This is a genomic window from Burkholderia sp. MSHR3999, from assembly GCF_000833595.1.
In the GTDB taxonomy this organism is placed as follows: Bacteria; Pseudomonadota; Gammaproteobacteria; order Burkholderiales; family Burkholderiaceae; genus Burkholderia; species Burkholderia ubonensis.
On record NZ_JRFO01000007.1, the window covers coordinates 682,105 to 907,603 of the forward strand.

General features: G+C 65.7%; 214 protein-coding genes, 1 tRNA gene and 8 pseudogenes (2 of these 223 running past the window's edge). 142 read left to right on the plus strand and 81 right to left on the minus strand.

Annotation, left to right across the window (positions count from 1 at the left end):
- From KY49_RS26535 to KY49_RS26550, 4 genes are all read left to right on the plus strand, one after another.
- Positions 1–742 carry the 3' portion of an ABC transporter substrate-binding protein gene (locus tag KY49_RS26535; protein ID WP_042587403.1) on the plus strand. It extends 305 nt beyond the left edge of the window, so the window shows 742 of its 1,047 coding nt (coding positions 306–1,047); its start codon lies beyond the left edge, outside the window; the stop codon is at positions 740–742.
- Between the two features lie 98 nt (positions 743–840).
- Positions 841–2,112, plus strand: a complete 1,272-nt coding sequence (locus KY49_RS26540) for an ABC transporter permease (RefSeq protein WP_082062447.1) — start codon at positions 841–843, stop codon at positions 2,110–2,112.
- Positions 2,113–2,131: 19 nt separating this feature from the next.
- Positions 2,132–2,971, plus strand: a complete 840-nt coding sequence (locus tag KY49_RS26545) for an ABC transporter permease (protein WP_042587405.1) — start codon at positions 2,132–2,134, stop codon at positions 2,969–2,971.
- A gap of 190 nt (positions 2,972–3,161) precedes the next feature.
- Positions 3,162–4,568: an MFS transporter gene (locus KY49_RS26550; protein ID WP_042587406.1), complete on the plus strand. Its 1,407-nt coding sequence runs from the start codon at positions 3,162–3,164 to the stop codon at positions 4,566–4,568.
- Positions 4,569–4,671: 103 nt separating this feature from the next.
- On the opposite strand, the gene KY49_RS26555 is transcribed toward KY49_RS26550, so the two are convergent.
- From KY49_RS26555 to KY49_RS26585, 6 genes and pseudogenes are all read right to left on the minus strand, one after another.
- Positions 4,672–6,405, minus strand: coding sequence for a S53 family peptidase (locus KY49_RS26555; RefSeq protein ID WP_042587407.1), 1,734 nt, complete (start codon positions 6,403–6,405; stop codon positions 4,672–4,674).
- 619 nt (positions 6,406–7,024) lie between these two features.
- Positions 7,025–9,742 carry an aconitate hydratase AcnA gene (acnA, locus tag KY49_RS26560; protein WP_042587408.1) on the minus strand — a complete coding sequence of 906 codons (2,718 nt, stop codon included), beginning with the start codon at positions 9,740–9,742 and terminating at the stop codon, positions 7,025–7,027.
- A gap of 52 nt (positions 9,743–9,794) precedes the next feature.
- Complete coding sequence (locus KY49_RS26565; RefSeq protein ID WP_042587409.1) at positions 9,795–11,246, minus strand: bifunctional 2-methylcitrate dehydratase/aconitate hydratase; 1,452 nt, start codon at positions 11,244–11,246, stop codon at positions 9,795–9,797.
- Between the two features lie 22 nt (positions 11,247–11,268).
- Complete coding sequence (locus KY49_RS26570; protein ID WP_042587410.1) at positions 11,269–11,781, minus strand: hypothetical protein; 513 nt, start codon at positions 11,779–11,781, stop codon at positions 11,269–11,271.
- Between the two features lie 186 nt (positions 11,782–11,967).
- Positions 11,968–12,977, minus strand: a pseudogene (locus KY49_RS26575) (HpcH/HpaI aldolase/citrate lyase family protein).
- Between the two features lie 167 nt (positions 12,978–13,144).
- Positions 13,145–14,128: a malate dehydrogenase gene (locus KY49_RS26585; protein ID WP_042587411.1), complete on the minus strand. Its 984-nt coding sequence runs from the start codon at positions 14,126–14,128 to the stop codon at positions 13,145–13,147.
- Positions 14,129–14,426: 298 nt separating this feature from the next.
- Between KY49_RS26585 and KY49_RS26590 the strand changes: the two genes are divergently transcribed.
- The 7 genes from KY49_RS26590 (at position 14,427) to gltA (ending at position 20,332) form a co-directional block, all read left to right on the plus strand.
- Positions 14,427–15,230: a GntR family transcriptional regulator gene (locus tag KY49_RS26590; protein ID WP_197083608.1), complete on the plus strand. Its 804-nt coding sequence runs from the start codon at positions 14,427–14,429 to the stop codon at positions 15,228–15,230.
- A 178-nt stretch (positions 15,231–15,408) separates the two neighbouring features.
- Complete coding sequence (gene sdhC / locus KY49_RS26595; protein ID WP_042587413.1) at positions 15,409–15,825, plus strand: succinate dehydrogenase, cytochrome b556 subunit; 417 nt, start codon at positions 15,409–15,411, stop codon at positions 15,823–15,825.
- Between the two features lie 3 nt (positions 15,826–15,828).
- The gene (gene sdhD / locus KY49_RS26600; protein ID WP_042587414.1) at positions 15,829–16,197 is read left to right on the plus strand and encodes a succinate dehydrogenase, hydrophobic membrane anchor protein; all 369 of its coding nucleotides are present in this window, start codon (positions 15,829–15,831) and stop codon (positions 16,195–16,197) included.
- 3 nt (positions 16,198–16,200) lie between these two features.
- On the plus strand, positions 16,201–17,976 hold the full coding sequence (gene sdhA, locus KY49_RS26605; protein WP_042587415.1) for a succinate dehydrogenase flavoprotein subunit: 1,776 nt from the start codon (positions 16,201–16,203) through the stop codon (positions 17,974–17,976).
- Positions 17,977–17,997: 21 nt separating this feature from the next.
- Positions 17,998–18,699, plus strand: coding sequence for a succinate dehydrogenase iron-sulfur subunit (locus KY49_RS26610; protein WP_042587416.1), 702 nt, complete (start codon positions 17,998–18,000; stop codon positions 18,697–18,699).
- 1 nt (position 18,700) lies between these two features.
- Positions 18,701–18,976: an FAD assembly factor SdhE gene (locus KY49_RS26615; protein WP_042587417.1), complete on the plus strand. Its 276-nt coding sequence runs from the start codon at positions 18,701–18,703 to the stop codon at positions 18,974–18,976.
- Positions 18,977–19,030: 54 nt separating this feature from the next.
- A complete protein-coding gene (gltA, locus tag KY49_RS26620; protein WP_010089184.1) occupies positions 19,031–20,332 on the plus strand; it encodes a citrate synthase in 1,302 nt (433 codons plus the stop codon).
- An 86-nt stretch (positions 20,333–20,418) separates the two neighbouring features.
- On the opposite strand, the gene KY49_RS26625 is transcribed toward gltA, so the two are convergent.
- Positions 20,419–21,396, minus strand: a complete 978-nt coding sequence (locus KY49_RS26625) for a helix-turn-helix domain-containing protein (RefSeq protein WP_042587418.1) — start codon at positions 21,394–21,396, stop codon at positions 20,419–20,421.
- A gap of 73 nt (positions 21,397–21,469) precedes the next feature.
- Between KY49_RS26625 and KY49_RS26630 the strand changes: the two genes are divergently transcribed.
- The 5 genes from KY49_RS26630 (at position 21,470) to KY49_RS26650 (ending at position 26,356) form a co-directional block, all read left to right on the plus strand.
- Positions 21,470–21,859: a VOC family protein gene (locus tag KY49_RS26630; RefSeq protein WP_042587419.1), complete on the plus strand. Its 390-nt coding sequence runs from the start codon at positions 21,470–21,472 to the stop codon at positions 21,857–21,859.
- Between the two features lie 112 nt (positions 21,860–21,971).
- Positions 21,972–23,216, plus strand: coding sequence for a DUF1479 domain-containing protein (locus KY49_RS26635; RefSeq protein ID WP_042587420.1), 1,245 nt, complete (start codon positions 21,972–21,974; stop codon positions 23,214–23,216).
- A 180-nt stretch (positions 23,217–23,396) separates the two neighbouring features.
- Positions 23,397–24,155, plus strand: coding sequence for a dimethylarginine dimethylaminohydrolase family protein (locus tag KY49_RS26640; RefSeq protein WP_042588754.1), 759 nt, complete (start codon positions 23,397–23,399; stop codon positions 24,153–24,155).
- Between the two features lie 99 nt (positions 24,156–24,254).
- On the plus strand, positions 24,255–24,719 hold the full coding sequence (locus KY49_RS26645; RefSeq protein WP_010096032.1) for an Lrp/AsnC family transcriptional regulator: 465 nt from the start codon (positions 24,255–24,257) through the stop codon (positions 24,717–24,719).
- A gap of 113 nt (positions 24,720–24,832) precedes the next feature.
- Positions 24,833–26,356 carry an amino acid permease gene (locus KY49_RS26650; protein WP_042587421.1) on the plus strand — a complete coding sequence of 508 codons (1,524 nt, stop codon included), beginning with the start codon at positions 24,833–24,835 and terminating at the stop codon, positions 26,354–26,356.
- Between the two features lie 39 nt (positions 26,357–26,395).
- Here the strand turns inward: KY49_RS26650 and KY49_RS26655 are convergent, their stop codons facing one another.
- The gene (locus KY49_RS26655; protein WP_042587422.1) at positions 26,396–27,310 is read right to left on the minus strand and encodes a LysR family transcriptional regulator; all 915 of its coding nucleotides are present in this window, start codon (positions 27,308–27,310) and stop codon (positions 26,396–26,398) included.
- Between the two features lie 170 nt (positions 27,311–27,480).
- Between KY49_RS26655 and KY49_RS26660 the strand changes: the two genes are divergently transcribed.
- Together KY49_RS26660 and KY49_RS26665 are read left to right on the plus strand one after the other, a co-directional pair.
- Entirely contained in the window at positions 27,481–28,866 is a 1,386-nt protein-coding gene (locus tag KY49_RS26660) for an MFS transporter (RefSeq protein WP_042587423.1), read from the plus strand.
- 10 nt (positions 28,867–28,876) lie between these two features.
- Positions 28,877–29,275: a hypothetical protein gene (locus tag KY49_RS26665; RefSeq protein WP_042587424.1), complete on the plus strand. Its 399-nt coding sequence runs from the start codon at positions 28,877–28,879 to the stop codon at positions 29,273–29,275.
- Positions 29,276–29,336: 61 nt separating this feature from the next.
- On the opposite strand, the gene KY49_RS26670 is transcribed toward KY49_RS26665, so the two are convergent.
- From KY49_RS26670 to KY49_RS26700, 7 genes are read right to left on the minus strand one after another with little or no spacing between them, the layout of a single operon-like run.
- Positions 29,337–30,464: a fatty acid desaturase family protein gene (locus KY49_RS26670; RefSeq protein ID WP_042587425.1), complete on the minus strand. Its 1,128-nt coding sequence runs from the start codon at positions 30,462–30,464 to the stop codon at positions 29,337–29,339.
- On the minus strand, positions 30,464–31,576 hold the full coding sequence (locus KY49_RS26675; protein ID WP_042587426.1) for a sterol desaturase family protein: 1,113 nt from the start codon (positions 31,574–31,576) through the stop codon (positions 30,464–30,466). The genes KY49_RS26670 and KY49_RS26675 overlap by 1 nt, the downstream gene beginning before the upstream one ends.
- Complete coding sequence (locus KY49_RS26680) at positions 31,576–32,178, minus strand: phosphatase PAP2 family protein (RefSeq protein ID WP_042587427.1); 603 nt, start codon at positions 32,176–32,178, stop codon at positions 31,576–31,578. The genes KY49_RS26675 and KY49_RS26680 overlap by 1 nt, the downstream gene beginning before the upstream one ends.
- The gene (locus tag KY49_RS26685; protein WP_042587428.1) at positions 32,175–33,476 is read right to left on the minus strand and encodes a F390 synthetase-related protein; all 1,302 of its coding nucleotides are present in this window, start codon (positions 33,474–33,476) and stop codon (positions 32,175–32,177) included. The genes KY49_RS26680 and KY49_RS26685 overlap by 4 nt, the downstream gene beginning before the upstream one ends.
- Positions 33,476–34,282 carry an MBL fold metallo-hydrolase gene (locus KY49_RS26690; protein ID WP_042587429.1) on the minus strand — a complete coding sequence of 269 codons (807 nt, stop codon included), beginning with the start codon at positions 34,280–34,282 and terminating at the stop codon, positions 33,476–33,478. Before KY49_RS26690 ends, KY49_RS26685 begins: the two co-directional genes overlap by 1 nt.
- The gene (locus KY49_RS26695) at positions 34,260–35,273 is read right to left on the minus strand and encodes an NAD-dependent epimerase/dehydratase family protein (RefSeq protein WP_042587430.1); all 1,014 of its coding nucleotides are present in this window, start codon (positions 35,271–35,273) and stop codon (positions 34,260–34,262) included. The genes KY49_RS26690 and KY49_RS26695 overlap by 23 nt, the downstream gene beginning before the upstream one ends.
- Positions 35,270–36,286, minus strand: a complete 1,017-nt coding sequence (locus KY49_RS26700; RefSeq protein WP_231636490.1) for a 3-oxoacyl-[acyl-carrier-protein] synthase III C-terminal domain-containing protein — start codon at positions 36,284–36,286, stop codon at positions 35,270–35,272. Before KY49_RS26700 ends, KY49_RS26695 begins: the two co-directional genes overlap by 4 nt.
- A gap of 501 nt (positions 36,287–36,787) precedes the next feature.
- Between KY49_RS26700 and leuC the strand changes: the two genes are divergently transcribed.
- The 5 genes from leuC (at position 36,788) to asd (ending at position 41,422) form a co-directional block, all read left to right on the plus strand.
- Complete coding sequence (leuC, locus tag KY49_RS26705) at positions 36,788–38,197, plus strand: 3-isopropylmalate dehydratase large subunit (RefSeq protein WP_010099618.1); 1,410 nt, start codon at positions 36,788–36,790, stop codon at positions 38,195–38,197.
- Positions 38,198–38,208: 11 nt separating this feature from the next.
- Positions 38,209–38,859: a 3-isopropylmalate dehydratase small subunit gene (gene leuD / locus KY49_RS26710; RefSeq protein ID WP_010099619.1), complete on the plus strand. Its 651-nt coding sequence runs from the start codon at positions 38,209–38,211 to the stop codon at positions 38,857–38,859.
- 74 nt (positions 38,860–38,933) lie between these two features.
- Complete coding sequence (gene leuB, locus KY49_RS26715; RefSeq protein ID WP_042587431.1) at positions 38,934–40,001, plus strand: 3-isopropylmalate dehydrogenase; 1,068 nt, start codon at positions 38,934–38,936, stop codon at positions 39,999–40,001.
- 97 nt (positions 40,002–40,098) lie between these two features.
- Complete coding sequence (locus tag KY49_RS26720) at positions 40,099–40,218, plus strand: hypothetical protein (protein WP_042587432.1); 120 nt, start codon at positions 40,099–40,101, stop codon at positions 40,216–40,218.
- An 82-nt stretch (positions 40,219–40,300) separates the two neighbouring features.
- Complete coding sequence (asd, locus tag KY49_RS26725) at positions 40,301–41,422, plus strand: aspartate-semialdehyde dehydrogenase (RefSeq protein ID WP_042587433.1); 1,122 nt, start codon at positions 40,301–40,303, stop codon at positions 41,420–41,422.
- A gap of 107 nt (positions 41,423–41,529) precedes the next feature.
- Here asd and flgE read toward each other — a convergent pair whose 3' ends face one another.
- Positions 41,530–42,780 (minus strand): flagellar hook protein FlgE, encoded by a 1,251-nt coding sequence (flgE, locus tag KY49_RS26730; protein WP_042587434.1) that lies wholly within the window; start codon positions 42,778–42,780, stop codon positions 41,530–41,532.
- A gap of 289 nt (positions 42,781–43,069) precedes the next feature.
- On the opposite strand from flgE, the gene KY49_RS39050 reads away from it, so the two are divergent.
- From KY49_RS39050 to KY49_RS26790, 13 genes are all read left to right on the plus strand, one after another.
- On the plus strand, positions 43,070–43,192 hold the full coding sequence (locus tag KY49_RS39050; RefSeq protein WP_269433327.1) for a hypothetical protein: 123 nt from the start codon (positions 43,070–43,072) through the stop codon (positions 43,190–43,192).
- Positions 43,193–43,699: 507 nt separating this feature from the next.
- Positions 43,700–45,754, plus strand: coding sequence for a FimV/HubP family polar landmark protein (locus KY49_RS26735; RefSeq protein WP_042587435.1), 2,055 nt, complete (start codon positions 43,700–43,702; stop codon positions 45,752–45,754).
- Positions 45,754–46,566: a tRNA pseudouridine(38-40) synthase TruA gene (truA, locus tag KY49_RS26740; protein ID WP_042587436.1), complete on the plus strand. Its 813-nt coding sequence runs from the start codon at positions 45,754–45,756 to the stop codon at positions 46,564–46,566. The genes KY49_RS26735 and truA overlap by 1 nt, the downstream gene beginning before the upstream one ends.
- Positions 46,563–47,255: a phosphoribosylanthranilate isomerase gene (locus KY49_RS26745; RefSeq protein ID WP_042587437.1), complete on the plus strand. Its 693-nt coding sequence runs from the start codon at positions 46,563–46,565 to the stop codon at positions 47,253–47,255. The genes truA and KY49_RS26745 overlap by 4 nt, the downstream gene beginning before the upstream one ends.
- Before the next feature lie 62 nt (positions 47,256–47,317).
- A complete protein-coding gene (trpB, locus tag KY49_RS26750) occupies positions 47,318–48,511 on the plus strand; it encodes a tryptophan synthase subunit beta (protein ID WP_042587438.1) in 1,194 nt (397 codons plus the stop codon).
- 9 nt (positions 48,512–48,520) lie between these two features.
- Positions 48,521–49,372, plus strand: coding sequence for a DNA-methyltransferase (locus KY49_RS26755; RefSeq protein WP_042587439.1), 852 nt, complete (start codon positions 48,521–48,523; stop codon positions 49,370–49,372).
- A 41-nt stretch (positions 49,373–49,413) separates the two neighbouring features.
- Complete coding sequence (trpA, locus tag KY49_RS26760; protein ID WP_042587440.1) at positions 49,414–50,229, plus strand: tryptophan synthase subunit alpha; 816 nt, start codon at positions 49,414–49,416, stop codon at positions 50,227–50,229.
- 76 nt (positions 50,230–50,305) lie between these two features.
- Positions 50,306–51,178 (plus strand): acetyl-CoA carboxylase, carboxyltransferase subunit beta, encoded by an 873-nt coding sequence (gene accD / locus KY49_RS26765; RefSeq protein WP_010089191.1) that lies wholly within the window; start codon positions 50,306–50,308, stop codon positions 51,176–51,178.
- Positions 51,179–51,279: 101 nt separating this feature from the next.
- Positions 51,280–52,590, plus strand: a complete 1,311-nt coding sequence (gene folC, locus KY49_RS26770; protein WP_042587441.1) for a bifunctional tetrahydrofolate synthase/dihydrofolate synthase — start codon at positions 51,280–51,282, stop codon at positions 52,588–52,590.
- Between the two features lie 29 nt (positions 52,591–52,619).
- Complete coding sequence (locus KY49_RS26775) at positions 52,620–53,459, plus strand: SPOR domain-containing protein (RefSeq protein ID WP_042587442.1); 840 nt, start codon at positions 52,620–52,622, stop codon at positions 53,457–53,459.
- 6 nt (positions 53,460–53,465) lie between these two features.
- Positions 53,466–53,960 (plus strand): CvpA family protein, encoded by a 495-nt coding sequence (locus tag KY49_RS26780; protein ID WP_010089195.1) that lies wholly within the window; start codon positions 53,466–53,468, stop codon positions 53,958–53,960.
- A 55-nt stretch (positions 53,961–54,015) separates the two neighbouring features.
- Positions 54,016–55,551 carry an amidophosphoribosyltransferase gene (purF, locus tag KY49_RS26785; RefSeq protein WP_010089196.1) on the plus strand — a complete coding sequence of 512 codons (1,536 nt, stop codon included), beginning with the start codon at positions 54,016–54,018 and terminating at the stop codon, positions 55,549–55,551.
- Between the two features lie 234 nt (positions 55,552–55,785).
- Positions 55,786–56,976 (plus strand): O-succinylhomoserine sulfhydrylase, encoded by a 1,191-nt coding sequence (locus KY49_RS26790; protein ID WP_042587443.1) that lies wholly within the window; start codon positions 55,786–55,788, stop codon positions 56,974–56,976.
- Positions 56,977–57,030: 54 nt separating this feature from the next.
- Here KY49_RS26790 and KY49_RS26795 read toward each other — a convergent pair whose 3' ends face one another.
- Genes KY49_RS26795 through KY49_RS26805 form a run of 3 tightly spaced genes read right to left on the minus strand, consistent with a single transcriptional unit; the run spans position 57,031 to position 60,125 of the window.
- Entirely contained in the window at positions 57,031–57,984 is a 954-nt protein-coding gene (locus KY49_RS26795) for an NAD-dependent epimerase/dehydratase family protein (protein WP_042587444.1), read from the minus strand.
- Positions 57,971–59,014: a GDP-mannose 4,6-dehydratase gene (gene gmd / locus KY49_RS26800; RefSeq protein ID WP_042587445.1), complete on the minus strand. Its 1,044-nt coding sequence runs from the start codon at positions 59,012–59,014 to the stop codon at positions 57,971–57,973. The genes KY49_RS26795 and gmd overlap by 14 nt, the downstream gene beginning before the upstream one ends.
- 31 nt (positions 59,015–59,045) lie before the next feature.
- Positions 59,046–60,125 (minus strand): acyltransferase family protein, encoded by a 1,080-nt coding sequence (locus tag KY49_RS26805; protein WP_042587446.1) that lies wholly within the window; start codon positions 60,123–60,125, stop codon positions 59,046–59,048.
- 426 nt (positions 60,126–60,551) lie between these two features.
- Here KY49_RS26805 and KY49_RS26810 point away from each other — a divergent pair, with 426 nt between their 5' ends.
- The 3 genes and pseudogenes from KY49_RS26810 to KY49_RS26820 all read left to right on the plus strand — a co-directional run bounded on the left by KY49_RS26810 (position 60,552) and on the right by KY49_RS26820 (position 66,677).
- Positions 60,552–62,738 carry a hypothetical protein gene (locus KY49_RS26810; RefSeq protein WP_042587447.1) on the plus strand — a complete coding sequence of 729 codons (2,187 nt, stop codon included), beginning with the start codon at positions 60,552–60,554 and terminating at the stop codon, positions 62,736–62,738.
- 11 nt (positions 62,739–62,749) lie between these two features.
- Positions 62,750–64,218: pseudogene (locus KY49_RS26815) on the plus strand (oligosaccharide flippase family protein).
- Positions 64,215–66,677 carry a glycosyltransferase family 4 protein gene (locus KY49_RS26820; protein WP_042587448.1) on the plus strand — a complete coding sequence of 821 codons (2,463 nt, stop codon included), beginning with the start codon at positions 64,215–64,217 and terminating at the stop codon, positions 66,675–66,677. Before KY49_RS26815 ends, KY49_RS26820 begins: the two are co-directional and overlap by 4 nt.
- Before the next feature lie 239 nt (positions 66,678–66,916).
- On the opposite strand, the gene KY49_RS26825 is transcribed toward KY49_RS26820, so the two are convergent.
- Positions 66,917–68,089 carry an acyltransferase family protein gene (locus tag KY49_RS26825; RefSeq protein ID WP_042588756.1) on the minus strand — a complete coding sequence of 391 codons (1,173 nt, stop codon included), beginning with the start codon at positions 68,087–68,089 and terminating at the stop codon, positions 66,917–66,919.
- A 216-nt stretch (positions 68,090–68,305) separates the two neighbouring features.
- Between KY49_RS26825 and KY49_RS38275 the strand changes: the two genes are divergently transcribed.
- Both KY49_RS38275 and galU read left to right on the plus strand, forming a co-directional pair.
- Positions 68,306–68,449, plus strand: coding sequence for a hypothetical protein (locus tag KY49_RS38275; protein ID WP_010099202.1), 144 nt, complete (start codon positions 68,306–68,308; stop codon positions 68,447–68,449).
- Between the two features lie 240 nt (positions 68,450–68,689).
- A complete protein-coding gene (gene galU, locus KY49_RS26830; protein WP_010099203.1) occupies positions 68,690–69,577 on the plus strand; it encodes a UTP--glucose-1-phosphate uridylyltransferase GalU in 888 nt (295 codons plus the stop codon).
- A gap of 100 nt (positions 69,578–69,677) precedes the next feature.
- Here the strand turns inward: galU and KY49_RS26835 are convergent, their stop codons facing one another.
- The 3 genes from KY49_RS26835 to KY49_RS38280 form a co-directional block, all read right to left on the minus strand.
- The gene (locus KY49_RS26835) at positions 69,678–70,673 is read right to left on the minus strand and encodes a dienelactone hydrolase family protein (RefSeq protein ID WP_052495833.1); all 996 of its coding nucleotides are present in this window, start codon (positions 70,671–70,673) and stop codon (positions 69,678–69,680) included.
- Between the two features lie 100 nt (positions 70,674–70,773).
- Entirely contained in the window at positions 70,774–71,892 is a 1,119-nt protein-coding gene (locus KY49_RS26840; protein WP_042587450.1) for an acyltransferase family protein, read from the minus strand.
- A 55-nt stretch (positions 71,893–71,947) separates the two neighbouring features.
- Positions 71,948–72,247 (minus strand): hypothetical protein, encoded by a 300-nt coding sequence (locus KY49_RS38280; RefSeq protein WP_162487813.1) that lies wholly within the window; start codon positions 72,245–72,247, stop codon positions 71,948–71,950.
- On the opposite strand from KY49_RS38280, the gene KY49_RS26845 reads away from it, so the two are divergent.
- A complete protein-coding gene (locus KY49_RS26845; RefSeq protein WP_042587451.1) occupies positions 72,150–72,593 on the plus strand; it encodes an HU family DNA-binding protein in 444 nt (147 codons plus the stop codon). The two genes, KY49_RS38280 and KY49_RS26845, sit on opposite strands and share 98 nt — an antisense overlap.
- 180 nt (positions 72,594–72,773) lie before the next feature.
- On the opposite strand, the gene KY49_RS26850 is transcribed toward KY49_RS26845, so the two are convergent.
- The 4 genes from KY49_RS26850 to KY49_RS38785 all read right to left on the minus strand — a co-directional run bounded on the left by KY49_RS26850 (position 72,774) and on the right by KY49_RS38785 (position 76,721).
- Positions 72,774–73,322, minus strand: coding sequence for a GNAT family N-acetyltransferase (locus tag KY49_RS26850; RefSeq protein ID WP_042587452.1), 549 nt, complete (start codon positions 73,320–73,322; stop codon positions 72,774–72,776).
- Positions 73,322–73,975 carry a helix-turn-helix domain-containing protein gene (locus tag KY49_RS26855; protein ID WP_442854666.1) on the minus strand — a complete coding sequence of 218 codons (654 nt, stop codon included), beginning with the start codon at positions 73,973–73,975 and terminating at the stop codon, positions 73,322–73,324. The genes KY49_RS26850 and KY49_RS26855 overlap by 1 nt, the downstream gene beginning before the upstream one ends.
- 283 nt (positions 73,976–74,258) lie before the next feature.
- Complete coding sequence (locus tag KY49_RS38780; protein ID WP_042587454.1) at positions 74,259–75,434, minus strand: porin; 1,176 nt, start codon at positions 75,432–75,434, stop codon at positions 74,259–74,261.
- Between the two features lie 372 nt (positions 75,435–75,806).
- Entirely contained in the window at positions 75,807–76,721 is a 915-nt protein-coding gene (locus KY49_RS38785; protein ID WP_042587455.1) for a YihY/virulence factor BrkB family protein, read from the minus strand.
- A gap of 171 nt (positions 76,722–76,892) precedes the next feature.
- On the opposite strand from KY49_RS38785, the gene fdnG reads away from it, so the two are divergent.
- The 7 genes from fdnG to KY49_RS26905 all read left to right on the plus strand — a co-directional run bounded on the left by fdnG (position 76,893) and on the right by KY49_RS26905 (position 86,040).
- Entirely contained in the window at positions 76,893–79,964 is a 3,072-nt protein-coding gene (fdnG, locus tag KY49_RS26875; RefSeq protein WP_156162614.1) for a formate dehydrogenase-N subunit alpha, read from the plus strand.
- A gap of 10 nt (positions 79,965–79,974) precedes the next feature.
- On the plus strand, positions 79,975–80,889 hold the full coding sequence (gene fdxH, locus KY49_RS26880) for a formate dehydrogenase subunit beta (protein ID WP_010099216.1): 915 nt from the start codon (positions 79,975–79,977) through the stop codon (positions 80,887–80,889).
- Positions 80,886–81,512 (plus strand): formate dehydrogenase subunit gamma, encoded by a 627-nt coding sequence (locus tag KY49_RS26885; protein WP_042587458.1) that lies wholly within the window; start codon positions 80,886–80,888, stop codon positions 81,510–81,512. Before fdxH ends, KY49_RS26885 begins: the two co-directional genes overlap by 4 nt.
- Positions 81,513–81,604: 92 nt before the next feature.
- The gene (fdhE, locus tag KY49_RS26890; protein WP_060369978.1) at positions 81,605–82,537 is read left to right on the plus strand and encodes a formate dehydrogenase accessory protein FdhE; all 933 of its coding nucleotides are present in this window, start codon (positions 81,605–81,607) and stop codon (positions 82,535–82,537) included.
- Positions 82,538–82,562: 25 nt separating this feature from the next.
- Positions 82,563–84,002 (plus strand): L-seryl-tRNA(Sec) selenium transferase, encoded by a 1,440-nt coding sequence (gene selA, locus KY49_RS26895; RefSeq protein WP_042587460.1) that lies wholly within the window; start codon positions 82,563–82,565, stop codon positions 84,000–84,002.
- Positions 83,999–85,924 (plus strand): selenocysteine-specific translation elongation factor, encoded by a 1,926-nt coding sequence (gene selB, locus KY49_RS26900; RefSeq protein WP_042588757.1) that lies wholly within the window; start codon positions 83,999–84,001, stop codon positions 85,922–85,924. The genes selA and selB overlap by 4 nt, the downstream gene beginning before the upstream one ends.
- A 20-nt stretch (positions 85,925–85,944) precedes the next feature.
- Positions 85,945–86,040: transfer RNA gene (locus KY49_RS26905), tRNA-Sec, on the plus strand.
- 89 nt (positions 86,041–86,129) lie between these two features.
- On the opposite strand, the gene KY49_RS26910 is transcribed toward KY49_RS26905, so the two are convergent.
- The 10 genes from KY49_RS26910 to KY49_RS39055 form a co-directional block, all read right to left on the minus strand.
- The gene (locus tag KY49_RS26910) at positions 86,130–87,119 is read right to left on the minus strand and encodes a tyrosine-type recombinase/integrase (protein ID WP_042587461.1); all 990 of its coding nucleotides are present in this window, start codon (positions 87,117–87,119) and stop codon (positions 86,130–86,132) included.
- Positions 87,120–87,272: 153 nt separating this feature from the next.
- Entirely contained in the window at positions 87,273–87,983 is a 711-nt protein-coding gene (locus tag KY49_RS26915) for a hypothetical protein (RefSeq protein ID WP_042587462.1), read from the minus strand.
- Complete coding sequence (locus tag KY49_RS26920) at positions 87,980–88,390, minus strand: DUF4031 domain-containing protein (protein WP_042587463.1); 411 nt, start codon at positions 88,388–88,390, stop codon at positions 87,980–87,982. The genes KY49_RS26915 and KY49_RS26920 overlap by 4 nt, the downstream gene beginning before the upstream one ends.
- Positions 88,387–88,602, minus strand: a complete 216-nt coding sequence (locus KY49_RS26925; protein WP_042587464.1) for a hypothetical protein — start codon at positions 88,600–88,602, stop codon at positions 88,387–88,389. The genes KY49_RS26920 and KY49_RS26925 overlap by 4 nt, the downstream gene beginning before the upstream one ends.
- Positions 88,599–90,143 (minus strand): hypothetical protein, encoded by a 1,545-nt coding sequence (locus KY49_RS38790; RefSeq protein ID WP_052495785.1) that lies wholly within the window; start codon positions 90,141–90,143, stop codon positions 88,599–88,601. The genes KY49_RS26925 and KY49_RS38790 overlap by 4 nt, the downstream gene beginning before the upstream one ends.
- Before the next feature lie 83 nt (positions 90,144–90,226).
- The gene (locus tag KY49_RS26935; protein ID WP_042587465.1) at positions 90,227–91,015 is read right to left on the minus strand and encodes a prohibitin family protein; all 789 of its coding nucleotides are present in this window, start codon (positions 91,013–91,015) and stop codon (positions 90,227–90,229) included.
- Positions 91,016–91,136: 121 nt separating this feature from the next.
- Positions 91,137–91,994, minus strand: coding sequence for a DUF2303 family protein (locus tag KY49_RS26940; RefSeq protein WP_231636491.1), 858 nt, complete (start codon positions 91,992–91,994; stop codon positions 91,137–91,139).
- Between the two features lie 31 nt (positions 91,995–92,025).
- Positions 92,026–92,370 (minus strand): hypothetical protein, encoded by a 345-nt coding sequence (locus KY49_RS26945; RefSeq protein ID WP_042587466.1) that lies wholly within the window; start codon positions 92,368–92,370, stop codon positions 92,026–92,028.
- A 31-nt stretch (positions 92,371–92,401) separates the two neighbouring features.
- Complete coding sequence (locus KY49_RS26950; RefSeq protein WP_156162615.1) at positions 92,402–92,623, minus strand: hypothetical protein; 222 nt, start codon at positions 92,621–92,623, stop codon at positions 92,402–92,404.
- A 182-nt stretch (positions 92,624–92,805) separates the two neighbouring features.
- Positions 92,806–92,928 carry a hypothetical protein gene (locus KY49_RS39055; protein ID WP_269433329.1) on the minus strand — a complete coding sequence of 41 codons (123 nt, stop codon included), beginning with the start codon at positions 92,926–92,928 and terminating at the stop codon, positions 92,806–92,808.
- 652 nt (positions 92,929–93,580) lie between these two features.
- Here KY49_RS39055 and KY49_RS26955 point away from each other — a divergent pair.
- Entirely contained in the window at positions 93,581–94,033 is a 453-nt protein-coding gene (locus KY49_RS26955; protein ID WP_042587468.1) for a WYL domain-containing protein, read from the plus strand.
- A gap of 78 nt (positions 94,034–94,111) precedes the next feature.
- Positions 94,112–94,309, plus strand: coding sequence for a hypothetical protein (locus tag KY49_RS26960; protein WP_042587469.1), 198 nt, complete (start codon positions 94,112–94,114; stop codon positions 94,307–94,309).
- Positions 94,310–94,359: 50 nt separating this feature from the next.
- Here KY49_RS26960 and KY49_RS26965 read toward each other — a convergent pair whose 3' ends face one another.
- From KY49_RS26965 to KY49_RS36320, 3 genes are all read right to left on the minus strand, one after another.
- Positions 94,360–94,857 (minus strand): hypothetical protein, encoded by a 498-nt coding sequence (locus KY49_RS26965; RefSeq protein ID WP_042587470.1) that lies wholly within the window; start codon positions 94,855–94,857, stop codon positions 94,360–94,362.
- A gap of 4 nt (positions 94,858–94,861) precedes the next feature.
- Positions 94,862–95,875, minus strand: a complete 1,014-nt coding sequence (locus KY49_RS26970) for a hypothetical protein (protein ID WP_156162616.1) — start codon at positions 95,873–95,875, stop codon at positions 94,862–94,864.
- 1,125 nt (positions 95,876–97,000) lie between these two features.
- Positions 97,001–97,354, minus strand: coding sequence for a helix-turn-helix transcriptional regulator (locus KY49_RS36320; RefSeq protein WP_156162617.1), 354 nt, complete (start codon positions 97,352–97,354; stop codon positions 97,001–97,003).
- A gap of 84 nt (positions 97,355–97,438) precedes the next feature.
- Between KY49_RS36320 and KY49_RS26990 the strand changes: the two genes are divergently transcribed.
- Entirely contained in the window at positions 97,439–97,690 is a 252-nt protein-coding gene (locus tag KY49_RS26990) for a transcriptional regulator (RefSeq protein WP_042587474.1), read from the plus strand.
- Positions 97,687–98,175 (plus strand): hypothetical protein, encoded by a 489-nt coding sequence (locus KY49_RS37710; protein ID WP_156162618.1) that lies wholly within the window; start codon positions 97,687–97,689, stop codon positions 98,173–98,175. The genes KY49_RS26990 and KY49_RS37710 overlap by 4 nt, the downstream gene beginning before the upstream one ends.
- Before the next feature lie 365 nt (positions 98,176–98,540).
- Here the strand turns inward: KY49_RS37710 and KY49_RS37715 are convergent, their stop codons facing one another.
- Positions 98,541–98,864 carry a hypothetical protein gene (locus KY49_RS37715; RefSeq protein ID WP_156162619.1) on the minus strand — a complete coding sequence of 108 codons (324 nt, stop codon included), beginning with the start codon at positions 98,862–98,864 and terminating at the stop codon, positions 98,541–98,543.
- 158 nt (positions 98,865–99,022) lie between these two features.
- Between KY49_RS37715 and KY49_RS26995 the strand changes: the two genes are divergently transcribed.
- The 47 genes from KY49_RS26995 to KY49_RS27205 all read left to right on the plus strand — a co-directional run bounded on the left by KY49_RS26995 (position 99,023) and on the right by KY49_RS27205 (position 134,767).
- Positions 99,023–99,298: a hypothetical protein gene (locus tag KY49_RS26995; RefSeq protein ID WP_042587475.1), complete on the plus strand. Its 276-nt coding sequence runs from the start codon at positions 99,023–99,025 to the stop codon at positions 99,296–99,298.
- 163 nt (positions 99,299–99,461) lie between these two features.
- The gene (locus tag KY49_RS36325) at positions 99,462–100,502 is read left to right on the plus strand and encodes a DNA cytosine methyltransferase (protein WP_082062500.1); all 1,041 of its coding nucleotides are present in this window, start codon (positions 99,462–99,464) and stop codon (positions 100,500–100,502) included.
- On the plus strand, positions 100,499–101,605 hold the full coding sequence (locus tag KY49_RS27005) for a DNA-methyltransferase (protein WP_042587477.1): 1,107 nt from the start codon (positions 100,499–100,501) through the stop codon (positions 101,603–101,605). Before KY49_RS36325 ends, KY49_RS27005 begins: the two co-directional genes overlap by 4 nt.
- Positions 101,602–102,579 (plus strand): phosphoadenosine phosphosulfate reductase domain-containing protein, encoded by a 978-nt coding sequence (locus KY49_RS27010; protein WP_042587478.1) that lies wholly within the window; start codon positions 101,602–101,604, stop codon positions 102,577–102,579. The genes KY49_RS27005 and KY49_RS27010 overlap by 4 nt, the downstream gene beginning before the upstream one ends.
- 20 nt (positions 102,580–102,599) lie before the next feature.
- Positions 102,600–103,424, plus strand: a complete 825-nt coding sequence (locus KY49_RS27015; RefSeq protein ID WP_042587479.1) for a ParB/RepB/Spo0J family partition protein — start codon at positions 102,600–102,602, stop codon at positions 103,422–103,424.
- 186 nt (positions 103,425–103,610) lie between these two features.
- On the plus strand, positions 103,611–104,591 hold the full coding sequence (locus tag KY49_RS36330; protein WP_082062450.1) for a helix-turn-helix domain-containing protein: 981 nt from the start codon (positions 103,611–103,613) through the stop codon (positions 104,589–104,591).
- Positions 104,588–105,148 (plus strand): DUF1064 domain-containing protein, encoded by a 561-nt coding sequence (locus KY49_RS34675; RefSeq protein ID WP_052495788.1) that lies wholly within the window; start codon positions 104,588–104,590, stop codon positions 105,146–105,148. Before KY49_RS36330 ends, KY49_RS34675 begins: the two co-directional genes overlap by 4 nt.
- The gene (locus KY49_RS27035) at positions 105,148–105,540 is read left to right on the plus strand and encodes a winged helix-turn-helix domain-containing protein (RefSeq protein WP_042587482.1); all 393 of its coding nucleotides are present in this window, start codon (positions 105,148–105,150) and stop codon (positions 105,538–105,540) included. The genes KY49_RS34675 and KY49_RS27035 overlap by 1 nt, the downstream gene beginning before the upstream one ends.
- Complete coding sequence (locus KY49_RS27040; protein ID WP_042587483.1) at positions 105,537–105,854, plus strand: hypothetical protein; 318 nt, start codon at positions 105,537–105,539, stop codon at positions 105,852–105,854. Before KY49_RS27035 ends, KY49_RS27040 begins: the two co-directional genes overlap by 4 nt.
- Before the next feature lie 34 nt (positions 105,855–105,888).
- Positions 105,889–106,344 (plus strand): nuclease domain-containing protein, encoded by a 456-nt coding sequence (locus KY49_RS36335; RefSeq protein WP_082062451.1) that lies wholly within the window; start codon positions 105,889–105,891, stop codon positions 106,342–106,344.
- A gap of 50 nt (positions 106,345–106,394) precedes the next feature.
- The gene (locus KY49_RS27045) at positions 106,395–106,667 is read left to right on the plus strand and encodes a hypothetical protein (RefSeq protein WP_442854651.1); all 273 of its coding nucleotides are present in this window, start codon (positions 106,395–106,397) and stop codon (positions 106,665–106,667) included.
- Positions 106,664–106,912: a hypothetical protein gene (locus KY49_RS27050; RefSeq protein WP_042587485.1), complete on the plus strand. Its 249-nt coding sequence runs from the start codon at positions 106,664–106,666 to the stop codon at positions 106,910–106,912. Before KY49_RS27045 ends, KY49_RS27050 begins: the two co-directional genes overlap by 4 nt.
- Before the next feature lie 49 nt (positions 106,913–106,961).
- Entirely contained in the window at positions 106,962–107,558 is a 597-nt protein-coding gene (locus tag KY49_RS36340) for a DNA-binding protein (RefSeq protein WP_082062452.1), read from the plus strand.
- Positions 107,559–107,839: 281 nt separating this feature from the next.
- The gene (locus KY49_RS27055) at positions 107,840–108,466 is read left to right on the plus strand and encodes a hypothetical protein (protein ID WP_042587486.1); all 627 of its coding nucleotides are present in this window, start codon (positions 107,840–107,842) and stop codon (positions 108,464–108,466) included.
- A 329-nt stretch (positions 108,467–108,795) separates the two neighbouring features.
- Complete coding sequence (locus KY49_RS38795) at positions 108,796–109,401, plus strand: DUF1441 family protein (protein ID WP_156162620.1); 606 nt, start codon at positions 108,796–108,798, stop codon at positions 109,399–109,401.
- Entirely contained in the window at positions 109,316–111,277 is a 1,962-nt protein-coding gene (locus tag KY49_RS27065) for a phage terminase large subunit family protein (RefSeq protein WP_231636651.1), read from the plus strand. The genes KY49_RS38795 and KY49_RS27065 overlap by 86 nt, the downstream gene beginning before the upstream one ends.
- Positions 111,274–111,603, plus strand: a complete 330-nt coding sequence (locus tag KY49_RS27070) for a hypothetical protein (protein WP_156162621.1) — start codon at positions 111,274–111,276, stop codon at positions 111,601–111,603. Before KY49_RS27065 ends, KY49_RS27070 begins: the two co-directional genes overlap by 4 nt.
- A 4-nt stretch (positions 111,604–111,607) precedes the next feature.
- A complete protein-coding gene (locus KY49_RS27075; RefSeq protein WP_042587489.1) occupies positions 111,608–113,194 on the plus strand; it encodes a phage portal protein in 1,587 nt (528 codons plus the stop codon).
- The gene (locus KY49_RS27080; RefSeq protein ID WP_042587490.1) at positions 113,191–114,471 is read left to right on the plus strand and encodes a S49 family peptidase; all 1,281 of its coding nucleotides are present in this window, start codon (positions 113,191–113,193) and stop codon (positions 114,469–114,471) included. Before KY49_RS27075 ends, KY49_RS27080 begins: the two co-directional genes overlap by 4 nt.
- 30 nt (positions 114,472–114,501) lie before the next feature.
- Positions 114,502–114,927 carry a hypothetical protein gene (locus KY49_RS27085; protein ID WP_042587491.1) on the plus strand — a complete coding sequence of 142 codons (426 nt, stop codon included), beginning with the start codon at positions 114,502–114,504 and terminating at the stop codon, positions 114,925–114,927.
- A 100-nt stretch (positions 114,928–115,027) separates the two neighbouring features.
- The gene (locus tag KY49_RS27090) at positions 115,028–116,065 is read left to right on the plus strand and encodes a major capsid protein (RefSeq protein WP_042587492.1); all 1,038 of its coding nucleotides are present in this window, start codon (positions 115,028–115,030) and stop codon (positions 116,063–116,065) included.
- A gap of 22 nt (positions 116,066–116,087) precedes the next feature.
- The gene (locus tag KY49_RS27095) at positions 116,088–116,387 is read left to right on the plus strand and encodes a hypothetical protein (RefSeq protein ID WP_197083609.1); all 300 of its coding nucleotides are present in this window, start codon (positions 116,088–116,090) and stop codon (positions 116,385–116,387) included.
- A gap of 2 nt (positions 116,388–116,389) precedes the next feature.
- Positions 116,390–116,842, plus strand: a complete 453-nt coding sequence (locus KY49_RS27100) for a hypothetical protein (RefSeq protein WP_042587494.1) — start codon at positions 116,390–116,392, stop codon at positions 116,840–116,842.
- Positions 116,842–117,483: a hypothetical protein gene (locus tag KY49_RS27105; RefSeq protein WP_042587495.1), complete on the plus strand. Its 642-nt coding sequence runs from the start codon at positions 116,842–116,844 to the stop codon at positions 117,481–117,483. Before KY49_RS27100 ends, KY49_RS27105 begins: the two co-directional genes overlap by 1 nt.
- A 5-nt stretch (positions 117,484–117,488) precedes the next feature.
- Positions 117,489–117,713 carry a hypothetical protein gene (locus tag KY49_RS27110; RefSeq protein WP_042587496.1) on the plus strand — a complete coding sequence of 75 codons (225 nt, stop codon included), beginning with the start codon at positions 117,489–117,491 and terminating at the stop codon, positions 117,711–117,713.
- A gap of 17 nt (positions 117,714–117,730) precedes the next feature.
- Entirely contained in the window at positions 117,731–119,233 is a 1,503-nt protein-coding gene (locus KY49_RS27115) for a phage tail sheath subtilisin-like domain-containing protein (protein WP_082062454.1), read from the plus strand.
- 62 nt (positions 119,234–119,295) lie between these two features.
- Positions 119,296–119,670: a phage tail tube protein gene (locus KY49_RS27120; protein WP_042587498.1), complete on the plus strand. Its 375-nt coding sequence runs from the start codon at positions 119,296–119,298 to the stop codon at positions 119,668–119,670.
- Complete coding sequence (locus KY49_RS27125; protein ID WP_042587499.1) at positions 119,667–119,987, plus strand: phage tail assembly protein; 321 nt, start codon at positions 119,667–119,669, stop codon at positions 119,985–119,987. Before KY49_RS27120 ends, KY49_RS27125 begins: the two co-directional genes overlap by 4 nt.
- Positions 119,987–120,130: a hypothetical protein gene (locus KY49_RS37725; RefSeq protein WP_156162622.1), complete on the plus strand. Its 144-nt coding sequence runs from the start codon at positions 119,987–119,989 to the stop codon at positions 120,128–120,130. The genes KY49_RS27125 and KY49_RS37725 overlap by 1 nt, the downstream gene beginning before the upstream one ends.
- 15 nt (positions 120,131–120,145) lie before the next feature.
- Positions 120,146–122,119: a hypothetical protein gene (locus KY49_RS27130; protein ID WP_042587500.1), complete on the plus strand. Its 1,974-nt coding sequence runs from the start codon at positions 120,146–120,148 to the stop codon at positions 122,117–122,119.
- Positions 122,116–123,396 carry a DNA circularization N-terminal domain-containing protein gene (locus KY49_RS27135; protein WP_042587501.1) on the plus strand — a complete coding sequence of 427 codons (1,281 nt, stop codon included), beginning with the start codon at positions 122,116–122,118 and terminating at the stop codon, positions 123,394–123,396. Before KY49_RS27130 ends, KY49_RS27135 begins: the two co-directional genes overlap by 4 nt.
- A complete protein-coding gene (locus KY49_RS27140; RefSeq protein WP_156162623.1) occupies positions 123,362–124,672 on the plus strand; it encodes a phage baseplate assembly protein in 1,311 nt (436 codons plus the stop codon). The genes KY49_RS27135 and KY49_RS27140 overlap by 35 nt, the downstream gene beginning before the upstream one ends.
- A gap of 1 nt (position 124,673) precedes the next feature.
- Positions 124,674–125,258 (plus strand): phage baseplate assembly protein domain-containing protein, encoded by a 585-nt coding sequence (locus tag KY49_RS34680; protein ID WP_052495791.1) that lies wholly within the window; start codon positions 124,674–124,676, stop codon positions 125,256–125,258.
- Positions 125,255–125,743: a phage GP46 family protein gene (locus KY49_RS27150; RefSeq protein ID WP_082062455.1), complete on the plus strand. Its 489-nt coding sequence runs from the start codon at positions 125,255–125,257 to the stop codon at positions 125,741–125,743. Before KY49_RS34680 ends, KY49_RS27150 begins: the two co-directional genes overlap by 4 nt.
- A 3-nt stretch (positions 125,744–125,746) precedes the next feature.
- On the plus strand, positions 125,747–126,805 hold the full coding sequence (locus tag KY49_RS27155; protein ID WP_082062456.1) for a baseplate J/gp47 family protein: 1,059 nt from the start codon (positions 125,747–125,749) through the stop codon (positions 126,803–126,805).
- Positions 126,805–127,548, plus strand: coding sequence for a hypothetical protein (locus KY49_RS27160; protein WP_042587503.1), 744 nt, complete (start codon positions 126,805–126,807; stop codon positions 127,546–127,548). The genes KY49_RS27155 and KY49_RS27160 overlap by 1 nt, the downstream gene beginning before the upstream one ends.
- Positions 127,549–127,551: 3 nt before the next feature.
- Positions 127,552–128,226: a hypothetical protein gene (locus tag KY49_RS37730; RefSeq protein WP_156162624.1), complete on the plus strand. Its 675-nt coding sequence runs from the start codon at positions 127,552–127,554 to the stop codon at positions 128,224–128,226.
- Entirely contained in the window at positions 128,226–128,771 is a 546-nt protein-coding gene (locus KY49_RS34685; protein WP_156162625.1) for a hypothetical protein, read from the plus strand. Before KY49_RS37730 ends, KY49_RS34685 begins: the two co-directional genes overlap by 1 nt.
- 1 nt (position 128,772) lies before the next feature.
- Positions 128,773–130,080 carry a hypothetical protein gene (locus tag KY49_RS37735; RefSeq protein WP_156162626.1) on the plus strand — a complete coding sequence of 436 codons (1,308 nt, stop codon included), beginning with the start codon at positions 128,773–128,775 and terminating at the stop codon, positions 130,078–130,080.
- A 105-nt stretch (positions 130,081–130,185) separates the two neighbouring features.
- Complete coding sequence (locus KY49_RS27170) at positions 130,186–130,428, plus strand: hypothetical protein (protein ID WP_042587504.1); 243 nt, start codon at positions 130,186–130,188, stop codon at positions 130,426–130,428.
- Complete coding sequence (locus KY49_RS27175; RefSeq protein ID WP_042587505.1) at positions 130,425–130,874, plus strand: glycoside hydrolase family 73 protein; 450 nt, start codon at positions 130,425–130,427, stop codon at positions 130,872–130,874. Before KY49_RS27170 ends, KY49_RS27175 begins: the two co-directional genes overlap by 4 nt.
- Before the next feature lie 74 nt (positions 130,875–130,948).
- Complete coding sequence (locus tag KY49_RS27180) at positions 130,949–131,323, plus strand: hypothetical protein (RefSeq protein WP_042587506.1); 375 nt, start codon at positions 130,949–130,951, stop codon at positions 131,321–131,323.
- A gap of 44 nt (positions 131,324–131,367) precedes the next feature.
- The gene (locus KY49_RS27185) at positions 131,368–131,853 is read left to right on the plus strand and encodes a hypothetical protein (RefSeq protein ID WP_042588767.1); all 486 of its coding nucleotides are present in this window, start codon (positions 131,368–131,370) and stop codon (positions 131,851–131,853) included.
- Positions 131,850–132,425, plus strand: a complete 576-nt coding sequence (locus KY49_RS27190) for a lipase family protein (protein ID WP_042587507.1) — start codon at positions 131,850–131,852, stop codon at positions 132,423–132,425. Before KY49_RS27185 ends, KY49_RS27190 begins: the two co-directional genes overlap by 4 nt.
- Positions 132,426–132,591: 166 nt before the next feature.
- Complete coding sequence (locus KY49_RS27195) at positions 132,592–133,386, plus strand: DNA adenine methylase (RefSeq protein WP_042587508.1); 795 nt, start codon at positions 132,592–132,594, stop codon at positions 133,384–133,386.
- 114 nt (positions 133,387–133,500) lie between these two features.
- Positions 133,501–134,520: a hypothetical protein gene (locus KY49_RS34690; protein ID WP_052495795.1), complete on the plus strand. Its 1,020-nt coding sequence runs from the start codon at positions 133,501–133,503 to the stop codon at positions 134,518–134,520.
- 10 nt (positions 134,521–134,530) lie between these two features.
- On the plus strand, positions 134,531–134,767 hold the full coding sequence (locus KY49_RS27205; RefSeq protein ID WP_042587509.1) for a hypothetical protein: 237 nt from the start codon (positions 134,531–134,533) through the stop codon (positions 134,765–134,767).
- Positions 134,768–134,976: 209 nt separating this feature from the next.
- Here KY49_RS27205 and KY49_RS27210 read toward each other — a convergent pair whose 3' ends face one another.
- From KY49_RS27210 to KY49_RS27250, 11 genes and pseudogenes are all read right to left on the minus strand, one after another.
- Positions 134,977–135,357, minus strand: coding sequence for a hypothetical protein (locus KY49_RS27210; RefSeq protein ID WP_042587510.1), 381 nt, complete (start codon positions 135,355–135,357; stop codon positions 134,977–134,979).
- 7 nt (positions 135,358–135,364) lie between these two features.
- On the minus strand, positions 135,365–135,577 hold the full coding sequence (locus KY49_RS27215; protein WP_042587511.1) for a hypothetical protein: 213 nt from the start codon (positions 135,575–135,577) through the stop codon (positions 135,365–135,367).
- A 657-nt stretch (positions 135,578–136,234) separates the two neighbouring features.
- A pseudogene (locus KY49_RS37740) lies at positions 136,235–136,349 on the minus strand (pirin family protein); the annotation flags it as partial.
- A gap of 269 nt (positions 136,350–136,618) precedes the next feature.
- Positions 136,619–137,569 (minus strand): annotated as a pseudogene (locus tag KY49_RS27220) (maleylacetate reductase); the annotation flags it as partial.
- Between the two features lie 877 nt (positions 137,570–138,446).
- A complete protein-coding gene (locus KY49_RS36350) occupies positions 138,447–138,956 on the minus strand; it encodes a DUF2059 domain-containing protein (protein ID WP_082062458.1) in 510 nt (169 codons plus the stop codon).
- 177 nt (positions 138,957–139,133) lie between these two features.
- The gene (locus KY49_RS38290; protein WP_176727247.1) at positions 139,134–139,295 is read right to left on the minus strand and encodes a DUF6726 family protein; all 162 of its coding nucleotides are present in this window, start codon (positions 139,293–139,295) and stop codon (positions 139,134–139,136) included.
- Between the two features lie 90 nt (positions 139,296–139,385).
- Entirely contained in the window at positions 139,386–139,997 is a 612-nt protein-coding gene (locus KY49_RS27230) for a PqiC family protein (protein WP_042587514.1), read from the minus strand.
- Positions 139,994–141,619, minus strand: coding sequence for a PqiB family protein (locus KY49_RS27235; RefSeq protein ID WP_042587515.1), 1,626 nt, complete (start codon positions 141,617–141,619; stop codon positions 139,994–139,996). Before KY49_RS27235 ends, KY49_RS27230 begins: the two co-directional genes overlap by 4 nt.
- Positions 141,612–142,268, minus strand: coding sequence for a paraquat-inducible protein A (locus tag KY49_RS27240; RefSeq protein ID WP_442854667.1), 657 nt, complete (start codon positions 142,266–142,268; stop codon positions 141,612–141,614). Before KY49_RS27240 ends, KY49_RS27235 begins: the two co-directional genes overlap by 8 nt.
- Before the next feature lie 59 nt (positions 142,269–142,327).
- Positions 142,328–142,984: a paraquat-inducible protein A gene (locus tag KY49_RS27245; protein WP_042587517.1), complete on the minus strand. Its 657-nt coding sequence runs from the start codon at positions 142,982–142,984 to the stop codon at positions 142,328–142,330.
- Between the two features lie 640 nt (positions 142,985–143,624).
- Positions 143,625–144,287: a DUF3313 domain-containing protein gene (locus KY49_RS27250; RefSeq protein WP_042587518.1), complete on the minus strand. Its 663-nt coding sequence runs from the start codon at positions 144,285–144,287 to the stop codon at positions 143,625–143,627.
- A 272-nt stretch (positions 144,288–144,559) separates the two neighbouring features.
- Here KY49_RS27250 and KY49_RS27255 point away from each other — a divergent pair, with 272 nt between their 5' ends.
- The 7 genes from KY49_RS27255 (at position 144,560) to KY49_RS27285 (ending at position 153,469) form a co-directional block, all read left to right on the plus strand.
- Positions 144,560–145,156 (plus strand): TetR/AcrR family transcriptional regulator, encoded by a 597-nt coding sequence (locus KY49_RS27255; protein ID WP_042587519.1) that lies wholly within the window; start codon positions 144,560–144,562, stop codon positions 145,154–145,156.
- Between the two features lie 132 nt (positions 145,157–145,288).
- Positions 145,289–145,435 (plus strand): hypothetical protein, encoded by a 147-nt coding sequence (locus tag KY49_RS37750; protein ID WP_156162627.1) that lies wholly within the window; start codon positions 145,289–145,291, stop codon positions 145,433–145,435.
- A 2,066-nt stretch (positions 145,436–147,501) separates the two neighbouring features.
- Positions 147,502–148,407, plus strand: coding sequence for a LysR family transcriptional regulator (locus KY49_RS27265; RefSeq protein ID WP_042587521.1), 906 nt, complete (start codon positions 147,502–147,504; stop codon positions 148,405–148,407).
- A 94-nt stretch (positions 148,408–148,501) separates the two neighbouring features.
- Complete coding sequence (locus KY49_RS27270) at positions 148,502–148,936, plus strand: MarR family winged helix-turn-helix transcriptional regulator (protein WP_042587522.1); 435 nt, start codon at positions 148,502–148,504, stop codon at positions 148,934–148,936.
- A gap of 146 nt (positions 148,937–149,082) precedes the next feature.
- Positions 149,083–150,603 (plus strand): efflux transporter outer membrane subunit, encoded by a 1,521-nt coding sequence (locus KY49_RS27275; RefSeq protein WP_042587523.1) that lies wholly within the window; start codon positions 149,083–149,085, stop codon positions 150,601–150,603.
- A gap of 72 nt (positions 150,604–150,675) precedes the next feature.
- Positions 150,676–151,836, plus strand: coding sequence for an HlyD family efflux transporter periplasmic adaptor subunit (locus KY49_RS27280; RefSeq protein ID WP_042587524.1), 1,161 nt, complete (start codon positions 150,676–150,678; stop codon positions 151,834–151,836).
- 76 nt (positions 151,837–151,912) lie between these two features.
- Positions 151,913–153,469, plus strand: a complete 1,557-nt coding sequence (locus tag KY49_RS27285; protein ID WP_042588769.1) for a DHA2 family efflux MFS transporter permease subunit — start codon at positions 151,913–151,915, stop codon at positions 153,467–153,469.
- A gap of 844 nt (positions 153,470–154,313) precedes the next feature.
- Here KY49_RS27285 and KY49_RS27290 read toward each other — a convergent pair.
- The 6 genes from KY49_RS27290 to KY49_RS27315 all read right to left on the minus strand — a co-directional run bounded on the left by KY49_RS27290 (position 154,314) and on the right by KY49_RS27315 (position 159,710).
- Entirely contained in the window at positions 154,314–155,036 is a 723-nt protein-coding gene (locus KY49_RS27290) for a hypothetical protein (protein ID WP_042587525.1), read from the minus strand.
- 42 nt (positions 155,037–155,078) lie between these two features.
- Complete coding sequence (locus KY49_RS27295; protein ID WP_231636492.1) at positions 155,079–155,615, minus strand: nuclear transport factor 2 family protein; 537 nt, start codon at positions 155,613–155,615, stop codon at positions 155,079–155,081.
- Positions 155,612–156,373, minus strand: coding sequence for an SDR family oxidoreductase (locus tag KY49_RS27300; protein WP_042587527.1), 762 nt, complete (start codon positions 156,371–156,373; stop codon positions 155,612–155,614). Before KY49_RS27300 ends, KY49_RS27295 begins: the two co-directional genes overlap by 4 nt.
- A 60-nt stretch (positions 156,374–156,433) precedes the next feature.
- Positions 156,434–157,231: an alpha/beta hydrolase gene (locus KY49_RS27305; RefSeq protein WP_042587528.1), complete on the minus strand. Its 798-nt coding sequence runs from the start codon at positions 157,229–157,231 to the stop codon at positions 156,434–156,436.
- Between the two features lie 141 nt (positions 157,232–157,372).
- Positions 157,373–158,377, minus strand: a complete 1,005-nt coding sequence (locus KY49_RS27310; RefSeq protein ID WP_042587529.1) for a LysR family transcriptional regulator — start codon at positions 158,375–158,377, stop codon at positions 157,373–157,375.
- Between the two features lie 223 nt (positions 158,378–158,600).
- Positions 158,601–159,710, minus strand: a complete 1,110-nt coding sequence (locus tag KY49_RS27315) for an alkene reductase (RefSeq protein WP_042587530.1) — start codon at positions 159,708–159,710, stop codon at positions 158,601–158,603.
- Positions 159,711–160,052: 342 nt separating this feature from the next.
- Here KY49_RS27315 and KY49_RS27320 point away from each other — a divergent pair, with 342 nt between their 5' ends.
- Complete coding sequence (locus KY49_RS27320; RefSeq protein WP_331456571.1) at positions 160,053–161,063, plus strand: LysR family transcriptional regulator; 1,011 nt, start codon at positions 160,053–160,055, stop codon at positions 161,061–161,063.
- A gap of 336 nt (positions 161,064–161,399) precedes the next feature.
- Entirely contained in the window at positions 161,400–162,005 is a 606-nt protein-coding gene (locus KY49_RS27325; RefSeq protein WP_157376916.1) for a GNAT family N-acetyltransferase, read from the plus strand.
- A gap of 13 nt (positions 162,006–162,018) precedes the next feature.
- Here KY49_RS27325 and KY49_RS27330 read toward each other — a convergent pair whose 3' ends face one another.
- Both KY49_RS27330 and KY49_RS27335 read right to left on the minus strand, forming a co-directional pair.
- A complete protein-coding gene (locus KY49_RS27330; protein ID WP_052495796.1) occupies positions 162,019–162,771 on the minus strand; it encodes an NAD(P)-binding domain-containing protein in 753 nt (250 codons plus the stop codon).
- A 164-nt stretch (positions 162,772–162,935) separates the two neighbouring features.
- Complete coding sequence (locus KY49_RS27335) at positions 162,936–164,189, minus strand: LysR family transcriptional regulator (protein ID WP_042587532.1); 1,254 nt, start codon at positions 164,187–164,189, stop codon at positions 162,936–162,938.
- A gap of 472 nt (positions 164,190–164,661) precedes the next feature.
- Between KY49_RS27335 and KY49_RS27340 the strand changes: the two genes are divergently transcribed.
- The 9 genes and pseudogenes from KY49_RS27340 to KY49_RS27380 all read left to right on the plus strand — a co-directional run.
- Positions 164,662–165,201, plus strand: a complete 540-nt coding sequence (locus KY49_RS27340) for a hypothetical protein (protein WP_088501269.1) — start codon at positions 164,662–164,664, stop codon at positions 165,199–165,201.
- 78 nt (positions 165,202–165,279) lie between these two features.
- On the plus strand, positions 165,280–166,584 hold the full coding sequence (locus tag KY49_RS27345) for a gallate dioxygenase (protein ID WP_042587533.1): 1,305 nt from the start codon (positions 165,280–165,282) through the stop codon (positions 166,582–166,584).
- A gap of 134 nt (positions 166,585–166,718) precedes the next feature.
- Positions 166,719–168,068, plus strand: a complete 1,350-nt coding sequence (locus tag KY49_RS27350) for an MFS transporter (RefSeq protein WP_042588773.1) — start codon at positions 166,719–166,721, stop codon at positions 168,066–168,068.
- Positions 168,069–168,141: 73 nt separating this feature from the next.
- Complete coding sequence (locus tag KY49_RS27355; RefSeq protein WP_042587534.1) at positions 168,142–169,167, plus strand: amidohydrolase family protein; 1,026 nt, start codon at positions 168,142–168,144, stop codon at positions 169,165–169,167.
- Between the two features lie 2 nt (positions 169,168–169,169).
- Positions 169,170–169,853 carry a 4-carboxy-4-hydroxy-2-oxoadipate aldolase/oxaloacetate decarboxylase gene (gene ligK, locus KY49_RS27360; protein ID WP_042587535.1) on the plus strand — a complete coding sequence of 228 codons (684 nt, stop codon included), beginning with the start codon at positions 169,170–169,172 and terminating at the stop codon, positions 169,851–169,853.
- A gap of 14 nt (positions 169,854–169,867) precedes the next feature.
- Entirely contained in the window at positions 169,868–170,575 is a 708-nt protein-coding gene (locus KY49_RS27365; protein ID WP_042587536.1) for a substrate-binding domain-containing protein, read from the plus strand.
- A 199-nt stretch (positions 170,576–170,774) separates the two neighbouring features.
- Positions 170,775–172,583: a tannase/feruloyl esterase family alpha/beta hydrolase gene (locus KY49_RS27370; RefSeq protein ID WP_042587537.1), complete on the plus strand. Its 1,809-nt coding sequence runs from the start codon at positions 170,775–170,777 to the stop codon at positions 172,581–172,583.
- Positions 172,584–172,650: 67 nt separating this feature from the next.
- Entirely contained in the window at positions 172,651–173,865 is a 1,215-nt protein-coding gene (locus KY49_RS27375; protein WP_042587538.1) for a porin, read from the plus strand.
- 98 nt (positions 173,866–173,963) lie between these two features.
- Positions 173,964–175,451 (plus strand): annotated as a pseudogene (locus tag KY49_RS27380) (cytochrome c); the annotation flags it as partial.
- 143 nt (positions 175,452–175,594) lie between these two features.
- Here the strand turns inward: KY49_RS27380 and KY49_RS27385 are convergent.
- The 6 genes from KY49_RS27385 to KY49_RS27410 all read right to left on the minus strand — a co-directional run bounded on the left by KY49_RS27385 (position 175,595) and on the right by KY49_RS27410 (position 182,392).
- Positions 175,595–176,737 (minus strand): trypsin-like serine peptidase, encoded by a 1,143-nt coding sequence (locus KY49_RS27385; RefSeq protein ID WP_231636493.1) that lies wholly within the window; start codon positions 176,735–176,737, stop codon positions 175,595–175,597.
- A gap of 579 nt (positions 176,738–177,316) precedes the next feature.
- Positions 177,317–178,771: an alginate export family protein gene (locus KY49_RS27390; RefSeq protein ID WP_231636494.1), complete on the minus strand. Its 1,455-nt coding sequence runs from the start codon at positions 178,769–178,771 to the stop codon at positions 177,317–177,319.
- Between the two features lie 17 nt (positions 178,772–178,788).
- A complete protein-coding gene (locus tag KY49_RS27395; protein WP_042587541.1) occupies positions 178,789–179,700 on the minus strand; it encodes a VOC family protein in 912 nt (303 codons plus the stop codon).
- A gap of 54 nt (positions 179,701–179,754) precedes the next feature.
- Entirely contained in the window at positions 179,755–180,219 is a 465-nt protein-coding gene (locus KY49_RS27400) for a DoxX family protein (protein WP_197083610.1), read from the minus strand.
- Positions 180,219–182,108 (minus strand): amidohydrolase, encoded by a 1,890-nt coding sequence (locus KY49_RS27405; RefSeq protein WP_042587542.1) that lies wholly within the window; start codon positions 182,106–182,108, stop codon positions 180,219–180,221. The genes KY49_RS27400 and KY49_RS27405 overlap by 1 nt, the downstream gene beginning before the upstream one ends.
- Positions 182,105–182,392: a XapX domain-containing protein gene (locus KY49_RS27410; protein ID WP_042588776.1), complete on the minus strand. Its 288-nt coding sequence runs from the start codon at positions 182,390–182,392 to the stop codon at positions 182,105–182,107. Before KY49_RS27410 ends, KY49_RS27405 begins: the two co-directional genes overlap by 4 nt.
- A 280-nt stretch (positions 182,393–182,672) precedes the next feature.
- Between KY49_RS27410 and KY49_RS27415 the strand changes: the two genes are divergently transcribed.
- The gene (locus KY49_RS27415) at positions 182,673–183,365 is read left to right on the plus strand and encodes a hydrolase (protein WP_042587543.1); all 693 of its coding nucleotides are present in this window, start codon (positions 182,673–182,675) and stop codon (positions 183,363–183,365) included.
- A 138-nt stretch (positions 183,366–183,503) separates the two neighbouring features.
- On the opposite strand, the gene KY49_RS27420 is transcribed toward KY49_RS27415, so the two are convergent.
- Together KY49_RS27420 and KY49_RS27425 are read right to left on the minus strand one after the other, a co-directional pair.
- Complete coding sequence (locus tag KY49_RS27420) at positions 183,504–184,190, minus strand: YoaK family protein (RefSeq protein WP_042588777.1); 687 nt, start codon at positions 184,188–184,190, stop codon at positions 183,504–183,506.
- Positions 184,191–184,354: 164 nt separating this feature from the next.
- Positions 184,355–185,263: a helix-turn-helix domain-containing protein gene (locus KY49_RS27425; RefSeq protein ID WP_042587544.1), complete on the minus strand. Its 909-nt coding sequence runs from the start codon at positions 185,261–185,263 to the stop codon at positions 184,355–184,357.
- 355 nt (positions 185,264–185,618) lie between these two features.
- Between KY49_RS27425 and KY49_RS27430 the strand changes: the two are divergent.
- A pseudogene (locus tag KY49_RS27430) lies at positions 185,619–187,211 on the plus strand (ATP-binding protein); the annotation flags it as partial.
- Positions 187,212–187,343: 132 nt separating this feature from the next.
- Here the strand turns inward: KY49_RS27430 and KY49_RS27435 are convergent.
- Positions 187,344–188,327, minus strand: a complete 984-nt coding sequence (locus KY49_RS27435) for an alpha/beta fold hydrolase (protein WP_042587545.1) — start codon at positions 188,325–188,327, stop codon at positions 187,344–187,346.
- A gap of 397 nt (positions 188,328–188,724) precedes the next feature.
- Between KY49_RS27435 and KY49_RS27440 the strand changes: the two genes are divergently transcribed.
- Positions 188,725–189,150, plus strand: a complete 426-nt coding sequence (locus KY49_RS27440; protein ID WP_042587546.1) for a DUF3331 domain-containing protein — start codon at positions 188,725–188,727, stop codon at positions 189,148–189,150.
- A gap of 22 nt (positions 189,151–189,172) precedes the next feature.
- Here KY49_RS27440 and KY49_RS27445 read toward each other — a convergent pair whose 3' ends face one another.
- Complete coding sequence (locus KY49_RS27445) at positions 189,173–189,808, minus strand: HD domain-containing protein (RefSeq protein ID WP_042587547.1); 636 nt, start codon at positions 189,806–189,808, stop codon at positions 189,173–189,175.
- 407 nt (positions 189,809–190,215) lie between these two features.
- Between KY49_RS27445 and KY49_RS27450 the strand changes: the two genes are divergently transcribed.
- Positions 190,216–192,816, plus strand: coding sequence for an ATP-binding protein (locus tag KY49_RS27450; RefSeq protein ID WP_042587548.1), 2,601 nt, complete (start codon positions 190,216–190,218; stop codon positions 192,814–192,816).
- A 12-nt stretch (positions 192,817–192,828) separates the two neighbouring features.
- Here the strand turns inward: KY49_RS27450 and KY49_RS27455 are convergent, their stop codons facing one another.
- The 3 genes from KY49_RS27455 to KY49_RS27465 all read right to left on the minus strand — a co-directional run bounded on the left by KY49_RS27455 (position 192,829) and on the right by KY49_RS27465 (position 194,755).
- Entirely contained in the window at positions 192,829–193,737 is a 909-nt protein-coding gene (locus KY49_RS27455; protein WP_042587549.1) for a LysR family transcriptional regulator, read from the minus strand.
- 114 nt (positions 193,738–193,851) lie between these two features.
- Complete coding sequence (locus KY49_RS27460; RefSeq protein ID WP_042587550.1) at positions 193,852–194,094, minus strand: hypothetical protein; 243 nt, start codon at positions 194,092–194,094, stop codon at positions 193,852–193,854.
- Between the two features lie 166 nt (positions 194,095–194,260).
- Complete coding sequence (locus tag KY49_RS27465) at positions 194,261–194,755, minus strand: cupin domain-containing protein (protein WP_042587551.1); 495 nt, start codon at positions 194,753–194,755, stop codon at positions 194,261–194,263.
- Between the two features lie 198 nt (positions 194,756–194,953).
- On the opposite strand from KY49_RS27465, the gene KY49_RS37760 reads away from it, so the two are divergent.
- The 3 genes from KY49_RS37760 (at position 194,954) to KY49_RS27480 (ending at position 196,326) form a co-directional block, all read left to right on the plus strand.
- A complete protein-coding gene (locus KY49_RS37760; protein WP_141715870.1) occupies positions 194,954–195,190 on the plus strand; it encodes a hypothetical protein in 237 nt (78 codons plus the stop codon).
- A gap of 29 nt (positions 195,191–195,219) precedes the next feature.
- Positions 195,220–195,906: a hypothetical protein gene (locus KY49_RS27475; protein WP_143134641.1), complete on the plus strand. Its 687-nt coding sequence runs from the start codon at positions 195,220–195,222 to the stop codon at positions 195,904–195,906.
- A 72-nt stretch (positions 195,907–195,978) separates the two neighbouring features.
- Positions 195,979–196,326 (plus strand): hypothetical protein, encoded by a 348-nt coding sequence (locus KY49_RS27480; RefSeq protein WP_059628504.1) that lies wholly within the window; start codon positions 195,979–195,981, stop codon positions 196,324–196,326.
- 99 nt (positions 196,327–196,425) lie between these two features.
- Here the strand turns inward: KY49_RS27480 and KY49_RS27485 are convergent, their stop codons facing one another.
- Positions 196,426–196,713, minus strand: a complete 288-nt coding sequence (locus tag KY49_RS27485; RefSeq protein ID WP_042587555.1) for a hypothetical protein — start codon at positions 196,711–196,713, stop codon at positions 196,426–196,428.
- 206 nt (positions 196,714–196,919) lie between these two features.
- Between KY49_RS27485 and KY49_RS27490 the strand changes: the two genes are divergently transcribed.
- Positions 196,920–198,077: an iron-containing alcohol dehydrogenase gene (locus tag KY49_RS27490; RefSeq protein ID WP_042587556.1), complete on the plus strand. Its 1,158-nt coding sequence runs from the start codon at positions 196,920–196,922 to the stop codon at positions 198,075–198,077.
- Positions 198,078–198,114: 37 nt separating this feature from the next.
- On the opposite strand, the gene KY49_RS27495 is transcribed toward KY49_RS27490, so the two are convergent.
- Positions 198,115–199,104 (minus strand): sulfonate ABC transporter substrate-binding protein, encoded by a 990-nt coding sequence (locus KY49_RS27495; RefSeq protein ID WP_042587557.1) that lies wholly within the window; start codon positions 199,102–199,104, stop codon positions 198,115–198,117.
- Between the two features lie 274 nt (positions 199,105–199,378).
- Between KY49_RS27495 and KY49_RS27500 the strand changes: the two genes are divergently transcribed.
- The 13 genes and pseudogenes from KY49_RS27500 to KY49_RS27560 all read left to right on the plus strand — a co-directional run bounded on the left by KY49_RS27500 (position 199,379) and on the right by KY49_RS27560 (position 211,989).
- Positions 199,379–201,013: an ABC transporter substrate-binding protein gene (locus KY49_RS27500; RefSeq protein WP_042587558.1), complete on the plus strand. Its 1,635-nt coding sequence runs from the start codon at positions 199,379–199,381 to the stop codon at positions 201,011–201,013.
- A gap of 473 nt (positions 201,014–201,486) precedes the next feature.
- Positions 201,487–201,669 (plus strand): Flp family type IVb pilin, encoded by a 183-nt coding sequence (locus KY49_RS27505; RefSeq protein WP_042587559.1) that lies wholly within the window; start codon positions 201,487–201,489, stop codon positions 201,667–201,669.
- Between the two features lie 89 nt (positions 201,670–201,758).
- Complete coding sequence (locus KY49_RS27510; protein WP_042587560.1) at positions 201,759–202,238, plus strand: A24 family peptidase; 480 nt, start codon at positions 201,759–201,761, stop codon at positions 202,236–202,238.
- A 19-nt stretch (positions 202,239–202,257) separates the two neighbouring features.
- Positions 202,258–203,277 (plus strand): Flp pilus assembly protein CpaB, encoded by a 1,020-nt coding sequence (gene cpaB / locus KY49_RS27515; RefSeq protein ID WP_042587561.1) that lies wholly within the window; start codon positions 202,258–202,260, stop codon positions 203,275–203,277.
- Between the two features lie 54 nt (positions 203,278–203,331).
- Positions 203,332–204,723, plus strand: coding sequence for a type II and III secretion system protein family protein (locus KY49_RS27520; RefSeq protein ID WP_042587562.1), 1,392 nt, complete (start codon positions 203,332–203,334; stop codon positions 204,721–204,723).
- A 13-nt stretch (positions 204,724–204,736) separates the two neighbouring features.
- Positions 204,737–205,132: pseudogene (locus KY49_RS27525) on the plus strand (CpaD family pilus assembly lipoprotein); the annotation flags it as partial.
- Positions 205,133–205,159: 27 nt separating this feature from the next.
- Complete coding sequence (locus KY49_RS27530; RefSeq protein WP_042587564.1) at positions 205,160–206,374, plus strand: AAA family ATPase; 1,215 nt, start codon at positions 205,160–205,162, stop codon at positions 206,372–206,374.
- On the plus strand, positions 206,374–207,774 hold the full coding sequence (locus tag KY49_RS27535) for a CpaF family protein (RefSeq protein ID WP_042588779.1): 1,401 nt from the start codon (positions 206,374–206,376) through the stop codon (positions 207,772–207,774). The genes KY49_RS27530 and KY49_RS27535 overlap by 1 nt, the downstream gene beginning before the upstream one ends.
- Positions 207,771–208,748, plus strand: a complete 978-nt coding sequence (locus KY49_RS27540) for a type II secretion system F family protein (RefSeq protein ID WP_042587565.1) — start codon at positions 207,771–207,773, stop codon at positions 208,746–208,748. The genes KY49_RS27535 and KY49_RS27540 overlap by 4 nt, the downstream gene beginning before the upstream one ends.
- Complete coding sequence (locus KY49_RS27545) at positions 208,745–209,701, plus strand: type II secretion system F family protein (protein ID WP_042587566.1); 957 nt, start codon at positions 208,745–208,747, stop codon at positions 209,699–209,701. The genes KY49_RS27540 and KY49_RS27545 overlap by 4 nt, the downstream gene beginning before the upstream one ends.
- Entirely contained in the window at positions 209,698–210,534 is an 837-nt protein-coding gene (locus KY49_RS27550) for a tetratricopeptide repeat protein (protein WP_042587567.1), read from the plus strand. Before KY49_RS27545 ends, KY49_RS27550 begins: the two co-directional genes overlap by 4 nt.
- On the plus strand, positions 210,531–210,959 hold the full coding sequence (locus KY49_RS27555; RefSeq protein ID WP_010097466.1) for a TadE/TadG family type IV pilus assembly protein: 429 nt from the start codon (positions 210,531–210,533) through the stop codon (positions 210,957–210,959). Before KY49_RS27550 ends, KY49_RS27555 begins: the two co-directional genes overlap by 4 nt.
- Positions 210,952–211,989, plus strand: coding sequence for a TadG family pilus assembly protein (locus KY49_RS27560; RefSeq protein WP_042587568.1), 1,038 nt, complete (start codon positions 210,952–210,954; stop codon positions 211,987–211,989). The genes KY49_RS27555 and KY49_RS27560 overlap by 8 nt, the downstream gene beginning before the upstream one ends.
- A 283-nt stretch (positions 211,990–212,272) precedes the next feature.
- Here KY49_RS27560 and KY49_RS27565 read toward each other — a convergent pair.
- The 4 genes and pseudogenes from KY49_RS27565 to KY49_RS27580 all read right to left on the minus strand — a co-directional run.
- Positions 212,273–213,505, minus strand: a pseudogene (locus KY49_RS27565) (glycosyltransferase family 87 protein); the annotation flags it as partial.
- Between the two features lie 26 nt (positions 213,506–213,531).
- The gene (locus KY49_RS27570) at positions 213,532–214,647 is read right to left on the minus strand and encodes a glycosyltransferase family 2 protein (protein ID WP_042588781.1); all 1,116 of its coding nucleotides are present in this window, start codon (positions 214,645–214,647) and stop codon (positions 213,532–213,534) included.
- A 205-nt stretch (positions 214,648–214,852) separates the two neighbouring features.
- The gene (locus tag KY49_RS27575) at positions 214,853–216,181 is read right to left on the minus strand and encodes a cytochrome P450 (protein WP_042587569.1); all 1,329 of its coding nucleotides are present in this window, start codon (positions 216,179–216,181) and stop codon (positions 214,853–214,855) included.
- Between the two features lie 148 nt (positions 216,182–216,329).
- Complete coding sequence (locus KY49_RS27580) at positions 216,330–217,208, minus strand: LysR family transcriptional regulator (RefSeq protein WP_042587570.1); 879 nt, start codon at positions 217,206–217,208, stop codon at positions 216,330–216,332.
- A gap of 100 nt (positions 217,209–217,308) precedes the next feature.
- Between KY49_RS27580 and KY49_RS27585 the strand changes: the two genes are divergently transcribed.
- Positions 217,309–218,850 (plus strand): MFS transporter, encoded by a 1,542-nt coding sequence (locus KY49_RS27585; RefSeq protein WP_042587571.1) that lies wholly within the window; start codon positions 217,309–217,311, stop codon positions 218,848–218,850.
- Between the two features lie 42 nt (positions 218,851–218,892).
- On the opposite strand, the gene KY49_RS27590 is transcribed toward KY49_RS27585, so the two are convergent.
- Complete coding sequence (locus KY49_RS27590) at positions 218,893–220,032, minus strand: LysR family transcriptional regulator (protein WP_042588782.1); 1,140 nt, start codon at positions 220,030–220,032, stop codon at positions 218,893–218,895.
- Between the two features lie 884 nt (positions 220,033–220,916).
- Entirely contained in the window at positions 220,917–221,888 is a 972-nt protein-coding gene (locus KY49_RS27600) for a sigma-54 interaction domain-containing protein (protein ID WP_042587573.1), read from the minus strand.
- A 355-nt stretch (positions 221,889–222,243) separates the two neighbouring features.
- Here KY49_RS27600 and KY49_RS27605 point away from each other — a divergent pair, with 355 nt between their 5' ends.
- Both KY49_RS27605 and KY49_RS27610 read left to right on the plus strand, forming a co-directional pair.
- On the plus strand, positions 222,244–223,623 hold the full coding sequence (locus KY49_RS27605; protein ID WP_042587574.1) for a sigma-54-dependent transcriptional regulator: 1,380 nt from the start codon (positions 222,244–222,246) through the stop codon (positions 223,621–223,623).
- 67 nt (positions 223,624–223,690) lie between these two features.
- Positions 223,691–225,499, plus strand: partial view of a hybrid sensor histidine kinase/response regulator gene (locus KY49_RS27610; RefSeq protein ID WP_042588783.1) — the 5' portion only. Its footprint extends 495 nt past the window's final position; 1,809 of the gene's 2,304 nt are visible here — the first part of the coding sequence; the start codon lies at positions 223,691–223,693; its stop codon lies beyond the right edge, outside the window.

Sequence of the window (225,499 nt, forward strand, 5' to 3'; positions counted from 1 at the left end):
GCTCGACTGGTCGAAGATCGCGAAGAAATCCGACCTGATTCCGGAATCGCCGCAGACCTGCGGCGTCGGCTTCTTCGTGTGGTCGACCACGCTCGCGTACAACGCGGACAAGCTGAAGACCGCGCCGGCCGGCTGGGCCGATTTCTGGGACGTGAAGAAATTCCCGGGCAAGCGCGGGATGCGCAAGGGCGCGCGCTACAACCTCGAGTTCGCGCTGATGGCCGACGGCGTCGCGCCGAAGGACGTCTACAAGGTGCTCGGCACGAAGGCCGGTCAGGACCGCGCGTTCAAGAAGCTCGACGAGCTGAAGCCGTACATCCAGTGGTGGGAAGCGGGTGCGCAGCCGCCGCAGTTCCTGGTTGCCGGCGACGTCGTGATGTCGACCGCGTACAACGGCCGCATCAGCGCCGCGCAGAAGGAAGGCAAGAACCTGAAGGTGGTCTGGAACGGCAGCATCTACGATCTGGACTACTGGGCGATTCCGAAGGGCACGCCGAACAAGGCGCTGGCGGAGAAGTACATCGCGTACACGCTGTCGACAAAGCCGCAGCAGGATTACGCGCAGCACATCTCGTACGGCCCGGCGAGCGTCGCCGCGATCAAGTCGCTCGACGCGAAGACGCTCGCGAACCTGCCGAACTCGCCGACCAACGGCAAGAACGCGGTGCTGCAGGACATCGGCTTCTGGACCGACCACAGCGACGAGCTCGAGCAGCGCTTCGCCGCGTGGGCATCGAAGTAAGCGCGTCGCAGTCGTGACGCAACCGGCCGCGCGGCGCGCACGCGTCGCGGCGCTTCGCGCGGCATGCCGCCGGACTCCGGTCCGGCCGGAGAGGCACATTGAATACGATGACGATCGCCACTTCTTCGTCGACGCAGTCGACTGCCACGCTGAAACGCGAGCTGAAGGCCGCCGAGGCCAGGAAGCGCGCGATGGCGCTGCTGCTGGTCGCGCCGCTCGCGATCTTCCTGCTGCTGATCTTCGTCGTGCCGATCGGCGCGCTGCTGACGCGCGCGGTGCAGAACCCGGAGATCGCGACCGCGCTGCCGAAGACGGTCGCCGCGCTGTCCGGCTGGGACCGCAAGACGCCGCCCGCCGACGCCGCGTACGCGGCGCTCGCCGCCGACATGACGCGGGTTGCCGACAGCGAGGCGATGGGCGCGCTCGCGCGGCGCCTGAACACCGAGATTCCCGGCTACCGGTCGCTCGTCGCGAAGACGGCGCGCGCGATGCCGCTCAAGGGCGACAACGGCGAAGCGCTCACGCCCACGCAGCAGCGCGGCAAGCTCGTCGAGCTCGATGCGCGCTGGGCCGACCCCGCGTACTGGCAGGCGATCGCGAAGAACGGCAGCGCGTACTCGCCGTTCTACCTGCTCGCGTCGCTCGATCACAAGCAGGACGGCTTCGGCCACGTCGTGCCCGCCGATCCGGACCAGTCGATCTACCTGGCGATCTTCGGCCGCACGCTCGTGATCGGCGTCGCGGTCACGCTGTTCGCGCTGCTGCTCGGCTATCCGCTCGCGTACTGGATCTCGACGTTGTCGGAGCGGCGCGCGAACCTCGTGATGATCCTCGTGCTGATTCCGTTCTGGACCTCGGTGCTGGTGCGCGTCGCCGCGTGGATCGTGCTGCTGCAGAGCGAGGGGCTCGTCAACAAGGCGCTGATCGGCAGCGGGCTGATCTCGCATCCGCTCGCGCTGCTGTTCAACCGGGTCGGCGTGTACATCTCGATGACGCACATCCTGCTGCCGTTCATGATCCTGCCGCTCTTCAGCGTGATGAAGTCGATCCCGTCGACCTACCAGCGCGCGGCCGTGTCGCTCGGCAGCCATCCGTTCGCGGCGTTCTGGCGCGTGTACGTGCCGCAGACCTACCCGGGCGTCGGCGCGGGCGCGCTGCTGGTGTTCATCCTCGCGATCGGCTACTACATCACGCCGGCGCTGCTCGGCGGGCCGAACGACCAGATGGTCAGCTACTACGTCGCGTACTTCACGAACGTGACGATCAACTGGGGCATGGCGTGTGCGCTCGGCGGGCTGCTGCTCGCGGCGACGCTCGTGCTGTACGCGGTCTACAACCGCTTCACCCGCTCGAACGTGAGCCTCGGCTGAAAGGGAAGGGGATTCGACCATGAAACTGCTCGCCAGGCCGCTGTTCGCGCCGCACATGTCGTTCGTCGAGCGCGCGTGGTACGTCGCATTGCGCGTGCTCGTCGTGCTGACGCTGCTGTACCTGATCCTGCCGGTGCTCGCGATCGTGCCGCTGTCGTTTTCGTCGAGCACGTTCCTCGTCTATCCGATCCCGGGCTTCTCGACGCGCTGGTACGAGAACCTGATCGCGTCCGACGAGTGGCGCATGGCGGCGAAGAACAGCTTCATCGTCGCGCCGTCGGCCACCGTCGTCGCGACCGTGCTCGGCACGCTCGCCGCGATCGGGCTCACGAAGGCCGACTTCCGCGGCAAGGGGCTGCTGATGGCGGTGCTGCTGTCGCCGATGATCGTGCCGGTGGTCGTGGTCGGCGTCGGCATGTACCTGTTCTTCGCGCCGCTCGGCCTCGCCAACACCTACACGGGGCTGATCTGCGCGCACGCGGCGCTCGGCGTGCCGTTCGTCGTCACGACGGTGGCCGCGACGCTGCAGGGCTTCAACCACAACCTCGTGCGCGCGAGCCTGTCGCTCGGCGCGAATCCGGTCACGACGTTCTTTCGCGTCACGCTGCCGGTGATCGCGCCGGGCGTGATGTCGGGCGCGCTGTTCGCGTTCGCGACGTCGTTCGACGAAGTGGTCGTCACGCTGTTTCTCGCCGGCGCCGACCAGACCACGCTGCCGCGCCAGATGTTCACCGGCATCCGCGAGAACATCAGCCCGACGATCGCCGCGCTCGCGACGATCCTGATCATCTTCTCGACGAGCCTGCTGCTCGCGCTCGAATGGCTGCGCGGGCGCAATGCGCGGCGGGCGGTTACGTGACGCGGTAACGTACCGAGGGCGGCGCCGGCTTTCGTTTGGCTGACTGATGAAGCGGCCGCCTGCAGGCTCGATGCGGCTCTGCAACAATACGGAACTCGGCGGCGCGCGCACCGGTTGTACCGGACGACACGCGCGATGCCGAGCCGGTCCATCCGCGACGCATCGCGTCGCCCGCCAGCAGAGTCACATCTTGTCCGAAACCGCTTCCGCCGCCCGCACCCCGGAGCCGGCCGTCAACTGGCGCGCGATGGCCGCCGTGCTGCTGGCCGTCGCGCTCGCGACGCTCGACACCGCGATCGCGAACACCGCGCTGCCCGCGATCGCCGCCGACCTGCGCGCGGCGCCGGCCGCATCCGTGTGGATCATCAACGCGTACCAGCTCGCGATGGTCGCGACGTTGCTGCCGCTTGCCGCGCTCGGCGACATCGTCGGCCACAAGCGCGTGTACATTGCCGGTCTCGCGGTCTTCACGCTGGCATCGCTCGGCTGCTCGCTCGCGTCGACGCTGCCGCTGCTGACGGCCGCGCGGATCGTGCAGGGCCTGGGCGCGAGCGCGATCATGAGCGTCAACGTCGCGCTGATCCGCAGCCTGTATCCCGCGCACCGGCTCGGGCGCGGCGTCGGCCTCAACGCGCTCGTCGTCGGCGTGTCGTTCGCGGTCGGCCCGACGATCGCGTCGCTGATCCTGTCGGTCGCCGCGTGGCCGTGGCTGTTCGCGGTGAACGTGCCGCTCGGCCTGTGCGCGTTCGCGGTGGCGATTCCGTCGCTGCCGCAGACGGCGCGCGGCCGTCATGCGTTCGATCCGGTGGCCGCGCTGCTCAACGTCGTCACGTTCGCCGCGCTGATCTTCGCGCTCGGCGAGGCCGCGCAGCGCGGGCCGCTCTCCATCGTGCTCGCCGCCGCCACGCTCGCGCTCGGCTTCGGCTTGCTGCTGATCCGCCGCGAGGCCGGGCATCCGGCGCCGATGCTGCCGGTCGACCTGTTTCGCCGGCCCGTGTTTGCGCTGTCCGCGCTGACCGCCGTCTGCGCGTTCGCCGCGCAGGGGCTCGCATTCGTGTCGCTGCCGTTCTATTTCGAAACCGTGCTGCATCGGAGCGCGGTCGAGACGGGTTTCCTGATGACGCCATGGTCGATCGTCGTCGCGCTCGCGGCGCCGCTCGCGGGTCGGCTGTCGGACCGCTACCCGCCCGGGCTGCTCGGCGCGGTCGGCCTCGCGCTGCTGTGCGCGGGCATGGCGTCGCTCGCCACGCTGCCGGCGGCGCCGCACGTGCTCGACATCGGCTGGCGGATGATGCTGTGCGGCGCGGGCTTCGGCTTTTTCCAGTCGCCGAACCTGAAGGCGCTGATGTCGAGCGCGCCGCCCGAGCGCAGCGGCGGCGCGAGCGGAATCATCGCGACCGCGCGGCTGATCGGGCAGGCGACCGGCGCGGCGCTCGTCGCGCTGTCGTTCGGGATCGCGGGCCGTCACGGGCCGACGCTCGCGCTGGTGCTCGGCGCGTGCTTCGCGGGCGCCGCGAGCGTCGTGAGCGGGCTGCGGCTGTTCGCGCCGTCGCATCGGGCCGGCGTGGCGGTTGCATCGGAGCGGGCGACGAAGTGACGGCGGGGCGTGCAGACGCCCGGTCGGTCCGCTGCATCGACGTGAAGAAGCAAAAAACCGGCGCGCGGAGAAACACCCCGCGCGCCGGCTCTACACACCTCGCTCAGAAGCCGCCCGACTTGATCAGCTGGTTGAGGTTCGCGATGTTCAGGCTGCCGAAGCCGGTCGTGTAGTCCCAGCCCGTGCCCGCGTTGTACCCGTAGCCCTGATAGCCGTTGTTGCCCGATGTGACGTCATAGCGGACGAGCGACGGGTGCGATGGAATCGCGTTGTAGAAATTCCCCGCGGGGAACCCGAGGCCCGTGCCGTTCGCGGCCAGGATGCGCGCCCAGAAGCCGGAGAACAGCGGCGCGGACAGGCTGGTACCGCCGATCTGCTGCAGTTGGCCGTAGTTGTAGATGTACGCGCCGGTGCTTTGCGCGGCATCGAACGACACGTCCGGCAGCTGGCGGTTGCTGCCCGACTGCCACGACGGGGCGGGCAGGATCGTGCTGACGCCGCCGCCCGTCGCCCACAGCTTGCCGTTGCCGTCGAGCCCTTCGTTCCAGACCGTCTCGTTCGAGAACGCGCCCGACGAGGTCGTGTACAGCGTCGTGCCGCCGATCGCGAGCACGTGCGGCGACGAGGCCGGCCACGACACCGTGTAGTTCGAGCCGTCCGGATAGCCGCGGTTGTTGCACTCGTACACGCCTTCGTCGCCGGACGACACCGAGAACGTCTGGCCTTGCGCGGCGGCCGTCGTGAAGATCTGCTCCTCGGCGTCGAGCGTGCCGTCGGCGCTCGCATCGGTCTCGCACCAGCCGAGCGACACGTTGATCACCTTCGCGACGTTGTCCGACACCGCGCGGTTGAACGCCTGCGTGAGCCCGGTGTTGCCCGACGCGTTCAGGTCCGCCATGTAGAACACGAGCTTGCCGACCTGGCCGCCTGCCGCGCCCACGATCGACTGGCTGTCGAGATCCCATTCGCCCTGGCCGTCCTGGTCGTCGGTGTAGTTGCCGCCGGTGCCGTTGGTCTTGACGCTCTGCGTCGTCACCGCGCCGTAGCCGTTGCTCGACGTGAAGGTCTTCAGGTCCCGCAGCGTCTGCGCGACGCCGCCGATCGTCATGATCCCGACCGTGACGCCGGCCGCGGTCGGCACGCCGGTCGCGCCGTAGAGGGCCGGGAATTCCTTCGGATAATGGCCGGTCGCGGTGCCCGCGGCGAGCGCCGTCGGCTTCGCGACGTTGCCGATGCGCAGCAGCGGATGCGCGCGCGCGACGTTCTGCAATCCCAGCACCGAGCCGACGACGTCGCCGAGCGCGCGCGGCACCTGCGCGGTGGACGCGTTCGCGAAGCCCGAGCGGCCCGCGAACTGGAAGTGCACGAGCGACGTGTTGAACGCGGCCTTGACCGTGCCGGCGGTGCCGCGCGCGGAAACGAGCAGCCGGTTCGGCGCGACCTCGATGTCGACGAAGCCGCTCTTGCGCAGATGGTCGACGACCGACTGAACCTGCGCGTCGGTCGGCGCGTAGTTCGCGAGGAACTGGTCATGCGTGAGGAACTTGCCGTACTGCGCACTGCCGGGCCGGTTGACGTCGCGCGCGAGCTGCTTGAGCTGCGCGGCATTGCGCAGCTTCAGGCTGACCACGACGTTGGTCGTTTCGCCCGCTGCCAGTTCGAGCGACGGCGCCGCACTGCGCGCCATCAGCTGCGGGCCGGTCAGGAAGGCCTTCGTATGTGTGTCGACCCAGTCCGTCGCGCCGTGTGCCGCGCCGGCGGCAAGTACGAGCGGCCATGCGCAGGCGAGACGGCGGGGCGACGGCAGAGGCAGGGAAAACCAGGTGTTCCTTTTCATCGGGTGTCCTTTTGAGGAGAGACGACGTTGCTGGAACCCCCGGCCCTTGTGGGGCCGCGAGCGCAGTGGAGCGTAGGACGCCATAACACTTCGGGTAGCTGAGAGAAACATCAGCTGTCAGTTCTGACAAGTCGCGTCCTGCGCGACGGTCGCGCGGGGCAGTGGAGGGCGGCGCGTCGGGGCGGACGGCGGAACCGGTTCGCGCGTGCATCGCGTGGCGGCGGGCGGCGCGTGCGTCAATCGAGCAGGCGCGGCAGCCGCGCGGACGGCGAATCGTGCGTTGCGGCGGCGTGCGAGTTCGCACGGCGGTTCGGGCCGTGCGTCGCGTGCGCCGCGCCGCGTCGCACTATGTGGTCGGGGCTTGCGGCAAGCTTTCCGCCATGGCGTGTCGGCGTCGCCGGAACATGCAGAAATCCGCCTGAACGGGGCGAGGCGTGCCGAATGGTGGAACAGCGCGCGGCGCAGTCTTGCAGGCGGCTTTCGGGTTACGCGTCCGGACCCCACTTTAGAGTGAAGGCTCTATCGGGCGCGCGCACGAAAAAAAGCCCGGCGCGAGGCCGGGCTTCCAAATCGGCCGCACCCGCCGAAGCGGGATACGGCACCTGCAAAAGCGAAGCGCTTACGCTGCGAGCAGCGAGCGCAGCACGAACGGCAGGATACCACCGTGCTTGTAGTAGTCGACTTCGATCGGCGTATCGATGCGCAGCAGCACCTGCACGCGCTTCGTTTCGCCGTCCTTGCGGTTGATCACGAGCGTGACGTCCTGCTGCGGCTTGAAGTCGTCGCCGAGGCCTTCGATGTCGAACGTCTCGTCGCCGGTGATGCCGAGCGACTGGATGCTGTCCGCGCCCTTGAACTGCAGCGGCAGCACGCCCATGCCGACCAGGTTCGAACGGTGGATCCGCTCGAAGCTGCGTGCGATCACGGCCTTCACGCCGAGCAGCTGCGTGCCCTTCGCCGCCCAGTCGCGCGACGAGCCGGTGCCGTACTCTTCGCCCGCGAACACGACGGTCGGCGTGCCGGCGTCGACGTACTTCATCGCCGCGTCGTAGATCGACAGCTGTTCGCCGCTCGGCTGGTGGATCGTCAGGCCGCCTTCGACGCGCGTGCCGTCCGCCTTCGCCGGGATCATCAGGTTCTTGATCCGGACGTTCGCGAACGTGCCGCGCATCATCACGTCATGGTTGCCGCGGCGCGAGCCGTAGCTGTTGAAGTCGGCCTTCTGCACGCCGTTCTCCTTCAGCCACTTGCCTGCCGGCGAGTCTTCCTTGATCGAGCCTGCCGGGCTGATGTGGTCGGTCGTGACCGAATCGCCGAAGATGCCGAGCGCGCGCGCGCCCTTGACCGTGACGATCGCGTCGGCCGGTTCCATCGAGAATTCCTTGCCGAAGAACGGCGGCTCCGCGATGTACGTCGACTTCGGCCAGTCGTAGACCTGGCCCGACTCGCCCTCGATCTTGCTCCAGAGGTCGCCCTTCTTGGTCAGCTTCGCGTAGTTGTCCTCGAACTTCTTCGGATCGAGCGCGTACTTGAGCAGCGCGTGGATTTCGTCGCTCGTCGGCCAGATGTCGCCGAGGTAGATGTCCTTGCCGCCCTTGCCCTGGCCGACCGGCTCGGTCATCAGGTCGCGCGTGATGTTGCCGGCGATCGCGTACGCGACGACGAGCGGCGGCGAGGCCAGGAAGTTCGCGCGGATGTTCGGGTGGATGCGCGCTTCGAAATTGCGGTTGCCCGACAGCACGGCCGCCGCGACGATGTCGTTCTTCGTGATCGCTTCGTTCAGTTCCGGCGTCAGGTCGCCCGCGTTGCCGATACAGGTCGTGCAGCCGTAGGCGGCGACTTCGAAGCCGAGCTTCGACAGGTAGGGCAGCAGGCCCGTCTTCGTCAGGTACTCGGTGACGATGCGCGATCCCGGGGCGAGCGACGTCTTGATGTGCGGCGCGACGCTCAGGCCGGCTTCGACGGCCTTCTTCGCCAGGAGGCCCGCGGCCAGCAGCACGCTCGGATTCGACGTGTTCGTGCACGACGTGATCGCGGCGATCAGCACGTCGCCGTTCTTCACGTTGACGCCGTTGCTCGTCGTGTACTCGGCTGCCAGGTCTTCCGCCTTCTTCGCGAAGCCGTTTTCCGCGACCGGCTTCGAGAACAGCTCGGTAAACGTCGACTTGACGTTGCCGATCTCGATGCGGTCCTGCGGGCGCTTCGGGCCGGCCAGCGACGGCGCGACCGTGAGCAGATCCAGCGTCAGCGTCTTCGTGTAGTCGATGTCGCCGGCCTTCGGAATGCCGAACAGGTCCTGCGCCTTGAAGTAGTTTTCGAACGCGGCGATTTCCGCCTTCGTGCGGCCCGTGCCCTTGAAGTAGTCGATCGTCTTCTCGTCGACCGGGAAGAAGCCCATCGTCGCGCCGTATTCCGGCGCCATGTTCGCGATCGTCGCGCGGTCCGGCAGCGAGAGCGTCTTCGTGCCTTCGCCGAAGAACTCGACGAACTTGCCGACGACCTTTTCCTTGCGCAGCATTTCGGTGATGGTCAGCACCAGGTCGGTGGCCGTCACGCCTTCGCGCAGCTGGCCCTTCAGCTCGACGCCGACCACGTCCGGCGTCAGGAAGTACACCGGCTGGCCGAGCATGCCGGCTTCCGCCTCGATGCCGCCCACGCCCCAGCCGACCACGCCGATGCCGTTGATCATCGTCGTGTGGCTGTCCGTGCCGACGAGGGTGTCCGGGTAGAACACCGTGCCGTCTTCGTCCTTCTTCTTGTGGACGCCGCGCGCGAGGTATTCGAGGTTCACCTGGTGGACGATGCCGACGCCCGGCGGCACGACCTTGAACGTGTCGAACGCCTGCATGCCCCACTTCATGAACTGGTAGCGCTCGTTGTTGCGCTGGAATTCCAGCTTCATGTTCAGGTCGAGCGCGTCCTTCTGGCGGAAGTAGTCGATCTGGACCGAGTGGTCGACGACGAGATCGACCGGGACCAGCGGTTCGATCTTCTTCGGGTTCTTGCCCGCGCGCTTCGCGACGCCGCGCATGGCCGCGATGTCGGCGAGCAGCGGCACGCCCGTGAAGTCCTGTAGCACGACGCGCGACACGACGAACGGAATCTCGTCGACGCGCTTGGCGGTCGGCTTCCAGTTCGCGAGCTGCTCGATGTGTTCCTCGGTGATCTTCTTGCCGTCGTAGTTGCGCAGCACGGACTCGAGCACGATCCGGATCGACACCGGCAGGCGCTCGATCTTCGTCTTCAGTTCCTTGCCGAGTTGCGGCAGCGAATAGAACTTGCCTTTGCCGGAACCGTTGTCGAATTCCTTGAGGGTCTTGTGGAGATTGTGGGCCATGGTGATTTTCCTGGGTTTGAGTCTAGGAAACAAAGAGTCCTGTAGATGACGGCTATATCACATACAAGTCGACGTACTCATTGACCGGCATCGCTTCGAGCTTTGCCTGGTCCAGCGACACGTCGAGAATCGCTTGTTGCTGCTTTGCCGGGAAGCGGCGGGCGAGGTTGGTCCTGAACTTCTCGACCAGGAGCGGGATGCCGTCGGCGCGGCGTCGCTGGTGGCCGATCGGATACTCGACCGCCACTTCGGCAAGCTTCGATCCGTCTGCGAACTCGATCGTCAGCGCATTCGCGATCGATCGCTTGTCCGGGTCGTGATAATCCTTCGTGAACCGCGGGTCCTCGACGCACGTCGTCTTCGCGCGCAGCGCGTCGATGCGCGGGTCCGCGGCGACCGCGTCCTCGTAGTCGGCCGCGGTCAGCCGGCCGTAGAGCAGCGGCACCGCGACCATGTACTGGATGCAGTGGTCGCGGTCCGCCGGGTTGGCGAGCGGCCCCTGCTTGTCGATGATGCGGATCGCCGCCGCGTGCGTGCGGATCGTGATCCGGCTGATGTCGTCGGTCGATTTCCCGGCCGCGGCGAGCTGCGCGTGCAGCTGCATGGCCGCTTCGGCGGCCGTCTGCGCGTGGAATTCCGCCGGGAACGCGATCTTGAACAGCACGTTCTCCATCACGTACGTGCCGTACGGGCGCTGGAAGCGGAACGGCTGTCCGTTGAACAGCACGTCGTAGAAGCCCCAGGTCCGCGCGGTCAGCGCCGACGGGTAGCCCATTTCGCCCGTCTTCGCGATCAGCGCGAGGCGCACCGCGCGCGACGTCGCGTCGCCGGCCGCCCACGACTTGCGCGAGCCCGTGTTCGGCGCGTGCCGGTAGGTGCGCAGCGCGTGGCCGTCGACGAACGCGTTCGATACCGCGTTGATCAGCTCGTCGCGCGTGAGCCCGAGCAACTGGCCGACGACGGCGGTCGATGCGACCTTGACGAGCAGCACGTGGTCGAGCCCGACCTGGTTGAATGAATTCTCGAGTGCGATGCAGCCCTGGATCTCGTGGGCCTTGATCATCGCGATCAGCACGTCGCGCATCGCGAGCGGCGTCTTGCCGGCGGCGACGGCGGTGCGCGACAGCCAGTCGGCCGTCGCCAGGATCCCGCCGAGATTGTCGGACGGATGGCCCCATTCGGCGGCGAGCCAGGTGTCGTTGAAGTCCAGCCAGCGGATCGTCGCGCCGATGTCGAACGCGGCCTTGACCGGATCGAGCTGGAACGAGGTGCCCGGGACCTTCGCGCCGTTCGGCACGATCGTGCCGGGTACGACGGGGCCGAGCAGCTTGGTGCAGGCAGGGTAGGACAGCGCCTCGAGTCCGCAGCCGAGCGTGTCGATCAGGCAATGACGCGCGGTTTCCAGCGCGAGCGCGCTGTCGATCCCCGCATTCAGCACGTAGTCGACGATGTCGACGAGTACCGAATCCGGGGCAGGGCGGACGCTGGAGGTCGGGGCGGACATCGAGGGGCCTGGGTGAACGGGCTTAGTTCGTTGCCGGCTTCAGCTCGTTCGATTGCGTCGGCGCCGGCGTGCCTTGCGCCATTTCCGGCGTCATGCACTCGTCCGCGAGGCGCTCGCCGCCGTTCGCGTCGCTGAACAGCATCGCCTTGGTCGGGATCACGACCAGCTTGAAGCCGGCTGCCGGATCGTAGAACGTGTCGGCGCCCGTCGTCGTTGCCTGGCGCGGCAGCTTGTAGTTCTTCTTCGCCCAGTGAACCGTGACGACCTGGTCGCGCTTCATGTCGCCGGCGAGGTCGAATGACAGGCCGTCCTTGCACGCCCACTTGACTGCGCCTTCCGGCACCGTATCGACCTTGGCCGCGGCACGCGCCTGTGCCTTCTTGCTGCGCGGGATGATGCGCTTGGCCGGCGCCGGGCGCTTGGCCGTTGCCTTCTTCGCGGTCGTGCCCGCTTCCTGGGCGAACGCGCTCGGAGCCGAGACCAGCATCGTGGCGGACAAGGCGCCGATGGCGGTAGCGATCAGGAGTTTCTTCATGGAGTCAGAACCTTTCGATAATCAGTTGACATGGGCCGGCGGCGTCGGGCCGCCGGCCGGGTAGAACTGCACGCGCCCCGGAAGCGCGCAGCGGCCGCTATTTTCACCTATTTGGCCGCGCATATTTCAGGTTTTCAGGCTCCGTTACGTTTTTTGTCGTTTAGCAAACCGGCGAGCGGCGCGCGCTCACGGCGCGTCTGCCGCGGCGGCCGGGCCGAACAGTGGCGCCGCCTCGGCGGGCACCGGCTGGCCGGTGGCCCGCGCGCGGCGCAGCACCGACCAGTAATAGCGGTAGCTCGCGCGGTCGTGCAGCGTGTCGCCGTGCCGTGTCGGACCCCAGTCGGCGGCCTGCGCGGCCAGCAGGATCTCGGCCGCGAGCGCGACTTCGTCGGTGCGGGGCGCGAACGCGTCGACGATCGGCCGGATCTGCGACGGATGGATGCTCCACATCCGCGTGTACGCGAATTCGTCGCGCGCGCGCGGCGCGCGTCGTCCGCGACGACGCTCATGTCGCGCACTTCGGTCGTCACGTTGTGCGACGGCGTCTTGCCGTGCGCATGGCAGGCCGCGGCGATCTCGAGCTTCGCGCGGCGCACGAGCGGATGCTCGAACTGGCCGGGCGAGCGCATCGCGCCATCGGGAATCGCGCCGTGATGCGCGGAGACGAAGTCCATCAGCCCGAAGCTCAGCGTGCCGACGAGCGGCAGCGCGGCGAGGGCGGCCGCGTGAGCGAGTGCGCCGTGGGTCTCGACCAGCACGTCGACCGGAATCGGCCGCGCGATGCCGAGCTCGCGGCGCGTGCCTTCGATGAACGCGCACATCTCGGCGGCGTCGGCGGCGTTCGCGATCTTCGGCAGCGTGATGTAGGCCGGCGCCCGCGCCGCGCGCAGGATGATCCGCACGTCGTCGCGCCAGTGGGGGTGGGAGAAATCGTGGATCCGCGCGCCGACCCGCCCGAAGCGATTGTCGGCGCTGCCGAGCAGGCCGGCGACCAGCTCCGCGTGCGCGGCTTCCTGGCCGACGGCCGCGCCGTCCTCGCAGTCGAGCGTGATGTCGAACACGGGGCCCATCTCGGCCTGCAGCGCAAGCGACTTGCGCATCAGCTTCTCGCTGCCGGCGTAGTGATCGCAGCATGGCAGGATCGCGGGCGGGGACGCACCGTCGTACAACACTTGTGCAGGTGTGAGCGCGGACATCTTCTGTACGTCCAGGAGGCAGGCCAGCGTGGAAAAATCGGATGCGGGCGCGTTCTGGGCCGGTGGCGGCAAAACGCGTCCGGATCGGATTGGGGGCGCAGCGGGCCGGCGGCATGCCGCCGGCCCGCGCCGCAGCCTTGCCGCCCGCGGGCGGCAAGGCCGGCGCCTTACTTCAGCAGGTGGGCGACGCCGTCGCGCTCTTCGAGCAGCTCGGCCAGCGTGCCGTCCATCTTCTCGCGCGAGAACGCGTCGATTTCCAGGCCTTCGACACGCTTGTACTCGCCGTTTTCGCACACGACCGGCACGCCGTAGATGATGTCTTCGGGAATGCCGTACGAACCGTCCGACGGAATGCCCATCGTGACCCACTTGCCGTTCGTGCCGAGCACCCAGTCACGCACGTGGTCGATCGCCGCGTTGGCCGCCGACGCCGCCGACGACAGGCCGCGCGCTTCGATGATCGCCGCGCCGCGCTTGCCGACGGTCGGGATGAACGTGTTGCGGTTCCATTCGTCGTCGTTGATCAGCTTCAGCAGCGATTCGCCTTCGGCGGTCGCGAAGCGGAAGTCCGGGTACATCGTCGGCGAGTGGTTGCCCCACACCGCGAGCTTCTCGATCGACGCGACCGGCTTGCCCGACTTGGCCGCGAGCTGCGACAGCGCGCGGTTGTGGTCGAGGCGCAGCATCGCCGTGAAGTTCTTCTTCGGCAGGTCCGGCGCCGACTTCATCGCGATGTACGCGTTCGTGTTGGCCGGGTTGCCGACGACCAGCACCTTCACGTCGCGGCTCGCGACTTCGTTCAGCGCGGCGCCCTGGACCGTGAAGATCTCGGCGTTCGCCGACAGCAGGTCCTTGCGCTCCATGCCCTTCGAGCGCGGACGGGCGCCGACCAGCAGCGCGACGTCGGCGTCCTTGAACGCGACCTTCGGGTCGTCGGTGATCACGACGCCCGCGAGCAGCGGGAACGCGCAATCGTCCAGTTCCATCACGACGCCTTTGACGGCGGCTTGGGCTTGCGGGAGGTCGAGCAGTTGCAGGATGACCGGCTGGTCCTTGCCGAGCAGGTCGCCGTTCGCGATGCGGAACAGCAGCGAGTAAGCGATTTGACCTGCGGCGCCGGTGACGGCAACGCGCTTTGCGGGCTTAGCCATTGAAAATCTCCAGGACGGGTGAAGCGTGGGACGCTAGGGAAAACGCCATTCTATGCGCGTTACGCGAAGCGTTGCTTTGAAGCAGGGCGGAGGACTCGCGGTTGCATGCGTGGTGAACCTGGAGACGGGCCGAGGCACGTGGCCGGGGGCGCGCTTTGCCACCCGCGAACCCTTGCTCGACCCGGAGTTTAGGAGCCGAAGAACGCAAAGTCAAACGGTATCATATGTCTTATATAAGACAGATGTTTTGCGGAATTTGAGTGGACGGAAAAGCGCGGTTTGTGATGAAATGCGCGCCATGACATCGAACCAGGCGAACAACGCGAATCCGACCGGCGCAGGCGGCCCAGGGCAGCCGGGTGCGGCCGAGCTCGCGCCGGCGCCGTCCCCGACGTTCAGCCCTTTATACCAGCAGATCAAGGCATTGATCACGCAGAGTCTCGAGTCGGGCGAATGGAAGCCGGGCGAGATCATTCCGAGTGAAGTGGAGCTCGCGGGCCGCTACAAGGTCAGCCAGGGCACCGTGCGCAAGGCGATCGACGAGCTGGCTGCCGAGAACCTCGTGGTTCGCCGGCAGGGCAAGGGTACGTTTGTTGCAACGCACAATGAAGATCGCGCGCAATTCCGGTTCCTGCGCCTGCTGGCCGACGACGGCGCGGAGCACGCGCACGTGAGCCGCCTGCTGGAGTGCCGGCGCACGCGCGCGCCGGCCGAGATCGCCCGCCAGCTCGACCTGAAGCCGGCCGACCCGGTGGTGCAGGTGCGGCGCCTGCTCGAATTCGAGGGCGAGACGACGGTGCTGGACGAGATCTGGCTGCCGGGCGTGATGTTCCGCGGCCTCACGTTCGAGCGGCTCAGCGAGTACAAGGGGCCGCTCTACGCGATGTTCGAGACGGAGTTCGGCACCCGCATGATCCGCGCGTCGGAGAAGATCCGCGCGGTGGCGGCGGAGCCGGCGGTGGCCGACCTGCTGCACGTGCCGACAGGTTTTCCGTTGCTGTCGGTCGAGCGCGTGTCCTATACATATGGTGACCGGCCGGTGGAAGTGCGGCGCGGCTGGTATGTCACAACCGGGTATTACTATCAGAACGACTTGAGCTGACGATGCGGGTATCGGCTCGTGTCTCGTGCATTCGCGCTCCCCACACTGTCCGCGAAGCACGTTTCGGGTCGCCTTTGTTCGCGTTTGCGTAACGCTCCTGAGCAGGTTTTCGCTGCAGCGCGATATAAAAAGGCGCTAAAATCGCGGATTAGTGTCACAACATAAGTAGGGGTCTAGCATGACTGACGCAGTAAGAAAGCCGAGGCCGGAATACCGGAACATCGGATTCGGCGACATCACGATGAAATATCGCCTGCCGCTAGCGGCGAAGGTTTCGATTCTCCATCGAGTCAGCGGTGCGCTGCTGTTCCTGTTCCTTCCGTTCCTGCTGTTCCTCTTCGACCAGAGCCTCACCTCCGAGCTCAGCTTCGAAGGCTTCAAGTTCTTTCTCTCCAACGTCATCGTCAAGCTCATCGTCCTCGTGTTGTCGTGGGCGTTCTTCCTCCATTTCTGCGCCGGCATCCGCCACCTGCTGATGGACATCAACCACGATGCCGTCACCAAGGAGCGCGGCAAGTCGACCTCGGTCGTCGTGATCGCCGTCTCGTCGCTGCTGACCATCGCGATGGCCCTCAAACTGTTCGGAGCATTCTAAGAAATGGCAGCCAACAACCGAATCGGCTCGAAGCGCCTCGTCGTCGGCGCGCACTACGGCCTGCGCGACTGGCTCGCGCAACGCGTCACGGCCACGATCATGGCCGTCTACACGATCATCCTGCTGGTGCTGTTCTTCGGCGCGCACGATTTCTCGTACGAAGGCTGGGCGTCGATCTTCGCCGCGCAATGGATGAAGCTCGCGACCTTCGTGACGCTGCTCTCCCTCTTCTACCACGCATGGGTCGGCGTGCGCGACATCTGGATGGACTACGTGAAGCCCGTCGGTGTGCGCCTGCTGCTGCAATCGCTGACCATCGTCTGGCTGCTCGCATGTGCGGGCTACGCCGCGCAGATTCTCTGGAGAGTGTAAAGAATGGCTGCAATCAAAACTTCCCTCCCGCGTCGCAAGTTCGACGTCGTGATCGTCGGCGCGGGCGGCTCCGGCTTGCGTGCGGCGCTGCAACTGTCGCGCGCGGGCCTGTCGGTCTGCGTGCTGTCGAAGGTGTTCCCGACGCGTTCGCACACGGTCGCCGCACAGGGCGGGATCGGCGCATCGCTCGGCAACATGAGCGAAGACAACTGGCACTATCACTTCTACGACACGATCAAGGGCTCCGACTGGCTCGGCGACCAGGACGCGATCGAGTTCATGTGCCGTGAAGCGCCGAACGTCGTGTACGAGCTCGAGCACTTCGGCATGCCGTTCGACCGCAACGCGGACGGCACGATCTACCAGCGCCCGTTCGGCGGCCACACCGCGAACTACGGCGAGAAGCCGGTCCAGCGCGCCTGCGCGGCCGCGGACCGTACCGGTCACGCGCTGCTGCACACGCTGTACCAGCAGAACGTCGCGGCGAAGACGCAGTTCTTCGTCGAATGGATGGCGCTCGACCTGATCCGCGACGCGGACGGCGATGTGCTCGGCGTGACGGCACTCGAAATGGAAACGGGTGACGTCTACATCCTCGAAGGCAAGACCACGCTGTTCGCGACGGGCGGCGCAGGCCGGATCTTCGCGGCGTCGACCAACGCGTTCATCAACACCGGCGACGGCCTCGGCATGGCGGCCCGCTCGGGCATCGCGCTGCAGGATATGGAGTTCTGGCAGTTCCACCCGACCGGCGTGGCCGGCGCGGGCGTGCTGATCACGGAAGGCGTGCGCGGCGAAGGCGGCATCCTGCGCAACGCGAACGGCGAGCGCTTCATGGAGCGCTATGCGCCGACGCTGAAGGACCTGGCGCCGCGCGACTTCGTGTCCCGCTCGATGGACCAGGAAATCAAGGAAGGCCGCGGCGTGGGCCCGAACAAGGACCACGTGCTGCTCGACCTGTCGCACATCGGCGCCGAGACGATCATGAAGCGTCTGCCGTCGATCCGCGAAATCGCGCTGAAGTTCGCGAACGTCGACTGCATCAAGGAACCGATCCCGGTCGTCCCGACCATCCACTATCAGATGGGCGGCATCCCGACCAACATTCACGGCCAGGTCGTCGGCACGTCGCGCGACCACAAGGAGCCGATCAACGGCTTCTACGCGGTGGGCGAATGCTCGTGCGTGTCCGTGCACGGCGCGAACCGCCTCGGCACGAACTCGCTGCTCGACCTCGTGGTGTTCGGCCGCGCGGCCGGCAACCACATCGTCGAGCACGTGAAGAACCAGCGCGATCACAAGCCGCTGCCGGCCGATGCGGGCGAATTCTCGCTGGCGCGCCTGAACAAGCTCGAGAAGTCGTCGTCGGGCGAATACACGCAGGACGTCGCGAACGACATCCGCGCGACGATGCAGAAGCACGCAGGCGTGTTCCGCACGTCGGCGCTGCTGAAGGAAGGCGTCGAACAGATGGCCGGCCTGAAGGCGCGCGTGGAAAACATCCACCTGAAGGACAAGTCGAAGGTGTTCAACACCGCGCGCGTCGAAGCGCTCGAGCTGGAGAACCTGATCGAAGTCGCCCGCGCGACGATGGTCTCGGCGGAAGCGCGCAAGGAAAGCCGCGGCGCGCATGCGCACAGCGACTACGAGCATCGCGACGACGAGAACTGGCTGCGCCACACGCTGTGGTACAGCGAAGGCGATCGCCTCGACTACAAGCCGGTTCAAATGAAGCCGCTGACGGTCGACTCCGTGCCGCCGAAGCCGCGCACGTTCTAAGCCGAGTCAAAGGAATCCGAAATGGCAAAACGCATTTTTGAAGTCTACCGCTACGATCCGGACAAGGACGCAGCGCCGCGCATGCAGACGTACGAACTGGACCTCCAGCACGAGCGCATGCTGCTGGATGCACTGGTCAAGCTGAAGGCCGTCGACGAGACGCTGTCGTTCCGCCGTTCGTGCCGCGAAGGCGTGTGCGGTTCGGACGCGATGAACATCAACGGCAAGAACGGTCTCGCGTGCCTGACGAACCTGAACGAGCTGCCGCAGAAGATCGTGCTGCGCCCGCTGCCGGGCCTGCCCGTCGTGCGCGACCTGATCGTCGACATGACGCACTTCTTCAACCAGTACCACTCGATCAAGCCGTACCTGATCAACGACGCGCCGCCGCCCGAGAAGGAGCGCCTGCAGTCGCCGCAGGAACGCGACGAGCTCGACGGCGTGTACGAGTGCATTCTGTGCGCGAGCTGCTCGACGTCGTGCCCGAGCTTCTGGTGGAACCCGGACAAGTTCGTCGGCCCGGCCGGCCTGCTGCAGGCTTACCGCTTCATCGCGGACAGCCGGGACACGGCGACCGGCGAGCGTCTCGACAACCTTGAAGATCCGTATCGTCTGTTCCGTTGCCATACGATCATGAACTGCGTCGACGTGTGCCCGAAGGGCCTCAATCCGACGAAGGCGATCGGCAAGATCAAGGAACTGATGGTCCGCCGCGCGGTTTGAGATGAGCGACACCACCGCACATCAATCCGACCCGCACCGCCGCGCGCGCCTCCGCTGGCGCGCGCGGCGGGGTCTGCTGGAGAACGATCTGATCTTCGATCGTTTCTTCAGCCGATACGAGCATGACCTCACCGATGCAGACGTGGGCGCGCTGACGCGCCTGCTCGATCTGAGCGACAACGACCTGATGGACTTGCTCCTCGCGCGCAAGGAACCAGAGGGCGACCTTGACAGCCCGGAAGTCCGCCGGCTGTTGGAGATGCTGCGCAACGTCTAACCGCGTTACGCCCGTTATCGAATCCCGTTTCTATATTTCGATTGAGGATGTGCCATGACTCCGTCTGATGTAAAAGCCACGCTATCGTTCAGCGACAACTCGCCTAGCGTCGAACTGCCGATCTACAAGGGCACGATGGGCCCGGACGTGATCGACATCCGCAAGCTGTACGGCCAGACCGGCAAGTTCACGTACGACCCGGGCTTCATGTCGACGGCGTCGTGCAACTCGGCGATCACGTATATCGACGGCGACAAGGGCGAGCTGCTGTATCGCGGCTACCCGATCGACAACCTCGCGCAGAACGCCGACTTCCTCGAGACCTGCTACCTGCTGCTGAAGGGCGAGCTGCCGAACGAAGCGCAGAAGAAGGAATTCGTCGCGACCGTCACGAAGCACACGATGGTGCACGAGCAGATGCAGTTCTTCTTCCGCGGTTTCCGCCGCGACGCGCACCCGATGGCGATCCTGGTCGCCGCAGTCGGCGCGCTGTCGGCGTTCTACCACGACTCGCTCGACATCAACGACCCGCGTCACCGTGAAGTGTCGGCGATCCGCATGATCGCGAAGCTGCCGACGCTCGTCGCGATGGCGTACAAGTACAGCATCGGCCAGCCGTTCGTGTATCCGCAGAACAATCTGTCGTACAGCGCGAACTTCATGCGCATGATGTTCGCGAACCCGTGCGAGGAATACCAGGTCAACGACGTGCTCGTCCGCGCGCTCGACCGCATCCTGATCCTGCACGCCGACCACGAGCAGAACGCATCGACGTCGACGGTCCGTCTGGCCGGTTCGTCGGGCGCGAACCCGTTCGCGTGTATCGCGGCCGGTATCGCATGTCTGTGGGGCCCGGCGCACGGCGGCGCGAACGAAGCCGCGCTGAACATGCTCGAGCAGATCGGCACGCCGGACAACATCCCCGAGTTCATCAAGCAGGTGAAGGACAAGAACTCGGGCGTGAAGCTGATGGGCTTCGGCCACCGCGTGTACAAGAACTACGATCCGCGCGCGAAGCTGATGCGCGAAACGTGCTACGAAGTGCTGAACGAACTGGGCCTGCACGACGACCCGCTGTTCAAGCTCGCGATGCAGCTCGAGAAGATCGCGCTGGAAGACGAGTACTTCGTGTCGCGCAAGCTGTACCCGAACGTCGACTTCTACTCGGGCATCGTCCAGCGCGCGCTGGGTATTCCGACGTCGATGTTCACGTGCATCTTCGCGATGGCGCGTACGATCGGCTGGATCGCGCAGTGGAACGAAATGATTGCGGATCCGGAGCAGAAGATCGGCCGTCCGCGTCAGCTGTTCATCGGCGACACGCCGCGCGAAGCGAAGCCGATCGGCGCACGCTGAGCCGTATGCGGCGCGAATGGCCGGCAGGCCGTTCGCGTTGGATGATCGCCCAAGACACCCCGGCGGGTTTGCCCGCCGGGGTGTTTTCATTTGCGCGGCGTGGCTGCAGTCGTAGCCGCGCGCTCCAGCGACGGCGGGCGCGTGTCGAGATCCGCCCGCGCGTCGGCCGCGGGCGGATGGCCGTGACGCAGGAAGAACTGCCGGTACGCGCCGGGCGTCATCCCTCGGGTCGCGAGGAACTGCCGGTTGAAGTTCGCGGCGTTCGGAATCCCGCAACGCGCGGCGACGGTCGCGATCGGCCAGTCGGTGCCGACGAGGTGCCGGCACGCATGCGCGATTCGCAGGCGCTGCACGTAGCGGCCGACGCTTTCGCCGAGGTGCCGGACGAACAGCCGCTGCAGCGTGCGCTCGGACATGTGCGCGACGGCGGCGAGCGCGTCGACGCGCAACGGTTCGTGGAAGCGCCGGTCGATCGCGTCGAGCACGCGGTCGAGGCGCTCGGCTTCGGGCGTGGCCAAGTCGGTCGATGTTGCGGCTGCGTCGGGCCGGCCATAGGCCTGCGCGGTGGCGAGCGGTTCGCCGCCGGCCTCAGCAAGATCGGCGAGCGTGTCGAGTGCGGCCGCGAGGCGGACGCGCGGCGATGAGTCGAGCAACTGCGGCAAGCGCGCGCGCATCGCGCGGGCCGTCTCGGCGTCGAACGCGAGGCCGGGCGCCGCGCGACGCAGCAACGAGCGCAGCGGCGCGTACTCGGGGCAGCAGTCGGCCATGCGCCGTGCCCAGTCGCCGTCGAACCAGACGACGAGCGCGACTTCCGGCGCATCGCGATCGATGCGCGCATTCGACGACCACGTGTGCGGCAGATTGGGCGGGACGAGCACCAGATCGTCGTCCGCGTAGTGGGCGACGTGATCGCCGACGAAGCGCCGGCCTCGGCTGTTCAGCGTCAACGTCAGTTCGTACTCGGGATGTCGATGCCATTCGAACGGAATGTGCGCGAGCTGACGGTGGTACACGCGAATCGAACAGCCTGGGGCGAACGTCACATGCTCGTACTGCGGCTTCATCGCGACCTCCGGTCGAGCGCGGGGCAACGCGCCGTGGCATGATCGTGATCGATCGTCACGACGGAGCGATGCCATGTTTTCACATGTTTGCGTAGGTGTCAGCGATACCGCGCGCGCGTACGACTTCTACGCGCCGCTGCTCGCGGAGCTCGGGCTGCGTCTGAAGTTCAGCGAGCCGGACGGCTGGTCGGGCTGGATGCCGGCCGATACCGATCGGCCGTTGTTCTTCTTCGGCCGGCCCCTCGACGGCCGCGCGCCCGAACCGGGCAACGGCCATACGATCGCGTTCAACGCGCCGACGCGCGCGCAGGTCGACCGCTGTCATGCGCTCGCGCTGCAGCAGGGCGGCACCTGCGACGGGCCGCCCGGCCTGCGGCCGCACTATCACCCCGACTACTACGGCGCGTATTTCCGCGACCCGGACGGCAACAAGCTGTGCGTGGTCTGCCATCGTCGCGAGTAGCGAGCGGTTGCCGGGATTGTATCGATAGTTGACCGGATAGTGTCGATGGCGGCGATGCATCGGCCGTACGCTGAATGCTCACCACGACGCACGATTCAGCGAGGAGACGACGATGCACCTGACGATTGACGATCTGCCGGCCGCGATTAGCACGGCGAAAAGGGCGCTGCGCGCCGGCCTGCCCGGTTACGTGGCGACGTTCCGCGAGCTGGAGGGGGACATCGCGCGGCAGGTCGACGCGATCCGCCGCGCGCACGCACATGGCCGCGACGTGATTCCGGTGCTGCGCTTCGCGGATATCGCGAACGGCAGCGTCGATCCGCAGGCGATCGCCGCGATTCGCGCGCACGGCGCGGCGGTGATTCGCGGCGTGTTCGATGCGCAGCAGGCGCGCGACTGGAACGACGAGATCGGCGCCTATCTCGACACGAATCGCCTGACGGACCGGCTGCACGCCCGCGCCGAGGACCGCTACTTCGGCAACCTCGCGTCCGGCAAGCCGCAGATCTACGGCGTCTACTGGTCGACGCCGCAGGTGGCCGCGCGCCAGTCGCCGGCGCTCACGCAGGCGCGCGTGTTCCTGAACCGGCTGTGGCGTCATGCGGACGGCGCGCGTGCGCACTTCGATCCGGAGCAGGTGCCGGCCTATGCGGACCGGATTCGCCGCCGGCCGCCTGGCTCGACGTCGCTCGGACTGTCGCCGCACGTCGACGGCGGGTCCGTCGAGCGCTGGCTCGGCGCGAACTTTCGCCAGGTCTACCGGCACGTGCTGGCCGGCAACTGGCGCGCGTACGACCCGTTCGACGCGGCGTTTCGTCCCGACGTCGAGGAGATTCCGTCGCCGGCCGTGTGCTCGATGTTCCGCACGTTCCAGGGCTGGACCGCACTGACGCCGCAGGGGCCCGGCGACGGCACGCTGCAGCTCGTTCCGGTCGCGAACGCGATGGCGTACGTCGTGCTGCGCGCATTGCAGGACGACGTCGCCGACGACGACCTGTGCGGCGCGCGTCCCGGCCGCGCGCTGTCGATCCTGCCCGAGTGGCATGCGCCGCTGCTTGACGCGCTGGTGCCGATTCCGCACATGGAGCCGGGCGATGCGGTGTTCTGGCATGGCGACGTCGTGCACGCGGTCGAGGATGCGCATCGCGGCAGCGGCGACAGCAACGTGATGTATATCGCCGCCGCGCCGGGCTGCGCGAAGAACGACGCGTATCTGCGGCGCCAGCTGCCCGCGTTCCTGCGCGGCGAAAGCCCGCCGGATTTTCCGGCCGATCACTTCGAGGTCGGGTTCGACGGGCGGGGCGGGGAAGCGGACATGACGCCGCTCGGCCGCGCGCAGATGGGGTTCGGGCTGTAATACCCGGCGCACGACGCGCCGCCGAATCGGCTGCGAGCCTTCGTCAATTCGACGCAATCGGCTGTCCGCGCAGCGGAAATCGACGCAACCGGCCTATTTTGACTCCCGATAATGGTCTGGAACACAGGGCAGCGGCACGGCGCTTCGCGCCGGCAGCCGCTCATGACCAAGGAGGAGTCGATGCAGTTCACGCAAGCCATCGTTCGTCGCCCGGCCGCATCGTGCGCCGCCGGCCTCACGACCGCGCAGCTCGGCGCACCCGATTACGACAGGACGCTGACGCAGTTCCACGCGTACTGCGACACGCTGCGCAAGCTCGGCGTCGCGCTCGTCGAGCTGCCGCCGCTCGACGCGTTTCCGGATGCGCACTTCGTCGAGGACGTCGCCGTGGTCACGCCGGAATTCGCGGTCGTCACGCGTCCGGGCGCACCCGCGCGGCGCGGCGAAACCGCGCACATCGAAGCGCCGCTCGCCGCGCATCGCGACCTGCTGCCGATGCGCGACGGCCGTCTCGACGGCGGCGACGTGATGCTGGTCGGCAAGCGCTTCTACATCGGGCTGACCGGCCGCACCGACGCCGACGGCATCGCGGCGTTCGAGTCGCTGGTCGCGCGGTATGGCTATACGGTCGTTGCGGTGCCGGTCGGCGAGGGGCTGCATCTGAAGTCGGTCGTCAACTGCGTCGGCGACGACACGCTGCTCGTCAACGAGGCGCTGGCCGGGCACGCCGCGTTCGCGGGGTTCCGGCGGATCGTGGTCGCGCCGGCCGACGAATACGCGGGCAACACGCTGCGCGTGAACGACGCGCTGATCACGCCGGCCGGCTATCCGCGCGTCCATGCCAGCCTCGAACCGCTGGGCCTGCCGCTGCACGTGATCGACACGAGCGAATTCCGCAAGATGGACGGCGGCCTGACCTGCCTGTCGCTGCGGTTCTGACCGGATGGCATGCGCGGCGGTTCGGCCGGATAATGGGGCGCGCGTGCGAAGCCGGAGCGGCGACGCGCGCCAGCCATCACCCGACCGGAGCGAACGCGGATGCCCGACAAGAAGATGCAGCTCGACAAGATCGATCTCCGGATCCTCGACATCCTGCGCAATGACGGACGAATCTCGTACCGGCAGTTGTCGGAGCGCGTGAACCTGACGCCGCGGCCATGCCAGGCTCGCGTGGAGCGGCTCGAGGCGCTGGGGATCATCGCGGGCTACCGCGCGGTGATCCACGCACCGCGCGACAAGAAGTCGATCGTCGTGCTCGCGCAGATCGTGCTCGCCGATCACGGGCGCTCGCAGACGCCGTTCGAAGAGGAGATGCGCGCGAATCCGGCGGTGCTCGACTGCTGGCTCGTCAGCGGAACGTTCGATTTTCTCGTGCGGCTTGCTTGCGAGGATCTCGACGAGTATCGCCGGATCGCGAACGCATGGCTCGAGAGCCCGCGCTTCAGGATCGAGAAGATCGTCACGACGGCGGAGCTGCAGGTGATCAAGCGCAGCGGCGTGTAACGTCGCGCGCTGCTTCGAATCTGAATCCGCAGGCAATCGACGCAAAAGATCATGCCGGTTAATTTGTATTCCCAATCAAAAGGATCGAATTGGATCTTCCCAGGGTGAACGACATGGATGCATTGCAAGCGACAGAAGGGGCGGTCGCGCCGTCGACGACGACGCTGAAGCGCCGCCTGCAGGGCCGCCACATCGCGATGATCGCGATCGGCGGCTCGATCGGCACCGGGCTGTTCGTCGCGTCCGGCGCATCGGTCGCGCAGGCGGGGCCGGGCGGCGCGATCGCCGCGTATGTCGTGATCGGGCTGATGGTCTATTTCGTCGTCACGGGGCTCGGCGAAATGGCCGCGCTGATGCCGGTATCGGGATCGTTCGCGGTCTACGGCGAGCAATACGTCGACGCGGGCTTCGGCGTCGCGCTCGGCTGGACCTACTGGTACAGCTGGGCCGTGACGATCGCGATCGAGCTCGTGGCCGCACAGATCGTGATGCGCTACTGGTTTCCCGGCGTGCCGGGCGTCTGGTGGGGCGCGGGCTTCCTGGTGCTGATCTTCCTGCTGAACACGTTGTCCGTGCGCGGCTTCGGGGAATCCGAATACTGGTTCTCGCTGATCAAGGTCGTCACCGTCGTCGCGTTCATCGCGGCCGGGCTGCTGATCGCGGCCGGCCTGCTCGGGAACGGGCACGCGGTCGGCTGGCGCAATTTCACGACGGGCGATGCGCCGTTCGTCGGCGGCGTGCACGCGATGATGAGCGTCGCGCTGATCGCCGGGTTCTCGTTCCTCGGCACCGAGCTGGTGGGGATCACGGCCGGCGAATCCGAGCATCCGCGCAAGACGATCCCGCGCGCGGTGAAGCAGATCTTCTGGCGCATCATGCTGTTCTACGTGCTCGCAATCTTCGTGATCGGCCTGCTGATTCCGTACACGGACCCGAAGCTGCTGAAAAGCGACGTCACCGACATCGGCGTGAGCCCGTTCACGCTGGTCTTCAGCCATGCCGGTTTCCCGCTTGCCGCAGGCGCGATGAATCTCGTGATCCTGACCGCGGTGCTGTCCGCCGGCAATTCCGGCACGTATGCGGCGACGCGAATGCTGTACACGCTCGCGAGCGAGGGCCGCGCGCCGGCGATGTTCGCGACGCTGTCGCCGGGCGGCGTGCCGCGCAATGCGCTGTACGCGACGATGGCGGTCGGCGGGCTGTGCTTCCTGACGTCGCTGGCCGACAACCAGCGGATCTATCTGTGGCTGCTGAACACGGTCGGCATCACCGGCTTCATCGCATGGCTCGGCATCGCCGTCTGCCACTACCGGTTCCGCAAGGGCTTCGTGAAGCAGGGCTACCGGCTCGAACAACTGCCGTATCGCGCGAAATGGTTTCCGTTCGGGCCGTTGTTCGCGATCGCGGTCTGTCTCGCGATTTCGCTCGGCCAGGACCATCAGGCGTTCTTCGCCGAGAAAATCGACTGGATGGAGGTGCTGTCGATCTACGTGTGGATTCCGCTGTTCGTCGCGATCTGGTGGGGCTATCGGCGCGTCTGCAAGAGCCGGCTGGTGCGCTACGAGGACATGGAGATCGGACCATGGCTGAACCGGTCCGTCGCAGCGGTCGACGCGGCGGCCGGCACGAAGCGTTGACCGGACGCCGGGTGCCGGGGCATCGCCAGCACCGCCGCGTCAGCGCGCTTTCTTCAGGTACGCCTTCATGAAATCGACCCACGCGCGCACTTTCTGCGGCACGTGTCGCGTCGACACGTACAGCGCGTACACGCTTTGCCTCGGAAACCGGTAGCCCGGCAGCGCATCGACCAGCACGCCGCGCGCGAGATCGTCGCGCACGAGCCATTCCGGCAGCAGCGCGACGCCGCTGCCTTGCCGGGCCAGCTCGCGCAGCACCGACGCGTTGTCGACGACGAGCCGCGGTTTCGCGCTCGGCCGGAACACGTGCTCGCTGCCGTCGCGGCTCACGAGGGGCCACGCGGCGACGCGCTCGAGTTGGCTGTGCCCGAGCTGGGGCAGGCGGGCGAGCGCATCGGGCGTGTCGATGCGCGCCGCGCCCACCGTCGCGAGCAGCGCCGGGGACGCGACCGGCCGGACGTCGTAGCTGCTGAGACACACGCCGCGATACGGCAGGTCCGCGAACTGCTCCGCGCGTCCGAGCCGGATCGCGACGTCGAAGCGGTCGCGCACGAGATCGACCTGCGACGTATGCGTCTCGAGCCGCACCCGCAGCGCGGGATGCTGTTGCGTGAACGCGTGCAGCGCCGGCGCGACGACCATCGACGCATATTCGACCGTCGACGCCACCCGCAGGCTGCCGTGCATGCCGCCGTGCTCGCCGCGCGCGTCGTCGATCGCGCTGTCGGCTTCGTCGAGCACGCGCAGGCAGCGCGTGTAGAAGCGCTCGCCCGCGTCGGTCAGTTCGACCCGGCGGGTCGTGCGCGTGAGGAGCGTCACGCCTAGTTCTGCTTCGAGCTGCTTGATGTTGAAGCTGACGGCCGCGCGCGCCTGGTTCAGCGCGGCCGCGGCGGCCGTGAACGAGCCCGCTTCGGCCACGGCGCGGAAGACGGCGAAACGATCCAGGCTCACCATGGTTGTGTCGATCTCCGTGCGAAAAACGATATCCGGATCGAAGGGTACCGGGAATGCGCGGCGGCGCGCGCGGATTGTCAAAATTTTTCGACCGGACCGTTCGCATCGCCGGCCTTATCCGCGCGGCCTTCGGACCTTACACTGCGGCGTTTCGTTCCAGTTCCGCCGACATGTCCGATCGCTCCAGGATCGCCGCCGTCTATCTGCTCGGCTTCGCGATCGATCTCGCCAACATGTTCATGCTCAACGCCGCGTATCCGGCGCTGCAGCGCGAGCTGCGCGCGTCGGTCGCGCAGCTCGCGTGGGTCGGCAATGCGTACGTGCTCGGCCTGACCGTCGTGATCCCGCTCGGCGCATGGCTCGCGCGCCGGTTCGGCGAACGGCGGGTGCTGTCGGCGTCGCTGCTGCTGTTCGGATGCGCGAGCCTGGGCGTCGCGCTGTCCGCGTCGATCGGCGCGCTGCTCGCGTGGCGCCTGGTCCAGGGGCTCGGCGGCGGCCTGCTGATCCCGGTCGGGCAGGCGATGGCGTATCGCGCGTACCCGCCGGACGCGCGCGCGCATCTGACGTCGGTCGTGATGATGGTCGCGCTGCTCGTGCCCGCGCTGTCGCCGGCGCTCGGCGGCATTGTCGTCGACCGGGTGTCGTGGCGGGCGATCTTCGCCGGCATGCTGCCGCTCGCCGTCGCGACCTGCGGCCTCGCGTTCGCGTGGCTGCCGCCCGACGGCCCGCGTGCGCGGCCCGAGCCGCTCGACTGGCCGGGATTCGGCCTGAGCGCCGTGGCGCTCGTCGCGCTGCTGTTCGGCCTGACGTTCGCCGGCCAGCCCGGCGCGGGCCGGCTCGCGATGCCGACGCTCGCGGCCGCGTTTGCCGCCGGCATCGGCTACGTGTGGCACGCGCGCCGCGCGGCCGCGCCGCTGCTCGATCTCGGCCTGCTCGCGCAGCCGCTGCTGCGCATCGGCGTCGTCATCTATCTGTGCGTGCCGGGGGTATTCGCGGGCGTCAATCTCGTCGCCGCGTTGTACCTGCAGAACGGCCTCGGGCTGAGCGCCACGCACGCGGGCGCGCTGATGGCGCCGTGGGCGATCGCGTCGTTCGCCGCCATCGCGACGACGCGCCGGGGCTTGCCGCGTTGGGGCGCGAAGCCGCTGTTCGCCGGCGGCATCGTGGTGGACTGCGCGGGCATCGTGCTGCTCGCGACGCCGCTGGCCGCGCTCGAGGCGGGGCGCGTGGCCGCGTTCGCCGCGATGGGGTTCGGCGCCAGCTTGTGCACGAGCACCGCGCAAAGCGCGGCGTTCGTCGACGTGCCGGCGGAGCGCATGGGCGACGCGAGCGCGCTGTGGAACCTGAACCGGCAACTGAGCTTCTGCGTCGGCGTCGCGGTGCTCGGCAGCGCGTTCAACGGCCTGCTGGCGCTCGACGCGGGCGGCCCGGCGTTGCTGCCTTACCGGCAGAGCTTCGTGCTCGCGGCCACGCTGACGCTGATCCCGCTGTGGCTCGTCGCGCGGCTTGCAACACGTCCCGCTGCGCTCGCGCAACCGGTTTCCCAACGATCCTGAGAGTCGCATCATGAATCTGGCGAACCCGTATTTCCAGGAAGTCGTCGACGCGCACGTCGACATCGAAGCATGGCTGTCCGGCCGCGCGGAGCCAGGGCGGCTCGCGATATTGATGACGCGCTTCTCGCCGCAGTTCTCGATGATTGCGCTGCAAGGCGCGCCGATCGATTACGCGGGTGTCGACGCGCTGTTTTCGCAGGGATGGAATGCGCGTCCCGGGCTGCGGATCGAGATCGACGAATGTCGGGAGATCGCCGCATGCGATGGCGGCGCGGTGATCGGCTATCGCGAGACACAGACCGACGGGACGGGGCGACGCACCGTCAGGCGCTCGACCGTCGTATTCGAGCGCGATGCGCACGGGCGCGTCGTGTGGCGGCATCTGCACGAGACGCCGGTTGCCGGCTGATGCCGCGTCGGGTGGCCTCCAGCTTGCGCATCGGCAAGAGGAGGACCGGACCTCGACGACGTCATTCCGATTCCGTCCCGGCCGCCCCGCCCATTTGCTTCAGGAACCGCCGCTGCGCGGCGATCAGCTCGCGGTAGGTGAGCACCCGGTATGGCACGCCGTGGCGCGCGGCGATCGGCGCGGCGAGCGCCGCGAGCGCGTCGCAGTGGCGATGGTGCCAGGTCGGGAACAGATGATGGGTCGCGTGGCGGTGCAGCCCGCCGAGCCAGAACGCGAGCCAGCGCGGCTCGGGCAGCCAGTCGACGGCCGTATGCAGCCCGTGCTCGCGCCAGCCGTGCGGCAGCGGCTCGCAGTCGGGCGCGCGGTAGAACGCGACGTCGGCCCAATGCGTGCCGAGCAGCAGCCCGACGACGAAGCACGATGCGCACATCTGCGCGAACGCGTATGCGGCGATGACGCCGCCCCATCCGACGCCGGTGCCGTGCAGTGCCCAGACGGGCAGCGCGAGCATCAGCGCGAAGTGCGCGAGCTTCGCGCCGACGAACGTGAGCCAGCCGCGCACGCCGGGCAGCGCGCGGTGCCGCGCGACGGGCGTCTTGCCGAGCCGATCCGACCAGTCGTAGATCCAGCCGATGTACGGCATCGACAGCGCCGCGATCAGCGGCCAGTACAGGTGCTGGTAGCGGTGGTGCGGGCGGCGCGTCTGGAACGGCGTCTGGCACAGGAAGAAGTTTTCCTCGAGATCGAGATCGCGGCCCTCGATGTTCGCGTACGGGTGATGAAACGCGATGTGGCGCACGCGCCAGTACGCCGGCTCGATTCCGAGCGGCACGGTGACCGCGCGCGCGATCCACGCGTTCAGCCGGCGGCCCGCGGCGGGCGAGACGCGAGGCGGCCCGATCAGCGTGCCGTGCACGGCGTCATGCATGAAGTTGATCGCGAGCACCGCGAACAGCATCACGAACGCGACGTACCCGAGCGCGAAGCGTGCCGGGCCGCCGGCCGTCAGCGCGACACCGCCTGCGCCGAGCGCGGCGCTCAGCAGGAGGGCGCCCTTGAGCCATTGCCGCGCGTCCGCGTAGCGGTGGTCGCCCGTCCCGCGCAGGTAGGCGGCGGATGCGACGCGCAGCTCGGTGTCGAATGGCGGTGTGCCTTCGGGCCACACGTGGGTGGCGGGCCGCGGGTCCATCAGCGCGCTCCGAGCATCGCGCGGTGCCGCTCGCGCGCGAACAGGCAGGCGACCCCGTGCAGCCCGACCAGCGCGACGAGCGCACAGCCGAGCGGATCGCGCCAGCCGAACCCGATGATGAAACAGGCCGGCATCGCGAGCGCCGCCGCGCTCCAGGCGGCGCGCGCCCACGCGCGTCCGTCCGACAGCGCGCCGAGCGCGATCGTCTGCACGGCGATCCAGCCGAACAGCAGCGGCTCCTGCGGCGCGGGGAAGGTGCCTTGCCGGTGCACGTAGTAAATGACGACCGCGAACAGCGCGAGCCCGCCCGTCGCGATCCAGCCGTCGCCGATCCGCAGCGGATCGCGCGCGGGCAGCCGGGGCGCCGTGAGCCCGAGGCAGCGCAGCACCGGAATGTTGTTCGCCCAGAACGGGTTGTCGGAGCGCACCGCGTCGTGCACGCCGTAGCGGATCGGCGCATGCGGCAGTTCGCGCTGGTAGGTGCCGAACAGCTTGTCCCAGATCAGCAGCGTGCCGCCGAAGTTCCTGTCGATGTATTCCGGGTTCAGGCCGTGATGAACCCGGTGGTTCGCGGGCGTCACGAAGAAGCGGTCGAGCCAGCCGGACCGGTAGATCGTGCCGCAGTGGTTGTAGAACTGCACCGAATAGTGGAACCCGCCCACCAGCACGAACGCCTCGACGGGCACGCCAAGCACGGCGAGGCCCGCGAAGAACGGGATCGACGTAAGCGACGAGTACCACGAATTGCGCACGCCGAGCGACAGGTTGAAATGCTCGCCTTCGTGGTGGACGACGTGGACCGCCCACATCAGCGGAATCTTGTGATGCAGGCGGTGCAGCCAGTAGAAGCAGAAATCCCACGCGAAGAACGTGAAGATCCAGACGCCGGGCACGCCGAGCCGGTCGACCCAGTGCAGATTCGCGTGCGCGGACAGCCACGCAAACACCGCGACCTCGGCGCCGCGGAACAGCCACAGCACGATGTGCCCGGAATTCAGGTTGAAGATCACGTCGCGCCACGGCGCGCGCTGCCCGCGCAGCCAGCGCAGGCCGGCCACGTCGGCGACCACGAGCGCCAGCATCACGGCGAGCGGCAAAGCGAACACATTCATCAGGTGGTCCTCCGGGAGAACGCGGGCAGCCTTGCGGCGAGCATCCCGCAGACGAGCGCGACGAGCACGCCCGCCGAAATGTCGAGCGCCAGGTGGCGGCGCGTCTGTACGATCGAGTAGGTGATCGCCGCGCTCCACAGGACGACGAGCGCGCTGCGCCACGGACGGCGCGCGTCGACGAGCGCGCGCGCCGCGAGGCAGGTCAGCGCCGCGTGCAGCGACGGCAGGCAGTTCTGCGCGGAATCGCCCGCCGCGAGGAGCCGCAACGCGGCGGCGCTCGGCGACGCGCCGGCGACGGGCGGGTAGTGCAGCGTGGTCGGGAACAGCACGAAGACGATGCCGGACACGAGCGCGCCGAACTGCATCGCGCGCATCAGCCACGGCACGCGTGCGGCGTCCGCGCGAAGGTACGCGTACGGGATCAGCGCAAAGAACGACAGGTAGAGCCACACGCCGCGCGGATCGAACGGGACGAGCCGGTCGAGCGCGCTTTCGGCGAGCACCGTCCCGGGGCCCTGCAGCAGGCCGGACAGGGTATAGGCGACGCCGACCGCGCCCCAGCCGAGCGCCAGCGCGCGCAGTCGCGACGGCAGCGCGATCATCGCGCCTCCTTCGCGCGGACGATGCGGCGCCGCTTCTGCGTGAAGTCGCGCGCGGGCACGGCCGGGCTCAGTGTCCACGTGAGCGCGTCCGTGGCGACGCCGAGCCGCGCGAACACGTCGACGAGATGCTGCCGGCACGCGGCGAGCGCGCCGGAGCCCGCACCGTCCACGCCCGCGTCGACCGCGAGCGAGAGCGCGGCGGGCGCCGTCTGCGTCAGCCGGTAGTCGGCGTGCAGCGGCAGTGCTTGCGCGAGCGCCCGCGCGCAGACGTCGGCGAACACGGTGCGCGGCGTGCCGTCGCGGGCGGGCAGCACCAGCATGTCGTCGCAGCGCCCCTCGATCCGCTCGATCGCGAGCGCCGGGCTGCCGCAAGGGCAGGGCGCGCGGCGCACCGCGAGCACGTCGTCGAGCCGGTAGCGGACGATCGGCTGCGTGGCGCGCGTGAAGTCGGTGATGACCGGCACGAAGCGCGCGTCGTCGAGCCACTGCGGCTCGACGTGGAGGAATTCCTCGTTCAGGTGCAGCGTGCCGTGCGCGCAAGTCGCGCCGAGGAAGCCCTCGGTCGCCTGGTAGACCTCGTCGACGCGGCCGAACGTTTCGGCCAGCAGCACGCGGTCGAGCGGCTCCAGCACTTCGGCGACCGCGATGACGCGAGCCGGGCGCACGGCCAGCCGGCCTTCGCGCACGGCGACGGCGAGCGAGCACAGCACCTGGGCCGGCGCGACGACGATCGTCGGCCGGTACGCGTCGAGTTGCGCGACCAGCGACTCGAACGGTTCGAACAGGTCGAAGAACGCGAACGACAGCCACGGCGTGCGGACCGTCGTGTACAGCCGGTTGTTCGCGCGCAGGAACAGCGCGACCCGTTCGCGATGCAGCAGCCCATGCGGCAGCAGCTTCGCGAGCAGCACGCCGGCCCATGTCGCGCGCTCGGCCGGGCTCGCGACGAACACGCCGCGGCTGCCGGACGTGCCCGACGACAGGCCGACGCTGTAGCGTCCGAGCATCGGGCTGAAGTCGCGCGACTGCTCGGCGCGATGCGCGCACGCGAGCACATCGTCGAGCTTGAGCCCCGCGGTGTTCATCGCGTCGAAGTGCGCGAGCATCGCCGCCTTGTCCATCAGCGGCCATGCGTCGCGCGGCTGGCTCGCGTGCGGCGCGAACCACGGGCTGCGCGCGAGCACGGTGCGCGCGAATCGTTCGAGCCCGCGCGCCTGGTGGCGCTCGAGCGCCGCGCGGTCCGCGAAGCGGTGCGTGCGGGTGCGGGCGTAGGCCCACAGCAGGCGGTGCGGTTGCATCACAGTGCGCCCTCGTGTGTAAGCAGGATCGTCGCGCGGCCGCCGGCGTCGAGCTGATGCAGGCGGTCGAGCGTCGCGTAATAGGCGCGCGGATCGTCCATGATCAGGTGCGCGATCCGCGACGGTCCGCGCGGCTCGCGGTAGCCCTGCGGCGACCATGCCGAATCCGACGCGAGCAGCACCCAGCCGCTGTCGGTCGCGACGAACGCGCCGAGATGGCCGGCCGCGTGGCCGGGCAATTCGACCAGCAGGATGTCGCCGCCGGCGTTCGGCATCGCGTAAGCGTGCTCGAACGGCGCGAGCTCGGCGGGCAGCGCGACGCGCTCGAAGCTTTCGACGAAGCACGCGCGCGCGTCGAAGTCGTCCGGCATCAGGCCCGGCACGAAGCCGCGCCTGAGCGCCGCGATGCCGCGCAGCGGGCGCGTCGCGCGCCAGCCGTCTCCGGAGCAGATCATCGGCACGCCCGGGAAGTCGCGCAGGCCCGCGATGTGGTCGCCGTGGAAGTGCGACACCACGACGCCGGCGAGATCGGCGGGGCGCAGGCCTTCGCGCGCGAGCTGCGCGGCGATCGCGTCGGCGGCGTCGAAGTACACGGGCGTCACCTTGCGGTACAGCGCGAACACGCCGCGCCGCGTGTGGTCGAGGAAGTGCGACGCGTAGCCGGTGTCCCACAGCCAGCGCCGGCCGTTCGCCTGCAGCAGGTAGCAGCGCGACGGGAACGCGCACGCGGAGAAGCCGGCGCCTCGCAGCGCGACGCAGCCGGGATGGGTGCAGTAGCCTGCCTCAAATGCCGTAATGGTTGCCATGCGTACGAATCCAGTCCGCGGTGAGACGTATGCCGTCGTCGATCGAGATCGGCGGCCGGTAGCCGAGCAGCGCGGCGGCGCGCGTGTTGTCGAGCGTCATGTCGAAATGGAGCGCGCCGATCCCGTAGCGCGTGAGCAGCGGCTCGCGGCCGCGCAGGTGGCCGCTCAGCTCGGACGCGCGCGCGAGCGCGTCCAGCAGCGGATACGGCAGCGCGCGGATCCGGTAGCGCAGCTTCAGCGCATCGCCGAGCAGGCGCGCGAGCAGCGACGCGAGCGTGCACGGCTCGAAGTTCGTGATGTTGAACGCGGCGCCCGATGCGACCTGCGCGTGCGTCGCGACGCGCAGCGCATGCACGACGTTGCCGACGTAGGTCAGGTCGACGAGCGCGGCGCCGCCGCGCGGCAGCGGCAGCACGCCGCGTCGCGCGTGCAGCAGTTGCAGGATGCGCGGCACGATCACGCGGTCGTGCGGGCCGAACAGCCCGCGCGGTCGCAGCAGCACGAAGGTCGTGCCGGGATGCGCGCCGGCGAGCGCGCACAGTTCGTCTTCGGCCTGCGCCTTGGTCGCCGCGTAGTGATTCACGAAGCGCGCGGCGCGATACGACTCGTCGATGTCGCGATGATGCCGGTAGTCGAAGTAGATCGACGGCGTCGATACGTGCACGAAGCGCGGCACGCCGCGCGCGACGGCCGCTTGCGCGAGCCGGCGGGTCGCGGTCACGTTCGACGCGACGAAATCGTCGCGCCGGCCCCACGGCGACGACAGCGCCGCGCAGTGCCAGACCGCGTCGACGTCGCGCAGCAGCGCGTCGGCCTGCGCGTCGTCGAGCGTCGCGAGTTCCCCCGGCACGAACTCGGCGCCGGCCGCGCGCAACGCGGCGCCCGCTTCGAGATTGCGGCCGGTTGCGCGCACGGCGCGGCCGTCCGCCAGCAGCGCGTCGACGGCGTTGCGGCCGAGCCCGCTCGTCGCGCCGGTCACGAGGATCTTCATGCGACGAGCACCATCCCGCCGACCGTCAGTCCGGCCGCGGTGCCGATCAGCAGCGCGCGGGTGCCGCGCGTGAAGCGTCCCTGCTTGATCGCTTCGTGCAGCGCGGTCGGGATCGACGCCGCGACCTGGTTGCCGTGCTGCGCGTAGATGTCGACGAGCGAGTCCGGGCGCATGCCGAGGCGCTTGCGGATGTGTTCCATTGCGAGGTGGCTCGCCTGATGCGGGATCACGACGTCGACGTCGCGCGCCGCGTGCGCGGTGCCGCCGAACAACTGCTCGAGGAAGCCGCCGATCACCGTGGACGCGAGCCGGAACACGCGCTTGCCGTCCATCCGGAACAGGTAGTCGGCCGGCTCGGCGCCGATGCGCGGATTGCGGCGCGTGCCGCCCGCGCGGATTTCGCAGAACGCGTTGCCTGCGGGGTAGGTTTCCATCCGGAACGCCTCGATGCCGGTTGCCGCGTCGCCGCGCTCGACGATCGCGGCGGCCGCGCCGTCGCCGAAGATCAGCGACGCTTCCGGGTCGTTCCAGTCGATGCCGCGTGACGCCAGGTCCGACGCGACGATCGCGATGCGCCGGTACGCGCCGCTCGCGAGCAGGCTTGCCGCGACGTGCAGCGCGGCGACGAAGCTCAGGCAGCTCGCGTTCACGTCGAACGCGGCGGTGCCGGCCGGCAACCCGGCCGGCCCGAGAATCCGGCTCGCGGTGCTGGGCAGCGCCTGCTCGCCGACGCCCGACGCGGACAGCAGCAGGTCGATCGACGCAGGCGCGACCTGGCCGCGCCGCAGCGCGTCGCGCAGCGCGGCCGCGGCGAGCCCGGATTGCGTTTCGGCGTCGTCGGCGTAGTAGCGGACGTCGATGCCCGACTTCTTGCGCGAGAAACCCGGCGTGTGCTTGAGCAGCGCGTCAAGCTCGCCGGACGTGACGCGCCGCGACGGCAGCGCCTTGCCGGTGCAAATGATTCGAATGGGCAGCATGGCGGGGAACAGTGGAAGCGGGATGCCTTCGGTCATGCGCGAATGCGGCGCGCGATGCTTGACTTCGAGGGCCGATGACCGATTCCTGCGGAATGGATGTCAGGCGGGAAGCATTCGATGAAACAGGACACCTTTCTTTCTCTCAGTTTGATTATCTTGATCGTTATCGCGCTGCTGACGGATCCCTCTGACGCCGTTGGCGGACGCATGTCGTTCGCGACCGGGAAGCCATGTTGCAGGCCGGCCGAATGCTACCAAAATCGGTCGCCGACAGGGCGGCGTAGTTGTGCAGGGCCACCTCACGTTACTCTGCGGCGCGCATTGTGGTGCTGGCTGGCGTCCCGGGGCAGAAATCGTTCGCGCTGCGCATGAACACGCGCGCGATTGCCGGGTAATGCCGATACAGGTATTGGCACTACCAGCCAAACCACTGTTTTTAATGGGTTTTTTCGCTTCCGGCCTGCGCCGTGGCGCGTTCTGCGTGGCATAATCGACCGCATCCGCAAGGCTTGTAAGTCACAACGACCCCGCATACCCATGGCACAGACTCTCTACGACAAACTGTGGAATACCCACGTGGTCCACACCGAGGACGACGGCACGGCATTGCTCTACATCGACCGTCAGCTGCTGCATGAAGTCACGAGCCCGCAGGCGTTCGAAGGGCTGAAGATCGCGCACCGCCCGGTGTGGCGCATCAGCGCGAACCTGGCCGTGTCGGACCACAACGTGCCGACGACGGACCGCAGCCACGGCATCGCCGATCCGGTCTCGAAGCTGCAGGTCGACACGCTCGACGCGAACTGCGACAGCTTCGGCATCACCCAGTTCAAGATGAACGACGTGCGCCAGGGCATCGTCCACATCATCGGGCCGGAGCAGGGCGCGACGCTCCCCGGCATGACGATCGTGTGCGGCGATTCGCACACGTCGACGCACGGCGCGTTCGGCGCGCTCGCGCACGGCATCGGCACGTCGGAAGTCGAGCACGTGCTCGCGACGCAGACGCTGCTGCAGAAAAAGAGCAAGAACATGCTCGTGAAGGTCGACGGCGCACTGCCGCGCGGCTGCACCGCGAAGGACATCGTGCTCGCGATCATCGGCAAGATCGGCACTGCGGGCGGCACCGGCTACGCGATCGAATTCGGCGGCTCGACGATCCGCGCGCTGACGATGGAAGGCCGGATGACGGTCTGCAACATGGCGATCGAAGCGGGCGCGCGCGCCGGCATGGTTGCCGTCGACGACACGACGATCGACTACCTGAAAGGCCGTCCGTTCGTGCCGACCGGCGCGGAATGGGACCAGGCCGTCGAGTACTGGCGCCAGTTCACGTCGGACGACGGCGCGCAGTTCGACCGCGTCGTCGAGCTGAACGCGGCCGAGATCGTCCCGCAGGTCACGTGGGGCACGTCGCCGGAAATGGTCACGTCGATCGACGGCCGCGTGCCCGATCCGGAACGCGAGAAGGATCCGGTCAAGCGCGACGCGATGGAGCGCGCGCTCGCGTACATGGCGCTCGAGCCGAACACGCCGATCGAATCGATCAACGTCGACAAGATCTTCATCGGCTCGTGCACGAACGCGCGCATCGAGGACATCCGCGCGGCCGCGTACGTCGTGAAGAAGCTCGGCCGCCGCATCGCGCCGAACGTGCGGCTCGCGATGGTCGTGCCGGGCTCGGGCCTCGTGAAGGCGCAGGCCGAGCACGAAGGGCTCGACAAGGTGTTCACGAACGCCGGCTTCGAATGGCGCGAGCCGGGCTGCTCGATGTGCCTCGCGATGAATGCCGACCGCCTCGAGCCGGGCGAGCGCTGCGCGTCGACGTCGAACCGCAACTTCGAAGGCCGGCAGGGCGCGGGCGGCCGCACGCATCTCGTCAGCCCCGCGATGGCGGCGGCGGCGGCGATCGAAGGCCACTTCGTCGACATTCGCAAGCTGGGGTAACGGGACGGATCATGGAAAAATTCACAGTGCATACCGGCGTCGTGGCGCCGCTCGATCGCGAGAACGTCGACACGGACGCGATCATCCCGAAGCAGTTCCTGAAGTCGATCAAGCGCACCGGCTTCGGCCCGAACGCGTTCGACGAATGGCGTTACCTCGACCACGGCGAGCCGGGCCAGGACAACTCGAAGCGTCCGCTGAACCCGGACTTCGTGCTGAACCAGCCGCGCTACCAGGGCGCGTCGGTCCTGCTCACACGCAAGAACTTCGGCTGCGGCAGCTCGCGCGAACATGCGCCGTGGGCGCTGCAGCAGTACGGCTTCCGCGCGATCATCGCGCCGAGCTTCGCGGACATCTTCTACAACAACTGCTTCAAGAACGGCCTGCTGCCGATCGTGCTGACCGAGCAGCAGGTCGATCACCTGTTCAACGAGACGGTCGCGTTCAACGGCTATCAGCTGACGATCGATCTCGACGCGCAGGTCGTGCGCGCGCCGGACGGCCGCGAATACGCGTTCGACGTCGCCGCGTTCCGCAAGTACTGCCTGCTGAACGGCTTCGACGACATCGGCCTGACGCTGCGTCACGCGGACAAGATCCGCCAGTTCGAAGCCGAGCGGCTCGCGAAGCAGCCGTGGCTGAACCACAAGCTGGTCGGCTGACGTCGTCCTTCGAGCGGGCGCACGCCGTGCGTGCGCCGCTTCGCATACACAACCTACCCAGTCAGGAATAACGCATGAAGATTGCAGTGCTGCCCGGCGACGGCATCGGTCCGGAAATCGTCAAGGAAGCGGTGAAGGTGCTGAACGCACTCGGCGAGACGTTCGAGCTCGAGGAAGCGCCGGTCGGCGGCGCGGGCTACGAGGCGAGCGGCCATCCGCTGCCGGACGCGACGCTGAAGCTCGCGAAGGAAGCGGACGCGATCCTGTTCGGCTCGGTCGGCGACTGGAAGTACGACTCGCTCGAGCGCGCGCTGCGCCCCGAGCAGGCGATCCTCGGCCTGCGCAAGCATCTCGAGCTGTTCGCGAACTTCCGCCCGGCGATCTGCTATCCGCAGCTCGTCGATGCGTCGCCGCTGAAGCCGGAGCTGGTCGCGGGCCTCGACATCCTGATCGTGCGCGAGCTGAACGGCGACATCTACTTCGGCCAGCCGCGCGGCGTGCGCGCTGCGCCCGACGGCCCGTTCGCCGGCGCGCGCGAGGGCTTCGACACGATGCGCTATTCGGAGCCGGAAGTGCGCCGCATCGCGCACGTCGCGTTCCAGGCTGCGCGCAAGCGCGCGAAGAAGCTGCTGTCGGTCGACAAGTCGAACGTGCTCGAGACGTCGCAGTTCTGGCGCGACGTCATGATCGACGTGTCGAAGGAGTACGCAGACGTCGAGCTGTCGCACATGTACGTCGACAACGCGGCGATGCAGCTCGCGAAGGCGCCGAAGCAGTTCGACGTGATCGTGACCGGCAACATGTTCGGCGACATCCTGTCCGACGAGGCGTCGATGCTGACCGGCTCGATCGGCATGCTGCCGTCGGCGTCGCTCGACAAGAACAACAAGGGCCTGTACGAGCCGTCGCACGGCTCGGCGCCCGACATCGCGGGCAAGGGCATCGCGAACCCGCTCGCGACGATCCTGTCGGCCGCGATGCTGCTGCGCTACTCGCTGAACCGCGCGGAGCAGGCCGATCGCATCGAGCGCGCGGTGAAAAAGGTGCTCGAGCAGGGCTACCGCACCGGCGACATCGCGACGCCGGGCTGCCGGCAGGTCGGCACGGTCGCGATGGGTGACGCGGTGGTCGCGGCGCTGTAAGAAGGCGGTAAAGGGTGCGAACGCGGCCGTGAAAAAACGGCCCGTTCGCGCCGGGTTGGCCGTTGTGCGGCCAGACAGGTTTGTGTAGACTCGTGCGATGGCGCTGATTTCCCTGATCTCCCCGGTCTTGAAACTCCACGGCAACACTGCCCGTGCGGTTACGCGCGCCATCGTCATCACGAAAACCATTACCACGAAAGCGATCATTAAACGCTGATCGTCCGTCGTGCCCGCCTGTTTCCCCGCGCGGTCACGCCGGGGGCGGAAATGGCGGGGAAGCTCCATTCAAAGGGTTAGTCATGAACGTAGGTCTCGTAGGTTGGCGCGGCATGGTCGGCAGCGTCCTGATGCAGCGCATGCAGGAAGAGGGCGATTTCGACCTGATCGAACCGGTGTTTTTCAGCACCAGCAACACGGGCGGCAAGGCGCCGTCGTTCGCGAAAAACGAGACCACGCTCAAGGACGCGACCAACGTCGACGAGCTGAAGAAGTGCGACGTGATCATCACGTGCCAGGGCGGCGACTACACGAACGACGTGTTCCCGAAGCTGCGCGCGGCCGGCTGGAACGGCTACTGGATCGACGCGGCGTCGTCGCTGCGGATGAACGACGACGCGGTCATCATCCTCGATCCGGTCAACCTCGACGTGATCAAGGACGCGCTCGTCAAGGGCACGAAGAACTTCATCGGCGGCAACTGCACGGTCAGCCTGATGCTGATGGCGCTCGGCGGCCTGTTCCGCGAGAACCTCGTCGACTGGATGACGGCGATGACCTACCAGGCCGCATCGGGCGCGGGCGCGCAGAACATGCGCGAGCTGCTGTCGCAGATGGGCGCGCTGAACGGCGCGGTGCAGGAACAGCTGGCCGATCCGGCGTCCGCGATCCTCGACATCGACCGCCGCGTGCTGGCCGCGATGAACAGCGACGCGATGCCGACCAGCCACTTCGGCGTGCCGCTCGCGGGCTCGCTGATTCCGTGGATCGACAAGGATCTCGGCAACGGGATGTCGAAGGAAGAGTGGAAGGGCGGCGCGGAAACCAACAAGATCCTCGGCAAGCCGGCGATGGGCGAGCCGGGCTCGATCCCGGTCGACGGCCTGTGCGTGCGGATCGGCGCGATGCGCTGCCACTCGCAGGCGCTGACGATCAAGCTGAACAAGGACGTGCCGCTCGACGAAATCAACGGCATCCTCGCGTCGGCGAACGACTGGGTGAAGGTCGTGCCGAACGAGCGCGAAGCGTCGATGCGCGACCTGTCGCCGGCGAAGATCACGGGCACGCTGTCGGTGCCGGTCGGCCGCCTGCGCAAGCTCGCGATGGGCGGCGAATACCTGTCGGCGTTCACCGTCGGCGACCAGTTGCTGTGGGGCGCGGCCGAGCCGCTGCGCCGCATGCTGCGCATCCTGCTCGACAAGTAAGCCCGAAAGGGGCATTCGGCCCGCGGGCCGAATGGTCCACGCAACAAGCGCGCCGTGCCGGCCGTGACGATGTCACGGTCCGGCGCGGCGCGTTTTTCATGTGCGCGTCAGCGCATGTTCAGCACCGCCTGGTCGACGGCCTGCTGCGTCTTGATCGTCTGCGCGTTCGCCTGGTAATTGCGCTGCGCGGTGATCAGGTTGACGAGCTGGACCGTCAGGTCGACGTTCGAGTTTTCCAGCGCGCTGCCCTGCAGCACGCCGTGGTTCGTGCTGCCCGGCGCGGAAATCTGCGGCACGCCCGACGCAGAGGACTCCGCGTACTGGTTGCCGCCGAGGTTCACGAGGCCGTTCGGGTTGTTGAAGTTCGCGAGCGCGATCTGGCCGAGCACCGCGCTTTGGCCGTTCGAGTAGTTGCCGCTCAGCTTGCCGTCGGCGCCGATCGAGAAGGTCGTCAGCGTGCCGCTCGCGAAGCCGTCCTGCGCGAGGTTGTTCACGCCGTCCTTGCCGCCGTACTGGGTCGTGCCGGTCAGGTCGAGCGTCAGCTTCTGCGGCGTCAGGGAGCCGCCGGTGGCCGGGATCGTGAACTGGAACTGGCCGGTCGAGCCGGTGACGGGCGCGACCGGCGTCGTGCTCGCGATCTGGCCCGACGTGTTGAACGAGATGGTGCCGAGACTGGTCGGCGTCTGGCCCTTGACGCCCGCATACGCCTGCCACGTGCCGGCCGGCGCCGGCGCCCCGCTCTTCACGAAATACATGTCGACCTGCTGCGCGCCGCCGAGCGAGTCGTACACCTGGATCGACGTCATGTAGTTGTACGTCGTGCTGTCGGTCGCGGAGAACGGCGTCGTGACCGGCACCTTGTCCTGCGAATTCAGGTTGAACTGGCCGGTGATCCTGGTCGTCGCGGTCGGCGCGAGGTTGGTGGTCGGCGCTTGCATCGGCACGGTGGCCGCGGTGTTGATCACGCTGCCCGCGGTCGCGTTGTAGCCCATCAGGTTGCGGCCGTGCGAGTCGACGATGAAGCCGTTCTTGTCGCGATGGAACGTGCCGTCGCGCGAATACGTGACCACGCCGTTGTTCGACATCTGGAAGAAGCCGTTGCCGTTGATCGCGACGTCGAGCGCGTTGCCCGTCGTGTTGATCGTGCCCTGGCCGAACTGCTGATCGATCGACGCGAGCCCCGTGCCGATACCGATCTGGGTGTTGACCGACGTCGCGACCGAGTTCGCATACATGTCGGAGAAGTGCGCGCGGCTTTGCTTGAAGCCGACCGTGTTCGCGTTCGCGATGTTGTTGCCGATCACGTCGAGATTGTTCGACGCGCCGGCCAACCCGCTCAAGCCTTGCTGATAGCCCATGTTCGGTCCCCGTAACGAGCTGGTAAAGGAATGCAGTCGCGCGACTGCACGGTAAAACTCCCTGAAATCTCGTCGCGTCAGTCCGGCCGATCGTGATGGTCGAATTGCGCTGATTCTTATTTGCGGTTGATCGTAGCGGTGATCGTTCTCGAATTTGTGTAAATTTGTGTAATGCGGATGAATAGCAAACGAAAGGTCGATTTTTGAGGGGGTTGGGGGAGCTCTGATGGGCTTGGGAGCCTTGCTGGGCGGGAGATTTGATGGGGTGAATGGTCAATTCGTCGATTAGATGGAAGAATTGACTTCTTATCGATCGATTGAAATGGTTTTGAATGTGATTCGGGTGCTGGGGCTGGATTTATTTGAATTTTATGCCTTGATTTCATTAACGGCAGGCGCGGCGAATTATTGATAGTGGAGATGACGCTTTGTTCTCGGGCTGCGGGTTTTCGCCGGCGGTTTGGGGGCGGCGCGGGTCGCGCGCGAAATGCCCGGCGCAAAAACGTGAAAGCCCCGAACCGCTTGCGCGGCCGGAGCTTTCTTGCATCGATTCCTTTGGCACGAGGAGAGGATGCGTCGCGGAGTATAAGCCGGTGGATTCGTTCCCGGCAGGAGGTTAATGTAGGGAGCTGCCGCAATTGCCGACGTTTTGTTTGCGAACCGGGCGGGGCGGCCCCGATTGTGCCGCCGGACCGTGCTGGCGCCGCCTGAAACGCCGCGTGCGTGCGGGCCGGTGCGCGGCAACCGGGGACGAATTCGGCCCGAATCCGGGCGCGTGAAGTAAACTACGCGGTTACGACGCGCAGACCAGCGGAAAGCGTCGCGTTCTGCGCGGCGCTTTTGCATTTCTGCGGCGACTTTTTTTGACGCTTCCAAACGCGAATCCGAGCCGCGCGCCAGCGTGGCGATAGAGCCAACGATGTCCCGAATTTCCTTGTTTCCGCGTCAGTCCCGTCTGTCGCGCGCCGTGAGCGGCGTGCTGGCGATCCTCGCGCTCGGCGCCGTCGCGCCGGCCTGGGCGGCCGGCGCCAGCGACACCGCGGCGACCGCTGCCGGCGCTGCCGCGCCGCTCACGATCACGGTCCAGCCGGGCCAGTCCCTGAACGACATCGCGATTGCGGCCACGCAGTCGCACGATCCCGGCGTGATCGCCCGGGCCGGGCGCGCGTTGTTCGACGCGAATCCGCAGGCGTTCATGAAGCGCGATCCGAGCCGCCTGAAGCTCGGCGCGGCGCTGACGGTGCCGGCGCTCGATGCGACGGGCGCGGCGATCGCGTCCGGCGCGTCCGGCGCGTCGGCGGCTTCCGTGACGACGGCGGCGTCCGCCGGCGCGGCGTCCGCGCCGCATCCCGCTTCGGCGGCGCATGCGGCGTCGGCGGTGCAGGGCGCGCCCGCGGCATCCGCCGTTCATCCGGCGCAGACGAGCGACGCGCATGCGGCGGCGGCAACCGCAGGCGCGTCGGCTGCCGTCGGCGCGTCCGCCGCGCACGGCGCGTCCGGGCCCGGCGCCGAGCCTGCGGCGCAGCAGGCCGGCGCTAGCGGGCCGCACGTGTGGAGCGGCTCGATTCAGGCTGCGCCGTCGTCTGCCAGCGAAGCGGTTGCGCCGTCGACGCCGGGCGTTCCGGCGGCCGGCTCGCATGCCGCCCCGGGCGCGGCGCCGGTGGCGGCCGCGTCGCAGGCGCGTCCGTCCAGTCTGCAACAGTTGCTCGCACTGAAGAATCGCGTGCTGATGGAACTGCAGAAACACGGGATCGGCAAGCCGGCCGCAACCGGCGCGGCGGCCGACGCGGGGCGTCCGCAGGCACCGTCCGCGCCGCGTCCGGCGGCCGGCGACGCAGACGCGTCCGCCGCTGCGCCGGGCGCCAGCGAGGCCGCGGCGACCGGCGGCGCGGCAAGTGCGGCGCAACCGCAGACGCCGCCGGTGCGTCCGGTGACGACGACCGGCGCGGCCGGGCGGGTCGACTGGCGCCCCGTTGCCGCGGCCGGCGCGGCAGCGGCGCTGCTGGTGGCCGGCTTCATGTGGCGCAAGCGCCGCAACGCGCGGCGCGGCGCTGCCGAGGCGGCTTCCGGCGCCGACGACGTGAAGCCGTCGGTCGTGGAGGCGTTGCCGATCCAGCCCGAGACGCCGGTGTCGCGCGATGCGGCAGCCGACGTGCATCTGGCGGCCGCGACCGCGGAGGCGGTGGAGACTGTGGAGGCGCACGAAGCCCACGACGCTCAGGTGGCGTCGTTGTCCGCCGAGCCTGGCCATGCCGATTCCACGCCGCACGCGCAGGAGGCGGGCGAGGTGGCGCAAGCGGCGGACGCCGTCCACGACGAGCAGCCGACCGATGCCACGGCCAACGCGCCAGCCGACAAGCCGCTCGAAGCGCCTGCCCACGCACCGTCTGACGCGCCGGCCGCCCCGGCGGCGGACACGCACCAAGCGCTGATGCAGAGCGCGATCGCCGCGCTCGACAGTCTCGACATGCCGCTGCCGCCGCGCGTGTCGGACGAAGCGTCGCTGTCGACGACCGAACCGGCCCCGAAGGCAGGGCTTTTTGTCGACGACAAGAGCGCAACTAACGGTCAATCCGCCACGCGCCCGCCGGTTGGTGCTGGCGACCAGACCCCGGAACAACCTGCCGAGCAGGAAGAAGAGCCGGAATGGGACGGCGGCGCGACCCTGCCCGGCCGTTCGGGCGCGACGTCCTCGGCGCCCGCGTTCGCACCGCTCGGCGGCGCGCAGTTCGGCGCGCTGAAGCTCGATTTCGATCTCGACCTGCCGGCCGCGCCCGGCGTGGCGCCGCCTGCGCTCACGCCGGACGAGCTGGCGCGCATTGCGCGCAACAAGCTCGAACTCGCCGGCGAATACGTCGAGCTGGGCGATCTGGCCGGCGCACGCACGCTGCTGCAGGAAGTGATCGACGCGAACGACGCCGCGACGCGCGACGACGCGCGCGCGCTGCTGGCGAAACTGGCGGACGAGGCGTGATGCGGATCGCGCTGGGCATCCAATACGACGGCGCGGCGTTTTGCGGCTGGCAGTCGCAGCCGCACGGCAAGACCGTGCAGGACGCGCTCGAGCGCGCGCTGGCCGAGTTCGCGCAGACGCCGCTGCATACGACGGTGGCGGGGCGCACCGACACCGGCGTGCACGGCCTCGGGCAGGTCGTGCACTTCGACACCGAGCTGGATCGCGCCGACTTCTCGTGGGTCCGCGGCACCAACGCGTTCCTGCCGTCGACGGTCGCGGTGCAATGGGCGAAGCCGATGCCGGACGCATTCCACGCGCGCTTCTCGGCGTTCGAGCGCACCTACTACTACGCGCTGTACGTGCATCCGGTGCGCTCGCCGATGCTCGACGCGCGCGCCGGCTGGATCCACACGCCGCTCGACGACGACGCGATGCGCGCGGCCGCGGCGCACCTGATCGGCGAGCACGACTTCTCGGCGTTCCGGTCGTCGGAATGCCAGTCGAAGACGCCGGTCAAGCACCTGTACCAGATCGACATCCGGCGCGCGGGCCACTTCCTGCATTTCCGGTTCCGCGCCAACGCGTTCCTGCACCACATGGTGCGCAACCTGATGGGCTGCCTCGTCGCGGTCGGCCGCGGCCGCTATCCGGCCGAATGGATCGCGGACGTGCTGGCCGGGCGCGACCGCAACCGCGCGGCGCCCACGTTCATGGCCGACGGGCTGTATCTCGCCCACGTCGGCTACCCGGCGGAATTCGCCGTCCCGTCCGCGCAGCTCGGCAGCGTGCCGTGGAGCGGCGTCTGGGCTGATCTGGATCCACAACCATGACCGACACCGCGCGCTCTTTCGATCCCGCCGCTGCGCCGCCGCGCACGCGCATCAAGCTGTGCGGCCTGTCGCGCCCCGACGACGTGCTGCACGCGGCGGCGCTCGGCGCCGACGCGATCGGCCTCGTGTTCTACCCGAAGAGCCCGCGCGCGGTGACGATCGCGCAGGCGGCGGAGCTGGCGCGCCTCGCGCCGCCGTTCGTGTCGGTCGTCGGCCTGTTCGTGAACGCGACGGCCGACGAGATCGAGGCGGTGGTGCGCGACGTGCCGCTGACGCTGCTGCAGTTCCACGGAGACGAAACGCCGGAGCAATGCGACGCGCTCGGCCGTGCGGCGCGGCTGCCGTGGCTGCGCGCGGTGCGTGTCGGCCCCTCGACGCAGTCGGCCGATTTGGTAGAATCGGCACTTCATTATTCGAAAGCGCGCGGCCTCCTGTTCGACACCCTCGTGCCGGACTACGGCGGCAGCGGCAAGGTCTTCGATTGGTCACTTATTCCCGCAGAGCTCGCGCGTCGGGCCGTTTTGAGTGGTGGCTTGAACGCGCAAAACGTCGGTGACGCGATCCGCCAGCTGCGTCCTTTCGCTGTCGATGTCTCGAGCGGCATCGAAGTGGAGGGCGCAAAGGGCGTGAAGGATCACGCCCGGATGGCGGCGTTCGTGCGCGCGGTGCGCGAAGCGGACGCCGGGTGATGCATGCCGGTGCGGCGGCCCCCAGGAAGCGGGGCGCCCACCGGCCGATCGAGAGTGACACCATGTACAACCTTCCTGATGATCGCGGCCATTTCGGCCCGTATGGCGGCGTGTTCGTCGCCGAGACGCTGATTCACGCGCTGGACGAGCTGCGCGCGGCGTACAAGAAATTCCAGCACGATCCCGGCTTCGTCGCCGAATTCGAGCGCGAGCTGAAGCACTTCGTCGGCCGTCCGTCGCCGATCTACCACGCGCAGCGCTGGAGCGACACGCTCGGCGGCGCGCAGATCTACCTGAAGCGCGAAGACCTGAACCACACCGGCGCGCACAAGATCAACAACGTGATCGGCCAGGCGCTGCTCGCGAAGCGGATGGGCAAGAAGCGCGTGATCGCCGAGACGGGCGCCGGCCAGCACGGCGTCGCGACCGCGACGATCTGCGCGCGCTTCGGGATGGAGTGCGTCGTCTACATGGGCGCCGAGGACGTGCGCCGCCAGGCCGCGAACGTCTACCGGATGAAGCTGCTCGGCGCTACGGTCGTGCCGGTCGAATCGGGCTCGCGCACGCTGAAGGACGCGCTCAACGAAGCGATGCGCGACTGGGTCACGAACATCGAGAACACGTTCTACATCATCGGCACGGTGGCGGGCCCGCACCCGTACCCGATGATGGTGCGCGACTTCCAGCGCGTGATCGGCGACGAGTGCAAGGTGCAGATGCCCGAGCTCGCGGGCCGGCAGCCGGACGCGGTGATCGCCTGCGTCGGCGGTGGCTCGAACGCGATGGGCATCTTCTATCCGTACATCGACGACGCGTCGGTGCAGCTGATCGGCGTCGAGGCGGCGGGCGACGGGCTCGACACGGGCCATCACGCGGCGTCGCTGATCGCCGGCAGCCCCGGCGTGCTGCACGGCAACCGCACGTACCTGCTGCAGGACGACAACGGCCAGATCATCGAGACGCATTCGGTGTCGGCGGGCCTCGACTATCCGGGCGTCGGCCCCGAGCACGCATGGCTGAAGGACAGCGGCCGCGCGCAGTACGTGCCGATCACCGACGAGGAAGCACTGAAGGCGTTCCACGACTGCTGCCGGATCGAGGGGATCATCCCAGCGCTCGAATCGAGCCACGCGATCGCGTATGGCGTGAAGCTCGCGCCGACGCTGCCGAAGGACAAGATCCTGCTCGTCAACCTGTCGGGCCGCGGCGACAAGGACATGCACACGGTCGCCGAGCGATCGGACATTTCGCTCTGACCCCGACCGATGCGTGACCTGATCGAAGAGCCGGCGGGCGGCGCCGCGAGCGAAGCGCAGGCGGTGCAAGCCGCCGTTGCCGAGCCGCGCGCGCTGCGCGCCGGCATCGAATTGCACAACCGCGATTTCATGACCGAAGCCGCCCGTTTGCCGGACGCGTCGATCGACCTGATCGTCGCCGATCCGCCGTACGGGCTCGGCAAGGACTACGGCAACGACTCGGACAAGCGTTCGGGCGACGACCACCTCGCGTGGACGCGCGCATGGCTGGAGCTGGCGATTCCGAAGCTCAAGCCGAGCGGGTCGATGTACGTGTTCTGCACGTGGCAGTATGCGCCGGAGATCTTCAGCTTCCTGAAGACGAAGCTCACGATGGTCAACGAGATCATCTGGGACCGGCGCGTGCCGAGCATGGGCGGCACGACGCGCCGCTTCACGTCGGTGCACGACAACATCGGCTTTTTCGCGGTGTCGAAAGCGTATTACTTCGATCTCGATCCGGTCCGCATCCCGTACGACGCCGATACGAAGAAGGCCCGCTCGCGCAAGCTGTTCGAAGGCAGCAAGTGGCTGGAGATGGGCTACAACCCGAAGGACGTCTGGTCGGTCTCGCGCCTGCACCGGCAGCACGCGGAGCGCGTCGATCATCCGACCCAGAAGCCGCTGGAAATCATCGAGCGGATGGTGCTCGCGAGCTGCCCGCCGGGCGGCCGCGTGCTCGACCCGTTCATGGGCAGCGGCACGACCGCGGTGGCCTGCGCAAGGCAGGGGCGCGACTTCGTCGGCTACGAGATCAACGAAAGTTATTGCGCGATCGCGCACGAGCGCATTGCCGCGCTCGACGCGCAGGCGTGCGCGTGAGTCGCGCCGCCGTTTCGCCGAACGAATCGAGGAAAATTGCCATGTCCCGTATCCAGCAGACCTTCGCAGCGCTCGCCGAACAAGGCCGCAAGGGCCTGATCCCGTTCATCACCGCGGGCGACCCCGATCCCGCGAAGACCGTCGACTTCATGCACGCGCTCGCCGAAGGCGGCGCGGACGTGATCGAGCTCGGCGTGCCGTTCTCGGACCCGATGGCCGACGGCCCCGTGATCCAGCGCTCGTCGGAGCGCGCGCTCGAACGCGGCGTCACGCTGAAGCGCGTGCTCGCCGACGTGAAGCGCTTTCGCGAGACCAACCAGACGACCCCCGTCGTGCTGATGGGCTATGCGAACCCGATCGAGCGGATGGGCGTCGACGCGTTCGCCGAGCAGGCGCATGCGGCCGGCGTCGACGGCGTGCTCGTCGTCGACTATCCCCCGGAAGAGGCGGGCGTGTTCGCGGAGAAAATGCGCGCCGCGCAGATCGATCCGATCTTCCTGCTCGCGCCGACGTCGACCGACGAGCGCATCGCGGACGTCGGCAAGATCGCGAGCGGCTACGTGTATTACGTGTCGCTCAAGGGCGTGACCGGCGCCGGAAATCTGGATGTTTCGAGCATTGCGGGTAAAATCCCGGCCATCAAGTCGCGTGTGCCGGTTCCGGTGGGCGTCGGCTTCGGCATCCGCGACGCCGAAACGGCGCGCGCGGTGGCCGAAGTGTCGGACGCCGTCGTGATCGGCAGCCGTCTGGTGCAGCTCCTCGAGAGCGCCGCGCCGGAAGGCGCAGTCGCCGCGCTGAAGGCGTTCGTCGCCGAGGTGCGCGCCGCGCTGGACGGCGCGGGCAAGACGGCCGCGTAAATAAACAACCTAGCAACCTAGGAAGGCGGGTCCGGGCGCATGTTGCCCGGCCTGCCACGGAACAGGAAATCAAACGATGAGCTGGCTCGACAAACTGTTGCCGCCGAAGATCAAGCAGACCGACCCGAAAAGCCGCAAGGGCATTCCGGAAGGCCTGTGGGTCAAGTGCCCGTCCTGCGAGGCCGTGCTGTACCGCAACGACGTGGACGCGAACCTGCACGTGTGCCCGAAGTGCGATCACCACATGCGGATCGGCGCGCGCGAGCGCCTTGACGCGCTGCTCGATCCGGAAGGCCGCTACGAGATCGGCCAGGAGATTGTGCCGGTCGACTCGCTGAAGTTCAAGGACAGCCGCAAGTATCCGGATCGTCTGAAGGAAGCGATGGAAGACACCGGCGAGACCGACGCGATGGTCGTGATGGGCGGCGCGATCCACACGCTGCCGGTCGTCGCCGCGTGCTTCGAGTTCTCGTTCATGGGCGGCTCGATGGGCTCGGTGGTCGGCGAGCGCTTCGCGCGCGGCGCGCAGAACGCGCTCGAGCAGCAGGTGCCGTTCATCTGCTTCACCGCTTCGGGCGGCGCGCGGATGCAGGAAAGCCTGCTGTCGCTGATGCAGATGGCGAAGACCACCGCGATGCTGACCAAGCTGGCGGAAGCGAAGCTGCCGTTCATTTCGGTGCTGACCGATCCGACGATGGGCGGCGTGTCGGCGAGCTTCGCGTTCCTCGGCGACGTCGTGATCGCCGAGCCGAAGGCGCTGATCGGCTTCGCCGGCCCGCGCGTGATCGAGCAGACGGTGCGCGAGAAGCTGCCGGAAGGCTTCCAGCGCGCGGAATTCCTGCTGAAGACGGGCGCGATCGACATGATCGTCGACCGTCGCAAGCTGCGCGACGAGATCGCGCAACTGCTCGCGCTGCTGCAGCGCCAGCCGGCCGACGCGCTGGCCTGACCGGCGCCGAGGGTGTGAACCGCGCGCGTCGCCTGGCTCGATCGCCAGGCGGCGCGCTTCGTTTTTTTGCGTAGTGGCGGTACCGATTCAGATTTGATCCGATGAGCACTTTTCCCACTCTCGACGCGTGGCTTTCGCATCTCGAGCGCGCGCACCCGGTCGGCATCGACATGGGCCTCACCCGCATCGGCCAGGTCAAGGCGGCGCTCGGGCTCGAATTCGCGTGCCCGGTGATCACGGTCGGCGGCACCAACGGCAAGGGCTCGACCTGCGCGTTCCTCGAGACGATCCTCGTGCGCGCCGGCTACAAGGTCGGCTGCCACACGTCGCCGCACCTGCTCGCGTTCAACGAGCGGGCGAGGGTGAACGGCGAGACGGTCGCCGACGACGCGCTGCTGCCGCACTTCGAGGCCGTCGAGGCCGCGCGCACGTCGCTGCCGGAGCCGGTGTCGCTCACGTACTTCGAATTCACGACGCTCGCGATCCTGCACCTGTTCGCGTCGCGCGGGCTCGACGCGGTGATCCTCGAAGTCGGCCTCGGCGGCCGGCTCGACGCGGTCAACATCATCGACACCGACTGCGCGATCGTCACCAGCATCGACATCGATCACACCGAATACCTCGGCGATACGCGCGAACAGATCGCGTTCGAGAAAGCGGGAATCTTCCGGCCGGGCAAGCCCGCGATCTGCGGCGATCCGGCCGTGCCGCAAACGCTGATCGACCACGCGGAAGCGATCGGCGCGGACCTGTGGCTCGTCGGCCGCGATTTCCGCTACGAGGCGCAGCCCGGCGCGGAGCGCCAGCAGTGGAGCTACCTCGGCCGCGACAAGCGCTATCCGGCGCTCGCTTACCCGGCGCTGCGCGGCGCGAATCAACTGATCAATGCGTCGGCGGCGCTCGCCGCGCTCGAATCGCTGCGCGCGGTGCTGCCGGTGTCCGCGCAGGACATCCGGCTCGGGCTCGCGAACGTCGAGCTGCCGGGCCGCTTCCAGGTGCTGCCGGGCAAGCCGGCGATCGTGCTCGACGTCGCGCACAATCCGCACGCGGCGGCCGTGCTCGCGCAGAATCTCGGCAACATGGGCTTCTTCCCGTACACGTACGCGGTGTTCGGCGCGATGCACGACAAGGACATCGACGGCGTGCTGCGGCATCTGAAGGGCGAGATCGACCACTGGTGCGTGACGGACCTGCCGCTGCCGCGCGCGGCGAGCGCCGGGCAGCTCGAAGCCGCATTGCGCCATGCGGGCGTCGAGGACGGCCCCGATTCGAGCGTCACGTGCCACGCGTCGCCGGCCGATGCGTTTCGCGATGCACTAAAAAGAGCATCGGAGAATGATAGAATCGTGGTTTTCGGCAGTTTCCATACGGTAGCTGGCGTGATGGCCTATCGTAAATCGCAGCAACACTGACTGACGGGCAGTTTCGGACTCAGCCATTCATGGGAATTTTCTCGTTCGGCAAGAAAGACGACGACGCGCCCACCCGGCGCGGCGGTCGTACCGGGACCTCCCGGAACGTGCGTAGCGAGCGCACAGAACGCGTCGAGCGGCGCTCGCGCCGCACCGAGCGTCCGGAATCGGACGCACTGCTCCTCGATCCGACCCTTCCAGAAAAGCAACGCGCGCGCCGCCGACTCGTCGGCGCGATCGCGCTCGTGGTGGCCGCCGTCATCGTGCTGCCGATGGTGCTTGATTCGCACCCGAAGCCGGTGACCGACGACATCGCGATCGACATTCCCAACCGCCCCGCGCACCATGCGGCCCCGTCGCGCGACGAGGATGCGTCCGACGTGCAGGCAGGCGTCGCGCACGACGAGCCGCCCGCGTCCGAGACGGCCGCCACGGCCATTGCCGGCGCGGCGACGGACGCCGCGAGGGATGCCGCCAAGCCGGCGGCGAAACCCGACACCGCCACGACCACCGCAAGCGTCGCGCCGAAGCCCGCTCCGGCGCCGGCCGCGCCCGCTCAACCGGCCAGGCCGGCAGCGCCGAAGCCCGCGCCCGCGGCCGTTGCGAACGCCGATGACGGCGGCGACGCGGCGACGCCGTCGTCGCCCGCCGGCGCGCGCTTCGCGGTGCAGCTCGGCGCGTTCAAGGACGACGCGACGGCCCGCTCCTGGGCGACCAAGTTGAAATCGGCGGGCGTGCCCGCATATGTCGAGCACCGCAAGCAAGCGGACGGCAGCACGGCTACACTGTTGCGTGCCGGCCCGTTCGCGGATCGCGCGGCGGCGTCCGCGGCGATCGCGAAGGTGCGCGAAGCCGGGCTGACCCAGTAACGCGCGATGCTGACGGCTTTCGACTACGCTGTATTGGCGGTGATCGCGTTGTCCGCGCTGCGCGGTGCGTGGCGCGGCTTCGTTTCGGAGATTTTCGGGCTGATCGGCTGGATCGCGGCGATCGTGATCGCCAGCCGCTACGTCGGGCTCGTGGTGCCGTATATCCCGGCAACCTGGCCGGGCGGCGCGCTGACGCAGTGGGTGCTCGCGTTCGCGCTGCTCGTGATCGGCGTCGTGTTCGTCGCCGGCGTCGCGAACGCGCTGCTGTCGCGGATCGCGCAGGTGACGGGGCTCGGCGGCGTCGACCGGTCGCTCGGCATGATGTTCGGGCTCGTGCGCGGCGGCGTGCTGGTGGTGCTGCTGGTCGCCGCGGCCGGGCTGACCGAGCTGCCCAAACAGGAATTCTGGCGCAATGCGCTTTTGCGTCCGCTGGCCGAAGAGGGCGTGCACGGGCTGAAATCGCTCCTGCCCGACGGCATGGCCCAGTACGTGCGCGTGTGATCACCGCGCGGCTGGGCAGGACGGAACCGTTTTTGTATTCTCAGAAGGACATGCCATGTGCGGCATCGTAGGTGTTATCTCCCAATCCCCGGTCAACCAGCTGATCTATGACAGCCTGCTGCTGCTGCAGCACCGCGGTCAGGATGCGGCAGGCATCGCGACGGCGGACGGCAGCAATTTCCACATGTACAAGGCGAACGGCATGGTGCGCGACGTGTTCCGCACGCGCAACATGCGCAGCCTGCCCGGCACGTACGGCATCGGCCAGGTCCGCTATCCGACCGCCGGTTCCGCGTCGAGCGAGGCGGAGGCGCAGCCGTTCTACGTGAACGCGCCGTTCGGGATCATCCTCGCGCACAACGGCAACCTGACGAACTGGCAGCAGCTCAAGGACGAGATGTTCCGGATCGACCGCCGGCACCTCAACACGAACTCCGACAGCGAGGTGCTGCTCAACGTGTTCGCGCACGAGCTGCAGCTGTCGACGACGGGCCTCGAGCTCGATCCGGCCGCGCTGTTCAAGGCGGTCGCGGGCGTCCATCGCCGCGTGGAGGGCTCGTACGCGATCGTGTCGCTGATCGCCGGCTACGGCCTGCTCGCGTTCCGCGATCCGTTCGGCATCCGTCCGCTCTGCATCGGCAAGCTGGAAACCGAGCACGGCACCGAATGGATGCTCGCGTCGGAATCGGTCGCGGTCGAAGGCATCGGCTTCGAGTTCGTGCGCGACGTGCAGCCGGGCGAGGCGATCTTCATCGACCAGGCCGGCAACTTCCACAGCCAGCAGTGCGCGGATGCGCCGACGCTCAACCCGTGCATGTTCGAATACGTGTATCTCGCGCGTCCGGATTCGTGCCTCGACGGCGTGCCGGTCTACAACGTGCGCCTGCGCATGGGCGACTATCTGGCCGAGAAGATCAAGCGCGAGCTGCCGAACGTGCCGATCGACGTCGTGATGCCGATTCCCGATTCGTCGCGGCCGGCCGCGATGCAGGTCGCCGCGAAGCTCGGCGTCGAGTATCGCGAAGGCTTCTTCAAGAACCGCTACGTCGGCCGCACGTTCATCATGCCGGGCCAGGCGGTGCGCAAGAAGTCGGTGCGCCAGAAGCTCAACGCGATGAGCATCGAGTTCAAGGACAAGCACGTGCTGATCGTCGACGACTCGATCGTGCGCGGCACGACGTCCCACGAAATCGTGCAGATGGCGCGCGACGCGGGCGCGAAGTCGGTGATCTTCGCGTCGGCGGCGCCGCCGGTGAAATTCCCGAACGTCTACGGCATCGACATGCCGACGCGCGGCGAGCTCGTCGCGCACGGCCGCAGCGACGACGAAGTCGCGAAGATCATCGGCGCAGACCACCTGATCTACCAGGACGTCGACGACCTGCGCCGCGCGGTGCACGACATCAACCCGAAGCTCGAGCGCTTCGAGGCGTCGTGCTTCGACGGCAACTACATCACCGGCAACGTGACGCCCGAGTATCTCGATTCGATCGAGCGCGCGCGTCTCGCGCCGGCGTCGCAGGCGGACCGCGACACGAGCGGCGACGGCGCCGCGCGCTCGCAGATGAACCTGCAGCTGTCGGTCGAGTGACGCCGCTGCACGCCGTCGTACAGGCGTGATAGGATGTGGCCTTGCGTCGATTTGATTTCAGCTTGCGGACGCGGGGCTTCATCCCAAAACAGCTAAAGCGAAGGCCGGCGGCAGCCGGCCCGAGTCGACCGCTGTCGTACCGCACGAAGCCCGCTGATGCTGACGCATGGCGGGCTTTTTTGTTTGGTCTGGTCCGTGCGGCGCAGCACGGACATCGAAAACGGAAAACGGAACATGGACGACTCCCTCAACTTCGACACGCTTGCCGTGCGCGCGGGCACGCTGCGCAGCGACTTCAACGAGCACTCGGAAGCGCTGTTCCTCACGTCGAGCTTCTGCTTCAGGAGCGCGGCCGAGGCGGCCGAGCGCTTCGCGAACTCGGAAGACTATTTCACGTATTCGCGCTTCACCAATCCGACCGTGACGATGTTCCAGGACCGCCTCGCGGCGCTCGAGGGCGGCGAGGCGTGCATCGCGACCGCGTCGGGGATGGCCGCGATCATGTCGGTCGTGATGGCCGCGCTGCAGGCGGGCGACCACCTCGTCAGCTCGCGCAGCCTGTTCGGCTCGACGCTCGGGATGTTCTCGCAGATCTTCAGCAAGTTCGGCATCACGACGACCTTCGTCGATCCGACCGACCTGAACGCGTGGCAGGAAGCGGTGCGTCCGGAAACGAAGATGTTCTTCCTCGAGACGCCGTCGAATCCGCTGACCGAGCTCGCCGACATCGAAGCGATCGGCAGGATCGCGAAGGCGGCGAACGCGCTGTTCGTCGTCGACAACTGTTTCTGCAGCCCGGTGCTGCAGCAGCCGCTGAAGCTCGGCGCGGACGTCGTGATGCACTCGGCGACGAAGTTCCTCGACGGCCAGGGCCGCGTGCTCGGCGGCGCGCTGGTCGGCTCGAAGGAATTCATCATGGGCAAGGTGTTCCCGTTCGTGCGCAGCGCGGGGCCGACGCTGTCCGCGTTCAATGCGTGGGTGCTGCTGAAGGGGATGGAGACGCTGTCGCTGCGCGTCGAGCGGCAGTCGGCGAACGCACTGGAGATCGCGCGCTGGCTCGATGCGCATCCGGCCGTCGCGCGCGTGTTCTATCCGGGGCTCGAATCGCATCCGCAGCACGCACTTGCGAAGCGCCAGCAGAAGGCGGGCGGCGCGATCGTATCGTTCGAGCTGAAGGGCGACACGCCCGAGCAGCAGCGTGCGAACGCGTGGCGCGTGATCGACGGCACGAAGCTGATTTCGATCACCGGCAACCTCGGCGACACGCGCACGACGATCACCCATCCGGCCACCACCACGCACGCCCGCATCACGCCGGAAGCGCGTGCGGCGGCGGGGATCACCGAAGGGCTGATCCGGCTCGCGGTCGGTCTCGAAGACGCGACGGACTTGCGCCGCGATCTCGCGCGCGGGCTCGAAGGCTGAGCGTGGCACGCGGCGTGGCGGGCGGTTGACGACGCTTGCCACCCGCGGGACGTGTCAGGCGTGCGCGGCCTGCATGCCGCGCATCGCGTCCACCATCCAGCGCAACGTCTCGTCGAGCGGCGTGACGGGCAGCTCGCCCACCGCGCGCCGCAGCCTGGCGCGCGAGCCGCTCAGGCTCTTCACTTCGTTGTCCCGCACGAAGCGCGGATCGACCGTCACGTCGATCACGTAGCCCGCGATGCGCGACAGCATCGCCAGCACTTCCTTCAGCGAATACGCGCGTTCCGAGCAGACGTTGAACGTCTCGCCGGCCGGCGCCGCCTCGATCAGCCGCAGGTAGGCGGCCGTCACGTCGCGCACGTCCGAGAAATCGCGGCTCACGCCGAGATTGCCGAGCGAGATGCGCGGTTCGTTGCGCGCATAGTGCGCGACGAGCTTCGGCAGCAGGTACGCTTCGCTCTGGCCGACGCCCGTGTAGTTGAACGGGCGCGCGATCACGATCGGCAACCGGTCGCGCCACAGTTTCGCCGCATATTCCATCGCGAGCTTGCTGACCGCGTAGTCGTTCGCGGGCGCGGGCGCGACGGTTTCGTCGAGCACGCCGGGCGTCGCGTTGCCGTAGACGTTCGCACTGCTCGCGAGCAGCACCGCGGACGGGCGGCGGTCGAGGCCCGCGACGGCGGCCAGCAGGTTGCGCGTGCCGACGATGTTGACCTGGTACGTCTGCGCCGGATCGTCCTGCGCGACGTGCGCGCGCGCGGCGAGGTGCACGACCGCGTCGGGCCGCGCATCGGCAACCGCGGCGCGCAGCGCGTCCGCATCGAGCAGGTCGACGCTCAGCAGCGTGCAGTTCGCGAGCGCCGGATCGTCGGGCAGCGGCGCGCCGGGCGCCGTCGTGCCCCACACCTCGTAGCCGGCCGCTTCGAGGCGTTGCGCCATGTAGCGGCCGGTGAAGCCGGTCAGGCCCGTGACGAACGCACGGCGCGACGAGGGTTCAATACGTGTCATGGTGGCGATTGCGCGTCAAATCCGCTTCGACCATCATCTGGCAAAGTTGTTCGAGCGTCGTCTTCGGCGCCCAGCCGAGCTTGGCTTTGGCCTTGTCCGCGCAACCGATCAGCAGGTCGACTTCGGCCGGCCGGTAGAACTTCGGATTCACCTCGACGAGCACGTTGCCCGTCGCCGCGTCGAGGCCGCGCTCCTGCTCGCCCTTGCCGGACCATTCGATCTGGTAGCCGGCGGCCGCGAACGCCATCCGCACGAAGTCGCGCACGGTCTCGGTGCGGTTGGTCGCGAGCACGTAGGTGTCGGGCTCGTCGACCTGCAGCATCCGCCACATCCCTTCGACGTATTCGAGCGCGAAGCCCCAGTCGCGCTTCGCGTCGAGGTTGCCGAGCTCGAGGCGCGTCGCCTTGCCGAGCTTGATCTTCGCGACGGTGTCGGTGATCTTGCGCGTGACGAATTCGCGGCCGCGCAGCGGCGACTCGTGGTTGAACAGGATCCCGCTGCTGCCGAACAGGCCGTACGACTCGCGGTAGTTCACGGTCGTCCAGTGCGCGAACAGCTTCGCGACGCCATACGGGCTGCGCGGGTAGAACGCGGTGGTTTCCGTCTGCGGAATCGCCTGCACCTTGCCGAACATTTCGGACGTCGAAGCCTGGTAGAAGCGCGTCTTCGGCGTGACGACGCGGATCGCCTCGAGCAGGTTCAGCGTGCCGAGGCCGGTCACCTCGGCGGTCGTCGACGGCTGGTCGAACGACACGCCGACGAAGCTCTGCGCGGCCAGGTTGTAGAGCTCGTCCGGCTGCGTGCGTTCGAGCAGGCGCAGGCTCGAGCCGGCGTCGGTCAGGTCGTGCTCGACGAGGGTGAGGTTCGGATGCGTGTCGACGCCGAGCTCGGCGATGCGCCAGAAATTGACCGAGCTGGTGCGGCGATAGGTGCCCGTGACCTGGTAGCCCTTGTCGAGCAGCAGCTTGGTCAGGTAGGCGCCGTCTTGCCCCGTCACCCCGGTAATGATGGCCTTGCGAGTTTGGCTCATGGCGATGTCCTAGTCGAAACGATGGAGAAAATCAGGCGGTGGTGCGCGCCGCCGCCGGCAATGCGCTGCGCACGGGGCCGCGCGTCAGGCGCCGCTCGAAGCCGTACCAGCTCGCGCTCGCATACGCGAGCGTGATCGCGAGCGCGAGCACGGCGGTGAGGTAGCGGTTCAGGTGCAGCGGCCAGAGCGCGTACAGCACGCTCAGGTGGATCAGGTACACGGTGTAGCTGACGGCGCCCACGTAGACGAGCGCGGGGTTCGTCAGCACGCGCTGCACGAGGCCGCGGCCGCGCAGCGCGATCACGACGATCGACGTGCACAGCAGCAGCGAGACGCTGTAGAGCGCCGCGTTCGACAGCGGCGTGTTCGCCGCGCGAAAGCGCGGGAACGACAGGTGCAGCCAGCCGAGGATCGCGAGCGACACGAGCGCGCCGGCGATCGCAAGCGGGTAGAACGGCTCCAGCGCGCGCCGGTCGCGGCGCAGCACGATCGCGAGCAGCGCGCCCGCGGCGAGCAGGTCCATGCGGAACGGCGTCAGGTAGTAGATCGGCCAGAACGAATCGAACCACGGCGTCGCGATCGCGCGCAGCACCGGCGCCGCGACGATCAGCGCGGCCGCGATCCACAGCAGCGCGCGCTCCGAGCACCACAGCACGACGAACGGCCAGAAGATGTAGAACTGCTCCTCGACCGCGAGCGACCACAGCACGTTGAGGCTGTCGTGGCCGATGCTGCCGAGCGACAGCCCGATGTTGGTCGAGAAGAACGCGAACCACGGCCAGTGCGGCAGCCAGCTCGCGCCGAACAGCAGCGTCGACACGACGAGCAGCAGCCCGTACGGCGGCAGGATGCGGCGCACGCGCCGCGCGTAGAAATGGCTGAAGTAGGACTGCCCGCGCGCCTTGCGCTCGAGCAGGATGCCGGTGATCAGCAGCCCGCTCAGCACGAAGAACAGGTCGACGCCCATCCACAGCGGCGCCTTCAGCGCATGCTGCAGGAACACCGCGCCCACGGCGATCGCGCGCAGCCCGTCGAGCTGGACGATGCGGCCGTGGTGCGGCACGGGCGTGTCGGCGGCGCGCCGCGCAATCGATGCGTGAACGTCATTCATGCGATTAGGTGATATATCGAATCGAAATCGATTCTAGGGAAAAGAAATCGGCAAAAAAACGCGCGTCATTGGGTTGATGGAAATCATCCGATTTCCTTTCACGCGCATTGCTTGAACATAACTTCCCGGCCGGGATGCCTGGGCCGGACGCTCCGGCGCGGCATTTTCTACAGCTTCGAGCGCATCGGGCGGTCGTTCTTGCCGCCTCGCCGGGTATTTCGGAATGGGTTCCGGTTCGATATCTCACGCAGAAACATCCCCAAATATTTCCAAATTTCTTGTGATTATTTTTGCTTGTAACCTGCATCGCGACGTTTGAAACCCATTTAGCGATGCGGCATTCGCGCGGCTGCGGCCGCTGTGCCGGATCGCTGAAGCATCGAGTGGAGAAGCGCATTGCAACGTCTGATACTGGCCGCCATCGCGATGGGCGCGGCATGGCTGACGTGGGCCGCGCCGGCCGAAACGGTGCTGCCCGCGACGACGTCCTGGATCGGCAATACGTTCGGCTACGGCGACGGCTCCTGGACGCAGATCGACATCCGCGCGATCGCGGTGACGCCTGACGGCAAGGTGTATACGAACGCGCCGTGGGACGAGAGCGGCGCGGAAGCGAGCGTCTACCAGGACGGCAAGATGCTCGGCTTCGCCGGCGGCACGCACGGCTGGGGCAACCTCGGCGGCAATGCGATCGCGGTGAACGGCAAGTATGCGTACGTCGCGATCGGCGTCGGCAACGAGCGCGGCCACCTCGTGTCGCCCGGCATCTGGCCGGACAAGGGCAAGCAATGGTTCGGCATCTCGCGGCGCGCGCTCGGCGACATGAAGCAGCCCGCGCCGTTTCGCGCCGCACCGCAGGTCGCGGCCGGCGGCCGTGCGGACGCCGGGCGCGCGCGGATGGCCGCGAGCTTCATGATGCTCAACGAGGTGCCGGCCAGCGCGAAGCCGGAAGTGGGCGAGCTGAAGGCGGAAGTCGGCGGTCTCGCGGCCGACGACAAGACGCTGTTCGCGACCAATCCGGCGCATGACGAAGTCGTCGTGTACGACGCCGAGACGATGCAGAAGAAGGGCGCGTGGAACGCGCACGAGCCGGGCCGGATCGCGCTCGCGGCCGACGGCACGGTATGGCTGCTGACCGATACGCTGAACGGGTCCGCGCATCTCGTGCACCTGCGTGCGGACGGCCGCAGGATCGACGACGCGCCCGCGCTGCCGGACAACGCCGACGCGGTCGACGTCGCAGTCGACGCGAAAGGCCGCGTGCTCGTCGCCGACAACGGCCCGCGCCAGCAGGTCCTGATCTTCGCGAAAAGCGACAAGGGCTATGCGCTGTCGGGCACGCTCGGCGAGCGCGGCGGCATCTTCTCGGGCGCGGTGCCCGGCCGGCCGGGGCCGCAGCGCTTCAACGGGCTGACCGGCGTCGGCGTCGATCGCGCCGGCAACATCTACGTCGCGACCAACGGCATCGGGCCGCGCCACGACACGATCGGCGCGGGCCTCGGCGCGACGCTCGAGAGCTACGCGCCGGACGGCAAGCTGCGCTGGCAGGTGCAGGGCCTGCTGTTCGTCGACGGCGCGTGGATGGACCCGGCGCGGCCGAACAGCGTGTACACGGGCAACAAGCGCTTCGAGCTCGACCTGTCGAAGCCGCCCGGCCAGGAGTGGAAGTACGCGGGCTTCCTGTCGAACCGCTTCAAGTATCCGGACGATCCGGTGTTCCACACCGACCAGTGGCCGGGCACGCCGATGGCGCGCCGGCTCGACGGCCGCACGTTCCTGTACCTGACCGACATGTACGCGGACCACCTGAAGATCTACCGCTTCGATCCGAAGCGCGACGGCGAGGTCGCGATTCCGTCGGGCCTGATCGCGGGCCGCGCGCGGCCGGTCGACAAGGTGCCGAACAAGCCGCCGGGCGGCGACTGGATGTGGCGCGACGCGAACGGCAACGGCCGCCTCGACGCCGACGAGTTCGACATCAACACGACCGGCAAGGCGAAGGCGGGCGGCTGGGGCTGGTGGGTCGACACGAAGGGCGACATCTGGCGCACGAGCGACGCGCGCGGCATCCACCGGTTCCGCTACGGCGGTGTCGACAAGGCCGGTAACCCGGTCTACGCGTACGACAAGGTCACGACCTATCCGATGCCGCAGCCGTTCACGCAGCTGCGCCGCGCGATCTACGAGCCGCAGACCGACACGCTGTACGTGACCGGCTACACGCCCGACGCGCCGCCACAGCCCGGCATCAACAAGGAAGTCGGCCGCGTGCTGATCCGCTTCGACAAGTGGTCGACCGGCGCACCGGTCGCGCGCTACACGGTCGCGCTGCCGTGGCAGCCGGACGCGAAGCCGATCCTGACGCTGGCCAGCATCACGGTCGAGGGCCGCTACATCTTCGCGGTGGAGCCGGTCGGCAAGATCCACGTGTACGACAAGGAATCCGGCAAGGAAATCGGCGTGATGAATCCGGGGCCGGAGGTAGGCAAGGCGTCCGGCTGGGTGGATGTGCCGTTCGGTATCAGCGCGTCGAAGCGCGAGAACGGCGAGTATCTCGTGTTCGTCGAGGAAGACGCACGCGGCAAGGTGCTGATGTATCGCTGGAAACCGTGACGGACGGGAGCATGGACAAAGGCATTCTCAAGAACGTTTCGATCAATTTCATCGGGCTGATCCTGCCGACCTTCGTGTCGCTGGTCACGGTGCCCGCGTACATCCACGCGCTCGGCGTCGAGCGCTACGGCGTCGTCAGCCTCGTGTGGACGCTGATCGGCTATTTCGGGATCCTCGATCTCGGGATGAGCATGGCCGCGCAGAACCACATCTCGAAGGCGCTCGCGAGCGGCGACGCCGCCGAAAGCGCGCGCGTGTTCTGGAGCGCGTTCTGGCTGAACCTCGGCACCGGCATCGCGGGCGGGCTGCTGATCTACTTCGGCGCGTTCGTCTACACCGCGTATTTCACGAAGGTGTCGGCCGCGATGCAGCACGAGGTGTATCTCGCGCTGCCGTGGCTCGCGCTCGCGATTCCGCTCGCGAACGTGTCGTGGGTGTTCGCCGGCGCGATCAACGGCGCCGAGCGCTTCGGCGTGTTCAACACGAACCAGACGATCGGCACGTTCCTGTTCCAGCTGCTGCCGCTCGGCGCCGCGTGGTGGATCGCGCCGAACCTGCAGACGGTGCTCGCCGCGGCGGTCGTGGCGCGCCTGATCGCGGCGGTGATGCTCGGCCACGCGAGCATCAAGGTGCTCGGCATCCGCCGCATCGACCCGCCGCAATGGGGCACCGCGAAAGGGCTGTTCAACTTCGGCGGCTGGATGCTGATCGCGAGCACGACCAGCATGATCGCCGACACGCTCGACCGCGTGATGCTCGGCGCGGGCATGGGCGCGAAGTTCGTCACCTACTACACGGTGCCGCAGAACCTCGTCACGCGCCTGAACATGCTGCCGAACGCGCTCGTGCGCACGCTGTTCCCGCGCCTGTCGGCGCTCGGCCGCGACCACGCGGATGCGCTCGCGCGCCAGTCGCTCGAATTCCTGAACGGCGTGTTCACGCCGGTCGCCGTCGTCGCGATCTTCGCGCTCGGGCCGTTCCTGGCGCTGTGGGTCGGCGCCGATCTCGCCGCGCATTCGGCGCCGGTCGGGCGCGTGCTGGTGATCAGCGTGTGGCTCGTCGGGCAGGCGAGCGTCACGCGCATCCTGATCCAGTCGCAGGTCAATCCGTCCCGCGCGGCGTTTGCCGGCCTCGTCCAGATGCCGTTCTTCGTCGGCGGGCTGTGGCTCGGCATCCACTATTTCGGGCTGATCGGCGCGGCGGTCGTCGTCGCCGCGCGCGCGCGCTCGTCGATTACGGCGTGCTGCTCTACCTGTCGGCGATCCGGATGCGGGCGATCGTGCTCGACATGGCCGCGCATCTCGCGTTCCTGCTCGCGAGCCTCTATCTCGCGCACGCATGGCCGGGGCTCGTCGAATCGATCGTCATCTGCGCGGTCGTGCTGGCGCTGAACGTCGCGTGGTCGCTCACGATGACGCCGGGGCTGCGCACGCTGGCCCGCGGCCTGATCGTCCGTCTCAATGCGAGGAAAACAGTATGAATCGCGATCTGGCGGAACACGCCATCCTGAACGCGGCCACGGCCGAAGCGTCGGTGACGGCCGACGCCGTCGCGCCGCGCCAGGCCGCGCCCCGCGAAGCCGCGCGCGCGCGCCATCCGGCCCGGGCGCTGCGCGTCGCGATCGTCCACGATTGGCTCGTCACGTACGCGGGCGCCGAACGCGTGCTCGAACAGCTGATCGCGTGCTTTCCCGACGCGGACCTGTTCAGCCTCGTCGATTTTCTCGACGACCGCACGTTCGTGCGCGGCAAGCCGGTCACGACGTCGTTCATCCAGAAGCTGCCGTTCGCGCGCACCAAGTACCGCAGCTACCTGCCGCTGATGCCGCTCGCGATCGAGCAGCTCGACGTGTCGGGCTACGACCTCGTGATCTCAAGCAGCCATGCGGTCGCGAAGGGCGTGCTGACCGGGCCCGACCAGGTGCACATCAGCTACGTGCATTCGCCGATCCGCTATGCGTGGGACCTGCAGCACCAGTACCTCGAGCAGTCGAACCTCACGCACGGGCCGAAATCGCTGCTCGCGCGGATGATCCTGCATTACATCCGCAACTGGGACACGCGCACCGCGAACGCGGTCGACGGCTTCGTCGCCAACTCCGCGTTCATCGCGCGGCGCATCAGGAAGGTGTACCAGCGCGACGCGGCGGTGATCTTCCCGCCGGTCGACGTCGACGCGTTCTCGTTGAACGCGGCCAAGGAGGATTTCTACCTGACCGCGTCGCGGATGGTGCCGTACAAGAAGATCGACCTGATCGTCGAGGCGTTCGCGAAGATGCCGGACCGCAAGCTGGTCGTGATCGGCGACGGGCCGGAGATGCAGAAGGTCCGCGCGAAGGCCGGGCCGAACGTCGAGATAATGGGCTACCAGCCGTTCGCGGTGCTGCACGACCGGATGCGGCGCGCGAAGGCGTTCGTGTTCGCGGCCGAGGAGGATTTCGGCATCTCGGTGGTCGAGGCGCAGGCGTGCGGCACGCCCGTGATCGCGTACGGCAAGGGCGGCGCGCTCGAAACCGTGCTCGACCCGCAGTCGGGCGCGCGGCCGACCGGCCTCTTCTTCGACGAGCAGACCGCGCGCGCGATCGTGTCGGCGGTCGACGATTTCGAACGCGCGCCGCAGCGCTTCACGCCGCAGGCGTGCCGCGCGAACGCGGAGCGGTTTTCCGCCGACACGTTCCGGCGGCGCTTTCTCGACTACGTCGAGGCCGCGCTGCCCGGCGCGACCGCGCAGCAGGGCGCCGGGGTCGCGCAGATGTCTGCGCCGCCGCCCGCCGCGCGCGGCCCGGCGACGCTGGTGCTCGACCAGAGCGGCGTGCTGGGCGGCGCCGAGCTGTCGCTGCTCGAGATCATGAAGCACATGCGCGCGAACGCCGACGTGCTGCTGTTCGCCGACGGGCCGTTTCGCGCGGCGCTCGACGAGATCGGCGCGCGCGTCGACGTCGTCGAGCAGGGCGCGCTCGCGGGCGTACGCAAGCAGGGCGGCGTGTCGGCCGGCGCGGTGAAGCAGCTGCTGCGGCTCGTGCGCGACGTCGCGCGCCGCGCGCGCCGCGCCGAGGTGATCTACGCGAACACGCAGCGCGCGATGGTGGTCGCCGCGCTGGCCGGGCGGCTCGCGCGCAAGCCGGTGGTCTGGCATCTGCGCGACATCGTCAGCGACGATCATTTCGGCCGCAAGCAGCTGCTCGCGATCAAGGTTTGCGCGCGGCTCGGCGTGACGCGGGTGATCGCGAACTCCGACGCGTCCGCGCAGGCATTCCGCGCGCTGACCGGCTTCACGCCGCAGCACGTCGACGTCGTGTTCAACGGCATCTCCGCCGAGCCGTTCGACGCGCTGGCCGGCGTCAGCCAGGCCGCGCTGCGCGCGCGCTTCGGGCTGCCCGAGCACGCGTGGCTGGTCGGCTCGTTCAGCCGGCTCGCGCGCTGGAAAGGCCAGCACCTGCTGCTGGAAGCCGCCGCCGGCCATCCGGACATGCACGTCGTGCTGGTCGGCGCGCCGCTGTTCGGCGAGGACGACTACGCGGTGCAACTGCACGAAACCGTCGCGCGGCACGGGATGGACGACCGCGTGCACTTCCTCGGCTTCCAGCGCGACGTGGCCGCGTGCATGAAGGCGGTCGACGTCGTCGCGCACACGTCGATCACGCCCGAGCCGTTCGGGCGCGTGATCGTCGAAGGGATGCTCGCGAAGCGGCCGGTCGTCGCGGCGCGTGCGGGCGGCGTCGTCGAGATCATCGAGCACGACGACAACGGCCTGCTGTGCGAGCCGGGCGACGCCCGCGCGCTGGGCGACGCGCTGGCCGCGCTGCAGTCGGATCGCGCGCTGCGCGAGCGCCTCGTCGCGAGCGGTTACGTGACGGCGCTGCGCCGCTTCGGTACGAAGACCTACGTGGAACGCGTCGAGAAGATCCTCGCGGATACCGCGCGGGCGGCGAAGAAGTAGCGGTAGCGCGTCGCACGCGGGGGCCGGCGTTCGGCCCCGGCGGCAAGCAGCGGGATGAATCGGCGGGATGAATCGGCCCCCGCGCGGCGATGCGCTGCGCGGGGGCTTTGCTCGTGTGAGGGTGTGCCGAAGGGCGCCGCCGCGGCGATTCGGCCCGGGCGCGCCAGCGGCCATGCAAAAGCCCCCGCGCAGCGACGTGCCGCGCGGGGGCCTGCTTGCGACCGGCAATGGTCAGGCGATCAGGCGGCCCGTTCGGGCGCCGGCGCGACGACCCGCGCGCCGCGCGACGGCTTGAGGCTTGCCGACCACGTCATCGCGGGCCGTTCGAACAGCCGGTAGAACAGGTAGGCGACCGGAATCGCGAGCGCCATGAACGCGAACGACGGCCAGATCGACAACTGCAGTTCGGAACGATAGAGCACCGAGCCGAGGCAAACGAACAGCGGCAGGTGGATCAGGTACAGCGAATAGCTGAAATCGCCGAACCAGCCGAGCATGCGCAGCGGCGGCGTGGTGCGCGGCGGCCGGGCGAGCGCGCGGTACAGGAAGCACGCGAAGCCGGCCGCCCATAGCTGGAACGCGCCGTACTGGCCGTAGCGGAACGCGGCGCAGCCGGCCGCGAGCAGCACCGCGGCAGCCGCGTACCACGCGCGCGACGGCGCGGCGGCCCCGTTCTTCTGCTGCGCACGCACGTCCGCGATCCACGCGCCGATCGTCCACGACAGCCAGTACGACGTGAAGAACTGCAGGTCGTGCCGTTCGAGCAGCCAGGCCGACGCGACGTTGACGAGCGCGATGCCGGCCACGACGGCCGGCATGCCGATGCGCCGCCGGATCGCGAACAGCAGCGGATAGATCGCGTAGAACTGCACTTCGAGCGACAGCGTCCACAGCGCGCCGTTCGAGCCGTACGTGTAGCCGGCGACGCCCTGCAGCGAGAACAGGTTCACGAGGAACGCGCTCAGGCCGACGTCGCGGATCTTGTGGCTGACGGGCTCGATCTGCAGGCTGATCGCGTCGAGCGCGAGCGTGAACAGCAGCGCGGCGAGCAGCACCGGATAGATGCGCGCGAAGCGGCGCGCCCAGAAATTCGGCGCGTTCAGCCGGTAGGCGGGATCGGCGGCGAGCTTGAGCGCCGCGTTGCGGTGGATGCAGTAGCCGCTGATCACGAAGAAGATCGGCACGCCGGCCGAGCCCCACGCGAACGGAAACGTCAGGTAGCCGACGATCACGCCCGGGTCGAGCGCATGGCCGTAAGCGCGATGGAAGCTTTGCATCCCGACCCAGACGACCTGCCGGCAGTGGAAATAGGCGACGAGCAGCGCCGCGAAGCCGCGCATCGCGTCGATCACGTGCTCCTTGTGATCGGCGGCGGGCGGCGCATTCAAAGTCGATCCGCTGAATGCTTGCATGCGATTCGGTTCCTTGCGACGGATGAAGGGGAAGTTTCGCACCATCGTAATCCGCAAGAATTCGCGCAATGAATAAAAAAATCTCGTCGTGGAATAATCGCATTCCGGATTGCGGTTTTATATGGGGACGATATCGGTTTCAGTGCGCGGCCAATTATTTGTCGATTTTTTTCTGATAGCTTGAAGCTCCAGTTGATAGACGCAAGGAGCGGCAAGATGGACATGCATTGGATCGCGAGCGCGGCGGTGTTGGTGGTCATGGCCGTGGTGTCGGCATACCGCGAAGCGCTGAAGAACGAGCCGATTCGACCGCGCTTCGAGTGGGGCGGCGCGCCCTATGTCGAGGAATTCGAATCGTAAAAATTTGTATCCGGAAAATCGGTAAATTGTCGCTGGTCGATACGGCTGACCGGCAATATCGACCGGTTTGGCGACGATTATCCATTAATCGAAGCGGCGGCGCGATTAAGCGTTGTCGTAAATAGCGGCGGCGGGCTGAATTCAATGTGCCGTTGAATCGTGCCGCGCCATCCGGACATTCATTGTGCCGTGTCGCGAAACGATGCGACGCGGCGCGCTCAACGCAATCAGGATGCAATCATGTTGAAAGTTACCAAGGCCGTGTTCCCCGTTGCCGGTCTCGGCACACGGTTCCTGCCGGCGACCAAGGCGAGTCCGAAGGAGATGCTGCCGGTCGTCGACAAGCCGTTGATCCAGTATGCGGTCGAGGAAGCGATCAATGCCGGCATCACGGAAATGATCTTCGTCACCGGCCGCAGCAAGCGCGCGATCGAGGATCACTTCGACAAGTCATACGAAATCGAGGCGGAGCTCGAGGCGCGCGGCAAGGAGAAGCTGCTCGACCTGGTGCGCAGCATCAAGCCGAGCCACGTCGACTGCTTCTACGTGCGCCAGCCGGAGGCGCTCGGCCTCGGCCACGCGGTGCTGTGCGCGGAGAAGCTGGTGCACGGCGAGCCGTTCGCGGTGATCCTCGCCGACGACCTGCTGCACGGCGAGCAGCCGGTGCTCAAGCAGCTCGTCGACGTGTTCAACCACTATCACAGCTCGGTGATCGGCGTCGAAACCATCGCGCGCGAGGACAGCCGCTCGTACGGCGTCATCGAGGGCCGCGAGTGGGAAGAGGACATCATCAAGCTGTCGGGCATCATCGAGAAGCCGTCGCCCGAGGATGCGCCATCGAATCTCGGCGTGGTCGGCCGCTACGTGTTCATGCCGACGCTGTTCGATCACCTGCGCAAGATCAAGCCCGGTGCGGGCGGCGAGCTGCAGCTGACCGATGCGGTGCAGTCGCTGCTCGCGCACGAGCAGGTGCTCGCGTATCGCTACTACGGCACGCGTTTCGATTGCGGCAGCAAGATCGGCTACCTCAAGGCGACCGTCGAGCTGGCGCTCCAGCATCCGGAAGTGAGCCGCGAGTTCGAGGCGTACCTGCGGACCTGTTTGCCCGCGCTGGCTGCCGTCGCTTAGCAGCCCTGCGCGTCACGTTTCAGGTGGTGGTTGTTCCGTTGGCCCCGGTTCGCCTTGTGCGCCGGGGCGTTTTTCATGGGCGCGGGCCGGCCGCAATCCGCTAGCGCGCCGGCTTGAGCGTTTCCGCGACGAACGCCGCGACGGCCTTCCTCGCGTCGGCCGCGGCCTTTTCGTCGTAGCCGATGGTCGTGCCGCGCTCGACGCACGCGTCGGCATACGAGAACGGTTGCCTGGTGTCGGTATTGATCACCTGGCCGAGGTCGTTTTCCGCGAGCCGGCAGTGGCGCAGCGTCTGCGCCTTCGGCAAGGTCAGCGGCGGATTGAACGCGCGCCCGTCGAAGACGTGCCGGGCGCCGGGGTATTCGGTCAGGCTGACGTCGCGGCCTGCGGCCTTCAGCCGCTCGACGTACGCGCGGCACGGCGCGATCGGCGTGTAGTCGTCTCCGGTGCCGGCGAACACGCGCACGGGCCGAGGGGCGATGTCCTCGTCGTCGCGATAGGCGACCGGGCAGCCGGGATAGAAGGCGACGTACGCGGCGAAGCGGGCCGCGGACGCGGCGTGCATCCGCTGGAACCGCGTGAGGCTCGCATACAGCGTGCTGTGGCCGCCGCGGGAGAAACCCATCAGCATCACCCGGGCGGGATCGATTCTCGGATGCTTCGCCAGCACCGCGAGCGCGCGATACGCATCCTCGATCTGCACGAGCCGGCCGAGCTGTGCCTGATCGTCGTTCACGCTGACGAGGCCGCGGCTCGTGAAACTGTCGATCACGAAGGTGGCGACGCCCATCGCGAGGAGTTCGCGTTCCCAGTCGGTTACGTAGCTGCTGATCCCGCCGGACCCGTGCAGCAGGATCACGAGCGGGAAGCGTTCGCTGCCGGCGCGCGGCAGGCGCAGTTCGCCGGCGATCGTGACGGGCTTGCCGTCCTCGCGGCCCGCGAGAAACGCGTCGTCGGTCATCGTCAGCGACTCGAACGGGATCACTTCCATCCGCGCCTGCGCCCGCGCGATGGGCGGCGCGAGTGCGAGCACGAGGCAGAGCAAGGCCGGCGCGACACGGCGGAAACACGCACAATGGCTTTCACGCGTAAGCATGGCGACGTCCTCGTTCACCGCGTATCGGCGGCCGACCTGCTGCTGAAAGCGTAGTGCATCGCCGGCTCGTTGCAAGCCGGCCGGCGGGTGGGCGCTGCCGTCAGCGCGCGGACGAGCGCTGCGGCGCCGCGAAATGGCGCATCAGCCGTTCGGCAATCGGCTTCTTGCGATCCAGCAGCCGCTTTTCGAGATAGCGCCAGGAAAGATGCGCGAGCAGCACGGCGAGCCCGAATTGCAGCATTTGGGGCAGCACGTCCAGCGCGAACGGCGGCAGCCGCGTGTGCTGGTAGAGCGCCGGCCTCGCCCCGAAGCGCGCGGGGATCAGGTTGTGGAACAGGTAGAAGCCATAGCTGATCGTGCCGAGGTAGACGAGCGGCGGCCACTCCAGCAGCGCGACGGCGGGATGGTCGGGCTCGCGGACGATCCACAGCAGCAGCGCGCCGAGCGATGCGGAGAGCCCGAAATCCACGAGCGCCGAAGCGGCGCCCGGCAGCGCGACGCATGCGGGCAGCACGAGGAACGTCACGACGCTCGCCGCCGCGAGCCAGCCGGGCGGCGCGCGGCGCGCCACAGCGGGGCCGTGCTCGGCGAGCGCCATCGCGCCGATGCCGCCGAGCGCGATCAGCGCGAAATTCCACGGGGAAAACGCGTAGATCAGCACCGGCGACGCATCGACGAGATAGAGGCCGAGGTGCACGGCCGCACAGAGCACGACCGCCGCGATGCCGAGCGCGATGTGCCGCGACGTCCGCGTCGCGAGCAGCGCGAGCGGCGCGATCAGGTAGAACTGCTGCTCGATGGCGAGGCTCCAGAAATGCGATGTGGTGCCGGGCCAGCCGTTCTTGACGACGCCGATCCACAGGTTCGACAGAAAGAGCGCATGCCACGCGAGGCCGAGGTCGACGCCGCGCTGGTAGAACAGCGCATGCGCGATCGCGAGCGACGCGAGCAGCAGGTAATACACGGGGAAGATCCGCAGCGCGCGCTTGGCGAGGAACAGGCTGAACGCGTGGCGGCGCGACAACGTGCCGCGCTCGACCGCGTGGCGGCTGCGGTGCAGCTCGCCCACGATCAGGAAGCCGCTGATGTAGAAAAACGTCCACACGCCAAGCTTCCCCACGTCGATCGTGAGGACGTGGCCCTTGTGGGACAGGAAGACGAGAATGACCGCGATGGCTCGCAGGCCGTCGAGTCCTTTGACGTATCTGACTTCGCGCATGAAGGCGTCCTGGCATGGGTCGCGCCACTATAGGCGCACAAATATCGAACGTAATTCACGTTTCGATGCATACGTGCAGGCGTTTTCTTGCGTGCCGGGCGGCGTCGCAGTCAGCAGCAAGCAACAAAACCTGCAGAAAACCCGCGGAAAACGCACAAAAGTACTCCACGAAGCGTCGACGCGCTTGTAGAATCCGGCCTTGAAGCGCGCACATCGTGCGTTTCGTGTATCCAACGACCACACCTGGTAGGAGAAACATGGCGACTTCCGCAAAAAAGGTGGCCAAGAAGGCTGCCGCACCGGCCAAGAAAGTGGCTGCCAAAAAAGCAGCGCCCGCGAAGAAAGTAGTGGCCAAGAAGGCCGTCGCGAAGGCGCCCGCCGCTCCGACGCCGCTGAAGGACAAGTTCACGAAGGCATCGCTCGCAGTGCACATCGCTGAGCGCGCAGCTGTCGAAGTGAAGGCTGTCAAGGCAGTGCTGGCCGCACTCGAGAACGTCGTGCTGGGCTCGGTCCACAAGAAGGGCGCAGGCGAGTTCACGCTGCCGGGTCTGCTGAAGATCACGGCGCAAGCCGTGCCGGCGAAGAAGAAGCGCTTCGGCAAGGATCCGTTCACGGGCGAAGAGCGCTGGTTCCCGGCCAAGCCGGCCAGCGTGCGCGTGAAGGCGCGTGCGCTGAAGAAGCTGAAGGACGCGGCTGCTTAACTGCGGCGCAACGGTTGCCTGCTGCGTGCAGGTGGCCGTCGAGTGTCCCACGATCCCCGTGCGCGAAAGCGCATGGGGATTTTTTATTGCGGCGCGCAACGGGAAGCGGGTTGGGCGACGTGACGAACGACGGCGGGCACGATGCGTCGCCGCACGCGCTGCTGCCGCGCCGCCATTCGATCAGCCGTCCTGCGGTTGATCGGGCGTGTCCAGCGTGAGCTGGTAAAACGCCGCATCCAGCCAGCGGCCGAACTTGAAGCCGACCTGCGCGAGCGTGCCCGCATGCGTGAACCCGAGCCGCGTGTGCAGGCGGATGCTGCCGGCGTTGCTCGCATCGATGCAGCCCACCAGAACATGGACCTGCGCGTCGCGCGCGCGGCGGACCAGCTCGCGCAACAGGCGCTCGCCGAGCCCGCGGCCACGCTGTTCGTGATGCACGTACACGCTGTGCTCCACCGTGTACTTGTACGCGGGGAATGCACGGAACGTGCCCCAGCTCGCGAAGCCCAGCAGGCGGCCCGACGCATCGACTGCGCCGACGACCGGAAAGCCGCCTGCGCGCTTCGTCGCGAACCAAGTCGCCATCGCCTGCGGGGGGCGCGGCGCGTAGTCGTACAGGGCCGTGGAATTGACGATGGCCTCGTTCAGGATGTCGAGGATGGCCGCCGCATGCTCGGCTTCGCTGCAATCGACGAAGCGCACGTCGTCGTGATGTTCGGTGGGGGACATTAGCGTTCCTGTTGACTGGAGGAAGTGTTGTTCGAGCGGATGAACGTGGCGGCGTGTCCTTCGCAAAGGACCACGACGTAGTGCGCGGGACGGGACGTCGGATTGCTGAAGACCAGCGGCTGATCGAGCCGCATCGCCAGGCAGTCGCCGTCGCGAAGCGCGTGGACCTGATCGCCGAGCGTGACGTCGACGCGCCCGCGGATGACCCAGACCTGCTGATGCACGGCGCTCTCGCGTCCCGCCGCTTCGTACGCGACGCGCGCGCCGGCCGGGAACGTCACCTCGACGAGCTGGATCGGCGAAGGCCAGCCGGGCGGGGAGAGATTGCGCCGCACGTAGCCGGAGGCCGGGTCGCGCCACTGCGCTTGCTGCGCGCGGCGCACGAGCGGCTGCGCGGGCGCGTCGTCGGGGGCGCCGTCGAACAGGCTGGCGAGCGATACGCCGAGCCCGGCGGCGAGCTTGTCGAGCACGACCGCCGTCGGGCTGGCCGCACCGCGCTCGATCAGCGAGATCATCGACCGGCTGACGCCGCTGCGGGTGGCCAGCGCATCGAGCGTGTGGCCGCGCGTCGCCCGCAATGCGCGCACGCGGCGGGCGATGCGCTCGTTGACGTCGCTGTCGGCAGGGGCGTCAGTGGACACGGGCGACTCCATCATGATGAATTTGTGATCCAGTATAGTGGAATATCGCGGCGGCAAATATCCCGGTTGGTTCGAGGCCGTTCGCGTTGGTTAGCGGTCCGGCCTGCCGGCTGCAGTTTGGTGGGGGGATTGCGGTCGGGCGTGAGCCCGTGAAATGCGGCGTGTATCGGCCGTTCTGCGACGGCACGCGGCGGGAAGCAGGCAAGAAAAAAGCCAGCCATGGCCGAAACCGATGACTGGCTTTGCAGGCCGGCGGCACGGCGTCCGGAGACGCCGCGTGCCGGGAATGTTGTTTTTAGAACTTGTGGCGGATGCCCAGTGCGACGATTTCCTGCGAACTCGTGCCGGCGATGCCCGACGAAGAGATCGAAGCCTGAGCGGATTGCGTGCCAAGGGTCACGGAACCATCGGGGTTGACCGTCACGGTGCGTTGCGACCCGCTTGCGTGCTGGTAAGCGCCGATCAGGTAGACGTCCGTGCGCTTCGACAGCGCATAGCTTGCGCTGGCCGAGACTTGGTGGTACTTCGCGTCCGTATCACCGCTCGCCTTCGTGTAAGCGTAGCCGAGGCCGAGCGTGGCAGCAGGCGTAGCCTGGTACGTTACCCAACCGCGACCCGTGTTGTACTTCTCGTTCGACAGGAACGCCGACGCGCCGTCACGATAGTACTGCGCGTTGCTGTAGCCGAGGCCGAATGCAAACGGGCCAAACGTGTACTGGCCTGCGACCTGTGCGATGCCGATCGAACTTGCCGTTGCATAGCCGGAATTGATCGGGCCGTTGAAGGTTGCGCCTGCGTCGGCCGTCGGGCTCGTCCACCCTGCGGTGCGCGACGCACCGTTCGTCATGTGCAGGTAGCCTGCGGCAACACCCAGCGGGCCGTTGTTATACGCGAGCGCGGCCGACCACGTCTGGCCCGAGCCCGGCTTGCCGGCGACGCCGCTCAGCGAGTACATGCCTTCGAACTGGAACCCGCCGAAGACCGGCGACGTGTACTTGACCGCGTTGTTGAAACGAGCGCTGTTGTCGTTGTTGTCGACGTCACCAGGCGTTGCGTATTGGAATGCGATGTTGTCGCCGGTCAGGCCTTGAACCAGGTCGGTGACCGGGTCGTATTGACGGCCCAGCGTCACCGTGCCGTATCGCTCGCTTTGCAGGCCAACGTAAGCTTGACGACCGAAGATGCCCTTGTTTTGGCCCAGGGCGCCAGTACCAGGATTGAAGCCGCTTTCCAATTGGAAAATCGCCTTCAGGCCGCCGCCCAGATCTTCGGTGCCCTTGAGGCCCCAGCGGCTGCCGCTCTCGTTGCCCGACATCATTTGCCACGAGTTGTTGGCCTTGCCGTCATTGCCGTGAACCCATGCGATCGACGTATCGATCACGCCGTACAGCGTCACGTTGGACTGAGCGTGCGCAGCACCAGCGGTACCCAGCAGTGCGAGCGAGAGGGTAGACAGAGCGAGTTTCTTCATCGTTGAGTTTCTCCACGCGAGTGAGTCGTTATTTGTTGCGGGATGCAGAATAGCTCAGTGCCATCCGCGCGAGAAAGCTCAAAAAATAAAGTGTCTCCAAAACATCACAGCGAGGAAAAAACCATATAGATCAAGGACATTGCCGGTCATTCCGATTTTTGAAATAGTTGACATTTGCTGCGATGCGATTGTTGCGTGTTCCATCGTGGTGCATGGGGAACGAGCGGATTTCGCGCAATGATGCGAGGAAAGTGGGGTTGGCAAACGTTTGCGGCCGCGCTTGCGCGCGCGATGGATGCAGTCCGCTCCTCACGCGACTGCGTGACGACACGAAGAGACTTGGATGGCCGAGTTGTGCTATATGCGCCGGCGTCAGCGCGACCGGTCGCCCGGCGGCGCTCCGGCCTGCGTTTCGGCCCGCCGCTCGCGCACCGCGCCGCGGGCCGCCGCGAACTCCGCGCCGAGCAGCAGCACGGCGGCGGAGAAGTACAGCCACATCAGCAGCACCGCGAACGACCCGGCCGCGCCGAACGCGCTCGCGGTGCCGGCATGCGCGAGATACAGCGCGAACAGCTTCTTGCCGCCGGAAAAGAGGATCGCGGACACGGTGCCGCCGATCGCGGCGTCGCGCCACGCGACGCGCGCATCCGGCAGGAACTTCATCAGCGTGGCGAACGCGCCCGCGAGGACCGCGATGCCGACGAGGAACTGCAGCAGGTCGGTGATCGCGATATAAGGCGAATCGCCCCACAGCCAGGTGCCGACGAACGTGATCGCGGTGTCGAGCACGAGCGACACGATCAGCAGGAACGCGACGCCGAGTACGAGCCCGAACGAGATCAGCCGTACCCGCACGAGGCCGAGGACGCTCGACCAGCGGCTCTCGGTCGCCGGCCAGATCACGCTCAGCGCGGAACTGAGCGACGAGAACGTGGCCGACGCGCCGAGCACCAGCGCGCCGAACGAGATCAGCGCCGCGAGACCGCCGCGGTTGCCGCTGCGGTGCGCGTTCTGGACGATGGTCTGCACGCTCGCCGCCGCATCGTTGCCGATCAGCTGGTGCGCCTGCTGGAACACCAGGCCGCGCGCGGCGTCGTCGCCGTAGAACCAGCCGGCCACCGCGATCACCATCACGAGCATCGGCGCGAGCGAGAACGCGGAGTAGAACGCGATGCCCGCGGCCATCGTCGTGCAGCGGTCGGACGAGAAGCGCTTGAAGGCGTTCAGCGCCCAGTTGGCCTGTTGCCGGGCGAGGCGGGTTGCGTCGGAGGTGATCTGTCGTTTCATGCGTAGTCGGTCGCAACGCAGTGTGCTGGTGAGGGTTGGAAGCGGGACAAGTTCGAGGCGCTCGCGTTTTTTAATAGGACAATTTCGTATTGATCCGAGGAAACGGCCATAGTTGCGCGAACTGTCTATAATTCCTTTCAGTTTGTCCCCAACGATATTGCCGAGACCATCATGCTACAAATGTCCCGGCGCCAGTTCCTGAAAGTGACCGCCACGTCGCTCGCCGGATCGAGTCTTGCCCTCATGGGTTTCTCGCCGACCGAAGCGCTCGCGGAGGTCCGTCAGTACAAGCTGGCGCGAACCGTCGAAACGCGCAACACCTGTCCATACTGCTCCGTCGGCTGCGGCATCCTGATGTACAGCCTGGGCGACGGCGCGAAGAATGCGCAGTCCAGCATCATCCACATCGAAGGCGATCCCGACCACCCGGTCAACCGCGGCACGCTGTGCCCGAAGGGCGCGAGCCTGATCGACTTCATCCACAGCCCGAGCCGCCTGATGCATCCGGAATACCGCGCACCGGGCTCGGACAAGTGGGAGCGCATCTCGTGGAACGACGCGCTCGACCGGATCGCGAAGCTGATGAAGGCCGACCGCGACGCGAACTTCGTCGAGACGGCCGACGACGGCGCGAAGGTCAACCGCTGGCTCACGACCGGCATGCTGGCCGCGTCGGCGGGCAGCAACGAGGTCGGCTACCTGACGCACAAGGTCATCCGCAGCACGGGGATGCTCGCGTTCGACAATCAGGCGCGTGTCTGACATGGCCCGACGGTGGCAGGTCTTGCCCCGACGTTTGGCCGTGGAGCGATGACGAACCATTGGGTCGACATCAAGAACGCGGACGTGATTCTCGTGATGGGCGGCAATGCAGCCGAGGCCCATCCGTGCGGATTCAAGTGGGTGACGGAGGCGAAGGCGCACCGCAAGGCGCGGCTGATCGTCGTCGACCCGCGCTTTACGCGCACCGCCTCGGTGGCGGACTATTACGCGCCGATTCGCACCGGCACCGACATCGCCTTCCTGGGCGGCATCATCAATTACCTGCTGACGAACGACAAGATCCAGCACGAGTACGTGAAGAACTACACGGACTTCTCGTTCATCGTGCGCGAGGATTTCGCGTTCAACGACGGCATCTATTCCGGCTACGACGAGCAGAAGCACGCGTACCCGGACAAGTCGAGCTGGGACTACGAGCGCGGCGACGACGGCTTCGTGAAGGTCGACCCGACGCTCGCGCACCCGCGCTGCGTCTACAACCTGCTGAAGCAGCACTACGCGCGCTATACGCCCGAGATGGTCCAGCAGGTGTGCGGCACGCCGAAGGACAAGTTCCTGAAGGTCTGCGAGATGCTCGCGACGACGGCCGTGCCCGGCCGCGCCGGCACGATCCTGTACGCGCTCGGCTGGACGCACCACTCGATCGGCGCGCAGATGATCCGCACCGGCGCGATGGTGCAGCTGCTGCTCGGCAACATCGGCATCGCCGGCGGCGGGATGAACGCGCTGCGCGGCCACTCGAACATCCAGGGGCTGACCGACCTCGGCCTGATGTCGAACCTGCTGCCGGGCTACATGACGCTGCCGATGCAGTCCGAGCAGGACTTCGAGGGCTACATCAAGAAGCGCACGCAGCTGCCGCTGCGGCCGAACCAGCTCAGCTACTGGAAGAACTACAAGGCCTTCCACGTCAGCTTCATGAAGTCGTGGTGGGGCGATGCGGCGACCGCGGAGAACAACTGGGGCTACGACTACCTGCCGAAGCTCGACAAGCAGTACGACCTGCTGCAGACGATCGAGCTGATGAATGCCGGCAAGATGAACGGCTACATCTGCCAGGGCTTCAACCCGCTCGCGGCGGCGCCCTCGAAGGTGAAGACGGCAGCAGGCCTCGCGAAGCTGAAATGGCTCGTGATCATGGATCCGCTCGCGACCGAGACGTCGGAGTTCTGGAAGAACCACGGCGATTACAACGACGTCGATTCGTCGAAGATCCAGACCGAGGTGTTCCGTTTGCCCACCACGTGCTTCGCGGAGGAAGACGGCTCGCTCGTCAGTTCGAGCCGCGTGCTGCAATGGCACTGGAAGGGCGCGGAGCCGCCGGGCGAGGCGCGCAGCGATCTCGAGATCATGTCGGGGCTGTTCCAGCGCATGCGCGATGCGTACGAGAAGGACGGCGGCAAGTTCCCCGACCCGATCGTCAACCTGACCTGGCCGTACGCGAACCCGGAAAGCCCGACGCCCGAAGAGCTCGCGAAGGAGTTCAACGGGAAGGCGCTGGCCGACCTGCCCGATCCGAAGGATCCGACCAGGACGCTCGTGAAGAAGGGCGAGCAGCTCGCCGCGTTCGCGCAGCTGAAGGACGACGGCACGACGGCGAGCGGCTGCTGGATCTTCTGCGGGTCGTGGACGCAGGCCGGCAACCAGATGGGACGGCGCGACAACTCTGATCCGACCGGCATCGGCCAGACGCTCGGCTGGGCGTGGGCATGGCCCGCGAACCGGCGGATCCTGTACAACCGCGCGTCGTGCGACGTCAACGGCAAGCCGTTCGACCCGACCCGGAAACTGATCGGCTGGAACGGCAGCGCGTGGTCGGGCCCGGACATTCCCGACTACAAGGCCGACGAGTCGCCCGAGACCGGCATGGGCCCGTTCATCATGAACCCGGAAGGCGTCGCACGCTTCTTCGCGCGCGCCGGGATGAACGAAGGCCCGTTCCCCGAGCACTACGAGCCGTTCGAGACGCCGCTCGCCGCGAACCCGTTCCATCCGAACAACCCGCAGGCGCTGAACAACCCGGCCGCCCGCGTGTTCCCGGATGACCGCGCGTCGTTCGGCAAGGTCGCGGAATTCCCGCACGTCGCGACGACCTATCGCCTGACCGAGCATTTCCACTACTGGACCAAGCATGCGCGGCTGAACTCGATCATCCAGCCCGAGCAATTCGTCGAGATCGGCGAAGACCTCGCGAAGGAAGTCGGCGTTGTGCATGGCGATCGCGTGAAGGTGTCGTCCAAGCGCGGCCACATCGTCGCGGTGGCGCTCGTCACGAAGCGGATCAAGCCGCTGACGGTCGACGGCAAGAAGGTCCAGACGGTCGGCATCCCGTTGCACTGGGGCTTCAAGGGCTTGACGAAGCCCGGCTATCTCGCCAATACCCTGACTCCGTCCGTGGGCGACGGCAACTCGTACACACCGGAATTCAAGTCGTTCCTGGTGAAGGTCGAAAAGGCTTAAGGGGAAAGAGATGGCATTGCAATCGCTGGATATCAAGCGCGTCTCGGCCACCACCACGCCGCCGCCCACGGCGCGCGAGCCGGTGACCGGGAGCGTCGCGAAACTGATCGACGTGTCGAAGTGCATCGGCTGCAAGGCGTGCCAGACGGCCTGCATGGAGTGGAACGACCTGCGCGACGAAGTCGGCACCAACGTCGGCGTGTACGACAACCCGGCCGACCTGTCGGAGCACTCGTGGACGGTGATGCGGTTCGCCGAATACGAGAACCCGGACGGCAACCTCGAATGGCTGATCCGCAAGGACGGCTGCATGCACTGCGAGGACCCGGGCTGCCTGAAGGCGTGCCCGTCGCCGGGCGCGATCGTGCAGTACAACAACGGGATCGTCGATTTCCACGAGGAGAACTGCATCGGCTGCGGCTATTGCGTGACCGGCTGCCCGTTCAACATCCCGCGGATCTCGAAGAAGGACCATCGCGCGTACAAGTGCACGCTCTGCTCCGACCGCGTCGCGGTCGGCCAGGAGCCGGCCTGCGTGAAGACCTGCCCGACGGGCGCGATCGTGTTCGGCACCAAGGAGGACATGAAGCAGCACGCGGCCGAGCGGATCGAGGACCTGAAGGAGCGCGGCTTCGAGCACGCGGGGCTGTACGATCCGCAGGGCGTCGGCGGCACGCACGTGATGTACGTGCTGCACCACGCCGACAAGCCGTCGCTGTATCACGGCCTGCCGGACAACCCGTCGATCAGCCCGATGGTGAAACTGTGGAAGGGCTTCGCGAAGCCGCTGGCGGTCGCGGGCATCGCGCTGACGGCGCTCGCGGGCTTCTTCCACTACATCCGGGTCGGCCCGAACGAGGTGACCGACGAAGAGGAAGCCGCCGCCCGCGACGAGGCGCGACGCATCAAGGAGGACGTGAAATGAAGCATGACGACCCCAACCTGATCGTGCGCTACACGGCGAACGAGCGGACCAACCACTGGATCACCGCGCTCACGTTCGTGCTGCTCGCGCTGTCCGGGCTGGCGCTGTTCCATCCGTCGATGTTCTGGCTGACCGCGCTGTTCGGCGGCGGCCAGTGGACGCGGATCCTGCACCCGTTCGTCGGCCTCGTGATGTTCGTGTCGTTCGCGGTGATGGTGGTGCGCTACTGGCATCACAACGTCCTCGACCGGGACGACGTGCAGTGGCTGCGCCAGATCGACGACGTGCTCGCGAACCGCGAGGACAAGCTGCCGGAGATCGGCCGCTATAACGCCGGACAGAAGCTGCTATTCTTCGTGTTGGTGGCGTGTCTGGCGCTGTTGCTGCTGTCCGGCATCGTCATCTGGCGGCGGTATTTCTCGTTCTACTTCCCGATCGGGGTGATCCGGCTCGCGGCGGTAGTTCATGCCGTCGCGGCGTTCGTGCTGATCGTCGGCATCGTCACGCATATCTATGCGGCGCTATGGGTCAAGGGCTCGATCGGGGCGATAGTGCGCGGCACGGTCACCCTCGGCTGGGCGCGCAAGCACCACCCGAAGTGGTTCCGTGAAAGCGTGAAGTAGCGCGCCGGGACGGGGTGGCGCGCCGCCCCGTCCGTCGTCGGAACCGCCGAAGCGCCGATACGTCGGCGCTTGTTTTTTTGGACAACACTCTCGTGACACAACGCATTCTCGAACCGAATGAAATCTCGGCGCTCGATCATTCGGCGATTCCGCGCTTCCGCCTGCCGGAACGCGCAACGGTTTTCTCCGCGCGCGCCGCGCGCCTGCGCCAGCTCGCCGACCTGAACCCGATCAGCGGCTACCTGCGGCTGATGGCGGTGGTCGCGGACGCGCAGCATGCGGTGCTGCAGGACTTCGCCGCGCAGATGCCGTCGCAGGACGCGATCGCGCGCGCGCAGCAGCATTCGATGCCGCTCGTGCCGGCGCTCGGCGGCGAGCGCGATCCGCAATGGCGGGCCGTGCTGTATGAACTGCTCGACCGCGTCGAAGGCGCCGGGCTCGTCAATCCGCCGCTCGCGAAGCTGCTCGACCGGCTCCGCCTGATGGCGCCGGCCGAGCTCGACGCGCAGGCCGACGCGATCCTCGCGCTGCGCTTCGCCGAAGTCGACCCGGCCACCGCGCCCTTCCTGATGGCCGCGCTGCAGGTGGTCTGGACCGACCTCGCGAGCCGCACGCAGCCGGCCGACGTGCCGTTCCTCGACCAGCCGGGGCTGTGCCCGGTGTGCGGCACGCACCCGGTTGCGAGCGTGGTGCGCGTCGGCGGCCAGTACGAAGGCTACCGGTTCCTGCAATGCGGGCTGTGCACGACCGAATGGCACATGGTGCGCACCAAGTGCACGCACTGCGATTCGACCAAAGGCATCGCGTATCACGGCATCGAGGGCGGCAGCGAAGCCGTCAAGGCCGAATCGTGCGACGAATGCAAGACGTACCGCAAGATCGGCTACCAGAACAAGGACTACGACTTCGAGCCACTCGCGGACGATCTCGCGAGCCTCACGCTCGACCTGCTGATGAACGAGGCCGGCTACCAGCGCAGTTCGCCGAACCCGCTGCTGTGGCCTGAAGCGCCGCGCGAAGGTTGAAGGTTTTGCATGGAGCTCTCCCCACGTGACTGAACCAGGCCTCAACGAGCTGAACGCGCTGCTGGCGCGCGTGCCGTCCGTCGAGCGCGTGCTGTCGTCGGCGCCGCTCCAGCCGGTGCTGGACGAATACGGCCGCACGCGCGTGCTGCAGGCGGTGCGCGCGGAGCTCGAGCGCTGGCGTACCGCCGCGCAGCATGATCCGGCGGCGGCCGAGCCGCTCGACGAAACGCGCATCGCCGCGGCCGTCGCGCGGACGCTGGCCGCGCAAAGCGCCGGCGCGGTGCGCCCGGTGTTCAACCTGACGGGCACGGTGCTGCACACCAATCTCGGCCGCGCGCTGCTGCCCGACGAAGCAGTGCGCGCGGTGGTCGCCGCGCTCACGCAGCCGCTGAATCTCGAATTCGATCTCGCGACGGGCCGCCGCGGCGACCGCGACGACCTGATCGACGATCTGCTGTGCGAACTGACCGGCGCCGAGGCGGCGACCGTCGTCAACAACAACGCGGCCGCGGTGCTGCTGACGCTGTCGGCGCTCGCGCCGAAGCGCGAGGTGATCGTGTCGCGCGGCGAGCTGGTCGAGATCGGCGGCGCGTTCCGCATTCCCGACATCATGAACCGCGCGGGCGCGCGGCTGCGCGAAGTCGGCACGACCAATCGCACGCATCTGCACGACTACGCGGAGGCGATCGGCCCGCGCACCGCGCTGCTGATGAAGGTGCATTGCAGCAACTACGCGATCACCGGTTTCACGAAGGAAGTGACGCTGCCCGAACTCGCGCCGCTCGCGCGCGAGCACGGGCTGCCGGTCGCCGTCGATCTCGGCAGCGGCACGCTCGTCGATCTCACGCAATGGGGGCTGCCGCGCGAGACCACGGTGCGCGAAACCGTGGCCGGCGGCGCAAACGTTGTCACGTTCAGCGGCGACAAGCTGCTCGGCGGGCCGCAGGCCGGCCTGATCGTCGGCGACCGCGCGCTGATCGGCAAGATCAAGAAGCATCCGCTCAAGCGCGCGCTGCGCGTCGGCAAGCTGACGCTCGCCGCGCTCGAGCCCGTGCTGCGCCTGTACCAGGCGCCGGAATTCCTGCGCGAACGGCTGACCACGCTGCGCCTGCTGACGCGCCCGCAAGCGGAGATCGCCGCAGCGGCCGAGCGCGTGCAGCCGGCGCTGCAGGCGGCGCTCGGCAGCGGCTACGCGGTCGGCGTCGAGGCGATGTTCAGCCAGATCGGCAGCGGCGCGCTGCCGGTCGACCAGTTGCCGAGCGCGGGGCTCGTCGTGCGCACGCCGGACGGCAAGCGCGGCGGCCGCGCGCTCGCGCAGCTCGAGAAGCGGCTGCGCGGATGGCCGCGCCCGGTGCTCGGGCGCATCGCCGACGGCACGCTGCGGCTCGACCTGCGCTGCCTCGAAGCCGCCGACGAGGCGGCGTTCGTCGCGCAATGCGCGCGCATCGCGGAGCCGTCGGCATGATCGTCGGCACCGCGGGGCACATCGATCACGGCAAGACGACGCTGGTGCGCGCGCTGACCGGCGTCGACACCGATCGCCTGAAGGAGGAGAAGGCGCGCGGCATCTCGATCGAGCTCGGGTATGCGTATGCGCCGCTCGACAACGGCGACGTGCTCGGCCTGATCGACGTGCCCGGACACGAAAAACTGATCCATACGATGGCGGCCGGCGCGTGCGGGATCGACTTCGCGCTGCTCGTGATCGCCGCCGACGACGGCGTGATGCCGCAGACGCGCGAGCATTTCGCGATCCTGCAGCTGCTCGGCATCACCCACGGCGCGATCGCGCTGACGAAGGGCGATCGCGTCGACGACGCGCGGCGTGCGCAGGTGCGCGACGAGATCGCGGCATGGCTGCACGATTCGACGCTGGCCGAGGCGCCGGTCTTCGAAACCTGCGCGACCGACGCGGCCGATGCCGGCGTCGCGGCGCTCAAGCGTCATCTGGCCGATGCGGCGATCGCGTGGCGCGCGCGGCGCGACGACGGGCTGTTCCGGCTCGCGGTCGACCGCGTGTTCACGCTGGCGGGGCAGGGCACGGTCGTGACCGGCACCGCGTTCGCCGGCCACGCGAACACCGGCGAGACGCTCGCGATCGTGCGCACCGGCCGCGCGGCGCGCGTGCGCAGCATTCATGCGCAGAACCGGCCGGTCGACGTCGGACATGCGGGCGAGCGATGCGCGCTGAATCTCGCCGGCGTCGACAAGGCCGACGTCGAGCGTGGTGACACGGTCGCCGATGCGCGGCTCGTCGCGACGTCGCCGCGCATCGACGTCGAGCTGACGCTGCTCGCGGATGCGGGGTTGACGCTCACGCACTGGGCGCCGCTGCACGTCCATCTCGGTACGCTGCATCGCGTCGCGCACGTCGCGCTGCTCGACGGCGATTCGCTCGCGGCGGGCCAGCGGATGCGCGTGCAACTGGTGTTCGACGAGCCGGTGTTCGCGCTGCCGGGCGACCGCTTCATCGTGCGCAATCCGCAGGCGACGCGCACCGTCGGCGGCGGCCGCGTGCTCGATCCGTTCGGCCCCGCGCGCAAGCGCCGCACGCCCGCGCGCCGCGCGTGGCTCGACGCGCTCGCGGCGTGGCTCGACGAGGGGCGGCTCGACGCGCTGCTCGCACAGGCGCCGCTCGGCCTTTCGCGCGCGACGCTCACGCACCTGACAGGTTTCGCGCCGGACGCGCTGACGTTGCCCGACGACGCGCTGGCGATCGGCCAGCACGGCCCCGCGGCGAACGACGGCTGCGTGATCGCGCGCGAGCACTGGCGCGCGCTGCAGGCGAAAACGCTCGACACGCTGCGTGCGTATCACGAGCGCGTGCCGGACGAGCAGGGGCTCGATGCGGCGCGTTTGCGCCGGATGGCGGCGCCGCTCGTCGACGACGTGCTGTGGCGTGCGCTCGTCGACGCGCTGGTCGACGGCGGCGAAGCGGCGCGAAGCGGCCCGTGGCTGCATCTGCCGTCGCACGCGGTGAGTCTGGATGCACGCGAGGAGGCGCTCGCGCAGACGCTGTTGCCGCTCGTGCGCGCGGGACGTTTCGATCCGCCGTGGGTGCGCGATCTCGCCGGCACGACCGGCGCGGCCGAGGAGGCGGTGCGCGCGCTGCTGCGCAAGCTCGCGCGGCGCGGCGACGTGCATCAGGTCGTGCGCGACCTGTTCTATCACGCGGACGTGGCGCGCGAACTGGCCGTGCTCGTCGCGCAGCTCGCGCAGGCGCGCGCGGGCGGCGTGGATGCCGCGACGTTCCGCGATGCAACGGGGCTCGGCCGCAAGCGCGCGATCCAGATCCTCGAATTCTTCGATCGGGTTGGGTATACTCGCTTCCACCGCGATCTTCACTTCCTGCGCCCTGATAGCGGCTGGCTCGATACGACGGCGTAGGTATCTGGTTTTTTCCCCAAGGAAGGCATTCGTATCCGGTGGTACGGCCGGACTTCAAATCCGGTTAGGGGTGTCAGACACTCCTGGGATGGTTCGACTCCATCTGCCTTCCGCCACAAGGGTTTGAGAGGAATCAAGGGTGCTCGGAAGTGGGCACCCTTGCCTCAAGGGTGTGGGTTTTTCTGCCCATTTTCTGCACGCGGGGCTATGAGCGGCCGATCTTCTTGACCGCTTCCGCGAGCTTGTCCGTCACCAGGTGCGCGTATCGTTTGGTCGACGTCGTCGTTTTATGCCCGAGCACGCCTCCCACCGTATAGAGGTCAATCCCGGCATTGATCATCTCCGAAGCGGCACTGTGTCGCAAATCATGAAAGCGGACGTCAGGGTGGCCGGCTTTGGTGCGCGCCTTGTTCCATTCATCCTTCAATTTCCACGGTGGGATGGTGAACGTCATACGGCGCGCGATCACGGCGATTCGGGGATGGATCGGAACGAGCCGTGGACGTCCGTTCTTCGTGCGCCCGAGCGAGAATCCATCCTTGGTTGGGATGGCGCGCAAGATCTCGCTCATGCGCATGCCGGAATAAAAGGCCGTGCGGATCGCGGCTCGGGCCTGTCGGTTTGTGCACTGCCTCGCGATTTGAAGCATCTCCCGGCGTCCCTTGTAGACGTGGCGCTCTTCGCTCGGTTTCGGAATGACCATCTTCGCCGTTTGGTCGTATTCCAGCTTCCCGATCTTGTGCGCGTACTTGATCGCGGCACGGATATAGCCGAGTGTGTTGTGAATTGTGCCGTCTGACATTGGCTTCTTGGGATGCCCCTGGCGATCAACGTTCGCGCGCATGAATCCCGCGAATTTGATCGACCAGTCGTACAGGTCAAGGGCGTCCTGATCCTCGTACTCGAGCGCGTACTTGGTCAGGATCTGGATCCGCGTCTTCTTGTCCTTCCAGCCCGCGCTTCTGTCGCTCACGTGAATCCGGACGCACTCCCCAATCGTGACGACTGGACGGCGCGCGCCGGTCGCGATTGCGTACATTTCTGCGTCCCACTTCCGACCTAGCTCGTCAGCTTCGCGCGCAGAAAGTCCTGCAGGGATGAGCTTGGTTTTTCGGATGCGTGCACCCTCGATAACGCGCTCGAACGTCCAGCGAAAGCGCCGACGCCCATTTTTTGTGATGGTTTCGATTGGCATGATGCGAGGTATCTGTAAAGCGAGTCGACGTCGTAGACGTAGGTTTTGTGGCCGAGTCGAAAGCGCTGTATGACCGTGCAGGCGCGATCGATACGACTGATGTTTTGATATGGCACGCCGAGAATCGCGGCCGCTTCCTTTGCACTAACGCGCTTACCGCTTTTCAGGTCCATGGATCCCCCTGAACTGAACGGCCCACACCCACGGGTTCGTATCCCAGCCGTGGCCCCGTGAGGCGTTGAGGCTGTTCCAAAGCTTCGAGAAGCGAACGCGCGGCGATGGCCCGCGCGGCGGTTTCTCGCCGGGCAGCGTTGCGTCTCGCGTAGCGAAATAGTCCGGGAACTGTTGGCGCGCCCATCCTTCGTCGAGCGTCAGGACACCCTCGTCGATCGCGTCGACCTCGCTGATGTCCTGCAGGCGCTCGACGCGTACGTCAGTGATCTCGAGCGTGATGCGCGATGCCGCGCGCGGCATATGGATCGACGGGCGCCAGTCGCGATACTTACCTTCCGGCGACTTCTCGCCGTCGGGCCCGTGCGGATCGTCGAGATAGTCAGCCCGATAGAACACCAGGCAGTCGGCGTCATACGGCCCGAGCGGGTGATTGCAGTGCTGCCACGTTTCGCGCACCCACAGCCGATCACCAGGCTGGCCATGCGGGCACTCTGCGAGCACGAAATCACGCGCATTTGGATAGAGCCAACGTCCGCTCGCGTGCCGCTTCTTAAACATCCAGCTCGCGAACGTTCCCGCTATGTCGCCATAAACCGGCTGCGGGTTCACGACGCGGCGGGTCTGCGTCTTCCGGCCGTCGAGGATGGCGCGCACCATCGGGCCGCTGAAAAGGATAGGGCGTTCTTTCATCGTGCCTCCGGGAATTCGTCGGGCGTGCGGCCGTCACGATGGCGGTCGGCGGCGCGCGAGCCGCGTCGTGACGCAATGAATTGTTCCAGCCATTCGATAGCATCGCCCGGCTCTCCGAGCGAACCAGTGACTTTTCGCCGCTTGTTCATTGCGCCGCACTGACGGTAGGTAATGGGGATCGCGCCCGCGGCGATCGCTGCAGCGCGCTTGCTGATCGCGATGTCGAAGTGCTCGTCGCGCGTGCCAGGACGCTGGATCCACTTTGGATTGATGCCGATCTCGCGCACCATCGCAAGCAGCTCTTCGGTGGTGTCCGCGATGAGGTACGACATCTTGTAGACGCGCCCGCTCTTCGTTTTGAATTCGCCGATCGGGTGGCGATACATGTCGTCGACGTAGACGGTCATACCGTCACCTTTGGCGCGTGAATGGTGATGTCGCGGTGTTGGCCGCCATCAACCTTGATTTCCCTATTCACGTCGATACCTTGACGACGTACCAACTCGATCGTCAGGCCGACGAACGCGCCGGTCAGAATCGCTAGAACATCCGACACGGGCGCATCGTCCAGTGCGCGTTCAATCGCCGCGCCGAGCGTTTCGATTGCTGGGCGGTTCATGCCTGACCTCGCGAGCGGGCGGCGTCAATGGCGGCCTGAAGCGCGGGAAGCATCCCGGGGATACCGCGAGTTTCGAAGAAGTCAGCAGCTCCGCAAGCATCCGTGTGGGTCACCGGGCGTCGACCGAACTCCATCGCGGAAAGTTGTGCCGGCGTCATCGAGAGGCACTCCGCCATCTCGTACAGGTTCGTGCTCGCGACGATGCGCAGCGAGCGCACGAGCATGCCGAACGGCGTCAGCGGATTCGTCAGGCTCGGAGCGGGTTCGTTCGCCACCCTCGCAGCGGGCGGGGCGCCATGAAGTGCCAAGAGGCGGCCCAGAAGGTCATTTCGCCATACCTGCTCGCGCCACTTGCGCGGCAGGTTGTTCCAGCACTCCTGCAATTCCTCCATGACTTCCGCGAGAAGCGCGCGGGGCATCTTCACCGCCTCTCCCGCATCGGCGGGGGCGCTGTTGCGCATCGCTTCGAGTTGCGTCTCGACATCTTCCAGCGCCTTGAGCGTGCTGTTGTCGAGCTTCTTCAGTTCAGTGCGCAGGCAGACAGTCAGGAATCCAGTCAGGCGAACCAGCTCGCGCGCCTCTGCCGGTGCGTCGGCCTGCGCGGGTTGCGGGGCGGCGAAGTACGCACTCTTGAGCTGGTCGAGCATGGCGCGGCCCTGCACGGTCAGGACGTAGATCGGCCCGCTGGTCGGATCGAATCCAACTTCCTCAAGAAACTCATACCAGATGCTGCCCTTCGGGAAATCGCTCAGCGCTTCGATAGCGGCATCCTGGTCCCACTCGACCGGAACCGCCACCGCCTCCGCAGTGGGCGATGCTTCCGCTCGGGCTTTCAGTTTCTCGATCGCATTGAGGATCGGTGCTGCGCCACCGGCTTCGTCAGGATCAATGCCAAGAGCTTTTTCGATTGCGCCAAGATCTGCACCCGCTTCGTCGAGCATGCGTTTGTAGGTGTCGCGGTCCTCAGTGACTTCAGCTTGCGTACGGCCGATCTTCCAGAACTGAGCGAGCCAGTGATCGTCGGACGGCGGCGGATTCGTGTTCAGGTAGCCGAACGCCATCGCGCCGTCGATCATTTCGCAGGTCAACCAGCGTTCGAGGCGGATTTGTGCGGGCGTGCCGCGTTTAGGCTCGCCGTCCGCACCCGTATCAGTGGCAGATGCAGCGCGCATCTTCTCGCAAAGCCCACACGGGCAGCTTGCCTTCGGCAGCCCTGAGCCGATGTGCACGCTGGCGGCGTTGTACTGCGCGGCCGGGTCGAACGGCGCTGCTGCGGGCTGCTCGACAGGGGATGCGGCGAGGGCCGGCACGATTGCGCGGTCGATCATGTCATCGATGTTCCGTGAATCGCAATAGTCGAAGGTGCGAAGAATACGGCCGTTTTGGGCTCGAATGCCTGCGTCGGAATCCAACGTGGCGAAGTATTCTGTCAACGCTTCGCCGAGCGCTTGCCGCCGTTCTTCCGTCAGCGCATCAGCGTGGCTGTTTCCCGCGCCGACATCCGATGCGAGCACAAACGAGCCCTCGGAGTCTCGCTTCATGCCTGTCGTAGCCCACGAATACCGTTGCGTGACGGGCGCATCAGCGCGGCTATTAGATTGGGTCATGATGGAGCTCTCGGAGATTACTTCTGCGTCGCGAGATTCACGAACGGAATTGCTGCGCCGGACCATTGCTGGGGAAGGTGGCCGTCCCATTTCTTCACTGCTTCAAGAGCGACGTATTCGGTTCCGCCTTGCTGTTGAATGGCTTGTGCTTGAATCGCGATAGCCTTCGCTTGACCCTCAGCCTCAACGATCCTTTGCTGTGCTGTCACTCTGGCCGTTTCGAGCTGCTGTTCAGCAGTCAAGCGATTTTGACCCGCGACAACCTTCTGACGAACAGCGGCGGCGAATTGAGAATCAAAGTGGAAATTCTGGACGTTGATGTCTGACACGATGATTCGATACTTCGACAGCTTGGCTTGCAACTTCTGCACAATGTCCTGTGACACCTTCGCGCGCTGTGTGACGAGCTGCTCGGCCGTGTATTGCGATGTCACAGCCTTGAACGATTCATATAGCGCGGGAATGATAAATTTCGATTCGATGTCCGAGTCGTCGCCGAAGTTGTTGTAGACATACGGTGCGTGCTGCGGGTCGTATTCGTAGTTGACGGTTATGTCCTCGAATACTTCCTGTAGGTCGGCGGTGCCGCCCTCAGCCTTGCTTGCCGTTGCGCTTTGGAAGCGAACATTGAAGTCAATGACGCGTGCAAGTGGATTCAGGAAATGGATGCCTTCTGGAAGCGGGGAATCCTGCACGTCGCCGAAAACCTTCACGACGCCGCGGTGGCCGGCGGGGACGACATGGACGCTCATGAGTGCGAGTAGCGCGACGAAGGCGGCGGCGATGCCGGCAGCGACGAGTTTCATTGGGTTCATTCCCTCGAAAAAAGCCGGGCGCTGTGTGAGCCGCCCGAAAAATCCGAAACACCTGAAGTCCGGCTTTCGAGACGTGATACGTCTCTGCGGATAACCGGAAACCGCGGGCCGGTTACGAGGCGAACGGGTCGCCGAAGAAGAACGGGTTACCCGTCTTTTCCTTGATGGTCGCGATGACGGTGTTCGAGGCCGCTTCGAGCACCTTGTCGTGGCGGATCAGCTCGTAGTGGAACGTCAGCTTGCCGTCGCGGACGCGATAGCGCAGGCGCGCGTCGACCTGGTACGCGTCGCCGTTCCAGAAGACCGGGATGCCGATTGCGAAGCGCTCGAACATCTGCATCTTCTGGAGCGTTTGGTCGTCGTCGTCCTGTACGAACGACATGTTGACGCCGCCGTTTTGCAGGCGAATCGCGCTCTTGAAGCGCATGTCCTGCGTGGCTTCGAACTGGAGCGCCATCGCGAGCATGTCGGCGCCCGCCGGGAACCCGCTGCCGTCCGGATTCGCGACGTCCTTCAGGTTCTCTTCGATGAATGCGGCGAATTCGGCCTGAGTGAACGACTGCTTGTTCTTGCCGATCCAGCGGCGCCATTCCTCGCTGAATTCCGGCGAGAAGTGTGCGCGGTGATCGCGCCATGCGGCCTTGTCCGGGTCTTCGCCGTGATCGTTGATGATGCTGACGAAGGCGACTTGCCCTTTCGTATAGTCCGCCTGACACCAGACCGTGCTGTCGGTGAGCGATCCGTGACGCTTCACGTATTCGATGAAGCTGTCGGCATCGCGAACCCGGACGGTCGCCAGCTTGCGCAGCGGCGCGGGGAGCTTGTTCGACTCGTCTTTCTCGGCGAGGGTCCAGCCCGGCGGCAGGGCAATGCGCCGCACGGCAGCGGCAGTATTCGATCCGATGTCGATCGGCTGCTTCATCTCGCGCGCGAGGGTTTCGGCGAGGTTGCTTTCGAGATTGGTTTCCACGTGTTGATCCTTGTTGTGAAGTGGGAGAGGATTAGGCCGTCTTGAGAACAGCCGGCGGAGCGTCGGAAGCGCTTTCGACGCGCTTCAGATCGAGCTTCTGTTGGCGGGGATCGTCAGTAATGAGGTTGCCTTCCGGCGTCGCGAACAGCATCGCCTCGAGCGGTTCGTCAGCCGGCTTCTTCAGCGTCGACTTCCCGGTGACGAGCATTGCGCCGCCGCGGGTTGCTTTCTTGACGGTCAGCTCGATCGTCAATTTGCCGCTACCGCCGTTCGAGTCGACCACGCGCACGAGATCCGCGAGTTGGTCGCTCGCGGTGTCGAGAAGGTGGCCGCCGGCAATCTGCCGAAGGGTGTCGGTTATGGGACGGACAGACATAGGAACTCCGTTCAGTGGGTGAGTGGGGGGATCAGTCGTTGTCGTTGGCGGCGCGGGTCTTCGCGTCGCGAGTGGGACGGATAGGTGCGGCGACCGCTTCCCGCGCTTCGCGCACAGCGCGAGCTTCGGCGCCGAGCGCGAGGCAGCGGCGCATCAGCGGATTCGTGATCGCGTCGACGGCCGAGCCGCGGCAGCGCTGCAGGCGAAACTCGCGCGCGATCATGGCGTCGGTGACGGGGATAGCGGGGCGCATGGCTCAACGTTTCCGAGTGGATGCGGCACGAACATGCGCCTTGAGCAGGGCGTGCGCCTGGCGGCGCGTGATGCTGCCGTTCGCAAGGTCTTCGACGATCTGCCACAGGGTGGGAATCATGTCCTGTCCTTATGTAGTCCTAACTCAAAAGAGTGATGCGAGATCCGCGAGAACTTGCGGGATTACACGCAGCGATTCACTGCGCAGCGGTCCAGCTTCTCCGCGTGCTCCTCCTCGATCGCCGTGAGGGTAAGGAAGAGCACGATCGCGACGACGGCACCGAGCCAGATTTTCACGAGAACCATGAGATCACCGTTTAGCGTCAAGGTAGCCAAGCGAGTAGGAGAGGGCATTCGACTGCGGCGGCCGGCCGCACATTGCATCCATCCAGCCACGTCCGTACTGCGCGATGCGTTGCTCTTCGATTGAATCCATCACATTCCCCTTCGTAATTGCACTACGCAGCCCTCAGTGGGGACGCCTCGTACCGCACAACAACGAGGTGAGCATGCATACGGGCTATTTAGAGCCGCCGCGACGGCTTGAGGCGTCCCCACTCAGGGCTGCTGCTTGACCGCCAGGGCGGTGGCGCAGGTCAGTGCTGCATTGGAATGAAGTATAACCATAGTTATCGACATGTCAATAACAAAAGTTATTATCGAGTCAGGGAATTTGTAACAGCGCCCATGCGCGCGATCTGGAAGGGGTGGGAGGAAGCGAGGCGAGCTACCTAGGGCGAATCTGCATCGCAGCAGATTTAACGAATCTTCAAAGACTCCGTGCGGCTGTAGGGTCAGAATCAAAGAAGCTAGTCAAATGAATATACGGGGCAACATGAACTTAGTCTTTTGCGTGGTTTGGATTTGGTCATGGCACCGGCTTGTTGTGGCCCGTGCTGCTCGATTCAAGCCGGCACCGCAAGGTCATTTAATTGGATGTTTGGCGGTACCGATAGTGATGGCCGTGATTGTCGCCATCGGGAACAACGCTGCACCGCCGAGCGGTGGTGCGATCGGAATGCTGCTTTGGGCCGGATTCATATATAGGATCACTGTCATCAAGCGACCGCCGACCGTGAGCGTGAAGCCTGACCAGCCTGCGTCGGTGCCCGTTTCGTCACCAGACGTTGCTCTGTTACCAGAAGAGGATGACTTTCTTGCGGGCGACGAGTCGATCCCTGTGAAGGCGACATGGCGAATTAACTATACGGATAGCCTCGGTACGCAGTCGATTCGCGAGATCGACATTCGCCACTACTTCCCCAGGGGCGGGTACATCCGGGCGTACTGCCACACTGCCAAGGCCTCGCGGACATTCCGTCTTGATAGGATCAACCAGGCAATTGACCTGGAAACTGGCGAAGTGCTCAATGGACTCAGGTCGACATTACGCCGCACCCGCACCGACTAGCTCGAATAGACGGCGCGCAGGCTGGAACGATTCGGTGCGCTCGTCGCGCATACATTGGAAACTCACCAGGAGTGAGCCATGACGCCATATGACGTGATCACGATCTTCGAGCGGCTGAACGTGGAGGGAAGGGCGAGCGTCGACATCGACGACACTTGCGCCGGGTTCGCCGGCTGGCTGGCGGAGGCGTGGGACAGGCTAGGGGATGACGAGATAGCGCTGCTGACGTCGGTGGGCGCGACGCTCTGGCGGGAGGGATTCGAAAGGCGGAAATGAAAGTCCCGCGCGAGGCGGGGCCAAGAAGTTGACGGATAATGTGGGCTCGACTACTTCGCTGCGTCGGCAAGGCGTTTGAGGGCAGTTTCCTGGTCGCGCTTTCTCTGCTCAATGAGGCGCAACTGGTCCGCAAACTCCCAAAGGTCGTTGATCCAGCGCAGAACCACTAGCAAGTAGTTGAGGCCAACGCCGACTAAGAACCCAACCGCGAGCCCTTGGATATAGTCGATCGAACTGACCCGTTTGGTGCTGAGAATCCACATTATGAAACTCGAAGCGACGCAAACGGCGAGCACAAACCAGAAGCGACTCCGAATGCCTGAGCGCACTGCTACGTATCTCTCCATCTCGCGGCCTGTCAGGATGCCCACCCCAGTGACGTTATTCATCTGAGTAAAAAATACAGTTAACACTGACGTGACGCCAACGAAAATGGCGGAGAGGTACCGTACAGCGTCCTTGCTCAGGATGCCCGGGAATTGCCACGCAACCAATGAGAACGCCGCCGTTACCAAGACAATGAGTAGCAGTCTGGAAATGGGCTTCATGGCATCATGATGATACCATTCCGTTGCGTATCAGGCTTCCGATCCAATCCACAAGATCCTGGTAGAACGTGTCCTCTTGGGGGACGCCGCCAACGGATTTGAGCGTTACCGGTTGAGAGATTTTTAGGTCCGACCCCTTGACTTTCGTGCCATCGGCGAGCTTGAGGGCAACAGATTCCTCGTCTTGGTCGCGCAATGCGATTGCAATATCATCGATCAATTTGATTGTGTCTTGCGGTTGCGACCGCATCCGCGATGGGTAGCGGATTTCCACCCAGACTTCGAGATTGCCGTCGAACACTGCCGCGTCGAGATTCAGTTTGGCGAAGCGGTCGGCTGGCAGGATGCTCTTGATGAGATTCACTACGGCCGAATCAGGTTTGAAGCGGGATACGTCCGATTTTTTGACCTGCAATGTACCGGTCTGGGCCGCACCGGAATCGGCAGAGTCGGCGCTGGTCATGAACGGTCGGCCGAGCGCAATTGATTTCACATGAGATTTGCGAATGCGATCTTTGGTCGCCTTCTTGGGCTCATCCGCCAGCACTAATCCTTGGTCGGCCGAAAGCAGCCCAGTTTGGCTTCGCAGCAGCCACGCGAGATGTTGCTCGAGAGCAGAAGTCTTGAGATGAGATGTATGCACGACCGCGAGGTGATTGTCGAACACTGCGAAAAACAGGACCCCTGGGACATACTGCTGCTGCACATTGCCCTTCTTGGGGGGCTCGAGAGCGCCGATTGAAAGGCTTGTTGCTTCGGGGTCGTCGAGGATAACCAATTGTTGCGCACCTCGCTCGAACGTCAGCACCGTTCCACACAACATCCCGGAAACGGATTTGTAGCCGCCAATGACGCGAAACGCTGAGGCGGCAGCGTCGACCGGCTCAAGTCGGTCTTTGACCTTCTTCTTTTGTAGCAACGCATGGCTCATGAGTTGCTGAAGAGTTTGCTGGGGCGCCGGAGAAATAATAGCGCGCCGATAGTATGCCGTCTTTTGTGTCTTAGATTGCTTTGCCATGGCGGGTTACTTCAAAGCGTGAACGTGTGGAAGTGTGATTGCGTATCGGGAGTCTTTTAGACAAGGCGTTACTGCCTGCGCTGATAGTGGTCCCGGCTCCTAGCGTTCTTGTACTTCCCACCCTTATGAGACGACCCACGGCCGCCAGCATAGTGGCCGCCGCGTGCAAGGGCGATGGTAGGCGCAGCGAGGGCGGCGCAGAGCAGGATTGCGATGATCTTTTTCATGTTGTGGTCTCTCTCAGTCAGCTCCACGACGTTGTCGGCTCGCGGCCGGCCGTCTACCGACGACGACATGAGCATAGGCACGTCGGTTGGTGAGCGCAACGGGGAGACGCGTATCTCAAAATAAATATTGTCAAATTAATAGTTGGAAAATCGGAAAGCCAATATTATCTCAATCTACCTGTTAGAACTGACAGTAGGAAAATTCTTGGTATTGTAGGGAAAGCCCCAAATTAATTTAGTCGACTTTTCGTTGTAACGTCGCAACGAAATCCCATTCTCATGCGCTCGTTTTGTGACTTTTTGAAGTCACCTGCTGCAGCCCCGCCGAATGGGGCCGGAGCAATAACCACACACACTCAAGGGTTTACGCGCAAACGTTTTCCGTGAAGGCCGACGCGCGCCTGCCATCGAATCATCAGACAAAATTGCGTAATCGGTAAAAATACCAAAAACTATTTCGATTGCCGATATTATTGACTCGTGGTTGGGGTAATTTCAGCTATGGGCTTCCAACTAACGTCGGCGGAGCGTGCTCGAGCTTACGCGGCTACGTCCCTGACGAATCCGGTTGAAGGCTCCCCATTGATGGGGCTAAACTACTGTACATGCATACAGTAGTTGGGGCGGCAAAAAAGCGAGGGAAGGGTGAAGGGAGCAGCGAAAACAACGAAGTTGCGGTGCAAGCCGGGGGACCTGGCGAGAGTGGTCGCATCAACCAACCCGGCTTTGGTGGGGGCGATTGTGTTGATTGAGCGGTTGCGCTCAGACGGTCGCTGGGACGTTGCCCTGGACAGGCCGGCGTTCGGATTTACGTCGCGCGAAAAGCGTCCAGTCGTTACCTGCGCCTTTACCTTTCGAGATGCCTCGCTTGAACCGATTCCTCAAAAAGAGCTGGGCATCAATCTCCTGCGGGGCGATCTTCATCCAAGCGCGATACTGGGCGATGGGTTGGCGCGGATTGCGCAAGCAATCCACTAATGTATGCCTCTGCTCTTGCTCGCCCAACCTCGTCGAGCCGGCACCATTCCGATGGCAGCGTCGGAGCGGCTCCTTCGCCGAACTCAAGCCATTCCAGCGTGGTCTTCAGCGCACGAGCCAACGCGAACCCTCGGGTAGTGGTCGTGCTGCCTCCTGCCTCGATCTTGGCTATTGCGGGCTGAGATACGCCGACCTGTTCTGCGACCTGTTTCTGAGATAGGCCCAGAGCATCACGCAGCTCCTTGGCGCGGCGTCCAAATTCAGGATTTTCCATGGCGATGATCCTATAACCTTGGTTGTGGGCCGGCAAATAACCAAAGTTCTTGCCAATAAATAACTTTGGTTATAGTATGGTCGTATGGAACCGATAAATTGCTCCGCGCCGGCGTTGCTGGCTGCGATTCAGAAAGCAGGGTCGCAATCAGCGTTGGCTCGCCTGATCGGCAAGAAGCAGCCGCACATTCACAAGTGGCTGAACTCCCCCAACGCTATGAGGCCTGAGAACTGCGTTCTCGTCGGAACCGCCGTCGGAATACCTTATCGAGATTTCCGTCCCGACGACTGGCACCTGATCTGGCCCGAGCTCACCCAGCAGCAGGAGGAGGCGTGATTCATTTGATCCACTGTGCGATCAGTGGGATTGCGGCGATTGTCGCCATTGCTGCTGCGATTACTGCCATCACGTTCGCGAAGATAGCGATGCGGCGCTGCGATCTTTCCGATGCTCGGCTTCTTGAGCAGGCGGGTAGACATGGCCCGCGCAGGAAATTCGCGGGATTCGCATTGCTCTGCGATCAGCCGGCAGACGCATTTCGTGCGGTATGGCGCAATTCGGACGGGCCTGTTCTTCATTTGCTTGCGGGAGAGCGGCATCTGTTGTTGAGCGTGCGGGAAGAGGTCGCGAGAGAACTTGCCAGCGCGATCCTCTGCCCTCAATACGGTCGCGAGAACTGCGAACTAACGACGCGTTGCTACCCACCCGCCGATGAGGGAGGGGATACCAAGTCCGGCGACGTCGAACCGGGCTCGCGCTGCGGTTCCGGACGCCAGTGCAGTTGCTGCTTCATCGGGTGTGCCAAAGGGTCCAGCCCATGAATAACCGTCGAGGGCGGCATGCCACGTCCCATCCTTCATTTTGAAAACATGAAAGGTGCCACGGGACGTAGTGAACGTGTATTCGTCGATATCGATCATGAGGGTTCCTCCAGATATGGAAGTGAAAGGTTGTGGTGACCATGAGCTTACTGGCGAGAGCCGGAACCCTCACCCAACAGCAGGAGGTCGCATGACTCGCATCCGAAATTTCGGCACGTACGTCGAGCTCGAGCTTCCCGGCGGTGCATGGGTGAGGGTGCCAAAGCTCCGTCGTGACGAAGTGATTTCGCCCATCGCAGCCACGCGTGTACATCTTCTATTTCCGACCATCGGCCAGGCCCGCGAGTATTCGAGCTTGAGAATTTTCAGGATGCTCGGCCAGGCGCCGACAGAAACGCAGCGGGCACGATTTGTCCAGCTACACCGTTCCGGCGAGCGGTTTCTAAGAGCCGTTCGAGTTCTGCGTCGCCGCGGGCATTTTGCGGGTCGGCCAGTAGCAGTACTTGGATGGCGGTTATTTCCCACTGGTGAGCTTGGACCCAAACGGAAAAGACCTGCTCCGCAACGGCTGCGTCCGGTGCAAACACGAGGCCGTGTGCGGATCCACCTTCGCAAAGACGGTACTCGGCATTGGTGTTGTTCGCCGCGGGGCGGACGTCTGTTTGGATGACGTAAAGATTTGCGTTCATGCGAATCCCGTTGTGTGTGGGTTGAAGAGGTCAGAGGCTTTGATTCTCTCATAGCGGTGGTTCGCATCAGGTTGTCGATTCTCGGTTTCCGTTGACCGCATCGTATGTGTGTCGATCAGCAACGGCACTCAAATTATTGTGATTAGGATTGCTTATAAATGGCGAAGCCGAATATTGAACAAGCGCTGCGCGATGTCCTGACAGGACCGGATCGGAAGCGTGCTGCGGAACAGCTTGGCTGGGATGCTTCTGAAGTGAGCCGCTTTCTGAGCGGTCAACGGGGTTTGATGATCACGGACTTCGAGAAGGCGATTGACGTCGCGGGCTACGCGCTCGTCAGCCGGCCGTACCTCGACGCAATCGCGACGCTCTGCAAGGTCGGTGCCGCATGCGAATGCGCGCGTGCCGGGGCGGGCGAATGCGGGCGGGCCTGACTATGCAATTCCTGTTCGAACGCGCGGCCTTCCGCGCCGGCTGGCGCGCAGCACGCGGCGGCATTCCCTACCATGAAAATCCGCTGACTCGCGGAGCACTGGCTCGCTTCGCGCGGCAGTGGGGTTGCGGCTGGTCAGCGGCGAATGACGCCGGGGAGTGCGCGTGAATGGCGCGTACTACAACGAACGCGACCCGCACGCTGCCGGAACGCTGCGAAACCTTATCGCTGCCGGCCTCATTGCGCCTGGTGACGTCGACGAGCGCGACATCCTCGACGTCCATCCCGACGATCTGCGCGACTACACCCAGCATCATTTCTTCGCCGGAATCGGCGTGTGGTCGTATGCGCTCCGCCGCGCTGGCTGGGCCGACGATCGACCTGTTTGGACTGGTTCCTGTCCGTGCCAACCTTTCAGCGCGGCAGGCAAGGGACTTGGGTTTGATGACGAGCGGCATCTCTGGCCTGCGTGGTACTGGCTCATCGGCGAGTGTCGACCTGCAGTCATCTTTGGAGAGCAGGTTGCGAGTTCGGCTGTCGACCCTTGGATCGACCTTGTACACGCTGACGTGGAGGCGCTGGACTACGCCTTCGGGTGTGTCCCGTTCCCGTCTGCGGGCGTCGGTGCCCCGCACATCCGCGACCGGGCGTACTGGATGGCCTACGCCGACGGCCGCACTCGCGGAAAAGGGCGTGCGCACGTTCGACGGCGGGCTGATCGAGGCTATGCGCAATCACGGGCCGGATCTGGCGGCAGCAGCCTGCTTGGCGGGCTGGCCGACCGCAACGAGCACGGACGCGCTGCGGATGCCGTCTCCGGAATTCACAACGTCCAACGTGACGCTGAACCATGCGGCAGCGCTCGCTGGGTGGCCGACGCCGACGACCACGGATTTCAAGGGAGCGCCGCTGAAGCCATACGCCGAAAGGGGCGGCGGCAAGAAGGGCATGCGACTGGACGCAGCGGCTCATCATTGGCTGTCGGTTTCGACCGAGTCGAGCCAGCCGGCCCGACTAACGGCGTCTGGCGCGATGCTGACTGGCTCCTCTGCCGGGATGGAAAGTGGCGGCCAGTTGAACCCGGCACATTCCCGCTGGTTGATGGGACTCCCGCGCGAGTGGGACGACTGCGCGCCTACGGCAATGCGATCAACGCGGAAGCGGCTGTCGCGTGGATCGAAGCGTGTCGGGGGGTGATCGAATGAACTGGCTCGATCGTTCCCACCGCGGCGACTGCCGCGACCTGATGCGCGCCATGGTCGCCGACGGCGTGCGTGTGCAGACGATCGTGACGTCGCCCCCGTATTGGGGGCTGCGCTCGTACCTGCCCGACGGCCACCCCGACAAGCATCGCGAGATCGGACAGGAGCCGACGCTGCGCGAGTTCATTGACACGCTGGTCGGCGTGTTCGATCTGGCGCGCGGACTGCTCGCGGACGACGGCACGCTCTGGCTGAACATGGGCGACAGCTACGCGGGTTCGCGCAGCGGCCCGGAAACGGCGTCGACGCTGAACGGCACGCGCCGCAACCAGACCGAGACGAATCGCGCCATGACGGCGAGCCGCCGACGGGACGACGCGCCGATCCCGCGCTCCGATGTTCGCGTCGAAGGGCTGAAGCCGAAGGATCTCGTCGGCCAGCCGTGGCGCCTAGCGTTTGCGCTTCAGGACGCCGGTTGGTACCTGCGCCAGGACATCATCTGGGCGAAGCCGAACCCGATGCCGGAGAGCGTGCGCGACCGCTGCACGAAGGCGCACGAGTACCTGTTCCTGCTCAGCAAGAGCGAGAAGTACTTCTACGACTTCGACGCCATGCAGGAGCCTGTCAGCGGTACCGCACATGCGCGCGGATCTGGCGTGAACCCGAAGGCGCGCGAGCCGGCCGGGTGGGATACCGGTCCAGGCGGCCATCGCGAGAAGGTCGGCCGGTATTCCGGCACCGGCGTCGGCTTTGGTCGCGGCTACGACGCTGTCGCGAAGCCGCGTGTAAAGCAGAACACATCGTTTTCCGGCTCGGTGAACGAGCTGGTTTCCATGCGCAACCGTCGCAGCGTCTGGACCATCCCGACGCAGTCGTACGACGGCGCACATTCCGCGACCTTCCCCGAGGCGCTGGTTGAGCCCTGCGTGCTCGCTGGCAGTCGTCCTGGCGACGTCGTGTTCGACCCGTTCTTCGGCAGCGGCACGACGGGCCAGGTCGCGCAGCGGCTCGGCCGTCGCTTCCTCGGATGCGAGCTGAACCCCAACTACGAGCCGTTGCAGCGCGAGCGCCTGCGGCAGCCGGGCCTCATGTTGGAGGCATCGTGAGCAAGCGGCCGACCCTCTACGTTGTATCCCTGTCTGGCGGCAAAGACAGCACGGCGACGCTGCTCGTCGCGCTCGAGCTGCACGGTCGCGAGAACGTGCGCGCCGTGTTTGCCGACACTGGCAACGAGCACGAGGCGACTTACGAGTACGCGCTCGACTACCTGCCGAGCGTGCTCGGCATTGTGGTCGACGTCGTGCGTGCATCGTTCGATGACGAGTTCGCGACGAAGCGGGCGAACCTCGCACGGATCGCCGCCGGCGAGCCAGAGTCGGCTGTCTACGGTAAGCGCGAGTTCATGTACGCGTGGACGCCCGAAGCGGCGAGCCGCGCGCTCGAGCTGTTGCACCCGACGGGCAATCCGTTCCTCGACGTCTGCATGCTGAAGGGCGGGTTTCCGTCGCGGAAGCGGCAGTACTGCACTGAGTACCTGAAGCGTAACCCGATCACCGAGTACCAACTGGAGCTGATCGACGAAGGTTACGCCGTCGAATCGTGGCAAGGGGTGCGTGCCGACGAGAGTGAGGCTAGGCGATGGCTTCCGTCGTACGAGCATCGGGGCGGCCACTACGCGGTCTACCGACCAATCCTGCGCTGGAACGTGGATGACGTCTTCGCTGCGCACGCGTTCGCTGGCATTCGGCCAAATCCGCTCTATCGGCAGGGCATGTCCCGTGTCGGGTGCATGCCGTGCATCAATGCGTCGAAGGCCGAACTGCGCGAGATCGCACGCCGTTTCCCCGAGCACATTGAGCGAATCGCCGAGTGGGAGCGACTGGTGACGTCCGTCTGCCGCCCGGGATCGCCGGTCACTTTCATGCACCTATCGAGTCACGGTGGTCATTCCGGCGCGGAATCACACATCTGGCAGGTCATCGATTGGGCTAAGACGACCCGCGGTGGCCGGCAATACGACCTTCTTGCGGACGCCGAGCCAACAACGGCGTGTGCGTCCGCATATGGGCTTTGTGAATAGCCTTGAGCACAGGAGTAGAAATGGCAAAAAACAGTATTGACGCCTACGGCGCGAAAGGGAAGAGCAACACCCTCTTTTTCGATCCGGACGACCTGACGCTGGTTCAGGATCCGGCGCACCCGCTTTACGACGAGCGCGTTCATTGGCCGGTCGACGAGAACATGGTGCGCAACATCATGTTTCAGGGCGTTCTGCAGGCGATCGAGGTCAACAAGAACCCGGAGACGGGCGAAATTGAAGTCGTCATGGGACGTCAGCGTGTGAAGGCGGCGCGCGAGGCAAACAAGCGCTTGCGGGAGCAAGGGCGCGAACCCGTGCACGTTCCGGCGAACGTGCGCAAGGTTACGCGCGCACAGCGTGCGCTCGACCTGTCGGCTGCTGTCGCAAGCGAGAACGCCATCCGTCAGCAGGAAACGCCGTTGACGACGGCGGCGAAGATGGCACGACAGCTCAAGATGCGCAGCGAGGATGACGTAGCAATTCTCTTTGGCTGCAACGTCCAAACCGTCCGCGCGACGGTGGCGCTGCTCGATTGCTGCGAAGCGGTCCAGAAGGCCGTCGACGCGGGCCAGATCAACGTCACCCACGCGCGGAAGCTCGCGAAGCTGGAGCCCAGCGAGCAGCGTGAAAAGGTGCGCGAGCTCGTTGCGGCCGGCGAAGGTAAGACAGGTCACGCGCGCTCGCGTGCGCAGCGGGCGGTCGTTGAGAGCGGCACGTCGCGAATGCGGACCCGCAAAGAGATCGCGGCGGAACTGGCGGGGGCGTCTGGCGACCGTGCGGCGGCGCTGCGGTGGGTGCTCGGCGTCGACGAAAACAGTGCGTCGACGGAGGGCGTCGTTGCATGAGGCTCATTGAGGAACTGACGAATGCCTGGAGCCAGGCCGGGTCGGTATCTGTCACCGACGCGGCGACATCCGAGACCGATTCGGCCGGCGACGTCCACGTGCAGCGCGCCGGGCGCCGTTGCTTGTCGTGCGGCGCGAGCACAGACGAGCGCGGCGATCTGCCGTGCGGGCATTGAGGCTACCGTCATGAGCACGATGATTATGTCTCAATGCTGGCCGCTGGGCGGGATGTCGATTGCGCAGAAGGCCGTGCTGATCTCGCTCGCTGACAACGCGAATGACCAGGGCGTCTGCTGGCCGTCAATCCCTACCATCGCGAAGCGGACATGTGCATCCGAGCGTGCGGTGCAGAACGCAATCAAGTGGCTGGAAGAGGCAAAGATCGTGAAAGCGAATCGCTCCAACGGGCGCCATACCAGCTACACGATAACCCCCGCAGCATATTCACCCCCGAAGGATATTCACCCCCGCAACAAATGCACCCCCGCAGGAGATTCACCGCCGCAGGATATGCACCACACCCCCGCAGGAGATGCGGGGGACCCCGGCAGGGCGTGCACCACCCCCCCGCAGGAGGTGCCGTCTAACCGTCAAGAACCTCCAATGGAACCGTCATTGAACCGTCAACCTGCGCGGCGTGCGCCGCGAGTTGCGTTGCATGGGGAACTGCGATCGATCGAGTTGCCCGACTGGCTGCCGGTGGACGCATGGCTCGATTGGTGCGAACACCGCGAGGCGAAGGCGGCAGACAAATCGGCGCCATGGGCGCACGCGACGGCGAAAGTCTCGATCAAGCGGCTGACGAAGCTCCGTGACGCCGGACACGATCCCGTCGCCTGTATCGATGAGGCCGTGCTGCGCGGCTGGACCGGGCTGTTCCCGGCAAAGGCCGATCCGGCTGCCGCGTCGTCAACATCGGGCGGCTCTGTCCCGCCGGACTGGTGGAAAACCGCGCCGGGAATCCGCGAGCGTGGCAAGCAGCTCGGTATCGAGGAAAAGCCGAATCAGGTGTTCGAGCAGTACAAGGCGCGTGTGTTCAAGGCGGCCGGCCCGGGTGAATGGATGGAGGACATGCTCCGGACGGTCGGTCGCGAGAGCGAGGAACGATACGACGCCCTGTACGCGTTCTTCAACGACATTCCGCGTGAACAGGGTGGCAATTCATGACCAAGCGGAGCACGTCGCTTCACTACCCCGAAGGTACGACACGCGTTGGAACGGCGCGTGTGCGCGACGACAGTCGGCCTGCAATGACGGCTGCTCAGAGCCTGATCTACGAGGCAACGGGCAACCGTCCGCAGGTTGACAGTGGTTTCGACGAGATCGCCGACGGGTTTAATCCGGGCGCACCGGTGCCGCTGTCGATGCAGAAACCCGAGCGGGCGCCGAAGTATCGCAACCGGAAGTGCGAACACGACGGCATCCGGTTCGACAGCGAGAAGGAACGCTCGCGCTATTTCGAACTCGTCCGAATGCAGACGGTTGGTCTGATTCGCGATTTGCAGCTTCAGGTTTCGTTCGTGCTGACGGAGCGCATGCAGCGCGACGACGGGACATGGGAACGAGCGTCGAAGTATGTGGCCGATTTCGTCTATGTCGACGTCATTACGGGCAGGCAGATCGTCGAGGACGTGAAATCGCCGATCACGCGGAAGAACCCGACGTACGTGCAGAAACGCAAGGACATGTTGGCGGTGCACAAAATTTCAATTAGGGAGGTTTGATGGGCGAAGGAAAGATGGGGCCGATTTCGCGAAAGATCCTCGAGTGCGTGAAAGCTAACCCGGGCATACATGCGAGCGATGTCGCCCGCCAGTTAGACCTCGGCGATGGTGGCGGCACGCGGGAAACCATTCGAACGCTGATTGCGCGCGGCTATCTCGTGCGCGGCACGAAGAAACACGTACCCGGCGCCAAGGGGCACACCGTTTATCCGCTGACATACACCGGGAAACCGTTCGAACGCTCGGACGACTGGGCAGTTTCCACACGATGGAAGACCCGCCAAGACCGGATGGTGGCAGAAGCTGAACGTGAAGCGCAGGCATTGACCGCGATCGATTGGACGGGCCAGGCCATTCGCGCCATGGTCGCTTCAGCGAGGGCCGCAGCATGAAGAAAAGGTTCTCTCTCGGAACGCTCATCGCCGCAATGAAGCCTGGCATTCGCTATACCGCGCCGGAGCTCGCGGCGATGACGGAGATGCCGCTGTCGACCATCCGCAGCTTGCTCGGTAGTGATCCGGCTATCACGCGGCTCGACGTCAAAACCATGAAGAGCGCGCGTCGCTACTCGATTGCAGGAACGTGCGGCGGACCCGCGAGGCTCGATACGCGGATCGGCCCGGACTTGACCAGCACACTCGCCGGCTATCAGCAGTCGTTGGAGGTGCGTGCATCACTTGCGATGTTGGTGCGGCGGTGCGGCTAATGCGACAAATGGCTGTCGTTTATGGGGCGTCGGCATGAAACGCTCCGGTTTCGGCCCGCGCAAAAAGCCGCTCGCGCGCGGTTCGTGGTCCCGGAAAAGCTCACCGTTACCCGAGCAGGCACCGCGAAAGGTAGTGATGAAGCGACGTGCACACCGTCCGACCGTCGCCGAGGGCGCGAAGTATCTCGCTGCTTGCCGCGGCGAGCCGTGCTATCTGCGCGTGCCGGGCCTGTGCCGGCTGAATCCGATGGATGAAACCGTCGTTCCGTGCCACTCGAACCAAGCGCGGCACGGAAAGGCGGGCGGTCTCAAGGCGAAACACGAATTCACGGTTCCGGGCTGCGATGCGTGCCACGCATGGATCGACCAGAACCGTGTCGGCACGCCGAAGCAGGTCAAGTTCGACGTGTGGGATCGGGCTTTTGAGGAATGGGCACCAGTGCGTGCCCGAAAGATGGGAGAGGCAAATTGCCAGAAAGAATGTGGGTAGAGATACCGGACGGACGATATCCCGTTCCTCGGTTGCGTGGTGCGGGACGAATGATCGTCAGCGAGCGGACACGCACGATCGACGCGACGGTGTTCCGCATCGCGCTGATTCCGACTGTCAAGCGCCAGTTGGTAGCGGTTGTTGAGGTGGATGCGTTCATTCCGGAAATGTGGCGCGCGAACATCCCGCAGGTAGACGCTCGATGGGTTGAGTCGGGCGTATTCCGGACGAAGGCATACGTGCTCGAAAACAGACATTCGCGCGCCCTCGCGCAGTTCCTTGCGAGCGGCGCGCACGTACTGGATTTGAGGGACGGGGCATGAATGCGGCTGCATGCATCTTATATAGCGACGTGCCTGAGCGATTGATGATATCGGCGATCCGCCACCGCGACGGAGTCACAGACGCAGAACTCATCGCGTTCGATGAGTGCCCGTTCAGCGGCGAGATCACGGAGACGGAGCACGGCATGCAGATCTCGTTTCCATGGCCTCGTAACCGGACGCTGCGCCACGCCATAGGCGACTGGCTTACGCACCACGGCATCAATTTCACGGTAATCATGTAATCGGCCGACGCACGCGCGAGTCGATCAAATTTGCACGGTGGCACAGAGAATGGAAGAAATCGGATTCAAGTCGGCTTATGACGCGGTGCGCTTCGCCTTGGCCTATTCGTCGCAGCAATACGGCGAGACATTGATGGCGAAACGGCTACGTGGGGAATCGAAGGGCGGTGGGATGGGCTTAATTGGAATGGATGGCGCCGGCCAGGCGGGGCAGATTCGGCGCGAAATGGTTGAATCGCTGTCGGTCGTCCAGCTTGCTGCAATCGTCGCGCGGACCGCCCCACGGGATCATCCCTGTGCGTGCGGGCGGCCGTGCTGTAGCGGGCGTATTCCGAACGCAGAATGGCAGGAGGCAATCAGCTTTCTTACGGAAGCGTCCGCCGCGTACGCGTCGGGCTTCTCGCACTACCGAGCTCGCCGCGCGATCATCGAAAAAATCTACGGAGTGAAGATCGACCTTGGGGAAATCGCGGAGCAGTGTGATGCACATCGAAACACTGTAGGCCGTCATCACTCGGCGGTACGTCGCTGGTTGGAGGGCGATAGAAAGAGAGGGGAGCCGGGACTTGAGCGAAACGCGTGGACGATCCTTGACGTTCGCGCATCTGAAATCGGAATTTGTGGCACTACTGACGAAAAATGTTGACACAGTGAATTCAATGCACAATAATCGGCAACATTAGATACACGTCATCATTGCGCCCAAAGCCCGCGAGCCCACACGCTAGCGGGCTTTTCGCTTTCAGGCCATGCGATTTCCCGATCCCCAACGCTCCTATTGCTACGGCGATCCGCTCTATGCACTTGAGCTTGAGCAAGAAATCGCGGAGCAGAAGCAAAACGCCGAGATTTCGCGCGCTTGTCGAGCGATTAAGCGGCCGAGCGCAGCGCGCAGGGCAGCGGAGGCGCTGTTTGAGAGTGGTCAACATGATCAAGCTTGACGTCAAGAACAGTTTCGACAAGCTCTCGCTGCGGCTCCGGCAATTCTCGCAAGACTTGCCGTATGCGACCGCGCAGGCGCTAAACACGGTCGCGTTCGATTCGCAGAAGTCGATCCGCACGGACACGTTGCCTGGCACGTTTACGCTCCGGAACAAGCGCACGCGATCGGGTATTCAGGTCGACAAGGCCACGAAGCAGAATCTAACGGCCGCGGTCGGCACAACCGACTGGTGGACGGCGCAGCAGACTGAAGACGTGACCCGCCGCGCGGGCGACGAGGGGCGAGAAAGCGTCAAGGTTCATGGCAAGCCGTATCTCGCGATTCCGGTCGGTGGCGCGCCATCCAAGGTGATAGCGAAAGGGCAACGCGCCAGCGCCTTGATTGCGAAAAACCAGGCATATGTCGTGCAGCTCAAAAAGGGGCTCTACGCTGTTGTTACGGGCGAAGCTGGTGTGGCTCACGGCATCGTCCCGCTGTTCATCCTGAAACCGCAGGTAAGCATCAAGGAGCGATTGCATATGAAGCCGGCTGTCGATGCGGTAATTCGGAAGCGTTTCGACGAGCGTCTCGCGGCTGAGCTTGAGCGGATCGCGAGCAAGGCAGCTGGCTAGGCTGGCGGCCGGCGACGGAGGCTCGTCGCGGGCGCGTGGCAAGGCCTGATCGCAGGCGTCTTACATCATGAAAGGTGGGGCGGATCGAGGGCGGGTCCTTTCCGCGCGGAAGCCAAAACGCGGGGAATGCTGCGACGCGCGATATTTAAGTAATTTTCGGTCCCGAAACGAGCCCAGTCACAATCACAAATAGTGCTATTGCGGATTTCGCAACAATCCGGAACGCCTTTCTGCATCTGGCTTGCAGCGATTTCGGATATGCGGAATCTGTGATCGTGAGGGGGCCTTGGCCCCTCAAGTTTGTGACTGAGAAATCGGCGGGTTTGGGTATGAGCGAGCAACCGAAAGCGGCAGAGCCCGACTTCGAAGTATCTGTCCATTGGCTTACAAAATTCGGACCGTATTCGTCGCGCGAACAGGTGATTCGCCTCGCAGCTGACGGCGTGACGGTGAAGTCCGGGCGGGGCCGATACTACGCCGGGCTCAGCCTGCGCAATCTCTGGCGGCGCGAGTTGGATAAGCAGGCCGCTGCCTCGCTCGACGATGAAGATCCGTACAAGCAGGCGCAGATCGACAATCTTCGGAGTAAGACCAGACTCAACGACCTCGAACTGGCAAAGCTCGAAGGCGAATTGATGCTGGTGTCGCAGCACGTCGAGCAGATGGCCGAGCTGTCGAAGTTCTTCGCAACCTTTCTGGATACGCTACCCGACGTCTTAGAGCAATCGGCCGGACTGTCTCCGGAGCAAGTGAGCGAACTCGCGCGCAAGATCGCGCACGTGCGCGGGGATCTGTACAAGAATGCCCTATCAATCGTTGTACCCGACAAACAGCCTGTCGTCGGGGCGGATGGAGGCGGCGGAGACGCTGGAAATCCTGCTCCCGCCAAAGCGCGACAAGGTAAGCGAAAGCGCGATAGCAAGCCTGCGAATTAGTACCCCGGGCGGATATGAAGGGCCGTGGGACCCGGACCGGACGCCGTATGTCGTGGAGCCTATGGATTGCCTGACGCGGCGCGATCTCGAGGCGGTCATTTTTGTCGGCATCGCTCAGAGTGGGAAGACGCAGGGACTTGTCGAGGGCTGGCTCGTCTATTCGGTCGTCGACGATCCGGCCGACATGATGATCGTGCATGTCACGCAGGACGACGCGCGGACGTTCAGCCGGAATCGCGTCGACCGCATGGTGTACGCAAGCCCGGAAATGCGCGGTCGCCTGTCGCCGTTCGGTCACGACGACAACGTATTCGACAAGCGCTTTCGAGCAGGGAACACGCTGAGCATCGGCTGGCCGACGCCGGGGAAGTTCCGTGGCAAGAACATCCCGCGGATGGCGCTGACTGATTACGACGGTTACCCGAAGGACGTCGGCGGCGAAGGTGGCGCGTTCGCGCTGGCGCGCAAGCGCACGACCTCGTTCATGTCGGGCGGTATGACGCTCGTCGAGACCTCGCCCGGTTACGAAATTCTTGATCCGGAATGGAAGGCAAAGACGGAGCATGAGGCTCCGCCGACGGACGGCGCGCTCGCGCTGTACAACGGGGGGGATCGTCGCCGCTGGTACTGGACGTGTCCGCACTGCGATGAGCGTTTCGAGGCTTTCAGTTGGCCCGAGCACCCGCGCAGCGTGCTGCATTGGGATACGTCGATCGAAGACCCGGAGGCGGCCGGCGCAACCGCACACGTCATATGTCCGGAGTGCGGCTCGGTCATCGAGGAGCGCCAGAAGTACGCCATGAACAAGGACGGCGTCTGGCTTGGTGAAGGCTGGCGGACGGGCAAGACGCGCAAGTCGCGCGTCGCGTCATTTTGGATGTTTGGTGTGGCTGCGGCTTTCCAGTCGTGGTCGAGCCTGGTCGCGAACTACCTCAAGGCGAAGCAGAGCGAAGAGGCGACGGGCAACGCGGAGTCGCTGAAGGCGACGCTCAATATCGATTGGGGTGTTCCGTATCTTCCGAAGGTTGCTGCCGTTGCTGCAGATCCGGATGTCTACCAGGCACGCGCCGAGAAGGCCGAGAAGCGTCGGATTTGGGGCGAGGTTCGCTTCCTGACGATGGCGATCGACCAGCAGAAGAATCGCTTTGTGGTTCAGGTGATTGGATGGGGACTGCACGGAGAACGCTGGGTGGTAGACCGCTTCAACGTTTCCGAGTCTGATCGGATGGGCGAAGACAGCAAGCTCATGCGCGTCGAGCCGTTCACGCATGCCGAGGACTGGCATGTGCTCGACAAAGTGATCGAGCGGAAATACCAGACCGAAGGCGGAGTCGAACTCGAGGTGAAGCAAGTCGTCATCGATACCGGCGGTATGGACGATGCGACCGAGAACGCCTATGCGTACTGGCGCCGCCTGAACAAGCTCGGCAAGGCCGCTCGCGTAATGCTGATCAAAGGTGGCTCGAAAATGACCGCGCCGCGATGCGTTCGCTCGACCACCGAGTTCAAGCGCACCGGGGTGCCCCTGTATGTCCTGAACGTCAACCAACTGAAGGACGAAATCGACCGGTCGCTCAATCGCGAAGAGCCGGGGCCTGGCTACATCCACTTTCCGGAATGGCTCGGCGGGTGGTTCTACAAGGAACTCACGGCCGAAGTCCGGACTGCGGATGGCTGGAAGCGCCGGTCGAAGCAACAGGGGAACGAGGCATTTGACCTGATGGTGTACAACCTTGCCGCGTTCATCATGGTCAAGGGCGAAACGATCGACTGGACGAATCCGCCGCATTGGGCGCGACCACTCGCGGAGCAGGTCGAGAAGAAGGAAGACGACTTTTCGATTTTCGAGAAGCTTGGCAGGAGCATGAATTCATGAGCGATCCGCATTCCACATCACCGTGCGGCCCGGTTTCGCCGACACTTCCAACGTGTGATCAGATGATGGCGTCCGCCATCGCAGCGTATACACAGTTGCTGAGCGGCGCACGGGAGGTGGTGAAGGTCAAATCGATCGACAACGAAACCGAGTTCAGTCGCCGCAATCCCGACGCGCTGCTGAAATTCATTCTGAACCTGCATCAGCAATGCCCGTGCGCGCAAAGCTATGCGGTGCTCGGCATTCCATGTCACCGCGCTCCCGGTCGCGTGAATTTTGTAGACCACGGATGGGAGGGTGCCTATCCGTTGCGTCGACGATGGTAACCCTATGGACATTCAGATTCTCGATCAGCACGGTGTGCCTATCAGCGGTGCCGACGATCGCATGACGGTTCAGGGGGCCGCCTTCAAGTCGGGCGAGCGGGTGAGTCGCGAACTGGCTCATTGGCGCCCGTCGCTCAAGAGTGCCGATCGGGACATGCTCCCGGAGAAGGCGATCGTCGAGGGCCGCGCGCACGATCTGTCGCGGAACAACGGCTTCGCGCGGGGCGCGCTTCAGTCGCAGAAGGACCGGATTGTCGGTGCGAACTATCGCTTGCAGCTTCGGCCGGCATACAAGACGCTCGGCCTTGACTTCAAGACGGCGAACGATTGGGCGGCACAGGTTGAGCAGGAATTCAGCTTGTACGCAGACGATCCGGAATGCCTGATCGACGCGACGCGTCGTCGGACGATGACGCAGATGCTTCGGGAGTGCGTCGGTACCGAGATGTTGCAGGGCGAGGCGATTCTGTCACGCGAGTGGCGTTCGAGCCCGGCCGGTTACTCGACGTGCTTCATGTCGATCGAGCCCGAGCGGATGTGCAACCGCAATCTGACGATGGACGTCGACAAGATGCGGGCCGGCGTCGAACTGGATGCGTGGGGCGCGCCGCTTGCGTACTGGATCCGCACCCGACACCAACAGGATGTCGACTACGGGATGAGCTCCTATACGTGGGACCGATACCCGAAATACAACCGGTTCGGCGATTTGAACATCATCCACGTATTTGAGCCGGAACGGCCGAATCAGACACGCGGTTTCAGCCAGTTCGCGAGCGTCATTCAGAAGATGAAGATGGTCGACCGGTTCGAAGATGTCGAACTTGAAGCCGCAATCATCGCAACGACGTACGCGATGGTGATCAAGTCGGAGTTTGGTGCACGGTCGGCAATGGAGGCTCTTAACGGAAGTCCATTTCACGAACAGTTGGGCGCATTTATCAAAGCGCAGATGGCGTTTCACAATGGAACTAACCTGACGTTTGACGGAATCAAGATTCCGCACCTGTTCCCGAATGAGTCGCTCGAGTTCACGACGCCCAACCATCCGAACGCGAACGCCGAGTCGTTCCGGACTTGGATGATGCGTCACTGTGCGCGGGGCATGAACACGTCCTACGAGGAGTACACGGGGGACTTTTCGAAGACGACGTACAGCAGTGCGCGCGCGTCGATCGACGTTGCATGGAAGTACGTCACCGGGAAGCGTGCGGGGTTCGTGGATCGTCTGGCGTCGTTGATGGTCCGCGCATGGATGGACGAGGCGATTACGCGTGGCAGGATCAAGCCGCCTCCTGGCATCGATTACTGGAAAGCACGGTCCGCTTTGACGCGCTCAGCCTGGATCGGCGCCGGCAAGATGGTGATCGACGAACTGAAGACGGCGAAGGCGAACCAGACAAAGCTGACGACGGGCGAAACGAACCTCATGAACGTGACCGCCGACAACGGCGATCGCTGGGACGAAGAACTCGAGCAGCGCGCGCGTGAAATCGCGTACATGGAAGAGCTTGGATTGCCGAAAACCGATCCATATGCGGGACAGGCAGATCCTGAAACCCTCGCGATGCTGTCTGTGGAGACTGAATGAAGAGCTATCCACACATTGCGGCCCGGGCGCTTAACCGCCCGTTGCTGCTGGAACCGGGCTATGCCCGGCTTTTTTTCGCCGCCCTTTCGCCGCGGCTGAATATCAGTGAACTCGTGTTGGCGTCGGGCGAATCGCTGGAGGGGCAGGCAATTGCCGGCGCACTGAACGCATACGACCCGGCGCGCGGCTACCGCGCATATGACGTGCAGAACGGCGTCGCGGTGATTCCGGTCGACGGCACGCTCGTGCACAAGAATGCGGCGCTCAACCCTGTATCGGGGATGCAGGGCTACGACGGTATTGAGGCGAAGTTGGCCGGTGCGCTCGCCGATCCCGAGGTGCGCGGCATCATGCTTGACATGAATTCGCCGGGTGGCGAGGTATCGGGCGTCAAGGATCTCGCTGCAAAGATTGCGGCTTCGTCGAAGCCAGTATGGGCCCATGCGAACGAACTGGCCGCGAGTGCCTGCTACTGGCTTGGAAGCGCCGCCGACCGGCTGATCGTCACGGAGACAGCCGAAGTCGGCAGCGTGGGGGTGTTGGTGGCGCACGGTGACTACAGTAAGCAGCTCGAGGATGACGGCATCAAGGTGACGCTCATCCATTCCGGCGCGAGCAAGGTCGACGGCAACCCGTACGAGCCGCTACCCGAAGGCGTGCGCGACCGTTGGCAGGGTGAGCTCGACGATTTGCGAATGCTCTTCGCTTCGAGCGTCGCGGTGGGGCGAAAGATGGACGTGCAAGCGGTGCTCGATACCGAGGCGCGGCTATATCGCGGCCGAGCAGCAGTAGATGCGGGCCTCGCCGACGCAGTGATGCCGTTTTCCGACGCGCTCAATGAATTTTCAACAACGCTGTCCGGTCAGGGCGGCACTTCGAAAGGGAGTGTACTCATGAGTACGCAAGGTGCCCGCGCCGACGCGCCGGGACAAGACGTGATGTCGGCAGCGGAGGCCGTGCGCCTCGCCGAGGAAGCGCGCGCCGAGGGCGTGAAAGCAGGCGTGGATGCCGAGCGCGCGCGAATCGGCGCGATTCTCCAGCATGCCGAGGCCGTTGACCGCGGCGAATCGGCCGTGACTCTCGCGCTGACGCCCGGCATGACGCCGGAAACGGCCGGCGCGCTGCTCGCGACCTTCCCGAAGGCTGCGACTGGTGGTCGAACGGTTGCAGAACTGGCCGATGCGGCCAACGTGAAGGCGGATCTCGCCGGACAGACCGTCGACAAGAAGCAAGCGTTCGCTGAAAAGTCGGCGGCGCTCTGGAAGAAGCACGGTTAAGCCGATTCTCACGATTTAGGAGAGCAAGTCATGGATTTCTATCCGCAAAACGATCCGAATCTGGCAGATCCGTACCAGGCATTCAGCACCGAAGCAGGCTATACCCCGGATCAACTCGTCGTAAGCGGCGACGTTCACTTCGTCGAAGTCTATTTGACGAGCGGCGTCGTGTACGTGCGTGGCGATCTGCTGTCGTTCGACGCAGCAACGAACACTGTGAACACCGTCGCGGCTGGTTCTGGCGCCGATGCGCGGTTCATCTGCCCGAGCAATCTTACGGCGGCGCAGTCGACCACCCATGCCGCTGGCAAATACCTGCTTCAGGTGTACTCGGAAGGCGATTTCAACGAACTCGCGATCACGACGCAGGGTGCGCCGGTCTCGGCCGCCGATCTGCTCGCTGCGAAGGGTGCGCTGAACGCCGCCGGAAATGTCCGGCTGCGCAAGATGACTTGATTGCTTCGCCACATCCAACCCTTCACGGGCCGCCTCGAGCGGCCCGTTTTCATTTCTGCGGCTGGGAATCGAGTTCCCGGCCCATGTATGGGAGTTACGCATGTCCGCGTACAGCATTTTCGACACAGCCGAGCTGGTGCAGTTGATCCAGACGGTCTTCGAGCCGGAAAATTTCCTGCTGAACTCGTTCTTTCCGTCGGTGATGGAGTTCGAGACCAAGGAAATCCTGTTCGAGCGCTTCACCGAGAACGAGAGCATTGCCCCGTTCGTCAGCCCGAACGTCGCAGGCCGTCCGATGCGTCGCGAAGGGCGTGTCGTACAGTCGTTCGCGCCGGCTTATCTGAAACCTCTGCATGCCGTCCAGCCGGAAGAAGCGTTTCGTCGGTCGGCTGGCGAAGCGATCGGCGCTGGAACGCTCAGTCCGCAAGAACGTTTCTTGCTCGCTACGCAGCGTGCGCTCCAGAAGCAATTGCGCGCCATCGAGCGGCGCATGGAATGGATGGCCGCACAGGCCCTGGTGAACGGCTCGGTTGTGGTCGTTGGCGACGACTATCCGTCCGTGACAGTTGACTTCGCGCGCGATCCGGGCAATACGATTGCACTCGCCGGCGCGGCTCTCTGGTCGCAACCGACCGCCACGCCGCTCGACGATCTTGAAACGTGGTCGATGATCATCCTCGAACTGACCGGTGCGGCCGGTTCCGACGTGATCATGACGCCGGACGTCTGGAATGCGATCAAGAACAACCCGGCTTTCCTCGATCTGTTCAAGCGCTACCAAAACCTGGGTGGCCCGCTGCCGAACGTGCTGCCGGCGGCGCAGAAACGAAACCTCTACAAGGGGCAACTCGGCAACTTCAATCTGTGGGTGTACCAGGATTGGTATCGCGACGAGCAGGGCAACAAGATCTCGTATCTGCCGCCGGGGACGGTTGTGATGGTCGCGAGCGGTGACAACGGAATTGCGGGAGTTCAGGCGTATGGCGCGATTCAGGACCTCGCGTCGCTGGTCGCACAGCGCTTCTTCGCGAAGATGTGGGAGCAGCCGAACCCGAGTGCCGCGATGCTGATGACGCAGTCGGCGCCGCTCGTGGTGCCGTCCCGTCCGAACGCGACCGTCTCGGCCAAGGTCCTCTAACGCCTGCCTCGGCCACCTGGACTTGGTGGTCGGAGCACCCATTCAAGGAAATGAAATGGATTTGATTGCGAAGTGCCGACTGAAGGTCGACAGCCCGGTCGTCGAGATTCCGGGCAAGAACGGTGGCGAACCCACCTACAAGCGTACCGGCGTCGAAAAATGGATCGTTCCCGGTGAGCGTTTCACCGTTTCGGACGAAATCGGCGAATCGCTGATCAAGCGCAAGGTCGCTGTTGACGCGGATGCGCCGACCGAGGCTAAGCCGATCGTGCCGACGCCGACGGGCCCGACGGTCACGCTCAACGAGCCGCCGGCCGCCTGAACATGTCGACCGACTGGCTTCCGGCCGGCTACGTTGGCGGGTTTGCCGGGCACTACGTCGAGGCGGTGAGGGCTCAGCTTGCCGAGTTCGGCGAGTGGGTGAGGCACCGCCCGTCAGGCGGAAAGGACGATTGGGTGTTCATGCATTTTGTTGAACCGCCCGACGACCTTCACCTCGGAGGTGCGGTCCTCGAAGTGGCCGAGGTCAGTCCGCGGTTGCGCGGGCTCATCTCCGATTTCGCGGCCGTCCCCGTCAAGTACAAGCAGTATGCCGAGGGCCACACCCGAAACGGCACTGGCTCCCTGATGGTGGTTCGAGGCGTCGTTTACGAGGTGAAAGACGTCAAGTTGAATCCGTGGGGCGAGGTGCGATTGCCCTTGCTCGAGATCAGCGGCGCGCGCGACCCGAATTTCTATGCAGATCTGGCGGCGTTTCTTTGCCCCGGGGAGGCGTGATGCTCATTCGCTCTGCGATTCGACTGGCAGCCGTCGCGATCCTTTCCGATCCGAATACGGCGTTGCAGTCGGGATCGTGCGCTACCGGTTTTACCGCGGCGCAGGATCGGGTGTTCGACAGCCACTCCGAACCGCTTCAGCTTCTCCAGCGGTCTGACGTCGAGTTGCCGGCGATCTCGGTCTACACGGACGCAGAGGACGGAGACTTCGGGGCGGGTATGTCGATGAATTTCAGCTCGCACGTCGATCTCGTCGTGCATGTTGAGATGTACGCGAGCATGTCGACCGACTTCGACACCGAGATGCTTCTCGACACCATGGAGGAGCAGGTTCGCCGCAAGCTGCTGTGGGACGACCGACTTTACCGCCAGCCGCACATCGACGAGCAGGGCAACGTTTCCGGATTCGACCGGCTCGTGCAACGCATCTCGAAGTACCAGTCGACGCGCGCGATGGATAGCGAAAGGCAGGCGCGTATCGGCATGCGTCGATTCAGTTTGACCGTGCACTACGTCGAGAACTGTCTGCCGCCCGAGATCGTTGTGGGTGAGCGCATGGCGCCCGCGACCATGACCTGCATGAAGGCCGGCGTTCAGATCGGACGGGACCTCACGCAATTCAACCCGAAATTCCCGGAGTAATCCAAATGCAGACCAAATTTGTCAAGCCGGCGCGCGGCGTCGTGCTGATGCCCGAGCGCGCATATCGCGAGATGCCGGCCGACGGCACGAACGTTCCCGTCAATCCGTACTACCTCAGCTTGCTGCGGTTCGGCGATGTCGACGAGGCGGTACCAACTACGACCATGCCGAAGGCGGCGGTATCGCCTGCGACATCGGGCAGCGCGGCATCGTCGTCCTCGAATTCCTGATCCACACGGAGCTACACATGGCAGATATTACGATCCCGGGCGTACCGCAAGGTGTCCGGGTCCCGTTTCTATACTTCGGGGTCGACAATAGCAAGGCGGGCTATTTCCAGACATCCGAACGCGTGCTGCTGATCGGCCAGAAGCTTCCGGGCGGGTCAGCGCCGGTCGGATTGCCGGTGCAAATCATCGGCAACGAGAGCGGCCTGTTCGGCGAGAGTTCGATGCTTGCTGACATGGCGCGCATCGTGCGAAAGAAAAGCGGTTTCGCGGAAATGTGGGCGCTCCCGCTTTCGGATGCTGCGGCGTCGATTAAGGGGCAATGGACGATCACGTGCGAAGTCGACGCGACGACGCTCAAGACACCGGGGCTCGCGGGCGTATACATCGGCGGCGTGCGATACGCGACCACCGTGCTGCTTGGCGACACTGCAGCCGATGTCGCTACCGGCATCGCTAATGCGATTGCTGGCGATCCACAAGCGAAGGTTTCGATAGCCAGCGTGAATGGTGGAGTCGTAACACTCATCGCAAATCACGCTGGTGAAACTGCGGGCCAGATCGACGTGCGGGTGACGTACCGAGGCGCGGGCGCACCCGTTACCGGTGTGGCGTTGACGGTCGCTCAGACCACGGTGGGTGCAGGAAATCCGGACATGACGGCTGCGCTTGCGACGCTCGGTGACGAACCATACAAGTGGGTTGCGCTGCCGTACACGGATTCCGTGAGTCTCGCTACTTCGCGGATGTTTTTCGACGATCTGAACGGGCGTTGGGCGGCGATGCGGATGGTCTATGGGCAGGCGTTCGCCGCTCGCACGACGGACACACCGGCTGAACTCGCCGCGTTCGGTGGCACGAACAACGACCAGCATCTGTCGATACTCGGGCTGTATCGAACGCCGAGTTCGCCGTGGGAGGTGTCGGCGGCGCTCGCCGCGTACGCGCTCGTGCATCTCTCGGATGCGCCGGAACTGTCACGGCCGGAACAGACGCTTGAGCTGCCCGGGATCTATGCGCCCGAAATCCCGGATTGCTTCAATAAGCAGGTGCGTCAGATGCTGTATTACAAGGGCATCGGTGCAACGACGGTCGATCAGGCCGGCGTCGTGCGTCTTGACCGACTGCTGACGACGTACCAGGTCAACGGCTTGGGCGCCGCGGACAATTCGTATCTCGACATCAATACGATGGCGCAGATCATGTATTTCATTGAGTACATGAACAACGGCGTGTCGACCGCGTTCCCGCGGGTGTCGCTCAAGGACGACGGCAACCCGGTATTCCCCGGGCAGTTCGCCGTCACGCCGAGCGTGATCCGGACACATGTCATTGGGCTCGCAGATCAGCTCGCCGACCTCAATGTGATCGAGAACGTCGACGAATTCGTCAAGCTCCTGTTGGTGCAGCGCGATTCTGATCCCAACTGCGTCGACATGATCCTTCCGCCCGACTTTGTGAACCAGTGGCGCATCGGGAAGATCCTCGTGCAGTTCTACAACCAGTACCCGGCGACCAACTGATCGCCGCAACGTCAACCGCAAGGCCTACCAATTGGTAGGCCTTTTTGATTTAGGAGGTGCGCATGGGCAGTTGCGCGATTGCCGGGACGTTCTACCTGCGGGTCAACGGACAGCAAGTCTCGGCGCGTGGCGCGTTCGACATTCAGCCGCTCAATTTCGAGCGGTCGGCGGACGCGAATCAGGACGGCACGATCTATATCACGCAGAAGCCGACGCCAGCAACGGCGGAAGGCACGCTGTCGTACTCGCGCGATCTCGATCTGCAGACGCTGTACACGCTCTGCGACGTGCCGGTCACGATCGAGCTGTGCAATGGTGACACGTTCGTCTTTGCGAAGGCGCACGTCGTCGGTCAACCCAAGCTGAACACCGAGAAGGGTGAAATCAGCAACTTCAAGATCGCAAGCAATGCTTGCCGAAAGGTGAACGGATCATGAGCGAAACGAAAAACAAGGCGAGCACTGCAGCGGAGGAGAGGGTTGTTGAACTCAGCCGGCCGCTGATCGATCAAGAAGGCAAGGAGCATACCAAGCTCGTGCTGCGTGATCCAAACAGCGCGGCATACGACCGAATCGGCGATCCGTTTGTGATGCTCAGCATCGACAACGGTCGAGCCGGTGGCGTCGAAGTGAATCGCGGCCGCCTGCTGTCGTATGTGGCCGAGGTCACCGGAATCCATCGGCCGCTGCTGCTCACGATGTCACGTAGCGACATGACAGCCGTGACGGATGCGATGTTCGCTTTTTTCGCCTGATGCCATCGAACCTGGACGAAGTGATCGACTACTTGCTGTTCAACGTCAAGCTGGATCCGGGTTTCGTGATGGCATTGTCATTGACAGATCTGCTGCGCATGCATAGGCGCGCGGTGGACTATGCCGATCGGCACGAGCAGTAAAAATGAGGTGATTCGATGAGCACTGCATTCAAGTCGAAGGTCGAAATCTCGGCGAAAGAGGACGTCTCTCAGGTCTGCGAGAAGATCGAAAACCGCCTGGGAGCCATGGCTCGTTCGGTGCATGAGCGCACGAAGTTCCTGATGAACGACATGGCGTCTACGGTCGGTGAGCGCATGCAGGCCCTGTCGAACCACGTGAAGGGGTTGTGGGGCCAGTCTGGTGTCATGGGTGCGATCGGTGGGGCGCTCGCCACGGGCGGCGCCGTCGCAAGTCTCAACGAACTGTCCGAGAAGATCGAGCATTTGCGAATGCAGGGGGCAGGCATTGGCATGCCGGTCGCCGAGATGCAGCGCTGGGGCTACGCGGCCGAGCAGGCAGGGGTCGACGCGGATCTGCTGACGCGTGGCCTCGCGAAGATGGGCGAGACAGCGTTCGAGGTTGCGCGCGGCAAGGCAAAAGATCAGGCCGAACTGTTCAAGCAGATGGGCGTGGCTGTAAAGGATGCCAAGGGCAATGTCCGCGGCATTACCGAAGTGGCAATGGACGTTGCGACACGGTTCAAGGAACACATGGACCGTATCAACAAGCTCCGAGACCACGGAAACGCCTCTCTCGCCGGTCAATTGGAGTCCGAGAGCAACAACGCGGCGCAGAAGCTTTTCGGTATGAAGGCGCGTGAAGTCGCAGCACTGATGGCGCAAGGGAAAGTGGGCATTCGCAAGGCGTTCGCGGAAGCGGACGGCACGGGTGGCGTACTCAGTGACGAGCAGGTCGAAAAGGTTGAGAAGTATGCGAAGGCGCTCAAGAAGCTCGATTTCGCAAAGCAAGGTCTGATGGTCACGCTGTTCGGCGACAAGATGGAATGGCTCGCAACTAAGACGTCCGGCCTTGCCAGCAAGATTGGCGCGTTTGAAAAGGCTCATCCAGCGTTATTCAAGATGGCGAGCGGGGCGATCGCTGCGGCTGGTGGCCTCGTCGCACTCGCGAGCGCAGCACGGTTGGCGCAGATGGGGTTCGCGTTTCTCGCCGGCGGCCAGTTGGTCGGCGAAATTCGCGCGGTGGGACTTGCGTCTGCGCTTTCGGGGCGCATGGTCGGACTTCTCAGGGGCGCGCTAAGTGCTGCGGGATCCGCGTTTCGGCTAATCGGGGCAGCCAGCCCGTGGATGTGGGCACTGGCTGCGGCGGCCGGACTCATGTACTACAACTGGGACAAGATTCAGCCCGTCCTAGAAAAGGTGTGGGACAACCTCCGCGGCGTTTGGGATGCGGTCGAACCGATCCTGGCGGCGTTCGGCAACGCCGTATGGTCGACGTTCAGCGAGGTACTGTCCACGGTGTGGGGTGCAGTCAAGGGCGTATGGGACGCTTTTGCTCAACTGCTTCCGTCCACGTCGCAGGTTTCGGGAGCACTGGATGGTGTCGGCGGAAAGTTTCAATTTGTTGCTGATGTGGCTGAGTTCCTTCGTGAAGCGCTTGATGTAGTCAAGATCGGCGCCGAACTGGCGCTGATTCCGTTTAGATTGCTCGCAACTTCCCTCGAAGCGGTCGCGGACAAAATCAAGGGCGTTGCCTCAGCGTGGAAGCAAGGCGGAATCTTTTCGGCCATCGGTCGGTTCTTCAATCTCAAGGAAGACGTAACGCAGTTTGCGACTCGCGCACATCAGAATTTCGGTGGCGTTGGAACGAGAATGGCGGCCGCCGGGAAGGATCTTTGGAATGCACAGTCGCATCCATTTACGGCGGAAGAGATGCGCGAACGGGCGCACGAGAACACGCGCCTTCTGGCCCGCGTGCCCGTTAGAACACCCGGGGAAAAACCGCAGGAGGTCAAGATGGCGGGGCCCGTCGAGGTGAGTACGAAGGGGAAGCTCGGCATCGACATGCACGTGTCGCTTGACCAAGGACTGAAACTTACGCAATCGGGTGTCGACAAGAGCGGCGCGCCGAACATCGTCGGCGACGTCGGCGTATCGTCGGTTAAGCCATGACAGACATCATTAAGCCATACATCATAAAGGCGTCGTTCCGCGGAATCGAATTCGAGACCTCGGCCGATGACGACGAAGGTGGGCGGCGCCTTGTCACGCACGAGTATCCGAATCGAGAGGATTGGGACAACGAGGACCTTGGGAAGGCCGCGGAGAAAGGGAAGCTCGATGGGTACATCACTGAACCCGACCTTGCCCGCAAGCGCGACGAACTGAAGAGAGCATTCAATCAACCCGGTGCGGGTGTGCTCTATCACCCGTATGAGCGTCGATATATCAACGTCCGCGTTTCGAGGTGGAATTTTCGAGCGTCGAAAGATGAACTCGGCAAGTTCGAATTCTCTATCGACTATGTGCTCGAGGCGGATGGCGCGTCATCCCTCCAGGTTACCAACAGCAGCGGTCTAATTGCCGATACCGCGCAGTCGTTACGCGACCAAGCTGTCGCCGCGTACCTCGATGCAATCAATGCGGGTGACATGACGCGTGATATTCGGCAGATCGTCGACGGATATATGTCTACCGCCGTAGCGTGGGTTGGACAAGCGAACGCATTGTCATTCATCGCGTCGAATTTCGACCTGCGTGGATTGATGGCGGTCGTTGGCGCCTTCGATCCGGGCACGTTCGGTGAGCTGGGTACGGCGCTCTCTCTTGTCGATCTCGTGCGTTCCTTGACGTCCGTTTTTGATGAACGAATCGACCAGCCTGCGGAGACGACAAGCGGTGCACAGCAGGTTGATATCGAAACGTCGCCGATGACGAAATACCAGCCGTATGCATTTTTGATGCAGTCGCTTCGCGATACGGCGGATATCTCGCTTCCTCGAGTTGCCGGTGATGCGGGGCAGATCGCGATCCTGAACAACGCGGCACAGGCGATCGAATCGCTTGTATCGCGCACGGCACTCGGCGAGCTTGGACAAGCGGTGCTCGATTCCGCATATCCGGATCGTGATAGCGCGATGGCTGCACGGTATGACTTCGCTCAGCGTGTGCTAAACGCCCAGTCACAGGCCGCGAACGATGGGCAAATGGAGATTCACCAGATGCTTGCGGACATGCTTCGATACGTCGGCGAGCAGTTCGCGACCGTTTCTGACGACTTGCAACCGCTCGACACGCTGAGCGGAACCGTACGGCGAACGTCGCTTTCGGTTGCTTATGACCTATACGACGACCCGACTCGCGCGCTTGAGTTGATCGATCGGAACGGTGCGCTGAACGGATCGTTCCTACCTCATGAAATCCAGTATGCCCGCGACTCCACAAACTGAATTTGCCAACCTGGTGACGCTTGAGGTGGACGGTCTCATGTTTGAGGGCTGGAAATCGGTCAAGGTCACGCAGTCGATCAAGCAGGGTGCGATTGCATTCGGATTGGACGTCACGGAGCGATGGAGCGGGCGCAGTGAGGCGTGGCGGATTCAGCCGGGCGCGAGTGCACGATTGTTTATCGACGGCGAGCTCGTATGTACGGGTTACGTCGACGCGCCCGAGTTCCAGATCGGCGAGAGCGAGCACACCGTCAACGTTTCAGGGCGATCCAAGGCCGGCGACCTGGTTGATTCGTCCACGGTCGTTCCTGGTGGGAATTTTCGTGGATCGGACGCGATGACGATCATCTCCGCGTTGGTCAAGCCGTTCGGTATCACGGTCCATGTCGATGCCGATCAGGACGCGCCGACGCGTATTGCAAATGCGCGATTCAACGGCAAAGGCGCGGCGATTGTGAAGAAAGCGGCCAAGGCCGGGAAAGGGAAGAGGGGCGGCGGTGCAAGTGCAGCCAGCAAGCAACGTATCGGAAATTTCGAAATCAATCAGGGAGAAAAGACGTATGACACAATCCAAAGGCTGTGCAAGCTGTCGGGCCTTTTGGTCTTCAGCCGCCCGGATGGAGATCTCCAAATTGCCCGAGCTGGCAGCGACCGCTATCCGTTCGCGCTACCTCCCGTCAAACACGCCGCAGCAAAGTTCGACTGGTCAAAGCGATTCAGCCAGTACATCGCCAAAGGGCAACAGAGCGACCCTCATTTCGGAAATGCTGGGGCGGCTGCGGTAGTCTGGACCAACGAACAGCATGCGGCGTATGTGAAGAAGGCGCAAGCGCACCTCGCCCCGTCCGCAACCGTCAATGATCCGCAGATCGCGTCGTATACGAGCCCGACAGGCAAGACGACGACGCGTTATCGACCGTGCATAGTTCGCCCCGAGGGACCGACCGACCACGGCGGCACGCTTGAGCGCGCGAAATGGCAGATGGCGCGCGATTACGGCGAATCGATCAACCTCAAGGTGACTGTTCGAGGTTTCCATGCGCCGGACGGCAAGCTTTGGCGGATCAATCGATTGATCCACGTCACCGACGATCGTATCAACCTCGATCACGAACTGCTGATTGCGAGTGTCGAATTTCGCAAGGACGGTTCGGGAACCGTGACTGAAATGGAGCTTGCGCCGCAGGGCGCATACACGCCCGAGCCGGTGTCGACGACAACGGCGGGCAAAGCCAAGGGCAAACGCGGTAGCAGCCCCCTCTGGACCAGAGATTGACATGAGAGAAACCATGCAGCGCGCGCGGAGTACGTTCCGGCGCGCTTTTGTCGTTGGGATTTCCGGTGCGGCGAACAAGGTGTTGACGCTCGTTGGTCTCGCGGACCAGCAGAAAACCGCGGAGTGGATTGAACCGTACGGGTTGGCGGCTATGCCGAAGATCGGCGCCGAAACGATTGCGCAATGTATCGATGGCGATGAGTCCCACAGCGTTGTAGTCGTAGTTGGGGACCGGCGGTTTCGATTCGACGTAGCTGATGGCGAGGTTGCTGTGTACACGTACATCAACGCAGCGCGGCCACATCGCTTGCACCTCAAGAACGACGGAACCATCGAATTGCTCGGCGACGAGCTGCGTATCGAGGTGCCAAAAGGGGCGGACCTCGTCGGCGATCTTCGCATGACCGGGAAGCTGACGTTGATCGGTGATCTGGAGCAGACCGGTAATCAGAATGTGACCGGCGATACGACCGCATCGGGCACGGTAACGGGCAAGACTGATGTTGTATTTGGCGATGTGTCAGGTGGCAAGCACAGACACGGCGGCGTGCAGAACGGCGAGGACATGTCGGGAGGTCCGCAATGATCCAGTGCACACCGACGTACGGAGACGGTTGGGATTTCGTCGTCATGCCTGATCCGTCAGGCGCCAACGACTTCACGAATATTCCCGATTGGCAGGTGAAAAACGGTGACCTTGCTGCGGATAACCAGCTGCACAGTGCCGTGATCATCCAGTTATTCACCGAGGCACGCGCGCCGGCCGACTGTCCTTTCTTGGACAACCCCGAGGACCGCCGCGGATGGTGGGGTGACGTCTACAGCCCGTTCCCGGTCGGAAGCCTGCTTTGGGTGCTGTACCGCCAGGCGCTGACGGACAAGGTGATCGAGCACGCGCGGTCTTACGCGAGCGACGCCATGCAACGTCTCGTTGACCAGGGTGCTGCTGCGCGGCAGGAATGCATCATCACGGCTGACAAACCTCAAGGCGCCATGTTCATCAATCCCGTGCTGTACGGCCGCGACGGGCGAATTATCTACAACCGGGCATACCGGCGTTACTGGACCTGATCGATGGACCAACCGACTCAAGCAAGCCTCATCGAGCGCATGCGACAGGGCTTTCGAGCTAAGTTGCCGAACTCGGATGCATGGATTTTCCCGAACAACCTCTGGATTGCGGCAACCGTTGTCGGCGGGATGTTGTGGGAGTTGTACGCACAGGCGGTCAAGATCCTCAAGCAGGCGATGCCGGACACCGCGACGGGGGTATGGCTTCAGCGTTGGGCAAATTTGTTTCGCGTCTACATCAAGATGCCGCAGCCCGCGACCGGCCCGGTTGCTGTAACGGGTACTGCCAGTACTCTGATTCCAGCCGGCACGCTGTTCAGTCGGAGCGACGGCACGCAGTACGCCACGCAAGCGGACGTCGTGCTCGACGCTACCGGAATCGGCGTGGTGACCGTCACTGCCACGACGACGGGGGCGAGTACTAACGCGTTGGCAAGCGAGCCGTTGTCACTTATGTCGAGCGTGTCCGGGCTAGATTCGGAGGCGCTCGTCGGCACGGCGGGTTTGGGCGGCGGCGCGGACATCGAGACCGATGATGATCTGCGCGCCCGTCTGCTGGCACGCATGGCGCGCCGGAACCGATATGGGACGTTGCAGGATTACGTCGATTGGGCCTTGGAAGTCCCCGGGGTCACGCGAGCGTGGGCATTCGCGTATGGCAACGTGATCAAGGTGTATTTCATGATGGATTACGCCTACCCAACGACATACGGCATTCCGCAGCAGACGGATGTGTTGATCGTCCAGGCATATCTGACGAATCCGTGCCGAAAACCGATCGGTGCCGTGCCCGTTGCGAGTCTGCCCGCTGGTGTTCCGCTCGGCATTACGATTCGGTGCCCGACGCCGTTCAATGCGACGATTCAATCTGCAGTCGAAAGTGACCTCGATAGCTATCTTATCCGCACGGCATCGCCCGGGCGCGGATATACCGCGCAGGATCTGCAACGCGTGATCGACGCAGCGGCGCTATTCGATTACACAGTCGGACAGTCGACGTTTGCAGCCAAGCCGCCTGCGCAGATTTTTACGCATGTGGTCGTTGATTGGGAGACTTGCTGATGTCGACATGCAAGATTATTGACGACTCGTGTGGGTGGACCGACGACGACTATTTCGCCGCGATCCAGCAGAACCTGCCGCGCGGCCCGATATGGGATCTGAGCGATGAGACGCGGGTGATCAGCAGGTTTTGGCGTGCGATTGCGTCGGGCTTTGCAGCCTGTGCGCAATACCTATGCGACATCCTCGCGGAATTGTTTCCGTGTACAGCGGTGATGATGCTCGGGCGATGGGCGGCGATTTTCGGGTATCCGAGCGATTGCCCGGCGCCGGGTCTCACGGCTGAACGACTGTGCGAGTGGATCCAACTCCAAGATAGTCCGTGTGCCGGACCAACTCTCGAATACCTCCAGCAGGTCGCAGAATGGCTTGGCTATCCCGCCGCGACGCTTGCGGAGTGGGGGGTGCCGCAGTCGTCGATGGGGTGCGGACAGATCGGGTGCATGCAGGTCGGCGGGAGTCCGGATGCGCCGGCCCTTCACGGATGTAGACAGTTTCTGCTCGTCAGCGTCAACGCCAATGCCGACACCGACAGCGCGGAGATGGGGTGCGGCGAGATGGGGTGCAATGACATGTCATCGGGAAACTGCGCGCCCCCTGTCGCTACCCGATACGCGCAAATTGGCTCGTGCAATTTCCAGCTGGGCTGCACGCCGATCTGTGGGGCGGATCCGCCTCCGATGATGTGCTTGATTTCGAAGTTCGTGCCGGCGCACGTCTGTGTCATGTACAAGGAGTTTTGAACCATGCAGGGCTTTAATATCGGCGCGGTACAAGCGCCGGCAGATACCGTCGCAGGCCAGGCTGTGCCGCCGACCGGTGGCGGCGGTTGGGCCGCCAATTGTCAGCCCGGGTTGGACGGTACAACGCCGGATGCGGATTTTTTCAACGACCTGCTTGGCAACGTGCTGCGCGTATTGCAGGCCGCGGGAGTCGCACCGACGCCTAACCGGTTCGACGATCTGGTCAACGCGATCAATGCCCTGATCAACACGGCGCTCAACGGACCTCAGGCAGCAATCGCAAATCTCGAGACCGACGTCAACGGGCAGGCGGCTTCAATACAGAATTTGGGCACTGCGGTAAATGGACAAAATTCCGCTATCCAGAATCTGAACAACGCGGTGAATGGACAAAATGCCGCAATTCAGTACCTCAACGAGACGTTCAACACAGAGAACGCCAATTTTCAGAGTCAATTAAATGGTAAGCAGCCCGCTGGAAACTATTTGACTACGAACATTGGTTACGCAAACGTCGGAAGCATTTCGATCTGCAGCAACCCTTCGTGGACAGGACTCGGGCAACAGGTCGCCGGTTGCACTGTCAATGGGGCGGGGGCGGCCGCAGGCACATGGATCTCGATTGGACTAGTGTCCAGTGGGGCAACTCCACTCTATTTGGCACAACGGATCGCATAATGGACTATACGACTGTTAAGAACCCTTCCTACGCCGCCGCGGATGAATCTCGTATCGCATGCGAGGTGATGTTTGCTGGATTCGACCAGCCGGTTCCGTTCCTCGCGTCGAAAGCGGATATCGAGCAGCACGGTCAGCAAATCTATGACGAGCTGGTGGCCGGAAAATACGGGGACATTGCACCATACAGTGCTCCTACACTGACCCCTGCGCAGCAATACGACGCATCGATCAGTCAAGGATTGGCGGTGACGAGTGCCTCGTCACCCGAGATGAATGCCATCTATGGTGTCGCTCCCGATGACGAAATCAGTATCGCCGCCGAGGCTCAGTTCATTAGCGTCTGGCAGGAGTTCACAAACGGCGAGCAGACCCTTCCATGGGCAGATATCACGGGAAAACTTCGCGTGATGCCCAGCACTGCAGTTTTCATGGCGGTCGCCAAAGCTGCAGCCCGATATGTCTCCGGTTGCAAGCAAGCTCGCGCCATGCTCGAGTCCGGTGGCTCCGCTTCGTTTCCATCCAATCAAGTGGCAATCGACTAATATGCAAGGCTTTTTGGTCAACCCCGTAGGTGCGCCGCCGAATGTGGCGCCAGGACAGGTGATTCCACCAACAGGAACAGGTGGCTGGGGGCGCGATTGCGCTCCGGGGATCCGTGGTACAGGGCTGAACGCCGATACCCAAAACGATATTCTCGGCAATATGCTGCGCATATTGCAGGTGGCGAATGTGCAGCCGACGCCGAACCGCTTCGATGATTTGCTCGATGCCTTACGAGTGATATTTCAAGCAAGTTCGGCGTATCACGCAATCACGCCAAACGATTTTGGAGCTGCCGGTGATCGAATTACCGACGATACTTCGGCGGTTATTAAGGCATACAAAGCAGCAGCTGCGAGTGGCAAGGAATTGCTTTTGACGAACTGGTACCGATGCACAAGCCAGGTACAGTTTGAACTTGCATCGGTTGCGACTACCGGCGTGCGGATCATTGGCATCGGCAGACAAAATTGTGGGTTGGTGTTCGACAACAATGTGGCTGCTCCGAATCTCCTGATCACGAGTGAATCGAAGGCTGCCTTTTATCCAGAATACGTCGGTTGGGGTGTCAAAGGCAATGTGGCAGGCGTCGTGTTACAGGTTGGCGACGAGGGGCTCAAAGACGAGATCAACGAGCTGACCCTTGATCTGGTGGTGAACAATGGCAGCAATTCGCCAGATTCATGCGCCGTCGAGATGAACGGTGTTTTCAATCCGAAAGTTCGTCTGGTGGCAAACTGCGGTGGTTCGGGATACGGCGATGCACTTAGGTTGAGGCAAACGCAGTTCGGCGTGTTTGAGGGCAGTTTCGGTAACGCGGGAAACTGCATCCATCTCACTGGTGGATATAGCGTGGGAAACAAGTTCGATGGTCTTGATATGGAGATGGCAGCTTGTGCCATCGCTATCGATTCACGGACTGCCGTGCATAACACATGGATCGGTGGAACCATCGCGAATGTACTTAACGGGGTGAATGCGACTGCTGGCAGCAGTAACATGCTCGTCAATCCCAATATTGGAATTCCATTCGCCAATCTGGTCGCATCCGCAGTCGGCTTCACCGTGGATATTCCGGACGTTTCCCTATTGGGAACACCGGCAGTTCCGCTCAGTGGCGCGCAGTATACGAATAGCAGTGGGCAACGGCAGTTCGTCAATCTGATTGGCGGAACGGTGTCCGCAGTCCAGATGAACGGGGCAGTCATTGCGAAATCCACAGATGTCGGCTTTATGTTGAATCCAGGCGCGTCTGTGACGTTGGCGTACACGTCGCCACCCGCCTGGGTTTTCACGCCGCTGTCAGGCTAACGTACGCCTCATACGACTTGTTTTTTCGGCGCTCGTGAGGCGCATTTCATATTTGTAGGTAATGCATGCCGCCTCTGGCGGCTTTTTCATTTGTAGGGGCCGCCTATGACAACATCGGAAGAAAATGCTGCGGAAATCGCGGAGAACAAGACGCGCATCGAGGTGCACGAGGCTGTATGTGCCGAGCGCTATAAGGGGATTCTGGATTCGTTTGGTCGCGGTGAGAAGCGCATGGAGGGCATCGAGAAGAAATCGCAAAGGATCGAGTGGATCCTGTACTTCCTCGCTGCTGCGGTGCTCGTTGGCCCGGCTAACGCGCTGAAACTACTCGAGGCATTTTTCAAATGACGCCACAAGCATTTATCGCTGCAATCGCGCCAGCGGCAAAGGTGTGCGCACAACGGACGCGCGTGCCGGCCAGCGTCACGGTCGCGCAAGGTGCGCTCGAGTCTGGATGGGGGCTGCACGCACCGGGAATGAACCTGTTCGGGATCAAGGCCGATCCGGGTTGGCATGGGCCATATACGACGAAGCTCACGCATGAGGTTGTTAACGGCAAAACAGTGCAAGTCGCGTCTCGCTTTCGCGCGTATAGCAGTTGGCTCGGCAGCATAGAGGACCATGCGGAATTTCTGATTCGCAACCCGCGTTACCGGCCGGCGTTCGCGTACACCAATGGTCCGGAGTTTGCGGCAGCAGTTGCGCGCTGCGGATATTCGACCGCGCCTACCTATGCCGCGATGGTCATCGCGATCATGAAGGCCCACAACTTGACCTTGCTGGACGTCGCGTAAGCGAGCCGGCGCTTCCTTGTCTCGTAGTCCTCATTGCTGCCTTGGGCGGCTTTTTTTATTTCAGGAGATATGCAATGAATGCTGATCAGAAGTTGAAGCTGTCCGCGATGCGCATTAAATTTCTCGCGGCCGTTTTGCTTTTCGGGTTGTGGACGGCGCTCGTCTTCTTGAAGGGTGTCGATCCACACGAACTGATCTTCGCGATCGGAAGTGCGCTCGTCGGCCTGGGTGTGTACCACACCGCAGTGAATCGCGGCACCCCGACCTCGAGTTCGGCAGTTGCGGATTTGGTCGCCGGTATTCAGGGGTCAGTCGATCCCGAGTTGAAGGCGAGCGATCCCGCGCCCGTAGTTGTGCCGGCGCCGCCGGCGGCCACCGTGGAGCAGTCCGCCGCAGTCGTAATCCCGGCCGCGGCTGTCCAACCCGCGCCAGCCCCCACGCTGCAGTAATCATCCCCGCCGTGTTCGCGGCACAACTCCCGAAGGATTTCATCATGAAAAAGATTTTTGCCGCACTCGCGGCTGGCCTTGTTGCACTCTCGCTTGGCGCCTGCTCGACCATTCAACAGCAGTCGGCAACTGCTGCGTTCGCCAAACTTCAGGCAGACGTTGCGAGTGGCTGCATGATCGTTGAGCCAACGTTGCTGAGTGTTGCAGCGTTTGACCCGGAAGTCGCTGCCGCTGCGACCGCGAATGGTCTGTTTTGCGCAACGGCGTCTGCCATCACGACCACGTCGACGCAATCCCTGATCGGTAGCGGCATTCCGGCGATCGAGCGGGCGATCACAGGCTCAGCGCTAATCCCAGCCGACCAGAAGCCAATCGTCGTTGCTGCGCTCGGCGTGTTCCAGTTGACCGTGACGAACGCCCTTGCTGCGTACGGGAAAGCGACAGTGACTGCGGCGCCCGCATCGGGTGCCTCGGCCGGATCCGCGCCGGCTGCCCCGTCGACGCTGCTCACAGGCGCGCCATTGCAATGACCCCGCGCGACTATGCGTTGCTAGCTCAGCGCGCATATACGACCCCGCCGCAGATCGGTGTCGAGGCCGGATCTGCGCGGGCAATCGTGGAGGGGAGTGCGGTTGCATTCCCCGGCACGAACAACGTCGCGTGCTGGCTCGCCGACCTTGACGTCGGGGCCGTGACCATCGACGGCCTCGGTGTGCTGCATGCCGGATTCTGGCGGGCGTTCTGTTCGATCCGGGATCCGCTATTGGCGTTACCCACGCCGGCCGCGACGGTCGGGCACAGCGAAGGGGCTGCGCTGGCGATCCTGTTCGCGGCCGTGCTGTGTCAGGTCGGTCGACCGCCGAAAGAGGTGTACGCGTTCGAGCCTCCGCGCATCAGCGCAGATGGTGGGCTCGGTGCGCTTCTAGCGGCGCGCGGTGTGCGGATTCATCTGTACCGAAACGGAGAGGATGTGGTGCCGCTCGTGCCGCGGCTGCTCCATCCTTGGCAGCATCCGGCGCCACTCGTAGCGATCGGCAAGCCGTCTTGGCCAGTGCCGAACGTCGAAGATCACTTCATCGAGCGGGTGATTGAGGCACTGTAGGGATCGGCGTGGTTTTGATGGAGAGCGCGAATTGGAGCAGGGCGGCCGCCCGAGTGCTGGAACACCGTGCCGGCCGCTTCTCCACTGAACACGCAGTGAATCAGCCAAGACCCTGCTACCTCTGCGGAGGTGGTAGACATTATCAACTGGATATTGGCAATTCACAATGAGCAATCCCATTATTCCTTGGATTGGCGGGAAACGGCGTCTCGCTGACCGGATTCTTCCGCTGTTTCCTCAACACGAGTGCTACGTGGAGGTCTTTTGCGGGGGAGCGGCGCTTTACTTTCTACGACCCGTTCCTGCACCAGTGGAGGTGCTCAACGACATCAACGGCGAGCTGGTGAACCTTTACCGTGTCGTACAGCACCACCTCGAGGAGTTCGTGCGGCAGTTCAAGTACGCGATTTCGAGTCGCCAGGTGTTCAAATGGCATCAGCAGACGGTCCCGGAGACGCTCACCGATATCCAACGAGCCGCGCGCTTCTATTACCTGCAGCAGCACGCCTTCGGCGGCAAAGTCGAAGGCCAGACGTTCGGCACGGCAACCACCGCGCCAACCGTGAATCTGCTGCGCATCGAGGAGAGTCTGTCGGCCGCCCATCTGCGACTTGCCGGCGTAAATATCGAGAACCTGTCGTGGCAGGCGTGCATGGAGCGCTATGACCGGCCGCATACGTTCTTTTACTGCGATCCGCCGTACTGGCAGACCGAGGGCTACGGCGTCGACTTCCCATTCGAGAACTACGAGCGTATGGCGGCATTCATGCGTTCGTGCAAGGGCAAGGTGATGGTCAGCATTAACGACCACCCGGACATCCGGCGGGCGTTCGATGGCTTGTCGATGCTGGGCCTGAACATCAAGTACAGCGTGAACAATAACGCCGGCGGCTCGTCGATGAGCAGCGAACTGGTGATCACGAACTGGGAGCCGGGAACCCAGACGGGCGGCCTGTTCTAGGCCATCAAGGCGCAAACGTTGGGAACGGTCAAATTTCACTCGGGCCGTTCCGAGACGTTCTCCGGGCCGCTACGATGGTCGTTCCGTCCAACTCTGTACGAGGCAGGCTCGCCGATGTACAACACCCTCTATGTCCCGCTCAACATCGGCACGTGGCAGTGCATGCTGATGCCGCGCCGACAATACGACACGCGCAACATCGACATTCGGTGGGCTTACCGTCTCCGCCGTGACGACATCGAGCGCTTCCGATCGACATCGGCGCGGAGCTTGACCTGCTCGAACTGGTCGTTCAGTTTAAGTCGAGACCAGCAGTGCGAAGACGAAGCGATAAACCGACGCTTGCTCGAGGAGGACCGGCGGGCATTCGACCTCTACTTCCGGCCGAACTGGGATCTGCGCACCATCACTGGTGGCCAAGCCCTTGAAGCTGTTCGGTCCTTTCTCAGCGAATTCCTCAACGTTGCGCACTGGGATCTGCCGACCGACAACGCTGGGGTCGAACACGCGCTACGGAATGCGGTTGCGAACGAGAAGCTGGTGCCGATCGTAAACCGCGATCAATCGATATCCGTGTCAGCGTTTCGTCCGACACCCGGTCCAGAGCGCTGGCCGCCGATCGGAGTCAGCGTTAGCCAGGTCTACGGCCTGAATGCTGCGATGTCGGGCGGCGGAGCACATGCTGCTGCCAAGCAAGCGGCCAAAGCGAGCACTGCAAGAGGCCTTTCGGACGACGACGGCAGTAGCGGTTTCGACTGGCTCGGCGTGGTCGAGGCAGTCGCCGGAGCTGCGCTTGGCGCGACGACCAGTTCGGACGACGACGGATTGTCTGGCGACTTCGCGGCGGCGGATGATGTCGGCAGTGATATGTCAACGCCGCTCGGTGATGCACAGCCGTTCGAATATTTCGACGGATTGCCGGACGTCGACGTCGAGCAAATCGCCGCAGCGGATCGGACTGACATGATGGCATGTGACATCATCAGGGCCGAGTGCAAGGGGTCGGTGTTGCGAGAGTTTCCGGGTCAGTATCTGAACTCGACTCTTGGCGAAATTCAAAGCGATGCCGGCGACGGCATCAAGGATGCCCGGAAGGCACTGAAGCTACTTAACGACAATCGGTTCAAGAAATAGGCGGCTTGCGATGGCTACAAACACACTATTCGACCTTCTCGACCGGCTCGACGCCGCGAAGATTCATTACACCCTGAGCCGCAATCGGCCCGATACGGTGCTGGTTTCGATCGCCGTGGTCGGGATGCGCGTTGAGGCGGACGTGTTCCGGGATGGGCACATCGAGGTATGCGCGTTCAGGGGCTCTGAAGGGCCAGTCGACGACGCCAACCTGTTGGAGCAGGTCATTCGGGAAAACGCGGACTGACTCTGGTGGCTGCGGTGGCCAGAGCGGGCCGCCGCAGTGCCATGAAGCGCTACGAGCTACTGCAGCATCAAATTGAGATCGGCAATATGAGGGTATCCGAATAGCTCGGACGGATGTTTTTGCCCGCGGATCCAGGCAACTGAGGTACATCCTGTAGGAATCTCCTCCCGTCAGGGACGGGGGGCAATAATTTCGACGGTGGTCGATCTTCAGACCTGGAATTCAATCGCATCCTTTGCGAAGAAATTCCGCTTGCGCATGATCGTGATGACGATATTTTTCTGCGTGATCGTTGAGTTCTGGGGAGCAGTGACCTTTTGCACGCCGCATGGGATGTTGATGTCCGACTGCTGGCACCGAATGTTAAACGTATCCTTGTCGTTCAGTACCAAGATTGCCATGATGTGCTGGTCGATCAGGCGGTCGAAGATCGATTCCAGCTCGGCAATCGTAATGGGAGGGTTGTTCCGCGGATCGTTCAAACGGTCAATCGAAAAGTGCACCGACATCTTAAATGCCGTTTTGTGAACCGCGAGTTTTTCGTTGATGGTCGCCTCAAGTGCGCGCGTTTCTTCTTGTGTGATCGGCATGTTGTGGTTAGGTGTGCGCGGCTACGAGTTCTCTCAGCTGGCTGTTCAACGCATCGCTAGAGTCTGCGACTATGACCCCGAGCTCAGTGCTTTCGTCGAATGTGCCCAAGCGCACATTAAATTCATGGTTGTCGAACGAGTCAACGAAAACAACGCGGCCCGTGGCCTCATCGCGGAACGAAGCAAAGTTCTCGCGCACTGACATGCGAAAGTCAAACATTGCTACCTCCTTTCAGTTGACTGATTGCCCTTGTTCTGATTCTGTACATGGTGAGAACAAAATACCACATAAGTATAACCAAAGCAACTAGGCTTTTTATCATATTGTTGCCTAGCCTGCAACTCGCGCGCGCACTACGTCCGTGTGGTGCCGGTGCCTCTTCCGCCTAGCTCGGCGCGAGACCGTTCGAGTGTGGCAGACGAAAGCGTCGCAGCACCGGGCGCCGGAACCTTTGAGGTTGGCCGAGTCTCCGGCGTTGACGGTGTGTGTTTTTCTGCCTTCGCATGGCGCGTCACTGTACGCATCTACAGCATTGACAGATGCTCAAATCCGCATGGCATAGAGGGTCTACAGCCTGTCAACTGATCTTGCATACAGTGAAATCGGCCTTCAAATCCGGTTAGGGGCGTCAGACGCTCCTGGGTAGGTTCGACTCCTGCTGCCTTCCGCCACATGGGCCTTCCGGGCCCTTCCGGGTTCTTCCGTTGATGTCCTGTAGATTGCTGATTTTAAAGTGATTTGTGGGTAACGACGTGCTTGCGGCTATCGTTGACGTCCCGCACAACTTCCTCACGAAGTATGGGTAGCGATGTGGGTTTGTGGGTAGGGAGGGCAACATGGCGGGACGACAACTGCATCGACTTAGCGCGCTGCGTGTCGCGAAGCCGACCTGCTTCGGATCGTAGTAGTTCGCGAAAGAAAACGTGTGACGGGAACTAAGCCAGCCATGCTCGGCACGGCCACGGTGGTTTGCTGCTCGAATCGAAATCATGATGTGCGTATTATGGAAGTCGCCGAACCGAGAAAGTGAGGCGGTCGATCGTTGAGATCAAGCTCGGGTGAGTGGATTTGACAAATGACTCATTCAAATCGCAATCACCGTCGTGACCAAATGAACAATGGATATCGTGGAGATCTCCGAATTTTCGTCGCGACGGTTGATGGTGGCCGTTTCACGGGGACCATGGGGCAATGAACCGGCGTTCAATGCCCCACGACAGGCCCTCGATTTCCGTACGGCAAGTCACGCTGACTTTCTGGTCACAGATGCGGCGCGCTCGCACTCCACGCATCCTGAAGTAAGGACCGGAGGGGTCCGCGTTCGATCGGGCGTGGATTCCAATAGGGATTCGACAAGGCGAGCTCGCATGCTCGATCAAGGTCGGATTCTTGCATGCCAATCTCGCGCAAACCGGACGAAATGCCGAGTTCCCGCCCGAGCTCGAAGACACCAAGCGCAGCATTCTCGCTTCCGAGCGCCCGGGCGATTCGAAACATCGCGTCGGGCACCGCGGCGCTGTTATAGGCGAGTGCGTGAGGCAACACGATTGCATGTGTTTCCGCATGCGGCAGATTGAAGCTTCCGCCGAGGGTATGACAGAGCTTGTGATGCAGAGCCATCCCAACATGACCCAGTACCGTACCACACAGCCAGGCACCGTAAAGGCAATCGCTGCGCGCAGTGAGATTTTCCGGATCGCTCTTGAGACCTCGCATGCCTGTCGCCAACGCGCGTATTCCTTCTTCGGCCATGAGTGACATGATCGGGTTGCCGTCTCGGGCGTACATTCCTTCTGCGGCGTGCGCAATCGCATTGAGGCCGCTCACGAACGGCAAGCGGAGCGGTAAATGCTGTGACAGGAAGGGGTCGTAGACGACGGTCTTGGGCAAAACACGCGAGTCACGTCCGGTACGCTTCAACCCGTCCTCCGTAATGCCATAGATCGGCGTCATCTCGGAGCCGGTGTACGTGGTTGGAATGGCGATGATGGGTAAGCTCGACTCACGCGCGATAGCTTTTCCTAGGCCGACCGTCGATCCGCCGCCGATTGCAACCGCGCAATCGGCACCTACGCTGCGCGCATGGTCGCGAGCCTGCCTTGCAGTTTCAATCGGGACGTGCATCTTCGCTTGCGCAAACACGGGCGGCCTAGGGGCCCGCCTTGCCCGCCGGTGGAGAGCTGTGTCTGGATGACGCCGGCGCTGTTCTGGTACATCACGAAAGGCATCGGGTAAAACGAGCTAGCCCCGCCAGCAATGGTAGGCGAACCGCAAGGAACGCTGTTGGCGCTGTGGGTAAAGGAATGCGGAGGAAGCGAATGCCCGGCTGTAATGGACGGGATACGGGCTGAGACATTGCCCGACGCGAAAGCGGGCAGACTTCCGCGCGGTCATTCATGGCGAGAGAACTTTGACAAATCGTTATACGAGGAAAGGCAAATGACGGCGACCGACGCGACGGACGAGTCAGGTCTGGTGACCGGCTCCGTCGTCGACTACGATCAATCGGTGTGGGGCGGGTACGAAGAAGCGCCGATGCCGTCCGCACTGCTCTGAGCAATCGAGCCGAAAAACGCTTCGTCGGGCGCTGTCACATCGTTGATCACAGTGGTGAGCGGCAAAACGATATCGCAAAGCCCGACAGACGTATTCGTGGGGGGCACCAGGTGGTCTGCCAAACGCGCTTGAAGAAACGTTTCGCAGCAGCGCAGCGTCGTTTGTAGCGAGACCGGCATTTTCTTTGTGCCATCTACGCTGGCCGGATTGTCTATGTGACAGCGCCATCGCGTGCCCCCCTCGCGATCGTCTGTGAGGTCGTGCCAACGCCGCGCGGTGCCACCACCTGAATCGAGGTGACCACGGGGGAAGCGCATGACGGCGATCGCATGAAGGTGTGCGGCCCACGAATGACACCCCCCCGGAGTAAGATAGCGGGCAGCCAGCCGCACAAATGATATTGATGTTCTTCAATCAGAGGCGCGCGGCGATCGATGCGAATTGTATTCTGGCGATATTTGCCTACGGATTTGATGGGGACTATAGACCAATTCCTCGTCTTCGGCACCGCTTCATACTGGTAACGACCGAGTCAGTTCATGATGCGTTCGCGGTACCGACGTTCAATGGTCTCGTTGATACGAGGTTGAATGTCGGAAATGGCTCTTTCCATCTCGGGCATGATCAAGCCTCGACCTTTGCGGAGCCATGCTTGTCCCGCCGGGCTCATGTAGAAATCGTTGATGCCGCGCAGCTCGCTGATCGTGAAGTTCCTTGCGCAGCTCTCCAGCAGCTGTCTGAGTATGGGATCCTTGGCATCATTAAGTGTTTCGCCGAGCACTTCGCTGTAGCTGTTGGCATCCGTCGAACTTCTCATTACTGGTCTGCGTTGAATAGCATCATAGGAGTTTCTGACAATTTTGCGGATACGTTGGTCCATATCATCTTCTACACCTGCCAATTTAATTGATTGGCGGCACAAGGCTCGCCTGTCGCCGGATCGATTCCAGTCGTCGAATCCGCGAAACTGGGCGTAGGCCGGGGAGAAAAACAAGCATGACGCGGCGAACGCAGGCATCATAAGGATGACGATATTTTTCATTTGAGATTGGAAAATCAAGAAAAACGTTGATTGAATGCGATGCGGTGAAGTGAGGTTTCCTTGCGCGGAAGCCGTTTTGTAAAACCGGGCCTGGTGTGCGCCAGTCTTGTAACTGGCGCCCAGCGGTTTCGCCCGGTTCGACAGAACTTGCCGCAGAAAGCCTTTCTCAAGGACTGGTCAATCGATTACGGCGGCGCAGGCATCCGTTGGTGCCGCCGCGGCGTGTCCAACCACCGGAATGACCTTGAGGCCCGCGGATGCGACACGACACGGTGCTGCGACCGCCCCGCATCCGGAAAGCACCGCGATCAGCGGAATAAGGGTAAGCAGTTTTTTCATGTCATCACCTGTTGACGAAAGTTGCGTTGCTTTACGGTTTCGTGCGGCTCGCCCGACGTAGGGCCGCATCCGAACCATGCCGGATGGAATTCATGACTTCAGCGCACACACGGCCATCGCGATATCGGCGCCGGCCTGGGTGACGATCTGCTGGTAGGCGAGTACCAGGCTTCCCAGTTCTCCGGGAGCCGGCCGCTCCGCGTGCGTGCGGCCGGCCGTCAACTTACCATCGGATACGCGTTGCACGGTCCAGTTGATGACCGCGCCAGCGCGTATACCGAGTTCGGCATCCATGCTGACCACCGTGGCCGTGACGCGGTATTGCGGTTTCAATCCGGCGGGGTCCCGCTGGTAGACATCGACGGCGCCGAGACTCGACTGCAGCCGTTGCGACAACGCATCGCGCAACTCGTCGGGCAGCGGCGCCAGCCAGCGATCCTGTTCCAGCAGCTTGAAGGTGCCGTTGCGCTGATTCAGAATCAGATTGGCCCGATTGAGGCGTTCGGGTACGGCTACGGGGGCCACCTCGATCCATCGCGAGCCGGTGGCCGGCGCGGCGGCGCACTGCTCGACTGCCGCACGGCCCGCCGATACCTGCTCCAACGTGTAATAGCGCGGCTCGGGGGACGCGCAGCCGGTCAATATGGAGGCGCCGAGAGTCCAGCCGAGGGCCGTCGACACGAGGCTGGAGTGTCCGATCATGGTTGCTCCGAGTTCGTTTTGCCGCGCACGATTGCTTCCGGGTGGCGTTCCAGATAGTCGGTCAACGCGCGCAGCGAGGTGGCCGTGCGCGTCAGCTCCTGCATCATGCGGCGCGCGTCCTGCTGCGTCGGGGAATCCGTCGCGAGCATGGCGTCGGCCGACTGGAGCGTCTTCCGTGCGTCCCGCAGCGCGGCGTCGACCTGAGGCATGACATCGCCGTTGAGTTGCGTCACCAGCTTGTCCGCGTTGTTCATCACTTTGTTCAACGACGCCATTGAATTGCGCAAATCCCCCGCAATCTGATCGAACGGCACTTTGTCGACCTTGCTGACGATGTTGCCAAGTTTCGCCTGAAGTTCGTCGATGGTGCTGGGCGTGGTGGCCAGTTCGGGCAGTGGGCTGTCTATGTCGACTTTTACGGGCGGCGCATGCGGAAAGAAATCGAACGCCACGTACAGTTGGCCCGTGAGCAGGCTCGCGGTACGCAATTGAGCGCGCAGACCGCGTTTGGCCATGGTCTCGGCGATGCTCCGCGCGTTCTGCTTGTTGGCGAGATCGGCCCGGCTGAAACCCATGCGAGACGGGTAGAGTTCAATGACCACCGGCATGCGGAAGGTTTTGGCGTCGCGCTGGTATTCGATACCGATCGAGCGCACCTGGCCAACCACGATGCCGCGAAAATCGACCGGCGCGCCCGGGGCCAATCCGCGCAGCGACTGGTCGAAATTGAGCACCACCAGCGCGGGACTCGACTCGTCGGCGGGTTTCAGCGCCTCGGCCTGGTCGCTGGCGAGCGCGAACTGGGTGTCTTCGGCGGCGGCCACGCGACTCGCGGGATTGTCCGGCGTCTGGAAGGCGATGCCGCCTGACAGGATGGTGGCGAGCGACTGCGTGTTCACCTTGAGGCCGCCGCCGTCGAGCTTGACGTCGACGCCGCTGGCGTGCCAGAACAGCGTGTCGGCGGTGACCAGCTTGTCGTACGGTTTGTTGATGAACACCCGGAGAGACAGATCGCGTCCGTCGGGAGACAACTGGTAGGCCACCACCTGGCCCACGCGGACGCGCCGATAGTAGACCGGCGAGCCGATGTCGAGCGAGCCGAGGTCGGCGGCGTGCAACACGAACTGCTTGCCGGAGGTGTCGGAGGTCACCGCCGGCGGCACTTCCAGTCCGGTGAAGGAGCGGGTGTGCGCCTGCGACTTGCCCGCGTCGACGCCGATGTATGCGCCGGAAAGCAGGGTATCCAGGCCCGAAACGCCGGAGATGGCAAACCGGGGGCGCACGACCCAGAAGCGGGTGCCCATGGTCGCGAAATTTCCGGCATCGCCTGTCAGGGCGATGGTGGCGACGACATGAGAGTGATCCGGCGCAAGGTGCACGGCCGTGACCAGGCCGATGTCGACGGATTTGTAGCGCACCGGGGTTTTGCCTGGAACCAGACCTTCGGCGGAACGGAAGGTCACGGTTACCTCGGGGCCGCGCTCGACGAGGACATGGATCAGCAATGACAGCCCGATCACGGCGGCGACGATGGGAATCAGCCAGACAAGCGAGGGCAGCCAGCGTATTCGTCGGCGGATGTCGGGGAGCGTCGGAGAATGGGGCGAAGCGGGTTCAGTCATTATTTGTGTCCAGCGAGTCCCACAGCAGGCGGGGATCGAAGCTGTGAGAGGCCAGCATGGTGAGCACGACGACGCACGCGAAAGCCGGGAGCCCCGCTCCGGGTGTGACGGTGGCCAGTGCGCCGGCGCGGATCAGCGAGCTGAGCAGGGCGACGACAAAGACGTCGAGCATCGACCATCGGCCGATCGTTTCGATGAGGCGGTACAGCCGGGTTTGCTGCCGAATGCGCCATGTGGTGCGAAAGCGCACCGAGAGCAGCAGCAACGTCAAGGCCATCATCTTGAGCAGCGGCACCACCATGCTGGGAATCAGCACCAGGATGGCCAGCGCTTTCGAGCCGGAGACCCAGAAATAAACCACGCCGGAGAAAATGGTGGCGCTCGTTGTGCCGTCGACGGATCGCGTCACCATGATCGGCAGCAGGTTGGCCGGGACATGGAGAATCATGGCGGAGATCAGGAAAGCCCACGCGCGCGCCTGGCTGTCCTGTTTGCGGCTGTGCAGAGCAGCGCCGCAACGCGGACAACGTAGGCCTTCGAACGACTGTGGACTGAGCACGCCACAGGCGTGACAACACACCAAACGCATCGATGTGGTGGTGGGCACGACGGACAGCGGTGCATTTTCGTCGTCGAGCGGTTGGCGCATCACGTTGTCCGACAGCTGCGAGGGGCCGCCCCCGTCGGATGAGGCGGGCAAGAGCATGCTCATTGCTGTGGCGCCTCGTCCGCATACAGCCATAGACTGCGCGGATCGAATGCGAGAATGGTCGTCAGTACGCACACGAGCGCGCCGAATGACCAAAGCGCAAGGCCCGGCAGTAGATGGGCCGTGCTGGAGATCTTGGCCAGCGTCACCAGCACGCCGAGCATAAAGACTTCGATCATGCCCCACAGTCGTGCCTGTCTGATGCCGCGCACCACGTGCGCGAAACCCGGCGGCACACAGCGTAGAGACATCGGCAGCAACAGGTAGAGCATCATCAGCATCTCGGCCAGGGGAAACAGGACCGTTGTGGCGAACATCACAACGGACATCATCGGCATGTCATCCGAGAAGAGTGCCTCTACCGTGCCCCAAAGCGTCGCCTGCATGCGCATGCCTCTGATATCCAGTTCGACGATCGGAAAGGCAACGGAGACCACGAACAAGATCAGCGCGGTCAGCACGAGGGGCAATAGCCGGAGATAGGCGAGCGTGCTCTCTCGGTACAGCAACCCGCCGCAACGCAGGCAGAGAGCACAAGCACCTTCCACGAGCTGCACACGCAGATAGACAGCCGAGCAGTATTCGCAGGCAATCAGGCTCGAAAGACAAGCGGACGCGTGGCCGGCGGCGTGGTATTTCGGGTCGTGCTTCGTCATGGTTTCAATCTCGAAGACAATTCACTGCGGCTTCAGGCGACCACGGAATCACAAGTTCCCGCTGACAATGTCGCGCACGCCTTTTGCAATCCGGAAAATTCGCTTGCTGGCGCCGCCTACATATCGCAAGAGGTGTTCGATCTGACACGGCGCGGTTGCATGCTTCCGGTCCGGACGGGCCGTGTCATCGTGCTTTGACATATACGGTCCGGGAGTCTCGGTCTGACCGACATCTTGCGAGGACGTTAGGCGCGGAAAACGTGTCATGTGTCAACTTTTCGAGCTGGCTGGCTATTACGGAAAGGCATCAAGCATTCGGGGTGACGCTCAAAATAAGCGTGATGTATGCAAGTGAAGCGAACACCCCAGCCAGTGTTCCGAACACGTCCCTGGACGCAGCGCCGCGCCAGCAATGGACCGGAATTCCTACCACCAGGTACGCAAGCGCAAAGACAAGGGTAACGATCAAAGGGGGAGGGCCGAGCGTGACAACCATGTGTAAAAATTGGTCCATTCGTACTCCACAATGCGTTCTCGAGCATCGTCGTTACATGCGCGTATCCTCCGTTGCCCATGATTTATTGATATGGACAACAGAAAATATGCGTTCCGATAGAAAAATCATCCGAGCATCGGATCGTCAGCGCAGTCGCTCCACCAAGGCGTCTGCCCCCTTGTCGAGGCCGGTCTTCGCGGCACTCAACGAACCGAAGGCCGCGGGCAAGTTCATCGCATTCGGATATTGCTTCGAGACGTAGGCTTCCAGCAGGCGGCCGGTGCTGCCGTCATGGATTTCCACCGCATAAGAGACCGAGCCGCTGAATGCGCCCTGGCCTCCACGCACCGCCTGTACGCCGTTATAGAGGTTGCCTGCAATGTCGAAGTGCATGAACTGGCCGACGACCGGCTTGGTCTTTTCGGCGCCAGTGAGCGTCAGGTTGATACGCAGGGTATTCGGGCCTGCCTGTCGCGTAACGTTGAATCGCTTCGACAGTTTTTCCGAGAACGTCTTGCTCATGTAGTCGGCGAGCTCCATTTTGTCTGCGTCCTTCATGTCGCCAAACTGGTTGTCGCTGCCCCGATAGACAGTGACCGGGTCCAGTACGACCTTGGAGTATTGGGACCAGGTTACCGGTGTGTCATACCTGTAGGGCACCTTGGACGAGTCGTCATTCCGGTTCTGTTTCAATTGCGACGAGGACGCGACGCCCGAGTACGGAACGGGCTGTACGCTCGTGCATGCTGCCATGGTGAGCATTGCGGCGCCGGCCAGGAGAAATGAGGCGCTGTTGCGAACGGACATTTTGTATTCCTTAAGAGATGGGTTGATTTGGGGGCGGAGTGACATGCTCGCAGTGACATGAGCCGACGGACCGGATGGTAGCGCAGCGGGAAATAAATGTAAACCGTCTATCCGGTCTGTAAAAATTCGGAAGAGGCCAGTACAATGTCGACTCCGTTCGTGGACGCCATGCTTCTCGGTCATGCAGGTTGCTGCGCCTCTCGGCAGGCGGTGCGCGATCGGCGCCCCGGCTATGGCGCCGGCACGGCGTCACAACGTCATCAGCATCGAAAATGGATAACCGAACCCGTTCAGAGATTTCTCGCCGGAAGGCGATTGAGGCAGCGCTAGTCATCCTCGAGCGGGATGGCATTGGCGGACTTACGTTCGATTCGTTGTCGCGTGAAAGCGGTATCAGCAAGGGCGGGTTGCTGCATCAATTCCGCAACAGGCATGGCGTGCTCCACGCCCTGCTGGAACATCAGGAGCGGCAGTTCGAGCAGATAGCGGCCGACTACTTGGCGAAAGAGGGCCAATCGAAGAAGGAACCCAACCTGGCCGCCGAGATAGCTATCTATCGGGAAGCCATCGATCAGCCGAATTCCGTGGCGAGGGCCGCTCTTGCGGCGCTTGTCGATAGTCCGAGCTTGCTTGAAAACCGGACGTCGACTGCCTTGGCGAGAATGCAGGCGCTGAGTGACGAGGCGGCCGATCTCGATTTATCTCTGTTGCGGTATTTTGCTGCGAGCGGTATTGCGTTCCACTCTCTGCTGGGGCTTACACCGTTGGATGAGAAGATGCGGAACAGACTCTTCGATCGTCTTCAAGACGAGCAAAGCTGGCGAGGTTTTCAGTCAGAACTGGCATCGAAGCGGAACAATCGAAAGTGATCTGTTCACGAAGCACTGTGATACGGACTATGGCCCCGAGTTTACGAGCCGTGCGCGCGACCGATGGGCTACGCCAATCCTATCGTTGGGAGGATCGCGCCAGAGAGACATGGATTGATCACGCGGGCTGATATGGTGCCGATCTATCGCCGCGAGCGCGAGCGCCGATTTGCTGGTCACGCCGCGGCGACCACCATGTTTATCGTGGCGGGACTTGCCGAGCCGGATCTGCTTGTGGAGATTCAGGCGGTGGCGGCACGGCAAGAGGATATGCGTTGATGCGTCTTCCCGAACGGGACGACACGATGCATGCGAAAGTTTCGCCCACTGTCGTAGAGCAACTTGAATCAACACTGTTTCGGCGTTCAGAAGGAAGGCCACACCTCGAGGTGCATCATCGCCGACATTCGGAGGACGGCGGCAAAAACAGCGCTAAGAATTCAACGGTCGCGTCGCTGCAGAACCGAAATTCACTGTCGCGTCCAGTTCCTGACATCGGGATGAACGCGCCAGCGAGATAGGAAAACTTATCTGTCTATCGCTAGGGTTCACAAACCGCTGTGGACTATTTTTGCCCCATCTGTGGGATCTTGCCGTTTCGCAAGCCGAGTGCTCCTACTGTCGAGGAAGCATCAAACGGCATGGCACCCTTCGATGGCTGGGCCGTGAACACTCGTTGCCTCGAGCGTTTCGATCCATTTGGTGTACCAGTGAGGAGAGTGAGGGGACGTGCACCTATTATCGGATCATTGGCATGAGGCGCTTCTTGTAGCCATCTGGCAGGTGGGTTCTTTTTTGTCTTGAGTGTACCGGCTTTCAATGCCAGTAGAAATGGGAGTCTTTGGCCCTGTAACATTTTCTGCCAAGCGGGAGCGAACAAGGCTACCGCGCTCGTCGGCTCGCCTTTCACGTTTCTGATCGTCGCGGCAGATGGTCGCTGTATGGGTCGCGAGTTGGATCGGCAACTTATTCGGCGCGCTGACGCTCCCGGCCGTCCTGTATGCGGCTGGCAGTGGCGTGCTGCTGACCGACGGTTCCCCGGCGTGCTTTTAGGCGGTCGAACTCAAGGTGACGGCGCCGGCCATCTCGTTATTCGTGAAGGGCCTGCTGTGTAATTGGATCGTCTGGCTGGCCGTCTGGATCGCGGCCAGAACGTCAACGAAGGCACGACGCCCGGGCTGATCTTCTGGCCCATCTTCGCGTTTGTAGCCAGCGGATTCGCATATAGTGTCACAAACATTCGTCCTTTCCCTGGCGCTCATCGCTTCTCGTCCCGAGGACATCAGGCTCGCGGGCGCCATCCACAGAGAAACCTTCGTGACGCTCGGGAGTCAGGCCATAATTATTTCTCTCGTCGGACCGCATGCCGGCATCGTGGTGGCTCGTCGGGAGCGTCCCGAGCGCAACCGAGCGAGGGCGCTGTTCAGGTATTTTGGCGGAAACTGCTCGCATCCTTTGCGGTTAGGGCGTTGCCGCCGATATCGGAATGCCGCTGAGCCAAATGTCCATATCAATAATGGGTAGGATTGTGGGTAGGGGGCTATCTGCGCCTGCGGGAGTCTTACCTGGCGGGTTTCCGCGAGCGATGGTCGTAGTTTGCTGCCTTCCGCCACATGGGCCTTCCGGGCCCTTCCGGGTTCTTCCGTTGATGTCCTGTAGATCGCTGATTTTAAAGTGATTTGTGGGTAACGACGTGCTTGCGGCTACCGTTGACGTCCCGCACAACTTCCTCACGAAGTATGGGTAGCGATGTGGGCTAGGGTTACGCGCCCCCGACTCGGTGACAACCTGGTTCGCAGCGGAAAATTTCTGATCCGCAAGCGCTGCGGGTCTCTTAGTCGGCTGAGATTGGCGAAGTGACATCTCTCATTCGCACCCGGTGACGACTTTTATTTCGGTCTACGGACCGCTGGGAAACAGAGCACGTCATTGCGGCTCAGTCGTGCTGCAGAACACGCCCATATCGAAACGATAGTGTCAATAAGGCGTTCGCTGAACCCTTACTTTGGTGCCGTGGGCCTCGCCTCGCGCAAGCGTAGCGGTTCCAGCAACTGCCGTCCCGTGCAGCACGCCGCTGGCTGGACGCGACCTCATGCACGACACGTTGCAGTCGCTCGGCCTAGGCAGCGAATTGGCGGACTGCACGGGGATTGCGGCACCCGCGGGTCCGTGACGTTTCCTGTTGCGAGAGGTAGAACAACGGAATCTTCAGCTTGTCCGTGCTTCAGCCACTTGAAAGTGCCGTCGCGGCGGCGTGACATCACGCGTAGTCACATGTTCGGGCGAAAGGCGCATTGGGCGTGCCATTATAGCGTCTGCCTTCTACCCGTTCTCGAGATGCGGCCATGGATTACATCGAAAGCATGCGCATTTTTCGCACCGTGGTCGAACTGAAGAGCTTCGCCCGTGCCGCCGATCATCACGGCATGGCGCCGCCAGCGGTGTCGCGGACGATTGCGGCGCTCGAGCAGCGAATGGGATGCCGGCTGTTGAATCGAACGACGCGCCGGCTCTCGTTGACGGAAGCGGCGGAGCGCTTCTACGAAAGCTGCGTGCGTATTCTGGAAGAGGTGGATGCGGTCGAGGCGGAAGTCGTGAATCAGACACGGGAACCACAGGGCGTGTTGCGGCTGGTTGCGCATGCGACCGCGACGATCCAGCGGCTCGTGCCGCTTATAGCAGGATTCAAACGGGCTCATCCGAAGGTCGCGCTGGACATTACGCTGACGGAGCGACCGGTCGATCTGGTGGGTGAAGGGTACGATCTCGCAATCGTCGTACCTTTCATGCTGATCAGCGAAACGACGGTGGTCCGCGTGCTCGACCGGATTCCGATGGTGATTGTCGCGACACCCGAATATTTGAAAACCGCATCGACGCCCGTGCAGCCATTGGATCTGGCATCGCATCGTTTCGTGCCGCTGTCGCCGTCGATCCGCCGGCCGGACCTCCGTTTTCGCATCGACGGGCAGGAACTCACAATTCCGCTGAGTTTCGACGTGTCGTCCAACAGCCCCGCGTTCAACCGCGAGATGGTCTTGCAGGGAATGGGCATCGGCATCGCGCCGGTGGCGCTGGTCGAAAACGACCTGACCTCCGGCAAGTTGCTGCGCTTGCTTGCCGATTTTCCCTTAGTCGACGAGAGCATCGAGCTTCAACTTGCTTACAGTAACCGGACGTTGCTACCGGCCAAGGTACGCGCCTTCATCGATTACGCGGTGGGTTTCTTCGACACGTCTAGAGCGCCGTAAGCCGCCGTCCGCCGGCCATTCCTGCGTAAAACGGCAACAGTCTGATAACCCTCCCGCCATCGTGCTGCAGCGGACCGGCGACTACGCTGTGCGCATGCACTCGATCGACCTTCTTGACGACGACTGTTTCGCGCTTCGCCAGGCTTCGCGACATATCTCGAAGCTTTACGAGCACCACCTGTCGGCCGTCGACATCACGCCCACGCAGTTCACCATCCTGGGCACGCTTGTTGTCAGCGATGGCCTGACCATGGCCGACCTCGCGAAAGCGATGGTGATGGACAGAACAACGCTGGTGCGGGCGCTCCAGCCGTTGCTGCGGCGCGGCCTGGTGGCTACGTCCGCCGACAGGAAGCGCCAGCGTCGGCTTCAGGTCGTATTGACCGCACATGGCTCGCAAAAGCTCGATGACGCGGCCGTTCACTGGGCGGCTGCGCAGGCGAGTTTCGAACGCGAATTCGGATCGCAGCAGGCGGCTCATCTGCGCAGCGAACTGTTTCGCATGACGCGCGACACGTCTGACAGTTAGCCGTCCCGGCAACTCATTCATGCAGTTCCAGACATTGATGCGCGAACGCTGGCTGGTCAACATGTGCATATGCACTGAAAGGACATGTGCACCGAACGGACATGCGATGGATTGATGACTCACGGTGACTCAAGGGAAAAATGGAAATGGAAACGACGACGTATCACTCGCTCTCTCGGCTTCGGTCGGGTATTCGTACGGGATGGATTGCCGCCGCGGCCCTGGCGTTTAGCCTGGCTGGTTGCGTGAACTACGCGGGCATCCACAGCGACAAGGAGATGGCGCCCCCGACGCAGTTCGCGTCGCAACAGAGCCTGCCGTCCGAAGGCGGCAAGTGGCCGGCAATGAGCTGGGCGAGCCAGTTCGGCGACCCTCAACTGACGGCGCTGATCGATGAAGCGCTGCGCGGCAATCCGACGATCGACCAGGCACGCGCCCGAATCGAGAAGGCGTCGGCGTACATCGGCACCGCCAAATCCGCGCTTTATCCGAATGCGAACGGCAGCTATACGTGGACGCGTCAGCGCTACACCGAAAACGGCATCGTGCCACCGCCGTACGGTGGCTCGTGGCAGAGCGAGAACAGCCTGCTGGCAAGCGTGTCGTGGGATCTCGACCTGTGGGGCAAGAACCGCGAGCGGCTGCGCCAGGCCGTCTCCGAGCAAAAGGTCGCGGACGCGGAAGCCGAGGAGGTGCGCATCACGCTCGCCGCATCGGTTGCGAGCACATACAACCGGTTGGCGCTGCTCTATGCGCTGCGCGACATCCAGGTTCGCGAAGTGTCGAACCGTGAAGCGATTGCCCGGATCACGGAAGGCCGCGTCAGCGCCGGGCTCGACAGCAACGTGGAGCGGCAGACCGCCTACGGCGAAACTGCGACGAGCCGGTCCAGCGTCAGCGATCTCGACGGACAGATCAAGACGGTTCGCTACCAGTTGGGCGCGCTGCTCGGCGCGGGCCCGGATCGCGGTCTGCAAATCGCCAAGCCGGCGCTGCACGGCGGCGACGTCGTCGCACTGCCCGACAACCTGCCGGCCGACCTGCTGTCGCGCCGGCCGGACATCGTCGCAGCTTACTGGAAGGTCGACGCTGCCGTTCACGACGTGAAGGAAGCGAAGGCCGAGTTTTACCCGGACGTCAACCTGTCGCTGGCCGCGGGACTCGACGCGTTCGGTTGGGGGCGTTTCCTCACGGCGGGCAGCCGGCAGCTTCAGGCAGCGCCGGCCATTCACCTCCCGATATTCGATGCCGGTGCGCTGCGCGCCCAACTGAAAGGCCGCTACGCGGACTTCGACTACGACGTCGCCGCCTACAACCAAACGTTGATCAACGCGCTGTCCGACGTCGCCACGCAGGTCACGCAGATCCGCTCCACCGATCTCCAGCTCGTCGATGCGCGCAAGGCGCTGGACGCGCAAAGCACCGCCTATCAGTTGGCTGTCGTCCGGTACCGGTCGGGGCTCAACCAGCAACTGCAGGTGCTGAATGCGGACGACAACCGGCTAGCGGCCGAGACTGCCGTGGTGAATCTCGAGATGGGGCGGCGCGGCCAGCAAATCGCGCTGATCAAGGCGCTCGGCGGCGGCTTCGATGCATCGCAGGCCGGCCTTGCGGCAACCGCCGAAACGCCGATTCCCGCGCCGGTCCACCTCGCGCCGACGAACTGATCGATTGCGTCGGCGCATGAATTACGCGCCGAACGGAAGACCTTGAAACATCAAAACTGACTGGAGCCACTCATGAACACCCCCGAATCACAATCGACCGACGAAGCACCGAAGAACCCTGGCAAACGCAAGGCGCTGCTCGCACTGGTGGCCGCGTCCCTCGGGATCGCCGGTGCCGCCTACGGTGCGTACTACTTCTTCGATGCGCGCTACCACGTCGAAACTGACGACGCGTATGTCAACGGCAACGTCGTGCAGATCACACCGCAGGTATCGGGCACCGTCATCGCGGTCAACGCGGACAACACGCAGGTCGTGAAGGCGGGCGAGCCGCTCGTGCAGATCGATCCCGCGGACGCGAAGATCGCGCTGCAACAGGCCGAGGCGAACCTCGGCCAGACCGTGCGCAAGGTTCACGGTCTCTATGTCGATGACGACAAGTACCGCGCGAACATCGCCGAGCGCCAGTCCGATCTCGCGAGGGCGCAGGACGACCTGCGACGCCGCCAGGCGACCGGCATGACGGGTGCCGTGTCGGAAGAAGAAATCTCGCATGCGCGGGATGCCGTGCGGTCCGCTCAGGCCGCGCTCGATGCCGCGAAACAGCAGCTCGGCTCGAACCGCGCGCTGACGTCGAATACGACCGTCGACCAGCATCCGGACGTGATGGCGAGTGCCGCACGGGTTCGCGACGCATATCTGGCTTATTCCCGCACGACGCTGCCGGCGCCGGTTGCCGGCTACGTCGCGCAGCGATCGGTCCAGGTCGGCCAGCGCGTGTCGCCCGGCACGGCACTGATGTCGGTCGTGCCGCTGAACCAGGTGTGGGTCGATGCGAACTTCAAGGAGTGGCAACTGCGTCACATTCGCGTCGGCCAGCCCGTCGAACTGATTGCCGATGTCTACGGATCGTCGACGGTCTACCACGGCAAGGTAGTGGGCTTCACGCCGGGCACCGGATCAGCGCTCGCGCTGCTGCCGGCGCAGAACGCGACGGGCAACTGGATCAAGGTCGTCCAGCGGCTGCCGGTGCGGATCGAGATTCCGGCCGCTGAACTGGAAAGGCATCCGTTGCGCGTGGGGTTGTCGATGAATGTCGACGCCAATGTGAAGGACCAGGGGGGAGCGGCTCCGGAAGCCGACCCGCCGTCGGTCTACAAGACTGACGTGTTCGCGAAATACGGTGACAAGGCCGATGCCGCGATCGCCGACATCATTGCCGCCAACAAATGACTTCCGTCGCAGGCGAGCTGGCGCGCAGCACGTCGCGCGTCCGCTTCGCCGGACCTACCGTAACCGGATGATCGCCATGACCGCCAACCAATCGAATCCTCCTCCGCTGACGGGGATGCCACTCGCACTGGGCTCGTTGAGCGTAGGCCTTGCGGGTTTCATGACCGTCCTCGATTCATCAATCGCCAACGTGGCGATTCCCACCATCTCGGGCAACCTCGGCGTGTCGGTCGACGAGGGCACCTGGGTCATCACCGTCTTTGCCGCCGCGAATTCCATCGCGATTCCGCTGACCGGCTGGCTCACGCAGCGGCTGGGGCAGGTGAGACTGTTCGTCGGATCGATCCTGCTCTTTGTGCTTGCGTCCTGGCTGTGCGGCATCGCGCCGTCGCTGCCGTTCCTGCTGGGTGCGCGTGTGCTGCAGGGCCTCGTGGCCGGGCCGCTGATCCCGATGTCGCAGGCGCTGTTGCTCAGCTCGTGGCCGAAGGCGAAATCCTCACTCGCGCTCTCGCTGTTCTCGATGATCGTTGTAACCGGGCCGATCGTCGGACCGTCGCTCGGGGGCTGGGTCACGGACAGCTACGCGTGGTCGTGGATTTTCTACATCAATATTCCGGTCGGCCTGTTCGCGGCCGCAATGGTCTGGTTCCTCTATCGCAAGCGTGATACACCTACGCGGAAATTGCCGATTGATTTCGTGGGGCTGACGTTGCTGATCGTCTGGGTCGCGTCGCTCCAGGTGATGCTCGACAAGGGCAAGGACCTCGACTGGTTCTCCTCGAACACGATCGTCATCCTGACCATTGTCGCGGTCGTGGGCCTGGTGCTCTTCATCATCTGGGAACTGACCGACAAGAATCCGATCGTCGATCTGACGCTCTTCAAGCAGCGCAACTTCCTCGGCGGCACGATTTCGATCGCGGTAGCCTACGGCATCTTCTTCGGCACGCTGGTGCTGCTGCCCCAGTGGATGCAGGAATACCTTGGCTACCGGGCCGTCGACTCGGGGCTCGCCACGGCACCGCTCGGCATTTTCGCGGTTATCGGCGCGCCGATCATGGGCAAGATCCTGCCGCGCTCGGATGCACGCATCATCGGCACGCTCGCGTTCGTGGGCTTCGCGGTCGTCTACTACATGCGCACGTTCTTCTTCACGGACATCAGCGAGGGCTACATCATCCTGCCCACGTTACTGCAGGGCATCCCGATGGCATTGTTCTTCGCACCGCTGACAGTGATCATCCTGTCGGGCCAGCCGCCAGAAAAGGTGCCGGCCGCGGCAGGCCTGTCGACCTTCGCACGCATGTTCTTCGGCGGCATCGGTACGTCGCTGGCCGGTGTCGTGTGGAACAACCGGACGATCATGCACCACGAAATCCTGACGCAGCAATCGAGCCCGACCAACCCGATCTTCAATGCCCAGATGGATCGCTACCATTCGCTGCTCGGGCTGGGACAGGGGTCGTCGTACGCGCTGTTCGACCACTTGGTACAGACGCAGTCCGCGATGCTCGGCCTGAACGATGTGTTCTACGGTGCGGCGGTCGTGATGATCATCATCATTCCGCTCATCTGGATCACCAAGCCGGGCAAGTCGGGAGGATCGAGTGACGCGGCGGCGGCCGCGCACTGATCGAACGCCGACGCACCGGAAGGCCGTGCCCGATTCAGAGCGCGGCCTTTTTGCGTCAATCGCAACGGGCAATGCGCCGCCTGCGCCGATGTCGGCTCACTGCATATCATGCCGCCGTTCGATTTCGTTGCCGATCCGCCGTCGCGCGTACCGACAAGCTCGCCTTTCGGGGTGGTGATGTCGAAAGTCGTCGCCGACGCACGTTGCGTCAGCAGCGAAAGCCGGCCATGCCGGATCGGCGGTTCAGCGATGACTGTCGGCGGCACAATCCGCGGATTCCCAACGGACTGGCCGCCATCACGACCGTGCCTGTAATCGGTCGGCGAATCTCGGGTATGAGTCAGGGCTCATCGTGGCGAAAGCGACTGCGTCAGCCACCGGCCGCGATCGCGTTGCGTGCTGCCCGTCCGAAATCGACCACGGTGCGACGGATCTCGTCCTTGTCCATGGGACGCGGGACGACAGTGTCCTTGCGGCCGGAGGCGGTGATGTCCTGCTGCTACGGATTGACCGCGGGCGCCGAAAGCGGCGCCTTTCCTCCATGGAAATCTGGATGCCCGAGCGAGCCGGTATGCCAGAGTTGCGCAACGATCCCGCCGCCCGCGCGATGCGCGGTATCCGTTACCATGCGCCAGCCGCAGAACTGCGTATCGTTCCACAGGCCGGGAACGTCCGTCCATCCGAAACCGTCGTTGGTTCCGAAGATTGTTCGCGAACGTTTCCTGTCAAATTTGAAGTGTGCGCGGCAGGCCGCTGCCGCGAGCCCGGTTCATCGAAACGGACGGCGGCCGCCGCACACGTGCGGGGGTTACGAAGACGCGCTGCCGTGTCGATGCGATGCGTGCTACTCGGTGTGGAATTTGACGTCGCGGAAGTCGATGGACACCAGCAAGGGTACGTCGACCTTTTGTCCAGAATCGTCGTAGGCAAAAACTCGGCGTGACATCGGCACCATGACACCGCCAACGTTGCGGTAGTCGGACGCATAGTTCGCGCCCCGCGCGCCGCCCATCACGTCCACCGTATAGTCGTGACGGCGCAGCAGCCCGTCTTCACCGAAATAGGAAATCTGCTCGCGAGCGTGGCTCGCGATCGAATCCGGGAACGTGACCTTCAGGCGTCGCCACACTTCGCCGTTCTCTATCCACTCGGACAATTCCTCGGTCTGGAAGCCGGGAAGCGTATAGAGAAACGGAATGGTCAGATAGGTCCAGAGCGCGTAGCCGGTAAAGTACAGCGCATGCAGGCGGTCCCATGGGGTTTCCTGGGTATGACCGCCATACGCCGTTCGTGGTGCGCGGCGCGCCTGCGTAGCGTGCGCATCGAGCGCATCGATATGGACCATGCCCGGCGTGAACGTGCCTTGCCAGCCGCCGGCCTGCGACGTGATCACGACGTGCTGCTGGCGCAGATCGGCAATTGCCTCGATATTCCGGAACATGTCAGGCTGGCCTTTCAGGTGCCAGACAGCTCCGTCGATATCGAGTACAGCCGATGCTTGACGAAGCTTCGCCCAGTTGTCGATGCCGCCGTGCGCCCGCACGGCCCGCTCGAGTAGTGTGCTCATTGCGTCCTCTTCATGGTCATGTGGAGCGGAGACTTACGGGTGCTATCGCTCGTCGGCGAACGCATCGCCGAACATCGGATAGCCGCCGGCGGATTCGCTGCGCGTCGCCTCGTCTTGCAACACGTCCCAATGCTCGACGAGCTTGCCATTCACGACTCGCATGATATCCACGCCGATCAATGCAGTCGGCGTCGCGGAGTTCGTGTATCGGCTATGCAGCCAGACTCGATCGCCGTTGGCGATTACCATGTCGTACTCGAAGCGTACGTCGGGAAGCGAACGAACCAGGCCGAAAAGCCCTTCGCGCCCCGCAGGAACGAGCCGACTGTGTTGAATGTAGGATTCGGACCAGAACCGCGCGGCCTTCTCGTAATCCTTCTTGTTGAACAGTGTGTCGAGCGCCTCGAGAACGAGTGCGGTGTTCTCCGCCTCAAGTGCTGTAGCCACGATATGGACTCCAATGGTGATGGTGAGAGGTCGCCGATTGGCGATTCGGCGTGTGATCGGAACGAGCGTCGCCCGCGGCACGGGTGGGCGACCGATGGGATTCATCGGTAGTGCGACGAATACGTCGATCAAGCGACCGGAATCGGGTTGTCGACAATGAACTGGTTGAACTGCTCGACGAATGCATGCTCGTTCGGACCGACGTTGTCGCGAAGCGGCCTGGCCGCATCGACGACAACCTCGGTCGTCGCCGTTTCGAGCAGCTTCATTGTCTCGGCGATGAACACGTCGAGCGGCATCGCGCGCGGGTCGCCGCTTTTGTGAATGAGGTCCGTGTCGACCCAGGGCGGCGCGATTTCCAGTACGCGAACGCTGGTGTCGCGCAGTGCGAACCGTTGCGAAAGCGTGTACGAGTGGATCGCCGCCTTGGTGGCCGAGTACAGCGCAGTGGCGGCCAGCGGCACATACGCCAGCACCGAACTGTTGTTGATGATGGTCGCCTCTGGCTGCCGCTTCAAATGCTCGACAAATGCGGCACTCACACGCACGGGACCCAGCAGATTGGTCTCGACAAGTTTCACTGCCTGCGCGTCGTCGAGCGGGCCGCCGGCGTTGTCGAACGGCATGATGCCCGCGTTGTTGACGACGACGTTCAACGTTGGATGGCGTTCAATCAGTCGGGCCGCAACTTCGCGAATTTGTTCCGAATCGGAGATATCGAGCTGGACAGTATCGATGCCGGGATGCTTTTCGGCGATCTCGTCGAGGAGCGACTTGCGACGCCCCGCGACGATTACCTTGTTGCCACGCTGGTGAAAGGATTCCGCCAGCGCGCGGCCAATGCCCGACGTTCCGCCGGTGATAAAGACAGTGTTTCCGCTGAGATTCATGATTGACTTCCTTGCTTTGAGGGTGAGTGGTCACGGCACTTGTGCGTCATTCGCCGTTCGTTAACGGCCCGACAGGTGTCGCTGGAGGAATCCGCTTGCTGCGAGCACGGTGGGCGGGTGTGTTGCGATGCTGGCGCGCGTCGTGTTCGCGTAGCGGGCGTATTCGGTTGGAACACCGGCGGCGATGAGCGATGCAGCGTAGTGCTCGGCCTCGATATGCAGCGGATCATGCTCGACGGTGGCGATGAACGCTGCCGGCAAGTGCGCCAGGCGGCACGATTCGAGCGGGGCAGCGTACGGATGAATGCGCTGAGAGAAGGTCGGCAGATACGCGCGGTAGCCGGCCGCCAGCGTGTCGATTGCCGGCGCGGCAAGCGTAGTGTATCGACCGACGCGCGTCATGCTGGGGTCCAGCAGCGGCGCGAGCAGGACTTGCGCACGAATGCCAGCGTCGCCGCGGTCACGCGCGATCGCTGCGAGGCTAGTGGCGATGTTTCCGCCGGCGTCGTGGCCCGCAACGGCTATCTGCCACTTGTCGGCGCGCATGCGGCGGGCTTCCGAACGTACCCATTGCAACGCACGATGCGCGTCCTCGACCGCGTTCGGAAACGGAAATGCAGGTGCAAGCGAATAGCCGACGGAGAGCACCCACGAACGTACGTGTAATGCCAGCGTCTCGCACACTGCGTTGGTATCGTCGAGCGAACCGCCCGTGAACAGGCCCCCGTGAAAATAGAGGATGATGGACAGCGGATGCTTCTGTGCCGGCGGTCTGAAGCTGCGCAGGGCGACCGGTTGGCTATGGCCGTCGATACGAACTTCCTCGATCCGCAGGTTCGAAAGGGAAATGGCAGACATACCATTCAACGCGCAGCGTTCTCACTCACAGGAACAATGCACGTATTCTGGTCGCTACCGTTCGGCCGATAAATCTTGCGACCACCTCAACAGTGTTCCCTTGACGAGAACAATGCTGCCCCTTGCTCGAATGGCGTCTGCTTATGCGATCGGCTCTTCGTCGTCGCCTGAAATGTCGACCGAGTCGCCATCTTCGCCTGCAGCGCTAGCCGTCTGGTACCGCATTTCGGCGTCCGGTGTGCCATGCAGCGACGGGATATCGCGAAAGAGTTCGGCAACCCACTCGATAAAGGCGCGGACGGTTGCCGACAGATGGCGGTTATGCGGATAGACCGCTGAAATGGGAAGCGGCGGCGGCTTCCATTGCGAAAGAATCTCGACCAGCGCCCCCGATTCGAGGTGAGGGCGGGCGAGGAAATGGGCGCTCTGGGCGATCCCCAGGCCTTTCAACGCGCCGACGGTCCAGGCTTCGAAATCGTTCACGGCAATGGCACCGCGCATCTTGATCTCGACCACCTCGCCATCCACCTCGAACGTCAGCGGCGCGATCCGGCTCGTGCGGCTCCAGTAGTAGTTCACCGCGCGATGGTTCGCGAGATCGTCCAGCGTTTGGGGCGTACCCGCTCGCTCGAGATACGTCGGGCTCGCGACGGTGATGCCCTGATAGACGCCCACACGCCGTGCGACCAACGACGAATCCTGCAACATGCCGACCCGCAACACACAATCGACACCTTCCTGAATGAGGTCCAGGGGCTTGTCTCCAAGGCCGAGCATCAGTTCGATTTCGGGGTACCGGTCGTTGAAATCGCTCAGCGCAGGCATCACGACCATGCGTCCGAGCGCGCCCGGCATGTCCACTCTCAGCTTGCCGCGCGGAGCGCGCTCCTTGCCGAGGAACGAGTTTTCCAGATCATCGAGGTCCGCGAGGAGACGCACGCATCGCTCGTAATAAGCGGCGCCGTCCGCCGTCAGGTTGAGGCTGCGTGTGGTGCGCTGCAGCAGGCGTGTCTTCAGGTGCGCCTCGAGGCTCTGGACGGTTACGGTCACGCGGCCGCGTGGCATTTCCAGCGTGTCTGCGGCACGCGTGAAGCTCTTTGTTTCCACGACGCGCGCGAACACCCTCATTGCCTGCACGATATCCATTTGCCCACACCTCATCGCGACTGCACGTTGAAAATGCAGACGGCCGCCCGCGCGCTTTAAGGTGCGAGGGAGGCCGATAATGGTGGGGTGGGCAAGGCACCGATCGACATTGCGGCGCATGGTGCGATGTGGCTTTTCGCCGTCACCCCGGCGAGCAAGTCTATACCGGGGGAAAAAATGCCGCCACATGCGTGCGCCCCGATCCCCGGGTCGACAACTGGTCTCAGGCCGCGACGGGCCCCTCGCCGTAGGCAGGATAGTCGGTGTAACCGACGTCCGTACCGCCGAAGAACGTCGTGCGGTCATACACGTTCAGCGGCAACTTGCGGCGCAGGCGCTCGGGCAGGTCCGGGTTGGCGATGAAGTGTCGGCCGAATGCGACCAGGTCCGCATCACCTGTCTGCAGAATGGCTTCGGCGCCGTCGCCGTCGAAGCCGCCCGCTGCGATGATGGGGCCGTGGAAGTGAGAGCGAAGCAACTTCGCGGCAACCGGGCGCTGGTCGCGTGTCTCGTCTTCCGCGGCGCCGGCGATGCGTGGCTCGATCAGATGCAGGTACGCGATGCCGAGCGTGTTCAGCGCCGACGCCACATAGGTGAACAACGCCTCCGGATCGCTATCGGACATGTCGCCAAACGAGCCGCTCGGGCCCAGGCGGACCGCCACCTTGTCGGCGCCCCACACCGAGATGACTGCACGCGCGGTGTCGAGCAGGAGACGGGCGCGATTGGCGATCGAGCCACCGTATTCGTCGGTGCGCTTGTTGCTGCCGTCCTGCAGGAATTGATCCAACAGATAACCGTTTGCAGAGTGGAGTTCCACGCCATCGAAGCCCGCTTTCATGCCACGTTCGGACGCTGCGCGGAAGCGCTCGACGATTTCGGCGATTTCCGCCGTTTCGAGCGCTCGATTCGGCGTGTTGGGTACCCATCCGGCGCCCGTGTGGGCGACGCCGCCGTGCGGCACTTCAGACGGCCCTACCGGACGACCGCCAGCGGGCTGCAGCTCGACGTTCGACTGACGGCCGGCATGGTAAAGCTGCAGGAAGATCCGGCCGCCCTTGGCATGAACGGCATCGGTCACGAGCTTCCAGCCCGCGATCTGGCTGTCGTCGTACAGACCGGGTGCGCCAAGATAGCCGTTCCCATTCGGTGCGACGATGGTGGCTTCACCGATCAGGAGGGCGCCGCGCGAGGCGCGTTGCGCGTAGTATTCGGCCATCAGCCGGCCGGGGCGCCCGTCGGCTTCAGCACGCATGCGGGTGAGCGGGGCCAGCACGACGCGGTGCACGAATTCGTATGGACCGACCGCGATTTTCGAAAAGAGCCTGGACATTGTCGTTCTCCACGATAGGGAATTCAGAGAGGAGCCGGACGAGGGGCCGTCGAAACACGGCGGCGCCCCGCCTCGCTTGGCGACAATGTAGAGGCCGTTCGGTGCAAGAAAAACGGTCTAGCGGTTCTCTCATCCCGGACACGCATGTCCGCAATCGCCTGGGAGCCGCTGGTGTGCTGGGCACCGGTCATTGTTCGGGTGCGGAGAATTGTCCTGTCCTTTCTTGCGAATTTATCGACCGATCGTCCGCTCCGATAATGCGGGTAATTCAGCGGAGCACGCCGCGGTTCGAATCGTGAGGCGTGTGTTTTTCGCTGGAAGACCCTTTTCCGGAGATGCGCTGTGACGATTCGGCTGGACGCCGCTACGCGGGATTCGATGCCTCGCAACTTGACCGCTGTGACCGGGCGCTCGAGCGGTGCTATCGACCGAATGAGCGGTATCGCAATCTTTACTCGCGCGGCGGAAGGACTGAGCTTTGCGGAGGCGGGGCGTCAGCTCGGGATCTCCGCGTCGGCGGTCGGCAAGGCTATTGCCAGGCTCGAAGCACGCCTCGGCCTCCGGTTGTTTCATCGCAGCACCCGCAGTGTGCGTCTGACACCCGAAGGCGAACTCTTTCTGGTACGTTGCCAGCGGATCCTAGGCGAGATAGCCGAAGCGGAGTCCGAACTCGCGGTGTCGCGAAGGACACCCACTGGCCGCCTGCGCGTGAGTGTTCCGCTGGTCGGCATGCTATTGATGCCGGTGCTGAGAGCGTTCATGCGCGAGTATCCCGAGGTGCAGCTCGACATCGACTTTAGCGACCGCATCGTGGACGTCATCGGAGACGGCTTCGACGTGGTTCTGCGAACCGGCGAGGTAGTCGACTCGCATCTGACGATGCGCACGCTTGGCCACTTTTCGCATGTCGTTGTGGCTTCGCCCGCGTACCTCGCCGAGCATGGTATGCCGGCAACGCCGGAGAACCTCGCCGCGCACGCCTGCCTCCAACACCGTTTCCCGCGAACCGGGCGCCTGCGACCATGGTCGTTCATGCGAGAAGGCGCGCTATTGGAGGTCGAGCTTCCCGCCGCGGTGATTGCAAGCGCAGTCGAACCCCTCATCGCGTTGGCCGAGGACGGACTGGGCATCGCCAGCTTGCCGGACTTCTCGGTGCGCGAACAACTGGCCAACGGTTCGCTCGTGGCCGTGCTTGAGAGTTTCACGGCCGACCGCGTACCGTTTCGCGCGCTCTGGCCGTCTGGGCACATGGTGCCGCCAAAGGTGCGAGTGTTTGCCGACTTCCTGAGTCAGCGCCTTTTTCCGGACACGGACGAAGCAGCACCCCTGCGTGCAAACGAGCGATACAACTAAGGCTGATCGCAACGGCTGGCGACAACAATATTCCGACCGTCAAGGCGACGCGCGGATGCTACGTGCGGATCTCCTCGGTTGCCTCATCTGTAGGCCTGTATGAACTTCGCTATTTAGCCCCGTTTTCGGACATTTCCGTTCGTTGTTTTCGGCGCACTAGCTCTGATGTCGTCCCTCGTGCATTTATCGAGCGGACATCGCTCTTGATAAAAGAAGCCATTCGGCGTGGCGCGCGCGGATCCGGTCGCCGCCGCGCAATCAGGTGGCAAACAGCATCGCCTTCCGCTTCAGATGGAATCCGGTGCGAAACGGGTGAAAAACATGACGGAGTTGACAATGGACGCGATCGAGATCGAACAAGTGCCAAACAGTGGATCCGGCCCGGACGCGTCCGCGCTCGGCATCCGACGAATATGGGAGGGCAGAAATCGAACGCCGGTGCTACTGCGCGAAATCGAGCCCGGCGATCTCGAGATCGAACGAGACCTCGTCGGCCGCCTGTCGAGCCAGAGCTGCTACATGAGATTGATGTCGGTACGCAAGCCGACGGAGGATGAACTGATCCGTTGGACGCGAATTGATCGTCGGCGCGAGGGCGCAGTGGTCGCGACGGTCCGGTCGGACGGCAGCGAGCGGTTGATTGGCGTCGCACGCTATGCGGTGAATGACGGCGAACCAGGTGTCGTCGACTGTGCGATTGTGATCGACGATCCGTGGCATCGTCAGGGGCTCGGTCGCGTGATGCTGTCGAGCCTGATCGATCTTGCCGGACAGTCTGGTATGAAGCGAATCGTCGGCAAGACGTGGAGCGAGAACCGCGCGATGCTCGGTCTGGCCCGAGCGCTTGGGTTCCGGCTATCCCGAGAGGCGGAAAATGCGTCCGTCACGAGTCTGGAGCTCAATCTGGATGCATGTGATTCAGTGCGGACGAGCGAAACCTAACGCGGCTGTGCTCCTACAGGTACTCGTGGCGTGACACGGAGATGCGAATCAGGCAGATTCCTCGGCGTTGCATGGTTCGTGCTCGGGCCGGCTGATCAGATAGCAGGTCAGGCCGCGTCGCGAACGTGTCGAAGGTCTGTCGCAGCGACGCGAGCACCAGCGCGTCCGCGCCATACGCGCGGGCCGCGCTCAGGCATTCGACGGTGAGCGCCTCGATCGCCTTGATCATCACGCTGCGGCACATCTTCGCGGCCGACGCGGCGCCGACGCGCGTCGACACGGCTTGCGCAGCGAAGCCCAGCGCGGTCAGCTCGCGCGCGACCGCATCGGCGGACCGGCCGGCCAGCAGCATCGGCACCGCGAGGCCGTGCGGCGGCACGGGCGCCATCACCGCCGCTTCGACGTAACGGCCGCCGGCGGCTTCGATCAACTGCTGGCCGTGCTGCTTCAGTGCCGGCGATACCGAGTTGATGTCGATGAACGTCTGGTCCGCCCGGATGTGCGCGGCGACTGCCGCGACGACTTCCGCGTCGGACGATGTCGTCACGGCGGACACGATCCAGTGCGCATCGCGGATCGCGGCGGCGAGCGTCGACGCGGCTTCGACATGCACGCGCGCAGCCTTGGCCCGCATCGCGCTCGCCGTCCGTGCGTCGTCGAGTTGCCGGTCGTACATCGTCACGCGGACGTTGCGCGCGGCGAGCGCGGCGCCGAGCAGGCTACCGGCTTCGCCGAAACCGATGAGCGCGATCGCCGGGTCGATCATGCGTGTCGCTCCCGAGGAAGGTGATGCGCGGGCCGGCCGGTATCGCGACGCGTGATGGCAGCGTCGCGCTTAGGCCAGCAACCGCGCGGTATATCGACCGGATTGTGCGACAACGCACGCGACGGGGCGCGATGCGATTCCGGCGCGGCGGCCATGCGCTTTCGTTATCGCGCGGCGGCCGTAGCGTGCGGTGTGCGCGCAATTTCGGTCGCGACCACGCGGATTGCGTCGATCAACGCGCGTGCCGCCGGCGACGGCGGACTGCCGGCGCGCGTCATCAGGCCGATGTCGCGGGTCGTTTCGCGCATCGGCACGTCGAGCACGGCCAGCAGCCCCGCTTCGCATTCGTAATGCAGCTGCTGTGCGGACAGCACCGCGAGCATGTCGGTGTGCAGCAGTACGCCGCGTATCACCGCGAGATCGGCGCTCTCGACCGTCGGCATTGGCGGCTTGAGCCTCATGCGCCGGAACAGCGATTCGAACAGCCCGCGCGCCGGCGAGTGGCTGCGCGGCAGGATCCATTGCGCGCCGGCGAGGCTTGCGAGCCCGAGATTGCGCACGCCGGCGAGCGGGTGATCGCGCCGCGCGAGCACGACGAGGTTCTCGGACATCAGTCGTTCGTTCTCGAGGTCGCTCGCCGGATCGCTCGCGCGTAGCGCGCCGAGGATGAAGTCGATGTCGCCCGCGCGCACGCCGGCGACGAGCGCCTCGTATGCGCTTTCGTCGGTGACCACACGCACCTTCGGAAATCGCGTGACGACGCGCGCGACGGCTTCGGGCAGCATCAGTGTGCGGCCGAGCGGCAGTGCGCCTACGGTCACGACGCCCTGGATGCTGCCGTGCAGCGCGGCGACGTCATTGGCGACGTGCCGCAGCTCGTTCAGCGCGCGCCGCACGTGTAGCAGGAACGTCTCGCCGTCGGCTGTCAGCAGCAGGCCGCGCGGATGCCGATGGAACAGCGCGAAACCCGCGCCGCTCTCGAGAATCCGGATCGCGCTGCTGACGGCCGGCTGCGTGACGCCGAGCGCACGCGCGGCGCTGGGCATGTGACCGTGCCGCGCGAGGGTCGAGAACAGCTGGAGGCGCCGCGCGTTGAGCAGGTAAGCCGGCAGGCTGCCGTCGGCCGATGCGCGGCGGCGCGACTGGCGCAGCGCGCACCAGTTTGCGAGCGCGCCGAGTTCGGCGATCACGCGCTCGCCGCGCTTGAGCACCGCACGGCCGACCGGCGTCGCCAGCATGCCGGAGGGCTTGCGCTCGAACAGCGCTTCGCCGACGGCCGTTTCGAGTTCCTGCACCGCGCGCGTGACGGCCGACTGCGCGCGAAACAGCGTCGCGGCGGCGCGGCTCACGCTGCCCGTTTCGGCAACGCGCTGCACCGCGTACAGGCAGGCGAGATTCGGAAGGTCGGTATTGTCCATGGGTGTTCGGGCGGTGTGCGCCGCGGCGGCCGAGCATACGACATGCGTGCATCCGTGCGGCCTGCGCCAGCGGTGCAGCGCGTTGAACGACTTTACCGGAACGGCGGCCGCGCAGCTTGCGTCGTGCTTATCGGTCCATCTATTTTATTTATTGGATGCGAATCGCCGAGCGGCCGGTTGCGGCTCGCGCGCTGCCGGACGCCCACGCGCGAGCGCCATATCCGGCGGACTTCCGGGGCATCGGAGACGCGGTTCGCATGCCGGTTGAAAGCTCGCCGGATATGCAGTTTCGCCAAAATATAAGGGTTTACACCGACTGTGTTGCAGCGCCTGCGACTGAGTAATTTCAATCCCCGGAACCGCAAGCACGCGGTTGCCGGCGCGTCGGGCCGCCATCTGATCCATTTTTCGTCCGATCACGAAAAGGGGCTGCGCGCGGTGCGGCACCTGCAACTACGAGCGAGGCAGCGTAATGGGACGACAGCACATCATCGGAGCGGGCGAATCGACGGACGCATCGGCGGGCAGCACACCGCTTTCCGACACGGTGCGCGCCGGTATTCGCGGCGGATTCGCGGGCGCGGTGCTGATCTGGGTCTACGAGGCGCTCGTGTGGGTCGGCGCGCAGCACCTGATGCCGCTCGCGGGCATCCCGCGCAACGCAACGGGGCTCGTGTTCGGCAAGGCCGCACAGGACGCGCTCGGCATCGGCGCATACTTCATCGGCACAGCGATCCATTTCGTGTTCGCGCTGTCGTGGGGCATCGTGTTCGCGGCGATCTGGCCGTGGTTCCGCCGGCGCGGCTTCGAGGCGACGTTCGTCGCGCTGTTCTTCGCGATCGTCGCGTGGATCGTGATGCACGCGCTGATCATGATCGCGTCGAGCAATCATCCCAACTATTTCGACCCGAACGTGATCATCGGCGGGTTCATGTCGCATTTCGTATTCGCCGTTCCGCTCGCGCTGGTCGTCAAGCGCAGCCTCGCGCCGCAGCCGCACGGGCGCGCGTAGCGAGCGAACGCGCACGCATTCAATCAGCATCGGACGGCACGGCCGGACCGTATCAGAGCATCACGAAGGAGCATTGGCATGGCACGGATTATCGGAGGCATCGCGGCCTCCCACACGCCCACGATCGGGTTCGCGTTCGACAAGAACAAGCACGACGATCCGGTCTGGGCGCCGATCTTCGAAAACTTCGCGCCGCTGGCCGAGTGGCTCGCTGACAAGCGTCCCGACGTGCTGCTGTTCATCTACAACGACCACGTGACGTCGTTCTTCTTCGATCACTATTCGGCGTTCTCGCTCGGCGTCGGACCGCAGTGGCATCCGGCGGACGAAGGCGGCGGCGCGCGCGACCTGCCGCCGATCGCCGGCCACCCGGCGCTGGCCGCGCATATCGGCCAGTCGCTGATGGCCGACGAGTTCGACATGTCGTTCTTCCAGAACAAGCCGCTCGACCATGGCTGCTTTTCGCCGCTGTCGGTGCTGTGTCCGCACCGGCCCGACTGGCCGGTGCAACTCGTGCCGCTGCAGATGGGCGTGCTGCAGCTGCCGGTGCCGTCCGCACGCCGCTTCTACCGGCTCGGCCAGGCGCTGCGCCGCGCGATCGAAAGCTATCCGGAGGACCTGCGCGTCGCAATCGTCGCGACGGGCGGACTGTCGCACCAGGTGCACGGCGAGCGCTCGGGCTTCAACAATCCCGAATGGGACGCACGTTTCCTCGATCTGCTCGAGCGCGATCCGGAGCGCCTGGCCGGCATGCCGCTCGGCGAATACGCGACGCTCGGCGGCTTCGAAGGCGCCGAGGTCGTGATGTGGCTCACGATGCGCGGTGCGTTGCCGGCGGGCGTCGTGTGCCGTCACCGCGGCTACTACCTGCCGTCGATGACGGGGATCGCGACGGCCGTCTACGAGCCGGCAGACATCGACGTCGACGAGGCGGCGGCCGAGCGTCACCGCCAGCGGATCGCGGCCGAACTCGCTGGCGTCGAGCAACTGCCCGGCACCTATCCGTTCACGATCGAGCGGGCCGTGCGCGCGTACCGGATCAACGACTATCTGCACCGGATGATCGAGCCCGCGCATCGCGCGCAGTTCCTGAGCGACCCCGAAGCGAGCTTTGCGACCGCGGACCTCAGCACGGAGGAGCGCGACCTGATCCGCCGGCGCGACTGGCTCGGCCTGCTGCGCTACGGCGTGATCTTCTTCCTGCTGGAAAAGCTCGGCGCGGTGACGGGCGTATCGAACCTGCATATCTATGCGGCGATGCGCGGCGAATCGCTGGAGGACTTCCAGCGCACGCGCAATGCGCCGGGTGCGCTGTACTCGGTGGCCGGCAAGAGCGCCGGGGCGCTCGGCTGGGACGGTGCGGACAAGCCGCGCAACACGTAACGCAGGACGCAGGCGCGCGCGGGATCGCGGCGCCTGCGCATCCGGAAGGTCGGAACGCGGGAAGCGTACCAGGCCATATAAATAGGATGACGAATCGATGTGTCGATCGTCGACAAGGAGACAGGAGAGTCATGATGGCAAGTGGAAAGACAATCGACATCAAGTCGTTCATCGACGAGCGGCCGGTGTCGCGTTACCAGTGGCTGCTGGTCGTGCTGTGCTGCCTCGTCGTGATTGCCGACGGAATGGACGTCGCGATCATGGGGTTCGTCGCACCGTCGGTGATTCGCGACTGGGCGATCTCGCGTCCCGAGTTCGGGCTCGTGATGAGCGCGGCGCCGATCGGGCTCGTGATCGGCGCGCTGCTGGCCGGCCCTAGCGCCGACCGGTTCGGGCGCAAGCGCGTGCTGATTGCGTCGGTGTTCCTGTTCGGCGTGTTCACGATCGTGACCGCGCATGCGCAGTCGCCGTTCGAGATGGCGGTGCTGCGGCTGCTGACCGGCATCGGCCTGGGTGCGGCGATGCCGAACACGACGACGCTGCTGTCCGAGTACGCGCCGCAGCGGATGCGTGCGCTGATGATCACCGTGATGTTTACGGGCTTCAACCTCGGTTCGGCGCTGATCGGCTTCGTCGCCGGCTGGCTGATTCCGCTGCACGGCTGGCGCGCGGTGCTGCTGTTCGGCGGCGCGCTGCCGCTGCTGCTGATTCCGCTGCAGTTGTGGCTGCTGCCCGAATCGGCGCGGCTCCTGGCCGTGCGCGGCGCACCGTCGCAACGCATCGGCGCGCTGCTGAACCGCGTGTGCGGCGCCCGGTTCACCGGCAACGAGGCGTTCGTGTCGAACGAGCCGCCGCTGCCGACGCGCAAGCCGATCGGCGTACTGTTCTCGCAAGGCTATGGCCGCGTGACGCTGTCGCTGTGGATCACGTACTTCATGGGGCTGCTCGTGATCTACCTGCTGACCGGCTGGCTGCCGACGCTGATCAAGGATGCTGGGTTGTCCGTCAGCACGGCCGCGAACGTGACCGCGATGTTCCAGATCGGCGGCACGATCGGTGCGATCGGCGTGGGCTGGTTGATGGATCGTGTGCGGCCGGCGCCGGTGATCGGCGCCGCGTATCTAGGCGGCGGCCTGTGCGTGGCCGTGCTCGCGTGGGCGGGGGCGTTGTCGTCGTCGCTCGCATTGCTGGTGTTCGCGGCCGGCTTCTGCATGAGCGGCGCGCAGACCGGGCTGAACGCGTATGCGCCCGGTCGCTATCCGACCGTTGCACGCGCAACCGGCGTGAGCTGGATGCTCGGAATGGGCCGCTTCGGCAGCATCTTCGGCTCGGCGATCGGTGGCGCGCTGCTCGGCTTCGGCTGGAAGTTCGACGCGATCCTGTCGATGCTCGCGGTGCCGGCGACGCTGGCGGCCATCGCGATCATGACGACGCAGCGTGCGGCCGTGCCCGAACCGCAGAAACTCGAAAACCCGGCGCACTGACGCACGTCGCACGCCGCCGTCCGGCGCGGTCGTCGGCAGGGTGCCGGACACCTCATCAAACGCAGGAGCATCAATGATCATCGATATTCACGGCCACTACACAACCGCGCCGAAAGCGCTGGAAGCGTGGCGCACTCGCCAGATCGCGGCGCTCGGCAGTCCGTCGGAGCAACCGAAGGTGGCCGAGCTGAACATCAGCGACGACGAGCTGCGCGAATCGATCGAGCACAACCAGCTGCGGCTGATGCGCGAGCGCGGCCTCGACCTGACGATCTTCAGCCCGCGCGCGAGCTTCATGGCGCATCACATCGGCGACTTCGCGGTGTCGAGCACTTGGGCGGCCGTGTGCAATGAGCTGTGCCATCGCGTCCATCGCCTGTTTCCCGATCACTTCGTGCCGGCCGCGATGCTGCCGCAAAGCCCCGGCGTCGATATCGCGACTTGCATTCCGGAGCTCGTGCGCTGCGTCGAGGAATACGGCAACGTCGCGATCAACTTGAATCCTGATCCGTCCGGCGGCCACTGGACGAGCCCGCCCCTGTCGGATCGCTACTGGTACCCGATCTACGAGAAGATGGTCGAGTACGACATTCCCGCGATGATCCACGTGAGCACGAGCTGCAACGCATGCTTCCACACGACCGGCGCGCACTACCTGAACGCCGACACCACGGCGTTCATGCAGTGCCTGACATCCGACCTGTTCCGCGATTTCCCGACGCTGCGCTTCGTGATCCCGCACGGCGGCGGCGCCGTGCCGTATCACTGGGGCCGGTTCCGCGGGCTCGCGCAGGAGCTGAAGAAGCCGCTGTTGAAGGACCATCTGCTGAACAACGTGTTCTTCGATACGTGCGTGTATCACCAGCCCGGCATCGATCTGCTGACCGGCGTGATTCCGGTCGACAACATCCTGTTCGCGAGCGAGATGATCGGCGCGGTGCGCGGCATCGACCCGGAAACCGGTCACTACTACGACGACACGAAGCGCTACATCGACGCGTCGTCGCTCGATGCGCAAGCGCGTCACAAGATCTACGAAGGCAATGCGCGGCGCGTGTATCCGCGTCTCGATGCGCAACTGAAGGCGAAGGGGCTTTGATCATGACTGAACTCGGCGTGGTGTACCGCACGATCCAGCGTGCGGACCAGGACGTGGCGGCGCGGCTCGGCGCGCTCGGCTCGGCGACGGTGCACGAGGCGATGGGCCGCACGGGGCTGTTGAAGCCCTACATGCGGCCGATCTATCCGCGCGCGCAGGCGTCCGGCACGGCGGTCACAGTGCTGCTGCATCCGGGTGACAACTGGATGATGCATGTGGCGGCCGAACAGATCCGGCCGGGCGACGTGGTCGTCGCGGCAATCACCGCGGATTGCACGGACGGCTATTTCGGCGACCTGCTCGCCACGAGCTTCAAAGCACGCGGCGCGCACGCGCTGATCATCGATGCCGGCGTGCGCGACGTCGCTGTGCTCGAGGCGATGCAGTTCCCGGTCTGGAGCAAGGCGATTTCAGCGAAAGGCACGATCAAGGCGACGCTCGGTTCGGTGAACGTGCCGGTCGTATGTGCGGGCGCGCTCGTCCACCCCGGCGACGTGATCGTCGCAGACGACGATGGCGTGGCCGTGGTGCCGGCCGCGCGCGCGGAGCAGTTGCTCGAGAAGGCGGCGGCCCGCGAAGCGAACGAAGCGGCGAAGCGCGCGAAGCTCGCGTCCGGCGTGCTCGGCCTCGACATGTACGACATGCGCGAGCCGCTGCGTCAGGCCGGCCTGCGCTACATCGACTGATACAGGGGGACGCGATGATGCAGGCGTCGGAAGCGGCGGTGGCCGTCGCGGGCATTTCGTCGATGGCGACGCGGCCGGTGCTCGCCCGGCTCGCCGCCGCTTACGAGCGCGACACGGGCACGCGCGTCGCGATCACGTCGGTCGGCGGCGTCGACGCCGTGCGGCGCGTGCGCGGCGGCGAGCCGTTCGATGTCGTCGTGCTCGCGTCCGATGCGATCGAGCAGCTTGCGACTGACGGTCACGTCGAGCGCGGCAGCCGCGTGGACTTCGCGCGCTCGGGCATCGCGGTCGCGGTCGCGAGCGGCGCGTCGCGGCCGGACATCGGTACCGAAGCCGCGTTGCGCGATGCGATCCTGGGCGCCGCCCGGATCGGCTATTCGACCGGGCCGAGCGGCACGCACCTGATGCGCCTGTTCGCCCGCTGGGGCATCGTCGACGCGATCGCACCGCGTATCGTGCAGGCCCCGCCGGGCGTACCGGTCGGCGCGTTGATCGCATCCGGCGACGTCGAGCTCGGCTTTCAGCAGATGAGCGAGCTGATGCACGTGCCGGGCGTCGCAATCGTCGGCGCGCTGCCCGATGCGGTGCAGGCGGTGACGGTGTTCGCGGCCGCGGTCTTGGCCGTCGCGCACGATCGCGTGGCCGCGGGGCGGTTCCTCGCGTATTTGGCGTCGCAGGAAGCCGCGCACATCAAGCGCGAGCACGGGATGGAGTCTGCATAAGACCGATGCGGACGGATCGATAAACGAATCAGATGGGATTCGACGTTCTTCGCAACGGGTTCTCGCATAGAGCTTAGTTATGCTGATGAAGCGGTGATTGGCGATCCGGCTCACACAATCTATCAAAGAATCAATACAACGTCGCCGCGTCGTTCGGTCCGGATGAGCGGCATATCCAGTAGAAAAACAGGAGACAGGCATGCAGACGAACTGCAGGGCAGGGTGGATGGCGCGCGCATGGCGTCGCGCGGCACGCGTAAGGTGCGATGCGTTGACCAGGGCGCTGGCGATCGGCATCGTGTGGCTGTGCGCGGCGCTGACGGGCTGGCCGAATGCGGCGAATGCGGCGGGCAACGCCGGACTCGCGAGTCTCCCCGCGGTGATGCCCGCGATGTCGTGCCCGTCGGTCGCGGCGCTCGAGCTGAGCGGCGTGACCGACGGCACCGTCACGATCACGTCGGCGGTGCTGCTGCCGGCCGGCACGGTCGTCGGCAACAACACGTTGCCGGCGCCGGTGTGCGACGTGAAGGGCACGATCGGTCCGGGAGCATCGCTGTTCGAACTGCAGTTGCCGACGCAGGGCTGGACGCAGCGTTACCTGCAGACGGGGTGCGGCGGCCTGTGCGGCAACCTGTCCGTCAACGCGCCGATGGCATCGACGTGCGTGCCCGTGACGAACGGCACGATCGCGATGGCTGCGACCGACATGGGCCACGAAGGTGGCAACGACGGTTCGTGGGCGCTGGATCCGAAGGCGAAGCTCGACTTCGCATACCGCGCCGAACATGCAACGGCTCAGGTCGCGAAGGCGATCATCGGCAAGTTCTATGCACGGCCCGCGCGCTACGCGTACTTCGACGGCTGCTCGGACGGCGGCCGCGAAGCGCTGATGGAGGCGCAGCGCTTCCCCGACGACTTCGACGGCATCGCCGCCGGTGCGCCGGCGAACGACCTGATCGTGCAGAACACGTTCCACCATGCGTGGCCGAACGCGGTCAACACCGACCCGAAGACGGGCAACGCGATCCTGCTCGCCGGCAAGCTGCCGATGCTGCACGCGGCCGTGCTGAAGGCGTGCGACGGGCTGGACGGCGTGGTCGACGGCGTGATCGACAACCCTCGCGCGTGTCGCTTCGATCCCTCGACGATCGTCTGCGCGCAAGGCCAGTCCACCGCGACCTGTCTGACGCCGCAGGAAGCGGACGTCGTCCGCCGGATTCGCGACGGCGCGACGACCGCGGATGGCACGCGGCTCGAGCCGCTCGTCTCGCGCGAATGGGGTTCCGAGCTGAATTGGACGCTGTTCGTGCCGGCGACTGCCACCGCACAGAGTGGCACGATCGGGTTCGTGCTGCCCTTCCTGCGCTATCTCGACTACTACAACGCATCGTATCCGTCCGCGACCGTCGGCGACCTGAAGTTCACGCTCGACGGGTTCGCGAAGACGGTGCCGGTGTCGAACTACCTGGCCGCGACTGATCCCGACCTGAGCCGGTTCGCCGGGCGCGGCGGCAAGCTGCTGCTGTGGCACGGCCTGGAAGACCAGCACATCTCGCCGCGTTCGAGCATCGAATACTACGAAGCGATGAAGCGCTACATGGGCGACGCGAGAGTCGACCGCTTCGCGCGCTTCTACCTGTTCCCGGGCGTCGCGCACTGCGGCGGCGGGCAGGGGCCGAACGTGTTCGACATCCTGTCGCCGCTGATGGCGTGGACCGAGACGGGCGCGACGCCGGGCCGGATCGTCGCATCGATCGTCGACGCGAACGGCAACACGACGCGCATGCGTCCGGTGTTCCCGTATCCGGCCACCGCGCGCTACACGGGCACCGGCAGCACCGACGACGCGGCGAACTTCGTCGCCGATACGCCGAAGGCCGACCCGTTCGTCGACCTGCACTGGGCCGGCGAATGGCTGTACTCGCCGGGTTACGAGGCGCAATGCCAGGTCCAGGGCTCGCAACTCGTCTGCAAGGGCGGCAACGGCTGGCATGCGTATCGTCCGTGACCCTGCGGCGGCAAGTGCCGATTACAACAACTCACGCATTCAACAAGGCAAGGAAGGAGACGGATCGATGAAGAAGCAGGCATCACGGGTCGCGCTGACCGCCATCGCGATGGCGGCGGCCGCACCGGCGTTCGCGCAGAGCAGCGTCACACTGTACGGGATCGTCGACAACGGGATCGGCTACCAGAGCAACGCGACGACGCTCGGCTCGACGAGCGGCGGAAAGTCGGTGGTCAGGATGAACCAGGGCGTGTGGGCTGGCAGCCGTTTTGGCTTGAAGGGTGCCGAGGATCTCGGCGGCGGCACGAAGGCGATCTTCACGCTCGAATCGGGTTTCAATTCGGGCACCGGCGCGACGCAGTACACCGATGCGATGTTCGGGCGGCAGGCGTGGGTCGGGGTGACCAATGCGATCTATGGCACGCTGAGCGCGGGGCGGCAGTACGCGTCGTACTATCAGACGATGTCCGCATTCAGCCCGACGACGTGGATCACCGGCTACTACGGCGCGCACCCGGGCGACGTCGACGGGCTCGACACGATCTACCGCGCGAACAACACGCTCGAGTACACGTCACCGAAATGGTACGGGTTGACGCTGAGTGGCTCGTATTCATTCGGCGGCGTGGCCGGCAGCACCAATGCGGGCTCGACATGGGCGACCGGCATTCAGTACGCGGCCGGCCCGCTCGGTGTCGGCGTCGCGTTCGAACGCGTGAACAATTCGAATATGGCCGGCGGCACGTGGGGCGCGAATTCGACGACGTCCAACGGCGGCGCGCAGGTAGGCGTGTCGGCGCTCACGAACGGCTACCAGACCGCGAAGGCGCAGCAGCGGTTCGCGGTGGGCCTGAGCTACCGGTTCAGCGGCGCGTGGGATGTGACGGCCACGTACACCAACACCGAGTACATCCCGGGCGCGGCGTCGAAGTTCGTCAACACCGCGATCTTCAACACGGCTGGTGCGGTGCTGCACTGGAAGCCGTCGTCCGTATGGGATTTCGGCGCAGGTTATGCGTACACGCGAGCGACCGACGCGAACGGCATCACGGACAGCGCGCAGTATCACCAGTTCAACCTGTCGCAGTATTACTCGCTGTCGAAGCGCACGGGGCTGTACCTGCTTGAAGCATATCAGCACGCGAAGGGAAAGACGCTCGGCACGAGCGGCGCCGGCAGCATCGTCGACGCGACCGCGACGCTGGGTGACGGGTTCAACTCTGCGCCGTCGTCGACCGGGACCCAGTTCGCGTTCGGCGCCGGGATCGTCCACCGGTTTTAGCTGCGCCGCGCGTCTGGCGCTGCGCAGCACGCATTTGCGCCGCCCGGCGTTTTCAAGCCGGCCGCGGGCTGGCGGCGGAGGTGCACTACCTCTCCGCCGACGAGGCCGCCGCGCCTGCGGCGGCAGCGATCGCGAATGCGCTGTACGACGCGACCGGCGTCCGGTTTCGTGCGCCGCCGTTCGATGCCGAAAGCATTCGCGCTGCGTTGATGCGTGCCATACCGGTCGACACGCACGAGCGCGCGTCGTCGAAGTCCGCGATGCGTTCCGCAATGCCGCGCTGGCTTCGTTGGCTCGGGGGCGGCGGCGTGGTCGGCGGGCTGATCGGCCTGGCGTGCGCGCTGCTGCCCGGCCCCGCGCCGATCGCGCCGGTTGCGGCGGGCGGGGTGGGCGGGGCGGACGGCGCGATGTGGAGCGCGGCGACGCTCGAGCGCGGCCGACAGATCGCGCTCGCCGGCGATTGCGCGGTATGCCACACCGCGCCGGGTGGCCGGGTCAACGCGGGCGGCCTCGCGCTCGATACGCCGTTCGGCACGATCAACACGACCAACATCACGCCCGATCCGGAAACCGGCATCGGTGCATGGACGTATTCGGCCTTCGCGCGTGCGATGCGCGAAGGCATCGCGCGCGACGGCACGCATCTGTATCCGGCGTTCCCGTATACGGCGTTTGCGCGCATGAGCGAAGCGGACCTGCTGGCGTTGTATGCGTACCTGATGTCGCAGCCCGCCGTGAAGCACACGCCGCCAAAGACGACGCTGCCGTTCCCGCTCGACCAGCGCCGGCTCGTCGCGGGCTGGAACTGGCTGTTCCACGACGCGCGGCCGTTCGCGCCGGCGCCGGATCGCTCGGCGATGTGGAATCGCGGCAAGTACCTCGTCGACGGCGCCGGTCATTGCGGTGCGTGCCACACGCCGCGCAACGCGCTCGGCGCGGAGAAGGGCGGGCTCGCGTATCTGTCGGGCGGCGTCGCGGAAGGGTGGACGGCGCCGTCGTTGGTCGCGTCGAAAGCGTCGCCGGTGCCGTGGACCGAGGATGCGCTGTACGACTATCTGCGCACCGGGTTTTCGGCGCAGCACGGCGTTGCCGCGGGGCCGATGGCGCCGGTCGTCGCCGGACTGGCGGCGCTCCCCGAGTCGGACGTGCGCGCGATCGCGCACTACGTCGCGTCGCTGTCGCCGCACGTCGACGCGATGACCGCCGCCGCCGCGGCTGCGCGTCAGGCGCGCGGCGCGGCGGCGGCAGCGACACTGGGCTTCGAGAACGGTCGCCGCGCGTTCGGCGCCGCGTGCGCGGTATGCCATGAGGAGTCGGGCGGCGTCGGCCATTTCGGCGTGCGCCCGTTGATGGGGCTGAATACGAGCGTGAGCCAGGACGCGCCGGACAACCTGTTGCGCGTGCTGCACAACGGCATCGATCATCCGGCGACCGCCGGGCTCGGCTACATGCCGGGTTTCGGCGACGCGTTCGATGATCGGCAAATGGCCGAGCTGGCCGCATACATTCGCGCGCGCTACGCGCCGGGGCAGCCGCCCTGGCGCGATCTGGAGGCGGCGTCCGCGCGGATTCGCCGGTCAGGCTAGCCGAGCGACGCTGCGATATCGCGTCCCGTCTGCTCGGCTTCCTCGATCGGTCAGTCGAGGAATTGCCGAGCGGCAGGCGAGTCCGCGGCTCGCGCAGGACGGGCGCGGGCCTGCCCGCCGTGTCGCTCGGTTGATGACGGCATTCAACAGGCCGCCGGCGAGCTGGTGCACACGTTATTCACGAGGGGCACGATGTTGCTGCTCGTAAACGGCGACGCGCCTTGTTGCTTGATCGACGGATCGGTATATCCCCAACTCGTCACGCCGACCACGGTGTTGCGAGCGGGCGCACTGCCGAAGCTCGTGCCGTTGAGCACCGGTGCCATGCCAAGATTGACGTGCCACGGCCCGCCGCTCGAACCGCCGGTCATCAACGAACCGATGATCGTATTGTTCGACGAGCCGGAGGCGACGAATCCCTGGGAGTCGTTGCGCTGCATGAGGCCGCCGCCATCGAGCGCAACCGGGTAGCCGAGCTGGTTGATCAGCGTCGTTCCGGACGGAGTAAAGCCGTAGCCGTTCCAGCCGTAGCCGAACCAGCCGGCACTGTTTCCCGCATACGAGCCTGCTTGCGGGACCAGGACCAGCACGGCCACGTCGTCCTGGCAAATGACGCCCGGCTGGGCACATGGGTCGGTGCCGTTGTAGTACGACGTCAAGACGGTCGCGGACGCCACGCTCCAGACGCCATAGGGCGCCGTTCCATTGCTATATGCAGGCGTGAACACCCAGTTCGAGTAGAACTGCTGCTGACCGAAATTCGCGACGCAATGCGCGGCCGTGACGACGATTCCCGGCTTGATCAGCGAGGCCGAGCACACGTAGGTTGCCGAGCCGATATTGAAGAACAGTTTCCCGGCGGCCCGGAACGGGTAGTAATACTGGGTATTGTCTCCGTTGGCGTTGACCCGGTTCGTCGTGAACGGGTGATTCGACGTGCCGAATTCCTGCGGCTCCACGCCAGGTTGACTCGAATCGCTGGCAGGGGCGAGCTGCACGGGCCGCAGCTTGCCGTCTCCCGTGCCGCCGCGTTCAGCGCCCGGACTCCCGGGAAAGCGCGGTGGCCCGTACAGCATCGAATCGGTCAATGAGGCGGGCGCGACTCTCGGCCGCGGCAGCGGCATCGGCAGCGCATTCTTGAAATCGAGTGTGGCCCTCTGCAGTTTCTGTTCCGGCATGGTGATCTGCGTGATATTTCCTTGGACTTTTATTTGCTGCGCATGAGGGCTCGTCGAAATTAATGAAATTGATGCTATCAAAATGAGTTGATGCCCGGTCCTGTTCATGTCGATCTCCTGCGATTTTGCAATCCGGCGCTTTGCGTGAGGCCGACCATTGGTCGAAATTTAAAGGCGGTGCTCAATGGGGGAGCAAGGCTGATGCTTGACGCCGTCGAGGTGTCGTCCCGCGGGAATCTGGAATGCACCCCGTTTCGTGATGCGACGAACGCGTGTCGCAAAAAGATGGAATTTACTGTCGGTGTTATTGGTTTTCGAGTGACGGAATTTTTGTGATGTGTTGTCGTGCGCTCGAAACGTTGCGGGTGAATTATTGGAGTAAATTTTTAATTTGAATTCCCGCTTTATGTTGCTTGAGTTGCGTTGAATGGATTCTATGGCAGATTTTGAGGTTTGGAGGGATTTAAATGTGTGATTGATTTGTTGTGGTCGATTGCATTTTATTGTGGTCGTTTTGTTGGATATCTCGTTTTAATGGCGATTATTGTTGAGGCTTCGTGATTTTGTTTTGATTTTATTGATGATGACGCTGATTGTTTGAGTGACCGGTGCGTCAAGGGACCGAGCTGGAGATTGCGCGGTTGCCGCTTGCCGATCGAATGATCCGGCAAGGACGGCGCACCGCGCTCACCATCCGAACTTCAGCTCGACGCCCAGGTACTCGCTGTTGTGGCCGCCCGCGGCCCGGATCGTGTCGCCCACCGCGTAGTACACGCCTTCGACGGCCCCCGTCAGATGGCTGTTGAACGTGTAGTCCGCGCGCACCTGCGCATACGCGCCGGTCCAGCGCGTGCCGTGTCCGGCCGTGCCCGCGACCGGGTTGGCCGGCTGCGTGTAGACCGCGTCGTCCGTCGTCGCGCGCCACTGGAGCGCCAGCGCGCCGAGCAGCGTGAGCTTCGGCATCGGCTTGACCGTGATCGACGGCTTCACGTGAATCAGGTTCGAGTAGCCGGTGAAGCCGGCGAGCGTGAAATAGTAGCCGTTCGGAAACAGCGGATTGAACGTGCCGAGCGTGCCGTCGCCCGGGTGCCGGTCGCCGGACGCCGCGTCGATCTGCAGCCCGATGCGAGGCGTCCACGCAGCCTTCGCGAACGTGTAGCCGAAGCGCGAGCCCGCCGCCCACGCGCGCACGTCCGCGGGGCCGACGCGGCCGGTCTGCCCCATCGCTTCGAGATCCCAGTCGATGCCGTTGGCCGCGCCCGCGAAGCGCGCGTCGAACACGTTGCGGCGCTCGTTGCCGCGCGCGCCGATGTAGCGCGCGTTGTCGCGCTCGTACAGCGAGTAGTACGCGGACAGCTCGTTCTTGCCGAGCACCTGGCGCTCGATCCGGATCGTATGGAAGCGCATGTGCGGGTTCGACGTGTCGTCGAACGGCTTGTCGTCGCGATACTGGACCGGCTGGCTGACGAAGCCGATCACGCGCCACGGGCCGCTGACCCAGTTCGCCCAGACCGCGTCGAACGACTGACGCACGTTCGGGCCGTCGCGCGACGACACGAAGCGCTGCAGGTCGAACAGGAAATCCTGCCGCCCGACGCGGAACTTGAGCGTGCCGGCATCGAACGGCTGCACGAACGACACGAACGCGAGCCGCAGGTCGAGCGGGTTCTTGTCGGTGGGCGTCACGGTGTTCTTGCCGAACGCGCGCGCGTCCTCGAATTCGGTGTACAGCTCGACGTACCGGTTGAGGTGCACGTCGACGTTGAAGTGAAAACGCTGGATCAGGTACGAATCGCCCGCCGTATGCCCGACGCCGAAATTGCCCGCGTCGGCCGATTCGAAACGCTCGCGCAGGCTCGCGCCCAGCGACACGTAGCTGTACGGATCGGTCGACGACAACGGGATGTACTTGAGGCTGTCGAGCGGCTCGGTGCGCAACGCCGGATTCGCGAGCGCATACCAGCGTTCCTGCCAGCGGTTCGTCATGATCGCGGGGCGCTGCGTCGGCAGCGCGTCCGGCACGATCGGCGCGTCGGTTTCCTGCGCGGCGGCCGGCGTCGGCGAAAGCGCCAGCGCCGCGAGCAGGGGCGCGCCGAGCAGCGCCGCGCAGACGCCGGCCGATGCGCGAGGCGGTCGAAACACGGCGTCGGCTGCGCGCATCACGGCTGCGTCACCTGATGAATCTCGGCGACGTAGCCGCCGGGAAACTGCACGATCGCGGCGTCGCGCCCGTCGGCCGAATACGGCGGCACGAGCACGGTCACGCCCGCGGCCTTGGCCTTGTCGAGCGTTTGCGCGAGGCTGGCGACTTCGTAGCCGGTGGTGTCGCGGCCGTACGGATAGGGCAGCTGGCCGTCCGTCACGAGGACGACCATTTTGCCGAACGGCGATTCGATCCGGACCCGGCGATAGTGGTCGTCGGGCCGGCCGATCTCGACGCCGGGCGCCCGCGCGACGTCGGACACCACCTTGCCGTGCGAGAAGCGCACGAACCCGCGGATCAGCGCGTTCGCGACGTCGCGCGGCACGTAGACGCGGTTCTCCGGCACGCGCTCGAACGGCGCGTAGTCCGGCTTCGTCGTATGGACGTAGAGCTGCATGTTGACGCCGCCCGGCCACTGGATCACCGCGTCGCGGCCGATCGGGTCCGGGAACGTCTCGACCAGCACGCTCGCGCCGGCCGCGCGCGCATCGCGGACCGCGCGGTCGATGTCGCTCACGAGGTAGCCGGTGCGCTCCGCGCCGAACGGGTAGGGCACGGGCGTCTTGAAGCCGAACAGCGAGACCGTGCCGACCGGCGTCTGCAGCAGTTGCGACGTGGTCGAGCTCGGCGTCGGCGTGACGGTCGCGACGACCTGCGGCGTGCTCTTGCCGCCGAAGGTCGCGAGGAAACTCGCGACGAAGCGGTCGACGTCTTCGGGGGCGACGTACACGTGGGTCGTGTCGTACTGCGGCGCGACCGCGACGGTTTGCGCTGCGACGGGCGGCTGGGCGGCGTACGACGTGCCGGTCGCGCCGATCGAAACGGCCAGGCCGAGTGCCGCGGACAGGAGAAGCGCGTTGAGTTTCATGACGGGTTTCTTTGCTTGGTTTGACGTGATGGTTGGAGATACGGGGTGAGCCCGCTATTGGGGGCCGGCGGCGTGATCGTCCGCGTCGCGCGCGTGCAGATCGTGAAGCGCGAGCAGCACGAACGCGCACGCGAGGCCGACGTGTTCGAGGAACGCGGCCGTGGCCCCGAAGCGCGCGTCGGGCGGCGCGTGCCAGAACGCGTTCGCGACGTACGCGGCGAACAGCGTGAAGCCCGCGAGCACGCCGGCGCCGAGCCAGCGCAGCACGCCGGTGAGGATCAGCAGCGGCGCGACCAGCTCGACGGCGATCACGAGCGCGGCGACCGGCGCGGCCGGCTCGACGCCGAAGTGCCGCATCTCGGCGACGGCCGCGCCGAAGTCGCCGGCCTTGTGCAGGCCGCCTTGCAGATATGCGGCGCACAGGCCGATCAGGGCCAGCCAGCGCACGACCCGGCTGCGCGCGAGCGGCCGCAGCAGCGCGGCCGCGTACGCGTCGATCCGGCGGATGGCGCCGTTCATCAAACGGCCCAGCACGCGCAGCCGAGTGCGCCCCAGAACGATTTCAGGTCGGAGGCCGGTACGTCGCTCGACCACGCGCGCGCATGCGCGTGGCCGTGCACGCCGCACGCGCTCGCGCAGCCGCACAGTTGCGCGGCGGCCTGCTGCAGCGGCCGGCCCTCCGCGCCTGCCGCGCCCCAGCCCGCATAGCCGCCGAACGCGCGCACGGGCGACCAGTCGGGCATCGCGGGCGGCAGCGGCGCATCGCGATCGGCGAACGGGCCCGCCGCGTAGACGACCTTGCCGCCGACCACGGTCAGCAGCGACGTCGTGTCGGCGATGTCGGCCTCGGCGCACGCGAAGAAGTCGCGGTCCGGCACGATCAGGTCGGCGAGCTGGCCGACTTCGATGCGGCCTTTCCGGCCTTCCTCGTTCGAGAACCACGTGACGTTCTCGGTCCACATCCGCAGCGCCGTTTCGCGGTCGAGGCAGTTCGCCTGCGGATACAGGCGCAGGCCGCCGACGGTGCGCCCGGTGACGAGCCACGACAGCGACACCCACGGGTTGTAGCTCGCGACGCGCGTCGCGTCGGTGCCCGCGGACACCTTCAGCCCCTTCGACAGCATCCGCGCGACGGGCGGCGTCGCCTCGCCGGCCTTCGCGCCGTAGCGCTCGACGAAATACTCGCCCTGGTACGCCATCCGGTGCTGCACCGCGACGCCGCCGCCGAGCGCCGCGATGCGATCCATCGAGCGCTCCGAAATCGTCTCCGCGTGATCGAAGAACCAGTTGAGCCCCGCGAGCGGCGTGTCGCGGTTCACCTTCTCGAACACGTCGAGCGCGCGGCTGATCGTCTCGTCGTAGGTCGCGTGCATGCGCCACGGCCAGCGGTTCTGCGCGAGAATCCGCACCACGTCCTCGAGGTCGGACTCCATCTCCGGCGCCATGTCCGGGCGCGGCTGGCGGAAGTCCTCGAAGTCGGCGGCGGAGAACGCGAGCATCTCGCCCGCGCCGTTGTGGCGGAAGTAGTCGTCGCCCTGCTTGTAGCGCGACGTCTTCGTCCAGTTCAGGAAATCGTCCTTCTCCTGCTTGGGCTTCTGCGTGAACAGGTTGTACGCGAGGCGGATCGTCAGCTGCTTCGCGTCGGCGAGCTGCTGGATGACTTCGTAGTCCTCCGGATAATTCTGGAAGCCGCCGCCCGCGTCGATCGCGCCGGTCACGCCGAGGCGGTTCAGCTCGCGCATGAAGTGGCGCGTCGAGTTGACCTGGTACTCGAGCGGCAGCTTCGGGCCTTTCGCGAGGGTCGCGTACAGGATCGCGGCGTTCGGCTTCGCGAGCAGCAGGCCGGTCGGATTGCCGTTGCCGTCCCGCATGATCTGGCCGCCCGGGGGCTCGGGCGTGTCCTTCGTGTAGCCGACGACGCGCAGCGCGGCGGCATTGAGCATCGCGCGGTCGTACAGGTGCAGGATGAAGACCGGCGTATCGGGCGCGACCGCATTCAGTTCGTCGAGGGTCGGAAGCCGCTTCTCGGCGAACTGGTGCTCGGTGAAGCCGCCGACGACGCGCACCCATTGCGGCGGCGGCGTGATCGCCACCTGCTGCTTGAGCATCTCCATCGCGGTCGCGAGCGAGCGCACGCCGTCCCAGCGCAGCTCCATGTTGAAGTTGAGCCCGCCGCGAATGATGTGCAGGTGATTGTCGATGAGGCCGGGCAGCGCCGCGCGGCCGCCGAGGTCGACGACTTCCGTGCGGCCCGCCGCGAGCGCCATCACTTCGTGGTCGTCGCCGACGGCCGAGAAGACGCCGTCGGTGATCGCGACCGCGCTCGCGGTCGGGCGCGACGGGTTCAAGGTCGTGAAGCGCCCGTTGCGGAGGATGAGATCGGGCGATTTCGCGCTTGACGTGTTCATGAACGGTTCTCCGTGGAATGGCTGGCAACCTGGGTGGCTTGGTTCGCGTTGCGGCCCGGCAATGCGCCGAACATGTGCTGATTGCATTTCGAATCGCGCCACGCCGTGTGGAACGCGGTGCCCGACAGCATCTGCTTCGCGACCGGCACGATCTGCTCGCCGGCGAGGATGCCGAGCAGGCCGACCAGTGCGACGAGCGGCGGCGCGGGTGAGCGCACGTGCAGCAGGCTGTAGATCACGCCGACGAGCACGCCGGCGAGCAACGACAGGACATAGATTTTCATCAGCGGGTCCTTTGGCGGTAGGTCGATGGAATGGCGCACGTGCGGCGCGCGGCCGAATGATTCGCGTGCCTGACGATTGCGTGCGGCAAGCGCCGCGACGAACGCATTGTAGGCAGGCAAGACGCCGTTGCGCCGCGCATCGAGCTTGAATTAAGGAGGTTTAAGGATATTTAAGCGGGACGTTGCTAGCATGGAAAAGACGCCGAAAGGATCGGCATCGTCGATGCGGCGCAAGCCTGCATACCCGTGACGTTTTGATGATTGAGAGGATGAAGCAACCATGAGCAACCCGAAACTCGAAGTTCTCACCCCGGACAACAGCCAGATGATCTTCATCGATCAGCAGCCGCAGATGGCGTTCGGCGTTCAATCGATCGATCGGCAAGTGCTGAAGAACAACGTGGTCGCGCTGGCGAAGGCCGCGAAGACCTTCGACATCCCGACGATCATCACCACCGTCGAGACGGAGAGCTTCTCGGGCTACACGTATCCGGAGCTGCTCGACGTGTTCCCGGATCATCCGCTGCTCGAGCGGACCTCGATGAACTCGTGGGACGACCAGAAGGTGCGCGACGCGCTCGCGAAGAACGGCCGCAAGAAGGTGGTCGTGTCGGGCCTGTGGACCGAGGTGTGCAACAACACGTTCGCGCTGTGCGCGATGCTGGAAGGCGGCTACGAAATCTACATGGTGGCCGACGCGTCGGGCGGCACGTCGAAGGAAGCGCACGACTACGCGATGCAGCGCATGATCCAGGCCGGCGTCGTGCCGGTGACCTGGCAGCAGGTGATGCTCGAGTGGCAGCGCGACTGGGCGCACCGCGGCACGTATGACGCGGTGATGGCGATCGCGAAGGAGCATTCGGGCGCGTACGGCATCGGCGTCGACTACGCGTACACGATGGTGCACAAGGCGAAGCAGCGCACGGCGAACGCCCACGAGATTCTCGCGGCGGTTCCCGCGAGCGTGAAGTGATGCCCGTGCGTCGGGCCGGCATGCCGGCCCGACGTGCAAAAGCGATGCAGAGTAACGAAGCTGCCGCGTCGGTGACGCGGCAGCTTTTTTTTCATCGATGCGCGCGCGGCCGGCGAGCCGCCCGCGGGCGGGGCAGGATCAGCGCGCGGCCGCCTCGGGTGCGGCGCGTCGCGCACCGGCCCACCCGATCATCACGAGCAGCGGCGGCAGGAACAGGCACCACAGGCCGGCGGCCAGATAGAGGCCCGCCGCCGCACCGCAGCCGGCGGCGAACGCGGCGACGCTGATCGTCATCCTGCGCAGCCGCGCATCGTCGCCCGGCTTGCCCGGCGCACGCGAGCCGATGCGCTCGCCGAGCGAGATCATGATCTGCGTGACGGTGCCCGTCATCAGCGTGGTCGGCGGCGCGTCGGACAGGTGCAGGCGGTGCAGCGCGTTCTGCACGGCCATCGCGACGACGAGCGTCATGCCGGTCGCGAGCGCGGGCAGCGCATCGCTGTCGGGAAACGGGCCGATGCCCACCGCGAGCGCTGCGCCGCTCGTCAGCAGCGCGGCCTGCGCGAACAGCATCACGCGCAGCGCGTTGGCGCCGCGCGCGTTCAGCCGGTTCGCGCAGACGGTCGCCAGCACGATCGCGATGCAGAACACGGGCAGTGCCGCGAGCTTCGCGATCGCGCCGGATGTGCCGGACACGAGCGTGGCGCCGAGCGTGACGAAGTTGCCGGTCACGTGCGCGGTAAAGAGGCCTTGCAGCGCGAGAAAGCCGGCCGTGTCGACGAAGCCGCCGTTGAAGCTGAGCAGCACGGGCAGTTTGTTGTCGGTCATGTTCAATCCTGGACGTCAGCGGTTCATGTGCGCGGAACGAAGTGCCGCGCGAGGTGGGTGAGGGTGCCCGGGCGGGCACGCGCTCGCTCGTCGAGGATAGGCGAACCGGCGGACGCGGTCACATGAATCGTTCTGAATGTCGTGAAAGCCCGCGATGCGCGCGCTCAGCGGCCGGCGCCGCGCCGCCACGCGCCGGGCGCGTGGCCGACGACCTTCGCGAACACGCGGCTCAGGTGGCTCTGGTCCGCGAATCCGCAGGCCGCGGCGATTTCCGCGAGCGTCATGCCGCTCGTCTCGATCAGCCGCTGCGCCTGCGTCACGCGCTGCTCGAGCAGCCACTGGTGCGGCGTGCGGCCGGTGGTCCGCGAGAACGCGCGGATGAAATAGCCGCGCGACAGGTCGCATTCTTTCGCGACTTCCGCGAGCGATACGCCCAGGTTCGCCTTTTCCATCAGCAGCTCCTTCGCGCGCGCCGCCGTCGCGGGCGACAGCGTGCCCTTGCGGTGGAGGTCGCCCTTGGCCGCATTGCCGTAGCGCCGCGCGAGGTGGGTGCCGATCGCGAGCCCGATCTGCTCGACGAACAGCGTGCTCAGCGCGCCCGGCGTGTCGAGGCTGTCGGCGACCGCGTGCGCGAGATGGCCGAGCACCGGGTCGCACTGATCGGCCGCGCAGGTCAGGCCGGCGATCAGCGCGTCGCCGTGTTCCTCGCCGAGCCGGTCGAGACAGGCCCGCGACACTTCCACGAGCACGAAGTCGAAATTGCCGTACAGATCCGCCCGGAAATGTTCAGAGAAATCCCGAATGTAGATCGAGTGGTGCTTGAACGCCCGCTCGACTCGCCGCGCACCGCGATACAACGCGCGACGATGCCCGTCCTGCAGTGAAATGCCGATCAGGAAGCCGCGGTCGCAGGCCGGCATCACGATGCGCTCGAATTGCTCGCCCGGCATGCACTTGCGATGAAACGTGATGCCGTCCGCGGCGCGTTCGACATCCTTGGACAGCAGGCCCGACACGCAGCCGAGCGTGTCCTTCGACGGCGGCGCAGGGGGCGCGATGAGGGCACGAGACATGACGCAGGATCCTTGAAGGGCGCACGACGCGCGAAGAAACCGACCGCCAGTTTATACGGGACGCGTGACCGGCCCAAGTCCATTTGAACGAAAGTGCGCTGGCCGTCGGGCGCGCAGGCGCACGATTCGTGCGATTCGCGACCGTCCCGGCGCGGTTGTGCGGTTGCGCGATCGTGCGGCCCACGCGCGGGTTGCGCATTTTCCTCCAAGACATCCCGTTCGAGCCTGCTTACACTCGGATCGCGCGATGGGCGTTCGGCGTCAGGTTCGTGCAGAAGGGGGCGCAGGGCGCCGATTCCCGGTCCGGCATTGCCGTGTTTGCCGGGCCGTCATCAAGAGGTCGCAGGGGGCAGCCATGGTCCGGATCGGGACGTTGTCGGTGGATTTCGAGCAGCGGGACCTGCGCCGGCATGGCGTGCCGCTGCGCATCGGCGCACGCGCGTTCGAGATTCTCGAGGTGCTGCATCGCGCGAACGGTTCCGTCGTGTCGAAGGACGACATCATGGACGCCGTCTGGCCCGGCGCGATCGTCGAGGAGAACCTGCTCCAGGTGCACGTCGCGGCGCTGCGCAAGCTGCTCGGCGAGAGCCGGAACCTGATCAAGACCGTACCGGGCCGGGGCTACCTGCTGGTCGCCGGCTCGCCGCCGGATTCGCGGCCGCAGGACGCATCGACGCCCGGCGACGGCCCGCCTTTGCCGTCGGCGCCGCTGATCGGGCGGCAGGCCGAAATCGGGCAGGTCATCGACATGCTCGACCGGATGCCGGTCGTTACGCTGGCCGGCGCCGGCGGCATCGGCAAGACGAGCGTCGCCGCGCAGGTCGCGCGCGACATGCGCCGCCGCGCCCGGTGCGCCGTGCATTGGGTCGAGCTCGCGTGCGCAGCGACGCGCGACGACGTGCTGCGCGCGCTCGCGGCCGCGCTTGGCGTGCCGGCGGACGGCGTGCCCGGCATCGACGCCATTGCCGACGCGATCGCCGCCTCGCGCTGCCTGCTGGTGCTGGACAACGCCGAGCACGTCGTCGACGTGGTCGCGCGCCTCGTCGAGACGCTCGCGGCGCGCACCGATACGCTGCGCATGCTCGTGACCAGCCGCGAGCCGCTGCATGTCCCGGCCGAGTGCGTGATGCGCCTCGCGCCGCTCGCGGTGCCCGACCGCGACGCGCGCACCGACGCGATCGCCGGCTGCGCCGCCGTCCAGCTGTTTCTCTGCCGCGTCCGCGCGACGACCGCCGGCCGCGAGGTGGACGAAGGCGGCATCCGGCTGGCCGGAGACATCTGCCGGCGCCTCGAAGGGCTGCCGCTGGCGATCGAACTCGCGGCCGCGCGCGTCGCGACGCTCGGCATCGAAGGGGTCGCGTCGCGCCTCGACGATCGCCTGAACCTGCTGACCGGCGGCTTGCGTTGCGCGCCGCCGCGCCACCAGACGCTGCGGGCGACGCTCGACTGGAGCCATGCGCTGCTGAATCCCGCCGCGCGTGCGCTGTTTCGGCGGCTCGGCTGCTTCAGCGGCCCGTTCACGTTCGATGACGCGCGCGCCGTGGCGACGGCGCCCGGCACGCCGCTCGTCGAGACGATCGGCGGGCTCGGCGAGCTGGTTGCGAAGTCGCTGTTGAGTGTCGAGTTTCGGGGCGCTCGCGCGCAGTATCGGCTGACCGAATCGGCCCGCGCATATGCGCTGGAGAAGCTGCGCGACGCGGGGGAATTCGAACGCGTCGCCGCGTGCCATGCGCGCCATGAGCGCGAGCAATGGGGCGTGACGGCGGCGGTCGTGCCTGCCGGGGCGGGCCCGGCGTCGCAGCCGGCGGAAGGCGGCGAACGCGATCAGCCGGCCGGCGCCGGGCCGGCACCGGAAGCCGCGCCGGCTTCATCGCGCATGAGCGTGTGCGGCGCGCACCTGCACGGTGGCGCGTCACGTGCCCGGTCGTGCGCGCTGCCGACGCCTCGACGGTGATCGCGGCGCGGGCCATCAGGTTCTCGTGCCGGCCGAACGCGAAGCCGACGCCGCGGTTGCGCTCGCGAACGGCGTGTCGGGCATGCGGCCGGCATGGCGCGCGTCGCCACGCCGGCGCGCGGCGCGTTACGCCTTCAGGAACGCGAGCAGCTCGGCGTTGATCTTGTCGGCGTCGACGACACACATCCCGTGCGAGCCGCCCGGGATCACCTTGAGCTGCGCCTGCTTCACGAGCTTCGCAGACAGGCGCGCCGAATTGTCGATCGGCACGATCTGGTCGTCGTCGCCGTGCAGGATCAGCGTGGGCACGTCGATCTTCTTCAGGTCCTCGGTGTAGTCGACCTCGGAGAATTCCCGGATGCACTGATACTGGCCGTGGATGCCGCCCATCATCCCCTGTGCCCAGAACGCGTCGATCGTGCCTTGGGACGCCTTCGCGTTCGGCCGGTTGAAGCCGAAGAACGGCACCGCGAGATCCTTGTAGAACTGCGAACGGTTTGCGGCGACGTTCTTGCGGATGCCGTCGAACACGTCGATCGGCAGGCCGCCCGGATAGGCGGCCGTCTTCGCCATGATCGGCGGCACCGCGCCGATCAGCACCGCCTTCGCGACGCGCCGCGTGCCGTGGCGGCCGATGTAGTGCGCGACTTCGCCGCCGCCCGTCGAATGGCCGACGAGCGTGGCTTCGCGCAGGTCGAGCGCGTCGAGCAGCGCCGCGAGGTCGTCGGCGTAGGTGTCCATGTCGTTGCCTTGCGACGGCTGGCCCGAGCGGCCGTGGCCGCGGCGGTCGTGCGCGATCACGCGATAGCCGTGCTGCAGCAGGAACAGCATCTGCGCGTCCCATGCGTCGGCGCACAGCGGCCAGCCGTGCGAGAAGACGACCGGGCGGCCCGTGCCCCAGTCCTTGTAGTAGATCTGCGTACCGTCTTTCGTCGTGATCGTGTTCATGGCGTGGGCTCCGTGATGAGCAGAAGTGGTGGCGGCGTGTTTCGGCGCGCCGGCGGCGGTGGCCGCCGTGGGCAGCGCGGCGGCGGCGACGGCCGTCGCGCCGGCGAACAGCATGTCGCGGCGCCGGGCCGATTCGACGGCGTCGGTTTGCGTGGAACGCATTGGGTCTCCTTGAGCGTGCGGTGGAACGACACCGCATGAAACGGATGATGAAGGTGATCGGCGCGCGGCGACTTCGCCCGGCGACCGGCAAGCGCCCGCCGTCGCGATGCGGTCGCGACGGATGCGAACACAGCGGGGAGCCTACACGCGAGCCCCTTGGCGTGTACTGAAGCGATCTGAATTTTCTTGAACGGGGCGTGTGCGGGATTCGAGGAATGATTCGGATTCCTGCCGGCGGCGCCGGAAGTGCCGGAAATGCACGCCAGAACGATTCAGATTCGCTAAAGGACTATTCATCGCGCAGCGGTTATCGTCGATCCCGTGCCGGCTCCCGCCGCGCTGTCGGTGCCGGACAGCGACGCGAACGGGGGGGCGCCATTTCCGAGGACACGCCGTCATGAACGAACTTAGCCGTTGGGCACGGATGATCACGCTGCTCGACCCATCCGCCGCCGCCGGCCGCGCGCTGCCGGCATCGATCCTCGACGCGAACGGCGCGGGCCGCCGCCACCGCAACGTCGCGCCGGTGCCGTCCAGCGGCGACGCGCGCCGCCGCGCCACGGTCGTCGCGGCCGAGCGGCAGACCGGCTCGTCCGTGCTGCTGTCGTGGAGCGACCCGACGCGGTTCCGCTACGACGAGCAGCGCTGGATCAGCGCGAAATCCCGGATCAGCAGTTGCTGCGCGCTGAGCGGGAAGGGGATCCGGATCGGCGACGCGGTCTACAAGCCGCAGTGGCGCGGCGCGAAGCGGCCGGCGAACGGCGCGGACATGATCCTCGCGACGGAGCTCGACAGTCTCATCGCCCGATTGGCCCGTCGCTGAAGGCCTCGCGTCATCCAGTCCGCTAGTCTTTCCAGTTCGACCCGAGCACCCGGCCGCAGAAGTTCATGCGGCGATAGTTCGGGTCGTGGCGCTCCAGCACGTCGGCGCAGACGCTGCCGAACGTCGTTGCCGCCCGCTGCGCGATGCCCTCGGCGAGCGCTTCGAGGATCAGTTCCTTGAAGCCGGCGCCGCGGGGCCATGCATGCAGCACGGCATCGCGTTCGGCGCGGGTCACTTCATCGAAGTGCGAGCCGAACAGGTCGGTTTCGACGCCCGCGCCGAGCAGCGCCGTCAGCGGCGCCATGTGCGGATGGATGCCGAACGACGTATGCAGCGCGATCGCGCGCCAGGTCTCGGCCGTCTCGGCCGCCGGCACCCCATGCCCGTCGAGGAACGCTTGCGCGGCGTTCGCGCTGTCCACCTCGAACCGGTGGCGCGAATCCCGGTAGCGCCGGGTCAGGCCGATGTCGTGAAACAGCGCGGCGACGTACAGCAGGTCGGCGTCGAACGCCAGCGCGCGACGCCGGCCGATGAGCGACGCGAACAGGAAGACCCGCATCGCGTGCCGATACAGGAGCGCCGGCTCCTGCGCGGCCGCTGCCGCGGCCCGCGCGAGCGCGCTGTCGGGAATCCGGATGCCGGCGACGCTCTGGCCCATCGTCGGGGGGCTCATCGTGCGAACGGGGCGGTCGGTGCGTCGTTCATGTGGGCGGGCATGGTCCGAAGTCGGTGAAAGATTGCCGCCGGCGCGCGACGAGGCGGGCGCGCCGGTTTGCCGTAGCTGGCAGGCAGTCTGCCCGGCCGGTCGCCGAAAGTCCTGAGCCGAACCTGAATTGTTATGAAGCATGAAGCGTCATGCCGCGACGGATTTTCATTCGATTTTCGAATGCCTGGCGGCCGGACGATTCAACCGAATAAAAAAAGCACGCATACTTCAAAAAATTCGATTAGATTGTTCTGAATATTTAAAGCGTCGGGAAGCGCAAACAACGTAGTATGGACGTCCTGAGCGGCGGCACGTCGGGCCGGCCGCCATTGACTCATCTCCGGAAAGACCGAATCGCCATGATCCGCATTGGACCACTTCAAGTCTTTCTCGATAAACGTGAAATTCAAGCGAACGGCCAGCCGGTACGCATCGGCAGTCGCGCATTCGACATTCTCGAATTGCTGATCCTGGCGAATGGCGCGCTGGTATCGAAAGACGACATCATGCAGCGCGTCTGGCCGCGCACCGTGGTCGAGGAAAACAATCTGCAGGTGCACATCGCCGCGCTGCGCAAGGCGCTCGCCGACCACCGCGACCTGATCGTGACCGTGCCGGGGCGCGGCTACCGGCTCGCGGTCCGCCGCCACGACGACGCGCCGGCCCCTCGGGACGAGGCGCCGCCGGCGTTGCGGCTCGCCGCCGCGGCGTCCGTGCTCATCGGCCGCGAGCGGACGATCGCCGAAGTGATCGCCGCGCTCGATGCCGCGCGCGTCGTGACGCTGGTCGGCGCGGGCGGCATCGGCAAGACCCGCGTCGCGGTCGAGGTGGCGCAGCAGGTCGCGGCGCGCTTCGCCGACGGCGTCGCGTTCGTGCCGCTGGCGGCGGTGTCGGACCCGCGCTTCGTGCCCGATGCGATCGCGGCCGCGCTCGGCATCGCGGAGCCGACCGGCACGGCCACGCTGGAAACCGTCGCCGCGCATCTGGCGGAGCGCCGGATGCTGCTCGTGTTCGACAACTGCGAGCACGTGATCGATGCCGTCGCGCAGGTCGCCGATGCGCTCGCGGACGCGCACCAGGACCTGCGCATCCTCGCGACCAGCCGCGAGGCGCTGCGCATCCGCGGCGAGTGGCTGCGTCCGGTGCCGCCGCTGAACGTGCCCGGCGATGACGACTGCGGCGATGCGATCCTGGCGACGAGCGCGGTGCAGTTGTTCGTCGCCCGCGCGCGCTCGGCGGATCAGGGCTTTCCGCTGGACCCGCGCAGCCTGCTGCTGATCGCGGCGATCTGCCGGCGCCTCGACGGCCTGCCGCTCGCGATCGAGCTTGCCGCGGCCCGCGCGGCGCTGCTGGGCGTCGAAGTGCTGGCCAACCATCTCGACGACCATTTCCGGCTGCTGACGGGCGGCTTCCGCACCGCGCTGCCGCGCCACCAGACGCTGCAGGCGATGTACGACTGGAGCTACCGCCTGCTCGGCGACCACGAGCGCAGGCTGCTGCGCTGGCTCGGCGTGTTCCGCGACAGCTTCTCGCTCGAGGCGGTCGAGGACGTCGTCGAAGGGAAGGGGTTGTCGGAGACGGACATCCTCGACGCGATCGCCGGCCTCGTCTCGAAATCGCTGCTGATCCGCGAGGACGCGCACGGGGCGCCGCGCTACCGGCTGCTCGCGACGACGCGCGCCTACGCGCTGCAGCAGCTCGAGAACAATGGCGAATGCAAGGCGGCGGCGCTCGCGCACGCGCGGTTTTTCCAGGCGCTGTTCGCGCAGGCGCCGGCCGGGCGCTTCGACGCGCGGTCGGCCGCCTGGCTCGACGCCGTGCGGCACGAGCTCGGCAACCTGCGCGCCGCGCTCGACTGGGCGTTCTCGCCGGCCGGCGACAAGGCGGTCGGCATCGCGCTCGCGGCGGTGGTGGTGCCGTGCCTGTTCGACCTGGCGCTCGTCGACGAATGCTGCGAGCGGGCCCGCGTCGCGCTCGACGCGACGCTCGACCCGGACATCGCGCCGGTGTCCGGCGCCACGCGGATGCCGCTGCTCGCCGCGTTCGCGCTGGCGCTGGCTCATACGGCGGGCCCGACGCAGGCGGTGCAGACGGCGTGGTCAGAGGTGCACGCGCTGGCCGTCGCGGCGGGGGACGCCGAATACGAGCTGCGCGCGCTGTGGGGCCGCTGGAGCGCGAGCCAGCAGGCCGGCCACGCGCGCGACGCGTTGCGGTGGGCGCGCCGCCTGCGCGCGCGTGCGCAGGCGCTCGACCATGCGTCGGCGCAGATGCTCGCGTTGCACGCCGAGGCGACCGCGCTTCACTACGAAGGCGCGCACGAGGCCGCGCACCGCCGGTTCCAGCAGATGCTGAGCGTGTGCGCGTACGGCGAACGGCGCTGGCATGCGGCCGGCCTGCACCCCGAGCAAGGCATCGTCGCGCAGGCGATGTTCGCGCGCGTGCAGTGGGCGCTCGGTGCGCCGGACGAGGCGCTGGGCCTCGCGACGCAGGCGTTCGACCTCGCGTGCGACTACGCGCCCGACACCGTGATCGGCGCCGTGCTGGCCGAAGCGCTGATCCCCGTCGCGCTGCTCGCGGGCGCGTTCGACGTCGCTGAGCGCGGTATCGCCGCGCTGCGCGCGTGCGCGAGCCGCGCGGGCTTCAGCGTCTGGCTCGCGTGCTGCGAATGCTATGACGAATACCTGAAATCGGCGACCGGCGCGGGCGCGGCGTGGGCGCCGCGGTTTCGCGCCGCGCTCGATGCGCTGTCCGATACCGGCTACGGCGCGATGCAGACGTTCCTGCTTGCGCAGTACGCACGCTGCCTGGCTGCCGACGGTCGCGCCGGCGAAGCGAAGGCCGCGCTCGAAGCGGCGTTGCAGCGCTGCGACGAAACGGGCGAACGCTGGTTCGTCGCGGAGCTCGAGCGGCTCGGCGGGACGCTCGCCGGAATCGAGCGGCCGGCGGCCGTACGCTGCTGACGACCGTTCTCGTCAGAGGCTTTCGGTGAACCGCTCGATCAGGTCCGGGCGGTCGAACTGCTCGATCCACCAGCCGAGCGCGCGGCCGATCTCGTCGTCGCGCCACGCGAGGAAGCACTGCGTGACGTCCCGCATCCCGTTGACCTTGCGGGTGATCAGCCGGCCGTCCGCGATCGCGCGCTCGGCGATGCACTCGGGCAGCGAGCCGACGCCGAGGCCCTCGCATTGCGCGGCGACCTTGGCGGCGAGGCTCGATACCGCGAGCACCTGCTGGCCGGGCTCGACGTCGATCGACCACGGCGCCAGCGCGCGCGACGTATCGCTGATGACGATGCGCCGGTGCCGCGCGACGTCCGCCATCGCCAGCGGCTCAGGCTCGGCCGCGAGCGGATGGTGCGGCGCGATCGCGAACACGTGCCGCATTTCGCCGATCGGGCGCGTGACGATGTTCGCGAGCGGCGGCGGCTCGCCCGGCGCGCCGACGATCAGGTCGGCGCGGCGAGTGATCAGCGCGTCCCAGGAGCCGCCGAGCACTTCGGTCGACAGGCGCAGGCGCGTATCCATGTTCAGCTTGTCGAATGCGTGCACATAGGGCCACAGCGCCGCGAACGGCATGATCTCGTCGATGCAGATGCGCAGCTCGGCTTCCCATCCCGACTGGATCCGCTGCGCCCTCATTTCGAGCTGGCCGGCGGCGAACAGCAGCCGCCGGCCTTCGTCGACGACCACCCGGCCGGCTTGCGTGAGCTTCGCGCGGCGGCCGCTGCGATCGAACAGCGCGACGCCAAGATCGCTTTCGAGCTTCTGGACGAGATAGGTGAGCGCCGACGGGACGCGGTGCAGCAGCTCGGCCGCTTCTGCGAACGTGCCGGTGCGATCGATCGCGTCCAGTGCCTCGAGCGCCTCGAAGGAAAGCTTCATCTGGGGTTTCTCGTGAAGTGATGCGCGCCCTTCCGACGGGCGCGTCAGTCGCCGTGTTGTACACGCGGTTGGGAAAAAAGTCGAGGCGTCGGGGCGGACCGGATGCGAACGCGTTCACAGCCCTCGCAGGCTGCGTTCGAGCCGGTCCAGTTCGGGCGACGGCGTCGCACGCGAGCGGCGAGGTGATTGACCGGCGACGGTCGAGCCTTCGGTTCTCCGCCATGCGATTGCGTAGATGCCGTCGGCGACGGGTTGCCACGTGTATGTCGCTTCGGCAGGCGCGGGCGCGCGGATGCCTTCGGCGACGTGATCGCCGGCCCCGCTGCGGCACGGCTGGCGGTCGATCGGTGCGTTCATGTTGACGAGCTCCTGCGAAGGCGTCCCGGTGGGCCGGTTCGAACGCGTTGGCGGTGCGCTCGACGGGGCCGAGTGTGCCCGCTTTGCTCTCGAGTGAACACGGCGTCAAAAGCGAAATCCTTTTGACTTGAAATCAAGAATCAGGCGCGCCCGGCGGCGTGCATCGTCATGCCGCCGGTGATCCCGTGCGCGAGTCGCCGCCGGATGCCGGATAAGGCGTGCCGTCCTTGTGCAGGAACCGGCCGTCCGCGCTCGGGCTCATCATGTCGACGTCGGAGCAGGTGATGACGTCATCGGGCGAGCGCGAGCCGACTTCGAGATAGACGGCCATCGCCCCCGACTTGTTGATCAGGTGATGGCCGTTGCCGGTGTTCTTCGGGAACGCCGCGCAGTCGCCGGCGCGCAGCACCGTCTCGCCGCCGTCCTCGATCAGCGTCAGCTCGCCTGCGAGGACATAGACGAATTCGTCCTCGGCCGTATGCCAATGACGCTGGCTCGACCAGTTGCCGGGCGGCACGCGCATCAGGTTCACGCCGAAGTCGGCGAGCCCGCCGGCATCGCCGAGCCGCTGGCGAATGCGCTCGGCGCAGCGGGCATCGAACGGCGGCGGATAGCCGGAGCCCTTGCGCTCCGGGACATTGGCGAGATCGATCTTGGGCATGGACGGCTCCTCGATGTCACGCGGGCAACGCGCGTGGCGTCGATTGTAGGCGCGATCGTGGGCGCGATCGTGGGTGGTTTCCGGCCCGCGTCTCAAAGGGCCACGACCTTGCGCCCATGACCTCGCGCGTGACTTTCGATCTATAGGCGCGATGGCTGCCGCTCGACACAATGGGACATCGCCGAATCGACATGCTTCGTGCTGCTACGCGAACCGCATCAACCACCAAGCCTCTTTCAGGAGGGAATCACCATGCCGAACGCTGCCCCGAAATTGCCGCCCGTCGCCCAACCGTCGCAACAATTCAGCCTCAACGCGCCGAGGAACACGACGCCTTTGAATTCGCCCTGGCCGAAACCGCAGGGGGGCAGGAGCGCGTGGCCGCTCAAGGTCGCCGACGGGAAATTTTCCGCCGACGTGTTCAAGACCAAGTAAGCGAACCCTGACGATATCGAGGAACCGACATGCCACTCGCACTGAATCAACTCAACGCGTTGCGCAATGCTTGTGTGAACAACCCCGGCGGCGCCACTGTCAGCGTCAATCTGGCGCTGGCGCTTCCCGGCTGGAACATTCCCGCCAACGAATGCGGTTGCTGGCGTTGGGCCAGCTCCGGGCTGGGGACGCCGGTCAATAACGATCCGGCACAGATTTTCACGTCGATCGCGACCGGCGCCGCGCTCAACGCAGGCTCCGCGTGGGCCAACCATCTGCCGGCAGTCAACTTCGCCGCCGCGCGGCACGCCGAGTACGTTCAATACGATGCGCATGGCTATGCGATCGCCGGCGCGCCACCCTGGGGCAACTGGTTTACCAGCGTCGTGGACGTCGTGGCCAGATCCACCTGCGAGCTCGGCAACATGACTCCCGGCGCGGGTGCGCAAGCCAATGGCGAGCGCTACTACGTCTTCGTGCACTACGAGCCGGTGACCAACGGCGTGAACAATGCGCCCAACTACACGCACTGGTGGGTGGCGATCCATCTGGGCCTGCTTCACGGGCAGGACCAATACTGCTGTATCGAAATGTTTCCCGGCTCGACGAATCTGACCTTCCGCATCAACAACGCCTATGCGTTGCACGACAACATCCGTGTCGAGGTTACCGACCTGTCGCCCAATCACCTGGCGGTACTCGGCGCAGTCATCTGAGGAAGTCCCGGCGTACCGATGTCATTTCAATGCCAGCCTGTTCCGGGCGAAAGTCAATCAGGAGAGCAAATCATGTTTCAACGTTCCATTCCGAAGTGTCTGTACGTGATGCTGCCGTTGTTCGCGCTGACGGGGCACGCACAAGCCGCAGGGTGCCAGTTTTCGGTCAACTATCAGAAGGAGGGGGGACTGAGCGGCTGGCCCGCCAGGGTGCAGAATTCGAGCGACGCGAAGCTGCGCAGCGCATACGAAGACGATACGTGCTACTACGTCAAAGGGGAGCACGGCGGCGGAACCGTGCCCCCGGGCGCAGCCAGCGACAGGCATGTCACCGTGAGTCGAAGCGGGGTTGCCTGCCACGTATTCAAGAAGAGCTCCACCCTTCCGCCGGGGTCCTACAATCCGACGACCTGTTTTTGACGATGCGTGTTTCCGGGCGCGCTCGATGGAGCGGGCGACAGCCTGCTCGAGCGCGTCATGAACCTCGCTCGAGGCTTGCGGGACGACGTTCCGCAAGCCTTATCCGGGCGATGGCACGCCCGCGTCGCGTTCCGCCAGCGCGCACGCCAGCCCGCCGAGCCGGATCAACGCGTCGCGGCGTCGCGCGTCGAGCTTCTCCCCGCAATTCAGCCGAACGTGATGCGCGAACGCATCGTCGACCGCGAACAGCGGCCCCGGCGCACACGTGATGCCCGCTTCGAACGCGAGCTGGTAGAGCGCCATGCTCGGCACGCGATCCGGCAGCCAGACCCACAGCAGGTAGCCGCCGTTCGACGCGCGAGCCCGACGCCGAAGCCGGTCCCACATGCGCGACGTGCTTCGCGAGGATCGCCAGCGCTTGCTGTCGCTCCTGGCTCAAGCGAAGCGTTAGCGCACCGCGAACGCACTTGACGCCCATCGGGAAACGCCGCATCTTCAGCGGATCGGTTCGAGCAGGATCATTCCGCTGCGCGATCGCCGCGACTTGAGCCGCCACGTTGCACCTGCGCGGCACCTCATCAAGGAGACACCCGATGAACCCGTTTCAATTCCGCACCGTGCCGTCGCTGATCGTGGAGTTCGGCGCGGCGCGCCGGCTCGGCGCGCTGCTGCGCGAACGCTTTCCGGCGCTTGCGCGGCTGTGCGTCGTCACCGATGCGTTCCTGCATCGCGGCGGCGTGCTCGCGCCGGCGCTCGAGAGCCTCGCCGCGCACGGCTGGCAGGTGACCGTGATCGACGACGTGGTTGCCGATCCGCCCGAGCACGTGGTGCTGGACGCAACCGCGCGGGCGGTCGCGGCCGACGCCGAGATCGTGCTGGGCCTCGGCGGCGGCTCGTCGATGGACGTCGCGAAGCTGCTCGCGGCGCTCGTGCCCGGACAGCAGCCGCTCGCGGAAATGTACGGCGTCGACAAGGTCACGAGCGCGCGGCTGCCGCTCGTGCAGATGCCGACGACGGCCGGCACCGGCTCCGAAGTGACGTCGGTGTCGATCGTGACGGTCGGCGAAGCACGCAAGATGGGCGTCGTGTCGCCGCACCTGCTGGCCGACGTCGCGATCCTCGACGCCGAGCTGACGCTCGGCCTGCCGCGCGCGGCCACCGCGGCGACCGGCATCGACGCGATGGTCCACGCGATCGAGGCCTATACGTCCGCGCGCCTGAAGAACCCGGTGTCCGACATGCTGGCGCAGCACGCGCTGACGCTGCTGTCGCGCAACCTGCTCGCGGCCTGCGACGACGGCCGTGACCGCCGCGCGCGCGAAGCGATGCTGGTGGGCGCGATGTTCGCCGGCCAGGCGTTCGCGAACGCGCCCGTCGCGGCCGTGCACGCGCTCGCGTATCCGGTCGGCGGGATCTTCCACGTGCCGCACGGCCTGTCGAACGCGCTCGTGCTGCCGCACGTGCTGCGCTTCAACGCGCCGGCCGCCGCGCCGCTGTATGCGGAACTCGCGGCGATCGTCGCGCCGGCCGCCGCCGGCAGCGACGAAGCGAAAGCCCGCGCGCTGATCGACGAGATCGACCGGCTGATCGCCGCGACCGGCATTCCGCGCACGCTGCGCGAGGTCGGCGTGACGGAGGGCGACCTGCCGCGGATGGCGGCCGAAGCCATGCTGCAGACCCGCCTGCTCGTGAACAATCCGCGCGAGGTGACGCAAGCGGATGCGCTGGAGATCTACCGGCAGGCGTGGTGACGCGGGCCGGCGCGGGCGGCCACCCGTTGCGCCGCGCTCAGCGCGCGTTCGCGACCGTCACCCTGGCCGGAATCAGTTTCAGCGTGCTGAACGCATCGGCGATGCTCTGCTGGTACGCGAGCGTCGCATCCGTGATCGGCTGGACGCCGTAGCCCGCGCGCTTGAGCGCGACTTCGAGCGTCGGCGCGTCGAGGCCGACGAGCGGCGACAGTTGCGCGGCGACGTCCGCCACATGGTCGCGCGCCCAGCGATCGACCGCGTCCACTTCGTCGAGCAGCGCCCGCAGCACCTGCGGCTGCGCGGCCGCGTACTTGCGCGCGGCGAGATAGTACTGCGTGTTGCGCACGAGCCCCTCGCCGTTCGCGATCGCCCGCGCATTCAGTTGCCGTTCGGCGGCGGCGAGGTACGGATCCCAGATCACCCACGCATCGACGTTGCGCTGCACGAACGCCGCGCGCGCATCCGCGGGCGTCAGGTAGACCGGCTGGATGTCGGCATACGCGAGGCCCGCGTGCTCGAGCGCCTTCACGAGCAGGTAGTGGACGTTCGAGCCTTTGTTGAGCGCGACCTTCTTGCCGCGCAACTGCGCGACCGAGCGGATCGGCGAGTCGGACGGCACGACGATCGCTTCGCCGCGCGGCGCGGGCGGTTCGCTGCCGATGTAGACGAAGTCGACGCCCGCGGCCTGCGCGAAGATCGGCGGCGTTTCGCCGACCGTGCCGACATCGATCGCGCCGGCGTTCAGCCCTTCGAGCAGCTGCGGCCCGGCGGGAAACTCGAGCCATTCGACCGCGACGCCCTGGCTCGCGAGCCGCTTTTCCAGCGTGCCGCGCGCCTTCAGGACGACGAAATTGCCGTATTTCTGGAAGCCGATCCGCAGCCGCGCGCCGTGGCCTTGCGCATGGGCGGGCGCACCGGCGAGCGGCGCGAGCGCGAAACCGGCCAGCCCGGCGGCTGCGCCGTGCAGCAGCCGGCGGCGGCGCGCATCGGCCGGGGCGGTGTCGATCGGAGTGTGACGTTTGCTCATCGGGCAGCCTCGGGCCAGGGAAGGGGAAGCGCAGCGGGTTGACGGCGCACTCCACGCCGGACGGACCCACGACCTTACGTCGGCAGGCGTGGCGCGCCAACCAATCTTTGCGCATATCGAAAGCAGCGAATCGGCGAACGCGCCGGCGCTTTCCACCGCTTTCCACCGCTTGCCGCTGCGATAAGCAATGGCGAATTAATTGGTAAGCGATCGGCGTCGCGAGCGCGAAGATGAAGCGCAGTCCATTGCGCTTTCTCTCACCGTCATCGCCATCATGAAGACTCCTTTCGTTTCGTCCGTCGCGCGTCGGCTCCGGCTCGGCCTGCTCGCCGGCGCGCTGGGCGCGCTCGCGGCGTCGCACGCGCTTGCCGCACCGGCAGGCAAGACGCTCGTGTACTGCTCCGAAGGCAGCCCGGCCGGCTTCGACCCGGGCCAGCACACGACGAGCACCGACTTCGACGCGAGCACGTTCACGATCTACAACGCGCTCGTGCAGTTCAAGCGCGGAACGCTCGACCCCGAGCCGGGGCTCGCGACGAGCTGGGACGTGTCGCCCGACCAGCGCATCTATACGTTCCACCTGCGGCGCGGCGTGAAATTCCAGACCACCGCGTGGTTCAAGCCGACCCGGCCGTTCCAGGCCGACGACGTGGTGTTCACGTTCCGCCGGATGCTCGATCCGGACGATCCGTTCCGCAAGGCGTATCCGACGAGCTTTCCGTACTTTGGCGATCTCGGCTTCGACCGCAACATCGAGCGCATCGACAAGATCGACGACGACACGGTGCGCTTCGTGCTGAAGACGCCCGACGTGATCTTCGTGCGCAATCTCGCGATGGCCTTTGCGTCGATCCTGTCGGCCGAATACGCGTCGCAGCTCGCGGCGCGCCATCGCGAGGCGGACATCAACCAGCTGCCGGTCGGCACCGGGCCGTTCCAGTTGCGCGCGTACCAGAAGGACGCGGTGATCCGCTACGACGCGAACCCCGACTACTGGAAGCCGGACGACGTGAAGCTCGCGCACCTGGTGTTCGCGATCACGCCCGATCCCGCGACGCGGCTGCACAAGCTCGCGAGCGGCGAATGCCAGGTGTCGGTGTTTCCGCGGCCCGCGGATCTCGACACGGTGAAGCGCGATCCGAAGCTCACGCTGTTCTCGGGGATGGGCTTCAACGTCGGCTTCGTCGCGTACAACACGCAGCATGCGCCGCTCGACCGCGTCGACGTGCGGCGCGCGCTCGACATGGCGATCGACAAGGCCGCGATCATCAGGACCGTCTTCGGCGGCGACGCGAAGATCGCGACCAACCCGATGCCGCCCGCGCAATGGTCGTACAACCCGCGGTTGAAGGATGCGCCGCGCGACCTCGCGGCGGCGAAGGCGCTGCTGGCGCGCGCGGGCTTTCCGAACGGCTTCGAGCTGACGCTGTGGGCGATGCCGGTGCAGCGCCCGTACAACCCGAACGCGCAGTTGATGGCGCAACTGATCCAGCAGGACTGGGCGAAGCTCGGCGTGCGCGCGAAGATCGTCAGCTACGAATGGGGCGAATACAACCGGCGCGCGAAGCTCGACGGGCAGCACGACGCGATCCTGTACGGCTGGTCGGGCGACAACGGCGACCCGGACAACTGGCTGGGCGCGCTGCTCGGCTGCGACGCCGTGCACGGCAGCAACCTGTCGAAGTGGTGCAACGCGGAATTCGATCGGCTGATCGGCCAGGCGCGCGCGCAAGCCGACGTCGCGCGGCGCACGGCGCTGTACGAGCAGGCGCAGGTCGTGTTCAAGGACCAGGTGCCGTTCACGCCGATCGCGCATTCGATCGTGTCGCTGCCGGTGTCGACGCGCGTGCACGGCCTCGCGTTCTCGCCGCTGGGCGGACACCGGTTCGACGGCGTGTGGCTCGATTGACGTAAAGGCAGCAAAACCCGCATAAAAAATCGATCCGGATTCGTCGTTTTTACCGACTCGCGCGAGCGCATCGGTAATAAATCGAAGCCGACGCGCGGGCCCGAAAATGCAATGAAAATCGACGCGCTGCTTGCGCGCGGTGAACAGCCGATTCGCCCGTGAAGGGACGCGCACGCGCCCGATCAACGCTCCGGAATTCCGTTGCTTCGCGAGAAACAATTGCGACGCAATGGAAAATTGTTTGATTGTTGCGGGGTGCTATCCATAAATACACTCCGACGCCAAATAATTTGAATTCGTCCGGAAAATTGTCTATACCCAAGACGAATCAGGTCGTCGGCAAGGTGCCTGCCGGCGGCGCAGCGATCGAGTTGACTCCGGGGATGCGAGCGGCCCGACGTGAGGGCGGCCGGGGTCACGCAACGCCATGACGTTCAACGGTCGATCACCGACCCCGTTGCAAGGAGGTTGCCATGCTGCAATACGCCAAGTCCCTGCTGCGTGACGAACGCGGCGTCAGCTCGATGGAATACGCGGTGCTTGCCGGCATCGTCGTGGTCGCGCTCGCGGCGGTCGGCGCGATCCTCAGCAGTTCGTCGGGCGGCTTGCCGAGCCTGTTCACCGCGCTGATCACGAAAGTGACCGGCCTGATCTGATTCCCTGACCTCGCGCCGCCGACGCACGCAAGGACCCGCAGCGGTCGAACGTATCCCGCGCGGAGGCGCGCCGACGGACGGCTCCGCTCATGCTCTATCTCGTGCAGTCAGTGGCCACGGCCGTGCTGGCGTCGCTCGCGGTGCAGGATCTGCGCGCGCGGCGCCTGTCCAATCGCGCGGTGCTGGCGTTCGCGACGCTGTACTTCGTCGCGGCGGCGCTCGTGCGCGACGGGTTCGCGCCGGTGGCCGGCCACGTCGCGACCGGCGCGGCGATGCTGCTGCTGTTCGGCGGGCTTCGCCACGCGGGCTGGATCGGCGGCGGCGACGTCAAGCTGGCGGCGGCCGTGTTCCTGTGGGCCGGCCCGGCGCTGGCCGTCCCGGTGCTGACGATCGTCGGCGCGGGCGGCCTTGCGTGCGGCATCGCGGCGCTCGCGGCTGACGCGCGGCAGCGCCGCACCGCGCCCGCGCGTCCCGTCGCGACGCGCGGCGTGCCGTACGGGGTCCCGCTCGCGCTGGGCGGCGCGCTGTCGGTCTGGGCGTCGTTTGCGCACGCCGCCACGTTCACTTAGCCGGGGGACGCACGCCGCCATGCCCAAACCCCTGAGAATGGCCGCGCTGATCATTGCCGCCGGCATCGGCGCGTTCATCCTGCGCGAGCTGTACGTCGCCGCGTCCACCACCAAGGCGCCCGTCGAGTCCGCGGAGGTGCGCGTGCGCGTCGCGGCCGCCGACCTGCCGGAAGGGCTGCTGTTGCGCGACAACGATCTCGCGTGGAAGCGCGTCCCGCATGCGCAGGTGCCGCCGGGCGCGTTCGTCGAGTCGCAGCCGGGCGCGGACCTGAAGGGCGCGCTGCTGCGCAACCGCGTGAGCGCGGGCGCGCCGATCCGCGCGGACAACGTGATCGCGGCCGGCGCGCCGGATTTTCTCGCGGCGGCGCTGAAGCCCGGCATGCGGGCGATCTCGGTGCCGGTCGACGACGTGTCGGGCAACGCGGGCTTGATCCAGCCGGGCGATTTCGTCGACGTGCTGCTGACCCAGCAGATCGGCGGCACGACGGCCGAGCCCGGCGCGTACGAGGCGGAGACGGTCGTGCGGCGCGCGCGCGTGCTCGCGGTCGGCTCGGAATTCCAGCGCGCGAAGGGGCCGGCCAGCGGCGCGGACGCGACGGTCCACGCGCGCACGGTCACGCTCGAGGTCGCGCCGCGCACCGCGCAGGTCGTGCTGGTCGCGACGCGTCTCGGCTCGCTGTCGCTCGCGCTGCGCAGCTTCGCGACGAGCGACCGGCGGCAGCCGGCGGGCGGCGACGAGCAGGAGCCCGACACGCCGCCGGTGTGGGCCGGCGACGTGTCGCGCGCGTTCCGCGACGCGACGCGCGCGCCGGGCGCCGCGCCGGATGCCGGCGCGCGGCTGCCCCGGCAGAACAATACGGTGGTGATCTACCGCGGCTCGACGGTCGACGACGGGGCGCGCGGCGGCGGCATCGGCATGGCCGGCGTGCCGCCGCTGCCGTCCGGGTTGCCGGGCCTGCCCGGCGTATCGAACGGCGCGTCGAACGGCGGCAACCTCGCCGCGCAGGCGCCACAGCCGCCGGGGACGGCCACGCAGTGACGGATCGGACCGGCCGCGCGGCGACCGGCATTTGGGCATTTGACGAGAAAACGCATGGTGCGCATGGTTCGTTGGATCGCTCTGTGGTGCATGGCTTGCGCATTCGTGTCCGGCGCACCCGGCGTCGCGTTCGCGCAGCGCGCGAGCGCGCCGGATGCGGGCGCGCCGCTGACGCTCGCGGCCGGCAAGGGCGACCTGCTGTCGCTGCCCGAGCCCGCGGCCACGATGTTCGTCGCCGATCCGTCCATCGCCGACATCCAGGTGCCGTCGCCGCGCACCGTGTTCGTGTTCGGCAAGAAGGCCGGCACGACGACGCTGATCGCGCTCGGCGCGAACCACCGGCCGATCCTGCGCAAGACCGTGATCGTGCAGGCCGATACGCCGTCGCTGCAGCGCGTGCTCGACAGCCGCTTTCCGCAATGGCAGCTCAAGGTGTCCGGCGCGCCCGGCTCGCTGATGGTGTCGGGCAAGGTGCCGAGCGGGGCCGACGCGGACGCGGTGATGCAGTCGCTCGCGCCGTACCTGCAGGACAAGGAAAAGCTCGTCAACCGGCTCACGCTGTCGCGCCCGATCCAGGTCAACCTGCGCGTGAGGGTGACCGAGGTGAGCCGCAACATCACGCAGCAGCTCGGCATCAACTGGAGCGGGCTCGGCGGCTCCGGCAACTTCATCGGCGGGCTGTTCAACGGGCGCACGCTGTTCGACCCGACCACGAGCCTGTTCAACCTGTCGCCGACGGGCGCGTTCTCGGTGCTCGGCGGGTTCCGCGCGGGGCGCTGGTCGATCGACGTCGTGCTCGACGCGCTCGACCAGGAAGGGCTGATCACGATGCTCGCCGAGCCGAACCTGACCGCGATGTCGGGCGAGACCGCGAGCTTCCTCGCCGGCGGCGAGATTCCGATTCCGGTCGCGCAGAGCGGCACCACGACCGGCGCGATCACGGTCGAGTTCAAGCCGTTCGGCGTGTCGCTCGACTTCACGCCGACCGTGCTCGCCGAGAACCGGATCAGCCTGAAGGTGCGGCCCGAGGTCAGCGAGATCGATCCGACCAACAGCGTGACGACCGGCGGCGTCAAGGTGCCGGCGCTGAGCGTGCGGCGCGTCGAGACGACGGTCGAGCTGTCGAGCGGGCAGAGCTTCGCGATCGGCGGGCTGCTGCAGAGCCAGACGAGCGACGTCGTGTCGCAGATCCCGGGGCTCGGCCGGCTGCCGGTGCTCGGCCGGCTGTTCTCGTCGAAGAACTTCCAGGACAACAAGACCGAGGTCGTCGTGATCGTCACGCCGTACATCGTGCAGCCGGCCGGGCCCGGCCAGCTCGAGCAGGCGATCGACACCGTCGCGCGGCCGAGCAGCGACCTGGAGTTCGCGGTGCAGCGCAACCTCGGGCTCGACCTGCTGTCGGGCGACACGCCGCGTCTGGTCGGCGCCGCGGGCTTCGTCTACTGACTTCGGGAGGGCGCTCATGCGAATTCGAACGACCGTCGCCGCGCTGGGCCTGCTGACGCCGCTGGCGCTCGCGGGCTGCCTGTCGGCGCCGCCGCCGCTGAGCCTGCCCGATACGACCGCGATCGGCTTCGACGGCGCGCGCGCGGTGCCGCCCGACTGCATGAAGCTGATGCAGCCGTCGCATCTCGTCGATGCGGGGTTCGGGCGCGCGGGCGTGCCGTTCGGCTGCGCGACCTATCGCAACCTCGCGGCGATGCTCGCGCGGCCCGAGGATCTCGTCGCGCCGGCGCCGTACGGCGGCGCCGACGCGGAAGCGGCGGCCGGCGCGGTGCGCCGCTACGTCGAGGATCGCGTCAAGCAGCCGGCGCCGGGCAAGACGCTGACGACGACCGGCTCGCCCGGCCGCTGATCCCACCTACGCCTCTTTCACGCCGCCATGAAAGTCCTCGCCAGCCGGAATGCCAAGCGTGCCGCCCCCGCCGGCGCGGCGGACCTCGTCGCGGTCGTGTCCGACCCGGGCAGCGAGGACGTGATCCGCCGCGTCGCGAAGGATCTGTCGATCACGCGCGCGCACCTGCAGCCCGGCGGGTGCGACGACGCGATCCGCCTGCTGCAGCAGAACGAGCGCTCGCCGCGCCAGCTCGTCGTCGACGTGTCGGATTCGGTGCTGCCGGTGTCGGACCTGATGCGGCTCGCGGAGGTGTGCGACCCGTCGGTGCGGGTCGTCGCGGTCGGCACGCAGAACGACGTCGGGCTGTTCCGCAACCTGCTCGGCATCGGCGTGCAGGACTACATCGTCAAGCCGCTGACGGTCGAGCTGGTGCGGCGCGCGCTGACGGCCACCGAGTCGGTCGTGCAGGCGCGCACCGGCAAGACCGTGAGTTTCGTCGGCGCGCGCGGCGGCGTCGGCGCGACCACGATCGCGGTGAGCCTCGCGCGCTGCCTCGCGGGCGAGAAGCGCCGGCGCGTCGCGTACGTCGACCTGAACCTGCACGGCGGCGGCGCGAACTCGATGCTCGGGCTGTCGAGCAACAACGGCCTGATCGAGCTGCTGAACATGGAGCAGCGGCCGGACGACGCGCTGTTCGAGCGCATGTTCGTCACGAAGGGCGACCGGCTGCACGTGTTGTCGGCCGAGCTGGCCTACGGCGCGGACGTGCCGCTGCGCGACGCGGCCGTCGCGGGCCTCGTCGACATGCTGAAGGACCGCTTCCACTACGTGCTGCTCGACGTCGGCAGCGGGGCCGGCCGGCTGTTCGAGGATGCGCTCGAAGCGTCCGATCTCGTATACATCGTCGCCGACCGGTCGGTGCACGCGGCCTACGAAGCCGCGCGGCTCGCGCGCTTCACGCGGGAGCTGCCCGGCGAGCGGCTGCTGTCGATGGTGCTGAACAATCCGCTCGCGCCGGTGGCGGGGCGCGTCGAGCCGGCCGATTTCGAGGAGGCGTTCGGCAGCGTGAAGCTGCGCGAGCTGCCGCACGAGCCGCAGACGCTCGCCGTCGCGGAAAACCTCGGCGAGCCGATCGACAGCGCGAAGCGCCGCGGCTTCCTGGACGAGATCCGGCAGATGGCGAACGGCATCACCGGCGAATCGATGGCCGTGGCCGAGCCGTGGTATGCGCGGTTCGTCAAATGGAGGACAGGCACGTGATGAAATTCGGCACCCGCAACCGGCCGCCGGCGGACCCCGCGCCGGCCGAGCGTGCCGAGCGCACCGAGCCGATCAACGCGCCGCGCCCGCCCGCGCCCGCGCCGATGCCGACCCGCGCGGCGGCCGACCACCACGAGGCGCTGATCCGGTCCGGCAAGTTCGACGCGATCCGCGCGGCCGTGTTCGCGTCGATGAACATGTCGGCGGCGCTGATGAAGACGCGCGACGAGGTGCGCGCGGGCATCGAGCAGGTGGCCGCGCACACGGTGGAGCGCGAGCAGCTCAAGATCACGGCCGGCGAGCAGGTGCTGATCGTCGACGCGATCCTGAACGACATGTTCGGCGTCGGGCCGATCGAGCCGCTGCTCGCCGACGAGACGGTGACCGACATCCTCGTGAACGGGCCCGACCAGGTCTACGTCGAGCGTGCGGGGCGGCTCGAGCTCACGACGCTGAAGTTCCGCGACGACGCGCACGTGACGAGCGTCGCGCAGCGGATCGCGGCGGCGGTCGGGCGGCGCGTCGACGAGAGCAGCCCGATGGTCGACGCGCGCCTCGCCGACGGCAGCCGCGTGAACGTCGTGCTGCCGCCGGTCGCGATGCGCGGGCCGTCGATCTCGATCCGCAAGTTCGCGAAGCGCGACATCACGCTCGCGCGCATGGCGCAGCAGGGCAACATCTCGCCCGCGATGCTGCAGGCGCTGAAGGTCGCGTGCACGTGCCGGCTGAACGTCGTGATCTCCGGCGGCACCGGCTCGGGCAAGACGACGCTGCTCAACGCGCTGTCGCAGCATATCGAGGAGCACGAACGGATCGTGACGATCGAGGACGCGGCCGAGCTGCAGCTGCTGCAGCCGCACGTCGTCAGCCTCGAGACGCGGCCCGAGAACACCGAGGGGCTCGGCGGGATCTCGCAGCGCGACCTGGTGCGCAACGCGCTGCGGATGCGGCCCGACCGGATCATCCTCGGCGAGATCCGCGGGCCGGAGGCGTTCGACGTGCTGCAGGCGATGAACACGGGCCACGACGGCTCGATGACGACGATCCACGCGAACTCGCCGCGCGACGCGATCAGCCGGCTCGAAAGCATGGTGATGATGGCGAACGCGAACCTGCAGTTGCTGTCGATCCGGCGCCAGATCGCGAGCGCCGTGCACCTGTTCGTGCAGGTCGAGCGGATGCGCGACGGCGTGCGCCGCGTCACGCGGATCACCGAGATCGTCGGGATGGAAGGCGAGGTGGTCATCACGCAGGACCTGTTCGCGTTCCGCCAGGACGGCGACACGACGCGCGACGCGGTGAAGGGCGTGTTCGAGGCGTCGTCGCTGCGGCCGGCGTTCGCCGCGCGCGCCGCGTACTACGGCGTCGAGGACGTGCTGGCCGAGGTGTTCCGGCAATGAGCGCCGCCGACCTGTTCGCGGCCTGCGCGTTCGTCGCGCTCCTCGGGATCGGGCTCGCGATCTCGTCGCTGCTCGAGCGCGCGCGCAACGGGCCGGCGCAGCGCATCCGCGCGCGGATGCGCCGCCTGTCGCCGGCGCATGCGGGCGGCGACGCGGGCGCGGCCGCCGGCTCCGGCCTCGCGCTGCTGAGCCTCGAGCGCCGGCAGAGCCGGGCGCGCGCATGGCTGCAGCGCTACGTGTCGCGGGTGCGCGCGGTCAGCGGCGACGGCGGCGTGCGGATCGTGATCGCCAGCACGATCGCCGGCGCGCTCGCCGCGCTCGTCGCGGTGAAGCTGATCGAGCCGCCGGGGTTCGTGCGCCCGTTCGTCTACGCGGGGCTGCCGCTCGTCGCGCTGCGCAGCAGCTATCTCGCGCTGATCCGGCGTTTCCGCCTGCGCTTCCTCGAAGCGTTTCCGGATGCGATCGACCTGATCGTGCGGGCGGTGCGCGCCGGCATTCCGGTCACGCAGGCAATCAGCACGGTCGGCGACAGCGCGGCCGAGCCGGTGCGCTCGACATTCCGGACGATGGGCGACAGCCTGCGCGTGGGCGCGGACCTGAAGGACGTGCTGACGCAGGCGGCGGACCGGCTGATGATCGCGGACTTCTCGTTCTTCACCGTCTACCTGCTGCTGCAGCGCGAAACCGGCGGCAGCCTGGGCGAGACGCTCGACGAGCTGTCGAGCATCATCCGCTCGCGCCGCGACATCCGCCTGAAAAGCCGCGCGCTGACCGCCGAAGGGCGAATCACGACGAACATCATTTCGGCGGTGCCGTTCGTGATGATCGGCGCGCTGTTTCTCGTGAACCGCCCGTACATCATGCTGCTGTTCACGACGCACGCCGGCCATACGATGCTGACGATCGCGGCCGCGCTGCTCGTGATCGGGCTGCTGGTGATCCGCAAGATCTCGAGAATGGAGACCGCGCGATGACGCTGTCGATGCTGGCCGCCCGCGGCCTTGAACTGCTGTTGTTGCTGCTGCTGTTGCTGGCCTGCGTCGCGCTCGCGCTGGCGCCGCCCGGCGGCGGCACGCGCAAGCGGATCGCCGCGCGCGTGCGGCAGGCGGCCGGGCAGCGCGCGGCGTCGCCGGCGGCGCTGTTCCTGCAGCCGGGCGACGTCCGCCAGGACGTGACGCGGCGGCTCGCGCAGCTCGGCGAGCGGCTGCCGGTGCTCGACCCGATGCAGCGCGTGAAGCTCGGCCTGCAGCTGACGCGCGCGGGCTTTCGCGAGCGCCGCGCGGTGTCGTCGATGATCGGGATCAAGCTGAGCGCCGGCGTGCTGTTCGCGTGCGTCGCGATCGTGTTCAGCCCGTACATTCCGCGGCTCGGCGAGTACTTCGTGATCCGCGCGCTGGCGATGGTCGCCGCGTTCGTGATCGGCGTGATCGTGCCCGAGTACGTGCTCGGCGCGATGATCCGGCGGCGGCGGCGGATCATCGCCGGGTGCCTGCCGGATGCGCTCGACCTGCTGGTGATCTGCACGATGGCCGGCAACAGCCTCGCGTCGGGCGTCCGGCGCGTCGCGCACGAGCTGGCGCGCATCTGCCCGCCGCTCGCCGACGAGCTGTCGGTGTGCGCGGACGAGCTGACGCTGAGCGGCGACGTGGCCGCGACGCTCACCCATTTCGCGACGCGCGTCGACCTGCCGTCCGCGCGCTCGCTCGCGACGACGCTTACGCAGTCGCAGCGGTTCGGCACGCCGATCACGCAGGCGCTGCGCACGCTCGCGCGCACCGAGCGCACCGAGCAGATCGTCGCGCTCGAGGAGCAGGCCGCGAAGCTCGCACCGAAGATCACGCTGCCGATGATGCTGTTCATCCTGCCGACGGTTTGCCTGATCGCGGCGGGCCCGGCGGCGATCCGCCTGCTCGAGGTGTTCAGATGACACGATCCGTCGCACGCGCGTTCGCGCTCGCGGCCCTGCTGCCGGTGCTGGCCGCCGGCTGCGGCGCGCCGGGCATCCAGCCGAGGCCGGTGCTGTCGCACAAGAGCGACGATCCGCAGGCCGAGATGCGCATCGCGGACAGCGCGCTGGCCGGCGGCAACGTCGAGCTCGCGGCGACGCTGTACGAGAAGGTGCTCGCCGCGCATCCCGATGCGCTCGCGGCGCGCGTCGGGCTCGGCGACGTGAATTACCGCACCGGCAACCTGGAGCGTGCGCGCATCCTTTACGCGGAAGCGGCGCGCCAGGCGCCGGCGGAGCTCGGCCCGCAGCTCGGGCTCGCGCGCGTCGCGCTGCGGCAGCGCCGGCTCGACGAGGCCGGCGAGCGGTATCGCGCGCTGCTGGCCGCGCAGCCGAACCATCCGCTCGCGGCCGAAGGGCTCGGCACCGTGCTCGACCTGCAGGGGCGCCATGCGGATGCGCAGGCCGTGTATCGCGAAGCGCTGCGCGCGCATCCCGATGCGCAGGGGCTGCGCGTCGATCTCGGCCTGTCGCTCGTGCTGGGCAACCGGCCGCGCGAAGGCGTGAACGTGCTGCTCGACGTCGCCGGGCTGCCCGACGCGCCGTGGCAGGCGCGCCAGAATCTCGCGTTCGCGTACGGCGTGCTCGGCAACACCGATTCGGCGAAGAAGCTGCTGTCCGCCGACCTGCCGGCGTCGGCCGTGGCCGACAACCTGCGCTTCTACCAGGCGGTGCGCGCGCGGCTCGGGTCGCGCGGGAGCGCGGCAGGCGCGCGGCCGGCGCTCGCGCAGCCGGACGCGGAAGCCGCACAATGACACGCCGGGCGACAGGCGAGCGCCACGCGCGCGGCGTCATCTCGCTCGAGTTCGTGCTGATGCTGCCGTTCCTGCTGATGGTGCTGCTCGGCATCATCGACGTGAGCCTGATCCTGTGCGACAAGGCGGTCATCACGAACGCGAGCCGCGAGGCGGCGCGCGCGGGCGTCGTGGTGCGCGTGCCGATGCTGACCACGACGCAGGTCGCCAACGTCGCGCTCAACTACACGCAGAACAGCCTGATCACCGGCGGCGCCGCGACGACGCCGACCGTGAACGTCACCCAGGCGAACGGCACGACGTCGGGCAGCGCGCTGACGGTGACCGTGACCTACACGTACACGGGGCTCGTGCTGGGCTCCGCGTTCAGCGCGCTGACCGGCCCGGTCACGGTGTCGGCGACTTCGGTGATGCTCTATGAATGACGCGGGCCGCGACGAACCCGCATCCGCGCGGCAGCGCGGCTCGGTCGCGCTGTTCTTCCTGCTGTTCCTGATCCCGCTGCTGATGTTCGGCGCGCTGGCGATCGACGTCGCGTGGGTGGCGGTGGTCCGCAACCAGTTGCAGAACGCCGCCGACGCGGCCGCGATTGCGGGGGCGGACGCGCTGATGTCGCCGAGCGGCGGCGCGTTGAACTGGTCGCGGGCGGCGACGGCCGCGAGCGGCGCGGTCGCGCAGAACGCGGCGGCCGGCAGCGCGCTGTCGACCGGCACGATCGCCGCCGGCTACTGGAACCTGGGGCGCAGCCCCGCGACGATGCAGGCGGCCACCATCACGCCCGGCACCTACGACGCGCCGGCGGTGCAGGTCACCGTGTCGCGCGCGCCGGGCGTGAACGGCGGGATGATTCCGCTGCTGCTCGGCGGCCTGCTCGGGATTCCCGGCGCGTCCGGCAGCGCGACCGCGGTGGCGGTGCTGGCGGCGCCCGGCGGAGTGGCGGCCGGCGGCCTGTTCCCGGTCGCGATCGACCAGTGCGTGTACAACCAGTACTGGAATGCGGCGACCAACCAGCCGCTGATCAATCCGCTGACGGGCCTGCCGTACGAATTCATCATCACGAACGGCCAGACCTACGGCGCATCGTGCGTGGGCGGGCAGTGGACGTCGTTCCAGTCGGCCGCGAACGACGTGACGACGATGGCGGGCCTGATGGTGAACGGCAATCCCGCGCAGCTCAACATCGGCGACTCCATCTGGCTCGCCACCGGCGTGAAGGCCACGCTCTACACGTCGGTGCCGGTCGGCACGACGGTGGTGCTGCCCGTCGTCACGCAGACGGCCACCAGCACCTACGTTCCGGTTGTCGCGTTCGCGGCGTTTCACATCGACGTGTCGCTCGGCGGCACCTACAAGTACATCCAGGGCCACTTCGTCGCCGGCGTCAAGATGACCGGTGTCGCGAGCGGCGTCGGGCCGTATTACGGCGTGTATTCGCCGCCGAGGCTCGCGTTGTGAGTTAGGGTCTGTTCACATATGGAACGCGCGTGCGAATGCCCGAAATCGCCCGCAGGGCAAGGAGCAAGGAGCGCCGTTTGGCCGAGCCAAACAAGCGACGCGCGACGCCGCCATGCGGGCGATTTCGGGCATTCCCGTGGAACGTATTTTTAAATTTGGGGTTGCCACGAGAAGGGCCGCTCGCCGCGTTGCGCTCCTTGCGAATACGTCCAGTATTCGCGGCGTCGCGCGCCTCGCGAGCGGCCCTTCTCGTGGCAACGCACGCGCGTTCCATATGTGAACAGACCCTAGACCGCGCGCGGCGCAGCAGCATGAGCAGCGCGCCCAGCGTCACGGCCGGCCCGACCTGCGGCGCGTGGAACACCGGGTTCAGGTATTCGTACAGCGGCAGCGCCCACATCAGCGCGATCACGGCCTGCTCGCCGCGCAGCCAGCCGTCGCGCCAGCCGATCGCCAGCATGCACGCGAGCGCGACGCCGAGCCACGCGAGCTCGTAGTGCCACACGTACGGATTCGACGCGAGCGTCGCGACCATCAGCACCGCCGCGCGCAGGCGCGGGTCGCGCGAGCGCGCCCACACGACGCACGCGGCCGCGATCGCGATCGCGGCGACGCACGCCTGCGCGGCATACGCGGCCGCCACCGGCAGGCCCGCGAGGCGAAACGCCGCGAACGGCGTCGGCGACGCGAACCAGAACACGATGCCGTGCTCGAGGATCAGCGCGCGGGCGAGCCCCGTGCTGGCCACGAACAGGCGCAGCGATTCGACGCCGCACACCAGCACGCTCAGCGCGGCGAAGCCGGTCGTCGCGAGCGCGGCCCACGCGAACGTGCGCCACGCGCGCGCGGCCACCAGCACGAACGGAAACAGCAGCGCCATCTGCGGCTTGACCGACAGCAGGCCGATGCAGAGGCCGGCCCACGCGGGCCGGCGGTCGGCCCAGCAGACGGCCAGCGCCGCGCACGCCGCGGTCAGGAACGCGTTCTGCCCGAACATCGCGGTGACGAACACGCATGGGCTCGCGACCAGCGCGAACGCGCCGACGCGCTTCATGCGGGGGCCGGCGCCGGGAATCGCGGCGAGCCCGGACACGCGCCAGACGGCGGCCCCGAGCAGCGCGACGCCGAACGCGACGAACAGCGGATAGCCGACCGCGAACGGCAGCAGCGACAGCGGCGCCACCATCATCAGGTAGGTGGGCGGGTACAGCCACGCGAGAAAGCCCTCGCGGTGGAAATGCGGGAACATCCGGGCCGACATCCGCGAGAAGGTCGGGAAATCGTAGGCCTGCGACGGGTCGCCATGCAGCATCACGTAGGACGCCGACCAGAACACCGAGTAGTCCGAGCCGGGGCGCGACGCGACGGGCCCGTGATGCACGACCCACGCCCAGATCGACAGGAAGATCGCGTAGAACGCCAGTACGAACGCGCTGTACGCGACGACCCGCGCGGGCGTCAGCCAGGCGCGCACGGGGCGGTTCGCCGCTTGCGCCGATTGTCGGGGGATGTCCATGGGCGGCATGCGGGCTTGCGGGGTTCCTATTTGGCCGAGAGCTTCCGGGCGGCGTGACCGGCCGTCGCCGGCGCGGCCGGCCGGCGGCGCGGGGCGGCCGCGCGCTGGGCCGCGGCCCGCTTGACCGGAAACTGCAGCAGCTTCGACGCCGGATGCGCGTGGCCGTGACGCTCGGGCGGCGCGTCCGCGTGGCTGTCGGCGCCGTAGCGGCGGCGCACGAGATAGACGGGGCGCTGCTTCGACTCGTGGTAGATGCGGCCGAGGTATTCGCCGATCACGCCGATGCCGATCAGCTGGATGCCGCCCATGAACAGCACGACGGAGATCAGCGATGCATAGCCGTGCACGGGGTTGCCGAACAGCAGCGTGCGCACGACGATGAACGCGCCGTACGCGAGCGCCAGCAGCGCGAACGCGAGGCCGACGTAGGTCCACACGCGCAGCGGCACGGTGCTGAAGCTCGTGATGCCTTCGAGCGCGAAGTTCCAGCGCCGCCATCCGGAGAATTTCGAGTGGCCGCCGCTGCGCGGCGCGCGCGTGTATTCGAGGATCGCGGTGCGGTAGCCGACCCACGCGAACAGCCCCTTCATGAAGCGCCGCCGTTCCGGCAGCGCGCGCAGCGCGTCGATCACCTGCCGGTCCATCAGGCGGAAATCGCCGACGTTTTCCGGCATCTCGACTTCGGACAGCGCGTTGTGCACGCGGTAGTAGAGCGCGGCGGCCGCGCGCTGCATGAACGGATCGCACATCCGGTCGGTGCGCTTCGCGGCGACGACCTCGGCGCCGGCGCGCCAGTGCTCGATCATCGCGGGGATCAGCGCGGGCGGGTCCTGCAGGTCGGCGTCGAGCAGGATCGCCGCGGCGCCGGCCGCCTCGTCGAGGCCGGCGGTGAGCGCGGCTTCCTTGCCGAAGCGGCGGGTGAGGTCGACGATGCGCACGCGCGGGTCGCCGGCCGCGACGGCGATCAGCCGGTCGAGCGTGCGGTCGCGGCTGCCGTCGTTGACGCAGACGATCTCGAAGCGGGCCGAATCGATCGAATCGAGAATCGGCAGCGTGGCGGCGAAGAATGCGCCGATCGCTTCGTCTTCGTCATGAAACGGCACGACGAGCGATACCAGCGGCTTTCTGGCGTGCGTGGACATGCGTTCCCCCGAAAGATCGGTCGGCGCTGCATTGCGTGGCAGGTTGCCGGCCATTTTACGCAGGAAACGGCGATTCGTAACATGGATGCGCGGGTTTGTGCGGAGGCCGTTGCGCCGGTGCTCGTCATCGGCGGGAACAGGATGCAGGAACGATCAAGTGGCCCCGCCGTCGATGCCATATCGTTCGTCCCGTATGCAACGGACCCTAGCGACGCGGCGTCTCGTTCGACTCGCGATCGGCACGCATGCGCGGTTCCAGGCGCACGCGGGCATTCTTGGGGCGAAGGGAGAACCAGCCTTGCGGGGTCACCGGCCCCACGATCGTCATGTCCCAGTGCTCGATCCAGTAAGCCAGCGATACGGCCAGGTCCATCATGGCCATTCCGGTGCCGGGGCAGGCTCGATCGCCGACGCCAAATGGAAAATACGCACCCTGCGGCCAGGTCGGGGCTGCCAGGAATCGCTCGGGCCGGAACGCCTCGGGCTCGGGAAACCAGCGTGCGTCGCGATGCGTGATCCAGCTGGAAATCATCACGATATCGCCGCGCCTGAGCGGGGTTCCCGACACGGTCATCGCGCGCGACAGCTGGCGCGGCACCAGCGCATAAGCCGGCGGATACAGGCGCAGGGTTTCCTGAATCACGGCGCGCAGCAACGGAGCCCGGTGCAGGTCCTGCAATTGATTCACGCCGGACCAGTCGATCGCGGCGAGCTCCGTGCGTAGCGCGGCCAGCACCTCGGGATGCCGGGCCAGCAGCAGTTGCGCCCAGGCCAGCGTTGCGCCGGTGGCCTGGTGCGAGGCCATCAGCAGCGTCGCGAGGTCGTCGCGATGCATGGCCAGCGGGCGTTGCGATTCTTGTGCGACCTGCTCGATCTGCGCACGCATCACGCGGAGGGCCCAGCGCTTGCGCGGGCACATCTTGCTCGGAAACCAGTGGCCAAGGGGCAGCCCCGTGCTGGATTCGAGCAATGCGACGCGCGACAGGATACGCACGGCCTTCGCAATGGTTACCGCATTCGGGCCAAGATCGATGTCGAACAACGCATGGCCGGCCAGCGTGACGCTGTAGGCGGCCATTTCCAGATCCAGGTCGATCACCTGGCCCGGCACGATCCGCGCCGACCAGTGTCGGGCGATGCGCTGAATCTCTGGCACTGCCGGCGACTGAATATGCGGGCGCACCGTCTGGCGCTGACGACGTGCCGCTTCGCCTTCCTTCATCATGAAACTGGACCCGTTCCACTGGCGCATGATGCACAGGCTGGGTTCCCAACGGCGCAGGTCGGCGCGATGGGAGACCATCAGTTCACGGATCGCGTCGGGATGAAACAGGCACCAGAGCTGCTTCACACCCATCCGCAGGCTCGCGAGATCGGGCGAGGTCCGGTGCATGTCGGCCAGCCACTTCAATGGGTCGCGTTGAATGTCCAGCCAATGATTGACGCCGGCATCCGGCAACTTCCAGTATTTGCGGCGCAAGGCCAGACGCTTGCGGACAGGGCAGGTCGTGATGGTCGCGGTGTCGGTGCTCATTCGACGGGTTCAGGGAGGGGTTCTCGGATTCGTCGGCCGCCTCTGCGGGGCGGTGGGACGGGCGTCGTGAATTCTATTACAACAGGCTCGAACGGCATGTCGCGCGCCGGGCCGCCGCCGCGCGAACGCCGCCCGGCGCTCATCCGCATCATTCGGCCCGCGCCACGCTCCGCAGGAACGCGCGCACGGCGGGCGCCTTCTCGAAGCGCCGGCACGCGAGCGCAAGCTCGGACGTGATTGGCTTGCCCGCGAGCGGCCGGTAGACGACGCCCGGCAGCGACACGCAGCGGGCGAGCGCGTCCGGAATCACGGCGACCCAGCCGTTCACCGACACGCAGGCCAGCACCGCGAGCAGCCCGCCCGGGCGCGCGGCGATCATGGGCGCGAAGCGCCCGCGTCGCGCGACTTCCAGCGTGCCGAGTTCCTGCTCGGGCACCGCGAAGCGCGCGCCGGCCAGCGCGGCGGCCTTGATCGTCGCCATCGCGGCGAACGGCGAATCGGCCGGCACCGCCGCGACGAACACGTCGCGCTGCAGCGTGACGGTGCGCAGTTCGCCGGGCAGCGGCATCGGCGGCCGCACGTAGGCGACGTCGAGCCGGCCCGCGTCGATCTGCTTCGCGACGTCGTCCATCGGCACCTCGCGCAGGTTGAGCTCGATGCGCGGATGCGCGGCGCGAAACGCGCCGACCGTGCGCTGCAGCGTGCCCGAATAGACCGCCGACGACACGTAGCCGACTTCGATCCGCCCCAGCTCGCCGCGCTCGGCCAGCGCCGCGAGCTCGCGGCCGCGCTGCAGGTGCTCGAGCGCGGCGCTCGCTTCGCCGAGGTAGGCCTCGCCCGCGGCGCTCAGCGCGACCGCGCGCCGCGACCGGTGAAACAGGCGCACGCCCAGCAGCCGTTCCGCTTCCTGGATCTGCCGCGTGAGCGCCGGCGGCGCCATGTCGAGTTCGTCGGCCGCGCGGGCGAAGTGGAGATGGCGCGCGACGGCGAGGAACGCGCGGACATGACGGAATTCGAGGCGGTCCATGATTGCGGAAATCGTCAATAAAACTGCGTGGGAATATCAATGACGGGCAATACGGGCGAAGCCTAGCATAGGGCTCGTCCTTCCTGTTCCGGAGCCCCCGATGTCCCAGTCCTCCCCGGCGCCGGCCACGCGGCGCGCCGCCGTCCGCCTGCCCGCCGCCGCGACGCTCGCCGTCGCGTCCGCGACCTGTTCGCTGATCGTGCTCGACACCAACGTCGTCGCCGTGTCGCTGCCGAGCATCGCGCGCAGCTTCCACGCGAGCTTCGCCGACGTCGAGTGGGTCGTGAGCGCGTACATGACCGCGTTCGCCGCGTGCCTGCTGCCCGCCGGCGGGCTCGCGGACCGCTTCGGCCGCAAGCGGATGTTGGCCGCGGGCCTCGCGATCTTCTTCGTCGCGTCGCTCGGCTGCGGGCTCGCGCCGTCGGCAGGCTGGCTGATCGCCGCGCGCGCGGTCAAGGGCGGCGGCGCGGCGCTGTTGCTGACGGCGGCGCTCGCGGTGATCGCGAACCGCTTTCCGGAAGGGCGCGAGCGCACGCGCGCGTGGGCGGTGTGGGGGATGTGCATGGGCGTCGCGACCGCGATCGCGCCGCTCGTCGGCGGCGCGATCACGCAGTGGATCGGCTGGCGCTGGGTGTTCCTGCTCAACCTGCCGGCGTGCGCGCTGCTGGCCGCGGGCGCGCGCGTCGCGATCGACGAGTCGCGCGATCCGCACGCGAAGCGTGTCGACATCGTCGGCAGCCTGCTGTTCGGCGCGGCGCTCGCATGCGGGATCGACGCGCCGTCGCACGGCTGGCTGTCGCCGGGCACGCTCGGCCGCTTTGCGCTCGGCGCCGCGCTGTTCGCGGGCTTCGTCGCGGCGGAGCGCTGGCAGGCGCGGCCGATGATCGACCTCGCGCTGTTCCGCGCGCCGCGCTTCGTCGGCGCGGTGCTGGCGATGTTCGGCTACGCGGCGTGCGCGCAGGTGATGATGACGTTCCTGCCGCTCTACCTGCAGAACGCGTTCGGCATGTCGGCGATCGACGCGGGGCTCGGCATGCTGCCGTTCGCGTTCGCGATGATCGTCGGGCCGTCGTTCGGCGCGGCGCTGGCGGCGCGCGTGTCGTCCGGCGGCGTGCTGGCCGGCGGGCTCGCGCTGATCGGCGCGGGCAACCTGCTGACCGCGGCGCTCACCGCGAGCGGCGACTATCGCCTCGTCGCGCTCGGGATGTTCGTGACGGGATGCGGCGCCGGCGTCATGAACGGCGACACGCAGAAGGCGATCATGGCGTGCGTGCCGCCGCACCGCACCGGGATGGCGTCCGGCATCAGCACGACGACGCGCTTCTCCGCGATCGTGACGGCGGTCGGCGTGCTCGGCGCGGTGCTCGCCGCGCGCGCGCACGTGCAGCTCGACCGGCTGGTCGCGGCGACGCCCGGCCTTGGGCGCGTCGTCGATGCGCCGTTCATGTCGAGCCTGCTGGCCGGCGATCTGGCGCGCGCGCTCGAGCGCGTGCCGCCGCAGGCGGCGAAGACGCTCGCGGCGGCCGCGCCCGCGGCGTTCGCGAGCGGGTTTGCCGATGCGCTGGTGTTGAGCGGCGCGCTTGCGCTCGTCGGCGCGGTCGTCGTGATGAAGTTGCTCGCGCAACCGATGAGGCAGGAGTGACGCGCGATGCGTTGCACACGCGTTGCTGCCCGGTCGTCGCGATCAATGCGTTTTCGGCGCGCCGCGATGCGCGCGCGCCGCGCGAGCGATGGTTGCCGGGCGTCGTTTCCCGCAGCGCGGCTCGGGTTGCCGCTCGTGACGCGGCGCGGTTTCCTCGGTCGGCGCAGCCTGCATCGCCGCCGCGCTGATCGCCGCGACGGCCGGCAGCGCCGCGTCGGCGTCCAGCCAGCCGCGCGTCGCCTGCGCGATCAGCGCGCGCAGCCAGCGCACGCCGTCGACGCATGGCCCGGCTTCGTCCCACGTCATCCGGTAGACGATGTCCGGCGGCTGGGCCGGCAGCGCGACGATCGCGAGCGGCAGCAGCTTCGCGTAATGCCGCGCGAGGCGCACCGTGGTCGTGAGGATCAGGTCCGAGCGGACGAGCGTATGCGCGGCGAGCTCGAAATGCGGCAGCGTGACCGCGATCCGGCGCCGCAGGCCGACGTGTTCGAGCTGCCGGTCGATCGCGCCGGACGCTTCGAGCCACGACGGCGTCGGGCACAGCTGCGGCGCGTGCGCGTAGTCGGCGGCCGTCATCGTCCCGCGCTTCGCGTGCCGGTGCGTGGCGCGCATCAGGCAGACGACGCGGTCGTCGAACAGGTCGTCCTGCCGGAATCGCGACGCACGGGCGGGGCGGTTGTCGATCACGACGTCGAGCTCGCCGTCGGCGAGCGCGCGTTCGGCGTCGAAGCCGTCGCCGAGCGGATGGAACACCAGCGTCGCGTGCGGCGCGTGCTCGCGGAACAGCGCGACGAGCTTCGGCACGAACAGCACGTTCAGGTAGTCGGGGCAGCCGATCCGGTAGGTGCGCACCGACGTGCGCGCGTCGAACCTCGGCTGCTGGTGGCGGATGAAGTCGATCACGCGCAGCGCGTTGCGCAGCGGCTCGACGAGCCGCGCGCCGAATTCGGTCGGCACCATCCCGTAGCGGCTGCGCACCAGCAGCGGATCGCCGAGCAGCGTGCGCAAGCGCTTGAGCGCCGCGCTCGTCGCCGGCTGTGACAGATTCAGGCGCACCGCCGCGCGCGACACCGTGCGCTCGGTCAGCAGCACGAGCAGGAGCCGCATCAGCCGCGCGTCGAGCGCCTCGAGCACGCCGGCGGCCGCGTCGTGCGGCCGGTTCGCGTCTAGGTCGTCCTGCATCGCGAGCGGCCGAAACATGATGCAAAGCGGCGCGCGAGGCCGGCGCGGCGAGTGGCTTCAGGTGGCACGCCGAGGTCTCCTTCCATGTGGGGCGCGAGCGCGTGCGGCGCGTGCGCGCGGTTCGGGCCCGGATGCCGCGGATGTCATTAGCCGGATTCGTCCGCGAGTATGGGCGGCGGGCGCGGCAATGGGAAATTAAATATTCGGGTGAATGGCATTTGGAATATGAATGGAACCGGACCGGCGCCCGCGCGTGACGCGCATGACCCGCGCATGATCCATGTGGCACGGGAATTGCGGGTCCTGGTGTGCCGTTTCCTACAACACGGGAGGTGTCATGCAAGGTGATTCATTTCGTATCGTGTGGCGCGCGCTCGTCGTCGGCCTCGTCGCGGCCGGCTTCGCGACAGGCGCGGGATGTTCGAAGCGCAGCGAAAACGCAACGGATTCGAACGCGACTTCGTCAAGTAGCATGGCGCCTGCCCCGGCCACGCCTCCGGGCGGCGGCACGCCCGGCAGCGGCGCAGCGGCGGGCGGCGGCATGAGTGGCGGCGCGACCGCGCCGGGAGGCGCGACGTCCGCACCGGGCGGCGCCATGTCCGCACCGGGAGGCGCGGCGTCCGCGCCGGGAGCGAGCGGCGGCTAGGGATGATTGGCCGGGACCGGGAGGAATGCAACGTCCGGCGCGGTCCGCGATGGACATGTCGCGCGTGAGAGCACGCGACGCGGGCGCGCCGGCCTTGCATCCGGCACAACGAACGGGCGCATTGCAACAGCGCCCGCGCATCCGGGGGCATGACACGCAAAAACTTCAACGAATTGCAGATATTGACCGCCGTCGCGCGCCGCAGAGCGCCTTGAAGCGACGGCGGCTTTTTGTCTGCTCAACGCAGGTTCGCAGGGTCGCGATCGGTTTGGCGCATCAGCGCGAGCCGGTTGTAGAGCGTCTTGAGGCTGATGCCGAGCGCCTTCGCGGTGAGCGGCTTGTTGCCGCCGAAATGCGTGAGCGACGCGACGATGAAGCGCTGCTGCGCATGCGCGAGCGTCGCGCCGAGCGGCAGCGTGATCGCGCTTTCGTGCACCTCGTCGCACGCCGGCGCACGGCGCGGCGGATGAATGTCGATCTGCTCGTCGGCGAGGATGAATGCGCGCTCGATCGTATTGCGCAGCTCGCGCACGTTGCCCGGCCACGAATAGCTGCGCAGCGCGCGCAACGCCTGGCCCGACAGCCGCTTGCGCGTGTGATGGCGTGCGTTCAGGCCGTCGACCAGGTCCTGGGCGATGGCCGCGACGTCGTCCTCGCGCTCGCGCAGCGCGGGCACGCCCAGCGCGAACACCGCGATGCGATAGAACAGGTCTTCGCGCAGCCGCCCGTCGCGAATCGCTTCGGCCGGATCGTGATGCGTCGCCGCGACGACGCGCACGTCGAGCGGAATCGCATCGATGCCGCCGACGCGCGTGATCGTGCCGGATTCGAGCGCGCGCAACAGCTTGATCTGCAGTTCGCACGGCATTTCGGCGATTTCGTCGAGAAACAGCGTGCCGCCGCGCGCGGCTTCGAAAAAGCCCACATGCTGCGAGGCCGCGCCCGTGAAGCTGCCTTTCTCATGTCCGAACAATTGCGATTCGGCGATATCGGACGGAATCGCGCCGCAATTGACGGGCACGAACGGCGCGCGCCGGCGCGAGCTCAGATCGTGCACGAGCCGCGCGGCAATCTCCTTGCCGACGCCGCTTTCGCCGACGATCAGCACGCTGGCGCGCGTGGCCGCCACTTTCTCGATCTTGTTCAGCAACGCGCGTATCGGACGCGAATCGCCGAACAGCTGCTGGTTCTCTTTTCCGCGATTCGACATCGATGGCTCGCTGTACCGAAAGAGGCGCGCGACAAATGCGCTGCGATGAAATCGGAAGAATTGCGTACGGAATCACTTTCGCTTTCACTAGCGTAGCGAATTCAACCGAGCGGGGAATTGAATCTTGCAATGTGCCCGTAGCCACCGGATAGTAATTATCGATAACGGCTGACAGCGTAGCGTCGTTTCCTATACTGAAAGCGTTGACGGGAGGAAAGTCTTCTTCTCGAGCCGATCGCCGCGGGTGCGGCGGCCGGCTGTCCCATCGGCCGCGGCGGCGGTCGGTCCAGAACCGCCTCGCATTGCGAAGCGTGACAGTTGCAGCGTGCGACGCAGCGTGTGCAACGGAGAATCGATGCCCTACATCCTGATCGTCGAAGACGACGCCGACACGCGCGCGATGCTCGCGGCGCTGGCGCACGCGCAGCACCTGACGTGCGACGCGGCAGCCACGCTCGAGGAAGCGCGCGCGCTGATGTCCGCGCACACGCCGGACCTCGTGCTGTGCGATCTCGTGCTGCCCGACGGCAACGGCATGAAACTGTTCGACGAATTGCCGAAAGAATCGCACTGCGAAATGGTGCTGACGACCGGCCACGCGAGTCTCGAGACCGCGATCGACGCGCTGCGGCGCGGCGCGACCGACTATCTGGTGAAGCCGATCAACATGCAGCGCCTGCACAGCATCTTCGCGCGCGTACCGCGCACCGGCGTGCTGCATGCCGAGATCGACGAGCTGCGTTCGGAGCTGAAGCGGCTCGGCCGGTTCGGGCGGATGCTCGGCAGTTCGCCGCCGATGCAGGCGATGTACGACGCGATCGGCCGCGTCGCCGGCACCGAGGCGTCCGTGTTGCTGACGGGCGAATCCGGCACCGGCAAGGAGCTCGTCGCGCAGACGATCCACGACCTGAGCCTGCGGCGGCGCGACCCGTTCCTCGCGATCAACTGCGGCGCGATCGCCGCGAACCTCGTCGAGAGCGAGATGTTCGGCCACGACCGCGGCAGCTTCACCGGCGCCGATCGCCAGCACAAGGGTTTCTTCGAGCGGGCCGACAACGGCACGCTGTTCCTCGACGAGATCACCGAAATGCCGGTCGAGTCGCAGGTCAAGCTGCTGCGCGTGCTGGAAACGGGCCGGCTGACGCGGCTCGGCTCCCCGCACGAGATCGACGTCGACGTGCGCATCATCGCCGCTACCAACCGCGATCCGGACGAGGCGATGGCGCTCGGCAAGCTGCGCGCGGATCTCTATCACCGGATCAACGTGTTTCCGATCGCGCTGCCGCCGCTGCGCGAGCGCGGCGACGACATCCCGATGCTCGCGGAAGCGTTCCTGCGCGAGCTGGACAAAGAGAGCGGCCGCCACGTGCGCTTCGCGCCGGCCGCGCTCGCCGCGCTGAGGGAGTATGACTGGCCCGGCAACGTGCGCGAGCTGCGCAACTTCGTGCAGCGCGCGAGCATCTTCAGCGACGGCGACGTGATCGACACGCTGCCGCCGCCGATCATGGAGGAAGCATCGGTCGCCGGCGAAGCGCACGACGATCGCGTCACGGTGCCGTTCGGCACGACGCTCGAGGAAGTCGACAGGCGCGTCATTCTCGGCACGCTCGCGCAGTGCGGCGGCGTGAAGGCGCAGGCCGCCGAGGTGCTCGACATCAGCCTGAAGACGATCTACAACCGGCTCGCGCGGCTTGAAGACGCGGGCGACGACGCGGCCGACGAGCCGGATACGTGATGCGGCGGCGCGCGCGTTCCCGTCCGTGCCGCTCGCATCGCTTCGCGCGCCGCCGGGAGCCGCTGCGATGATCCGCATCGAACGCGGCCGGATCAAGCGTTGCGCGATGGCGATCGTGATGGTTGCGATCGCAACGGTGTTGCAGGCGATCGCGGTCCGGTTCGGCGGCGTCAACCTGCCATTGCTGCTGTATTACCCGATGCTCGCGGGCGCCGCCTGGATGACGTCGTTCGGCGCCGGGCTGCTCGCGACCGCGATCAGCGCGGCGCTCGCGTGGATGCTGTTCCTGTCCGATCCCGCTGCCTACACGGGCACGCTGGCCGAGCGGCTGGTCCGGCTCGGCACCTTCGTGCTGGTCGGCGCGCTCGCCTGCGCGATCGCGTCGGCGCTGCGGCGCATGGGCGATGCGCAGCGACACCGCGAGTCGGCCGAGCGGCGGCATGACGAAACCGTGCTGGCGTCGCTTCCGCAAGGGGTGGTCGCAACCGATCCGGACGGGCGGCTCACGTTCATCAACGCGACGGCCGCGGAGCTGGCCGGGTGCCGGCTGGACGATGCGCTCGGGCGGCGCGCGCAGGACGTGCTGCGCGTGTGTGACGCGCAGGGCCGCCGCGTGCAGGCGACGCCGCTCGAGCGCGTGCTCGACGGCGCCGCCGGCGCGATGTGCGACCGGCACTGGCTGGCCGGCAGCGGCGACCTGGTGCCGATCGTCGAGATCGCGGCGCCGATACGCGACGCGGACGGCAACGTCGACGGCGCGGTGATGCTGCTGCGCGACGCGCGCATGGAGCGGGTCCGCGCCGACGCGAGCCGGACCTTGCGTGCCGTCGTCGATGCGTCGCCCGATGCGCTCGTCGGCGTCGATGCGGCGCGCCGCATCGTCAGCTGGAATCCCGCCGCGCAGCGGATGTTCGGCTACGACGCGCACGAGGCGCTCGGGCGCGACGTCGCGATCCTGGTGGCGGCGCGCTGGTGGCGTCGTCATCCGCTGGCCGACGGGTCGCGCCACAGGCGCGACGACCTCGTTCCGACCGATTGCCTGTGCGTGCGCCGCGACGGCTCGCGGTTTCGCGCGACGGTCCGCGCAAGCCCGGCGCGAGGCGGGGCGCGGGATGACGCGCGCGAGCGCGTCGCGCTGTCGCTGACGCTGCGCGCATCGGACGAGCAGCGGCGGCGCGACCGGCGCACCCAGCGTTCGCTGCGCGGCGCGCGCGACGCGCGGCAGCAGGCCGACACGTCGAACCGGCTCAAGGACGAATTGCTCGCGACCGTGTCGCACGAGCTGCGCACGCCGCTCAACGTGATCTACGGCTGGGTCGAGGTGCTGCGCCATTCCGGCGACCAGGCGCTGCAGCGGCAGGCGATCGACGCGATCGATCGCAGTGCGCGGTCGCTGACGCGGATGGTCGGCGACATTCTCGATGCATCGTCGCTGGCGACCGGCAAGCTGCGAATCGATGCGATGCCGGTCGATCTCGTGCGCATCGTCGGCGAGGTCGTGGGGGCGTTCCGCTCGGCCGCGGCGGCGGACGGCATCGCGCTCGATACGAACTGCGCGCTCGACACGTGCGTGGTGTCGGGCGACGGCGAGCGGCTGCGGCAGATGCTGTCGAACCTGCTGTCGAATGCGCTGAAGTTCACGCCGCGCGGCGGACGTGTGACGATCCGCCTCGCGCGCAAGGACGGGCACGCCGAGCTGAGTGTCGCGGACACGGGGCAGGGCATCGCGCCGGAATTCGTGCCGCACGTGTTCGACGCGTTTCGCCGCGCGGACGATTCGCCGGCGTCGTCGCGCCGCGGCCTCGGCCTCGGGCTGTCGATCGTCCGCCACATCGCCGAGCTGCACGGCGGCACGGTGACGGTGGACAGCGCGGGA

What these genes read in the sequence shown, in the direction of transcription:
- KY49_RS27370 (WP_042587537.1), top strand. Translation starts at nt 170,775, where the DNA reads ATGCAGACGAACTGCAGGGCAGGGTGGATGGCGCGCGCATGGCGTCGC.
- KY49_RS26825 (WP_042588756.1), bottom strand. Translation starts at nt 68,089, where the DNA reads ATGCAAGCATTCAGCGGATCGACTTTGAATGCGCCGCCCGCCGCCGAT.
- KY49_RS27475 (WP_143134641.1), top strand. Translation starts at nt 195,220, where the DNA reads ATGCCACTCGCACTGAATCAACTCAACGCGTTGCGCAATGCTTGTGTG.
- KY49_RS26630 (WP_042587419.1), top strand. Translation starts at nt 21,470, where the DNA reads ATGTTTTCACATGTTTGCGTAGGTGTCAGCGATACCGCGCGCGCGTAC.
- KY49_RS27395 (WP_042587541.1), bottom strand. Translation starts at nt 179,700, where the DNA reads ATGAAACTCAACGCGCTTCTCCTGTCCGCGGCACTCGGCCTGGCCGTT.
- KY49_RS37725 (WP_156162622.1), top strand. Translation starts at nt 119,987, where the DNA reads ATGCCATCGAACCTGGACGAAGTGATCGACTACTTGCTGTTCAACGTC.
- KY49_RS27290 (WP_042587525.1), bottom strand. Translation starts at nt 155,036, where the DNA reads ATGAGCACACTACTCGAGCGGGCCGTGCGGGCGCACGGCGGCATCGAC.
- KY49_RS27270 (WP_042587522.1), top strand. Translation starts at nt 148,502, where the DNA reads ATGCACTCGATCGACCTTCTTGACGACGACTGTTTCGCGCTTCGCCAG.
- KY49_RS27585 (WP_042587571.1), top strand. Translation starts at nt 217,309, where the DNA reads ATGTCCCAGTCCTCCCCGGCGCCGGCCACGCGGCGCGCCGCCGTCCGC.
- KY49_RS27495 (WP_042587557.1), bottom strand. Translation starts at nt 199,104, where the DNA reads ATGAGCAAACGTCACACTCCGATCGACACCGCCCCGGCCGATGCGCGC.
- leuC (WP_010099618.1), top strand. Translation starts at nt 36,788, where the DNA reads ATGGCACAGACTCTCTACGACAAACTGTGGAATACCCACGTGGTCCAC.
- KY49_RS26805 (WP_042587446.1), bottom strand. Translation starts at nt 60,125, where the DNA reads ATGAATGACGTTCACGCATCGATTGCGCGGCGCGCCGCCGACACGCCC.
- sdhC (WP_042587413.1), top strand. Translation starts at nt 15,409, where the DNA reads ATGACTGACGCAGTAAGAAAGCCGAGGCCGGAATACCGGAACATCGGA.
- KY49_RS27035 (WP_042587482.1), top strand. Translation starts at nt 105,148, where the DNA reads ATGGGCGAAGGAAAGATGGGGCCGATTTCGCGAAAGATCCTCGAGTGC.
- KY49_RS27100 (WP_042587494.1), top strand. Translation starts at nt 116,390, where the DNA reads ATGTCGACCGACTGGCTTCCGGCCGGCTACGTTGGCGGGTTTGCCGGG.
- fdxH (WP_010099216.1), top strand. Translation starts at nt 79,975, where the DNA reads ATGGCATTGCAATCGCTGGATATCAAGCGCGTCTCGGCCACCACCACG.
- KY49_RS38785 (WP_042587455.1), bottom strand. Translation starts at nt 76,721, where the DNA reads ATGAAACGACAGATCACCTCCGACGCAACCCGCCTCGCCCGGCAACAG.
- KY49_RS26950 (WP_156162615.1), bottom strand. Translation starts at nt 92,623, where the DNA reads ATGCGCCCCGCTATCCCCGTCACCGACGCCATGATCGCGCGCGAGTTT.
- KY49_RS36335 (WP_082062451.1), top strand. Translation starts at nt 105,889, where the DNA reads ATGAAACGCTCCGGTTTCGGCCCGCGCAAAAAGCCGCTCGCGCGCGGT.
- KY49_RS27275 (WP_042587523.1), top strand. Translation starts at nt 149,083, where the DNA reads ATGGAAACGACGACGTATCACTCGCTCTCTCGGCTTCGGTCGGGTATT.
- KY49_RS27480 (WP_059628504.1), top strand. Translation starts at nt 195,979, where the DNA reads ATGTTTCAACGTTCCATTCCGAAGTGTCTGTACGTGATGCTGCCGTTG.
- KY49_RS27155 (WP_082062456.1), top strand. Translation starts at nt 125,747, where the DNA reads ATGGACCAACCGACTCAAGCAAGCCTCATCGAGCGCATGCGACAGGGC.
- KY49_RS27355 (WP_042587534.1), top strand. Translation starts at nt 168,142, where the DNA reads ATGATCATCGATATTCACGGCCACTACACAACCGCGCCGAAAGCGCTG.
- leuB (WP_042587431.1), top strand. Translation starts at nt 38,934, where the DNA reads ATGAAGATTGCAGTGCTGCCCGGCGACGGCATCGGTCCGGAAATCGTC.
- KY49_RS27110 (WP_042587496.1), top strand. Translation starts at nt 117,489, where the DNA reads ATGCAGACCAAATTTGTCAAGCCGGCGCGCGGCGTCGTGCTGATGCCC.
- KY49_RS26690 (WP_042587429.1), bottom strand. Translation starts at nt 34,282, where the DNA reads ATGGCAACCATTACGGCATTTGAGGCAGGCTACTGCACCCATCCCGGC.
- KY49_RS27570 (WP_042588781.1), bottom strand. Translation starts at nt 214,647, where the DNA reads ATGTCCACGCACGCCAGAAAGCCGCTGGTATCGCTCGTCGTGCCGTTT.
- KY49_RS26910 (WP_042587461.1), bottom strand. Translation starts at nt 87,119, where the DNA reads ATGCCAATCGAAACCATCACAAAAAATGGGCGTCGGCGCTTTCGCTGG.
- KY49_RS27210 (WP_042587510.1), bottom strand. Translation starts at nt 135,357, where the DNA reads ATGCCGATCACACAAGAAGAAACGCGCGCACTTGAGGCGACCATCAAC.
- KY49_RS27150 (WP_082062455.1), top strand. Translation starts at nt 125,255, where the DNA reads ATGATCCAGTGCACACCGACGTACGGAGACGGTTGGGATTTCGTCGTC.
- KY49_RS26755 (WP_042587439.1), top strand. Translation starts at nt 48,521, where the DNA reads ATGCGTGACCTGATCGAAGAGCCGGCGGGCGGCGCCGCGAGCGAAGCG.
- KY49_RS27410 (WP_042588776.1), bottom strand. Translation starts at nt 182,392, where the DNA reads ATGAAAATCTATGTCCTGTCGTTGCTCGCCGGCGTGCTCGTCGGCGTG.
- KY49_RS27550 (WP_042587567.1), top strand. Translation starts at nt 209,698, where the DNA reads ATGACACGATCCGTCGCACGCGCGTTCGCGCTCGCGGCCCTGCTGCCG.
- KY49_RS26835 (WP_052495833.1), bottom strand. Translation starts at nt 70,673, where the DNA reads ATGCTTACGCGTGAAAGCCATTGTGCGTGTTTCCGCCGTGTCGCGCCG.
- KY49_RS38290 (WP_176727247.1), bottom strand. Translation starts at nt 139,295, where the DNA reads ATGAAAAAACTGCTTACCCTTATTCCGCTGATCGCGGTGCTTTCCGGA.
- KY49_RS26735 (WP_042587435.1), top strand. Translation starts at nt 43,700, where the DNA reads ATGTCCCGAATTTCCTTGTTTCCGCGTCAGTCCCGTCTGTCGCGCGCC.
- KY49_RS27195 (WP_042587508.1), top strand. Translation starts at nt 132,592, where the DNA reads ATGAGCAATCCCATTATTCCTTGGATTGGCGGGAAACGGCGTCTCGCT.
- KY49_RS27505 (WP_042587559.1), top strand. Translation starts at nt 201,487, where the DNA reads ATGCTGCAATACGCCAAGTCCCTGCTGCGTGACGAACGCGGCGTCAGC.
- KY49_RS27205 (WP_042587509.1), top strand. Translation starts at nt 134,531, where the DNA reads ATGGCTACAAACACACTATTCGACCTTCTCGACCGGCTCGACGCCGCG.
- KY49_RS27080 (WP_042587490.1), top strand. Translation starts at nt 113,191, where the DNA reads ATGAAGAGCTATCCACACATTGCGGCCCGGGCGCTTAACCGCCCGTTG.
- trpB (WP_042587438.1), top strand. Translation starts at nt 47,318, where the DNA reads ATGTACAACCTTCCTGATGATCGCGGCCATTTCGGCCCGTATGGCGGC.
- KY49_RS27325 (WP_157376916.1), top strand. Translation starts at nt 161,400, where the DNA reads ATGGACGCGATCGAGATCGAACAAGTGCCAAACAGTGGATCCGGCCCG.
- KY49_RS26970 (WP_156162616.1), bottom strand. Translation starts at nt 95,875, where the DNA reads ATGGCAAAGCAATCTAAGACACAAAAGACGGCATACTATCGGCGCGCT.
- KY49_RS38795 (WP_156162620.1), top strand. Translation starts at nt 108,796, where the DNA reads ATGAGCGAGCAACCGAAAGCGGCAGAGCCCGACTTCGAAGTATCTGTC.
- KY49_RS27215 (WP_042587511.1), bottom strand. Translation starts at nt 135,577, where the DNA reads ATGTTTGACTTTCGCATGTCAGTGCGCGAGAACTTTGCTTCGTTCCGC.
- sdhA (WP_042587415.1), top strand. Translation starts at nt 16,201, where the DNA reads ATGGCTGCAATCAAAACTTCCCTCCCGCGTCGCAAGTTCGACGTCGTG.
- KY49_RS26635 (WP_042587420.1), top strand. Translation starts at nt 21,972, where the DNA reads ATGCACCTGACGATTGACGATCTGCCGGCCGCGATTAGCACGGCGAAA.
- KY49_RS26695 (WP_042587430.1), bottom strand. Translation starts at nt 35,273, where the DNA reads ATGAAGATCCTCGTGACCGGCGCGACGAGCGGGCTCGGCCGCAACGCC.
- KY49_RS27375 (WP_042587538.1), top strand. Translation starts at nt 172,651, where the DNA reads ATGAAGAAGCAGGCATCACGGGTCGCGCTGACCGCCATCGCGATGGCG.
- KY49_RS27055 (WP_042587486.1), top strand. Translation starts at nt 107,840, where the DNA reads ATGATCAAGCTTGACGTCAAGAACAGTTTCGACAAGCTCTCGCTGCGG.
- KY49_RS27130 (WP_042587500.1), top strand. Translation starts at nt 120,146, where the DNA reads ATGAGCACTGCATTCAAGTCGAAGGTCGAAATCTCGGCGAAAGAGGAC.
- KY49_RS27460 (WP_042587550.1), bottom strand. Translation starts at nt 194,094, where the DNA reads ATGAACGCACCGATCGACCGCCAGCCGTGCCGCAGCGGGGCCGGCGAT.
- KY49_RS27335 (WP_042587532.1), bottom strand. Translation starts at nt 164,189, where the DNA reads ATGGACAATACCGACCTTCCGAATCTCGCCTGCCTGTACGCGGTGCAG.
- KY49_RS26570 (WP_042587410.1), bottom strand. Translation starts at nt 11,781, where the DNA reads ATGAAGAAACTCCTGATCGCTACCGCCATCGGCGCCTTGTCCGCCACG.
- KY49_RS26675 (WP_042587426.1), bottom strand. Translation starts at nt 31,576, where the DNA reads ATGAATGTGTTCGCTTTGCCGCTCGCCGTGATGCTGGCGCTCGTGGTC.
- KY49_RS26680 (WP_042587427.1), bottom strand. Translation starts at nt 32,178, where the DNA reads ATGATCGCGCTGCCGTCGCGACTGCGCGCGCTGGCGCTCGGCTGGGGC.
- KY49_RS27520 (WP_042587562.1), top strand. Translation starts at nt 203,332, where the DNA reads ATGGTGCGCATGGTTCGTTGGATCGCTCTGTGGTGCATGGCTTGCGCA.
- KY49_RS26925 (WP_042587464.1), bottom strand. Translation starts at nt 88,602, where the DNA reads ATGAACCGCCCAGCAATCGAAACGCTCGGCGCGGCGATTGAACGCGCA.
- KY49_RS27605 (WP_042587574.1), top strand. Translation starts at nt 222,244, where the DNA reads ATGCCCTACATCCTGATCGTCGAAGACGACGCCGACACGCGCGCGATG.
- KY49_RS27400 (WP_197083610.1), bottom strand. Translation starts at nt 180,219, where the DNA reads ATGAACGGCGCCATCCGCCGGATCGACGCGTACGCGGCCGCGCTGCTG.
- KY49_RS27180 (WP_042587506.1), top strand. Translation starts at nt 130,949, where the DNA reads ATGAATGCTGATCAGAAGTTGAAGCTGTCCGCGATGCGCATTAAATTT.
- KY49_RS27575 (WP_042587569.1), bottom strand. Translation starts at nt 216,181, where the DNA reads ATGAGCACCGACACCGCGACCATCACGACCTGCCCTGTCCGCAAGCGT.
- KY49_RS27005 (WP_042587477.1), top strand. Translation starts at nt 100,499, where the DNA reads ATGAACTGGCTCGATCGTTCCCACCGCGGCGACTGCCGCGACCTGATG.
- KY49_RS27040 (WP_042587483.1), top strand. Translation starts at nt 105,537, where the DNA reads ATGAAGAAAAGGTTCTCTCTCGGAACGCTCATCGCCGCAATGAAGCCT.
- KY49_RS27315 (WP_042587530.1), bottom strand. Translation starts at nt 159,710, where the DNA reads ATGTCCAGGCTCTTTTCGAAAATCGCGGTCGGTCCATACGAATTCGTG.
- KY49_RS27065 (WP_231636651.1), top strand. Translation starts at nt 109,316, where the DNA reads ATGGAGGCGGCGGAGACGCTGGAAATCCTGCTCCCGCCAAAGCGCGAC.
- KY49_RS26610 (WP_042587416.1), top strand. Translation starts at nt 17,998, where the DNA reads ATGGCAAAACGCATTTTTGAAGTCTACCGCTACGATCCGGACAAGGAC.
- KY49_RS37735 (WP_156162626.1), top strand. Translation starts at nt 128,773, where the DNA reads ATGCAAGGCTTTTTGGTCAACCCCGTAGGTGCGCCGCCGAATGTGGCG.
- KY49_RS27440 (WP_042587546.1), top strand. Translation starts at nt 188,725, where the DNA reads ATGAACGAACTTAGCCGTTGGGCACGGATGATCACGCTGCTCGACCCA.
- KY49_RS27105 (WP_042587495.1), top strand. Translation starts at nt 116,842, where the DNA reads ATGCTCATTCGCTCTGCGATTCGACTGGCAGCCGTCGCGATCCTTTCC.
- KY49_RS26775 (WP_042587442.1), top strand. Translation starts at nt 52,620, where the DNA reads ATGGGAATTTTCTCGTTCGGCAAGAAAGACGACGACGCGCCCACCCGG.
- KY49_RS39055 (WP_269433329.1), bottom strand. Translation starts at nt 92,928, where the DNA reads ATGGTTCTCGTGAAAATCTGGCTCGGTGCCGTCGTCGCGATCGTGCTC.
- KY49_RS37730 (WP_156162624.1), top strand. Translation starts at nt 127,552, where the DNA reads ATGCAGGGCTTTAATATCGGCGCGGTACAAGCGCCGGCAGATACCGTC.
- KY49_RS26960 (WP_042587469.1), top strand. Translation starts at nt 94,112, where the DNA reads ATGACGCCATATGACGTGATCACGATCTTCGAGCGGCTGAACGTGGAG.
- KY49_RS27265 (WP_042587521.1), top strand. Translation starts at nt 147,502, where the DNA reads ATGGATTACATCGAAAGCATGCGCATTTTTCGCACCGTGGTCGAACTG.
- gmd (WP_042587445.1), bottom strand. Translation starts at nt 59,014, where the DNA reads ATGAGCCAAACTCGCAAGGCCATCATTACCGGGGTGACGGGGCAAGAC.
- KY49_RS27540 (WP_042587565.1), top strand. Translation starts at nt 207,771, where the DNA reads ATGAGCGCCGCCGACCTGTTCGCGGCCTGCGCGTTCGTCGCGCTCCTC.
- KY49_RS27555 (WP_010097466.1), top strand. Translation starts at nt 210,531, where the DNA reads ATGACACGCCGGGCGACAGGCGAGCGCCACGCGCGCGGCGTCATCTCG.
- KY49_RS26700 (WP_231636490.1), bottom strand. Translation starts at nt 36,286, where the DNA reads ATGACCGAAGGCATCCCGCTTCCACTGTTCCCCGCCATGCTGCCCATT.
- KY49_RS27255 (WP_042587519.1), top strand. Translation starts at nt 144,560, where the DNA reads ATGGATAACCGAACCCGTTCAGAGATTTCTCGCCGGAAGGCGATTGAG.
- KY49_RS26990 (WP_042587474.1), top strand. Translation starts at nt 97,439, where the DNA reads ATGGAACCGATAAATTGCTCCGCGCCGGCGTTGCTGGCTGCGATTCAG.
- KY49_RS27445 (WP_042587547.1), bottom strand. Translation starts at nt 189,808, where the DNA reads ATGGGCCAGAGCGTCGCCGGCATCCGGATTCCCGACAGCGCGCTCGCG.
- KY49_RS27245 (WP_042587517.1), bottom strand. Translation starts at nt 142,984, where the DNA reads ATGACGAAGCACGACCCGAAATACCACGCCGCCGGCCACGCGTCCGCT.
- KY49_RS34675 (WP_052495788.1), top strand. Translation starts at nt 104,588, where the DNA reads ATGACCAAGCGGAGCACGTCGCTTCACTACCCCGAAGGTACGACACGC.
- KY49_RS27330 (WP_052495796.1), bottom strand. Translation starts at nt 162,771, where the DNA reads ATGATCGACCCGGCGATCGCGCTCATCGGTTTCGGCGAAGCCGGTAGC.
- KY49_RS34690 (WP_052495795.1), top strand. Translation starts at nt 133,501, where the DNA reads ATGTACAACACCCTCTATGTCCCGCTCAACATCGGCACGTGGCAGTGC.
- KY49_RS26935 (WP_042587465.1), bottom strand. Translation starts at nt 91,015, where the DNA reads ATGAAACTCGTCGCTGCCGGCATCGCCGCCGCCTTCGTCGCGCTACTC.
- purF (WP_010089196.1), top strand. Translation starts at nt 54,016, where the DNA reads ATGTGCGGCATCGTAGGTGTTATCTCCCAATCCCCGGTCAACCAGCTG.
- KY49_RS26650 (WP_042587421.1), top strand. Translation starts at nt 24,833, where the DNA reads ATGGATGCATTGCAAGCGACAGAAGGGGCGGTCGCGCCGTCGACGACG.
- KY49_RS26820 (WP_042587448.1), top strand. Translation starts at nt 64,215, where the DNA reads ATGAATCGCGATCTGGCGGAACACGCCATCCTGAACGCGGCCACGGCC.
- KY49_RS27075 (WP_042587489.1), top strand. Translation starts at nt 111,608, where the DNA reads ATGGACATTCAGATTCTCGATCAGCACGGTGTGCCTATCAGCGGTGCC.
- KY49_RS27050 (WP_042587485.1), top strand. Translation starts at nt 106,664, where the DNA reads ATGAATGCGGCTGCATGCATCTTATATAGCGACGTGCCTGAGCGATTG.
- KY49_RS27190 (WP_042587507.1), top strand. Translation starts at nt 131,850, where the DNA reads ATGACCCCGCGCGACTATGCGTTGCTAGCTCAGCGCGCATATACGACC.
- KY49_RS27465 (WP_042587551.1), bottom strand. Translation starts at nt 194,755, where the DNA reads ATGCCCAAGATCGATCTCGCCAATGTCCCGGAGCGCAAGGGCTCCGGC.
- KY49_RS27115 (WP_082062454.1), top strand. Translation starts at nt 117,731, where the DNA reads ATGGCAGATATTACGATCCCGGGCGTACCGCAAGGTGTCCGGGTCCCG.
- KY49_RS26640 (WP_042588754.1), top strand. Translation starts at nt 23,397, where the DNA reads ATGCAGTTCACGCAAGCCATCGTTCGTCGCCCGGCCGCATCGTGCGCC.
- KY49_RS26945 (WP_042587466.1), bottom strand. Translation starts at nt 92,370, where the DNA reads ATGTCTGTCCGTCCCATAACCGACACCCTTCGGCAGATTGCCGGCGGC.
- KY49_RS27175 (WP_042587505.1), top strand. Translation starts at nt 130,425, where the DNA reads ATGACGCCACAAGCATTTATCGCTGCAATCGCGCCAGCGGCAAAGGTG.
- KY49_RS27455 (WP_042587549.1), bottom strand. Translation starts at nt 193,737, where the DNA reads ATGAAGCTTTCCTTCGAGGCGCTCGAGGCACTGGACGCGATCGATCGC.
- KY49_RS26670 (WP_042587425.1), bottom strand. Translation starts at nt 30,464, where the DNA reads ATGGACCCGCGGCCCGCCACCCACGTGTGGCCCGAAGGCACACCGCCA.
- KY49_RS26850 (WP_042587452.1), bottom strand. Translation starts at nt 73,322, where the DNA reads ATGTCCCCCACCGAACATCACGACGACGTGCGCTTCGTCGATTGCAGC.
- KY49_RS27500 (WP_042587558.1), top strand. Translation starts at nt 199,379, where the DNA reads ATGAAGACTCCTTTCGTTTCGTCCGTCGCGCGTCGGCTCCGGCTCGGC.
- KY49_RS27350 (WP_042588773.1), top strand. Translation starts at nt 166,719, where the DNA reads ATGGCAAGTGGAAAGACAATCGACATCAAGTCGTTCATCGACGAGCGG.
- selB (WP_042588757.1), top strand. Translation starts at nt 83,999, where the DNA reads ATGATCGTCGGCACCGCGGGGCACATCGATCACGGCAAGACGACGCTG.
- KY49_RS27300 (WP_042587527.1), bottom strand. Translation starts at nt 156,373, where the DNA reads ATGAATCTCAGCGGAAACACTGTCTTTATCACCGGCGGAACGTCGGGC.
- KY49_RS26845 (WP_042587451.1), top strand. Translation starts at nt 72,150, where the DNA reads ATGGCGACTTCCGCAAAAAAGGTGGCCAAGAAGGCTGCCGCACCGGCC.
- KY49_RS27240 (WP_442854667.1), bottom strand. Translation starts at nt 142,268, where the DNA reads ATGCGCCAACCGCTCGACGACGAAAATGCACCGCTGTCCGTCGTGCCC.
- KY49_RS27580 (WP_042587570.1), bottom strand. Translation starts at nt 217,208, where the DNA reads ATGGACCGCCTCGAATTCCGTCATGTCCGCGCGTTCCTCGCCGTCGCG.
- galU (WP_010099203.1), top strand. Translation starts at nt 68,690, where the DNA reads ATGTTGAAAGTTACCAAGGCCGTGTTCCCCGTTGCCGGTCTCGGCACA.
- KY49_RS27450 (WP_042587548.1), top strand. Translation starts at nt 190,216, where the DNA reads ATGATCCGCATTGGACCACTTCAAGTCTTTCTCGATAAACGTGAAATT.
- KY49_RS26555 (WP_042587407.1), bottom strand. Translation starts at nt 6,405, where the DNA reads ATGAAAAGGAACACCTGGTTTTCCCTGCCTCTGCCGTCGCCCCGCCGT.
- KY49_RS27045 (WP_442854651.1), top strand. Translation starts at nt 106,395, where the DNA reads ATGATCGTCAGCGAGCGGACACGCACGATCGACGCGACGGTGTTCCGC.
- KY49_RS27365 (WP_042587536.1), top strand. Translation starts at nt 169,868, where the DNA reads ATGATGCAGGCGTCGGAAGCGGCGGTGGCCGTCGCGGGCATTTCGTCG.
- KY49_RS27425 (WP_042587544.1), bottom strand. Translation starts at nt 185,263, where the DNA reads ATGTCTCGTGCCCTCATCGCGCCCCCTGCGCCGCCGTCGAAGGACACG.
- KY49_RS26565 (WP_042587409.1), bottom strand. Translation starts at nt 11,246, where the DNA reads ATGTCCGCCCCGACCTCCAGCGTCCGCCCTGCCCCGGATTCGGTACTC.
- KY49_RS26955 (WP_042587468.1), top strand. Translation starts at nt 93,581, where the DNA reads ATGGCCGTGATTGTCGCCATCGGGAACAACGCTGCACCGCCGAGCGGT.
- KY49_RS27545 (WP_042587566.1), top strand. Translation starts at nt 208,745, where the DNA reads ATGACGCTGTCGATGCTGGCCGCCCGCGGCCTTGAACTGCTGTTGTTG.
- KY49_RS26920 (WP_042587463.1), bottom strand. Translation starts at nt 88,390, where the DNA reads ATGACCGTCTACGTCGACGACATGTATCGCCACCCGATCGGCGAATTC.
- KY49_RS26965 (WP_042587470.1), bottom strand. Translation starts at nt 94,857, where the DNA reads ATGAAGCCCATTTCCAGACTGCTACTCATTGTCTTGGTAACGGCGGCG.
- KY49_RS26665 (WP_042587424.1), top strand. Translation starts at nt 28,877, where the DNA reads ATGAATCTGGCGAACCCGTATTTCCAGGAAGTCGTCGACGCGCACGTC.
- KY49_RS26745 (WP_042587437.1), top strand. Translation starts at nt 46,563, where the DNA reads ATGACCGACACCGCGCGCTCTTTCGATCCCGCCGCTGCGCCGCCGCGC.
- acnA (WP_042587408.1), bottom strand. Translation starts at nt 9,742, where the DNA reads ATGGCCCACAATCTCCACAAGACCCTCAAGGAATTCGACAACGGTTCC.
- KY49_RS36330 (WP_082062450.1), top strand. Translation starts at nt 103,611, where the DNA reads ATGAGCACGATGATTATGTCTCAATGCTGGCCGCTGGGCGGGATGTCG.
- KY49_RS27485 (WP_042587555.1), bottom strand. Translation starts at nt 196,713, where the DNA reads ATGTGGGACCGGCTTCGGCGTCGGGCTCGCGCGTCGAACGGCGGCTAC.
- sdhD (WP_042587414.1), top strand. Translation starts at nt 15,829, where the DNA reads ATGGCAGCCAACAACCGAATCGGCTCGAAGCGCCTCGTCGTCGGCGCG.
- KY49_RS26855 (WP_442854666.1), bottom strand. Translation starts at nt 73,975, where the DNA reads ATGGAGTCGCCCGTGTCCACTGACGCCCCTGCCGACAGCGACGTCAAC.
- KY49_RS27490 (WP_042587556.1), top strand. Translation starts at nt 196,920, where the DNA reads ATGAACCCGTTTCAATTCCGCACCGTGCCGTCGCTGATCGTGGAGTTC.
- KY49_RS27340 (WP_088501269.1), top strand. Translation starts at nt 164,662, where the DNA reads ATGGGACGACAGCACATCATCGGAGCGGGCGAATCGACGGACGCATCG.
- KY49_RS27590 (WP_042588782.1), bottom strand. Translation starts at nt 220,032, where the DNA reads ATGCAGGACGACCTAGACGCGAACCGGCCGCACGACGCGGCCGCCGGC.
- KY49_RS27090 (WP_042587492.1), top strand. Translation starts at nt 115,028, where the DNA reads ATGTCCGCGTACAGCATTTTCGACACAGCCGAGCTGGTGCAGTTGATC.
- KY49_RS36350 (WP_082062458.1), bottom strand. Translation starts at nt 138,956, where the DNA reads ATGAAAAATATCGTCATCCTTATGATGCCTGCGTTCGCCGCGTCATGC.
- asd (WP_042587433.1), top strand. Translation starts at nt 40,301, where the DNA reads ATGAACGTAGGTCTCGTAGGTTGGCGCGGCATGGTCGGCAGCGTCCTG.
- KY49_RS27250 (WP_042587518.1), bottom strand. Translation starts at nt 144,287, where the DNA reads ATGTCCGTTCGCAACAGCGCCTCATTTCTCCTGGCCGGCGCCGCAATG.
- flgE (WP_042587434.1), bottom strand. Translation starts at nt 42,780, where the DNA reads ATGGGCTATCAGCAAGGCTTGAGCGGGTTGGCCGGCGCGTCGAACAAT.
- KY49_RS37750 (WP_156162627.1), top strand. Translation starts at nt 145,289, where the DNA reads ATGGTGCCGATCTATCGCCGCGAGCGCGAGCGCCGATTTGCTGGTCAC.
- KY49_RS26685 (WP_042587428.1), bottom strand. Translation starts at nt 33,476, where the DNA reads ATGCAACCGCACCGCCTGCTGTGGGCCTACGCCCGCACCCGCACGCAC.
- KY49_RS27305 (WP_042587528.1), bottom strand. Translation starts at nt 157,231, where the DNA reads ATGTCTGCCATTTCCCTTTCGAACCTGCGGATCGAGGAAGTTCGTATC.
- KY49_RS26585 (WP_042587411.1), bottom strand. Translation starts at nt 14,128, where the DNA reads ATGGCTAAGCCCGCAAAGCGCGTTGCCGTCACCGGCGCCGCAGGTCAA.
- KY49_RS36340 (WP_082062452.1), top strand. Translation starts at nt 106,962, where the DNA reads ATGGAAGAAATCGGATTCAAGTCGGCTTATGACGCGGTGCGCTTCGCC.
- KY49_RS26840 (WP_042587450.1), bottom strand. Translation starts at nt 71,892, where the DNA reads ATGCGCGAAGTCAGATACGTCAAAGGACTCGACGGCCTGCGAGCCATC.
- KY49_RS26915 (WP_042587462.1), bottom strand. Translation starts at nt 87,983, where the DNA reads ATGAAAGAACGCCCTATCCTTTTCAGCGGCCCGATGGTGCGCGCCATC.
- KY49_RS27415 (WP_042587543.1), top strand. Translation starts at nt 182,673, where the DNA reads ATGAGCAACCCGAAACTCGAAGTTCTCACCCCGGACAACAGCCAGATG.
- KY49_RS38780 (WP_042587454.1), bottom strand. Translation starts at nt 75,434, where the DNA reads ATGAAGAAACTCGCTCTGTCTACCCTCTCGCTCGCACTGCTGGGTACC.
- KY49_RS26795 (WP_042587444.1), bottom strand. Translation starts at nt 57,984, where the DNA reads ATGACACGTATTGAACCCTCGTCGCGCCGTGCGTTCGTCACGGGCCTG.
- KY49_RS27140 (WP_156162623.1), top strand. Translation starts at nt 123,362, where the DNA reads ATGAAATCCAGTATGCCCGCGACTCCACAAACTGAATTTGCCAACCTG.
- KY49_RS26810 (WP_042587447.1), top strand. Translation starts at nt 60,552, where the DNA reads ATGGGCGCGGCATGGCTGACGTGGGCCGCGCCGGCCGAAACGGTGCTG.
- KY49_RS27070 (WP_156162621.1), top strand. Translation starts at nt 111,274, where the DNA reads ATGAGCGATCCGCATTCCACATCACCGTGCGGCCCGGTTTCGCCGACA.
- KY49_RS26790 (WP_042587443.1), top strand. Translation starts at nt 55,786, where the DNA reads ATGGACGACTCCCTCAACTTCGACACGCTTGCCGTGCGCGCGGGCACG.
- KY49_RS37715 (WP_156162619.1), bottom strand. Translation starts at nt 98,864, where the DNA reads ATGAACGCAAATCTTTACGTCATCCAAACAGACGTCCGCCCCGCGGCG.
- truA (WP_042587436.1), top strand. Translation starts at nt 45,754, where the DNA reads ATGCGGATCGCGCTGGGCATCCAATACGACGGCGCGGCGTTTTGCGGC.
- KY49_RS38790 (WP_052495785.1), bottom strand. Translation starts at nt 90,143, where the DNA reads ATGAAGCGAGACTCCGAGGGCTCGTTTGTGCTCGCATCGGATGTCGGC.
- KY49_RS27420 (WP_042588777.1), bottom strand. Translation starts at nt 184,190, where the DNA reads ATGACCGACAACAAACTGCCCGTGCTGCTCAGCTTCAACGGCGGCTTC.
- KY49_RS27385 (WP_231636493.1), bottom strand. Translation starts at nt 176,737, where the DNA reads ATGAACAGGACCGGGCATCAACTCATTTTGATAGCATCAATTTCATTA.
- KY49_RS27120 (WP_042587498.1), top strand. Translation starts at nt 119,296, where the DNA reads ATGGGCAGTTGCGCGATTGCCGGGACGTTCTACCTGCGGGTCAACGGA.
- KY49_RS36320 (WP_156162617.1), bottom strand. Translation starts at nt 97,354, where the DNA reads ATGGAAAATCCTGAATTTGGACGCCGCGCCAAGGAGCTGCGTGATGCT.
- KY49_RS27160 (WP_042587503.1), top strand. Translation starts at nt 126,805, where the DNA reads ATGTCGACATGCAAGATTATTGACGACTCGTGTGGGTGGACCGACGAC.
- KY49_RS27600 (WP_042587573.1), bottom strand. Translation starts at nt 221,888, where the DNA reads ATGTCGAATCGCGGAAAAGAGAACCAGCAGCTGTTCGGCGATTCGCGT.
- leuD (WP_010099619.1), top strand. Translation starts at nt 38,209, where the DNA reads ATGGAAAAATTCACAGTGCATACCGGCGTCGTGGCGCCGCTCGATCGC.
- KY49_RS27530 (WP_042587564.1), top strand. Translation starts at nt 205,160, where the DNA reads ATGAAAGTCCTCGCCAGCCGGAATGCCAAGCGTGCCGCCCCCGCCGGC.
- KY49_RS27535 (WP_042588779.1), top strand. Translation starts at nt 206,374, where the DNA reads ATGAAATTCGGCACCCGCAACCGGCCGCCGGCGGACCCCGCGCCGGCC.
- ligK (WP_042587535.1), top strand. Translation starts at nt 169,170, where the DNA reads ATGACTGAACTCGGCGTGGTGTACCGCACGATCCAGCGTGCGGACCAG.
- KY49_RS27235 (WP_042587515.1), bottom strand. Translation starts at nt 141,619, where the DNA reads ATGACTGAACCCGCTTCGCCCCATTCTCCGACGCTCCCCGACATCCGC.
- KY49_RS27510 (WP_042587560.1), top strand. Translation starts at nt 201,759, where the DNA reads ATGCTCTATCTCGTGCAGTCAGTGGCCACGGCCGTGCTGGCGTCGCTC.
- KY49_RS26995 (WP_042587475.1), top strand. Translation starts at nt 99,023, where the DNA reads ATGGCGAAGCCGAATATTGAACAAGCGCTGCGCGATGTCCTGACAGGA.
- KY49_RS39050 (WP_269433327.1), top strand. Translation starts at nt 43,070, where the DNA reads ATGGAAGAATTGACTTCTTATCGATCGATTGAAATGGTTTTGAATGTG.
- KY49_RS26625 (WP_042587418.1), bottom strand. Translation starts at nt 21,396, where the DNA reads ATGAAGCCGCAGTACGAGCATGTGACGTTCGCCCCAGGCTGTTCGATT.
- KY49_RS27405 (WP_042587542.1), bottom strand. Translation starts at nt 182,108, where the DNA reads ATGAACACGTCAAGCGCGAAATCGCCCGATCTCATCCTCCGCAACGGG.
- gltA (WP_010089184.1), top strand. Translation starts at nt 19,031, where the DNA reads ATGACTCCGTCTGATGTAAAAGCCACGCTATCGTTCAGCGACAACTCG.
- KY49_RS26645 (WP_010096032.1), top strand. Translation starts at nt 24,255, where the DNA reads ATGCCCGACAAGAAGATGCAGCTCGACAAGATCGATCTCCGGATCCTC.
- folC (WP_042587441.1), top strand. Translation starts at nt 51,280, where the DNA reads ATGAGCACTTTTCCCACTCTCGACGCGTGGCTTTCGCATCTCGAGCGC.
- KY49_RS34685 (WP_156162625.1), top strand. Translation starts at nt 128,226, where the DNA reads ATGGACTATACGACTGTTAAGAACCCTTCCTACGCCGCCGCGGATGAA.
- KY49_RS26590 (WP_197083608.1), top strand. Translation starts at nt 14,427, where the DNA reads ATGACATCGAACCAGGCGAACAACGCGAATCCGACCGGCGCAGGCGGC.
- KY49_RS26780 (WP_010089195.1), top strand. Translation starts at nt 53,466, where the DNA reads ATGCTGACGGCTTTCGACTACGCTGTATTGGCGGTGATCGCGTTGTCC.
- KY49_RS27560 (WP_042587568.1), top strand. Translation starts at nt 210,952, where the DNA reads ATGAATGACGCGGGCCGCGACGAACCCGCATCCGCGCGGCAGCGCGGC.
- KY49_RS26545 (WP_042587405.1), top strand. Translation starts at nt 2,132, where the DNA reads ATGAAACTGCTCGCCAGGCCGCTGTTCGCGCCGCACATGTCGTTCGTC.
- trpA (WP_042587440.1), top strand. Translation starts at nt 49,414, where the DNA reads ATGTCCCGTATCCAGCAGACCTTCGCAGCGCTCGCCGAACAAGGCCGC.
- KY49_RS27310 (WP_042587529.1), bottom strand. Translation starts at nt 158,377, where the DNA reads ATGGATATCGTGCAGGCAATGAGGGTGTTCGCGCGCGTCGTGGAAACA.
- KY49_RS27285 (WP_042588769.1), top strand. Translation starts at nt 151,913, where the DNA reads ATGACCGCCAACCAATCGAATCCTCCTCCGCTGACGGGGATGCCACTC.
- KY49_RS26655 (WP_042587422.1), bottom strand. Translation starts at nt 27,310, where the DNA reads ATGGTGAGCCTGGATCGTTTCGCCGTCTTCCGCGCCGTGGCCGAAGCG.
- accD (WP_010089191.1), top strand. Translation starts at nt 50,306, where the DNA reads ATGAGCTGGCTCGACAAACTGTTGCCGCCGAAGATCAAGCAGACCGAC.
- KY49_RS26885 (WP_042587458.1), top strand. Translation starts at nt 80,886, where the DNA reads ATGAAGCATGACGACCCCAACCTGATCGTGCGCTACACGGCGAACGAG.
- KY49_RS38275 (WP_010099202.1), top strand. Translation starts at nt 68,306, where the DNA reads ATGGACATGCATTGGATCGCGAGCGCGGCGGTGTTGGTGGTCATGGCC.
- KY49_RS34680 (WP_052495791.1), top strand. Translation starts at nt 124,674, where the DNA reads ATGAGAGAAACCATGCAGCGCGCGCGGAGTACGTTCCGGCGCGCTTTT.
- cpaB (WP_042587561.1), top strand. Translation starts at nt 202,258, where the DNA reads ATGCCCAAACCCCTGAGAATGGCCGCGCTGATCATTGCCGCCGGCATC.
- KY49_RS27125 (WP_042587499.1), top strand. Translation starts at nt 119,667, where the DNA reads ATGAGCGAAACGAAAAACAAGGCGAGCACTGCAGCGGAGGAGAGGGTT.
- KY49_RS27170 (WP_042587504.1), top strand. Translation starts at nt 130,186, where the DNA reads ATGACAACATCGGAAGAAAATGCTGCGGAAATCGCGGAGAACAAGACG.
- KY49_RS27135 (WP_042587501.1), top strand. Translation starts at nt 122,116, where the DNA reads ATGACAGACATCATTAAGCCATACATCATAAAGGCGTCGTTCCGCGGA.
- KY49_RS27230 (WP_042587514.1), bottom strand. Translation starts at nt 139,997, where the DNA reads ATGATCGGACACTCCAGCCTCGTGTCGACGGCCCTCGGCTGGACTCTC.
- KY49_RS27185 (WP_042588767.1), top strand. Translation starts at nt 131,368, where the DNA reads ATGAAAAAGATTTTTGCCGCACTCGCGGCTGGCCTTGTTGCACTCTCG.
- KY49_RS27015 (WP_042587479.1), top strand. Translation starts at nt 102,600, where the DNA reads ATGGCAAAAAACAGTATTGACGCCTACGGCGCGAAAGGGAAGAGCAAC.
- KY49_RS27085 (WP_042587491.1), top strand. Translation starts at nt 114,502, where the DNA reads ATGGATTTCTATCCGCAAAACGATCCGAATCTGGCAGATCCGTACCAG.
- KY49_RS27345 (WP_042587533.1), top strand. Translation starts at nt 165,280, where the DNA reads ATGGCACGGATTATCGGAGGCATCGCGGCCTCCCACACGCCCACGATC.
- KY49_RS26615 (WP_042587417.1), top strand. Translation starts at nt 18,701, where the DNA reads ATGAGCGACACCACCGCACATCAATCCGACCCGCACCGCCGCGCGCGC.
- KY49_RS26720 (WP_042587432.1), top strand. Translation starts at nt 40,099, where the DNA reads ATGGCGCTGATTTCCCTGATCTCCCCGGTCTTGAAACTCCACGGCAAC.
- KY49_RS27280 (WP_042587524.1), top strand. Translation starts at nt 150,676, where the DNA reads ATGAACACCCCCGAATCACAATCGACCGACGAAGCACCGAAGAACCCT.
- KY49_RS26660 (WP_042587423.1), top strand. Translation starts at nt 27,481, where the DNA reads ATGTCCGATCGCTCCAGGATCGCCGCCGTCTATCTGCTCGGCTTCGCG.
- KY49_RS27435 (WP_042587545.1), bottom strand. Translation starts at nt 188,327, where the DNA reads ATGCGTTCCACGCAAACCGACGCCGTCGAATCGGCCCGGCGCCGCGAC.